Below are 230,686 nucleotides of genomic sequence, written 5' to 3'. Positions count from 1 at the left end.
CGAGGCGCTGAATCCGTTAGTAACTCGTTTGCTGAGTTTTTTCGGCCTGAATGCGCTGATAAATCTCTTCGCGGTGCACTGAGACCTCTTTCGGCGCGTTCACACCGATACGAACCTGGTTACCTTTCACTCCCAGCACCGTTACAGTCACCTCATCGCCAATCATGAGGGTTTCACCAACTCGACGAGTTAGAATAAGCATTCTTTGCTCCTTGAAAGATTAAAAGAGTCGGGCCTGTTCGGGCTCCCGGCATTATCCATCATTTAACGCTGAACATTGACTATGACAAATACACCAATGTACGTCGCTACGCCAATACATTCTGCTGATAGTTAGTTTAGCCGAAATACACTACGTCGACCTGACTTTGTCATGACTTGATGCACATCGTATTAAAAAGCGCCGGAACCTTAGTCCCTGGCGCTTTTCACGATGCATTGTTCTATTTCATTACAGGCGGCTGGTGACCCAGCTTTCGACGCCCGCCAGCGCGCCTTTCAGCGCCTGTGCATCGGTGCCGCCTGCCTGCGCCATATCGGGACGCCCGCCGCCTTTGCCGCCAACCTGCTGCGCCAGCTCGCCCACTAACTCGCCCGCTTTGACGCGGTCAGTCAGATCTTTGGTTACGCCAGCAATCAGCGACACTTTTCCTTCCGCCACGGTCGCCAGCACAATCACCGCCGACCCCAGCTGATTTTTCAGATCGTCAACCATGGTGCGCAACATTTTCGGCTCTACGTTGCTCAGTTCGCTGACCAGCAGCTTCGCGCCGTTGATGTCGATCGCGCTGCTGCTCAGTGAAGCGCTCTCCTGCGCGGCCTGCTGATCGCGCAGCTGCTGCAGCTCTTTCTCCAGCGCACGAACGTGATCGACCAGTCCGCGTACTTTGTCATTGAGGTTGCTACTGTTGGCTTTCACCAGCTGCGCAATATCCTGCAGCTGGCTGCTCTGCGCATAAACCTGCGCCAGCGCGCCCTCGCCGGTGACGGCTTCGATGCGACGCACGCCTGCGGCCGTTCCTGATTCAGAGAGAATGCGGAACAGGCCGATATCGCCGGTACGCGCGGCGTGCGTGCCGCCGCACAGCTCAATGGAGAAGTCGCCCATGGTCAGCACGCGCACACGCTGATCGTATTTCTCGCCGAACAGCGCCATTGCGCCCTTGCCTTTGGCCGCGTCGATGTCCATGACGTCGGTCTCAACCGGCAGGTTGCGGCGGATCTGCGCGTTGACGATCTCTTCGACCTGATGCAGCTCCTGCGGCGTCATCGCCTCGAAGTGCGAGAAGTCGAAACGCAGATATTTGTCGTTAACCAGCGAGCCTTTCTGCGCGACATGCTCGCCGAGCACCTGGCGCAGCGCCGCATGCAGCAGATGCGTTGCCGAGTGGTTCAGACGAATGCGCGCGCGGCGCGCTTCATCAACCCGTGCCTCGACGCGATCGCCGATACGCAGATGACCCGCCGTCAGCTTACCGATATGGCCGATGGCCTGACCATATTTTTGTGTGTCCTGTACGTTAAATTCAGCATTCTTCCCTGTCAGCAGGCCCGTATCGCCGACCTGGCCGCCAGATTCACCGTAGAACGGCGTTTCGTCCAGCACCACGACCGCTTCCTGACCCGCGGCTGCTTCTTCTACCGCCGCGCCGTCGACGTAGATCGCCTTAACGCTGGCCGCCAGATCGAGCTGGTCATAGCCCTTGAAGGAGGACGCCGCGTCGATGCTGATAACGTTGCTGTAGTCGGCGCCGAAACCGCTCGCTTCGCGCGCGCGCTGACGCTGCTGCTCCATCGCTTTTTCAAAGCCAGCTTCGTCAATTTTCAGGTTGCGCTCGCGGCAGACGTCGGCCGTCAGGTCGACCGGGAAGCCAAAAGTGTCGTAGAGACGGAAGACGGTTTCGCCGTCCAGCGTATCGCCCTGCAGCTTCGCCAGCTCGTCGTCCAGCAGCGCCAGACCGCGCTCCAGGGTTTTCGCGAACTGCTCTTCTTCCGTCTTGAGGACCGTTTCCACCTGGCTCTGCTGACGCTTCAGATCGTCGCCCGCGGCACCCATCACCTCAACCAGCGGGGCGACCAGCTTAAAGAAGAACGCCTCTTTCGCGCCCAGCATATTGCCGTGACGCACCGCGCGACGAATGATACGACGCAGCACGTAGCCGCGGTTTTCATTCGACGGGATTACGCCGTCGGCAATCAGGAAGGCGCAGGAGCGAATATGGTCGGCGATAACGCGCAGCGATTTATTGCTGAGATCGGTCGCGCCGGTTACCTCGGCGACCGCTTTAATTAGCTTGTCGAACAGGTCGATTTCATAGTTGGAGTTGACGTGCTGCAGCACGGCGGAGATACGCTCCAGCCCCATGCCGGTGTCCACTGACGGCTTCGGCAGCGGCAGCATGGTGCCGTCCGGCTGACGGTTGAACTGCATAAAGACGATATTCCAGATCTCGATATAGCGATCGCCGTCTTCTTCCGCGCTGCCCGGCGGTCCACCCCAGATATGATCGCCATGATCGTAGAAAATTTCGCTGCAGGGGCCGCAAGGACCGGTATCGCCCATCTGCCAGAAGTTGTCAGAGGCGTAAGCGCTGCCTTTGTTGTCGCCGATACGAATAATACGTTCGCGCGGTACGCCGATATCGTTGGCCCAGATGTCGTAGGCTTCGTCATCGGTCTCATAGACGGTCACCCACAGGCGCTCTTTCGGCAGCGCGAACCAGGTTTCTCCCGTCAGCAGTTCCCAGGCATAAGCAATCGCCTCTTTCTTGAAGTAGTCGCCGAAGCTGAAGTTGCCCAGCATTTCAAAGAAAGTGTGGTGACGCGCGGTATAGCCGACGTTTTCCAGATCGTTGTGCTTACCGCCGGCGCGCACGCAGCGCTGCGACGTGGTCGCACGCGAATAGTCGCGCTTGTCCTGGCCGAGGAAGACATCCTTGAACTGGACCATGCCGGCGTTGGTGAACAGCAGCGTCGGGTCGTTATTCGGTACGAGGGAGCTGCTGGCTACAACCTGGTGTCCCTTGCTATGGAAAAAGTCGAGAAACGCTTGACGGATCTCAGCAGTGCTCTTGCTCATATATATCCTGGAATCACGCTAACGAAAGTTCCGTCCTGTCAGACAAGCCGCATCCGCGCAGCTTTCTGTTCAGTGGAACAAAAAAGTGGGAATAAGATAAATTTTCTTCACTGGGAAGTAAAACCCCGCGCGGCTTTCAGTCGTCAAAATTTCTGAAAACGGCCTGAATATCCTCCATGAAAAAGCCTTTTGCCTGCAAATAACGCTGAACTTTCGCTTTCGCCTTCCACTCGGTCGGCAGCGGCAGGCCAAATTTGCGCTCCGCCAGCTGGGCGGCGCAGGCGCTCCAGTCGATCTCACAGGCTTCCATCGCGATGTCGATATCGGGACGCGCGATGCCTTTCTGCCCCAGCTCCAGCCGAATACGCTGCGGGCCATATCCTTTACGGCTGCGACTCTGAATAAAACGCTCGGTAAAGCGGGCGTCATTGAGCCAGCCGTTCTCATGGCACCAGCCGACGACTTTATCTAGTTGCGCTTCGGTAATGATTTCCGGCTCGCTCTGCTGGATAAAGGCTGTGCGCTGCACCGATTGCTGTAGCTTTCTGCGCAGCTCCGCTTCGCTGTGATCGCGCTGCGTCAAAATCCGCATGGCGCGGTCGAGCAGGCGCGGAAAGGCGATTTCCTTGGGTTGAGGTTGTTCAGACATAGGCCTTACCTTGTTCAGACAGAAGGGAATTATGGCGGCAGAACGGAGAGGAGGAAAGAAAGGGGAAATTAAAACGAAAAACGGGAGTGGTTGCCCACTCCCGTCAGAAGATTAGAAATCTTCGTTGCTTTCGCTGGCTGCATTTTCCAGCGCGCCGGCTGGCGCTTCCGCGGCGCCCGCTTCAGCGTTGGCGCTGTTCAGCAGCATGTCACGCAGCTTCACGTCCAGTTCGTTGGCGATCGCCGGGTTTTCCTTCAGGAAATTGGTGGCGTTCGCTTTACCCTGACCGATCTTATCGCCGTTGTAGCTGTACCAGGCGCCCGCTTTTTCCACCAGCTTGTACTTCACGCCCAGGTCGACCAGTTCGCCAAAGGTGTTGATGCCTTCGCCGTACATGATCTGGAACTCCGCCTGCTTAAACGGCGCAGCGATTTTGTTTTTCACCACTTTTACGCGGGTCTCGCTGCCGACGACTTCGTCGCCCTCTTTGATTGCGCCGATACGACGAATATCAAGACGGACAGAGGCATAGAACTTCAGCGCGTTACCACCGGTGGTGGTTTCCGGGTTACCGAACATCACGCCGATTTTCATACGGATCTGGTTGATAAAGATCAGCAGCGTGTTGGACTGCTTCAGGTTACCTGCCAGCTTACGCATCGCCTGGCTCATCATACGCGCCGCGAGGCCCATGTGAGAGTCACCGATTTCGCCTTCGATTTCTGCTTTCGGCGTCAGCGCCGCGACGGAGTCGACGATAATAACGTCCACTGCGCCTGAACGCGCCAGCGCGTCACAGATTTCCAGTGCCTGCTCACCGGTGTCCGGCTGCGAACAAAGCAGATTGTCGATGTCGACGCCAAGCTTTTTGGCGTAAACCGGATCCAGCGCGTGTTCAGCATCGATAAAGGCGCAGGTTTTGCCTTTGCGCTGCGCCGCAGCGATAACCTGCAGCGTCAGCGTGGTTTTACCGGATGATTCCGGACCATAAATTTCGACGATACGGCCCATCGGCAAACCGCCGGCGCCCAGTGCGATATCCAGTGAAAGCGAACCGGTAGAAATGGTTTCCACGTCCATTGAGCGGTCTTCACCCAGACGCATGATGGAGCCTTTACCGAATTGCTTTTCAATCTGGCCCAGCGCAGCAGCTAAAGCCTTCTGTTTGTTCTCGTCAATTGCCATTTCTACTCCTGACTCATACGGGGGTAAGCACGCTACAAATGCCTGCTCGCTTTCTGTTGCTGCTAATTATACTGTATAGTCATACAGTATCAAGCTTAATTTGCCAAAAAATCGCGCTGTAACGTCTGCAGTGCGAAGGCCACGGACTGGCGGCGAACCGCTTCGCGATCCCCTTGAAATTGCTGGCGTTTCGCAACGACCACGCCCTCTGGCGCCGCGAAGCCAAACCACACGGTGCCGACTGGTTTTTCCGCGCTGCCGCCGTCCGGTCCGGCGATGCCGCTGACCGACACCGCATAGTCCGCCTGAGCGGCCTGCTGAGCGCCCTGCGCCATCTCACGCACTACAGCCTCGCTCACCGCGCCATACTGCGCAAGCGAAGCCGCTGAGACCCCCACCAGCTCCTGCTTGGCGCTATTGCTGTAGGTCACAAAGCCGCGCTCAAACCAGGCGGAGCTGCCGCTAATATCGGTAAATACCTTGGCGATCCAGCCGCCCGTACAGGATTCGGCACAGCTCACCGTGGCACCTTGCTCCTTCAGACGTTCGCCGATGGCCGCGCTTAAACGCTGTAGTTCCTGATCGTTCATGGCATCATTTCCTTTCTGCTCAGAGATAAGAACATGGTGCAGAGACGAGACATTTTCAACCCACTCTCTGTATTGTCTGCCCGCTTTGCGTCGCCTCTCGAATAATGCTCAGCGCTTTTTCACTGCCACGATAAAAAGACGCGGGAACGCCAGCAAAACGCGACCGTCGGCGCGCAGCGGATAGGCCTGCTGCAGCGCCTGATGATATTGCTCCAGAAAGCGCGGCTGCTCGTCGGGCTCCAGCGCGTTGAGAAACGGCCGCAGCCCGGTCGCTTTTAGCCAGTCGACAATCGCCTGCGCGTCGGCCATAACGTGATAATAGGTGGTGCGCCAGATATCTACCTCGCAGCCCGCCTGCGACAGCAGGTCGTAATAGTGCTCGCCGCTCAGCAGGTTTTTACGCTCGACGTCACCAGTGCGCTGCCGCCAGGGATCGCACGCCGCAATGTCGCGCATCAGGCGATGCGAAGGCTCCTGCAGGTTGTCCGGCATCTGTATCGCCAGCGCGCCGCCGCTGTCGAGCTGGCTCGCCAGATACGGCAACAAAGTGTCGTGCCGATCCAGCCACTGCAGCGAAGCGTTGGCGTAAATCACCTGCTGCGGCTCGGTGGCGCGCCAGCGGCGAATATCTTCGTGAAGGAAAGCGCAGCGCGGCAGCCGTTCCCGCGCCTGCGCCAGCATCGCCTCAGAGCTGTCCAGCCCGACGATGTGCGCGGCGGGCCAGGCGTGCGCCAGCAGTTCAGTGCTGTTGCCGGGACCGCAGCCGAGATCCGTGGCGAAACGCACGTCTGTAACGGGTATGCGCGTCAGCAGCTCGTACGCGGGCCGGGTTCTTTCCGCTTCAAACTGCCGATAGAGCTGGGGATTCCAGTCCTGCATCGTTAACCTCTCGCGTAAGTCAGAAAGCCTGCCTGGAAGGGAAAAATGCGATGCGCTGCTCAATTCCGCACGCTGTAGTGGCATGCGGTCGCGCTGCGCATTAGGTTAAAACGGTGTTTCATTTTCCAGGTTCAGGAGCGTTTATGATTTCGCAACCCGCATTTTCCGGCGTGTGGTGCCCGTCCGTTACGCCTTTTACGCAACAAGGGCAGCCAGACATCGAGGCGCTGGGTCGCCACTTCGCCCGATTAAACGCTTCAGGCATTGATACCTTACTGCTGATGGGCAGCATTGGCGAATTTGCCTCGCTGACGCAGCAGGAGCGACTGCTGCTTATTCGCGAGTCGCGCCAGCTTTCGCCGCTGAGTATGGTCGCCAATATATCCAGCACCTGCGTGCCGGACATGCTGGCGCTGGCCGAGGCAGCCTGGCACAGCGGCTTTGACGCGGTGATGGTGCTGCCACCCTATTACTACGGCCAGACGCCGCGCCAGCTGCTCAGCTACTTTCGCGAGCTGGATAAGCAGATCGGTGGCAAGTGGTTCGCCTACAACTTTCCGGCGCGCACCGGCTGCGATTTAACCCCAGCGCTGGTCAGCGAGCTGGCGGCCGAACTCCCTGGTTTTATCGGCATTAAAGATACGGTGGATTGTTTGTCGCACAACCGCGCGCTGATCGAAGAGACCAAAAAGGTACGCGATGATTTTGCCGTGCTTTCCGGCTATGACGAATATCTGGTGCCAAACCTGCTGGCGGGCGGCGCGGGCGTGATTTCAGGGCTGAACAATATTGTACCAGAGCTGTTCGCGGCGGCGATGCAGGCGTGGCGCGAGCAGGATCTGGCGGCGCTGGCGCGCATTCAGCAGCGCATCGGCAGGATGATGGCGATTTACGCCATCGGTGAGGATTTCGTCACCACCATTAAAACCGCGGTGTCGCGTCGTTTCGACTCGATGAGCAGCCGGTCGCGTAACGTTGGCGGCGCGCTCAATGCTGAGCAGTGCCAGGCGCTTGACCAGCTGTTTGAGTAGCCAGCCGCCTGCGGGTTATCCGCGCTTAACGAACTCCGACTTCAGCTTCATTGGGCCGAAGCCATCAATTTTGCAGTCGATATTGTGATCCCCTTCCACCAGGCGGATCCCTTTCACGCGCGTGCCGATCTTAAGGGAGGAGGAACTGCCCTTCACCTTGAGATCCTTAATCACGGTCACCGTATCGCCATCTTCCAGCAGATTGCCGTTGGCGTCGCGCACCACCAGCCGATCCGGTGCGTTTTCGCTCTCGCTCAGCGACCAGATATGACCGCAGGCGGGACAGTTAAGATTGTCGCCATCCTGCCAGCTGTAATCAGCCTGACAAAGGGGACATGCGGGAAGTGATTGCATAACAGCTCCTGAAACAACAGATATGATGACGCCAGAGGGGCGCCATCATATACCCGCACTATTGATAAGGGCAACCGTCAGAACATCGCGCCGCTGCGCGCCTTGCTCACCGCCTCGCCCAGCTGCCACACCGCCATCGCATAGTGCGTGCTGTGGTTGTAGCGGGTGATGACGTAGAAGTTAGGCAGCCCGTACCAGTATTGATAGCTGGTGCCCATATCCAGACGCAGCAGGCTGACCTGATTATTGCCGTCCAGCGAGCCCTGCGGCGAGAGGCCGGAGGCGGCCAGCATCTGCGGCGTATAGCTGGTTTTGAAACCGTTTTCCAGCAGCGGCGCCTGGCCGCTGGCGGGCACGGCGACGCCCTCTCCACTACGCCAGCCGTGCTCTTTGAAGTAGTGCGCAACGCTGCCGATGGCGTCCACCGGATCCCACAGATTGACATGGCCGTCGCCGTTGAAATCGACCGCATACTGCTGATAAGAGGAAGGCATAAACTGGCCGTAGCCCATCGCACCGGCGAACGATCCCTTCAGATCCAGCGGATCGTCCTGTTCATTGCGTGCCATCAGCAGGAAGGTTTCCAGCTCGCTGCTGAAGTAGCTGGCGCGACGCGGATAGTTAAACGACAGCGTGGCAAGCGCATCAAGGATGCGCGTTTTCCCCATGACGCGGCCCCAGCGCGTCTCTACGCCGATAATGCCGACGATAATTTCCGGCGGCACGCCGTAGACCTGCTGCGCGCGCGCTAACGCATCCTGATACTGGTTCCAGAAGGCGACGCCGTTTTGCACGTTGTCCGGCGTAATGAACTGCTTGCGATAGCGCAGCCAGGCGCCGTTAGGCCCGGCAGGCGGCGTGTAGGCGGGCGCCTGACGATCCATCAGGCGCAGCACGTAGTCCAGCCGTTTCGCCTGGCCGATAACGGCATGCAGCTGCTGGCGGTCGAAGCCGTGCTTCTCCACCATCTGATCGATAAACTGCTCGGCGGCCGGGTTACCGGCAAAATCACCGAGCACCGGCTGCACGGCGTGGGACTGTTCAAGCAGAAAGCCCCCTTTCGGCGCGGCCAGGGTAGCGGCCTGCGGCGCGGATTCAGGTTTACTGCTGCAGGCGGCAAGTAGGGCGATAAGCGGAAGTAAGGTGATCTTAAAACGCATTTGATATCCATAAGCATGCAGTGAAGGTAACGATTTATGGTAAACACTCACTCCCGGAATGGACAGGGCGAAACGCAAAAATAGCGCCGCAAAATAGCTGAGAGGCTGTCCGGTAAATGTTTGTAAAAAGCCGTGCGTTTTAACAGGTAAGCTGCGGCGCATGACGCAATCTCGCACGAAAGCAGAAAGTGCATCTGGATAACAGCAACAGCAGCGATAAAGTCTCTTCAGACCGTGGCGTTTGCGCAGGCCGCTCAGGCCCGGCACAGGATAAGAGGAGGCGAACCGATACGCGATGATCTGCTTTGCTGGCTGCTGCTGAGCGTGCTGGCGCTCTGCGTCGGCAGCTTTATCAGTGTCGTTGTCTACCGCCTGCCGCGCATGCTGCTGCGGCCGCAGCCGGGTTTCTCGCTGCTGCAGCCTCGCTCCCATTGCCCGCGCTGTAAAACGCCCGTGCGCGCCGCCGACCTTATTCCCCTGCTTGGCTGGCTGAGGCTGCGTGGCCGCTGCCGCAACTGCCGTCGGCCCGTTTCATGGCATTATCCCGCCACCGAACTGGCCGCTCTATTGATAAGCCTGCTGCTTGCCCTTTGGCTGCCGTGGCGCGCGCTGCCGGCGGCGCTGATGATGAGCGGTTTTCTGCTGGCGCTGTCACTGATCGATCTGCGTAGTCAGCTGCTGCCCGATGCGCTTACCCTGCCGCTGCTCTGGCTTGGCCTGCTGTTTCAGGCGCTGGATCTTCTGCCGCAGAGCCGCCCGGCAGAGGCGATTCTCGGCGCGGCCAGCGGTTATCTGCTGTTCCGTCTGCTGGCCTGGACCTGGCGTTGCTGTCGCCATCGCAACGGGCTGGGCGGCGGCGACGCCAAACTGCTGGCGGCGCTCGGCGGCTGGCTGGGCTGGCAGCGGCTCCCGCTGCTGCTGCTGATCGCCGCCAGCGCCGGTTTGCTCGCCGCGCTGCTGGCGCGCCTGTTATACAAGCGCGTGCTGCATCTGCCCTTGCCTTTCGGACCCTGCCTCGCGCTGGCGGGCGAAGCGCTGCTGCTCTGCGACCTGAAGTAACGCCCCGACCAGCCGCGTTTTGCGTTGCGCCTCGCACTGCCTGGCGTTCAGACCGGATTCCGTTAGGCTTTTATGCCGTGGCCTGCTAACGTCACGCCCGATATCACACGTTTTCGCCCGTCGCCGATGGCGGACGAGATCGGATTCGGACGGCTCAGCCAGGCGGCAGCCTTGATGTTCAGGAGGCAACTTTTCATAATGGCCGCCAGACGCTGTTTATCTCACAGCCTGAGCCGCCTTATCCCAGGCATGCTCGCTTTCAGCATGAGTTTGCCTGTTTTAAACCGCCAGAACGCGCAGTCCGATGCAAGGCTTGCCCCATAACCGAATGATTTAAGAGCTAACTATTTATGAACAAATCAGTCGATAAGGACATCACCGCTCATACGCCCATGATGCAGCAATATCTGCGCCTGAAGGCGGAACACCCTGACATCCTGCTGTTTTACCGCATGGGCGATTTTTACGAGCTGTTCTATGACGACGCGAAACGCGCCTCGCAGCTGCTGGAAATCTCGCTCACCAAACGCGGCGCGTCGGCGGGAGAACCGATTCCGATGGCGGGCGTTCCCTATCATGCGGTTGAGAGCTATCTGGCGAAACTGGTGCAGCTGGGCGAGTCGGTGGCGATCTGCGAACAGATCGGCGATCCGGCGCTGAGCAAAGGGCCGGTGGAGCGCAAAGTGGTGCGCATCGTCACGCCGGGCACCATCAGCGACGAAGCGCTGCTGCAGGAGCGTCACGATAACCTGCTGGCCGCTATCGTGCAGAGCCCGCAGGGGTTCGGCTACGCCACGCTCGATATCAGCTCCGGCCGTTTTCGCCTGAGCGAGCCGGCGGACGCCGAAACCATGGCCGCCGAACTGCAGCGCACTAACCCGGCTGAACTACTCTATCCGGAAGATTTGCAGGCGATGTCGCTGATTGAACAGCGTCGCGGCCTGCGCCGTCGTCCGCTGTGGGAGTTTGAGATCGAAACCGCGCGCCAGCAGCTGAACCTGCAGTTCGGCACGCGCGATCTCAACGGATTCGGCGTTGAGCAGGCGCATCAGGCGCTGCGCGCTGCGGGCTGTCTGCTGCAGTATGTCAAAGATACCCAGCGCACCAGCCTGCCGCATATCCGCTCGCTCAGCATGGATCGTCAGCAGGACAGCATCATTATGGATGCCGCCACCCGTCGTAATCTGGAGATCACCCAGAACCTCGCCGGCGGCACGGAGAACACGCTGGCGGCGGTGCTGGATCGCACCGTGACGCCGATGGGCAGCCGCATGCTGAAGCGCTGGCTGCATATGCCGCTGCGCGACGCGCAGGTGATTAATCAGCGGCAGGACGCCATCGCCGAACTTCAGCCACTCAGCGATACGCTGCAGCCGGTGCTGCGTCAGGTGGGCGATCTGGAGCGTATTCTGGCGCGTCTGGCGCTGCGCACGGCACGTCCGCGCGATTTGGCTCGCATGCGCCACGCTTTTCAGCAGCTGCCGGAGCTGAACGCCTTGCTGGCCGACGTCAGGTCCACGGCACTGATCGCGCTGCGTGAGCGCATGGGCGAGTTCACCGAACTGCGCGAACTGCTCGAGGCGGCGATTATTGAGACGCCGCCGGTGCTGATCCGTGACGGCGGCGTTATCGCGCCGGGCTTTAACGCGGAGCTTGACGAGTGGCGCGCGCTGGCGGACGGCGCCAGCGACTATCTCGACCGGCTGGAGATCCGCGAACGCGAAAAGCTCGGCCTTGATACGCTCCGGGTTGGCTTTAACGCCGTGCACGGTTACTACATTCAGGTCAGCCGCGGTCAGAGCGACCATGTGCCGATTCACTACGTGCGCCGCCAGACGCTGAAAAACGCCGAGCGCTACATTATTCCCGAACTCAAAGAGTACGAGGATAAGGTGCTGACCTCGAAAGGCAAGGCGCTGGCGCTGGAGAAAGGGCTTTATGAGGCGCTGTTCGATCAGCTGCTGCCACACCTGGAGGCGCTGCAGCTTAGCGCCGCCGCGCTCGCCGAGCTGGACGTGCTGAGCAACCTGGCGGAACGCGCCTGGACGCTGAACTATTGCCGCCCGACGTTGCAGGAGAAACCCGGCATCAAAATCACCGGCGGCCGTCACCCAGTGGTGGAGCAGGTGCTGAAAGAGCCGTTTATCGCCAACCCGCTGTCGCTGGCGCCACAGCGCCGCATGTTGATCATCACCGGTCCCAATATGGGCGGTAAGAGCACCTATATGCGTCAGGCGGCGCTGATTGCGCTGATGACCTGGATCGGCAGCTTTGTGCCGGCGGAAGAGGCGATAACCGGCCCGCTGGATCGCATTTTTACCCGTATCGGCGCGGCGGACGATCTGGCGTCGGGCCGCTCGACCTTTATGGTAGAGATGACGGAAACCGCCAATATCCTGCACAACGCCACCGAGCACAGCCTGGTGCTGATGGATGAGATTGGACGCGGCACCTCAACCTATGACGGCCTGTCGCTGGCGTGGGCCTGCGCAGAGAGCCTGGCCAACCGCATCAAGGCGATGACGCTGTTTGCCACCCACTACTTTGAGCTGACGACGCTGCCGGAAAAAATGGAAGGCGTCTTTAACGTCCATCTCGACGCCGTAGAGCATGGCGACACCATCGCCTTTATGCACAGCGTGCAGGAAGGCGCCGCCAGCAAAAGCTATGGCCTGGCGGTCGCGGCGCTGGCGGGCGTGCCGAAAGAGGTGATCAAGCGCGCGCGCAACAAGCTTAAAGAGCTGGAGACGCTGTCGAATAGCTCCGCCACCTCGACCATTGACGGCTCGCAGCTGCCGCTGCTGGTGGAGGAAACCTCGCCAGCCGTGGAGGCGCTTGAAGCGCTGGATCCCGACACCCTGACGCCGCGTCAGGCGCTGGAGTGGATCTACCGGCTTAAGTCGCTGGTGTAATGCAGGCGCAGGCAGGCAATCTCTCTCCCCTGCCTGCGCAGCGCACAAAAAAAAAGCGGTGGCATCAGCCACCGCTTTTTCGTACTTACAACCTTGTTAATTACTCACGAAACAGTGCTTCAATGTTGAGACCCTGCGCCTGCAGAATTTCGCGCAGACGACGCAGGCCTTCAACCTGAATCTGACGTACACGCTCGCGGGTCAGACCGATTTCGCGGCCCACATCCTCAAGCGTTGCCGCTTCATAGCCTAACAGGCCGAAACGACGCGCCAGCACTTCGCGCTGCTTGGCGTTCAGTTCGAACAGCCACTTAACGATACTCTGCTTCATATCGTCATCCTGCGTGGTATCTTCCGGACCGTTGTCTTTCTCGTCGGCCAGAATATCCAGCAGCGCTTTTTCGGAATCACCGCCCAGCGGCGTATCAACCGAGGTGATGCGCTCGTTGAGACGCAGCATACGGCTGACATCGTCAACGGGTTTATCCAGCTGCTCCGCAATCTCTTCCGCACTTGGCTCATGATCGAGCTTGTGGGAAAGTTCACGCGCGGTGCGCAGATAAACGTTCAGCTCTTTAACAATGTGAATCGGCAGGCGGATGGTACGGGTTTGATTCATGATCGCCCGTTCAATCGTCTGACGAATCCACCAGGTGGCGTACGTTGAGAAACGGAACCCACGTTCTGGGTCAAATTTCTCCACGGCGCGGATCAAGCCGAGATTACCCTCTTCAATCAGGTCAAGCAGTGCAAGACCACGATTGCTGTAGCGGCGGGCAATCTTCACCACCAGTCGTAAGTTACTTTCAATCATGCGGCGACGAGAAGGGATATCGCCTCGTAATGCACGGCGAGCGAAGAACACTTCTTCCTCTGCCGTTAACAGCGGGGAATAGCCAATCTCCCCGAGATAGAGCTGCGTCGCATCCAAAACGCGCTGCGTCGCACCCTGTGACAACAACTCTTCTTCCGCTACGTCGTTATCACTGGGTTCGTTTTCAACAAGAGCCTTCTCATCAAAAACCTCAGCTCCGTTCTCCTCGAATTCCGCATCTTCATGTAACTCGTTTACTTTCAGCGTATTCTGGCTCATAAGCGGCTCCTACCCGTGATCCCAGGGCAGAACAGCAGGGTTCTGCCGGTTTATCGCTGCGGCAAATAACGCAACGGGTTTACGGATTTCCCCTTGTAACGAATTTCAAAATGTAATCTAACTGAACTGGTTCCGGTGCTACCCATGGTAGCGATCTTTTGCCCCGCCTTAACTTCCTGTTGTTCCCGGACCAGCATTGTATCGTTGTGGGCGTAGGCACTCAGATAATCATCATTGTGCTTAATGATGATCAGGTTGCCGTAACCCCGGAGCGCGTTACCTGCATACACTACCCTTCCTGATGCGGTAGCGACGACAGGTTGTCCACGCGAACCAGCGATATCGATTCCTTTGTTCCCCCCTTCAGAGGCGGAGAAGTTATCGATAATCTTCCCATCGGTCGGCCAACGCCAGCTTCCAACCGGCGTCGAACTGTTCGTTGTACTGCTAACCGTAGGCGGTGCGGCAACCACGGGGGGCGCTGTTGTCGTTGCAACATTTGTCCCTCTCGACGGCAACATTTTGCTACCAGACGAGTTACCCGAATCATCAGAATACGTAATAACTGGTTGCTGTGCAACAGGCGCTGGTTTAATTTGCGGCGCGGTCGGGACGCCGCCCTGCGTTGCGTCCGCTGCGGTGATGGCATTGCCGCCGGTAATCGGCTGGCCTGAGCCGTTGCCAACCTGCAGCGTCTGGCCGACATTCAGGCCGTACGGGGCCGGGACGTTGTTGCGCTGAGCCAGATCGCGGAAATCGTTGCCGGTAATCCAGGCGATGTAGAACAGGGTGTCGCCGCGTTTTACGGTATAAGTCTCGCCGGCGTAGCTACCTTTCGGAATATTCTGATAACTGCGATTGTACACAATACGCCCGTTTTGCGTCTGCACATTATCATTGCCGCTTACCATTGCGCCGCCGCTCGGCGCCGAAGGTACAGTGTTGTTAACCATTCCGTTTTGACGTGGTGTAGAAGGAACGCCGCCAGATGCGCTTAGCATGCCGCCGCTGCCGCCGTTATCTCCAACCTGGCTAATGGGTGCTTGTGTGTTGTCGCCTGAACTACAGCCTGCCAGCCAAAATCCAACCAGAGAAAGCGCCGCCAGGCGGCGTAACTGAAATATTGGGCTTCCCGTGCTCATTGTTCCCCCGTGATGGCAAACCTGAATAATGCTGTTTTGCTTACACACCAGCACAACGCTCTGTGAGGCGTAATAAAACCTGCGTAAGACGCATGAAAATGGATAGTAACAAGATCAAAAGGATGGTGCTATGAAACAGTTGTGAAGAAATACGTAGGGTAAATCTCAGGCCAGGTCGCCCTGAACCAGCGGCACAAAGCGCACCGGCTCAATAGTTTCTTCCACAATGTCGCCACCCTGACGGCGCAGGCGCTTCAGCACCTGCTGATCCTCTCCCACCGGCAGCACCATAATGCCGCCTTCATCGAGCTGCGCAATCAGCGCAGTCGGAATTTCCGGCGGGGCGGCGGTGACAATGATAGCGTCGAAGGGGCCGCGCGCGGGCCAGCCCTGCCAGCCGTCGCCGTGGCGCGTCGACACATTATGCAGATCGAGCTGTTTAAGGCGGCGTTTCGCCTGCCACTGCAGACCCTTGATGCGTTCGACCGAGTAAACGTGGTCCACCAGGTGCGCCAGAATAGCGGTCTGATAGCCGGAACCGGTGCCAATCTCCAGCACGCGCGAATGGGGTTGCAGCGCCAGCAGCGCGGTCATGCGCGCCACCATATAGGGCTGGGAAATGGTCTGGCCGGAACCGATAGGCAGCGCCACGTTGTCCCAGGCTTTATGCTCGAAGGCTTCATCGATAAAACGCTCGCGCGGCACCTCCGCAATGGCCTTTAACAGGATCTCATCGTGGATGCCCTGCTGGCGCAGCTGCTCCAGCAGCGCTTCGATACGCCGGTTCACCATACGAGATCGACCTCCGATTTCGCCAGCCAGTCAATCAGCACCTCCTGCGCGCCGTGGGCGGTCAGGTCGACGTGCAAAGCGGTCACGGAGACGTAGCCCTGATCCACAGCGGCGAAGTCGGTATCGGGACCGGCGTCGAATTTTTCGCCTGGCGGACCAATCCAGTAAAGGGTATTGCCGCGCGGATCCTGCTGGGCGATCACCTGATCGGCGGGATGACGGCTGCCGCAGCGCGTCACGCGGATGCCTTTGATCTCCTCCAGCGGCAGATCCGGCACGTTGATATTGAGAATGCGTCCGGTGCGCAGCGGCTCGCGCGTCAGTGCCTGTAGCAGCGCGCAGGTAACCGCCGCCGCCGTTTCGTAGTGCTGCTGGCCGTTGAGCGACACCGCCAGCGCGGGCAGGCCGAGGTGACGCCCTTCCATCGCTGCGGCCACCGTGCCGGAGTAGATCACGTCGTCCCCCAGATTGGGGCCGGCGTTAATGCCGGAGACCACAATGTCGGGGCGCGGCTGCATCAGCGCGTTAACGCCGAGGTAGACGCAGTCGGTCGGCGTGCCCATCTGCACCGCAATATCGCCATTTTCATGAGTAAAGGTGCGAAGCGGCGTCTCCAGCGTCAGCGAGTTAGAGGCGCCGCTGCGATTGCGATCGGGCGCGACCACCTGCACCTCAGCGATACGACGCAGCGCTTTCGCCAGCGTCTGAATGCCCGGCGCATGGATCCCGTCATCATTACTCAGCAATATCCGCATCGTCACCTTCCTGTTGCAGAAGTTCCCGAATCACGCTGGTGGCGAAGCTACCTGCCGGTAACCAGAACTGCATCTCCAGCGTGACGTCGTCCCACCAGCTCCAGCGCAGATCGCGCGGCACCACCAGCATGGCGCGCCGCGCCGCATCCACACGCTCTCGCTCAAGCAGTGTAACCAATTCTGCTGCGCCCGCCAGAGATTGCTGCTCAAAGGCGAGCGCCTCCGCCTGCGGGCCGGGTTCGCCGCGTCCGGGCAGCGGCGCGGTAATGCGCAGCTCATGACCGTCGACGCGCGCCTGTAGCGCCTCAAGCTCATCCGCCTGAGCAACAAACCAGCTGCCGCGACCGGCTAGCTGCAGCGCGTCGCCCGCCATCACCTGCGTCAGCGAGCCCTGCTGCTGCAGGCGCGCACTGGTAACCTGGTTGAACAGCGCGCTGCGCGCCGCCGAGAGGATCAGGCTGCGCTTGTTGCGATCGCGCAGGCTGATTTCGCCGCGTGCCCATTGCTGCGCCATGGTCAGGTTATTGCCGCCGCGCCCGAAGCGCTGCGTGCCGAAATAGTTGGGCGCGCCGGCGTCGCGGATTAACGCCAGGCGCGACTCCACCGCCTCGCGATCGCTGATATGACGCACCACGAGGCGAAAGGCGTTGCCCGCCAGCGCGCCGATGCGTAGCTTGCGCTTATGCCGCACCGCTTCAAGGATCTCGACTCCTTCCAGCGCAAAAGCGCTCAGGTCGGGCATCGCGTTACCCGGCATACGGAAGCAGAGCGTCTGCTCGGTCACCGCATGACGGTCTTTCATGCCGGCGTAGCTCATATCGCGCTGATGCACGCCGAGGAATTTCGCCAGCGCCTCTGCTACGAAGCGAGTATTGGCGCCGGTTTTACGGATGCGCACCAGCAGATGCTCGCCCTCGCCGTCGGCGCCGTAACCGAGATCTTCCACCACCACGAAATCTTCCGGGTTGGCTTTGATGGCGCCGCGCGCGGTCGGTTTGCCGTGCAGAAAAGCCTGGTTCTCCAGCATCATGCCGCGTCCGCCTTCAGCAGCAGCGCCACCGCTTCGCAGGCGATGCCTTCGCCGCGTCCGGTAAAGCCCAGCTTCTCGGTGGTGGTCGCTTTCACGTTGACCTGATCCATATGGCAGCCGAGATCTTCGGCGATATTGACGCGCATCTGCGGCACGTGCGGCAGCATCTTCGGCGCCTGGGCGATGATCGTGACGTCGACGTTGCCGATGCGGTAGCCCTTCGCCGTGATGCGCCGCCAGGCTTCGCGCAGCAGGCCGCGGCTGTCGGCGCCTTTGAAGGCGGGATCGGTATCGGGGAACAGCTTGCCGATATCGCCCATCGCCACCGCGCCCAGCAGCGCGTCGGTCAGCGCATGCAGCGCCACGTCGCCGTCGGAATGGGCGATAAACCCGTGCTCAAACGGGATCCGCACGCCGCCAATCACCAGCGGACCTTCGCCGCCAAAAGCGTGAACGTCAAAACCGTGACCGATACGCATCATGCGCTCTCCTTTAACTGAATCTGGGTTAAATAAAATGCCGCCAGCGCCAGATCTTCCGGCCGGGTGACTTTAATGTTATCGCTGCGCCCGCTGACCAGCAGCGGATGATAGCCGCAGTATTCCAGCGCAGAGGCTTCGTCGGTAATGGTCGCCCCTTCCGCCAGCGCGCGCGTCAGGCAGGCGGTCAGCAGCTGATGGGGGAAAAACTGCGGCGTCAGCGCGTGCCAGAGATCGTCGCGCTCGACGGTATGGGCAACGGCGGCGACGCCCGGCTCGCCGCGCTTCATGGTGTCGCGCACCGGCGCCGCCAGAATCGCGCCGACATGGCTGGTTTCCCGCACCTGCAGCAGGCGCGCAAGGTCGTCGGCGTGCAGGCAGGGACGCGCGGCGTCATGCACCAGCACCCAGCTCGCGCCCTGCGCGGCGCGTAGTCCCGCCAGCACCGACTCCGCGCGCGTCTCGCCGCCGGTCACGCTGATGACGCGCGGATCGCGCGCCAGCGGCAGCGACGCGAACTGCGTGTCGTCCGGGCTAAGGGCGACGATGACCTGTTTAATCGCGGGATGGGAAAACAGACGTGCAATGCTGTGTTCCAGAAGCGTCTGCTGACCGATGGTCAGATACTGCTTAGGACAGGTCGCCTGCATGCGGCTGCCGATACCGGCAGCCGGCACAACGGCGATCACCTCCGCAGGGAGAGTGTGCATGTTCATGAGTTATCGTTGTTGGTTTTGCGCAGCCTGCGCGTTGCGTTTGTTCTGATCCGGCACCAGACGATAGAAGGTTTCACCGGGCTTGATCATACCCAGTTCATTGCGCGCGCGTTCTTCGATCGCTTCCGAGCCGCCATTGAGATCGTCAATTTCGGCAAACAGCTGATCGTTACGCGCTTTAAGTTTGGCGTTATTCGCCTGTTGCACCGCGACGTCTTCATTGACGCGCGTATAGTCGTGAATACCGTTTTTGCCCAGCCATAGCGAATATTGCAGCCAGCCAAGCAGCACCAGTAGCAGTAACGTCAGTTTTCCCATCCCCGCCCCCTGAAAAACGGCTCAATCATCCCATAACTTTATGCAGGACTCCACTCCAGCGGAGAAAATGGCGCGCTTTCGCGGCCGTCTGCGCAAATTCTGATTAGGATGGCGACAAGGCGGACAGGAAAATTTTTGTAACCTGCCGACGCGTTTGCACATCCGGGCGCGTCACCAGCCGGATAGAAACGAGAAGAGCAGCCAGAAAAGCGAGATGACGACAAGGGCGGTGGCGGGCGTGGTCCAGAGCAGATTGCCGCGCAGCGCCATGCTGAGCATGATGCCGATCAGCACCGACACCGGCAGCAGCGCCAGGAAAAAGGGCCAGGTATAGAGGAAGAAGAAAAGCGTGTTGGAGCCGTACAACAGGAAGGGGATCGCCAGCGCGCACCAGTAAGAGAGAAAGCCGACGATGCCGCCCGGCAGCGACGAGCGCGGCTCGTCCGGGGTGGTGTCATCTTTGCGGGCCAGCATAGGGGTAACGTTCTGCATAGAGATCCTGTTGACGCTGAGGCGGCAAACCAACCTCGATTTGCCGCTTGTCTGTTCAGGATCCGATGATATCGCGGCGGCGCAGCAGGTCTAACAATTGGCCGGTCAGTTTTGTAACCAATTGTTCGCCCGCTAAGCGTATTTCCGGCTGCTCCGGCGCCTCGTAGACGCTGTCGATGCCGGTAAAGTTGCGCAGCTCGCCCGCGCGCGCCTTTTTATACAGGCCTTTGGGATCGCGCGCTTCGCACACCGCCAGCGGCGTGTCGACAAACACCTCGATAAAGCGCGCCTCCGGCAGCATATCGCGCACCATCTGACGTTCGGCGCGGTGCGGCGAGATAAAGGCGGTGAGCACCACCAGCCCCGCATCCACCATCAGCTTCGCCACTTCGCCGACGCGGCGGATATTCTCTTTTCTGTCCGCGTCGCTAAAGCCCAGGTCGCGGCAGAGGCCGTGCCGCACGTTGTCGCCGTCGAGCAGATAGGTGCTGACGCCAAGCTGGTGCAGCGCCTGCTCCAGCGCGCCGGCGACCGTGGATTTGCCGGAGCCCGATAACCCGGTGAACCACAGCACCGCGCCCTGATGGCCGTGCTGCTGTTCACGCGCGTCGCGCGTCACCGGATGGTCGTGCCACACCACATTGTCATCGTGCTGCGCCATTACTCACCGCCCAGCAGATCGCGCGCGTTCCAGTGCGGGAAGTGACGGCGGATCAGCGCGTTCAGCTCCAGTTCGAACTCGCTGAACTGGCCCGTCTGCTGCGCCGCGCCGCTCAGCGGCTGATGGATCATGCCGGCGCCGACGGTGACGTTGCTCAGGCGATCGATAAAGATCATCCCGCCGGTCACCGGGTTCTGCTGATAGGGATCCAGCACCATGGGCTCGTCGAAGGTCACCTCCACCAGCCCGATACCGTTGAGCGGCAGCGTTTCGGCGGCGCGCTTCTCCAGCGTGTTGATCTCAACCTGGTGGATCACCTTCGCCACGCGGCCGCGCGCCTTCTTGCCGGCGATTTTAATGTCGTAGCTCTGGCCCGGCTGCAGCGGCTGCTCCGCCATCCACACCACGTCAACGGTAGCGGCCTGCACCGCGTCCAGCTCGGCAGCGCTGTCGACCAGCAGATCGCCGCGGCTGATGTCAATCTCGTCGTTCAGCACCAGGGTAATGGCTTCGCCCGCGCCCGCTTCCTGCAGGTCGCCGTCAAAGGTGACAATGCGCGCGACGCTGGACTCGACGCCTGATGGCAGCACCTTCACGCGCTGTCCCACTTTCACCACGCCAGAGGCGAGCGTGCCCGCATAGCCGCGGAAGTCCAGGTTGGGACGGTTAACATACTGCACCGGGAAGCGCATCGGCTGTGCGTCCACCACGCGCTTCAGCTCGACGGTTTCCAGCACGTCGAGCAGCGTCGGGCCGCTGTACCACGGCATGGTCTGGCTCGGCGTCGCGACGTTGTCGCCTTCCAGCGCTGACATCGGCACAAAGCGAATATCCAGGTCTTCCGGCAGCTGCGCCGCGAAGTCGAGGTAATCCTGTTTGATCTGTTCAAAGGTCTCCTGGCGGTACTCCACCAGGTCCATTTTGTTGATCGCCACCACCAGATGCTTAATGCCCAGCAGCGTCGAGATAAAGCTGTGGCGACGGGTCTGATCCAGCACCCCTTTGCGCGCGTCGATCAGCAGGATCGCCAGATCGCAGGTCGAGGCGCCGGTCGCCATATTGCGGGTGTACTGCTCGTGTCCCGGCGTGTCGGCGATAATAAATTTACGCTTCTCGGTAGAAAAGTAGCGATAGGCCACGTCGATGGTGATGCCCTGCTCGCGCTCCGCCTGCAGGCCGTCCACCAGCAGCGCCAGGTCGAGCTTCTCGCCCTGAGTACCGTGACGCTTGCTGTCGTTGTGCAGCGATGAGAGCTGATCTTCATAAATCTGACGGGTGTCGTGCAGCAGGCGGCCAATCAGCGTGCTTTTGCCGTCGTCGACGCTGCCGCAGGTGAGAAAACGCAGCAGACTTTTATGCTGTTGCGCGGTCAGCCAGGCTTCCACGCCGCCCTGATCGGCAATCTGTTGTGCAATAACGGTATTCATCTGCGTCTCCTTAGAAATAACCCTGACGTTTTTTCAGTTCCATCGAACCGGACTGATCGCGGTCAATCACGCGGCCCTGGCGTTCGCTGGTGGTAGAGACCAGCATCTCTTCGATAATTTCCGGCAGCGTCTGCGCTTCAGACTCCACCGCGCCGGTGAGCGGCCAGCAGCCCAGGGTGCGGAAACGCACCATACGCTGCTTGATCACTTCGCCAGGCTGCAGATCGATACGATCGTCATCCACCATCATCAGCATGCCGTCACGCTCCAGCACCGGACGCGGCGCGGCGAGGTAGAGCGGCACGATGTCGATATTTTCCAGGAAGATGTACTGCCAGATATCGAGTTCGGTCCAGTTCGACAGCGGGAAGACGCGGATGCTTTCGCCCTTGTTGATCTGGCCGTTGTAGTTGTGCCACAGCTCAGGACGCTGGTTTTTCGGATCCCAGCGATGGAAACGGTCACGGAAGGAGTAGATGCGCTCTTTGGCGCGCGACTTCTCTTCGTCGCGGCGCGCGCCGCCGAACGCGGCGTCAAAGCCATATTTGTTCAGCGCCTGCTTCAGCCCTTCGGTTTTCATGATATCGGTGTGCTTGGCGCTGCCGTGCACAAACGGGTTGATGCCCATCGCCACGCCTTCTGGATTGCGATGAACCAGCAGCTCGGCGCCCATCTCTTTCACGGTGCGATCGCGGAACGCGTACATCTCGCGGAACTTCCAGCCGGTGTCGACGTGCAGCAGCGGAAACGGCAGCGTGCCGGGGTAGAAGGCTTTACGCGCCAGATGCAGCATCACCGACGAATCTTTGCCGATGGAGTACATCATTACCGGATTGCTGAACTCCGCCGCGACTTCGCGGATGATATGAATGCTTTCCGCCTCTAACTGACGCAGATGGGTGAGTCTTTTTTGGTCCATGATTTTTCCTCAAGCCAGAGTGACAACGGCGGACTCGCGGGTCGCCTGCTGTGCAGAATGTTGAAACCACGCCAGTTGCTCATGCAACTTCACCACTTCCCCGATCACCAGCAGCGCGGGTGTCGGCGCGGCGGCAGCCAGCGTCTCAAGGTGTTCCAGCGTGCCGGTCAGCACCTGCTGATCCTGGCGCGTGCCGCGGCCAATCACCGCCACCGGCGTGTTGGCGGCGCGGCCGTGGCGAATCAAGCCTTCGCTGATTTCCGCCGCTTTTACCGTGCCCATATAGATCGCCAGCGTCTGACGCGCGCGCGCCAGCGACGGCCAGTCGATAGCATCGCCGTCGGCGCGGCAGTGGCCGGTAATAAACAGCACGCTCTGCGCGTGATCGCGGTGGGTCAGCGGGATACCGGCATAGGCGGTGGCGCCTGCCGCCGCCGTGACGCCGGGCACCACCTGAAACGGAATGCCCGCCTCCTGCGCCGCCTGCAGCTCTTCGCCGCCGCGGCCGAAGATAAAGGGATCGCCCCCTTTGAGACGCACCACGCGCTTGCCCTTGCGCGCCAGCTCTACCAGCAGGCGATTGGTCTCTTCCTGCGGCACCGAGTGCGCGCCGGCGCGTTTGCCCACGCAGATGCGGTCGGCGTCGCGGCGCACCAGATCCAGCACCTCGTCGCTGACCAGATGGTCATAGAGCACCACGTCGGCCAGCTGCATCACCTGCAGGCCGCGCAGCGTCAGCAGACCGCTGTCGCCGGGTCCGGCACCCACCAGAATAATTTCGCCTTCTCGGTTCGGCTCCTCCTGCAGCTCGCGCTGCAGAGTACGCGTCGCCTCGTCCACGTTGCCCGCCGACATCTGGCTGGCGAACAGGCCGTTAAAGGCGCGCTCCCAGAAGCGGCGGCGGTCAGACATGCGGCTGAAGCGCTGCTTCACGCTGTCGCGAAACGAACCCGCTACCTCCGCCATCTGTCCCAGGCTGGCGGGCAGCAGCGCCTCCAGCTTTTCGCGCAGCATACGCGCCAGCACCGGCGCGGTGCCGCTGGAGGAGATAGCGACCACCAGCGGAGAGCGATCGACAATTGACGGAAAGATAAAGCTGCACTTCGGCTGGTCATCCACCACGTTGACCAGCCGGTGACGGGCGTTGGCCTCGTCGTAAACCTGACGGTTAAGCTGGTTGTCGTCGGTGGCGGCAATCGCCAGGAAAACCGTGTCGAGCTGCGCCGCGTCGAACGCTGTCGCCAGCCACTCAATCTGCTGTTCCTGATGCAGCGCCTGCAGCTCCGGGCAGAGATCGCGCGACACCACCCGCACCTGGGCGGAAGCGCGACGCAGTAGCTCGATTTTGCGCGCGGCAACGTCGCCGCCGCCTACGACCAGTACCGGACGACCTTTCAGATCGGCGAAAAGAGGCAAGTAATCCACGATAATCCTGGCGTTGTAACCGTAATTTAACGCGACTATACGTTGCGCCCTTCTGGCAGATGAAATTACGAATTGGAATGAGTAGTTACCGAATGGAATAACGCACCAGGTAAGGTCATAACAAAATGTGCTTAACGAATGATCTGGCAAGGCTTTCAGAGCGATTCAAATTGTTTAATGGCGATCACAGTTTCATACTGAGAGGCGAAAAAATTTTGGCTTCTCGTCACAGGATGACCCACAAGGATCACAGCATGTTTGCCTTTCTCCGCCTGACCGCGCTGGCTGCGCTGTTAAATTGCGGTTTCGCTCTGCACGCCCAGGCCGCCAGCGCCGCGCCGGGAGAATTTGCCGAGCAGCAGCTTCGCCACATCGCCACTTACTTCCCTGGCCGCATGAGCGGCAGCCCGGCCGAAATGATGGCCGCCGACTACCTTCAGCAGCAGTTCGCCGCCCTCGGTTTTAAGAGTAATACCCGCCAGTTCAATACCGGCTATCGCCTGCATGAAGCCAGCGGCGAGCTGCGCTGGCATAAGGTGACGGCAACCTCGGTGATTGCCGCGCGCGCCGGCAGCGCGCCGCAGGAGATCCTGATCGTGGCGCATCTCGATACCTGGACGCCGCTCAGCAGCAGCGATGCAGAACATAACCTCGGCGGCCTGCGCCTGCAGGGCGTCGACGACAACGCCTCGGGGCTGGGGGTAATGCTGGAGCTGGCGCAGCAGCTGAGCCTGCGGCCGCTGCACTACGGTGTGCGCTTCGTGGCGCTGAGCGCAGGCGAAACTGCGCTCGGCGGCATGCAGGATTATGTGGCGCGCATGAGCGCGAAAGAGAAAAAGAACACGCTGCTGGTGGTGGATCTCAATAGCCTGATCACCGGCGATCACCTCTATTTCAACAGCGGCGGCAATACGCCGCGCGCGGTGCGCAAGCAGACCAGCGAACGCGCACTGCGTCTGGCGCAGCAGCTCGGCATCTCCGCCGCCAGTCATCAGATGAGCGCGCACGACTATAACGGCGCCAGCGCCTTCGATAAGGCGGGCTTTCCGCTGCTGGACGTGACCGCAAGCAACTGGGCGCTGGGCGGGCGGGACGGCGCGCAGCAGCGCAGCCGATCGACCCATTTCCCGGACGGCACCACGCGCCATCAGACCGATCGCGACAATCTGACTTACCTGGATCGCTGGCTGCCGGGCCGCATCTCGCTGCGCACGCGCGACAGCGTCAGGGTGCTGTTGCCGCTGCTGGGCGAGCTGACCAACCCGAAAGTATAAAGGTGTGAAACGCGGGGACGCGCTGGCCAGAGTCGGCCAGCGCGGTAACACTCAGCCTTCGTGCAGGCCGCACTCGCGCTTCAGGCCAAAAAAGCGCGTCTCCTCTTCCGCCATGCCGGGCTCCCATTTGCGCGTGGTGTGGGTGTCGCCCACCGACAAATAGCCCTCATCCCACAGCGGATGATATTTGAGGTTGTGCTGCTGCAGATACTGGTGAATCTGGCGATTGTCCCAGTCGATAATCGGCAGCACTTTGAACACGCCGCGCTGCACGCCGAGCACTGACAGGCCGGCGCGGCTGCTGGACTGATCGCGGCGCAGCCCGGCGAACCAGGTCTGCGCGCCCAGCGTCTGCAGCGCGCGGTTCATCGGTTCAACCTTGTTGATCTGGTTATACTGCTCGATGCCCTCAACGCCCTGCTCCCACAGCTTGCCGTAGCGCGCCTCCTGCCAGGCTGGCGAGGTCTCGGCGCGAAACACCTGCAGGTTGAGACCGAGCTGTTCCGTCAGCTGGTCGATAAAGCGGTAGGTTTCCGGGAACAGATAGCCGGTATCGGTCAGGATCACCGGAATATCGGGCTGCTGACGCGTCACCAGATGCAGCGACACCGCCGCCTGAATGCCGAAACTCGATGAGAGCACAAAGGCGCCCGGCAGGTTCTCCAGCGTCCAGCTGACGCGCTCCTCCGCCGACTGTTTCTCCAGCTGCGCATTGGTGGCCGCTAACGCCAGCGTGCGCTCGACTTTGTTCATGTCACTCAGTGCTGCGAGGTCGAACTGACTCATACTGCCTCCGAATCCCAGAAGTCACGTGCCGGATCGATCACCGGCTTGACGATGCCCGCGCGGATCGCGAAGTCGCCGAAGCCTTCCGCGCCGTGACGCTCCTGCGCCCAGCGGCCTACCAGCTCGTCGATGCTGGCGAGGATCTCGCTTTCGGTGATGTTCTCGCGGTACATGCGCGGAATGCGCGTGCCGATACGGTTGCCGCCGATATGCAGGTTGTAACGACCCGGCGCTTTGCCCACCAGCCCAATTTCCGCCAGCATGGCACGGCCGCAGCCGTTCGGACAACCGGTAACGCGTAGCACGATGTGCTCTTCGCCCACGCCGTGACGATGCATGATCTCTTCGACTCGGGTGACGAATGCGGGCAGAAAACGCTCTGCTTCCGCCATCGCCAGCGGACAGGTCGGGAACGCCACGCAGGCCATCGAGTTCTCGCGCTGGGCGGTGACACTCTCCATCAGGCCGTGTTCGCGCGCAATCGCCTCAATCTTCGCCTTTTCGCTCTCCGGCACGCCGGCGACAATCAGGTTCTGGTTAGCGGTCAGGCGGAAGTCGCCCTGATGCACGCGCGCGATCGCCGCGATGCCGCTTTTCAGCGGACGATCCGGGTAGTCGAGCAGGCGGCCATTTTCGATAAACAGCGTCAGGTGCCACTTTTTGTCGATGCCTTTGATCCAGCCGATACGGTCGCCGCGCGTGGTAAATTCATACGGGCGAATCGGTTCGAAGGTCAGGCCGGCGCGCTTCTCCACTTCCGCCTTGAAGGTTTCGACGCCGACGCGCTCCAGCGTGTATTTAGTCTTGGCGTTTTTACGATCGGTGCGGTTGCCCCAGTCACGCTGGGTGGTCACCACCGCCGCCGCCACCTCCAGCGTCTTATGCAGCGGCAGATAGCCGAATTCGCTGGCGGTGCGCGCATAGGTCGCTTTATTGCCGTGTTCGATAGACAAACCGCCGCCGACCAGCAGGTTAAAGCCGATCAGCTTGCCCTTCTCCGCCACGGCGATGAAGTTAAGATCGTTGGCGTGCAGATCCACGTCGTTGTGCGGCGGGATCACCACGGTGGTTTTAAACTTGCGCGGCAGGTAGGTCTCGCCGAGGATCGGCTCCTCATCCGTGGTCGCTACCTTCTCTTTATCCCACCAGATTTCGGCGTAGGCGCGGGTGCGCGGCAGCAGATGCTCGGAGATCTTCTTCGCCCACTCGTAGGCTTCCTGATGCAGCTCCGACTCAACCGGGTTAGAGGTGCAGAGCACGTTGCGGTTGACATCATTGGCGGTCGCCAGCGCGTCGAGGCCCACCTCATGCAGCATCTGGTGCGTCGGCTTAACGTTCTTTTTCAGAATGCCGTGAAACTGGAAGGTCTGACGGTTGGTCAGACGAATGCTGCCGTACAGGGTTTTCTCGCTGGCGAACTTGTCAATCGCCAGCCACTGCGTCGGCGTAATGATGCCGCCTGGCAGACGGCAGCGCAGCATCATGGCGTGACGCGGCTCCAGCTTCTGCTCGGCGCGCTCGGCACGAATATCGCGGTCATCCTGCTGGTACATACCGTGGAAACGGATCAGCAGGAAGTTATCGCCGCTAAAGCCGCCGGTTAGCCCCTCGTCGAGGTCTTCCAGAATGGTGCCGCGTAAATAGTTGCTCTCTTTTTTAAGACGCTCGGCGTCAGCCAGCTTGCCTTCAACGACCAGCGGTCCAGGGTGTTTTTCGCTCATCAGTAAACGTCTCGTTGATAACGGCGCTCAATGCGCAGCTCACTTAAAAATTCGTCGGCCGTTTCACGATCCATTGCGCCGTGTTCGACCACCACATCCAGCAGCGCCTGCTCGACATCTTTCGCCATACGGTTGGCGTCGCCGCAGACATAAATATGCGCGCCCTCTTCGATCCAGCGCCACACTTCCGCCCCTTTGGCGCGGATTTTGTCCTGTACGTACACCTTCTGCTCCTGGTCGCGCGACCAGGCGAGATCGATATGGGTCAGCAGGCCATCCTTCACATACTGCTGCCATTCCACCTGATAGAGAAAATCCTCGGTAAAGTGCGGATTGCCGAAGAAGAGCCAGTTTTTGCCGCCGGCGCCGTCGTTGTCGCGCTGCTGCATAAAGGCGCGGAACGGCGCGATGCCGGTGCCCGGCCCAATCATAATCACCGGCGCGTCGGGGTTGGCAGGCAGGCGGAAGTTATCGTTATGCTCGATAAAGACGCGGATCGGCGCATCCTCTTCCAGACGATCGGCGAGATAGCTGGAGGCGCCGCCCGCGCGGGCACGGCCGTCGATGTCGAAACGCACCGCGCCGACGGTGATATGCACTTCGGTTTCGTTCTCCGCCTGCGACGAGGCGATAGAGTAGAGGCGCGGCGTCAGCGGACGCAGCAGCGCGGTCAGCTGCTCGGCGTTGAGTTCAGTCGGCGCGTTACGCACCATATCGACGATGGGAAAGGTCTGCGCGTAGTGCTGCAGCTTCGCCTTGTCGCCCGCCAGCGCCAGCAGCGTCTCATTGCGCGACAGCGCGGCGTACTGCTCGACGATCTGCGCGGTGTTGACCGTCAGCTCGAAGTGCTTTTGCAGCGCCTCGCTCAGTTGCAGGGTTTCGTTGTTGATCTGCACCGGCTCGTCGCCTTTCAGCCACAGCAGGCCCAGCAGCTCGGCCACCAGATCCGGGTCGTTTTCATACCAGACCCCCAGCGCGTCGCCCGGCTGGTAGCGCAGGCCGGAGTCGCCCAGATCGATTTCGATATGGCGCACATCCTTATCGGAGTCGCGTCCGGTAATTTTCTGGTTCAGCGCAAAGCTGGCAGAGAGCGGCGCCTCTTTGCTGTAGGGGCTGCTGTGCACTTCATTGACGCTGCCCGCGGCGGTGGCGATCGCCTGCGCCGGGGTTTCGCTCGGCACGCGCTGCTTCAGCACCTCAACCAGCGCGCGGCGCCAGCTGGCTGCCGCCTCGGCGAAATCGACGTCGGCGTCGACGCGATCCAGCAGGCGCTCTGCGCCCAGTTCCGCCAGGCGACCGTCAAAGTCTTTACCCGCTTTGCTGAAGAATTCGTAGGAGGTGTCGCCCAGGCCGAGCACCGCAAAGGCGGCGCCATCCAGCTTCGGCGCTTTTTTCGACATCAGGAATTTATGCAGCGCCACCGCCTCTTCCGGCGGATCGCCTTCACCCTGCGTCGAGGTGACAATCACCAGCAGTTTTTCCTGCGCAATCTGCTTGAACTTGTAGTCGCCGGCGTTCACCAGCTTCACGTTCAGCTTTGCCGCCTGCAGGTCGTCGCGCAGCTGTTCCGCCACGCGGCGCGCGTTACCGGTTTGCGACGCCGAGATCAGCGTAATCGCCGGGATCTCCGCCGCCGCGGGCGCGCTGGCCGCGACGCTGCCTGGCGTCTGATTGATCATTCCCCAGAAGTAGCCAGAGAGCCACGCCAGCTGGGTGGGCGAAAAATCAGTGGTTGCCGCCTGTAAGCGCGCAAGCTGCTCCGGGTTAAGCGGAAGCAGAGAACCTGGGGGTGCCTGAGTCGTCATCGCGTTAAAAATTCCAGTATCTAAAGTCCGGACGGTAAAGTAGCAGGAAGAGTTGTAGGTTACCGGCCCGTATATTAACGATTAAATACGCCTTCGACATAATTAATAACCAAAATGACTAAGTGGTTTTTTGGGTAGACCTAATCGCTAAAACTGGTATAGAAAAGGCTTATCCCTCAGCGGGTTAAAACAGGCTACGCACTGCCAGGCAGGGAAAATGATCCTTTCTGGCGTGGCGGGTGCGAAAATTCCGCATTTCAGGTAGAATTCCCCGGTTTTTAAGCCTGAGAGCCATTATGTCTACCACACTGTTTAAAGAGTTCCAGTTCGAAGCCGCGCACCACTTGCCTAACGTCCCGGCAGGGCACAAATGCGGTCGCCTGCATGGTCATTCGTTTCTGGTGCGACTGGAAATTACCGGCGAAGTGGACGCGCATACCGGCTGGGTGATGGATTTCGCCGAACTGAAAGCGGCGTTCAGCCCGCTTTATGACCGCCTCGATCACCACTATCTCAATGAGATCCCGGGTCTGGAGAATCCCACCAGCGAAGTGCTGGCGAAATGGATTTGGGATGAGATGAAGCCGCTGCTGCCGGAGCTAAGCGCGGTGATGATCAAAGAAACCTGCACCGCAGGCTGCGTTTATAAAGGCTAACGCCCGTCTGGGCTGCGGTTGACGCAGCCCGCTCTACGCTTCTTTACGCTCGCGTCATCTCTCTGTCATCTGCCGCCTCTAGGTTGTTCTCTCCTCTATTAAAGATCAAGAGAATCAACGATGAACCTGAAGCACCTTGCTGCCTTCGCGCTGCTTTTCACCGCCTCTGCCGCCGTTCAGGCACAAAACGTACTCGACTTTCCCCAGCCGGAAAACGTGCCGGATGAGTTTTACGCCGTCACCGAAATCCCGGCGGGCGGCATCATTAAATATGAGACCGACGCCAAAACCGGCTTTATCGTGGCGGATCGCTTTCAGTCGATGCCGGTGGCCTATCCGGCCAACTACGGCTCTCTGACGCAGTCGCTGGGCGGCGATAACGATCCGCTCGACGTTATCTTCTATACCCGCGCACCGCTGCAGCCCGGCACGCTGATCAAACTGCGCGCCATCGGCGTGCTGAAGATGATCGACGGCGGCGAAGTGGACGATAAGATCGTCGCGGTGCCAACCAGCAAAATCGATCCCACTTATGACGATATCAAGAGCCTGAGCGATCTGCCGAAGATCGAGCAGGAGCGTCTGCAGGCGTTTTTCCGTGTCTATAAACAACTGCCGGACGGCCGCAAAAAGGTCGAGCTGAAGGGATTTGAAGGCGCCGACGTGGCGAAAGACGAGATCAAGAAGGCGTTTGACGCTTATAAGGCGAAGCAGTAATACGGGCGGGCGGCGCGCTTCGCCGCCCTGCTCGCTGTGGTCAGGCGATATTAAGGTACTTGTGCGTCTGCATCGACAGGCGCCAGTTGCGCGCGATGCAGGTATCGATGCAGAGTTTGGTCGCCGCGTCTTTGCGGCTGATGGGCTGCAGCGCAATAATGCGCGCTTTGCTGTCGCTCAGCGTCGCCAGCAGTTCGTCCAGCGCCTCGACGTCACGCTCGCGCGCCACCGGATGCTTGATCTCGTCCGCACGCTGCAGCGCCTGCGCCAGCACATCATAGCCGCCGCGCATATTGACCTTCGGCGACACCGTCACCCAGGTGCGATCCGAGCAGTGCACTTCATGAGTGCCGCTGGTTTCAATCTGGCACTGAAAGCCGTGCGCTTCTAATGCAGTGGTGAGCGGGCGAAGATCGTAAATCGCCGGCTCGCCGCCGGTGATCACCACGTGACGCGCCGTCCAGCCCTGACGCTGGATGGTCTCAATCAGCAGCGCCGCATCGGCGTTGCCCCAGGCTTCGCTCTCCACCGTTTTGATCAGAATATCGCCCAGCGCCGTTTCCCGATCGGCTCGTTTTTCCCAGGTATGTTTGGTATCGCACCAGCTACAACCTACCGGACATCCCTGTAAGCGGATAAAGATGGCCGGGACGCCGGTGTAAAATCCTTCACCCTGCAGCGTCTGGAACATTTCGTTAATCGGGTATTGCATTACGGACTCGCTAGAAAAAAACAGGGCGCTGATTATGGCAGATTTGCCGCGCAGCTCAACCACGCGATGTGCCTTTTCTCCGGGCCACAAAAAGCAAAAGCCCCGCCAGGGCGGGGCTTTCTCTCAGGCAATGCCGTCGGCTGACGGCATCAGCAGGCGATTACGCCTGGCCTTTCACTTCTTTCAGACCGTTGAACGGCGCTTTAGAACCCAGCGCTTCTTCAATACGGATCAGCTGGTTGTACTTGGCAACGCGGTCAGAGCGGCTCATAGAACCGGTTTTGATCTGGCCTGCTGCGGTACCGACCGCCAGGTCAGCGATGGTGGCGTCTTCGGTTTCACCTGAACGGTGTGAAATCACCGCGGTGTAGCCTGCATCTTTAGCCATCTTGATCGCCGCCAGGGTTTCGGTCAGAGAACCGATCTGGTTGAATTTGATCAGGATAGAGTTAGCGATGCCTTTCTCGATGCCTTCTTTCAGGATTTTGGTGTTGGTCACGAACAGGTCGTCGCCCACCAGCTGGATTTTGTCGCCCAGCACTTTGGTCTGGTAGGCGAAGCCGTTCCAGTCTGACTCGTCCAGGCCATCTTCGATAGAGACGATCGGGTACTGTTTGGTCAGATCTTCCAGGAAGTGGGTGAACTCTTCAGAGGTAAAGGCTTTGTTGCCTTCGCCAGCCAGCACGTATTTGCCGTCTTTGTAGAATTCAGACGCCGCGCAGTCCATCGCCAGGGTGATGTCTTTGCCCAGCTCGTAGCCTGCTGCTTTTACCGCTTCCGCGATAACGGCCAGCGCTTCAGCGTTGGAGCCCAGGTTCGGCGCGTAGCCGCCTTCGTCGCCCACAGCGGTGTTCAGGCCTTTTGACTTCAGCACTTTCGCCAGGTGATGGAAAACTTCAGAACCCATGCGGATCGCTTCTTTCACAGTGGAAGCGCCAACCGGCTGGATCATGAACTCCTGAATGTCGACGTTGTTGTCGGCGTGCTCACCGCCGTTGATGATGTTCATCATTGGCAGCGGCATAGAAAATTTGCCCGGGGTGCCGTTCAGCTCAGCGATATGCTCATACAGCGGCTGACCTTTAGAGGCCGCAGCCGCTTTCGCCGCCGCCAGAGAAACCGCCAGAATGGCGTTTGCGCCGAAGTTGGATTTGTTTTCAGTACCGTCCAGGTCGATCATGATCTTGTCGATGTTCGCCTGATCTTTCGCGTCTTTGCCTTTTACCGCATCCGCAATCGGACCGTTAACCGCAGCAACGGCTTTAGTCACGCCTTTGCCCAGGAAACGAGATTTGTCGCCGTCGCGCAGCTCCAGTGCTTCGCGAGAACCGGTAGAAGCGCCTGACGGTGCCGCTGCCAGACCGACAAAACCACCTTCCAGATGTACTTCCGCTTCTACAGTCGGGTTGCCGCGGGAGTCGATGATTTCGCGACCGATGACTTTAACGATTTTGGCCATTACGATTTTCCTCAGTACAAGTTAGTCAATCCTAAGACAAACAACGCGCGAAAAGTTCGCGCGCTGCTCGTGAAACTTACTTCGCTAAACGCTTCTGGTGATCCTGCGCGGCCTTAACAAAGCCGGCGAACAGCGGATGACCGTCGCGCGGTGTTGACGTGAACTCCGGGTGGAACTGGCAAGCCACAAACCAGGGGTGGTTCGGGATCTCGATGATCTCGACCAGCTGGTCGTCGCCAGAACGTCCGGCAATGCGCAGCCCTGCGGCTTCAATCGGCTTCAGCAGCAGATTGTTGACTTCGTAGCGGTGGCGATGGCGCTCGACGATGGTGTCGGAGCCGTAGAGCTGACGGACTTTGCTGTCCGGCGTCAGCTGGCACTGTTGGCTGCCGAGGCGCATGGTGCCGCCCAGGTCGCTGGTTTCCGTGCGCTGTTCCACGTTGCCGTTTTCATCACGCCATTCGGTGATTAACGCCACCACCGGGTATTTACAGTCTGGCACAAATTCCGTGGAGTTGGCGCCTTCCATCCCGGCGACGTTGCGCGCGAACTCCATCAGCGCAACCTGCATGCCGAGACAGATGCCCAGATAGGGCACGTTGTTTTCGCGCGCATACTGCGCGGTCATCAGCTTGCCTTCCACGCCGCGGTAGCCGAAGCCGCCGGGGATCAGGATTGCGTCGAGATCCTTCAGGATTTCAACGCCGCGCGTCTCGACATCCTGCGAGTCGATCAGCTTGATATTGACCGTGACGCGGTTTTTCAGGCCGCCGTGCTTCAGCGCTTCGATCACCGATTTGTAGGCGTCCGGCAGTTCGACATATTTGCCGACCATGCCGATGGTCACTTCGCCGCCCGGGTTGGCTTCTTCGTAGATCACCTGCTCCCATTCGGACAGGTTGGCTTCCGGCGCATTGAGGTTGAAGCGCTTGCAGATATAGTCATCCAGACCCTGCGACTTCAGCAGGCCCGGGATTTTGTAGATGGAATCGACATCTTTCAGCGAGATAACCGCTTTTTCCGGCACGTTACAGAACAGCGCGATCTTGGCGCGCTCGTTCGCCGGCACGGCGCGGTCAGAACGGCAGATCAGCACGTCCGGCTGGATGCCGATAGAGAGCAGCTCTTTAACCGAGTGCTGGGTCGGCTTGGTTTTCACCTCGCCCGCCGCCGCCATATAGGGCACCAGCGTCAGGTGCATATACATGGTGTGCTCGCGGCCAACGTCAACCGCCATCTGGCGGATCGCCTCCAGGAACGGCAGCGACTCGATGTCACCCACGGTGCCGCCGATCTCCACCAGAACGACGTCGTGACCTTCGCCACCGGCGATGATGCGCTCCTTAATAGCGTTGGTGATGTGCGGAATAACCTGAATGGTCGCGCCGAGATAGTCGCCGCGACGCTCTTTGCGCAGCACTTCGGAGTAGATACGACCCGTGGTGAAGTTGTTGCGGCGCGTCATTTTAGTGCGAATGAAGCGCTCATAGTGACCCAAATCCAAATCGGTTTCGGCCCCGTCGTCGGTGACGAACACTTCACCGTGCTGAGTAGGGCTCATGGTGCCCGGATCGACGTTGATGTAGGGATCCAGCTTCATGATGGTCACGTTCAGACCACGTGCTTCGAGAATGGCTGCGAGGGAGGCTGCGGCAATGCCTTTACCCAGAGAGGAAACGACCCCGCCGGTCACAAAAATATAATTCGTTGTCATGCTGAACCTGAGAGTTTAGGTTTAAAGACGGTGGAATAACCAGGACGGGAAAACAGTATACCGGAAACCCCTGCTAGCCACAATTGATGAATCACCGCCATCCTCCAACGCATTGCTGCGGGTAACATAGCGGATAGCGGCGCAACAAATGTTGATGCAGGTCACAACTTTTTTCTTGCGCTGAATCGAGTAAGCGTGACCGGCTATATTCTGCGCAGCGCTGGAATAATCAGCGTTTTTCGCTCGCCTTCACCTGCTGCCAGGCGGCCTCCATCTGCTCCAGCGTCGCCTCAGGCATGGCAAGTCCCTGCGCGGCGATAAGGGTTTCTACCGCGCGGAAGCGGCGCTCGAACTTATCGTTCGCCTTCTGCAGCGCGGTTTCCGCTTTACTGCCGAGATGGCGCGACAGGTTGACGGTGGCGAACAGCAGATCGCCAATCTCCTCTTCCAGCTTGTGCGGATCCACCGTTGCCTGCTGCGCCTCGTGCATCACCTCGTCAATCTCCTCGTGCACTTTATCCAGCACCGGGCCAATTGAGGTCCAGTCAAAGCCAACGTTGTGGCAGCGCTTCTGGATCTTATGGGCGCGCATCAGCGCCGGCAGCGCTTTGGGAATGTCGTCGAGCGCCGAATGCTGCGCCTTTTCCGCTCGCTCCGCGCCTTTAATCGCCTCCCAGTTTTTCAGCACCTCGGCGCTGTTTTCAACGCTGGCGTCGCCGAAAATATGCGGATGGCGCCGCTCCAGCTTGTCGCTGATGGCGTCGCAGATATCGCTGAAGTCAAAACGCCCCTGCTCGCTGGCCATCTGCGCGTAAAACACCACCTGAAACAGCAGGTCGCCCAGCTCGCCGCGCAGGTCGTCGAAGTCCTCGCGCTGGATAGCGTCCAGCACTTCATAGGTCTCTTCCAGCGTATAGGGGGCGATAGAGGCGAAGGTTTGCTCGCGATCCCACGGGCAGCCGCGTTGCGGATCGCGCAGGGTTTGCATAATGCCCAGCAGGCGATCGAGTGCGCTCATAGTCAGTCCTTGTTCAATCGGGGAGAAGAAAGCGGGGATGAGCGCGCGCCCATCCCGCAAAATCAGTGAAGACGTCGGGCGTCGATGATATCAGGCACCTGATTGAGCCGCGACAGCACGCGGCCCAGCACCTGCTGGTTGTAGATTTCAATATCCATATCGATGGTGGCCAGCTGCTTGCGGGTGTCGCTGCGGCTGGAGACGCCCAGCACGTTGACCTTCTCGTTGGCGAGAATGGTGGTGATATCGCGCAGCAGGCCGCTGCGATCGTTGGCGGTGACGCGCACCACCAGCGAGTAGCCGCTGGAGTAGCTTTCGCCCCATACCGCGTCGACGATGCGCTCCGGCGCGTGGGAGATCAGCTCCGCCAGCTGGTCGCAGTCGGCGCGGTGAATCGAGATGCCGCGTCCCTGAGTGATAAAGCCGACGATATCGTCGCCCGGAATCGGCTGGCAGCAGCGCGCGATATGGTGCATCAGGTTACCGACCCCTTCCACCACCACGCGGCCGCTCTCTTTGCGCGACGGCGGCGAGTAGCTTTTCTGCGTCAGCTGACGCAGCGCCTCGCGATCTTCCTCTTCCGCGCTCGGCTTGTTGAGCTTCGCCTGCAGGAAGTTCACCATCTGATTGAGGCGAATGTCGCCGCCGCCGATCGCCGCCAGCAGCTCGTCCAGCGAGGTGACGTTATAGCGCGGCAGCAGCAGCTTCTCCGCTTCGCGCAGGCTGATATCGAGCTGATTCAGCTCGCTGTCGAGGATCTGGCGGCCCGCGGCGATATTTTTGTCGCGATCCTGCTTGCGGAACCAGTTGTGAATTTTGGCGCGCCCGCGGCTGGTGGTGATATAGCCGAGGTTCGGGTTCAGCCAGTCGCGGCTCGGGTTCGGCTGTTTCTGGGTGATCACCTCGACCTGATCGCCCATCTGCAGCTGATAGGTAAAGGGCACGATGCGGCCGCCGATCTTGGCGCCGATGCAGCGGTGGCCGATATCGCTGTGAATATGGTAGGCGAAGTCGAGCGGCGTCGAGCCGGCGGGCAGATCCACCACGTCCCCTTTTGGGGTAAAGACGTAGACGCGATCGTCGAACACCTGACTGCGCACCTCTTCCAGCATCTCGCCGGAGTCGGCCATCTCTTCCTGCCAGGCGATCAGCCTGCGCAGCCAGGCGATGCGCTCTTCGTGGCCGGAGGCGCCGCGCGCGCTGCCGGTGCTCGGCCCCTCTTTATATTTCCAGTGCGCGGCGACACCCAGCTCGGCGTCTTCATGCATCTGCCGGGTGCGGATCTGGATCTCGACGGTTTTGCCTTTTGGCCCGAGCACCACGGTGTGAATCGACTGGTAGCCGTTCGGCTTAGGGTTGGCGACATAGTCGTCAAATTCCGCCGGCAGGTGGCGATAGAGGGTATGCACGATGCCAAGCGCGCCGTAGCAATCCTGCAGGCGCTCGGCGACGATGCGCACCGCGCGCACGTCGAACAGCTCGTCGAACGCCAGCGACTTCTTCTGCATTTTGCGCCAGATGCTGTAGATATGTTTGGGCCGGCCATAGACCTCGGCGCGCACGCCCTCTTTCACCATCTCTTTGCGCAGCGAATCAACGAAGTTCTCGATGTACTGCTCGCGGTCGATGCGGCGCTCATGCAGCAGGTTGGCGATGCGTTTGTATTCATCAGGATGCAGATAGCGGAAGCAGTAGTCCTCCAGCTCCCATTTCAGCTGACCGATGCCGAGACGGTTGGCGAGCGGCGCGTAGATGTTGGTGCTCTCTTTGGCCGCCAGCACGCGCTCATCTTCCGGCGCGTCTTTCATCTCGCGCAGGTTCATGATGCGCTCCGCCAGCTTGATCACCACGCAGCGGAAATCTTCTACCATCGCCAGCAGCATGCGGCGCACGTTGTCCACCTGCTCGGAGGCCATCGAGTCGTTGTGGATCGCTTTCAGCTGGCGAATGGCGTCCATATCGCGCACGCCGTGCACCAGCGTGACGATGCCGTTGCCGAAGGTTTCGCTCAGCTCCTCTTCGCTTACCACTTCCGCATTCGCCAGCGGGAAAATCAGCGCGGCGCAGGAGCTTTCGATATCCATGCTGAGCATCGAGAGGATCTCCACCATCTCAATGCCGCGCCACAGCAGCAGCGACTGCTCGGGATGATCCTGCGTCTGGGCTTCGCAGTAGCGCCAGGTCTCAGCGATGCGTTCACATGATTGCGGGTTGGCAATGCCAAGACTGGCGATCCACTGATCGAGAGCGAACTCCCCTGCCGTATTTAAATGCGCACTTCTGACCGCAACCATATCCTCTCCTGCCACAGCAGCATTAATTGCCGCTTATGTTTTGCTGAACAGCACCATGGATTCGAGATGACGGGTATGAGGGAACATATCCAGCATCGCGACCCTTTCCAGATGGTAGCCCGCCGACAGCAATGTCTGGCTGTCGCGAGCAAGCGTTGTGGGATTACACGAAACATAGACCACGCGCGTCGGCGCAAGTTTAACCACATGCGCCATCACGCCCGCCGCCCCGGCGCGCGCCGGATCGAGCAATACCTTGTTAAATCCCTGCGCCGCCCACGGCTGACGCGTAACGTCTTCCTCCAGGTTGTGCTGGAAGAAGCGGACATTTTTAAGATTATTCAGCTGCGCATTATACGCTGCCTGCCGCACTAATGCTGCAACACCCTCCACACCCACTGCATTTTGTACGAATTTTCCTACAGGGATCGTAAAGTTTCCCATGCCGCAAAAGAGATCGAGCACGCGATCGTCCGGCTGCAGATCGAGCCACGCCATCGCCTGCGCCACCATCTGCTGATTGACCGCGTCGTTGACCTGAATAAAGTCCTGCGGGCTAAAGGTCAGCCGCACCTCGCCCGAATGGTAAAACGGCTCGCTGCCGCGCACCTTTTCCAGCGCCTCGCCGCCGTCGAGAAACAGCATCAGGCTCCTCTCATGCGAAAAGCGTTCCAGTTTTTCACGATCCTCGGCGTGCAGCGTGTCGAGATGACGCAGCACCATCAGCGGGCCGTTATCCGCCAGCACCAGCTCGACGTGCCCGAGCCGGCTGGCGCCCTTCAGCGCGCTGAGGCAGTCGCGCAGCGGCGGCAGCAACGCCTCAAGTTCGGGCGCCAGAATGGGGCATTCGCGGATTGCCACCAGATCGTTGCTCGCCTCCTGACGAAATCCCATCTGCAGCTCGCGCGTTTTCGGCTGCCACTGCAGGCCGAGCCGCGCGCGGCGGCGGTAGCCCCACGTCGGTCCGGCGATAATCTCGTCCACCGCCACGGTGCGCTGCGCCGTCTGGCTCAGCATGCGCGACAGCGCCGCCGCCTTGCTGCGCTGCTGCAGCGGCTCGGCGGCGTGCTGCTGCTGACAGCCGCCGCAGCGGGTAAAGTGCGGGCAGCGCGGCGTGACGCGCTCCGGGCTGGTGCTGAGCAGCCGCGTCGCCTTGCCGCGCGCGTAGTGGCGCTTCTCCTCCACCAGCGTGACCTCCGCCCGTTCGCCGGGCAGCGCGCCGCTGATAAACAGGGCTTTGCCCTGATGCCGAGCCACGCCCTGGCCAAAGGGATCGAGTTCATCGACGGTAACGGTGATGCGTTGCTTAGTCGTCACGCGCTGTTTTGCGGAGTAAAATTGCGCCATAGTGTTCACTGTTCTCAAAAAATTCAGCGTGTACGCGCCAGAGCGCGTCACAGGGATAACGGGCTTGCAAAAGCCGGCGACTATTATGACGAAATACAGCCTGCGGGCGCGAATGATGATTTTAATTCTGGCGCCGACACTGATGATCGGCCTGCTGCTCAGCTCATTTTTCGTGGTGCACCGCTACAACGAACTCCAGCGCCAGGTGATTGACGCGGGCGCCAGCATTATCGAGCCGCTGGCGGTCTCCAGCGAATACAGTATGACCTGGCACGACCGCGACGCCATCCGCGCGCTGGTCAGCCTGCTGCACCGTCGCCACTCCGATATTGTCCGCGCCATCTCAATATTCGACAACAATAACCATCTTTACGTCACCTCGAATAACAACCAGAACCTGAGCCTGCTGCAGCAGGAGGATATTCGCGCGCTGCCGGATGAGGTTTCAATGGAGCGCCACGGCACGCTGCTGATCCTGCGCACGCCGATCACCTCGGAGCGCTACGCCATAGACGAACTGCCCAGCGTCGACACCAAACCGGCGGGCAATCCGCTCGGCTACGTGGCGATTGAGCTGGATCTGCAGTCGGTGCGCCTGCAGCAGTATAAAGAGGTGTTTGTCGCCACCCTGATGCTGCTGTTTTGTCTCTGTATCGCCATGCTGTTCGCCTATCGCCTGATGCGCGACGTTACCGGTCCGATCCGCAATATGGTCACCACCGTCGACCGCATCCGCCGCGGCCAGCTCGACAGCCGCGTCGAGGGCTACATGCTGGGCGAGCTGAGCATTCTGAAAAACGGCATCAACGCCATGGCAATGTCGCTGACCGCCTACCATGAAGAGATGCAGCACCATATCGATCAGGCGACCTGGGATCTGCGGGAAACCCTGGAGCAGCTGGAGATCCAGAACGTCGAGCTGGACCTGGCGAAAAAGCGCGCGCAGGAAGCGGCGCGCATTAAGTCGGAGTTTCTCGCCAATATGTCCCATGAGCTGCGCACCCCGCTCAACGGCGTGATCGGCTTTACCCGCCAGATGCTAAAAACCTCGCTGGGCACCACGCAGCGCGACTATATGCACACCATCGAGCGCTCGGCTAATAACTTACTCAGCATTATCAATGACGTGCTCGACTTCTCTAAGCTGGAGGCGGGCAAGCTGGTGCTGGAGTCAATCCCCTTCCCGCTGCGCGCCACGCTGGACGAAACCATTGTGCTGCTGGCGCCGTCGGCCCATGACAAAGGGCTGGAGCTGACGGTGCTGTGCGACTGCAGCGTGCCGGATAACGTTATCGGCGATCCGCTGCGCCTGCAGCAGATCCTGATCAACCTGCTGGGCAACGCCATCAAGTTTACCGAGCGCGGCACCATCGATCTGCGCGTCGAGCAGCGCGCCGTCAGCGCCACGCGCGTCGAGCTGGAGATTCAGGTGCACGACTCCGGCATCGGCATTTCCGAGCAGCAGCAGACGCAGCTGTTTCAGGCCTTTCGCCAGGCGGACGCCAGCATCTCCCGCCGCCACGGCGGCACCGGGCTGGGGCTGGTGATCACCCAGAAGCTGGTCAGCGAAATGGGCGGCGAAATAACCTTCCACAGCCGGGTTAACGAAGGATCGACCTTCTGGGTGCGGATACAGCTCGATCTCAATCCCAACGCGCCGACGCTGCCGCGCGCCCTCGACGCGCTGTCGCGTTCGCGCATGGCCTATGTAGAGGCGCACGCTGCCTCTGCCGATGCGGCGCTGAAGATGCTGCGCGTCACGCCGCTGCAGGTAGAGTACAGCGAAACCCTCTCCGGGCTGCGCGAGCCGCACTATCCGCTGCTGCTGGTGGGGCTGCCGATTGATATCACCCAGCACGAACTGCTGGACGACGCCTTTATCGACGCCCTGCTGAACCGCGCCGACTGCGTGCTGCTGGCGCTGCCGAGCGCCATGATGCTGCTGGCGGATCGGCTCAAGGTGCGCGGCATCCACGGCTGCCTCACCAAACCGGTCTCCACCACACGTCTGCTGCCGCTGCTGGCGGATCTGCACACCCGCCAGCGCAACGAGCTGCCCAACGGCGCGCGCCTGCCGCTGCGGGTGATGGCGGTGGATGACAACCCCGCCAACCTTAAGCTGATCGGCGCGCTGCTGGAGGAGCAGGTGCAGCATATCCTGCTGTGCAACAACGCCGAGCAGGCGATCGCCGCCGCGCGCGTCCAGCCGCTGGATATCATTCTGATGGATATTCAGATGCCGGAGATCGACGGCATCCGCGCCAGCGAAATCATTCGCGGCCTGCCGCTGCACGCCAACACGCCGATTGTGGCGGTGACGGCGCACGCCATCGACGGCGAACGCGAACACCTGATCAAAGCGGGGATGAACGACTATCTGGCGAAGCCGATCGACGAAAGCCGGCTCAGCCAGCTGCTGGCGCGCTACAGCCCGACGCTGCCGGCGATCGCCACGCCGGTGCCTGCGGTGTCGCCGTCGCTCGACTGGGAGCTGGCGCTGCGTCAGGCGGCGAATAAACCCGATCTGGCGCGCGACATGCTGAAGATGCTGCTCGACTTTCTGCCGGAGGTGCATGAGAAGCTCGACGCCTTTATCGCGGCAAAAGAGGTGCAGGGGCTGCGCGAGATCATCCACAAGCTGCACGGCAGCGCCAGCTACAGCGGCGTGCCGCGCATGAAGCAGCTCTGCCGTCAGCTGGAGAAGAACCTGCGGCAGAGCAGCGATATCGACGATCTGGAGCCGGAACTGCTGGAGCTGCAGGACGAAATGGAGAACGTGGCGCGCGAGGCGCGGCGGTTACTGGGTGAAAGCTAAAGAGAAGAAAAAAGCGAGCGGCGACAGGCCACACAAAGAGCGTGCCGCCGCCGCATCGCAGCAGCAGTGGCGGCAGGCTAACGCCGCGGCGCTGGCCGAACTCAACCGCATCACGGAGGCGCACGGTTTACTCTCGGACCAGCACCGCCTGTTTTAACGCGCGGCGGCTTTCGGCCGCCACACCCACAGCGCCGCAATCGCCAGCGCAAACAGCGCGCCGAAGCCGACGCCGGTCGCCACCGCGGGCGCGCCCGCCTTCACCGCCAGCGTGTAGAGCCCCAGCATCGTCAGCATGGCGATATTCTCGCCAAAGTTCTGCACCGCAATCGCATTGCCCGCGCCGACGCTGGCTTTGCCGCGCGCCTGCAGCACGGCGTTAAGCGGCACCACGAAAAAGCCGCCCAGCGCGCCCGTGACGATCAGCAGCAGATACGCGCTGGTCAGAGAATGCTGCATCGAGAAGATCACCACCATTACGCCAATCAGCACGCCCGCAGGCATACAGCGCCGCACCGTCTCCAGCGTCACCAGCTTCGCCGCTGCGCCCGCGCCGAACACGATACCGATCGCCACCATGGCGTTGAGCGTGGTCGGCGTGGCGTTGTCGCTGATGCCAAGCGCCACCGGCACCCAGAGCACCAGCAGGAAGCGCAGCGTCACGCCCGCGCCCCAGAACAGGCTGGTGCCGAGAATAGAAAAGCGCGTCTCGGCGTTATGCCACAGCGCGGCGCAGGCGCGGTAAAAACTGCGCAGCATCGCGCCGGGATTCCAGCTCTGACCGGGACGCGCCGCCACTAGCGCCGGAATAAAGAGGTTCGCCACCACCGCCACCGCGTAGGTCAGCGCGCAGATCGCCAGCGCCGCCATCAGGCTCCAGTCGGCGAGCACGCCGCCCGACACCGAGCCGAGCAGAATAGCGGCGATAGTAGAACTCTCCATCATGCCGTTGGCTTTCACCAGCTTCTCGCCGGAGGTCAGCTCGGTCAGGATGCCGTACTTGGCGGGCGAGTAGGCCGCCGCGCCGACGCCCACCAGCGTATAGCCGACGAAAGGATCGAAGCCGAAGCAGATCAGCAGCGCGCCCAGCAGCTTCAGGCTGTTGGCGAACATCATCACCCGCCCCTTGGCGAAGCTGTCCGCCAGCTGGCCGACAAAAGGCGCCAGCAGAATATAGGCGGCGACGAACAGCATCTGCATCACCGGCTGGCTCCAGTCGGGATAGCGTTCGCTTTTCAGCAGCGCCAGGGTGGCGAACAGCAGCGCGTTGTCGCCGAAGGCGGAGAAAAACTGCGCGCCCATTACCGCCAGCATGCCGCGCGAACGCAGAGACGTCTCCTGCTGCGTATTGATGCCGTTCATGCCTGCTCCTCTTCCGCCATTTTTTTCAGGCTGACGTAGTCCGGTTTGCCGCTGCCCAGCATCGGCAGCGGTTTCATGACGCGAATGTCGCGCGGCACCGCCATCTCCGGCGCGCCCAGCTCGCGCGCCGCCTTCTGCAGCGCGTCGCGCTTCAGCTCACCGTCGGTGGTGAACAGCACCAGCGCCTCGCCGCGGCTGCCGTCGGCGCGCAGCGACGCCGCGTGCTGGCTCTCCGGCGAGGCCTTCAGGGCGATCTGCTCGACGCTCTCCAGCGACACCATCTCGCCGGCGATCTTGGCGAAACGTTTGGCGCGCCCCTGAATCTGACAGAAGCCGCCTTCGTCAAAGGAGACGATATCGCCGGTGTCATACCAGCCCGCCTCAAGCTGCCCTTCGCCATTGTCGGCGGCGGGCGCTTCCAGCACGCCGGGCTTTTCGACGCGCAGATAGCCGTTCATGATGTTCGGCCCGCGCAGCTGCAGGCGTCCGCCCTGCTCGATGCCTTCGACCGACATCAGACGCGAATCCATACCCGGCAGAATGCGGCCGACAGTGTGCGCCTTCGCCGCCATCGGCACGTTGATCGCCACCACCGGCGCGCATTCGGTCACGCCGTAGCCTTCAAGGATGCGTATGCCATATTTCTCCATGTAGATCTGGCGCGTCGCCTCCTGCAGCTTCTCCGCGCCCGCCACCACGTAGCGCAGGCGGGCAAAGTCATAAGGCGCGGCAAAGCGCGCGTAGTTGCCGAGAAAGGTCGAGGTGCCGAACAGCACGGTGCAGTTGCGGTCGTAGACCAGCTCCGGCACGATGCGATAGTGCAGCGGGCTGGGATAGAGAAACACCTGCGCGCCGGTCATCAGCGGCGTGAACAAACCGACCGTCAGGCCAAAGGCGTGGAACAGCGGCAGCGCCGACATAAATTTGTCGCGCGGGGTAAAATCCGCCACGGTGCGGATCTGCTCGACGTTCGCCAGCAGGCTCTTATGCGAATGCACCACCCCTTTGGGATGGCCTTCCGAGCCGGAGGTAAACAGCACCATTGCCGCCTCTTCCGGCTGGCGCGCCAGCTGCGCGCGACGCGGCAGCAGCAGATGCGCGAGGATCCAGAGCTTGTCCTGCGTCGTCACGCTGTCGCGCAGATCCTCCAGATAGATCCACTCCACCTCGCTCAGCCCCTGCGGCAGATGCCAGAGGTTGCCCTTCTCGATAAACTGGCGCGAGGTGAAAACGGTTTTCACCTGCGACGCGGTCAGCGCCGCGCGCATGCCATTGACGCCGGCGGTGTAGTTAAGCATCGCCGGGACGCGGCCGCGCAGCGAGGCGCCGAGGATCGCCGCCGCGGTCACCGTGGCGTTGGGCAGCAGCAGGCCGACGATCTCCCCCGGCTGGCTGTAGCGTTCGAGGATGCGCCCGACGCCGAGCGCCTTTTTCAGCAGCCCGGTGTAGCTGTCGGGCTGCATATTGACGTCTTCGATGCAGGGCTTGAACGCGCCGTAGCGGGCGCGGGCGTTGAGGAAGGCCTCATAGAGGGTTTCGCGCGGGCGCACCGCCATACGCGCCTCCATCATCACGTGGTGCAGGTGCTCGCCCGCCAGCTGGCGGCGGTCGCGCGCGCGTTTCGCCTCCGGCATCGGAATGCGCGTCGCGGGCAGGATGGTCAGGGTGATGCGGGGAAACAGACGGCGCTTAAAGACACCGCCCAGCCGGCCAAACGGGGTATATTCCGCGCCTTCGATGCGCATCGGCACCACGCTCGCCTGGGATTTGGCGGCGACGAACCCGGCGCCGCTGTAGATCTTCATCAGCGATCCGGTGACGGTAATGCGCCCTTCCGGGAAGATCACCACCGGACGGCCGCTGTCGATCAGCCGCACCAGCTGTTTGATCGCCATTGGCCGCGTGGGATCGAGCGGCACGAAGTCGATCAGCGGCTTCACCAGCCGCATATACCACTGCTCGCTAACAGAGGAGTAGACCGCGAAAACCGGCCTGATCGGCAGGAACAGCGCCAGCAGCGCGCCGTCGAGAAAGGACATATGATTGGGCGCGATCAGCACTTTGTCCTGATGCAGCGCGGCGGCGTCGCCGCGCAGCTCTACCCGCCACAGCAGGCGGCAGACCAGACGTAAAAATGTAAACAACATGCCAGCTCCATAGCATCGCTAAAAGGTTCCTAACGATGCAGGATCTGGCGTCGTTCGACAAGCGCCAGCGCGAGAATTAGGGCGTCATTTGCCAGCCGCCGCCGAGCGCGGCGATCAGCGCCACGCTGGTGACCCACTGCGTGCTCTGCAGGCTCAGCAGGCTCTGCTGGGCGCTCAGGCTGCTGGCCTCGGTGGTGGCGACGTCAAGGTAGTCGATCATCCCCGCCTCATACTGGTTGCGCGTGACGCGCGCCGATTCGCGTGCGGCATCGGTGGCGCGCTGCTGCGCATCCATCTCGCTGGTGAGGGTGTTCAGCTCCACCAGATCGTCCTCGACTTCCTGCATCGCCGTCAGCACCGCCAGGCGATAGCTGGCGACGCTGGCGTCATACGCGGCGCGCGCCTGATCCACCTTCGCCGAGGTGGCGCCGAAGTCGAGCAGCGTGCCGCTCAGATCGGGGCCGAGCGACCAGACGCGATAGGGCAGCGAGAAGAGATTGTGCAGCGCCGAGGCGCTGGTGCCGCCGCTGGCGCTCAGCGTCAGGTCAGGATAGTAGCCGGCGATGGCCACGCCGACCGCGGCATTGGCGGCGGCGACGTTGCGCTCGGCGTAGGCGATATCGGGCCGGCGCTGCAGCAGCTGCGACGGCAGCGCCTGCGGCACCTGCGGCAGCGACGCCGTCAGCGGCGCCGCCGGCAGGCTGAATTCAGCCGGGGTTTTGCCCAGCAGCAGCGCAATGGCGTGCTCAAGCTGGGCGCGCTGCCACTGTTCGTCAAGCGCCGAGGCGCGAGCGCTCTCCAGCTGCATCTGCGCCTGCGCCAGGGTGGCGCGCGACTCGCTGCCGGCCTGATATTTGTTTTCGATCACCTTCAGATAGCGATCGTAGGCCGCCACGGCCTGCTGATAGCGCGCGATCTTCTCATCCATAATGCGCAGCTGAAAATAGTCCTGCGCCAGCTCCGACTGGGCGCTGAGCGTCACGTTCGCCAGTTCGGCGGCGCTCGCCTGGGCGCTGGCGGCGTTCTCCTCGCGGGTGCGGCGCAGTTTGCCCCACAGATCCAGCTCCCAGCTGGCGCTCAGCTGCGCCGAGTTGCTGTTGGTGGTGCTGCGCGCGCCGCTGGTGGTGGAGCGGGTGCCGCTGCGCGTGCCGCTGACGTCGTAGCCGAGCGTCGGGAAGAGCGCGGCGCGCGACTGCGCCGCCAGCGCCTGGGCTTCGCGGTACTGCGCGGCGTAGCTGGCGACGTTCTGGTTAGAGATGCTGACCTGGCGCAGCAGGCTGCTCAGGATGGGATCATGATAAACCGCCCACCACTCGCCCTTGTTCTGGTCATCCTGCGGCGTGGCACGCTGCCAGCCTTTGGCCTCTTTATAGTGCAGCGGCACGCTGGCCGAGGGACGCTGATAGTCGGGGCCGACGGCGCAGCCGTTAAGCAGCAGCAGTAAAGCGAGAGAGATTTTTTTCATCGATCAAGATTCCGCATGGCGCAAACGGCGCCACTGACGTTGGGTGGCGCGACTCAGACGGTCGAACCAGAGATAGACCACCGGCGTGGTAAACAGGGTCAGCAGCTGGCTCAGCGCCAGGCCGCCGGCAATGGCGATGCCGAGCGGGCTGCGCAAATCGGCGTCGCCGCCGCTGCCGAGCGCCAGCGGCAGCGCGCCGAAGAAGGCGGCCAGCGTGGTCATCATAATGGGACGAAAACGCATCAGGCAGGCCTGGGTGATCGCCTGCTGCGGTGAGAGCCCAAGCCGGCGTTCGGCGTCGAGCGCAAAGTCGATCATCATAATGGCGTTCTTTTTCACGATGCCGATCAGCAGGATGATGCCGATCAGGGCGATCACCGTCAGCTGGGTGTTGGTGAGCAGCAGCAGCAGCAGCGCGCCGACGCCCGCCGACGGCAGCGTGGAGAGAATGGTCAGCGGATGCACATAGCTCTCATAGAGCACGCCCAGCACGATATAGACCGCCGCCAGCGCCGCGACGATCAGCCAGGGCATGGTCGCGGTCAGCTGCGCAAAGGCGGCGGCGGTGCCGGCGAAACCGGCCTGGATGCTGGAGGGCAAGCCGAGCTTCGCCATCGCCTGCTTGATCAGCGCCTGCGCCTGTTCCAGCGAGACGCCGTCGTTGAGGTTAAAGGCGACGGTGCTGGTGGCGGACTGGCCCTGATGCGCCACCGACAGCGGCGCGTTGCCGGTGGTCAGGGTGGCGAAGGCAGAGAGCGGCACCCGATCGCCGCTGTCGTTGATGACGTAGAGCTGCTGCAGGATCGCCGGGTCGCGCGTGTAGCTGCTGTTGAGCGACATCACGACGTGATACTGATTCAGCGTGTGGTAGAGCGTCGCCACCTGGCGCTGGCTGAAGGCGTTGTTGAGCATGGTGTCGAGCATCTGCACATTGACGCCGAGGCGCGTGGCGCGATCGCGATCGATATTAATCACCACCTCCTGGCCGCCGGTTTGCGAGTCGGAATCGACGCTGTTGAGCTGCGGGATCGCCGCCAGCGCCGCCTGCACCTTCGGCGTCCAGGTGCGCAGCAGATCGAGATCGTCCGCCTGCAGGCTGTACTGGTAGCTGGCGTTGGCGCTGCGCCCGCCGATATGCAGATCCTGCGCCGCCATCAGAAACATCTGCGCGCCAGCGATATGGCTGGTCTTCATGCTCAGCCGGTTAGCCACCTCGGTGGCGGTGGCGTCACGCTGGTCGAGATCCTTTAGCCGCACAAAGAAGTTGGCGCTGTTGCGCGAGCCGAACATGCCGCTGCCCATCGAGGACATCACGCTGTCAACCGCTGGATCGGCTTGAATGATTTTGGTGAACATCAGCATTTTCGGCTTCATCGCCTGGAACGAGATGTTCTGATCGGCGCGCAGCGCGCCCATCAGCAGGCCGGTATCCTGATTCGGGAAAAAGCCCTTCTGCACCACGGTATAGAGAAACAGATTAAGCAGTACGGTGAGCAGCAGGCTGACTATCGTCAGCTTCTGGTGGCGCATCACCCAGTCGAGCCCGCGCGCGTAGGCGGCCAGCAGCGCGTTGAGCTGGTTCTCGATAAACTGATAGAGCGGATGCGGCCGTTGGCTGACGCGCGGTTTGCGCTTCAGCAGCCGCGAGCAGAGCATCGGCGTCAGGCTAAGCGAAACGAACATCGAGATCAGCAGCGACACGGTGAGCGTAATGGCGAACTCGCGGAACAGGCGGCCAACGATGCTGCCCATCAGCAGAATGGGAATAAATACCGCTATCAGCGACACCGTCATCGACAGCACGGTAAAGCTCACCTCGCGCGCGCCGCGCACCGCCGCGCGCACCGGCCCTAAGCCCTCTTCGATATGGCGCGTAATATTCTCCAGCACCACGATAGCGTCATCCACCACGAAGCCGGTGGAGATGATCAGCGCCATCAGCGACAGGTTATCGAGGCTGTAGCCAAGCAGATACATCACCGCGCAGGTGCCGATCAGCGACACCGGCAGCGCCAGCGCCGGGATCACCACCGCCTGCAGGTTGCGCAGAAAGATAAACACCACGGCGATCACCAGCAGCACGGCGATCAGCAGCGTCTCTTCGGTGTCGTAGAGCGAGGCGCGCACCCCAGGGGAACGGTCGATCACCACTTTGAGCTGCGTATCGGCGGGCAGATCTTTCTCCAGCGCCGGCAGCTGCGCCTTAATGGCGTCGATGGTGTCGAGCATATTGGCGCCCGCCTGGCGCTTGATGCCGATCATCACCGACGGCGCGGCGTTAAGGAAACCGGCCTGATACTGATCCTCCACCGAGTCGTAGACGGTGGCGACGTCATGCAGCCGCACCGCCTTGCCATCCTGATAGGTCACGATCAGATCGCGATACTGCGCCGCCTTGTCGAGCTGGCCGTTGCTGTCCACCACCCAAGACTGGCTGCTGCCCTGCAGCATCCCCTTCGGCAGGTTGGTGGTGCTGTTGGCGATGGCGCTGCGCACGGTATCCAGCGAAATGCCGTAGTGCGTCAGCTTCTGCGGCTGCAGGTCGATACGCACCGCCGGCAGCGCGCTGCCCATCAGCGAGACTTCACCCACGCCTTTGACCTGCCCCATCGCCTGCTCAATCTTGCTCTCGGCCAGATCGTAGAGTTCGCCGGGCGTGCGCGTCTCCGAGGTGAGCGCCAGCATCACGATCGGCGCGTCAGAGGGGTTGGCTTTGCGGTAGGTCGGCAGCGACTCCATGCTGCTCGGCAGCAGGCTGCGCGAGGCGTTGATCGCCGCCTGCACGTCGCGCGCCGCGCCGTTGATGTCGCGGTCCAGCTCAAACTGCAAAATAATGCTGGAGGATCCCTGCGAACTGCTGGAGGTCATTTCGGTAATGCCGGCGATCTGCCCCAGCGCGCGCTCCAGCGGCGTCGCCACCGTCGCCGCCATGGTTTCCGGGCTGGCGCCGGCAAGGCTGGCGCTGACCATAATGGTGGGGAAATCGACCTGCGGCAGCGGCGCCACCGGCAGCAGCCGGTAGCCGAGCGCGCCGAGCAGCAGGATCGCCAGCGTCAGCAGCAGCGTGGCGACCGGGCGGAAAATAAACAGCCGCGTCAGGTTCATGATTCGCCCCGCGACCGCTGCTGACGACGTTTCACCCAGGCGTTGCCGCGCTGCGCGATGGCGTCAAACCAGAGATAGATCACCGGCGTGGAGAAGAGCGTCAGCACCTGGCTGACGATCAGCCCGCCGACGATCACCAGCCCCAGCGGCTGACGCAGCTCTGCGCCCGAGCCCGACGCCAGCATCAGCGGCAGCGCGCCGAGCAGCGCTGCCATGGTGGTCATCAGAATCGGCCGGAAGCGCAGCAGGCAGGCCTGATGGATCGCCTCGCGCGGACTGAGATGCTGCTTGTTCTCCGCCTCCAGCGCAAAGTCGATCATCATAATGGCGTTCTTTTTCACGATGCCGATCAGCAGGATCACGCCGATCAGCGCAATCAGGCTAAATTCGCTGCCCGCCAGCAGCAGCGTCAGCAGCGCGCCGACCGCCGCCGACGGCAGGGTCGAGAGGATGGTTACCGGATGGATAAAGCTCTCGTAGAGAATGCCCAGCACCACGTACATGGTGAGCAGCGCGGCGAGGATCAGCCACAGCGTATTGCCGGTGGCGCTCTGGAAGGCGGAGGTTTCGCCCTGGTAGCGCAGCGTGATGCTCGACGGCATCTGCAGCTGCTGCTGCACCTCGGCAATCGCCTTCTGCCCATCCTCCAGCGAGTAGCCGCTGTTGAGGTTAAAGGAGATCATCACCGCCGGGAACTGATTGAGCCGCATATGCATCAGCGACCCGGCGCGCTGGTGAATGGTGGCGACCGAGGTCAGCTTCACCATGCCGCTGCTGGTGCTGTCGCTGGCGGAGGTTGACGTTGAGGACGACGTTGAGGTCGAGGTCGAGGTCGAATCGGAGGTTGAGGACGAACTCGACGACGTGCTGTCGCTGGTGGCGGGCTGCAGATAGACATCCTCAAAGGAGGCGGGCGACTGCTGATAAGCGGGCGCCACCTCCAGCACCACGCGATACTGGTTCGACTGGGTGAAGATGGTCGACACCAGACGCTGGCCAAAGGCGTTGTAGAGCGCGGTATCCACGTCCGAGGCGGTAATGCCGTAGCGCGCCGCTTTATCGCGGTTCAGCTCGACCCAGGCAACGCGCCCCTGATCCTGCAGGTTACTCACCACGCCGTTGAATTCCGGCCGCTTTTGCAGCGCCGCCACCAGCTGCGGCGACCAGGTCACCAGGTTTTCGCTGTCGGGGTCGTCGAGGGTGAACTGATACTGGCTCGGCGTCACCTGATCGTTAACCGTCAGATCCTGCGCCGGCTGCATATAGAGCTGAATGCCCGCCACCTGGGTCGCCGCCTGCTGCAGCTGTTTGATCACCACGTCGGCCTTGTCGTCGCGCTGCTCAAACGACTTCAGATTGATTTGCAGCCGTCCGCTGTTGAGGCTGGTGTTGTTGCCGTCGATGCCGATGGTAGAGGAGACGCTCTCCACCGCCGGGTTCGCCAGCACCACCTTCGCCAGCGCCTGCTGACGCTTCGCCATTTCGCTAAAGGAGACATCCTGCGACGCCAGCGTAATGCCCTGGATCAGCCCGGTGTCCTGGGTCGGGAAGAAGCCTTTCGGCACCACCATATAGAGCAGCGCGGTCAGCGCAAAGGTGGCCAGCGCCACCAGCAGCGTCAGCTTCTGGTGGTTGAGCACCACCGTCAGCAGCCGATCGTAGCCGCGGATCAGCCGGTCGAACAGCTCACCGCCCTTGCGCGCAAAGCGCGACTGCTTCTCCGGCGGAATATGGCGCAGCAGGTAGGCGCACAGCATCGGCGTCAGGGTCAGCGACACCAGCATCGACACCAGAATCGACACCGCCAGGGTAATGGCGAACTCGCGGAACAGCCGTCCCACCACGTCACCCATAAACAGCAGCGGGATCAGCACCGCAATCAGCGAGAAGGTCAGCGAGATAATGGTGAAGCCGATCTGCTGCGACCCTTTCAGCGCCGCCTCCATCGGGGTTTCGCCCTCCTCCAGCCGCCGCGAAATGTTTTCAACCACCACGATGGCGTCGTCGATGACGAAGCCGGTGGCGATGGTCAGCGCCATCAGCGACAGGTTGTTCAGGCTAAAGCCCGCCAGATACATCACGCCGAAGGTGCCGACCAGCGACAGCGGCACCGCCACGCTGGGGATCAGCGTCGCCGCCACGTTGCGCAGGAACAGGAAGGTCACCATCACCACCAGCGCGATCGACAGCATCAGCTCGAACTGCACGTCGCTGATCGAGGCGCGAATGGTCTGGGTGCGGTCGGAGAGAATGGTCATCTTCACGCCGTCCGGCAGCGCGGCCTGCAGGGTCGGCAGCGCCGCCTTGATGTTGTCCACCACCTGAATCACGTTGGCGCCCGGCTGGCGCTGCACGCTGATAACAATCGCCGGACTGCTGTTGGCCCAGGCGGACTGGAAGCTGTTCTCCGGCCCCTGTTCGATATGGGCGATATCCTTCAGGCGCAGCGCCGCGCCGTTCTGGTAGGTGAGGATCAGGTTGCCGTACTCGTCGGCGGTGCGCAGCTGATCGTTGGCGTCGATGGTGACCGAGTGATATTTGCCGTCGAAGCCGCCCTTCGAGCCGTTGACGTTGCTGTTGCTAATCAGCGTATTAACGTCTTCCAGCGTCAGATGATGGGCGGCGAGCGCCGTCGGGTTCATCTGCACGCGGATCGCCGGCTGATGGCCGCCCGCCAGCGTCACCATGCCGACGCCGGAGATCTGCGACAGCTTCAGCGCCACGCGGGTATTGACCAGATCCTGCACCTGAGTCAGCGGCAGGTTATCTGAACTGGCCGCCAGGGTGATCACCGCGCTGTCCGCCGGGTTGACCTTTTTATAGGTCGGCGGATTGGGCAGATCGCTCGGCAGCAGATTATTAGCCGCGTTGATCGCCGCCTGCACTTCCTGCTCCGCCACGTCGAGCGAGAGATCGAGGCCGAACTTCAGGGTAATAATGGAGGAGCCGCTGGAGCTGGTCGAGGTCATCTGGCTCAGCCCCGCCATCTGCCCCAGCTGGCGCTCCAGCGGCGAGGTGACTGACGATGCCATCACGTCGGGGCTGGCGCCGGGATAGAGCGTGGTGACCTGAATCGTCGGATAGTCCACCTGCGGCAGCGCCGAGGTAGAGAGAAATTTATAGGCGAAAATACCGGCGACCAGCACGCCGACCATCAGCAGGATGGTGGCGACCGGGCGCAGGATAAACAGGCGTGACGGATTCATTTTGCCTCGGCGGTTGCGGTCGGTTGCGTCTCATCCGCCAGCGCGACTTTGCTGCCGTTGGTCAGGCGATCGATGCCTTCGGTCACCAGGCGGTCGCCAGGCTCGACGCCCTTCAGGATCGCCTGCTTGTCGTCGCCGAACGCCGGGCCGGCGGAGACCGCTTTGCGCGTCACGGTGTTGTCTTTGTTGATGACAAAGACAAAGCTGCCGTCGCTGCTCAGCTGCAGCGCCTGCGACGGGATCACCGTCGCCCCTTTCAGGGTGGTGGTCTGCAAGCGCAGATTGACGAACTGGTTGGCGTAGAGCGACTCATCCTCGTTGGCAAAGGTCGCCTTCAGCGCCACGGTGCCGGTGCTGGTGTCGATCTGGTTGCTGATGAACCGTACCTCGCCCTGCGCCAGCGCGCGGCTGTTGTCCTGGTCGAACGCGGTGACCGGCAGCGCCTGGCCGTTGTGCAGCGCCTTGATCAGCTCGGGAATATTGCTCTGCGGCACGCTAAAGGTCGCGGCGGCGGGCTGCATCTGGGTGATGGTCACCAGGCCGGTGGTGCTGGAACTTTGCACCATATTGCCCGGATCCACCAGCCGCAGCCCGACGCGGCCGCTGACCGGCGCGGTGATGCGCGCATACTCGATGCTCAGCTTCGCGCTGGCGATCTGCGCCTGATCGGCGGCCACCGCGCCGCGATACTGGCCGACGGTGGCAGTCTGGGTGTCGAGATCCTGACGCGCCAGCGAGTCCTGCGCGTAGAGTTTGCGGTAGCGCGCCAGCGTCAGCTCGGCGCTTTTCAGCAGCGCCTGGTTTTCGCTCAGCTCCGCCTGATACTGATTCAGCGTCGCCTGGAAGCTGCGCGGATCGATCTGCGCCAGCAGCTGGCCCGCCTCGACCTTCTGCCCTTCGGTGAAGTAGACCTTCTCCAGCTGGCCGTCGACGCGGCTGGTGACGGTGACGCTGGCGTTGGGGATCACCGTGCCGAGCGCGTTGAGATAGACCGGCACGTCGGCGGTGGTCGCCACGCCGCTGTGCACCAGGGTGGCGCCGCCGCCCATCATCGCCATGCCCGGCGGTCCGCCGCGTCCGCCGTGACGGCCGCCGGGCGGCATGGCGCCCTGCCCTTTGCCGAACGGCAGCACGCGCCAGACGACGCCAGCAATAATCACAATCAGGATTAACAACAGCAGCCATTTAAGCCAGCGGGAACGGGAAGAGCGGGACGCATTAGTCATGATTAACATCTTGCCAGGAGTAAAAAGGAAAAAAATCCTCTTTTTTTCAGGGGATTATTGAGTCTCTGAATTATCACGTCGCGTATTATCCGCGAAAGCGCGGCTATTTTTCCATCGGCAAACCGTAAGGGTTTCGTTAAGAAAAATCAGGCTTTCCAGCCGCCGCCCAGCGCTTCATACAGCGTGATTTTCTGGTTTAGCTGGCCCAGACGCGCGGCGATCCACGCCTGCCGCGCGCTGTAGAGCGAACGCTGTGCCACTAACACATTCAGATAGTTGTCAACGCCTTGCTTGTAGCGCAATTCAGAATAGTCGTAATCGCGCTGGTTCGCCGCCACCTCTTTTTGCAGGGCCGCCAGCTGATCCTGCCAGGTGTCCTGTCCGGCCAGCGCGTCGTTCACCTCTTTAAACGCGGTCTGGATCGCCTTCTCATAGTTAGCAATCTCGATGCGCTTCTCGATATGGGCGATATCCAGGTTGGTCTGATTCACGCCGCCGTCGAAGATCGGCAGGTTGATAGAGGGCACAAAAGACCAGGAGGCAGTGCCGCCCTCCAGCAGATGCCCCAGCGAACTGCTGGTCGAGCCGCCCGACGTCGTCAGCGAGATGCTGGGGAAAAAGGCGGCACGCGCCGCGCCGATATTGGCGTTGGCCGCCTTCAGCGTATGCTCGGCGGCGATAATATCCGGGCGGCGCGTCAGCAGATCGGACGGCAGGCCCGCCGGCGTCGCCGGGAAGTCCCAGCGGCTGTTCAGCGTGGCGTTTTTCAGCAGGTCGACCGGCAGATCGGCGCCCGCCAGCAGGCGCAGCGCGTCGACATCCTGGCGCACCTGGCGCGTGTAGCTCGCCACATCCGCCTCGGCGCTGCGCACCGTGCTCTCCGCCTGCGCCACGTCGAGATCGCTGCTGACTCCGCCGCGATAGCTGAGCTGCGTCAGCTGGTACGATTTCTGCTGGCTCTGCGCGGTCTGCTGCGCCAGGTGCAGCAGATCGTTATCGGAACAGAGCGTCAGCCAGGCCGACGCCACCTGGGCGATCAGCGAGATACGCGTGGCGCGCTCGGTCGCCTCGGTGGAGAGATACTGCTCCTGCGCCTCGTTGCTCAGGCTGCGCAGACGGCCGAAGAAGTCGAGCTCCCACGAGGTGACGCCCAGCCCGGCGTTCAGCTCGTGATAGGTCACCGCGCCGGTGGTTTTGGTGTTGTAGAGATTGGCCGGCTCGTGCGCCGAGGTCTGGCTGGCGGTGGCGCTGATCGACGGCAGCAGCGCGGCGCGGTTGACCTGCACCGTGGCGCGCGCCTGCTCGACGTTGAGCGCCGCGACGCGCAGGTCGCGGTTGTTTTGCAGCGACAGCGCGATCAGCTGGCGCATGCCGGCGTCGGTAAAGAAGCGCTGCCACGGCAGATCCGCCACGTTGCCGACCGGCGTCGGCTGGTCGTAGCGCGTCTCTACCGGCATCGCCGGACGATGGTATTCAGGCTGTAAACTACAGCCCGCCAGCGCGGCGACCAGCGGCAGCAGCGTCCAGCGAACATTAACGATCATGATTGACTTCCTCAGCGGCCGCGCCTCTCTTCTTACGCGAGAAGAGCTGCGCCACCACCACATAGAACATGGGAACAAAAAAGATGGCGAGGAAGGTGGCGGTAATCATGCCGCCCGCCACCGCCGTGCCGATAGAGTGCTGACTGCCCGCGCCCGCGCCGTTGGATATCGTCAGCGGCAGCACGCCGAGAATAAAGGCCATCGAGGTCATGATGATGGGACGGATACGCAGCCGCGCCGCCTCGACCGCCGCCTCCACCAGGGTTCGGCCTTCGCGCTCGTGCAGCTCTTTGGCGAACTCGACAATCAGGATGGCGTTTTTCGCCGCCAGCCCGACGGTGGTCAGCAGCCCGACCTGGAAGAAGACGTCGTTCTGCAGGCCGCGCAGCAGCACCGCGCTGATGGTGCCGAGAATGCCGAGCGGCACCACGAGGATCACCGACAGCGGGATCGACCAGCTCTCATAGAGCGCCGCCAGGCAGAGGAATACCACGAGGATCGAGATGGCGTAGAGCTGCGTGGTCTGCGAGCCGGACGCCTGCTCCTCATAGGAGATGCCGTACCACTGCACGCGGAAGCCTTGCGGCAGCTTCGCCGCGATCGCCTCGACCGCCTTCATCGCCTCGCCGCTGCTGTAGCCCGCCGCCGGCGAGCCCTGGATCTCCTCTGCGGTCATGCCGTTGAAGCGCTCAAAGTGCGGCGAGCCGCTGACCCATTTGCCGCTGGCGAAGGCGGAGAACGGCACCATGGTTCCGCTGCTGTTACGGAAGTACCACTTGTTGAGATCCTCCGGCGTGACGCGCGACGCCGCCTTGCCCATCAGATAGACCTGCTTGACGCGGCCGTTGTACATAAACTGGTCGATATAGCTGGAGCCCCAGGCCACCGACAGCGTGTTGTTGATGTCAGTCATGCTGAGGCCAAGCGCGCTGGCGCGTTCGTCGTTGATCTCCAGCTGGAACATCGGCTCATCTTCCATACCGTTCATGCGCACCTGCGCCAGACGCGGATCCTGGTTCGCCAGCTGCACGAACTGATGGGTCGCGTCCATCATCTGCTGATGGCTGTGGCCGGCGGTATCCTGCAGATAGAAGTCGAAGCCGGTGGCGTTGCCCAGTTCCATCACCGCAGGCGGCACCATGGCGAAGATCTTCGCGTTCGGGTAGCTGGCGAAGTGGGCGCTGATGCGCGCCGCCAGCGCCTTGACGCTCTGACTGCTCTGCGTCCGCTCGCTCCAGTCTTTGGTGCGCACAAAGGCCATGCCGCTGTTCTGCCCGCGCCCGGCGAAGTTAAAGCCGTTGACGCCGAACATGGTGGTCACCACCGAGGCTTCGTTCTTTTGCAGATAGTCGTTGAGGTCGTTCAGCACCTGCTGGGTGCGCTGTGACGAGGCGTTCACCGGCAGCGTCACCTGCACCATCATCAGCCCCTGATCTTCATCGGGCAGAAAGGTGGTCGGCACGCGGGTGAAAAGGAAGCCGGTGACGCCGACGATCGCCAGATAAACCAGGATAAACAGGCCGCGCCGCGAGATCACCTTGCTGACGCCGCGCTGGTAGTGCAGCGTGCCGCGGTCGAAGTAGCGGTTGAACCAGCCCGCGAGGCCGGTGGTTTTATGCTCCGCCGAAGCGCGCTTCAGCAGCGTGGCGCAGAGCGCCGGGGTGAAGATCAGCGCCATCAGCACCGAGAGCGCCATCGCCGACACGATGGTGATTGAGAACTGGCGATAGATCACACCGGTCGAGCCGGAGAAAAAGGCCATCGGCAGCAGCACCGCCGAGAGCACCAGCGCAATGCCGAACAGCGCGCCCTGGATCTGCTGCATCGACTTAATGGTAGCGGCCTCGGGATCGAGCTGCTCTTCGTGCATCACGCGTTCGACGTTCTCCACCACCACGATGGCATCATCCACCAGCAGCCCTATCGCCAGCACCATGCCGAACATCGTCAGGGTGTTTACGCTGTAGCCGAAGGCGGCGAGAATGCCGAAGGTGCCGAGCAGCACCACCGGCACCACCATGGTGGTGATCAGCGTGGCGCGCAGGTTCTGCAGGAAGATCAGCATCACGAAGAAGACCAGCACAATCGCTTCGATCAGGGTTTTCACCACCTCTTCGATCGAGGCGCTCACCACCGGCGAGGTGTCGTAGGGATAAGTGACCTCGACGTTGTCCGGCAGCGCATCCTTCAGCGAGGCGATGGTGGCGCGCACCGCGTTGGCGGTGTCCAGCTCGTTGGCGCCGGTGGCCAGCCGCAGCGCGATGCCGGCGGAGGGTTTGCCGTTCATAATCGAGTCGATGGTGTAGCTCTGCGGCCCCAGCGCCACGCTGGCGACATCCTTCAGGCGGATCTGCGCGCCGTCGCTGTTGACCTTGAGCAGCACGTTTTCAAACTGCTTCACCGTGGTGAAGCGCGACTTGCCCAGAATGGTGGCGCTGGTTTTGGCGTCGGGAATGGTCGGCAGGCCGCCGAGCGAGCCGGACGACACCTGCACGTTCTGGTTGCTGATGGCGGTGCTGACGTCGCTCGGCATCAGGTTATATTTGTAGAGCTTCGCCGGATCGAGCCAGATGCGCATCGCATACTCCGAGCCCAGCACCATAAAGTCGCCGACGCCTTTGGTGCGCGAGATGGGATCCTCCAGCTTCGACACCAGCATATCCGCCAGATCGCTGTTGCTCAGCTTGCCGTCTTTCGAGATCAGGCCGATTACCATCATGAAGTTTTTCTGGGATTTGCGGATGCGGATGCCCTACTGGGTGACGTCGGAGGGAAGCTGCGACTCGGCCAGCGAGACGCGGTCCTGCACCTGTACCTGCGCGATATCGGGGTTGATGCCCTGATTAAAGGTGGCGATGATCTGCGCGCTGCCGTCGCTGGCGCTGCTCGACTCGAGATAGCGCAGGCCGTCCAGCCCGTTAAGCTGCTGCTCGATCACCTGCACCACGGTGTTTTGCGTGGTTTCCGCGCTGGCGCCGGGATAGGTTACCGAGATCGACACCGCCGGCGGCGAAATATCGGGATACTGATTCACCGGCAGGTTCAGCGCGGCGATGGCGCCGACCAGCATCACGATGATCGCCACAACCCAGGCGAAAATCGGACGCTTGATAAAGAATGTAGACATGACCTCTCCTTACTGGGCCGACGGATCGGTCATCGACAGGCTGACGCTGCCTGCGTCAGGCGTATCCTGGGTGGTGGCAGCCACGGCCTTGACCTTGCTGCCGCTGCGCACGCTTTGCAGACCATTCACGATCACCTGCTCGCCGCTCTTCAGGCCGCTGTTCACCAGCCAGTCCCCTTTCACCATCTCGCCGGTGGTGATGCTGCGCTGTTCGACGCTGCTGTCCCCTTTGACGACGTAAACATAGGGCTGCCCTTTGGTGTCATGCATGATCGCCTCCTGCGGCAGCAGAATGCCCTGCTGCTGCACCCCCTGCGGCAGAATGGCGTGCACGTACATGCCGGGCAGCAGCTCGTTATGCGGATTGGGGAAAACGGCGCGCAGCACCACGGTGCCGGTGGTTTCGCTGACGTTCACCTCAGAGAAGGCGAGCTTGCCCTCCAGCGGATAGGCGCTGCCATCTTCCAGCTGCAGCTTCACGGCGGCGGTGTTGTCGTCTACCTTTGCCAGCTTGCCCTGCGCCATGGCGCGACGCAGGCGCAGCAGATCCGCCACCGATTCGCTGACGTCGACGTAGATCGGATCGAGCTGCTGAATAGTGGCGAGGTAGTCGCTCTGGCCGTTGGTCACCAGCGCGCCGGCGGTCACCAGCGAACGGCTGATATGCCCGGCGATCGGCGCTTTCACCAGCGTATAGTCGAGATTGACTTTGGCGGTCTCGACGTCGGCTTTGGCGGAGCGCTCGGCGGCGACGGCGTCGTCATAGGTTTGCTGGCTGATGGCGTGCGCCGCCGCCAGCGGCTGATAGCGCTTCACCACCATGGCGTCGTTCTGCCAGCTGGCCAGCGCTTTGTCATAGGCCGCTTTATAGGTGGCCGGATCGATCTGGTAGAGCGGCTGCCCCGCCTTCACTTCGCCGCCTTCGGTAAACAGCAGCTTCTGCACCACGCCGCTGACCTGCGGGCGCACCTCCGCCGTTTTCACCGCGTTAGTGCGGCCGGGGAGCTGCGTCAGCAGGGTCACGGGCTGGCTGTTTACCGTGGTGACGCCCACTTGCGGCACGCTGGAGGCCGCAGGCTGGCCGCCTCCCTGATCGCAGGCCGCCAGTAAAAACACCACGCTGGCAGAAAGGAGTTTCAGGCGCATAGTTCTTCTCACCATAAGCAGGTGAAAGTAATGAGAGTGATTACTCTCAGAAGGAGAACTATTGTAGGGAGAGGTGGATCAGGAAGCTGTTAAGGTTGCGTAAAATATATTTTCCAAACGATAACCCTAAACCTTTCGTGCGGCGATCCCGCACGTTTCGTTCAGGATCGGGCCAGCTTATCCCTGAGGGATGATGCCGCGACGACGCAGCTCGCGCCGCGCCAGCTCTTTCAGCCAGCAGCCGAGCGTGACGTTTTCCGCCTCGGTGAGCTCGCGCAGCTGCTGGTGCAGCTGTGGCGGAATGCGCAGTTGAAACGCAGCGGATTTCCCCTCGCCGCGCGGCGTTCGATCTTTGGTTTTCGGCATAGGTTCTTCCATCAGCGATAAAACGCCTTTTGCGACGCTACCCACGCCGCAAAAGGCTGGCGATCCGTTATGGAATGCGGCACAACGTTTCGTTGCAGGTAGCCTGCCACAGCGGCGATTTTTTTATACACGGCAAAGCGTTAAGAGCGGGTTAAGAGATGTGAGCAGGTGGCAAACCGGTAACAGCAGGCAAAAAAAACCCACGCATCCGCGTGGGTTGGTGCAATAAACAGGGTGGATTATCCTTGCGGATATCGCTGCCTGGAGCAGCGCGTTTTCGCACCTATCAATACCTCTGGGAGCGCTATACTCGCATGCGGCGTCAGGACAAAACAGCGCGAAAACGCAACGGAATTCGGGGAAATGAAACCAGGTATGAATAAGTTCCATACCCGGTTACACATTGATTTTATTAAGATTTATCCGAAGGGGTGCTGTAGATGGCGTCCGGCGCGATATTCATATGCTTCAGCACCGGCCCCATGATATTGCCGAAGATGGGCGCGGCCACCGAGCCGCCGAAGTGATCCCCGGCGGTGGGATGGTTAATCATCACCACCAGCGCCACTTCCGGGTGGCTGGCGGGCGCGATGCCAGCGGTGTAGTTGATATAGCCGCCGTCATACTTGCCGCTGTCGCCCATCTTCTCCGCGGTACCGGTTTTGGTCGCCAGACGGTAGCCCGGCACCGCCGCTTTAATCCCGGTGCCGCCCGGCAGCACGTCGCTCTCCAGCATATGCACCACCTCTTTCACCGTTTCCGGGTTCGCCACCTGCCTGCCGAGCACCGGCGGCGTGACGCGGGTGATGGACAGCGGACGGTAGACGCCGAACGAGCCCAGGGTGGCGTATTCGCGCGCGATCTGCAGCGGCGTCACGCGTAAACCGTAGCCGAAGGAGAAAGTGGCGCGTTCGATATCCGCCCAGCGCTGTCGGTGCGCCGGGAAGTAGCCGACGCTCTCGCCGGTCAGCCCCAGCCCGGTGGGTTTGCCCAGGCCGAACGCCTGATAGGTATTAACCAGCGCCTCGGCGGGCATCGCCAGCGCGATATGGGAGACGCCGATGTCGCTCGACTTCTGCAGAATGCCGGTCATGGTGAGGCGCGGCCAGTGGCCGACGTCGCGGATCAGGTGGCCGTTAACGCGATAGGGCGTGGTGTCGATCACCGAATCGGGGCGCACCAGATGGCGCTCCAGCCCTTCCATCACCACCAGCGGCTTCACGGTCGAGCCCGGCTCGTAGCTGTCGTTGATCGCCGCGTTGCGCATCTGCGCCGGGGTCGCGCCGTCGTAGTTGTTGGGGTTGAACGACGGATAAGAGGCCATGCCAAGGATTTCGCCGGTGTCGATCTTCACCAGCACCGCCGCGCCGGAGTCCGCCTTGTTGAGCAGCACGCCGTCGCGCAGCTTGCTGTAAAGCGTGTACTGATCGAACTTGTCGATGCTCAGCTGCACCGTCGGCGGCTGCGTCGGCGGCGTATAGCTCAGCATGGAAATAATATGGCCCGCCGCATCCTGGCGGTAAACCTCTTTGCCCGGCACGCCCTGCAGCAGCTTGTCATAGCCCTTCTCCAGCCCGTTCAGGCCAACATTGTCGGCGCCGACGATGCCGATCAGCGGCGCCGCCGCCTCGCTCATCGGGTAGAAGCGGCTGTCGTCATAGACTTCGCTGATGCCCTTCAGATGCAGCTCGGCGATATCTTTGGCGATGCCCAGCTCGATTTTCCGCCCCAGATAGAGAAAGCGGCGTTTGGGGTTGGCGGTGATCTGCGCGGCGATCTGCTCCGGTCGCATACTGAGCGCCGAGGCCAGATAGGCCCACTTGGCGCTGAGGAAATCGGGATTCGCCTCCAGCACGCGCATCGGGTCGGCGATCACGTCGCGCGACGGCACCGAAAGCGCCAGCGCTTCGCCGTTGCGGTCCAGCAGCGTGCCGCGGTTGGTCGGCAGCGTCACGGTGCGCAGCGAGCGCTGGTCCGCCTCATGCTCCAGCATCGGCTGATTAAGGAACTGCAGATCGGCGATGCGCGCCAGCAGCAGCACCATACAGCTCAGCACGCCAAGGCAGATCAGGCGGAAACGAAACGGGTTGAACGGGGCTTTGATCTGGTCTTTTCCCAGTAGTTTTTTTATCCGGGGCATAGCAATCCGCTGCAAAGAAAATGAAAAGAGACATCCACGCGAGCAGTTATAAAGAAAGCGTTACGCCGTTAACAGGAAAACTGTGTATCAGTTCGTAATTGGCGCGGCGGGCGAAAAAAAAACCTGCGCATCTGCGCAGGTCGGTGTAATCAAGAAAAACTGTTGATGTTCACCCATCAATACCTCTGGGACCCTGACTGTAGCAAGGCCGCGAGACGGGCTGCCATCACTGAAACGCAACAGTGTCCGGCAAAATGTAACCAGCCATGAGTTTATTAAGCGATTTTGCAAACCGCATGTTTTTTAATGTCCACCAGACAGCTCATGGCGTTCGGCCCCTGCGTCAGCGACGAGGTGCCGATATCGAGCGTCAGCACGTTGGGGTTGCCCGCGCGGTCAAACGGCTGCCACTCCGCGCCGAAGCCGGGATCGAACCAGGCGCCGGTGGCGACGATCACCACCCCTGGCGTCAGTCCGTCGGTCAGGCGCACGCCCGCCAGCATTGCGCCGCGCGCGTTATGCACCTCAACCACCTCGCCGTCGCCGATGTCGCGCGCCGCCGCGTCCTGCGGATGCAGATAGAGGGTTTCATGCCCGGCGGTTTTGTTGCCCTGCACCGTTGGCGTGGCGTCAAGCTGGCTGTGCAACCGATCCGACGGCTGGATAGAGATCATATGCAGCGGGAACCGCTCGCTCAGCGCCGCGCCTAGCCACTCCTGCGGCTCGCGCCATTCGGGATGGCCGGCGAAATCGGCCAGGCCATAATCGGCGATAGTCTGGCTGAACAGCTCGATCTTGCCGCTGGCGGTCTGAATCGGATGGCTGAGCGGATCGGCGCGGAAATCGTCCATAAAGACGTAGGGCTTGCCCCCTTCCGGGATCTCAACAAAGCCGCGCGACCAGAACTCCGCGAACTCCGGGAAGTCGATGCCTTTGCGCGCGTGCGCCACCGCGCACTGCTGGTAGAGGTGCTCGATCCACTGACGCTCGTTGCGCCCTTCGGTGAACTGCTCGCGATAGCCGAGGCGTTCCGCCAGGTCGGCGAAAATATCGAAGTCGTTGCGCGCCTGGTGCTGCGGCTTCACCGCCTGATGCATCGCCAGCACAAAACGGTCGCGCGACGATCCGCCAATATCGTTGCGCTCCAGCGTGGTGGTGGCGGGCAGCACGATATCCGCCATCTGCGCTGCCGGCGTCCAGACGATATCCTGCACTACCACGGTGTCGGGCTTCTGCCAGCCTTCGACCAGGCGGTTAAGCTGCTGATGGTGATGGAAGGGATTGCCGCCCGCCCAGTGCACCATGTGGATATCGGGATAGGTCAGCGTCTCGCCCTGGAAGCTGTAGGGCTGGCCGGGATTGAGCAGCATATCGCTGATGCGCGCCACCGGAATCGACAGGCCGGATGGATTGGGGCCGGTGGCCATCAGCGGCGCAGGGCCATCCTGACGCGGGTTGCCGACGCTGTTCATTGAGCCGTGGCCGAACGAGAAGCCGGCGCCCGGCAGCCCCGGCTGGCCGAGCATCGACGAGAGCGCGATCATCATCCAGTAGGGCTGCTCGCCGCGATGGGCGCGCTGCACAGAGTAAGAACAGGTAATAAAGCTGCGCTTGCCGATCAGCTGCTCCGCCAGCTGGACGATACGTTCCGGCGGGATGCCGGTAATGCGGCTCGCCCAGCCGGCGCTTTTGGCGACGCCGTCACTTTCACCCAGCAGGTAGGCACGCAGCTGCGGCCAGCCGGTGCAGTGGCTGGCGAGGAACGCCTCGTCCACCGCGTGGCGCTGGGTGATTTCGTAGCCGAGCGCCAGCATCAGCGCCACGTCGGTGTTAGGGCGAATCGGGATCCAGTCGGCGTTGACGAACGCCGGGCAGTCGTCGCGCATCGGGCTGATATTGATAATCGGCGTGCCTTTGGCCGTCAGCTGCTCCAGCGCCGGCTTCAGGCTGTGCTGACCCGCGCCGCCCGAGGCGACCTGGGCGTTTTTCAGCGCCAGACCGCCGAAGGCGACGAAAATCTCCGCGTGCTCGACTACCTGCGGCCAGTCGGTGACGCGTCCGGTCAGCGGCATATAGGTGCCGATCACATAGGGCAGAAAGAACTGCGCCGCACCCCAGCTGTAGTTGCCCTGCTGATCGACGCCGCCGCCGCCCTGAAAATAGAAGCGTCGCACCAGGGTGCGCGCATGGTTGACGCGGCCCGCCGACGACCAGCCGTAAGAGCCATTAAAAATGCCTGACGCGCCGTAGCGCTCGCGAACGCGGCGATTTTCCTCCGCCACCAGGTCCAGCGCCGTCTCCCAGTCGACGGCGACGAAATCTTCTCGTCCGCGCAGCGTGCGATCGCTGTTCTCGCGCGATTTCAGCCAGGAGCGGCGCACCATCGGCTGGCGGATACGCCTGTCGGAGTAGACCAGTTCAGGAATAGTATTCAGCATCGGCGACGGGTCGGCGTCGGCGAAGAACGGCTCGCAGCCGATCAGGCGATCGTTTTCCGTCACGGCGGTGAAGGCGCCCCAGTGCGCCAGATGTGGCACTCGCTTTTTCATGGTTTCTTTTACGGCAGGTAAGGGAAAAAAGCAGGATACCACGTGAGACGGCGCCGGGTTAAGCCTGGAGTTTTGCCCCTTTTTGCGACGGCGCAGACATTCTGCTGGCTTGATACAGGGCAGCTTTTCCGTAACACTGCTGCCATGTGTAAACGTTTTCCCTAAAGCAGGTCGAGGCATGGCTACGATTAAGGATGTTGCCAGACTGGCGGGTGTCTCCGTCGCGACGGTTTCCCGTGTGATTAACAATTCGCCAAAAGCCAGCGAGAGCTCGCGCCAGGCCGTCAGCCAGGCGATGGAGGAGTTGCAGTACCATCCCAACGCCAACGCGCGCGCCCTGGCGCAGCAGTCGACAGAAACCTTAGGCCTGGTGGTTGGCGACGTTTCCGACCCGTTTTTCGGCGCCATGGTCAAGGCGGTAGACGAGGTGGCGGGCGAGACCGGCAACTTTTTGCTGATTGGTAACGGTTACCACAATGAGCAAAAAGAGCGTCAGGCGATAGAGCAGCTGATGCGTCATCGCTGCGCCGCGCTGGTGGTGCACGCCAAGAAAATTCCCGACGCCGAACTGGAAATTTTAATGAAGCAGGTGCCGGGCATGGTGCTGCTGAACCGGCTGCTGAAGGGGTTCGAGCAGCGCTGCATCGCGCTTGACGACCGCTACGGCGCCTGGCTGGCGACGCGTCATCTGATCCAGCAGGGGCACCAGAACATCGCCTTTATCTGCTCGACCCATCCTATTTCCGACTCCGAAGATCGCCTGCAGGGCTACTACGACGCCCTGAGAGAGCACGGCCTGCCCTGCAACGATCGGCTGGTGACCCTCGGCGAACCGGATGAAGTGGGCGGCGAACAGGCGATGACCGAGCTGCTGGGACGCGGCCGCCACTTTAGCGCCGTCGCCTGCTACAACGATTCGATGGCCGCTGGCGCGCTGGCGGTGCTGAGCGACAACGGCGTGCGCGTGCCGGAAGAGATGTCGCTGATCGGCTTCGATGACGTGCTGGTGTCGCGCTACGTGCGCCCGCGTCTGACCACGGTGCGCTACCCGATCGTCACCATGGCGCAGCAGGCGGCGCAGCTGGCGTTAGCCCTGGCCCATGCGCAGCCGCTGCCGGAAGTGACCCATATGTTCAGCCCGACGCTGGTGCGGCGCCATTCGGTGAGCGGGCCGGGTTAAATCTCGCGTCGGTAGAGCCTGACGGGCTTATCGGGATAGTCCAGCGCCTCGCCCGCCGGCGTCCAGCCGCAGCGTTCGTAGTAGCCGCCGAAGGTTGACCAGAGCCACAGGCGGTCGTAGCCGCGCTGCCGCGCATAGTCGATCACATGCTGCTGCAGCGCCATGCTCAGGCCGCTGCCGCGCGCGGCGTCATCGACATAGAGCGCGGCGAGCCAGGGAAAGAGATCCTGGCGGCTGATCAGATCGCAGCGCCAGAAGCCCACCGTGCCCAGCGCCCTGCCCGCGTCGTCGACGGCGACAAAGGTGACGGGAAATGCAGCCCCGCTTAGCGAACTCGCCACCACGCTGGCCATAAAGTCGCGGCTGTTGTCGGCGTCGAAGGCGCGCCACAGCCAGTCGGTGACCTGATCGGCGTACTGCGGCGCGTCGCGCAAAGAGAGGATGTTCACTCGCGCCCCTTAGCCCAGCTCCAGCGCCAGCAGTTCCTGAATGGTCTGCGCGCGGCGGATTTCACGCGGCTGGCCCTGTTCGAACAGCACTTCCGGGATCAGCGGACGGCTGTTGTAGTTAGAGGACATCGACGCGCCATAGGCGCCGGTGTCGTGAAACACCAGATAGTCGCCCACCTGCGCCGCAGGCAGCGCGCGCGTCTCGACCTTGCCGCCTTCCAGCTGGGTAAAAACGTCGCCCGATTCGCACAGCGGCCCGGCCACCACGCTGTCAATCGTGTTCTGTGGGTCAATGGCGCGGCCGTCGCCCGCCAGCAGCGAAATATGGTGATAGCTGCCGTACATCGACGGACGCATCAAATCGCTGAAGCCGGCGTCTACCAGCACAAAGTGGCGGCTGCCCATGTTTTTCACCGCGCGCACCTGCGACACCAGCACGCCGGACTCGGCGACAAGGAAGCGGCCCGGCTCAATCTCCAGCTTAACCGGATGGCCGAGATGGGCGGCGATGCGCTGGCGCGCCGCGTCCCACAGGCCGAAATAGTGCGCGGTGTCGATCGCCTCTTCGCCGAAGCGGTAAGGAATCGAGAGGCCGCCGCCCGCAGAAATTGCCTCCAGGTCATGGCCGAGCGCGATCACCTGATCCACCATCGCGTCGCACACCTGCTGCAGATGGGCGTAATCGACGCCGGAGCCGATATGCATATGCAGCCCGACCAGGCGCAGGCCGTGCTGCTCAATCGCCGCCAGCGCCTGCGGCAGTTCGCTGTGCCAGATGCCGTGCTTGCTGTTTTCGCCGCCGGTGTTAGTTTTCTGGCTGTGGCCGTGGCCGAAACCGGGGTTGATGCGCAGCCATACCGCGTGGCCCGGCGAGACGGCGCCCAGCTGATGCAGCATATCCACCGAGCCGGCATTGACCGGCACCTTGAGTTCGGCAATGCGCGCCAGCGTCGGCTGGTCGAACAGGTCGGCGGTAAAGACGATATCCTCGCCGCCCGGCTGAAAGCCCGCCGCCAGCGCGCGCTCGATCTCGCCGAGCGACACCGAGTCGACTTTGACGCCCGCCGCGCGCATCAGCCGCAGAATATGAATATTGGAGCACGCTTTTTGCGCGAAGCGCACCACGTCGAAAGCGTGCAGCTGCGCAATGCGCTGCTGAATAATCTGGGCGTCATAGGCCCAGAACGGGCCGGGATAGTGCTGCGCCAGCGGCAGCAGCTGCGCGGCGTTGAGCGCGGTGGTCTGGTCGGTTAAAGCGCGTGGCATAAAAATTCTCCTGTGGTTACGCCTATTAGGCCAGAAGCATGCCATGCTGAAAAATATCTGTTTTAATAGCTGCTATGCAAAATGGATATGGCTTGTTATGGCGAAAATTAACTGGCGACACATCGAAATTTTCCACGCGGTGATGACCAGCGGCAATCTGACCCAGGCCGCCACGCTGCTCAATACCTCGCAGCCCACCGTCAGCCGCGAGCTGGCGCGGCTGGAAAAGCAGCTGGGGCTGCGGCTCTTTTCCCGGGTGCGCGGTCGGCTGCAGCCCACGGTGCAGGGGCTGCGCCTGTTCGAAGAGGTGCAGCGCTCGTGGTACGGGCTGGATCGCATTATGGAGGCGGCCGACGGGCTGCGGCAGTTTCGCCAGGGTGAACTCTCCATCGCCTGCCTGCCGGTTTTTTCCCAGTCGCTGCTGCCGCCGCTGGTGCAGCCTTTTATGCAGCGCTATCCCGATGTCAGTTTAAATATCATTCCGCAGGAGTCGCCGCTGCTGGAGGAGTGGCTGTCGGCGCAGCGCTACGATCTCGGCCTGACCGAAACCCAGCATGCGCCCGCCGGCACCGAACGGCTGGCGCTGCTGACCTGCGACGAGGTGTGCGTGCTGCCGCAGGATCATCCGCTCTGCGCGCGCGCGGTGCTGACGCCGCAGGATTTCGCCGGGGAAAACTACGTCAGCCTGTCGCGCGCCGACAGCTATCGTCAGCTGCTGGATACGCTGTTTCATGAGCAGGGGGTGGAGCGCAGGCTGGCGCTGGAGACGCACAGCGCGGCGTCGGTGTGCGCCATGGTGCGCGCGGGCGTGGGCATTTCGGTGGTGAATCCGCTGACGGCGCTCGATTATGCCGACAGCGGCGTGGTGATGCGGCGCTTCAGCGTCGCGGTGCCCTTTACCGTGAGTCTGGTGCGGCCGCTGCATCGTCCCGCCTCGGCGCTGGTGGCGGCGTTCGTCGACCACCTGAGAAACCAGGTGGCCGACTTTCCGCAGCGTATCGCCGAGCGGCTGGCTTAGGCGCGCACCGCGGCGGCGTTGCCGCCCGATTTACGGAAGGTGATCAGGCAGACAATCAGGCCGATGGCGGCCAGCGCGGCGGCGGCGACCGGCACGGCGGTCAGGCCGTAGCCTTGGCCGATGACCGCGCCGCCGACCCATGCGCCCAGCGCGTTGCCGACGTTGAAGGCGGAGATATTCAGCGTCGAGACCAGGTTCGGCGCCTCTTTGCCGTGGCGCACCACGTTGATCTGCAGACCCGGCACGGTGGCGAAGGTCGCCATCGCCCACAGGAACAGCGTCACTTCCGCCAGCCACAGCGCATGGCTGGTCCAGCTAAACAGCAGCGAGAAGATGGCGATCAGCGAGAAGCTGAGGATCAGGCTGAAGGAGACTTTCCAGTCCGCCAGCTTGCCGCCGAGGATGTTGCCGACGGTCAGGCCCGCGCCGATCAGGAACAGCGTCCAGCTGACGCCGCGCGCGCTAATGCCGGTAACCTGCAGCAGCAGCGGCGCGATATAGCTGAACAGCGCGAACATCGCCGCGGCGAAGAACACCGTCATCAGCAGCGAGAGCCACAGCTTGCCGTTCGCCAGCGCGCTGATTTCGCTCGCCAGATGCACCGGCTTCTCTTCTTTATTGGTCGGCAGGCTGACGATCAGCGCGATAAAGGCGAGCACGCCGATGATGGCGACGCCCCAGAAAGTGGCGCGCCAGCCGAACAGCTGACCGAACCAGGTGCCGAGCGGCACGCCGAGCACGTTCGCCAGCGTCAGGCCGGTGAACATCAGCGCTACCGCCGACGCCTGGCGAGCAGGCGCAACCAGGCTCGCCGCCACCACCGCGCCGATGCCGAAGAAGGCGCCATGACAGAGCGCGGTGATCACCCGTGCCATCATCAGCAGGTTGTAGGTGTAGGCCAGCGCGCAGAGCACGTTGCCGATAATAAAGATGATCATCAGCAGGATAAGCGTTTTCTTGCGCGGCAGTCTGGCGGTCAGCAGCGCCATAATCGGCGCGCCGATGGCGACGCCCAGCGCATAGCCGCTGATCAGCCAGCCGGCAGACGGGATTGAGACCCGCAGATCGCCTGCCACCTCGGGCAGCAGGCCCATGATGACGAACTCGGTGGTTCCAATCGCAAACGCACTCAGCGCCAGCGCCAGTAAAGCAACAGGCATAACACACTCTCCCAATCGATAAGCAGGTGAACGCCGCAGCGGTCGCCGGGCGTGGACGGTTATAAATATTTGAACTTCGTCACGGTGAGTATTAAATCATAGCCGTCTGTTTGCATACACCCTGCGTGCGGCAAGGCTCTTTTGTCGCAGGCGCAACAATAGCGCGCCTGACGCTTGATAAAATCTTAACAATATCCCGCCGGGTTACGCGCTACGCTTGATAGCAAGGCGCTGTGTTTGTTGATTTAATGGCGTAAAGGAATGTTGAGCCGTGCCGATACCCCAGAGGCCTTGTCTGATAATGTGAAGCTATTCTTAAGCGGAGGGGAACATGCAACGGCTAATCGCCCTGATGGCGCTCGGTCTCAGCGGCTGCTCCGTCGGCCACTATGAGTACAGCAGCGAAGCGCAAAAGCGCGTCGATATGACCTATACCGGTATTCCGACCGCGCTGGGTCTGGGCACGCTGGGCACCACCATTCCGCTTACCGCGGAGTACAGTCTGACCGCCGCCCACGTCGCCAAATTTTCGCTTTACCGCGTGAAGGCGTGGCACCCTGAGTGCGATCTCGCCGTGGTTTACCACAAAAACGCCGAGGCGAATCTGCCGCCGCGCTTTCGCAATAGCCGCATTGGCGACAAGGTGAATCTTTACGGCTACAGCTTTATTAGCGCGATGCCGGTCAGCTCCAGCGGTGAGAACCTGATTAATACCTCGCTGGCGAACAGCTGGAACAAGGCGGCGTGCGTGGTGGTGGCGGCCAATGCGGGCGTGGTGAAAGGTATGTCGGGCGGCGCGGTTTATAACGCCTCGGACGATACCCTGGCGGGGGTGATTGTCGGCTACAGCAGCCGCATCGATGATAACCGGAGTGGGAAGACGCTCTATCGCGATGTGGCGCTCTATGTGCCCTATGCGCGCTTCGAGGCGTGGCTGAATGGCGTGGTGAAGTCCTGACCGCCTGCTCAGAAGCCTGGGCACGGTGAGTAGCGCAAAGCCCAAAGAAAAAGGCCGGAATATCCGGCCTTAGTGGCTGTGAGCCTGGTGCTCACGCGGCTGGCAGGGCCAGATCGCAAAGTCGCTCAAGGCATCCCTGCGCGCTCGGCCCGCGTAATTACGCACCTCATCCTTGAGGTGCGCCCGTAAACGGGCCAACGCGTCGCGTTGTTCAAAAACGCTCCCGGCGTTTTTGTCCATGGTGCGGGACGCTTTGCTCTTCTGGCCCTGCCAGCCGCGTTTCAGGCTTAGGCGTTGCTGAAAAACCAGCTAGCGTTAGCCGTTAGCCGTTAGCCGTTAGCCGTTAGCCGTTAGCCGTTAGCGTTATTTTGCGGTTGGGCGCAGCGCCGGGAACAGGATCACATCGCGAATGGTATGGCTGTTGGTGAACAGCATTACCATACGGTCGATGCCGATGCCCAGACCCGCCGTCGGCGGCAAGCCGTGCTCCAGCGCCGTGACGTAGTCTTCGTCGTAGAACATCGCTTCGTCGTCGCCTGCATCTTTGGCGTTCACCTGCTGCTGGAAACGCTCGGCCTGATCTTCCGCGTCGTTCAGCTCGGAGAAGCCATTGCCGATTTCGCGGCCGCCGATAAAGAATTCAAAGCGATCGGTGATCTCCGGGTTCTCGTCGTTACGGCGCGCCAGCGGCGACACCTCCGCCGGGTATTCGGTGATAAAGGTCGGCTGGATCAGATGCGCTTCCGCCGTCTCTTCGAAAATCTCCGTTACCACGCGGCCCAGACCCCAGCTCTTCTCGACCTTGATGCCGATCGACTGCGCAATCGCCACCGCCTTGCTGAAATCATCCAGATCCGCCAGATCGGTTTCCGGGCGGTACTTTTTGATCGCTTCGCGCATGGTCAGCTTCTCAAACGGCTTGCCGAAATCGAACTCCTGGTCGCCGTAAGGCACTTTGGTGGTGCCGAGCACATCCTGCGCCAGGGTGCGGAACAGGCTTTCGGTCAGCTCGATCAGATCCCGGTAGTCCGCATAGGCCATATAGAGTTCCATCATGGTGAACTCAGGGTTATGGCGCGGTGAGATGCCTTCGTTGCGGAAGTTACGGTTGATTTCAAACACGCGATCGAAACCGCCGACCACCAGACGCTTCAGGTAAAGCTCCGGCGCGATACGCAGGTACATATCGATATCGAGGGCGTTGTGATGGGTGATAAAGGGACGCGCGGAGGCGCCGCCTGGGATCACCTGCATCATCGGGGTTTCCACTTCCATAAAGTCGCGGCCGACCATGAACTGGCGGATGCCGGCCATGATTTTCGAGCGGACTTTAAAGGTGTGGCGCGACTCGTCGTTGGCGATCAGATCGAGATAGCGCTGGCGATAGCGGGTCTCCTGATCGGCCAGGCCGTGGAATTTGTCCGGCAGCGGACGCAGCGCTTTGGTCAGCAGACGCAGCTCGTGGCAGTGAATCGACAGCTCGCCGGTTTTGGTCTTGAACAGTTTGCCGCGCGCGCCGAGGATATCGCCCAGATCCCACTTCTTGAACTGCTCGTTGTAGATGCCTTCCGCCAGATCGTCGCGCGCCACGTAGAGCTGAATGCGGCCGCCCACGTCCTGCAGCGTGACGAACGAGGCTTTGCCCATAATGCGGCGGGTCATCATACGTCCGGCGACGCTGACCTCAACGCCCAGATCTTCCAGCTCTTCGTTGCTCTTCTCGTCATACTGCGCGTGCAGCGCGTCCGAGGTGGTGTCGCGGCGGAAATCGTTAGGAAACGCCACGCCGTGTTCACGCAGCGCGCTGAGTTTTTCGCGACGCGTTTTTAATTCGTTGTTTAACTCAAGGGCGGCATCAGCGCTCTGCGGTTGTTGTTCAGACATGTCGGTTCCTTATAGCCCTGCTTTTAAGCTTGCTTCAATAAAACGATCCAGATCGCCATCCAGCACCGCCTGGGTATTGCGGGTTTCGACGCCGGTGCGCAGATCTTTGATGCGCGAGTCGTCCAGCACGTAGGAGCGGATCTGGCTGCCCCAGCCGATGTCGGACTTGTTGTCCTCCAGCGCCTGCTTCTCGGCATTTTTCTTTTGCATCTCAAGCTCGTACAGCTTCGCCTTCATCTGCTTCATTGCCTGATCTTTGTTCTTATGCTGAGAACGGTCATTCTGACACTGGGTCACGGTGCCGGTGGGAATATGGGTGATACGCACCGCCGATTCGGTCCGGTTAACGTGCTGACCGCCCGCGCCCGACGCGCGGTAGACGTCGATGCGCAGATCCGCCGGGTTGATGTCGATATCGATATCGTCATCCACTTCCGGATAGATAAACGCAGAGCTGAATGAGGTGTGACGACGGCCGCCGGAGTCAAACGGACTCTTACGCACCAGGCGATGCACGCCGGTTTCGGTACGCAGCCAGCCAAAGGCGTAGTCGCCGGAGACGCGAATGGTGACGGACTTGATGCCCGCCACTTCGCCTTCTGACTCTTCAATGATTTCGGTTTTAAAGCCTTTGGATTCGGCCCAGCGTAGATACATACGCATCAGCATACTGGCCCAGTCCTGCGCTTCGGTGCCGCCAGAACCCGCCTGCAGATCGATATAGCAGTCGGCGCTGTCATATTCGCCAGAAAACATACGGCGGAATTCCAGCTCGCCCAGCTTGCTTTCCAGCGTGTCGAGTTCAGCAACGGCTTCGTCGAATGTCTCTTCGTCTTCTGCTTCTACGGCCAGCTCAAGCAGACCCTGCACATCTTCCAGGCCCTGCGACATCTGATCCAGCGTTTGCACGATCGCTTCCAGCGAGGAGCGCTCTTTGCCCAGCGCCTGCGCGCGTTCAGGCTCGTTCCAGACGTCTGGCTGCTCCAGCTCGGCGTTTACTTCTTCGAGGCGTTCTTTCTTAGCATCGTAGTCAAAGATACCCCCTAAGAACGTCGCTGCGCTCGGTGAGGTCCTGGATGCGGTTTTTAACCGGATTAATTTCAAACATGGCTTCGGGTCTTTTCGCTGAATGTCGGGATGGAAACCCCGCAGTCTAACTGAAATAGCGGTGAGATTGTAGGGTTTCAGTCGCGCGCCGACCGGGCGGTCAGCGGCGGATCGGCAGCCGATCCGCCATTAAAACGCGATCAGTTCAGCGGCCAGAGGTGATCGATAATCAGCTGCACCGAGCGGTTGCCGCGATACTCGTTGATATCGAGCTTAAAGGCGAGTTCGACCTGACGCACGCTGCTGTCGGGCCACAGGGTGGTGTCGATATTAAACGCGATGCCATCGAGCAGCGGCCCGCCGCCGAGTGGCTCCAGCATCACTTTCAGATGGCGTTCGCCCACCAGGCGCTGCTGCAGCAGTTTGAACTTGCCGTCAAAGGCGGGCTCAGGGAACGCCTGTCCCCAGGGACCCGCTTCGCGCAGCATTTCAGCCGTCTGCAAGCTGAATTCCCCTGGCTGCAGCGCGCCGTCCGACCAGATCACGCTTTGCAGCGTCTCTTCGCTCAGCCACTCGCCCAGCAGCGCGGCGAAGCGCTGGCGAAACGCGTCGAAGTGCGTCTCTTCCAGCGACAGCCCCGCCGCCATGGCATGGCCGCCGAACTTCAGCATCATGCCGGGGTAGAGCGTATCGAGCCGCTCCAGCGCGTCGCGCAGGTGCAGACCAGGAATCGAGCGTCCGGAGCCTTTTAGCGTGCCGTCGCCCGCCGGCGCGAAGGCGATAACCGGCCGGTAGAAACGCTCTTTTAGCCGCGAGGCCAGGATGCCGACCACGCCCTGATGCCATTCAGGATGGTAGAACGCCAGCCCCAGCGGCAGATCGGTCTGCTTACGCTCCAGCTCCATGCAAAGCGCCAGCGCCTCGCTCTGCATGCCCTGCTCGATCTCTTTACGCGTCTGGTTCAGCGCATCCAGCTCGCTGGCCAGCATACGCGCCTCGCTGATATCGTCAGTCAGCAGCAGCGCCACGCCGACCGACATATCGTCGAGCCGTCCCGCCGCATTAAGACGCGGGCCGAGGGCGAAGCCGAGGTCGCTCGCCACCAGCTGGCGCGCGTCGCGGTTGGCGATCTCCAGCAGCGCGCGAATGCCCGGACGGCATTTGCCGGCGCGGATGCGGCTCAGCCCCTGCCACACCAGAATGCGGTTATTGACGTCGAGCGGCACCACGTCGGCGACGGTGCCGAGCGCCACCAGATCCAGCAGCTCCGCCAGATTCGGCTCCGCGCGCGTGGCGCCGAACCAGCCAACCTTACGCAGGTGGGCGCGCAGCGCCATCATCAGATAGAAGGCGACGCCGACGCCCGCCAGCGCGCGCGACGGAAAGTCGCAGTCGCGCAGGTTAGGGTTCACGATCGCCTCCGCCTCCGGCAGGGTTTCGCCCGGCAGATGGTGATCGGTGACCAGCACCGGAATATTGTGCTGATGGGCGCAGGCGACGCCGCTGTGGGACGAGATGCCGTTATCCACCGTCAGGATCAGCTGGGCACCGCGCGCGCGCGCCTGCTCTACCACTTCCGGGCTCAGGCCGTAGCCGTCGTCAAAGCGGTTAGGCACCAGATACTGCACGTTATGGCCGCCCATGCTGCGCAGCGCCAGCACCGTCAGCGCGGTGCTGGTGGCGCCGTCGGCGTCAAAATCGCCCACCACCATAATGCGGCGTCCGTCGAGCAGCGCCTGATGCAGCAGCTCGACCGCTTCGTCCAGCCCGTTCAGCGTCGAGAAAGGCAGCAGATGCTTCGCGCCCCGTTCCAGCTCCGCCGCGCTGCGCACGCCGCGCTGCAGATAGAGACGCTTCAGCAGCGGCGGAAGCGCCGCCGGAAGCTGGTCCTCGACGCCGATCTCGCGCCGCCGTAGTTCAACTGTTTTTATCACTGCCAATTAGCCACCGCGCTTCTGCTGATCCAGCACCTGTTTCAGCTCCTGCGGCCCCTGATAACCCGGGATCATCATGCCGGAGTCGGTCAGGATCGCCGGGGTGCCCTGAATGCCGTAGAGAATGCCCAGCTTGTAGTGCTGGTCGAGATCGATTTTGCAGCTGTCCGGCGCGCTCATCTGCGGCGCGTTGCCCTTCATCGCGTCGTCAAACGCTTTGTTGCGATCGGCGGCGCACCAGATCGCCTTCATGGCGGTTTCCACCTGGCCGTGCAGCCCTTCGCGCGGGAAGGCGAGATAGCGCACCGTGATGCCCAGCGCGTTGTAGTCGGCCATCTGCTCATGCAGCTTGCGGCAGTAGCCGCAGGTGATATCGGTGAAAACGGTGATCACGTGCTGCTCTTTTGCCGCTTTGTAGACGATCATCTGTGGCGCCAGCGCCTCGACCTTTTTGTCGAGCAGCTGATTGGTGACGTTGACCGGCTGCGCGCCGCTGACGTCATAGAGCGGGCCCTGGATCATATGCTTGCCGTCTTCGGTGACGTAAATCACCCCGCTCTCCGTCAGCACGGTTTTAAAGCCCGGCAGCGGCGATGCGGTGATTTCGGTCTGCTTCAGCCCCAGCTTTTTCAGAGACTGCAGGATGGCGCCGTCATCGGCCTGAGCTGCGCTGCTAAAGGCGCCAGCCAACAGGGCCAGCAGGAGAAATTTCTTCATCTTCTTTCCTTAATGTCCGCGTCAGGCGCGCGGATGATGCTGTTGATGCAACTGACGCAGCCGCTCGGTGGCGACGTGCGTATAAATTTGCGTGGTCGAGAGGTCGCTGTGTCCCAGCAACATCTGTACGACACGCAGGTCGGCGCCGTGGTTCAACAAATGGGTGGCGAAGGCGTGCCGCAGCACGTGCGGCGACAGTTTTTCGCTGTCGATGCCCGCCAGCACGGCGTAGTGCTTGATGCGGTGCCAGAAGGTCTGGCGCGTCATCTGCTGCGCGCGGCTGCTGGGAAACATCACGTCCAGCGTCTGGCCGTTCAGCAGCCAGGGACGACCATGTTCCAGGTAGTGTTCGAGCCAGTAAACCGCCTCTTCGCCCAGCGGCACCAGACGCTCTTTATTGCCTTTACCGATCACGCGCACCACGCCCTGGCGCAGGCTGATGTCGCTCAGGGTCAGCCCGACCAGTTCAGAGACGCGCAGCCCGGTGGCGTAGAGCAGCTCCAGCATCGCCTTGTCGCGCAGCTCCAGCGGGATATCGGTGCTGGGCGCCTGCAGCAGGCGTTCGACCTGCGCCTCGCTGAGATCCTTCGGCAGCCGCTGCGGCAGTTTCGGCGCGGAGAGCAGCGTGCTGGGATCGTCGCTGCGCAGCTTTTCGCGGTAGAGATACTGAAAGATGCGCCGCATGGCGCTGAGCAGCCGCGCCGAACTGCTGGCTTTATAGCCGCCCTCCAGCCGCTCAGAGAGGAACTGCTGCAGATCCGCCGTCTGCAGCGTCAGCAGCGTCAGGCCGTGATGCTGCAGCCAGTCGGTCAGCGTCTTCAGATCCTGGCGATAGGAGGACAAGGTATTTTGCGCCAGATTGCGTTCAATCCAGAGCGCATCCAGAAACTGTTCTGTCAGGTCGCTGTCTTGCACGGTATCGCCGCCCTTGAGGTGAAATCGTGCTCATTATGCCTGAATCTGCCCTGCTTCTGATACAATTGCGCCAAAGTCAGTCTTACCCAGAGCATTATCTGCATGAAAATTGGTCTTTTTTATGGCTCCAGCACCTGCTACACCGAAATGGCCGCAGAGAAAATCCGCGACTTTATCGGCGCTGAGCTGGTCACGCTGCACAACGTGAAAGATGACGATCCGCTGCTGATGGAGCAGTACGATTTGCTGATTCTGGGCATTCCGACCTGGGATTTCGGCGAGCTGCAGGAGGACTGGGAAGCGATCTGGCCGCAGCTGTCGACCCTCAACCTGCGCGATAAAATCGTCGCGCTCTACGGCATGGGCGATCAGATCGGCTATAGCGAATGGTTTCTCGACGCGCTCGGCATGCTGCATGAGCTGCTGCAGCCGATGGGCGTGACGTTCGTCGGCTACTGGCCGCTCGACGGCTATGAGTTTACCAGCCCGAAGCCGCTTAGCGCCGATGGCACCCGGTTCGTCGGCCTGGCGCTGGACGACGTTAATCAGTTCGACGTCACCGATGAACGCATCGAACAGTGGTGCGAACAGATCCTGACCGAAACCGCCGCGCTGCTGTAGCGCGCCGCTACGGCCTCTCGCGCCACAGCAGGCGGGCGCGAAACTGACGCCATCGGCTGCGCGACATCATATCCTGCAGCAGCCACAGCCGCTGTGTGCGCCCTTTCTCACTGCGCAGCACCAGCAGCGCCGCGCCCGGCAGCCAGCGGATCGGCGCGGCGATGCGCCAGCGCACGCCCTGCCAGCGCCAGCTGTCGTCGCCTTTAATCTGCAACAGGCCTCGACGCTGCGCCAGTCGTCGCTGCTGCTGGCGGCTCTCCCGCATCATCCACAGCATTAGCGGCAGCTTTATCAGCCAGCCAGCGGCGGGCAACGGTGCGCCCGCCACCAGCAGCAGCGCGCCGGCGGCAAACACGCCGTGCAGCAGGCGCGCCTGACGCGACGGGCGCAGCTTACATTGCCACGGGGCCGCGTTCACGGTTGCGCTGCTGGATCAGCCGGATGATGCGCTTCAGCTCGGGATCGGCCGGTTCGCCATGGTCCATCATCCAGTTGAACAGGTCGGGATCGTCGCTCTTGAGCAGCGCCACAAACGCTTTTTTATCGCTATCGCTGAGGGTGTCATACTCATATTTGAAGAAGGGCATGATAGCGACATCCAGCTCCAGCATGCCGCGACGGCACGCCCAGTGAATGCGCGATTTGTCATGAATATCCATATGTGTTGTTCCGCAGTCAGGAAAGTGCGGCTAGTGTAACCTGGTTTGCGGACGCCTGCAGAGGCGCGTGGGCAGGCTGTGCGGCACGCCGCACGCGCCGGGCTGCGGTTGCCGCGCCGGCTCGCGATTTGTGCGCCCGATCCCCTAAACCGGTTGCAAAGCCAGTGCGCTCTTTTAACATTGAGTCAGGATTAACCTTCGTAACCAGGATAGCCAATGCCTATTTTCAGCTTACCGCCGCGCCAGCCCGTGGCCGCCTCTCGCCTGCCGTTAACCCTGATGTCGCTGGACGGCTGGGCGCTGGTGTCGGTGCAGGGTCCCGACAGCACCTCTTATCTGCAGGGTCAGCTTACGCTGGACGTCGCTGCGCTGGCGGCGGATCAGCATCGCCCGGCGGCGCACTGCGACGCCAAAGGCAAAATGTGGAGCAACCTGCGCCTGTTCCATCGCGGCGAAGGCTACGCCTATCTGGTGCGCCGCGAACTGCGCGACACGCAGCTGACCGAACTGAAAAAGTATGCGGTGTTCTCTAAGGTGACGCTGGCACCGGACGACGACGCGGTGCTGCTTGGCGTGGCGGGCTTTCAGGCGCGCGCGGCGCTGACCAGCCTGTTCGACGCCCTGCCGGACAGCGCGCATCCGGTGGTGCAGCAGGCAGAAAGCACCCTGCTGTGGTTCGCCGCGCCCGCAGAGCGCTTCCTGATCGTCACAACGCGCGAGCAGGCGCAGGCGCTGCAGCAGAAGCTGGCCGACGACGCGCAGCTCAACGACAGCATGCAGTGGCTGGCGCTGGATATCGAGGCGGGTATTCCGGTGATCGAGCCGGCGACCGCCGCGCAGCTGATCCCGCAGGCCACCAATTTGCAGGCGCTCGACGCCATCAGCTTTAAAAAAGGCTGCTACACCGGCCAGGAGATGGTGGCGCGCGCGAAATTCCGCGGCGCCAACAAGCGCGCGCTCTACTGGCTGGCGGGCCAGGCGAGCCGGGTGCCCGCCGCGAACGATTCGCTGGAGCTGCAGATGGGTGAGCGCTGGCGTCGCACCGGCACGGTGCTGGCCGCCGTTCAGCTTGACGATGGCGCGGTGTGGGTTCAGGTGGTGATGAACAACGATCTGGCGCCGGAAAGCGTGCTGCGCGTCGAGGGCGACGAAGGCGGCCGTCTGCTGATTCAGCCGCTGCCCTATTCTCTGGAGGAGTGATCCTTCACCGCAACCGGCTGGCCGCCGGTTGCGGTGCGTTACATCACATAGAAGTAGATGGCGCAGAAATGGCAGACGCTGCCGCCCAGCACAAAGCCGTGCCAGATCGCATGGTTGTAGGGTATGCGCCTCGCCACGTAGAAGATAACGCCGAGCGAATAGATGATGCCGCCGGCCGCCAGCAGCCAGACGCCGCCCGCCGAGAGTTTCAGCGCCAGCTGATAGATCACCACCAGCGACAGCCACCCCATACTGAGATAGGTCACCAGCGACAGCGCCTTAAAGCGGTGCGCGATGGTGAGCTTAAAGATAATGCCTGCCAGCGCGAGGCTCCAGATCACCACCATCAGCCCGTGCGCCAGCGGCGATTTCAGGCCCACCAGCAGAAAAGGCGTATAGGTGCCGGCAATCAGCAGATAGATGGCGCAGTGGTCGAGTTTTTTCAGCCAGCGCTTAGCGCGGTGATGGGGAATGGCGTGATACAGGGTCGACGCCAGGAACAGCAGGATCATGCTGCCGCCGTAGAGGCTATAGCTGGTAATGGCGGTGGCGGTGGCATTCATTTCAACCGCCTGCATCAGCAGCAGCACCAGACCGACAATACCGAACAGGCAGCCGAATCCATGACTGATGCTGTTGGCGATCTCTTCAGCGAGCGAATAGCCCTGGAATACTAAACGATTTTTCATAATGGAACGCGTCTGAACCTCGCGGTGAGTGCGGATTTTCTGACCACCAGCATAGCCAGGAATATTTTCAGAGTACACTTGTACGCTAAAATTAAACTGTGAAGGCGTGTTACAGCCTGACGCGCGCGCAAATCTGCTACACTGCTCGGCGATCTTACTCCTATGAGCGCGCCCGCAGATGTTCTCTCATCACGATCTTGCCAGCCTGAACGCGCTGGAAATGCAGGTTTATCACGACATCATTAAACATCCGGAAAGCGTCAGCTATATGACCATCCGCGAGCTGGCAGAACGGGCGGGCGTCTCGACCACCACCGTGCTGCGTTTCTGCCGCAAGATGGGGTGCGACGGCTGGTCCGAATTCCGCATCCGCTTTCGGCTGGCGCAGCAGCAGGCGCAGCCGGTGCAGGCGAACGTCGGCGTCAGCGAAATGCTCAGTTTTTTCAAAAGCATTAATAACGATGAATTTAGCGCGCTGATATCCCGCGCCGCAGAGATGATTAATCGCGCCGAGCAGCTTTTCTTTATTGGCGCCGGTACCTCAGGCAGCCTCGCCAAATATGGCGCGCGCTTTTTCTCTAACGTCGGTAAATTCAGTCACTATATCGACGATCCCTATTATCCGGTGAGCGGCAACGTGGATGACAATACGCTGGCGATATTGCTCTCTGTTTCTGGCGAGACGCCGGAAATATTGCGCCTTGCCAGCCAGTTTAGCCTGCGCCGCTGTCAGACGCTGGCGATCACCCACTCCGAGAGCAGCTCGCTGGCGAAAATGAGCGACTTTACCCTCGCCTACCACGTTCCGGTGATCCGCCTGAGCGACAATTACGATATCACCACCCAGGTGCCGGTGATGTATATTCTCGAAGCTGTCGGCCGACTGCTGATTAAATAAAACAGCCTGTTTTCGCCGCGTGACATATTACGCCGGCGCGCCGGTGTTATATCGTGACTTCGTTTTTTGCTTTGCTACACTCGCGGCCATATCTATTTGGCTGAGAGGGACATATGCAGAACGAATCAGGCTTTCCGCAACACTTTTTATGGGGCGGCGCAGTGGCGGCGCATCAGGTTGAAGGCGGCTGGGATCAAGGCGGCAAAGGGGTCAGCATCGCCGACGTGCTGACCGGCGGCGCGCACGGCGTCAGCCGCGTCATCACCGACGGCGTGCAGCCCGGCAACGACTACCCCAACCATCAGGCGGTGGAGTTCTACTCGCGCTACAAAGAGGATATCGCGCTGTTCGCCGAGATGGGCTTTAAGTGTTTTCGCACCTCTATCGCCTGGACGCGCATCTTCCCCAACGGCGACGAACAGGAGCCAAACGAGGCGGGCCTGCAGTTTTACGATGACCTGTTCGACGAGCTGCTGAAATATGGCATCGAGCCGGTGATCACCCTCTCCCACTTTGAGATGCCCTATCACCTGGTGAAAGCGTATGGCGGCTGGCACAGTCGCAACGTGGTCGATTTCTTTGTGCGCTTTAGCGAAGTGGTGATGCGTCGCTATCAGCACAAGGTGAAATACTGGATGACCTTTAACGAGATCAACAACCAGCGCAACTGGCAGTATCCGCTGTTTGGCTACTGCTGCTCCGGCGTGATTTTTACCGAGCACGACAAGCCGGAAGAGGTGATGTATCAGGTTATGCACCACCAGTTCGTCGCCAGCGCGAAGGTGGTTAGCCTCGGCCACGCCATCAATCCCGATTTTCAGATCGGCTGTATGATCGCCATGGTGCCGATTTATCCCTACTCCTGCCATCCTGACGACGTGATGCTGGCGCAGGAGGCGATGCATCAGCGCTATGTCTTTAGCGACGTGCAGATGCGCGGCGCCTGGCCAGCCTACACCCTGAAAGAGTGGGCGCGCAAAGGCTACCAGATCCAGATGGACGCGGACGACGCCGAGACGCTGCGCAACGGCTGCGCCGACTATGTCGGTTTCAGCTACTACATGAGCAACGCGGTAAAACATGACGCCAGCGGCGTCGACGATCCCATTACCGGTTTCGACGGCGTGGTGAAAAACCCGCACGTCAGCGCATCTGACTGGGGCTGGCAGATCGATCCGGTCGGGCTGCGCTATACGCTCAACGCGCTCTATGAGCGCTACCAGAAACCGCTGTTTATCGTCGAAAACGGCTTCGGCGCCATCGACAAACCGAATGAGAACGGCGTGATTGAGGATGATTACCGCATCGACTACCTGCGCGCACATATCGCCGAGATGAAAAAGGCGGTGGCGCATGACGGCGTTGAACTGATGGGCTATACGCCGTGGGGCTGCATCGACTGCGTTTCGTTCACCACCGGCCAGTACGACAAGCGCTACGGCTTTATTCACGTCAATAAAAACGACGACGGCAGCGGTGACTTCGCCCGCTCGCGCAAGAAAAGCTTCGGCTGGTATCAGCAGGTGATCGCCAGCAACGGCGAAACCATTTAAGGCTCCTGGGCCGCGCCGTCACGGGCGCGGCCATGTCGCTAGCGGCCGCCGGCGGCGTCAATAAAGGTGCCGGTCACGTAGGAGGCCGCCTCGCTCGCCAGCCAGACGATCGCTTCGGCGATCTCCTCCGCTTCGCCGCCGCGTCCCATCGGGATGGCACCCGCCATCGCCGCCACGCGATCGACCCGTCCCGGCTCGCCGCCGTCCGCATGCATCTCGGTATAGATAAAGCCCGGCCTGACGCTGTTGACGCGAATGCCCTGCGCCGCCACCTCCAGCGACAGCCCCTTCGTCAGCGCATCCATCGCTCCTTTTGACGCCGCATAATCGACATACTCTCCCGGTGCGCCAAGGCGCGACGCGGCAGAGGAGACGTTGATAATCGATCCGCCCAGCCCGCCGTGCTGCGTGGCCATGCGTTTTATCGCTTCGCGGCAGCAGAGAAAGGCGCCGGTGACGTTGGTGGCGAAAACGCGCTGCAGGCGTTCCGCGCTGAGATCTTCCACCCGACACTGGGTAAACAGGATGCCGGCGTTGTTGACCAGCACGCCGAGCGGCATCGCCTCCTCGTCCAGCCGCTGAAACAGCGCCATTACCTGCGCCTCGTCGGCGATATCCGCCTGCACGGCAAAGGCGTCGCCGCCCTGCTCGCGGATCGCTTCAACCACCTGCTGCGCCTCTTCCGCGCGCTTCCGATAGTTGACCGCCACGCGATAGCCCTGCTGCGCCAGCCTCAGCGCCGTTGCGCGGCCAATTCCCCGGCTTGCGCCGGTTACCAGAGCCAGTCTCATATTTTCTCCAAAAAAAAGGGCCGGATAAGCGGCCCTTGTGGTCTGTGTGACGCGGCGTTTACTGATAGTCGCTCATCGGCACGCAGGAACAGAACAGGTTGCGATCGCCGAACACGTCGTCGAGGCGCTTCACCGTCGGCCAGTATTTGTTGTCGCTGCCCGCCGGGAACACCGCCAGCTCGCGGCTGTAGGGGTGGCGCCATTCGCCAACGATTTCAACCTGGGTGTGCGGCGCGTTAACCAGCGGGTTGTCCTCTGCCGGCCATTCGCCGTCTGCCACGCGGTCGATCTCCATGCGGATAGCGAGCATCGCGTCGATAAAGCGATCCAGCTCGATTTTGCTCTCGGACTCGGTCGGCTCCACCATCAGGGTACCGGCGACCGGGAACGACATGGTCGGCGCATGGAAGCCATAATCGATCAAACGCTTGGCGATATCCAGCTCGCTGATGCCGGTCTGCTCCTTCAGCGGACGAATGTCGAGAATACACTCGTGCGCCACGCGGCCGTCGCGGCCGGCATAGAGGATCGGATAGGCCGACTGCAGGCGGCTGGCGATGTAGTTGGCGTTGAGAATGGCGACCTGGCTGGCGCGCTTCAGCCCCTCTGCGCCCATCATGCGGATATACATCCAGCTGATCGGCAGAATAGAGGCGCTGCCGAACGGCGCTGCGGAGACCGCGCCCTGCTGCGTCAGCACGCCGTCGATCTGCACCACGCTGTGACCCGGCACAAAGGGCGCCAGGTGCGCTTTCACGCCGATCGGCCCCATGCCTGGGCCGCCGCCGCCGTGCGGGATACAGAAGGTTTTATGCAGGTTCAGGTGCGACACGTCCGCGCCGATGTAGCCCGGCGTGGTAATGCCGACCTGTGCGTTCATGTTAGCGCCGTCGAGATAGACCTGGCCGCCGTGCTGATGCACGATCTGGCACACCTCGCGAATGGTCTCTTCATACACGCCGTGCGTCGACGGATAGGTCACCATAATGCAGGAGAGATGCTCGCCCGCCTGCGCCGCTTTCTCGCGCAGGTCGCCAAGATCGATATTGCCCTGCTTGTCGCAGGCCACTACCACCACCTCCATGCCCGCCATCTGCGCCGACGCGGGGTTAGTGCCGTGCGCGGAACTCGGGATCAAACAGAGATTGCGCGCGCCCTCGTTACGGCTTTCGTGATAGCGGCGGATCGCCAGCAGCCCGGCGTATTCGCCCTGCGCGCCCGAGTTGGGCTGCATGCAGAGCGCATCGTAGCCGGTGAGCTGCACCAGCCACTGCGACAGCTGGCCAATCATCTGCAGGTAGCCGGCGGCCTGCTCTGCCGGGCAGAAAGGATGCAGTTCGGCGAACTCCGGCCAGGTGATGGGGATCATTTCGGCGGCGGCGTTCAGCTTCATGGTGCAGGAGCCGAGCGGGATCATCGCCTGGTTCAGCGCCAGATCTTTTTTCTCCAGGCTGTGCATATAGCGCATCATCTCGGTTTCGCTGTGATGACGGTTAAACACCGGGTGCAGCAGGATCGCGCTCTGGCGCTGCTGCGCGGCAGGGATCGCCTGGCTGTCGGCCGCCACGGCGGCGTCGAGCTTGTCGATATCCTGGCCGTGGTCATCGCCGAGCAGAATGGCGAACAGCGCCTGCACATCTTCACGACGCGTGGTTTCGTCCAGCGTGATGCCGACGGCGTGATGAATATCGCTGCGCAGGTTGACGCCAAAGCTCAGCGCGCGGTTCAGCACCGCGCCTTTGTCCGCCACCTCAACCGTCAGGGTATCGAACCAGCTGTTGTGGCGCAGCTTCAGCCCGCCATTTTGCAGGCCGGCCGCAAGGATCGTCGTCAGACGATGAATGCGCGACGCGATGCGCTTCAGCCCTTTCGGGCCGTGATAGACCGCGTACAGCCCGGCGATATTAGCGAGCAGCACCTGCGAGGTGCAGATATTGGAGTTCGCTTTTTCGCGGCGGATATGCTGTTCGCGCGTCTGCATCGCCATGCGCAGCGCGGTGTTGCCTGCGGCGTCGCGCGAGACGCCGATAATGCGTCCCGGCATTGAGCGTTTGTGCTCGTCGCGGCTGGCGAAGAAGGCGGCGTGCGGGCCGCCGTAGCCCATCGGCACGCCGAAACGCTGCGCCGATCCAAAGACGATATCCGCGCCCTGCTTGCCGGGCGCTTCCAGCAGCACCAGCGCCATAAAGTCGGCCGCGACGCTGACCACGACTTTGCGGCTTTTCAGCTCGGCGATCAGCGCGCTGTAGTCGTGCGCCTCGCCGGTGGTGCCGACCTGCTGCAGCAGCACGCCGAACACGTCATCATGCTCCAGCGCTTTGTCGGCGCGATCGATAATCAGCTCGAAGCCGAAGGTTTCCGCGCGGGTGCGCACCACGTCCAGCGTCTGCGGATGGATATCTTCCGCGATAAAGAATCTAGCGGCGTTTTTCAGCTTGCTGACGCGCTTCGCCATCGCCATCGCTTCCGCCGCCGCCGTCGCTTCATCCAGCAGCGAAGCAGAGGCGATGTCTAAACCGGTGAGATCGAGCGTCAGCTGCTGGAAGTTAAGCAGCGCCTCGAGGCGCCCCTGCGACACTTCCGGCTGATAGGGGGTGTAGGCGGTGTACCAGCCTGGGTTTTCCAGCATATTGCGCAGGATCACCGGCGGCGTCACCACCGCGCTGTAGCCCATGCCGATCCAGGATTTGTAGCGCTGGTTCTGACTCGCGATCGCCTTCAGCTCGGCCAGCGCCTGCTGCTCGGTCGCGGCGTCGCCGACGGCGGGCGGGCCCGGCAGCTGAATGTCGGCCGGCACGATGGCGCCGATCAGCGCATCCAGCGAGCTGGCGCCAATCGCCTCCAGCATCAACGCCTGTTGTTCCGACGAGGGACCGATATGGCGTTCAATAAAGGCGCCGTTATGTTCGAGCTGGCTTAAAGTCTGGGTCATGAGCAGTCAATCCTGAATCGGGCTGAAGTACAAAGAAGGCGAATCATTGAAACGCGGCCAGCGTCGCCTGGCCGCCCTGTGGCTTATTCGTCGATAGAGGCTTTATAGGCGTCTGCGTCCAGCAGCGAATCGAGTTCAGATTCGTCGCTGGGCTTGATTCTGAACAGCCAGCCGGTGGCGTAAGGTTCGCTGTTGACCAGCTCCGGCGCGTCGCCCAGCTCTTCGTTCACGGCGACGATTTCGCCGCTGAGCGGCGCATAGATATCGGACGCGGCTTTGACCGACTCCGCCACGGCGCACTCGTCGCCTGCGGCGTAGGTGTTGCCGACGTCGGGCAGGTCGACGAACACCATATCGCCCAGCAGCTCCTGAGCATGTTCGGTAATGCCGACGGTAAAGGTGCCGTCCGCTTCCTTACGCACCCACTCATGACTGTCACGGTACTTCAATTCGTTTGGCACATTGCTCATCGCCATTTCTCCTGAAAATAGATTACTGAACCGGCTTGCCGCCGCGTACGAAAACAGGTTTGGTCACTTTTACCGGCATTTCACGCTGGCGGATCTCGACGATGGCGCTCTCGCCAATGCCTGCCGGCACGCGCGCCAGCGCAATGCTGCAGCCGAGCGTCGGCGAGAAGGAGCCGCTGGTGATAATTCCCTGCTGCGACTGCCCCTGCGCGTCGGTGAAGCGCACCGGCTGACCGTTACGCAGCACCCCTTTCTCCGTCATGATCAGGCCCACCAGCTTGTCGGTGCCCCTTTCGCGCTGCAGCTCCAGCGCCTCGCGCCCGATAAAGTCGCGATCGGCGGGTTCCCAGCACACCGTCCAGCCCATATTGGCCGCCAGCGGCGAGACCCCTTCGTCCATCTCCTGGCCATAGAGGTTCATGCCTGCTTCCAGCCGCAGCGTGTCGCGCGCGCCCAGCCCAGCGGGCTTGACGCCCGCCGCCAGCAGACGCTGCCAGAAGTCGGCCGCCGCCGTGGCGGGCAGCGCGATCTCATAGCCCGTTTCGCCGGTGTAGCCGGTGGTGGCGATAAACAGGTCGCCGGACTGCACGCCGAAAAAGGGCTTCATGCCGGCCACCGCGTCGCGCTGCTCGTCGCTGAACAGCGTCTGCGCTTTCTGCTGCACCTGCGGCCCCTGAACGGCGATAAGCGCCAGGTCGTCGCGCTCCGTCAGGGCCACGCCCCAGGCCTGCGCGTGCTCGCCGATCCACGCCAGATCTTTCTCGCGCGTCGCCGAGTTGACCACCAGCCGGAAAAAGTCGTCGGTCATAAAGTAAACAATCAAATCGTCAATGACGCCACCGGAGGCGTTAAGCATGCCGGTGTAGAGCGCTTTGCCGGGCTGCGTCAGCCTGGCGACGTCGTTTGCCAGCAGATGGCGCAAAAAGTCGCGCGTCTGCGCGCCGTGCAGATCGACAATGGTCATATGGGAGACGTCGAACATCCCGGCGTCCTGACGCACGGCATGATGCTCGTCCATTTGCGAGCCGTAGTGCAGCGGCATCATCCAGCCGTGGAAGTCCACCATGCGGGCGCCGCAGGCCTGATGCTGTTCAAACAACGGGGTTTGCTGAGTCATAACCATCCTGTCGCGAAGCGGGTAAGTTTTGGGCGGCCAGCGCCGTGGCGGCAGCCCGCGCAAACGTTCTCTTTTCCCTGACGTTATCATTGAAAAGGCGATTTAACCATAAGCTGTACAGGGCCGAATTGAAGCATGCCCGTTGCGGTGCACGCAAAGCACTCAGCATAATAAACTGTGATTTTGTGATTTACCGCGCAGGAAATCGGACGCTGCGGCTTTAACGCAGCAAGATAATCAGGAATAGCGCGCAGATTGTTAATAACCTCATCGGCGCAGGGATTCCTGTTATAAATAAAAGTAATGCGAACGCTGCAGTTAAATTAGAATAAATCAAACGAGGCGCGCTCATTGTGCAGCGCTGCTCTTTTTTGGTGCAGGCGTAAAAAAGCCAGCGCAAGGCTGGCTCAAAGAGGAAACGAGAGGCTTAACGCAGCCAGTCAGGCAGGTCGTGCAGCCCCATCGCCTGACGCAGCATCGCCGGTTTCACGCCTGGCAGGGTATCCGCCAGCTTTAATCCCAGATCGCGCAGCAGCTTCTTCGCCGGGTGGACGCCAGCGAAAAGCTCGCGGAAGCCCTGCATCCCGGCGAGCATCATCGCCGCGCTCCTTTTACGGCTGCGCTCGTAGCGGCGCAGGTAGAGGTGCTGGCCGATATCTTTGCCCTGCTGATGCAGGCGGCGGATCTCGCCAATCAACTCCGCCGCGTCCATAAAGCCGAGATTCACGCCCTGCCCTGCCAGCGGATGAATGGTGTGCGCGGCGTCGCCCACCAGCGCCAGACGGTGCGCGGCGAACTGGCGCGCGTAGCGCGCCGTCAGCGGAAAGGTTTTGCGCTCGCTCTCCAGATGGCAGAGTCCGAGCCGCATATCGAACGCCACCGCCAGCTGCTGATTGAACAGCGTCTGCGGCATGCTGGCCAGGCGGCTCGCCTCCTGCGGCGACAGCGACCAGACGATTGAGCTGAGGTGCGGATCCTGCATCGGCAGGAACGCCAGAATGCCGTCGCCGTGAAACACCTGGCGCGCCACCGCGTCATGCGGCAGATCGGTGCGGATATTCGCCACCAGCGCGTGGTGTTCGTAATCCCAGAAGGTTAAGGGAATGTCAGCCTGGTTGCGCAGCCAGGAGTTGGCGCCGTCTGCGGCGATCAGCAGACGCGCCGTCAGCATGGTGTTGTCCTGCAGGGTAATAAAGGCTTCATTTTCGCCGAACGCCACCTGCTGCAACTGCGAAGGCGCCATCAGCGTCACGTCGCTGCAGCGGCTGGCGCGCTGCCAGAGCGCGCTGTGGATTGCCGGGTTTTCAATAATGTGCCCGAGATGGGTCAGCCCCTGCTGCTCGTCATCAAAGCTAATGGCGCCGAAGCTGTCGCGATCCCACACTTCCATGCCGTGATAGGCGCTGGCGCGTCGCGCCAGAATATCGGACCAGACATCGAGCTTCTGCAGCAGCCGCTCGCTGGCGGCGTTGATCGCCGACACGCGCACCGACGGCGCGCCGCTGGCATCGAACTGCGGCTCCGCCGACTTTTCCAGCACGGCGACGCGCAGCCCGCTGCCCTGTAATCCACAGGCGACCGCCAGTCCTACCATGCCGCCGCCGGCGATGACCACATCAAAACTTTGCATCGGTGCCCCTTAGTTAACGCTTAACCCAGCCAAGCGTGCGCTCAGCCAGTTGATTACGCAGCCACGGCAGATGATCCATTGCCAACAGCCCCAGATTTCGTCCCGCCACCAGCGGCGCGTAGCGGTTGGCGAACAGCCGCACCAGCCCGTCGGTGAGGGTAATAGTCGCGTCACGATCGGGCTGGCGGCGCTGCTGATAGTGATGCAGCACGCCATAGCTGCCGATATCCTGCTGCTGACGATGCGCCGCTGCCAGCGTTTCCGCCAGCGACATCACGTCGCGCAGTCCCAGGTTGAACCCCTGACCGGCGATAGGATGCAGCGTCTGCGCCGCGTTGCCCACCAGCGCGAGGCGGTGCGACACCTGCTGCGTGGCGCTCTGCAGCGCCAGCGGATAGCTCTCGCGCTGACCGGTATGGGTAAAACGCCCCAGCCGCCAGCCGAACGCGCGCTGCAGCTGCGTCAGAAATTCCTCGTCGCTCCAGGCGGCCACCTTTTCGCGCGCCGACAGCGGATGAGCCCACACCAGCGACAGACGATTGTCCGACATCGGCAGCAGCGCCAGCGGGCCGTACTCGGTAAAGCGCTCGAAGGCGCGTCCCTGATGCGGCAGCTCGGTCGAGACGTTGGCGATCACCGCCAGCTGTTGATAATCCTCGCGCTGCCACTGGATGCCGAGCGAGGCGGCGAGCGGCGAGCGGGAGCCATCTGCGGCCACCAGCAGCGCCCCTTCCAGCTGCTCGCCACCCTCCAGCGTCACCTGCACGCTATCCTGCCGCCGCTGCGCGTCGGTCACCCGCGCCGGACAGCGCAGGGTGACGCCTGGCGCGCTTTGCAGCCTGTTGAACAGCCGCTGGCCCACCTCGAACAGCTCCACCACATAGCCGAGCGCGGGGATCTGATGCGCCTCCGCGTGCAGGGTAACGAAGCCGGCGTGCCCGCGATCGGAGACGTGGATCGTGGTAATGGGCGTGGCGCACGCGTCGATGCTGCGCCAGAGATCGATATCCGCCAGCTGCTGCCGCGTGCCGGCCGCCAGCGCAATAGCGCGGCTGTCGTAGCCTGGATGCGCGCGGCTGCTGGGCGCGCTGTTCTCGATCAGCGTTACCGGCAGCTGACCCTGCGTCAGATGGGAGATGGCCAGCGCCAGCGTCGCACCGGTCATGCCGCCGCCGACAATGATAATGTTCATGCCGGACGCGCCGCTGCCATCAGCGCCTCAATCGCATCTGCGTCTTTAACGACGCTGTCGGTGAGATTTTCGTTGCCGGTTTCGGTGATCAGGATGTCATCTTCGATACGAATGCCGATGCCGCGATACTCTGCCGGCACATCGGCATCCGGCGCGATGTAAAGCCCTGGCTCCACGGTCAGCACCATGCCGGGCTCAAGGATACGGTCGCGCGAGGCGGTGCCGTAATGGCCGACGTCGTGCACGTCCAGCCCCAGCCAGTGGCTCAGTCCGTGCATAAAGAATGGACGGTGCGCCTCTTCGGCCAACAGCGTCTCTACCTCGCCCTGCAGAATGCCCAGCTCCACCAGCCCGGCAATCATAATGCGCACCACCTCTTCGTTGACCTCGCGGATGCTGACGCCAGGGCGGAACAGCGCCAGCGCCTTGTAGAGCGAGGCCAGTACGATGTCGTAGATCGCGCGCTGCGGCGCGGTGAAGCGGCCGTTTATCGGGAAGGTACGGGTGATGTCGCCAGCGTAGCCGTGCAGCTCGCAGCCGGCGTCAATCAGCACCAGGTCGCCGTCGCGCAGTTCGCTCTCATTTTCGGTGTAGTGCAGAATGCAGCCGTTTTCGCCCGAGCCGACGATGGTGTTATAGGAGGGAAAACGCGCGCCGTGCTGGTTGAAAACGTAGTGGATCTCCCCTTCCAGCTGATATTCGAACAGGCCGGGACGGCAGGCCTGCATTGCGCGGGTGTGCGCCAGCGCGCTGATTTTTCCGGCGCGGCGCAGAATATTTATCTCCTCTGGCCCCTTAAACAGGCGCATTTCATGCACCCAGGGACGCCAGTCGGTGAGCGTCGCCGGCGCGCTGAGGTTCTGGCGAAAACCGCGGCGCAGTTTACCGAGCGCGGCGAAGACCAGCGCATCCGCCGCGGCGTATTCGCCCTGCGCGTGATAGACCACATCAAGCCCGTTCAGCAGCAGATGCAGCTGCTGGTCGATATCATCCCAGGGCAGCGCGCGATCGACGCCGAGCTTTTCAGGCGCGGCGTCCTGCCCCAGCCGACGGCCAAACCAGATTTCCGCCGTGAGATCCCGTACGCGATTGAAAAGCACGCTGTGGTTGTGCGTCTCGTCGCTTTTAATCAGCACCAGCAGCGCCTGCGGCTCGTTGAAGCCGGTGAAGTACAGGAAGTCGCTGTTCTGACGGAACGGATATTCGCTGTCGTTGCTGCGGGTCACTTCCGGCGCGGCAAAGATCAAGGCGGCGCTGCCCGGAGCCATTTTCGCCAGCAGCGCCTGACGACGCTGCTGGAAAGTATCCAGAGAAATCATGTTTGCACTCCCTGTAGAAACGGGCACGTTCGCGCCCTGAGATATCTGGCTTAGTGTAGCGTCGGTTTTTTCACTTCGGGGGCGGTCGGCTGAGGATGATTGAAGGTGTCGTGGCAGAGCAGTGCCGCCACGCGCACATATTCAATCACCTCTTCCAGCGACTGTTCCAGCTCTTCCTGGTCTTCGTCTTCATCGTAGCCAAGCTGTGCGATGGTGCGCAGATCGTCAATCGCTTCGCCGGTTTCGCCGGTGACTTTTTCCAGCTTCGGCTGGGTAACGCCCAGCCCCAGCAGGAAGTGGTTCACCCAGCCCGCCAGCGCGTCGGCGCGGTCGAAGACGCTGATATCCTCTTCGTCTGGCAGCATCAGCTGAAATAAAAAGCCTTCATCTTCCAGCGTGCTGGCGGTGCTTTCATGCAGCGCCTGCAGCGGCAGCGCGAGGCCCTGTGAAAACGCCATCCCTTCGTTGGTGAGATCGTGCACCAGCGTTTTCCAGCTGTTGTCCTGATTGCCGCCGCACAGAATTCCGCTGATCAGGCCATGCATTTCCGCTGGCGTCATCCCCACGCCTTGCTGAGAGAGCGCCGAAGCCAGCGCGTTGTAATCGGGGGTTGCGTTCTGTAAAGACATAAGGATTCGTCGTCGTTGGCAGAATAAGTTCGTGTTATGCTACCACTAGCTGCCTCAAGGTTTCCAGAAAAGGGGTTGTAAGTTATTTCGCGGGTCTATATAGTTGCCCGCCTCCCAACGCATTGAGCATAAAGGGAGCTGCGGGCGAAGTAATCAGTCAGGAAGGTGGCATGTCTGCACAACCAGTAGATATACAAATTTTTGGTCGTTCATTGAGAGTGAATTGTCCGCCTGAACAGCAAGATGCGCTGAATGCGGCTGCCGATGATCTCAATCAACGGTTGCAAGATTTAAAAGTTCGCACTAGAGTCACAAATACCGAGCAACTGGTGTTCATCGCCGCGTTAAACATCTGCCATGAACTGGCGCAAGAGAAAGTGAAAACGCGCGATTATGCTGCTAATATGGAACAACGTATCCGTATGCTGCAGCAGACCATTGAACAGGCTCTTGTTGAGCAAGGTCGCATAACCGACCGCCAGGGTGCGAAGTTCGAATAATACTTTATGGTTGCTGTGCTACAGTAACGGTGAAGTCCATTTTCTCTGAGATGTTTGCAAGCGGGCCAGTCCCCTGAGCCGATATTTCATACCAACAGAGTGTGGCGCTCTGTAACCTGTGAGCATGCTCGGTCCGTCCGAGAAGCCTGATGGTTGCGACGGCACATTCACCTTGAACCAAGGGTTCAAGGGTTACAGCCTGCGGCGGCATCTCGGAGATCTCTCTACCTTCTGCATCTGTTTTTCCCCGTTGTGAATGATATAGTTGCTCAATCAGCGACTTATCAACGGGGTTCCCATGTCACAGCCCTCACTGCTCGATCGACACGCTCTGCGTCAGCACGTGCGCCATCTGCGCCGCGCCCTGACGGAAGAACAGCAGGTCCAGGCCGCCGCGCTGCTGGCGGAACACGCGGTTAACTTCGCTCCTCTTGCTAACGCCCGCCATATCGCCCTGTTTCTGTCGGTTGACGGCGAAATCAACACCCGTCCGCTTATCGCTAAACTCTGGCAGCAGAAAAAACAGATCTATCTGCCGGTGCTGCACCCTTTCGCCGCTGGCCATCTGCTGTTTCTGCGCTATACGCCGGAAACGGTGCTGACGCCGAATAAACTGCGTATTCCCGAACCGCCGCTCGATATTCGTTCGTTGATTACGCTGGACCAGCTGGATGTGATGATGGTGCCGCTGGTGGCCTTTGACAGCAGCGGGCAGCGCCTCGGCATGGGCGGCGGCTTCTACGATCGCACCCTGCAGAACTGGCGGCAGCATCGGTTCTTACCCGTTGGGGTGGCGCACGATTGTCAGCAGGTGGAGCAGTTGCCAACGGCGGAGTGGGATGTGCCTTTGCCCGCGGTGCTGACGCCGTCGCGGCTGTGGCAGTGGGAATAAGCGGGATTTGCATCAAAGGGCCGTTGCCGGCCCTTTTTGCATAGTGCGCGATCAGTAAAGCAGACGGGCACGGATGGTGCCTGGAATCGCCTTCATCAGCTGCAGCGCTTTGTCCGCCCGATCCTGCGGCGCGTCGATATCAATCACCACATACCCCATCAGCGGCGAGGTTTGCAGGAACTGCGCGGCGATGTTGATGCCCTGCTCGGCAAAGATCTGGTTGATCGCCGTCAGCACGCCCGGACGGTTCTCGTGAATGTGCAGCAGACGGCTGGCGCTGGCGCCGTGCATCGGCAGCGACACTTCCGGGAAGTTGACCGCAGAGAGCGTAGAGCCGTTATCGGAATATTTAGCCAGCTTGCCCGCGACTTCAATCCCGATATTCTCCTGCGCTTCCTGGGTCGAGCCGCCGATGTGCGGCGTCAGGATCACGTTGTCGAATTCACACAGCGGCGAAGTGAACGGATCGCTGTTAGTGGCGGGCTCAACCGGGAAGACGTCGATAGCGGCGCCAGAAAGATGCTTGCTCGACAGCGCGTCACACAGCGCCGGAATATCCACCACGGTGCCGCGCGAGGCGTTGATCAGCAGCGCGCCCTTCTTCATCTGCGCCAGCTCCTGCGCGCCGATCATATCCTGGGTAGAAGGCGTTTCCGGCACGTGCAGGCTGACCACGTCGCTCATATTGAGCAGGTCGGCCAGATGACGCACCTGGGTGGCGTTGCCGAGCGGCAGTTTGTTTTCGATGTCGTAGAAGTAAACGTGCATCCCCAGGCTTTCCGCCAGCACGCCGAGCTGCATGCCGATATGGCCATAGCCGATGATGCCCAGCTTTTTGCCGCGCGCTTCAAACGAGCCGAGGGCGTTTTTATTCCAGATGCCGCGATGCGCTTTGGCGTTGGCTTCGGGAATGCCGCGCAGCATCAGCAGCATCTCGCCGATCACCAGCTCGGCGACCGAACGGGTGTTGGAGAATGGCGCGTTAAACACCGGAATGCCGCGCGTCGCCGCCGCGTTAAGGTCGACCTGGTTGGTGCCGATGCAGAAGCAGCCCACGGCGACCAGTTTTTCCGCCGCGGCGAAGATCTCTTCGGTGAGTTGGGTGCGGGAGCGAATACCGATAAAGTGCGCATCGCGAATGGCGGATTTCAGCGCATCGGCATCCAGCGCGCCTTTATGGAATTCGATGTTGGTATAACCTGCCGCCTGCAGGTTCTCCAGCGCGCTCTGATGCACGCCTTCCACCAGCAGGAATTTAATCTTGTCTTTTTCCAGTGATACCTTTGCCATTTCCCCGACCCTATTGTGATTTCAACAATGGCCGCCATAAGCGCGCCTTCTGTCAAAATATCAAAATTTACGCCTGCGGCAAGACAACCGTTTGCCTTGCCGCCAGCACGGGGAGGCCTGCGCCCAGCACATTGCCACAGAAAATCGGGAGCTGAACCGGGAACAAAGAACGAACCTGCTGTCGATGACGGTTATGTGACATAAGTCACCGAATTTAGGCGATGTAAGAAAAGATATTTTGCGCGTGCAAATAACCGGCGCGCTGAGCGCGCCGGACAGATCATTTTTCGATGGTTTTCACGCCGTCTGGCGTGCCGATCAGGGCAATATCGGCACCGCGTGTGGCAAACAGCCCGACGGTGACCACGCCCGGCAGCGCATTGATGGTTTTTTCCAGCGCACTCGGATCGAGAATGCGCAGATTGTGCACGTCGAGAATAATGTTGCCGTTGTCGGTGACGACATGCTGGCGATACTCCGGCAGGCCGCCGAGCTTAACCAGTTCGCGGGCGACATAGGCGCGCGCCATCGGGATCACCTCGACCGGCAGCGGAAAACGCCCCAGCACGTCCACCTCTTTCGAGGCGTCGGCGATGCAGATGAACTTATCCGCCACCGCCGCCACGATTTTCTCGCGCGTCAGCGCCGCGCCGCCGCCTTTGATCATCTGCATCTGCGGATTGATCTCATCCGCGCCGTCGACGTAGATGGCCAGATCGTCAATCTCGTTGAGATCGAACACCGGAATGCCGAGCGCTTTCAGCTTCAGCGTAGAGGCTTCCGAACTGGAGACCGCCCCCTCAATCTGATGTTTCACGGTGGCGAGCGCATCGATAAAGTGCGCGGCGGTAGAGCCGGTGCCGACGCCGACGACGGTGCCCGGCTGCACATATTTCAGCGCGGCCCAGCCTACGGCTTTTTTCAGTTCATCCTGGGTCATGGTATGTTTATAACCTGTGCGACAACGAAGTGCGCGTAGTATAAAGCAACGCTTGCCGAATGTGCGCGGCTGTTTAGGCTGACGTGATCGCTTTGCAAGCCGGCCCGCAAAAATGGCGCTGGCGGCCCCTTTTCTGCGGTGCGGCGCGCGTAAAGATCCGGCGCACAGCGCGTCAGATGAATTTTTTATGGCATAGTATCGTCCATCCTGAACGAGAGAGAACAATAATGAAACGCCCCGATTATCGAACGCTTCAGGCGCTGGATGCGGTGATTCGCGAACGCGGCTTTGAGCGCGCCGCACAAAAATTATGCATTACGCAGTCGGCCGTCTCCCAGCGCATCAAGCAGCTGGAAAACCTGTTTGGTCAGCCGCTGCTGGTGCGCACCGTGCCGCCGCGCCCCACCGAGCAGGGCCAGAAGCTGCTGGCGCTGCTGCATCAGGTAGAGCTGCTGGAAGAGGAGTGGCTGAGCGACGAAAACGGCGGCACGACGCCGCTGCTGCTGTCGCTGGCGGTCAACGCCGACAGTCTGGCGACCTGGCTGCTGCCGGCGTTAAAAGAGGTGCTGGCGGACTCGCCGGTGCGCCTCAATCTGCAGGTTGAAGATGAAACCCGCACCCAGGAGCGGCTGCGCCGTGGCGAAGTGGTTGGCGCGGTAAGTATTCAGCCGCAGCCGCTGCCGAGCTGCCTGGTCGATCAGCTTGGCGCGCTCGACTACCTGTTTGTCGCCTCGCCCGAGTTTGCCGCGCGCTACTTCCCCAACGGCGTGACGCGCTCGGCGCTGCTGAAAGCCCCGGCGGTCGCTTTCGACCATCTCGACGACATGCACCAGGCCTTTCTGCAGCAGAATTTCGATCTCTCGCCCGGCAGCGTGCCCTGCCATATTGTTAACTCGTCGGAAGCCTTCGTGCAGCTGGCGCGCCAGGGTTCGACCTGCTGTATGATCCCGCATCTGCAGATCGAGCGCGAACTGGCGAGCGGCGAGCTGCTGGATCTGACGCCCGGCCTGTGCCAGCGCCGCATGCTTTACTGGCACCGCTTTGCGCCGGAGAGCCGCCTGATGCGCCGCGTTACCGACGCGCTGATTTCACACGGCCATCGCGTACTGCGTCAGGATAATCTGGCCGCCTGAGTAGGTGTGCACGCGGGTAGCGTTTTAACTGGTTTGTTATCTGACAAACGGCGAAAAAAGGGGCGCTGAGCGCCCCTTTCCCTTACTGCTGCGTAGCGGCCGTGTTCGGCTTGATGTCAAACACCACATCCACCTGATCGTCAAAGTGAATGCTCTGCTGCTCGTAGGTCTGCTGCGCAGAGGTATCCGCTGCCGGCGCGGCTGCTTTATACATGCGCGCCATCGGCATCGGCTGGTAGTTGGCGACGTGATAGCGAATGCTGTAAACCGGGCCGAGCTTCGCGTTGAAGCCCTCCGCCAGCGCCGCCGCCTGCTGCGTGGCGTTATCGATCGCCGCCTTGCGCGCCTGCGCCTTGTAGCTGTCTGGGTTGGTGACGCCCAGTTCGACCGAGCGGATTTCGTTCAGGCCACTTTTCAGCGCGCCGTCCAGCAGCTCGTTCAGCTTATCCAGCTGACGCAGCGTAACCTGCACCTGGCGCACCGCGCGGTAGCCTTTCAGCACCGACTTGCCCTCTTTGGTGTAGTCATATTCCGGCTGGGTGCTGAGGTTGGCGGCATCGATATCTTTCTTCTCAATGCCGTTTTTCTGCAGAAAATCGAAATACTGCGCAACGCGGTCGTCCGCCTGCTTTTTGGCGTCCGCCGCGTCCTTAGAAGAGACGTTAACCACAATCGACAGCGTGGCGATATCCGGGCGCGCATCCACGGTTGCCTGACCAGAGGTCACTACGTGCGGGCCGTTCGGCAGTTCGTCGGCCAGGGCGCTTAACGGCAGCGCTAACGCGCCTGTCATGGCGACCAGCGCCAGTGCTTTCAGTTTCACGAAAGTCCTCCTTGAAATCTCTGTTTTGCCGCGGCATCAAAGGCTCGAGCCTGAGCGGGATAGTAGGCACTGCTAAGAACGTGTTATACCGCAAAAGTTCGCGTTTTGCTTATCCTGTTCTGCCGCTTTCAGACTATTCGAATCAGAAATTCGCTACGCCCTGCAGCGCCAGCTGGCTGGCGATAACCCACATCACCGCACCCACCAGCAGGTTGATTACGCGCTGCGCGCCGGCGGTACGCAAGCGCGGCGAGAGCCAGGCCGCCATCAGCGCCAGGCCGAAAAACCAGATCACCGAGGCGCTGATGGTGCCGAGCGCGTACCAGTGCCGCGCCGCCTGCGTCGGCAGCTGGCTGCCCAGGCTGCCCAGCACCACGAAGGTGTCGAGATAGACGTGCGGATTAAGCCAGGTGACCGCCAGCATAGTGGCGACGATACGCCAGCGACTCTGTGTCAGCTCACCGCTGCTGGCCAGATCGACATGGCCGCTAAACGCGGCGCGCAGTGCATTCCAGCCGTACCAGAGTAAAAAAGCCACGCCAGCCCACGTGATCAGCATCAACAGCAGCGGCGACTGATGCAGCAAAGCGCTGCCGCCAAAGATGCCGCCGCAGATCAGTGCAATGTCGCTCAGGGTGCAGAGCGAGGCGGTCATCAGATGATACTGGCGCTTCACGCCCTGATTCATCACGAAAGCGTTTTGCGGCCCCAGCGGCAGAATAAGCGAGGCGCCAAGGGCAAGCCCTTGTAAATAGAGAGATAACACAGCATTTTCCTTACATCGGCGAGATGCAGGAGAGTATAGAGAGGCGGTATTATTAGCGGAAATGGAAAAAATTAATCAGGCATTAGACAGGTTAATAGGGGCGACGCTGTCGCCGCCCCGGTTTCATTACGGCGCTTTGGTTTCCGCTTCCGGCTGGCTGGCCTGATGCAGATGCACATCCATTTGCGGGTAAGGAATGCCGATGCCTTTCGCATCGAGCGCGCGCTTAAAGTTCTTCAGCAGATCCCAGTAAACGTTCTGCAGATCGCCGCTGTTGCTCCAGCAGCGCACCACAAAGTTAAGCGACGAGGCGGCCAGCTCGTTGAGGCCGATCTGCACGCCCATATCCTGCAGCACGCGCGGATCGCTCTTCACCACCTCTTCCAGCAGCGCAATCACTTCATCCACGTCCGCGTCATAGGCGACGCCGATAATAAACTCGTTGCGGCGCACCGGCTCGCGCGAGAAGTTAACGATGTTGCCGGCGATGATTTTGCCGTTCGGCACCACGACGATTTTGCCGTCGGCGCTCTTCAGGGTGGTAGAGAAGATCTGCACGTTAAGCACCGTGCCCATCACGCCGCCCAGATCGACGAACTCGCCCGCGCGGAAAGGACGGAAGGTTACCAGCAGCACGCCCGCCGCGAGGTTAGAGAGCGACCCCTGCAGCGCCAGACCGACCGCCAGACCAGCGGCGCCGAGCACGGCGATGACCGACGCGGTCTGCACGCCGACGCGTCCCAGCGCGGCGATCAGCGTAAAGGCGATAATGCCGTAGCGCACCAGCGCCGAGAGGAAGTCCGCCACCGTTTTATCAATGTGACGCGCCACCAGCACGCGATTGATGCCGCGTGAAATGATGCGCGCCACAATCATCCCCAGTATCAGGATAACGATAGCCGCGACGATATTGACCGCATAGCTGAGGATCAGCGCCTGATTGCGCACCAGCCAGCCGCCGGCGTTATGTATGCCGTCTACGACATTTAAGTCTTCCATATGAGAGCCCTGTTGTTGAATTCCCTGCCGGGAAGGTCAAATCACAGCCAGAAAGTTCCGGCAAACCAGCTATCAAGGGTAATCAAGAATCGGGGGATATGCCAAATCTGCGTTGAATTTGCTGTGAATTTGAGCGGAATAGCGCAATAGCAGGATAAAAAAAGGCCAGATCCGAAGATCTGGCCTGTGCAGTTAACCCGCGTGGCGGATTACAGACGATCGATGGCGTTCAGCTCTTTGAAAGCCTGCTCGAGGCGCACGACCATGGAGGCCTGCGCTGAACGCAGCCAGACGCGCGGATCGTAGTATTTCTTGTTCGGGCTGTCCGGGCCCTGCGGGTTGCCGAGCTGCGCCTGCAGATACGCTTCGTTCTTTTTGTAGTACTGCAGGATACCGTCCCAGGTGGCCCACTGGGTGTCGGTATCGATGTTCATTTTGATCACGCCGTAGCTGATCGACTCTTCGATTTCCGCTGCGGAAGAACCGGAACCGCCGTGGAAAACGAAGTCCAGCGCGTTGTGCGGCAGGCCATGTTTTTCACACACGTATTTCTGCGAGTCGCGCAGAATGGTCGGGGTCAGCTTGACGTTGCCTGGCTTGTAGACGCCGTGCACGTTGCCGAAAGAGGCAGCGATAGTGAAACGCTTGCTGATTTTGCTCAGTTCGGTGTAGGCGTAATCAACATCTTCCGGCTGGCTGTAGAGTGCGGAAGCGTCAACGTGGCTGTTGTCCACGCCATCTTCTTCGCCGCCGGTCACGCCCAGCTCGATCTCCAGCGTCATGCCCAGCTTGTCCATACGCGCCAGGTATTTGCTGCAAATCTCGATGTTCTCTTCCAGCGACTCTTCAGAGAGGTCGATCATGTGAGAAGAGAACAGCGGTTTGCCGGTTTTCTCGAAGTGCGCTTCGCCTGCGTCCAGCAGACCGTCGATCCACGGCAACAGTTTCTTCGCGCAGTGGTCGGTGTGCAGGATAACCGGCACGCCATACTGTTCAGCCATCAGGTGAACGTGATGCGCGCCTGAGATAGCGCCGAAAATGGCTGCGCCCTGCGGCTTGTCGGTTTTGAAACCTTTGCCGGCGATAAACGCGGCGCCGCCGTTAGAGAACTGGACGATAACCGGCGCTTTCACTTTCGCGGCGGCTTCCAGCACGGCGTTGATGGAGTCGGTGCCGACGCAGTTTACCGCTGGCAGCGCGAATTTGTTCTCTTTCGCGACCTGGAAGATCTTCTGAACGTCGTCGCCAGTGACAACGCCGGGTTTAACGAAATCAAAAATTTTAGACATGATTGTGTCCTGTTTCGTGACCGACTATCCCCTGAGGGACAGCGCTTTAAACGCCCTACGGGCAAGACTTCAGGCGACGCGGCAGCGCGTCGCCCCCAAAGGATTACTGCTTAGCACGCTCTTCCAGCATGGCGACCGCAGGCAGTTTCTTGCCTTCGACGAACTCAAGGAACGCGCCGCCGCCGGTAGAGATGTAAGAGATTTTGTCTTCGATGCCGAACAGGTCGATAGCCGCCAGGGTATCGCCGCCGCCCGCAACAGAGAAGGCGTCGCTGTCAGCGATGGCATTGGCGACGATCTCGGTGCCCTTACGGAAGTTCGGGAACTCGAACACGCCGACCGGGCCGTTCCACAGAATGGTTTTCGCCTCTTTCAGCACTTTCGCCATCGCCTGCGCGGTTTCGTCGCCGAAGTCCATAATCTCTTCGTTATCCGCCACTTCGGAAACCTTTTTCACCGTTGCCGGCGCAGTTTCAGAGAATTCCGTGCCAACGCGTGAGTCGGTCGGCACCGGAATGCCGTACTGATCGCGCAGGCCTTTCGCCGCTTCAACGAAGTCCGGCTCGTAAAGTGATTTGCCGACGTTGTTGTCGATAGCCACAAAGGTGTTGGCGATGCCGCCGCCGACGATCACGGTGTCAGCGATTTTCACCAGCGACTGCAGCACGTCGAATTTGGTCGAAACTTTAGAGCCGCCGACCACTGCGACCAGCGGACGCTCCGGGTTGCTCATCACTTTGCCCAGCGCTTCCAGCTCGGCCGACAGCAGCGGACCGGCGCAGGCGATTGGCGCGAACTTGCCGACGCCGTGCGTTGACGCCTGGGCGCGGTGTGCGGTGCCAAACGCGTCCATCACAAACACGTCGCACAGCGCGGCGTATTTTTTCGACAGCGTTTCGTCGTCTTTCTTCTCGCCTTTGTTAAAGCGCACGTTTTCCAGCACCACCAGCTCGCCCGCGCCGACTTCAACGCCGTCGAGGTACTCTTTTGCCAGGGTGACTTTGGTGCCGTTCAGTTTATCTTTCAGATAGTTAACAACAGGCAGCAGGGAGAATTCTTCGTTGTATTCACCTTCGGTCGGGCGACCCAGGTGAGAGGTGACCATCACTTTTGCGCCCTGTTTCAACGCCGATTCGATGGTAGGCAGAGAAGCACGGATACGTGCGTCTGACGTCACTTTCCCTTCTTTTACTGGTACGTTGAGATCGGCGCGGATCAGAACGCGCTTACCAGCCAGATCCAAATCGGACATCTTAATTACAGACATGGTGAACCCTCTCGTTGATTCTCGTAAGTTTTGTCAGGCGCAAACCGCGCCTTACCTGAAACCGCTTGCGGCCATCGCTAACGTCGTGTCGAGCATTCGGTTAGCAAAGCCCCATTCGTTGTCGCACCAGACCAGGGTCTTGATCAGGCGCTGACCGCTGACCCGCGTTTGCGTGCCGTCCACAATGGCACTGTGCGGATCGTGGTTAAAATCTACTGAGACTAACGGTAATTCCGTATAGTCAACTATACCACGAAATGCCCCCTCTGACGCGTTTTGCAGCAGCGCGTTGACCTCGCTGGCCCTGACCGACTGGCGTACGGAAACGCTGAGATCGATGGCCGTAACGTTGATGGTAGGCACGCGTACCGCGATCGCTTCAAAGCGGTCATTAAATTTCGGAAAAATACGGGTGATGCCGGCGGCCAGTTTGGTGTCGACCGGAATGATCGACTGACTGGCGGCGCGCGTACGGCGCAGATCGCTGTGGTAGGCGTCAATCACCTGCTGATCGTGCATCGCCGAGTGAATGGTGGTGACGGTGCCCGACTCGATGCCGAAGGCGTCGTCCAGCAGTTTGATCACCGGAATAATGCAGTTGGTGGTGCAGGAGGCGTTAGAGACGATGCGGTCTTCCTGCTTCAGCGCCTTTTCGTTCACGCCGAACACCACGGTGGCGTCGAGATCGTTGCCGCCTGGATGGGAGAACAGCACCTTCTTCGCGCCCGCCTGCAGATGCGCCTCGCCGTCTGCCCGGCTGCCGTAAACGCCGGTGCACTCCAGCACGATGTCGACGTTAAGCTCGCGCCACGGCAGCGCGTCGATATCGGCATGATGCAGGATGCGGATGGTATCGTCGCCGACCCACAGCAGGTCGCGCTCCTGACGCACGTCAAAAGCGAAACGCCCGTGGCTGGTGTCATATTTCAGCAGGTGCGCCATACCGGCCGCTTCCGCCAGTTCGTTGATCGCCACCACCGTGATTTCTGCTCGCCGCCCGGTTTCATAGAGCGCGCGCAGCACGTTGCGTCCAATGCGACCAAATCCATTAATGGCAATGCGAACCGTCATATCACCCCAGCAGTTAAATTCAGTGCAAAATCGGAACGATAGCCTGAGCCAGACATTCACGTTTGTACAGGAAATTCTTGCGCTTTTGCCACGGCATACCGCCGGAAAAAACGCCGTCGCAGCGCGGACTGAAACGGTTCAGCTACAATAAAGAGAAGCAGTAATAATTGGAATGCGTCAGATCAAATCAGAATTTAAAAATCTGACCAGGATCACACTTGAATCGTTGCGATGGATATAAAACGACCGCCAGACGCGCCCCGCTTTAGTAAAGTAACCCTGCATAGCGCCTGGCAACCGGCGCGTTCTGATGGCAGACAAGTGATGAACTACAACCTGCTTTGGTATCTCTGGTTTCTCTGGGCCTGCGCGCTGGGCGCCTGGCTGTTTGGCTGGCGTATAACGCTGCTGCTGGCTGTCATGATGACGCCGATTGCCCATGCCGCGTTCAGAGGATCAAAATTGAATAAGGGAATAATCATGTTTAAACGCAAAGCGCCGCCGGCCAGCGACGGCGATGTCGCCATGCCCGACATGGCGGCGACCTCAGAGGAACAGGATCAGGCGGCGCGCCTTTTCGGCGGCACTATGATTAAAGCCGCGCCCGCCGCTATCACCACCATTCAGGAGAGCTGCACCATCGTCGGCGAGATCACCGCCGAGGGCGACGTGCACATCAATGGCAGCGTGACCGGCAAAATCATGGCGCAAAAAACCGTGGTGCTGCAAAAACAGGGATGCGTCGACGGCGAGATCTATGCGCAGCGCACCGAGATCGGCGGCAGGCTAAAGGGGTTATGTCGCAGTCGCGAAGTGGCGGTTAACGCCGAGGGCGTTATGGAGGGCACCATTGAGTGCGAATCGCTGGCGGTGCATCCAGAGGGACGCTTTTATGGCTCTTCGCTTCCCTGGGAACAGGAGAAGAGAGAGAACGGCCTGACCGACGCGCCTGCGCCCGACGGTCAGACCTTTCAGCTGCACAAGGCGACGCTATTGCAGCCGTAGCCCTGTTGGATTCGCCCGCCTGCGCGGGCTTTACAGCACCGCTTTCGCCTGCGCCACGACGTTGTCGACGGTAAAGCCGAACAGCTCGAACAGCTGCTCAGCCGGGGCGGATTCGCCGAAGGTGGTCATGCCTACTACCGCGCCGTGCAGGCCGGTATATTTCTGCCAATAGTCGGCGATGCCCGCTTCAATCGCGACGCGCGCGCCGATCGCTTTCGGCAGCACCGCTTCGCGGTAGGCGGCATCCTGCTTGTCGAACGCGTCGGTAGACGGCATAGAGACCACGCGCGCCTTGATGCCTTCGCTGCTCAGCCTGTCGTATGCCGCGACCGCCAGTTCGACTTCGGAACCGGTGGCGATCAGGATCACCTCTGGCTGGCCGTCGCACCCTTTCAGGATGTAGCCGCCGCGTGCGATGTTCGCCAGCTGCTCAGGGGTGCGATCCTGCTGCGCCAGGTTCTGGCGAGAGAAGATCAGCGCGCTCGGGCCATCTTTGCGCTCAATAGCGTATTTCCACGCCACGGCGGATTCAACCTGATCGCACGGGCGCCAGGTGCTCATGTTCGGCGTGGTGCGCAGGCTGGCAAGCTGCTCGACCGGCTGGTGCGTCGGGCCATCTTCGCCCAGACCGATAGAGTCGTGGGTGTAGACCATGATCTGACGGATCTTCATCAGCGCCGCCATACGCGCCGCGTTGCGCGCATATTCCACGAACATCAGGAAGGTGGCGGTGTACGGCAGGAAGCCGCCGTGCAGCGCGATACCGTTGGCGATGGCGGTCATACCGAACTCGCGCACGCCGTAGTGGATATAGTTGCCCGCTGCGTCGACGTTGATCGGCTTAGAGCCGGACCACATGGTCAGGTTGCTCGGCGCCAGGTCAGCGGAGCCGCCCAGGTATTCCGGCAGCAGCTTGCCGAACGCTTCAATGGCGTTCTGGGATGCTTTACGGCTGGCGATTTTCGCCGGGTTCGCCTGCAGCTGTTCAATAAATTTCTGCGACGCTTCCTGCCAGTCAGCCGGCAGCTCGTTGCTGACGCGACGTTTGAATTCGGCAGCCAGCTCCGGGAACGCCTGCGCGTAGGCGGCGAATTTCTCGTCCCACTTCGCCTCTTTCGCCTGGCCCGCTTCTTTCGCGTCCCACTCGGCGTAGATCTCTGACGGGATCACGAACGGCGCGTGCGCCCAGCCCAGCTGTTTACGGGTCAGCGCCACTTCGTCTTCGCCCAGCGGCGCGCCGTGCGAGTCGTGGGTGCCGGCCTTGTTCGGCGAACCGAAGCCGATAACGGTTTTGCACATCAGCAGCGAAGGCTTATCGCTCACCGCTTTGGCTTCGTCGATCGCTTTGGCGATGGCGTCTGCGTCGTGGCCGTCTACGCCGCGCACCACGTGCCAGCCGTAGGCTTCAAAGCGTTTGGCGGTGTCGTCGGTAAACCAGCCGTCGATGTGGCCGTCGATAGAGATGCCGTTGTCGTCATAGAACGCCACCAGCTTGCCCAGCTTCAGGGTGCCGGCCAGCGAGCAGACTTCATGCGAAATGCCTTCCATCATGCAGCCGTCGCCCATAAACACCCAGGTGTTGTGATCGACGATATCGTGACCCGGACGGTTGAACTGCGCCGCCAGCGTGCGCTCGGCGATGGCGAAGCCGACCGCGTTGGCGATGCCCTGGCCCAGCGGGCCGGTGGTGGTTTCCACGCCTGGGGTGTAGCCATATTCCGGGTGACCTGGAGTTTTAGAGTGCAGCTGGCGGAAGTTCTGCAGCTCGCTCAGCGGCAGATCGTAGCCGGTGAGGTGCAGCAGGCTGTAAATCAGCATGGAGCCGTGGCCGTTCGACAGCACGAAGCGGTCGCGATCGGCCCACTGCGGGTTGGTCGGGTTATGGTTCAGGTAGCCGCGCCACAGCACCTCGGCAATATCGGCCATACCCATCGGGGCCCCCGGATGTCCCGATTTGGCTTTCTGTACTGCGTCCATACTTAACGCGCGAATGGCGTTGGCAAGCTCTTTACGAGAGGGCATGTTCTACTCCAGGTCGGATGAATGATTCGCCTGTTTAAAGCATTGTTATTAATGGTTTATTAGGCAAAACAAGGAAAAAGTCGCTCATCAATGTACATGAAAATCGGGGCAAAAGTACATGCCGCGCCGTGCTAAATGTCACCGCTTCGTCTGGCATTTACGGCAATGTCTGCTAGCGCAGTCGCCAGCCACAGGCTATAACCCACTCGTTACCGTATCTGACCCTTTTTCAGATACGGGCTTTTCTCTCCTTGTTACTCACAGGATGTACGCATGAAAATCAAGACAGGTATTACGGCGATCGGCCTCGCGGCGCTGCTCAGCGGCTGCCAGGGCATGGACAACAACGCGCTGCTGCAGTCGGGCGCGCAGGCCTTCCAGGCCTATACCCTCAACGACGCACAGGTCAAACAGCTCAGCGATCAATCCTGCGCGCAGATGGATAAAGAGAATCAGCTGGCGCCCGCCGACAGCACCTACCAGCAGCGTCTTAACAAGATCGCCGCCGCGCTGGGGGACAATATCAACGGCACGCCGGCCAACTACCGCGTTTACCTCACCAAAGACGTCAACGCCTGGGCGATGGCGAACGGCTGCATCCGCGTCTACAGCGGGCTGATGGATATGATGGACGACAACGAAGTCGAAGGGGTGCTGGGGCATGAGATGGGCCACGTGGCGCTCGGCCATACGCGCAAGGCGATGCAGGTCGCCTTCGGCACCACGGCGGCGCGCACCGCGGCGGCGTCTGTCGGCGGCGTGATCGGCTCGCTGTCGCAGTCGCAGCTCGGCGATCTGGGCGAACAGCTGGTCAACGCGCAGTTCTCGCAGACCCAGGAGTCGCAGGCGGATGACTACTCCTACGATTTACTGAAGAAACGCGGCATCGATCCGCTGGGGCTGGCGACCAGCTTTGAGAAGCTGGCGAAAATGCAGCAGGGCCAGCAGAGCAGCCTGTTTGATTCGCATCCCGACTCCGCGGCGCGCGCGCAGCATATTCGCGAGCGCATCGCGGCGGACGGCGGAAAATAAGCGGATGTGCGCCGCCAGACGGCGGCGCACAACACTAGCGCTTAAACAGCCGATCGACCATCGATCCCAAATCGAGCTGCTTGTCGTGCAGGGATTGATCGTCCATCTGACCCTGCGGCGACATGCGGTCGACCAGGTGCGGCAGCAGCTCCGCCAGCTTGCCTGAGGCGCCGTCGACGTCGGTGCCGAGCTTCTGCGCCAGCGACTGCAGCGACGCCTCGCCGAACGCCGACTTCAGTTCGCCGCCGCTTACCGCCTGATTGCTGCCGGTGCCGATCCAGGAGCTGAGGATCTCCCCTAGCCCGCCCTGCTGAAACTTATGCAGCAGCACTTCGACGCCGCCCTGCTCCTGCACCCAGCTCCAGACCGCTTCCAGTTCGCCCAGGGTGTTGCGCCCGTTGCCGTGGCCCAGCGCGCCAACTAATTCATCCAGTAAGCCCATGATCGCCTCCCGTTTAGGTTAATCACCAGGCGTCAGCGCGCCCGGTGCGACTCGGTTACTTGCCTTTGTTAACAGCCTGAACGTGCAGCATATCCAGCGCCAGCGTCGCGGCGGCCAGCGAGGTCAGGTCGGCGTGATCGTAGCCCGGCGCCACTTCCACCAAATCCATGCCGACGATGTTCAGCCCCTGCAGGCCGCGCACCAGCTTGGTCGCTTTGTCGGTGGTCAGCCCGCCAATCACCGGCGTGCCGGTGCCGGGCGCGTGCGCCGGATCCAGGCAGTCGATATCGAACGTCAGGTAGACTGGCATATCGCCGACGGTGCGCTTCACCTCCGCCAGAATGTCATCCACGCTGCGATCGTTGACCTGCGCCGCATCCAGCACGTTAAAGCCGAGGCTTTTGTCGAACTCGGTGCGAATGCCGATCTGCACCGAGTGCTGCGGATCGATCAGCCCCTCTTGCGGCGCGGTAAAGAACATGGTGCCGTGGTCGAAGGTCGGGCCGTTGGAGTAAGTATCGGTATGGGCGTCAAAATGCACCAGCGCCAGTTTGCCGAAGTGCTTCGCGTGGGCGCGCAGCAGCGGCAGCGTCACGTAGTGGTCGCCGCCGAAGGTCAGCATGCGCTTGCCGTTCGCCAGCAGTTTTTCCGCGTGCGCCTGCAGCTTGTCGGAGAGATCCTGCGAGTCGCCGAAGGCGTAGACCAGATCGCCGCAGTCAACGACGTTCAGGCGCTGGCGCAGGTCGAAATCCCACGGCCAGCGGCAGCCTTCCCAGGCGAGGTTGGTGGAGATCTGGCGGATTGCGCCCGGCCCCAGACGGCTGCCCGGACGGCCAGAGGTGGCGGCGTCGAACGGCACGCCGGTGATCACCCACTCGGCGTCGCTGTCGTAAGGCTGGAAGTTCACCGGAAAACGCATGAAACCGAAGGCGTTTGAAACCAGCGAGTTGTCGTACTGATTGCCCAGGGTGTTATACATAAATCATCCTCACTGCCGCATGGCGTTAAGTTACTGGTGATAAAAGGGTAGATAAAAAAAATCCCCTCCGCGTCGTTAAACCCGACGAGGAAGGGATTTCAGCGTTGCCGCATGTCAGGCGATTATCGCGGAGTTCGGCGCGCGCTGCAATGCGCGGCGCGCCTGAACAGCCGTTGTTGAGACGCGATTAACGTTCTCGCAGCGCCTCTTTGGCGCGGTTGAACGGTTTGATCAGGTAATCCATCACCGTTTTCTCCCCGGTTTTGATATCCACGGTAGAGACCATGCCGGGGCTGATAGAGAAGCGGCGGCCCGCTTTGTTCTGCACGTAGTCGGTGTCGGTGCGAATAAAGACGCGGTAGTAGTAAATCTCCGGCTTCACCTCATCCTGAATGGTGTCGGGCGAGATGCTCTCTACCACGCCCTGCAGTCCGCCGTAGATGGCGTAGTCATAGGCGGAGATCTTCACCATCGCCTTCTGCCCCGGATGGATAAAGGCGATGTCGCGCGGCGAGAGGCGCGCCTCGATCAGCAGGCGGTCGTCCATCGGCACGATATTCATCAGTTCGCCGTTGGGCGGGATCACCCCGCCGACGGTGGTGACCTTGATGTTTTTCACGATGCCGCGCATCGGCGAGCGCAGCGTCAGACGACTGACGGTATCTTCGCGTCCCTTCACCGTTTGCGCCAGGCTGTCCGCTTCCGCTGACGCCTTCGCCAGATCCTCGCGCGCCTGCACGTAGTATTGCGAGCGCATATCGGTCAGCTTCAGCTCCAGATCGGACTTGTCGCGCTGCAGGCGCAGCACTTCGACGCTGCTGGCCGCGCCGCTTTTCGCCAGCCGCTGGGTGATCGCCAGCTCGCGGTTAGCCAGCCCGAGCGACTCCTGAATCTGCGCCGTGGCGTCCTTGAGCTGCGCGCGTCGCGTGGTATAGAGCCGGGTTTCCGAGGCGATCAGCTCGGGAAAGGCTTTGAGCTCCTCGGGAAAGCGCAAAGGCTGATCGTTGACCTCGGCATAGAGCCGCGCGCTGGCCGCCAGCGCGGCCCGGTAGCGCGCCGCGCTCTCGCCGACGCTGGAGACGGATCGCGTGGGATCGAGCTTCGCCACGATCTGCCCCGCCTGCACCCGATCCCCTTCATGCACGTTCAGCTCGGCGAGAATGCCGCCCTCCAGCGAACTCAGCACCTGATCGCGCGAGCTGGGGATCACCTTGCCGGTGCCGGTCGATACCTCGTCGAGCACGCCGAACCAGGCCCAGATCAGCCCCGCCAGCAGCAAAAAGAAGCTGATGACGATCAGGCGCACCGCGCCGCTGTAGTAGGTTTCCGAGCGCAGATCGCCGTTGAGATCGTCAGAGGTCTGCGCCTCGGGCGACACCAGCCGCAGTTTTGTCGATAGCTCGCTCATGCGTTATCCTCCGGGCGATTCAGCGCCGGCCGCGCAGGCGGCAGCGCGCTCTCTTTCGGGCTGTCCATCACCAGCTGCCCCTCTTTCAGCACCAGCACGCGATCTACCAGCGCGAGGATAGCGGCGCGGTGCGTCGCCACCACCAGCGTGCGGCCGTTGAGCCACTGGCCAAGCCGTTCGATAAACTCTTTTTCGGTGTGATCGTCCAGCGAGGCGGTCGGCTCATCCAGCAGCACGATATTGGGATCGCGCAGCAGCATGCGCGCCAGCAGCACCGACTGCCGCTGCCCGCCGGACAGCCCGACGCCGCCCTCCATCACCGGATGATCGAGTCCGAGCGGCAGACGACGAATAAAGTCGGCGCCGCCGCTTACCGTCAGCGCGGCGAAGATCGCCTCGTCGCTGGCGTGCGCCGCGCCCATCGTCAGGTTTTCGCGCAGCGTGCCGTGGAACAGCCGCGCATTCTGCGTCATCAGGCCGACGTTGCGCCGCACGTCAGCCAGATCGATATGCGGCAGGCTGAGGTTGTCGAGCCGCAGCTCGCCGCCCACCAGATCCATGCCGCCGATCATCGCCTGCAGCAGCGTCGATTTGCCCGATCCGTTGCGACCCAGCACCGCGACGCGCTCGCCCGGCCTGATGGTCAGGCTTTTAATGCGCAGCGCCACGGTGGCGGAGTCGCTGTAGTAGCGAAACATCGCCTCGCTGAACTGGTAGTGGCCAAACAGCACCGGGCAGTGGATGCGGGTTTCGTCTTTGCTGTTCTCCACCGGCAGCGCCATCAGCGCATCCAGGCTGGTTTTCGCCGCCTTCACCTGCTGCCAGCGCGCCAGCACGCCGCACAGGGTGCCCATCGGGGCGATCATACGCGACGAGAGCAGCGACGCCGCCACGATGGCGCCGGTGGTGATATCGCCGTTGATCACCATCGGCGCGCCAACCACGATTACGCTGGCGTAGACCAGCCCCTGTACCGTGACGCCCCAGCTGATCAGCGAGTGCATTACTTTGCGCATCTCCACGCCGGACTGCGCGGTGATGCGAATATAGCTGTTCCACTGCTGCAGAAAACGATCCTCCGCCTGCATCAGCTTGATATCCTCCAGCCCCTGCACGCTCTCCACCAGCACCGCGTTGCGCAGCGTCGACTCTTTCAGCGCCTGATGCGCCAGCCGCGCCAGGGTTTTCTGCTTCAGGATGCCGGGCAGGATCATCAGGATCACCGCCACCGGCGCGATCCACGCCAGCTGCGGCGCGATAATCGCCATCACCAGCATAAACAGCAGGAAGAACGGCATATCGACGATCGAGGAGACAGTGGTCGAGGTCACCATTTCGCGGATCGCCTCCAGCTCGCGCAGCTGCGAGATAAAGGTGCCGGTGGATCGGGGAATCGCGCTGTTGCGCAGGCGCAGCGCGTGGCCGAATACCCGATCGGAGACGCGCATATCCGCCCGCTTGCCGAGCAGATCGGTGACGTGATCGCGCCCGACGCGCAGAATATAGGTAAAGATCACCGAGATGATCACCCCGCCGTAGAGCACGTAGAGCGTGGGATAGGACTGCGCCGGGATCACCCGGTCGTAGACCTGCATCGAGAAGATGATCCCCACCAGCGCCAGCAGGTTGATCAGGAAGGATCCCAGCATCACGTAGCCGTAGGGCCGCAGATCGCGCAGCACCAGGCGGCGCAGCCAGTCCGGCTTGATGGTCTCCATAAAGCGATCGACGCGGCTGTCTTTGGCGGCGGTCAGCGGGCGAAAGGCGGCGGCGAAGCGAATATCGGGCAGCAGCGCGCCCAGCGCCAGCGGCGTCGGCTGCTCGTCGCCGCTGAAGTGCACGCGCACCTCGTCTTCACCGTCGAAGCTGACGATCACGCCGACCTGACCATCCGTCAGCTCGACCGCCAGCGGCAGCCGCCAGTGGTTAATCTCCCATTTCTTATCCTGATAGAGCTGCAGCGACATCCCGGCCTGACGCGCCAGATGGCGCAGCGCTTTGTCGCGCGTCTGCTTGCCCTGCCACTCGCTGGCGGCGAGGATCATGCCCGGCGAACAGGGCAGCCGATAGTGGCCGGCAATAAGAATAATGGCTGTCGCCCAGCCCGGTAGCGGCACCCCGCTTTCGTCCCCATCGGGCTTACCTGCGGGGGAATCTGGAAGCTGCATTTGCGTCATGGCTGGATCTCCACGGACTGGATCCGCTGATTATTCAGGGCGAACGCCGACCGCATATGGCCGGTGCTGTAAAGGCAGTCGAGCTGCAGCGAGCGGAGCTGGCTGATGGTTTGCTGCAGCGTGAAGCGGGTCTGGAACACCTCCTGTTCGGCGTTGAGCACGTCGAGCAGCGGCCGGGTGCCAAGCTGCAGATATTGATCCTGATAGAGTTCCTGGGTTTTCTCCCCCAGCCGCTGCTGCCGCGCCTGGATCGCCAGGCTGAGCGCCAGGCTCTGCGACTGACTCTGCGACTCGCTCAGCTGCTGGCGCGCTTTCAGCCGCGCCGAGTTGACCGCGGCGTTGGCGGCGGTCAGCGCGTTGGCGGCGGCGTTTCGGCTGGCGGTCATGCCGCCGCCCTGATAGAGCGGCATCTCCACTTTAACGAAGGCGGAATACTGCGTGCGGTCCAGCGTTTCGCTGTTGGCGTAGTGGTTGTTGAGATAGTGCGTCACCTGCGGCTCCAGCGAAATGGTGGGCAGCATTTGCGCGTTGGCGTTGTCGAGCTTCGCCTGCGCCTCGTTGGCCTGCGCCCAGGCGGCGAGCACCGCCGGGATCAGGCGGTCGTCCGCCTTCGCGGCGTCGCAGGAGCGCGTTAAGTTGTCGGGGAAAGCGTCGCTGACTTTTTTCACCAGCGGCCAGCCCAGATAAGTCGCCAGCGTGGCGCGCCAGCGGTCGAGGTTGGCCTGATACTGCGTCAGCACGGTGCGCGCCCCTTCGATGCGGGCGTCGGTTTGCGTTGCGTCGGAGAGCGAGGCGGCCCCTTCATCGTTGCGTCGACGCGCCAGATCGCCGATTTTCATCAGCGCGGTCAGCTGCTCCTGCGCGATCTTCACCAGCTGCTGATAGCCCTGCACCTGGATCAGCGCCGCCGCGGTGTCGTGCGCCACGGTGTCGATGCTCACCAGCACGTTTGCCTGCTGCTGCGCCACGCCCGCTTCGGCGGAGCGCACCGAGCTGCTGACCTTGCCGAAGTCGTAGAGCATCTGGGAGACCGACAGCACCACCGACGGGCTAAACCCCTTCTCGCTGTAGCTGTTGCTGTAGCCGTTGTTCAGGCCGCCGCTGACCTGCGGATAATATTTGGCTTTCGCCACATCTACCTGGTCGGCCTGCTCCATCAGCTTACCCACCGCCTCGGCGATATCGGGATGCCACTGGATCGCCCGCTGCACCGCCTGATTGAGAGTCAGGGTGTCAGGCACGCGCGCCAGCGCGGGTTCGGCGCTTTCGCCGGTCAGTGAGGGAAGGTCCTGCTGTGACGCCAGACCGGTTGCGGTGATCTGGCTGGCCGTTTGCATCATGTCGCTGCGGGCCGCCAGAGAGGAAGTTGTAAACAAAGCGATGCCAGCACAGAGAACGCTGAGCGTAAAAGAACGGCGATATATTGCGCTTGATTGCATCCGATCCATCGTTTTCCACTCGTCAGTTAAGGAAAGGGGCGCATCCCTGCGCCCGATAATGCTTCCCTGCCAGACATAACGGCGGTTAAGCCGTGTGATTCTGGTGCGGTTGTTGCAGTAGCTCCTCCAGTGAAACGTTGACGCCCTCCAGCGTGACCAGCTGCGTGCTGCTGTAGGCGGTACCGGTGCCGTCGCGGTCAATCGACAGCACGGTATTGCCATCCGCAGTGTGGTCCACCTTCACGAAGTCATTAACGTTGCTGGTGGTGTCGTTCCAGCCGACCAGCAGACTGCTGACGTCAATCTTGTCGCCGTCGGCGACAGAGAAATCGGTCCAGGTGTCGTGGCCGTTGCCGCCGACGGCATCCGCGCTGCTCAGCAGGTGATACACCAGGGTATCGGCGCCTGCGCCAGCGGTGATGGTGTCGTCATAGGCGCTGCTGGTGAGCGCATCCGCACTGGCGGTGCCCGTGATGGTCGGATGCAGCTCGATGGTAAAGCTGTTGGTGGTGATGGTGCCGTCGGCCGCCGCCAGGCTGTAGCTGAACACCTCTTTATGCGCAATCTCCTGCACGTTAACGGCGCTGTTAAGCGCGTAGGTGTAGTGACCGTCGGCGGTGATGGTCAGGGTACCGTAATCGCCCGCTACCAGCGTGCTGCCGCTGCTGCTGACGGCGGTGGTCTGACCCGCCTCGTTGGTGATGCTCAGCGTGCCGGTATGGGTTGCCGTGCTGTCACCGTAGATGCTGCCGCTCGCCGTGGTGCCGTCATCGACGCTGGCTTCCGCAAACAGGCTGTTGACCGAGAAGAGCGTGGTCGCCGGCCCGTTATGCAGATCGACGGTCAGGGTGGCCGAGGTCACCGTGCCGCTGGCGTCGCGCACCGAGTAGCTGAAGACGTCGGTGGCGGGCACCGTGTCGGCGTCCAGACCCGCTTTCAGCGCATAGGTGTAGTTACCTTTGGCGTCGACGGTCAGGGTGCCATAGGTGGTGTTGATCACCGTGTTACCGGTCGCCGCGATGGCGCCGCCCGATACCGTGGTCACCAGCGTACCTGTCGGCACCGTACCAGCCACCGAACTGGTGTCGTTCGCCAGCAGGTTGCCCGTCACGGTGGCCGCTATCGTCACCGCCGTATAGGTGATATCCGACGTGGTGGTGACGGTGGTTGACGGCAGAACGCCAACGCCGTTGCTGGTGCCCAGCAGCACGGCGTAGTTGCCGGTGCCGAGATTGCTGTAGGTCACGTTCGCGCCAGTCTGCGTACCGATGGTCAGCAGCGTGGAGATGTAGTTGGCCGAACTGGACTTCAGCGTCCAGGTGCCGTTCGCCTGCTGCTGATAGAGGTAGAGCGTGTAGTTGGCGGTCAGTGCAGCCAGGCTGGTCGCCGAGGCGTGCAGCGTGACTGAACGCGTATCGCCCGTTCCCACGCTAAAGGTATAGGCGTTGGTGCTGTTCAGCACGCTGGCGCTCAGTACCGTACCCAGGTTGACGCTCAGCAGCGCCGCGCTGGTAAAGCTGGTATTGGCGTTGGTGATGCTGCCAGCCTGCGTGGAGTAGTCCACCTCGGTCACATCGTTGGCCGCCACCACGCGGATAGCGCCCAGCACTGACGCGGCAGGCGAGACGTTGCCTGCGCTGTCGACCTGGGTGACCGACAGCGTCGCGCCGGTGGTCTGCGCCGTGGTCAACGACACCGAGAAGCTACCGTTGGCCGCCACGGTAGAGCTGCCGATGGCATTGCCGCCCGCGTCGCGCACCGTCACCGTCGCGCCCGCTTCACCGCTACCGGTCAGCGTGGTGCCTGCCGTGTTAACCGCCAGCGCGGTTACCGCCGTCGGCGCCACGCTGTCGATGGTCACGCTGGCCGACGTCGTGGTGCTGACGTTGCCCGCCGTGTCGGTCACCGTGACGTTCAGCGCATGCGCGCCCTGCGTCAGCGTAGCGGTGGTGAAGCTCCAGGCGCCGCCGGTGCTGGCGGTAACGCTGCCCAGCAGCGTTGCGCCGTCATAGATCCTGACCAGCGCGCCCGCTTCCGCCGTGCCGCTCAGCACCGGCGTGGTATCGCGCGTCGCCCCGCCGCTCGGCACGGTAACGGTCGGCGTCACCGAGTCGTTGGTGATCACCAGCGTGCTGGCCGCTGGCGCCGTGGTGTCGATGGTCAGAGAGGCGTTGACGCCTGGACTGACGTTGCCTGCCGCATCGGTCGCGGTGACGGTCAGGGTGTGCGCGCCGCTCGCCAGCGTCGGGCTAATCAGGCTCCACTGTCCGTTGCTGCCCACGGTGGTGGTGCCCAACAGGGTGGCGCCTTCATAGACGCTGATCCGCGCGCCGACCTCGCCGCTGCCGCTCAACAGCGGCGTGGTGTCGTTGGTGACGCCGCCGTTAGGGATGGTCACCGGCGTGCTGCCGTTGTTGTTGCTGACCGTCAGCGCCGTTACCGCCGCCGGCGCCGTGGTGTCGACAATGACCGTGGCCGCCGTCGAACCGCTGACGTTGCCCGCCGCATCGGTCACCGTGACGCTGAGCGCATGCGTGCCCGCCAGCAGCGTCGGAGAGGTGAAGCTCCACGCCCCGCCGGTGCCTGCCGTCGCCGTGCCCAGCACGGTGGTGCCGTCATAGATGGTGACGCGACTGCCCGCCTCCGCCGTGCCGCTCAGGGTTGGCGTGCTGTCGTTGGTCGCACCGCCGTTCGCCACTACCGTGCCGGTAACGTCGTTGACGATCTGCAGCGTTGATGCCGTCGGTGCAACCGTATCCACCGTAATGGAAACCGTTGCCGACGCCGCGCTGGTGTTGCCCAGCGCGTCGCGCACCGTCACGCTCAGCGGATGCACGCCGTTGCTCAGCGCAGCGGTGGTGAAGCTCCATGCGCCGTCGGCGCCCGCCGTTACCGAGCCGAGCGCCGTGGTGCCGTCATAAACGATCACCGTCGCGCCCGCTTCCGCCGTGCCGCGCAGCGTTGGCGTGTTGTCATCGGTTACCGCACCGTTCGCCAGGTCGCCCTGAATAGTGCCGACGTTGTCGTTGATCGCCAAATTGGTGACCGCTGCCGGTGCCGTGGTGTCGACAGTCAGCGTCACCGTGGTCGGTGCGCTGGTGTTGCCTACTGCGTCGGTGGCGGTCACGCTCAGGGTATGCGCGCCGTCCGCCAGCGTCGGCGTGACAAAGCTCCACTGCCCGTTGCTGCCCGCCGTCACGCTGCCCAGCACCGTGGTGCCGTCAGTGATGGTGACGCGGCTGCCCGCCTCAGCGGTGCCGGTCAACGCTGGCGTGTTGTCGTTGGTGCTGCCGTTGTTGGCAATCGGTACCGGCGTGGTGCCGTTGTTGTTGCTCGCCGTCAGGGTCACAGCCGCAGGCGGCGTGGTGTCCACCACGATGCTGGCCGTGGTGGAGCCGCTGACGTTGCCCGCCGGATCCGTGACCGTGACGCGCAGCGCATGGATGCCTTCCGCAAGGGTGGTCGCGGTAAAGCTCCAGGCGCCGCCGGTGCCGACGGTGACGGTGCCCAGCGTGGTGGTGCCGTCATAAACGGTCACCACGCTGTTGGCTTCCGCCGTGCCGCTCAGCACTGGCGTATTGTCGCTGGTAGTGCTGCCATTCGGCACCGTCACGTTGGCGGCGTCGTTGGTGACCACCAGCGTTGACGCCGCTGGCGCGACGGTATCCACCGTCAGGTTGAACGGCGTGGCCGCGCTGGTGTTGCCCGCCGCGTTAGTCACGGTGACGTTGAGCGTGTGCTCGCCGTTGCTCAGCACGCCGGTGGTGAAGGTCCAGGCGCCGCCTGTACCTGCCGTCACCGTGCCAAGCAGCGTGGTACCGTCATAGACGCTGACGATATTGCCTGCGGTGGTGGTGCCGCTCAGGGTTGGCGTGGCGTCATCAGTAAAGGCGCCGTTCGTCAGGTTGCCCTGGATCCCGCCTGCGTTATCGTTAACCGTCAGGTCAGCGACCGGCGCTGGCGCAGTGGTCGCCACCGTCAGCGTCAGCAATGCGGCCTCGCCGGTGTTACCTGCGGCATCGGTTGCGGTCACGCGCAGGGTGTGCGCGCCGTCGGCCAGCGTCGGCGTGGTAAAGCTCCACTGGCCGTTGCTGCCCGCCGTCACGCTGCCCAGCACCGTGGTGCCGTCGGAGATCACCACGCGGCTGCCCGCCTCCGCCGTACCGGTCAGCAGTGGCGTGCTGTCGTTGGTGGTACCGTTGCTGGCGATTGGCGTCGCCGTCGTGCCGTTGTTGTTGCTGGCATTCAGCGTGACGGCAGCAGGCGCGACGGTGTCGATGACGACCGTGGCGCTGCCGGACGGCACGCTGACGTTGCCCGCCGCATCCGTTACGCGGGCGTTCAGGCTATGTATGCCCTGAGAGAGCGTGCCGGTGGTGAAGCTCCATGTGCCGTCGCCGCCAACCGTAACCGAACCCAGCGCCGTGGTACCGTCATAAACGGTGACCACGCCGCCCGCTTCGGCGGTGCCGCGCACCACCGGCGTCGCGTCATTGGTGGATCCGCCGTTCGGCACCGTGACGTTGGTGATGTCGTTGGTGACGGTCAGCGTCGCCGGCGCCGCTGGGGCGATGGTGTCGACGGTAAAGGCGATCGCTTCCGAGCGCGGACTAATGTTGCCCGCCGCATCGGTAACCGTGACGCTCAGCGCGTGCGGCCCGTTGATCAGCAGCGGGGAAACAAAACTCCACGCGCCGCCGGTGCCCACCGTGGTGGAACCGATCACCGTATCGCCGTCATAGACGGTGACCAGCGCACCCGCCTCCGCCGTGCCGCTCAGCTGTGGCGTGTTGTCGTTGGTGGCGCCGTTATTGGCAATCTCCACCGGCGTGGTGCCGTTGTTGTTATTCAGCAGCAGCGCGGTGGCCGCAACTGGCGGCGTGATATCGACGGTGAAATTGATGGGGCCAGCCGGTTCGCCAGGCTCGTTATTGATATCGACGGTCGTGATAGAGATCGCATGCGCGCCCTCCGTCAGCGGCGTCGCTGGCGTAAAGCTCCAGATGCCGTCCGCGCCCACGGTCACGCTGCCCAGTGTGGTCGTGCCGTCCAGAATGGTAACCACGTCGCCTGCTGTGGCCAGGCCGCTGATCACCGGTGTGGTGTCATCGGTAAACGCCCCGTTCTGCAGGTTAACCAGCGTGCTGCCAGCATCGTCGGTGATCTGCAGCGTGCTGGTGGTCGGCGGCAGGCCATTTTCGATAGTGATGCCGACAGCCGTGGTCGCCGCGCCGACGTTGCCCGCCGCATCGGTCTGCGTCACGGTAAAGCTGTGCGCGCCGTTGCTGAGCGCCGCTGGCGTAAAGCTCCATGCGCCGCCTGCGCCCGCCGTCACCGTGCCGAGCAAGATATCGCCGTCATAGACGGAAACGGTGCTGCCCAGCTCCGCCGTGCCGCTCAGGATTGGCGTGTTGTCGTCGGTAAAGGCGCCATCAATCAGCGGGCCGGTGGTGACGCCCGCATCGTCGGTGATCACCAGATCGGCGATGGCCGCCGGCGGAGTGAGATCGACGTTAATGGTGTAAGGCTCGGCCTCGGCGCTGGTGTTACCCGCCGCGTCGGTAACCGACACGGTGTAGGTGTACTGCCCGTCGACCAGCGTGCCGGTCTCGAAGCGCCAGACGCCGCTCTCATTCACCGTAACGGTGCCGAGCAGCTCCTCACCCTGATAGATATTCACCGTCGCGCCCGCCTCGGCGGTGCCGCGCAGCACCGGCGTTTCGTCGTTGGTGTTGCCGTCATTGCCGATAACAATCGGCGTCGCGCCGTTGGTGTCGTAGATATTAAAGGTCGCGACCGGCTGCGGCGCGATAGTGTCTACCGTCAACGTGATAGATGAGGTGGCGCTGACGTTGCCCGCCGCATCAGTAACCGTGACGTTCAGCGTATGCAGGGCGTCAGAAAGCGCAGGCGCTGGCGTAATACTCCAGGCGCCATTGCCGTCCGCCAGCACCGATCCCACCGCCGTGGTGCCGTCATAGACGGTAACCAGCGCACCCGCCTCCGCCGTGCCGCTGACCGCTGGCGTGCTGTCGTTGGTCACGCCACCGTCGGCGATAGCGACGCCGCCATCGTTACGCAGCGTCAGTGCGGTCGCCGGTTCCGGCGGCGTCACGTCGACGCTAAAGGTAAAGGCCTCAGACCGTGCGCTGACGTTGCCGATCTCATCGGTGACCGTGGCGCTCAGCACATGGGTGCCGTCCGCCAGCGTCGGCGTGTTAAAGGTCCACGCGCCCTCGCCGTCTGCCGTCACCGAGCCAATCGCCACCTCGCCGTCATAGAAGGTGACGAGGCTGTTGGGTTCTGCCGTTCCCGTCAGCAGCGGCGTATTGTCGCTGGTGGCGGCGTTCGCCGTCAGTACCACCGGTTCCGGGCCGTTGTCGCTGCTCACCGTCAGCGCGGTCGCCACTGGCGCCACGGTATCGACGGTAAAGGCGATCGGCGTAGACGGCGCGCTGACGTTGCCGGCCGCATCGGTGAGGGTCACCGTCAGGCTATGCAGGGCGTCGCTCAGCGTCGGCACCGAGAAGCTCCACAGGCCATTAGCGCCAACCGTGGTGGTGCCGAGCGCGGTGGTGCCGTCATAGACGGTCACGATAGTGCCCGCTTCGCCGCTGCCGCTCAGCAGCGGCGTGCTGTCGCTGGTGGTGTCGCCGTTGGCAATCGCCACAGCCGTCGCGCTGTTGTCGCTGTTAAGGGCGATATCCAGCGCCGTCTCTGGCGCGGTCGCGTCAATCACCACGCTGATGGTAGCGGAGGCGCCAACGTTGCCCGCCGCATCGGTCGGCGTGACGGTAAAAGTATGGGTGCCGTCGCCCAGCGCAGACGGGGTATAGCTCCAGCTGCCGTCGTCGTTGACCGGGACGCTGCCCAGCAGCGTTGCGCCGTCATAAACGGTGACGGTGCCGCCCGCTTCCGCCAGGCCGCTCAGTACCGGCGTGCTGTCGTCGGTCAGGCCGCCGTCCGGGATGGCAACCCCCTCGGTGCCGCTGTCGTTGGTCAGCGCGAGGCTGGTGACCGCTGCTGGCGGCTGGGTATCGACATTCAGCGTAATGGCGTCGGTGGCCGCGCTGGCGTTGCCTGCCGCGTCGGTGACGATGGCGCTCAGGCCGTGCACGCCGTCGTTAAGCGTCGGCGAGGTAAAGCTCCAGCTGCCGTCGTCCGCCACGGTGGCGCTGCCGAGCACCGCCGTGCCGTCCAGCACGGTGACAATGCTGCCCGCTGGCGCGGTGCCGCTCAGCACCGGCGTGTTGTCGTTGGTCAGGCCGCCCGGCTGGATGGCCGCGCCGGTAACGTCGTTGGTCAGCGCCAAATCGGTCGCCGCCTCTGGCGCGGCGGTGTCGACGGTAAAGCTGGCAGCAGGGGTATTGCCGCTGCTGTTGCCCGCCGCGTCGGTGACGCTAACGCTCAGGCTGTGCGGTCCATCGGCCAGCTCTGGCGTGATAAAGATCCAGCTGCCGTCCGATCCGGCGGTAACGGATCCAATCGCCGCATCGTTGTCAAACACGGTGACGAGGCTGCCCGCTTCGGCCGTGCCGGTCAGCTCCGGCGTGGCGTCGTTAACGGTGCTGCCTTCTGCAATCGGCGTCAGCGTCTGACCGGCGTTGTTATTGACCACCACATCGATCGGCAGCGTCGGCGCGGTGGTATCCACGCTGAAGTTAAAGGCGTCAGAGGTCGGGCCGACGTTGCCTGCCGCATCGGTTACGACGGTGGTGAGGCTGTAGTTGCCCTCGGCCAGCGTCGGCAGCGTATAGCTCCAGCTGCCATCAGCGGCCACCGGCACCGTCGCCAGCAGCGTCGCGCCGTTCGAGATGCTGATCGAACTGCCTGGCTCTGCGGTGCCGCTCAGCACCGGCGTGGTGTCGTTGGTGGTGCCGCCCGCCGCGATAACCGCGTCGCTGGCATCGTTGGTGAGTAGCAGATCGGCTGCCGCCGCAGGCGCGCCGGTGTCGATGCTGAAGCCGATCGACTCGGATGGTGCGCTGCTGTTGCCGGTGGCGTTGGTGACCACGGCGCTCAGGCTGTGTGCGCCTTCGCTAAGCGTGGGTGAGGTAAAGCTCCAGCTGCCGTCGCCGTTCACCGTGGCGCTGCCCAGCACCGTGGTGCCGTCGAGCACGGTCACCGTGCCGCCCGCCGCCGCAGTGCCGCTCAGCACCGGCGTAGTGTCGTTGGTCTGGCCGCCCGCGGTAATGGCCGTGTTGCTGCCGTCGTTGGTCAGCGTCAGATCCGCTGGTGCCGCTGGCGGCGTCAGGTCGATGCTAAAGACGTAGGCTGCCGACGCCGTGCCGGTGTTGCCGGCGGCATCGGTTACGGTGGCGGTCAGGCTGTGATCGCCCGCCGCCAGTTCTGGTGTGGTAAAGCTCCAGTTGCCGTCCGCATCCACCGCTACGGAACCCAGTTCGGTCGCGCCGTCAGAGATAGTGACCACTCCGCCAGGCTCCGCCGTGCCGCTCAGCACCGGCGTCGTGTCGTTGGTTGCGCCGTCAGCCGGGATCGCCGTGCCGCTCTGATCGTTAACCAGCGTCAGGCCCAGCGCCGCCTCCGGCGCCACCGTATCCACCGTAAAGCTCAGCGCCTCGGTCGGCGCGCTGACGTTACCCACCGCATCGGTCACGGTGGCGCTCAGGCTGTGCGCGCCCTCGGCCAGCGTCGGCGTGGTGTAGCTCCAGCTGCCGTCGTTGCCCACCGTGACGCTGCCCAGCGGGGTATCGCCGTCAGAAACCGTCACGATGCTGCCCGCCTCGGCGGTGCCGCTCAGCACCGGCGTGGCGCTGTTGGTCAGGCCGCCCGCAGTAATCGCCGTGCCGCCTTCAGTGCTGCTGAGCAGCAGATCGGCTGCCACCACCGGCGGCGTGGTATCCACGGTAAAGGCCACCGCATCTGAAGCCGGACCGGCGTTGCCCGCTGCATCGGTGACCACGGCCGTCAGGCTGTGGTCGCCTTCGCTCAGCGCCGGCGTGGTGAAGCTCCAGCTGCCGTCAGTGCCTACCGCTGCCGAGCCGAGCGCCGTATCGCCGTCATAAACGGTGACAAAGCCGCCCGCCTCGCCGGTGCCGCTCAGCACCGGCGTCGGATCGTTGGTCACGGTGCCGTCAATCGCTACCGGCGTGCCGCTCTGATCGTTGCTGAGCAGCAGGTCGCCCGCCGCAGCCGGCGCCACCGTATCGACGGTCACCAGCACGGGCGTCGAGGCGCTACTGCTGTTGCCTGCCGCATCGGTGACCACCGCACTCAGGCTGTGGTCGCCCTCAGCCAGCGTTGGCGTGGTGTAGCTCCAGTTGCCGTCGTTGCCTACCGTGACGCTGCCCAGCGGGGTATCGCCGTCAGAAACGGTCACGATGCTGCCCGGCTCGGCGCTGCCGCTCAACACCGGCGTGGCGTTGTTGGTCAGGCCGCCTGAGACGATCGGCGCGCCGTCACTGCTCAACACCACATCCGCCGGCAAGGCTGGCGGCAGGGTGTCGACGGTGATGGCGACAGGCTCGGAGGCAGGACCCGCGTTGCCCGCTGCATCCGTCACAGTGGTCGTCAGGCTGTGATCGCCGTCAGAGAGCGCTGGAGTAGTAAAGCTCCAGCTGCCGTCGGTACCCACCGTTGCCGTACCCAGCACGGTGTCACCGTCGGAGATGGTGACGGTGCTGCCCGGCTCGGCGCTGCCGCTCAGCGTCGGCGTATTATTGTTGGTCGGCGCATCGGTGCCGACCGGATCGCCATTGGCGTCGGTCAGCGCGATGTCCGCTGCTGCTGCCGGCGCGACCGTGTCGACGGTCAGCGTCAGCGGCGTGGACGCGACCAGATTGCCGGTGGCGTCGGTATAGCTGGCGAGGAAGGTGTAGGTGCCATCCGCCAGCGTGGCGGGCGTAAAGCTCCACTGTCCGCTGCCGTCAGCGGTAACGCTGCCCAGCGCAACATCGTTGCTGAAGATCGTCACCAGCACGCCCGCCGTCGCCAGACCGCTAAGTACCGGCGTCGCATCGCCGGTGCTCACGCCGTCGGCCAGCGCCACCAGCTGGCTGCCGCTGTCGTCGGTCGCCTGCAGCGAGAGGGTCGCTGGCGGCAGATCTGCCTGAACATTCAGGTTAAAGGCTGGCGTCGCCAGGCTAACGTTGCCCGCCGCGTCGGTCACGGTCACGGTCATGCTATGAATGCCGTTGCTCAGCGCAGCCGTCGTCAGGCTCCAGCTGCCCGCACCGTCCGCCGTGACGGTGCCGATCAGCACGTCGCCGTCATAGAGGCTGACAAGCGCGCCCGCTTCCGCCTGGCCGCTCAGCGTTGGCGTGTTGTCGTCGGTGGTGTCGCCAGAGACCAGTGGCCTCTGACTGTCGCCGACGTCATCGGTGACCACCACGCCGCTCGCTGCGGCTGGTGGCGTAGTATCGACGGTAAAGGTCAGCGGGGTGGACGCCGGGCTGACATTACCCGCGACGTCGGTCACGGTGGTGGTCAGGCTGTGCGTCCCTTCCGCCAGCACTGGCGACGAGAAGCGCCAGTTGCCGTTGGCGTCTACCGTCGCGGTGCCCAGCAGGTTGCCGTTGTCGGCTACCGTAACGGTGTTGCCCGGCTCTGCCGTGCCGCTCAGAATCGGCGACACGTCGTTAGTGACGCCGCCTTCGCCGATCGGCGCGCTGGTACTGCCCGCATCATCGGTAAGCTGCACATTGCCTGCCGCCTCCGGTGCAACCGTGTCGATAGTGAGGGTCAGCGGTCCGGCGCTGGTGGTCGTGCCGTCAGGGTTGACGACGGTGGCGGTAAAAGTATGCGGGCCGTTCGCCAGTGAGAAGAGGCGGAAGAACCACTGGCCGTTGCCGTCTGCCGTGGCGCTGCCCAGCTCAGTCTGGCCGTCAAACAGCGTGACCACGCTGCCTGCGGCGGCAAGACCGTTTAGCACCGGGCTGTCGTCATTGGTTACCGCGCCGTCGGTCAGCGGCGTGGTGGTTGTGCCTTCGTCATTCACCGCCTCGAGGGTGGTGGTGGCAGGCGGCAGACCGCCGTCGATGGTCAGGGTAAAGGCGTCGGAGGCCGGGCTAACGTTGCCTGCCGCGTCGGTGACGGTGGTGGTCAGGCTATGCAGGCCGCTGCTGAGCGTCGGCGTGGTGAAGCTCCAGCTGCCGTCGGTGTCAACGGTGGTGTATCCCAGAACCACCTCGCCATCATAGATCGTCACCAGCGCGTTGGCTTCGCCCTGACCGCTGAGGGTCGGCGTGCGGTCGTCGGTGGTGTCGCCAGAGCCAATCTGCCCCTGGGCGACGCCGTAGTCATCGGTCACGATAAGGCCGCTAACAGCTGCCGGTGGCGTGACGTCGACGTTAAAGGCCAGCGGCGCGGAGGCCGGGCCGCTGTTGCCTGCCGCATCGGTTACCGTGGTGGTCAGACTGTGCGCACCCTCGCCCAGCGCTGGCGTGATAAAGCTCCAGCTGCCGTCGGCGTTGACCGTGGCGCTGCCAAGCACGGTGCCGCTGTCGGAAACGGTGACAGTGCTACCCGGCTCGGCGCTGCCGCTCAGGGTTGGCGTGGTGCTGCTGGTGGAACCGCCTGCGCCCACCGGCTGCAGGATGCCGCCGCGACTGTCGCTCAGCACCAGATCGCCCGCAACCGCAGGCAGCGTGTTGTCGACGCTAAAGGTAACCGGCGCCGAGGCGTTGCTGACGTTGCCCGCCGCGTCGGTCACGGTGGCGGTCAGGCTGTGGTCGCCTTCAGCCAGCGCTGGCGTGGTGAAGCTCCAGCTGCCGTCCTGGCCGACGGTGACGCTGCCCAGCACGTTGCTGCCGTCAGACACGGTGACGATGCTGCCGGCTTCAGCCGTGCCGCTCAGTACCGGCGTGGTATCGCTGGTGGCACCGGTGATGACCGGAACCAGCGCGCCGCTGGCGTCGCTGCTCAGCTGCAGGCCGCTCACCGGTTCCGGCGCAATGCTGTCAATGGTAATAGTCAGCACCGGCGACGGCGTGACTGTGCCGTCTGCGTTGCTGGTGTCGGCGCGGAAGGCGTAGCTGCCATCCTCAAGCGCCGCTGGGGTAAAGCTCCACTGCCCGCTGGCATCAGCGGTGACGCTGCCGATGACCGTGTCGCCGTTATAGAGCGTCACCAGTGCGTTGGCGGTGGTCAGACCGCTGAGAACCGGCGTCGCGTCGCGGGTGCTGGCGCCGTCGGCTAACAGGACAAGGGTGGTTCCGCTGTCGTCGGTCACCTCCAGCGAGGCGGTGGCTGGCGGCAAGGCTGCGTCGATGGTCAGATCGAACGCGGCAGTCGGCGCGCTGACGTTGCCCACCGCGTCGGTCACGGTGACGGTAAAGCTGTGCAGGCCGTTGCTCAGCGCGTCGGTGGTAAAGCTCCAGTTGCCCTCGCCGTCCGCCGTGGTGGTGCCCAGCAGCGTGTCGCCGTCGTAGACGCTAATCAGGCCGTTGGCCTCCGCCGTGCCGCTCAGGGTCGGCGTGCTGTCGTCGGTGGTGTCGCCGGAGGCGAGCGCGCCCTGGTCGACGCCCACGTCGTCGCTCACCGTCAGATCGACGATGGCGTCAGGCGCGGTGGTGTCGACCGTGAAATCGAGCGCCGGAGAGGCCGGTCCTGTGTTGCCCGCCGCATCGGTCACGGTGGTGGTCAGGCTGTGGCCGCCGTCGGCCAGATCGGTCGCGGTAAAGCTCCAGCGACCATCCTGACCGACCGTCGCGGTGCCCAGTACCGCGTCGCCGTCAGAGATGGTCACGGTGCTGTCCGGCTCGGCGCTGCCGCTCAGCACCGGCGAAGCGTCGCCCGTGGTGGCGCCTGCGGTCACTGGCACGGAGACGCCGTTACTGTCGCTGTTCAGCGTCAGATCGGCCGCAGCGGCCGGTGCCTGGGTGTCGAGGGTAAAGGTCACCGGCGTGGTCGCCGCGCTGGCGTTGCCCGCCGCATCGGTGACTACCGCCGTCAGACTATGGCTGCCGTCGGCCAGAACTGGCGAGGTAAAGCTCCAGCTGCCGTCTTCGCCAACCGTGGCGGTGCCCAGCACGGCGTCGCCGTCAGAGACGGTGACGGTGCTGCCCGGCTCGGCGCTGCCGCTCAAGACCGGCGCGTTGTTGTTGGTCAGGCCGCCGCTGACGATGGGATCGCCGTTAGCGTCAACCAGCGTAACGTCCGCAGCGGTTTGCGGCGCGACGGTATCAACAGTAATCGCCAGCGTGGCGGAGTCGGCGGTGTTGCCTGCGGCGTCGGTGACGCTGGCGCGGAAGTCATAGCTGCCGTCCGTCAGCGCCTGCGGCGTAAAGCTCCACTGGCCGCTGGCGTCGGCGGTGACGCTGCCGATGGCGGTATCACCGTTATAAAGCGTGACCAGCAGCCCGGCCGTGGTGACGCCACTCAGCACCGGCGTCGTATCGCGCGTGCTGGCGCCGTCGGTTAAATCCACCGGCGCGCTGCCGCTGTCGTCCGAGACCGTCAGCGTGACGGTGGCCGGCGGCTGCGTGGCGGCGACGGTGAGGTCGAACGGCGTCGTCGCCGCGCTGACGTTGCCTGCCGCGTCGGTCACGGTCAGGGTCAGGCTGTGCGGGCCATCGGCCAGAGCCGGCGGGGTGAAGCTCCAGCTGCCGTCGGTGCCAACACTGGCCGTGCCGAGCAGCGTGTCGCCATCGTAGACGCTGACCACGCTGTTGGCTTCCGCCGTGCCGCTCAGGGTCGGCGTGTTATCGTCGGTGGTTGCGCCAGAGGCGAGTTCGCCCTGCAGATCGCCGACATCATCAGTGACCGTTACGCCCGCGGCCGTTTGCGGCGCAGTGGTATCCAGCGTGAAGGTGACTGGCGCAGAAGGCGCGCTGACGTTGCCCGCCGCGTCGGTGACGGTGGCGGTGAGGCTGTGGTCGCCTTCGGCAAGGGCTGGCGAGGTGAAGCTCCAGCTGCCGTCCTGGCCAACCGTGGCGCTGCCCAGCACGTTGGTGCCGTCAGACACGGTAACGATGCTGCCCGGCTCCGCCGTGCCGCTCAGCACTGGCGCGGTGCTGTTGGTGGCGCCGTCGTTGACGATTGGATCGCCGTTGGCATCGGTCAACGCGACATCCGCCGCGACCGCCGGCGCCACGGTGTCAACGGTAATGGTGAGCACTGGCGACGGCGTGACTGTGCCGTCTGCGTTGGTGGTGTCAGCGCGGAAGGCGTAGCTGCCATCCTCCAGCGCTGCGGGCGTAAAGCTCCACTGACCGCTGGCATCGGCGGTGACGCTGCCGATGACCGTATCGCCATTGTAGAGGGTCACCAGCGCGTTAGCGGTGGTCAAACCGCTCAGCACCGGCGTGGTGTCGCGGGTGCTGGCGCCATCGGCCAGATCGACAAGGAAGCTGCCGCTGTCGTCGGTCACCTCCAGCGAGGCGGTGGCAGGCGGCAAGGCTGCGTCGACGGTCAGGTCGAACGCAGCAGTCGGCGCGCTGACGTTGCCTGCCGCGTCGGTGACGGTGACGGTAAAGCTGTGCAGGCCGTTGCTCAGCGCGTCGGGGGTAAAGCTCCAGCCGCCGCTGGCGTCCGCCGTCGCGGTGCCGAGCAGCGTGTCGCCGTCATAAACGCTGACGATGCTGTTGGCTTCCGCCGTGCCGCTCAGGGTTGGCGTGCTGTCGTCGGTGGTGTCGCCCGAGGCGAGTGCCCCCTAGTCAACGCCCACGTCGTCACTCACCACCAGATCGGCAATCGCACCCGGCGCAACCGTATCCACAGTAAAGAGCAGCGCTTCAGAGGCCGGTCCGGTGTTGCCCGCCGCATCGGTCACGGTGGTGGTCAGGCTGTGGCTGCCGTCAGCCAGATCGGTCGCGGTAAAGCTCCAGCGACCGTCGCCGCCGACCGTCGCCGTGCCGAGCACGGTGTCGCCGTCAGAGATGGTCACGGTGCTGCCCGGCTCGGCGCTGCCGCTCAGCACCGGCGAAGCGTCGCCCGTGGTGGCGCCTGCGGTCACCGGCACGGAGACGCCGTTACTGTCGCTGTTCAGCGTCAGATCGGCCGCAGCGGCCGGTGCCTGCGTGTCGAGGGTAAAGGTCACCGGCGTGGTCGCCGCGCTGGCGTTGCCCGCCGCATCGGTGACCACCGCCGTCAGGCTGTGGCTGCCATCGGCCAGAGCCGGCGAGGTAAAGCTCCAGCTGCCGTCTGCGCCAACCGTAGCGGTGCCCAGCACGGTGTCGCCGTCAGAGACGGTGACGGTGCTGCCCGGCTCGGCGCTGCCGCTCAGCACCGGCGCGTTGTTGTTGGTCAGACCGCCGCTGACAATCGGATCGCCGTTAGCGTCAACCAGCGCAACGTCCGCAGCGGTGGCGGGCGGCACGGTGTCGATGGTGATAGCCAGCGTGGCGGAATCAACCACGTTGCCTGAAGCATCGGTGACGCTGGCGCGGAAGTCATAGCTGCCATCGCCCAGCGGCGCTGGCGTAAAGCTCCACTGCCCGTTGATGTCGGCGGTGACGCTGCCGATCACGGTATCGCCATTGTAGAGGGTCACCAGCGCATTAGCGGTAGTCTGTCCGCTCAGGGTCGGCGTGGTGTCGCGCGTACTGGCGCCATCAGCCAGTTCCACCGGCGCCGCACCGCTGTCGTCGGTGATTACCAGCGTGCTGGCTGCGGGCGGTTCGCCTGCGGCGACCGTCAGGTCAAACGGCGCTGTCGGCGCGCTGACGTTGCCCGCCGCATCGGTTACGGTCAGGGTCAGACTGTGCACGCCATTGCTCAGCGCCGGCGGTGTGAAGGTCCAGTTGCCGTCGGGGCCGACGGTCAGGCTGCCGATAGCGACGCCGTTATCGTAAATTGTCAGCAGCGAAGCTGGCTCGGCCTGGCCGCTGAGGATCGGGGTGGCGTCATCGGTGGTGGCGCCAGAAGTCAGCGGACCGGTGCTGTCACCCACATCATCGGTGACCACCAGGCCGCTTGCCGCTTGCGGCGCCTGCGTATCGACCGTAAAAGCAATCGGCGCGGAAGCCGCGCTGACGTTGCCCGCCGCATCCGTTACCGTCGCCGTCAGGCTATGGCTGCCGTCGGTCAGAACAGGCGTGGTGAGGCTCCAGCTGCCGTCTGCGTTGACGGTGGCCGTGCCCAGCAGCGTGTCGCCGTCGCGTACGGTGACGGTGCTGCCCGGCTCTGCGCTGCCGCTCAGCGTCAGGGTATTATCGTTGGTCGCCCCGCCCGCAGTAACCGCCGCGCCGTCGTCGTTGACCAGCTGCAGATCGGCCGGCGTCGTCGGCACGGCAGTGTCAATAGTGATGGTCAGCACCGCCGATGGGGTGATACTGCCGTCCGCGTTAGTGGTGTCGGCGCGGAAGGCGTAGCTGCCGTCTCCAAGCGCAGCCGGCGTAAAGTTCCACTGGCCGCTGGCGTCGGCGATGACGCTGCCCAGCACCTGATCGCCGTTATACAGCGTGACCAGCGCGCCAGCAGTCGTCAGGCCGCTCAGGGTTGGGGTGTTATCGGCGGTTGATGCGCCGTCAGAGAGCTGCACCAGGGTGCTGCCGCTGTCATCGGTAATCTCCAGCGAGCTGGTGGCTGGCGGCACGTCCGCCGCGACGTTAACCACGATGGCTGCGGTTGATCCGCTGACGTTGCCCGCCGCGTCGGTGACGGTCGCTGTCAGGCTGTGGCTGCCGTTGCTCAGAGCAGGCGTCGTAAAGCTCCAGCTGCCGTCGGCGCCGACTGTAACCGTGCCGAGTAAGGTGTCGCCGTCATAGACGCTGACGATGGTGCCCGCTTCGGCCTGCCCGCTCAGCGCAGGCGTATTGTCGTCGGTGGAGCTGCCGGAGGCGAGCGGCCCCTGGCTGTCGCCGACGTTATCCGTCAACTGCAAATTAGTGGCTGCGTCCGGCGCGACGGTGTCAACAGTGAAGGTGAGCGTGGTCGCCGGGCTGACGTTGCCAGCCGCATCGGTCGCGGTGATGCTCAGCGTATAGCTGCCTTCGCTGAGGGTGGCGGCGGTAAAGGACCAGCGTCCGTCGCTGCCTGCGATGACCGTGCCCAGCACGGTGCCGTTATCGGAAATGGTAACCGTACTGCCCGCTTCAGTGGTGCCCTGCAGCGTTGGCGTGGCGTCATTTGTCGCGCCGTTTGCGGCGATGGGCGTCACAATCGCGCCCGTGTCGCTGGTTGCGCTGAAGTCAGTGATTGCGGGTGCGACAGTGTCAACGGTAAAAGAGAGAGGATCGCTGGCGCTGCTGGTATTGCCCGCCGCATCGGTGACCGTTACCGTCAGGCTGTGCTGGCCGTCCGCCAGCGTCGGAGAAGTGAAGCTCCAGCTGCCGTCGGCGTTGACGGTGGCCGTGCCTAACAGCGTGCCGTTATCGTAAACGCTGATGGTAGCGCCCGCTTCTGCGGTGCCGCTTAAGACGGGTGTATTGTCATCGGTAGTGGCGCCTGCGGTAATTGCGCCCTGAATGCTGCCGACGTTATCGCTCACCACCAGATTAGTGACCGCGCCAGGGGCGGTGGTATCGCCGCCGCCTGTGCCGCCGCCATTATCGCCACCGCCCGTGCCACCGCCGGTATCGCCGCCGCCCGTGCCACCACCGGTATCGCCACCGCCCGTGCCACCACCGGTATCGCCACCGCCCGTGCCACCACCGGTATCGCCGCCGCCCGTGCCGCCGTCGCCCGGCGTTTGCCCGGTTTCAGAGGAGTTACCGCCGCCGCCGCCAGAACCGGCGAACATCGCTGCGATGCCCGCCAGCGCCGCGCCGCCGATACCAAAGGCGGCAATGGTATTGTCACTGGTCAGGTTATCCGCCAGCAGCCCTTCAGTGCTGTCGATAGAGACAAACTGGAAGCCCTGCTGGCCGGGATCTTCGACCCACCACAGCGCGCCCTGGTCATCCTGCAGTACCAGATCGCTGTCGCCTGTCGGGCTATAAAAATTATGAATAACAACGGTTTCGCCGGAATGCGTTGTGACAACGAGGTCATTGCCGTTGCGCGCGAAGGATTTGATGTCAGATCGATTGAGGTTGAGCTTAACCAGACTCGGAGTGGTCAAATTAACGTCGCTGCCACTCAGCTGCGAGGCGATCGTGCCGCCTTTAGGCGTTACCGAGATATTATTCATGTTATGTATATCCCACTGAGGTTATTAATATTCATAAAAATGCCCGGCACCTTGTGATACCGGGTATATCCGTGAATAACGCTGTGTGCTATTCACTCCCCTCCTGGTCGATCCCATCCTGTTTGACGAAATCGCACTGAGCCGTATAAATCCTTATCCTGGTGAGGGAATCACTTTTATTTTTTCTAATAACCACAATGGGTAAGCCTGCTCCGCTAGCGCGGAGTCAGGCGAAATATCATAAAAAATTTCTGTAATTGATTGCTGTTGCAGGTACTGTTTTTAGCGTCTTCAGACGCGACGAACTTGTTGTTTTTCCTGTTAATTCATTGAAGGACAGACTCTTCCACTGACCGCCCTGTAAACCCACGACCGGTTTATGCGCCAGCATATCCAGATGCTGGGGCGTATTGACACCCTGGACGATGACGCCACGGCATAAATCGTTGACGTGATTGAGCAGCGAATCAAACGCAAAACCTTCGCCATATTTCCAGAAGAAGTTCTTGTCTGTTTTGACGTATTCAAATATGCCGCTGCTCAGCATCGATAAGGTCGAACTGCCTGCGCCAAAGTCATCAAGCCATAATAACGCCGGGGTAATACCCACTAGTTTTTGCAGCAGCAGCCGGTCGCGCGCCTGATAGCGTGTGGTGAAAAAAGTGGAGACTTCAAGGCGTAACAAGGGCAGGCGATCGAGCTTTTGCTGTACCGCATCGCTGGCCAGAATATGACTAATGATCTCGCCGTCGACGTTCAGGCTGACAATGTGCGCAAAGCCGCTTTGATAGAGCGCGCTAATCTTCTCAAGCTGTAGCTGAAACAACTGCCATTTTTCGGGCCCCAGCAAATTTTCGAACAGCTGATGCCCGCTCTCGACGCTTCCCTTCTCCTGCGCGGCACGCGTTAACAACTCCCACGCCATCGCGTCCCCTGAGGGCGAATGAATCGGCTCGAGCAGAAATTCATAATGCTGATGTAGATGTAACTGGCGACCCATTCTGCTGCTACCCGATCAACCCGATAAGTCTGCCACTCAGAAATCAGCAACGGAAATGTCAGGAAAACTCATATGAACGTTAAGAAAACCCAGAAGAATCTTAACACCTTAACCTGATGCTAACGTACAACTTACACTTTGAAAAATAGATTTAAGCCAAACCCGAGAAAATTTTCAATAGCCAAAACCAATCAATAAAGTTTTTTAATGCAAGATTTGAGACAAAAAAATTCATAAAACATGCTGTAAATTAATTGCATAACCGATCTTGACGAATTGGTAAAAATATACTCTTCTGTTTTTTAAGGGGAAAATATATATTAACAAAGCATAAACATCACAATTCTTGATGATTTTTACTGGAAACCTGTCGAGACGTGAGAGCCATAAAGCGTCAAAAAAATTCAGGCCATGCTAATTCAGCTTTAGCTATAATGTTTAACTTTTATAATATATAAGCGCAAAATGCAGGGCAGCCAGTCGACATAAATTTAACAATCGAGGCGGTTCTAAAAAGCATGGCGTGTTAACGCCGCGTTTTATTTGAAAAATTCAGCAGGGGTAAAAGAAGCAGCGAGCGAGGAGAATTTTCAATTTCTTAACAGTTATGCAAAGGGTGATATTGATCACAAAACCAGCAAAAAGTGGGGCGCAGGGCTAAAGTAGAGCAGCCAGGCCTCAGACGAGACCCGGCCGTGACGATTACTTACTCATCTTCAAGATAGGTGTAGCCATACAGGCCGCTTTCAAACTCTTCCAGGAACTGCGCGCGCAGCTCGTCGTCGATATCGGTCTCTTTCACCTGATTACGGAACAGCGTCATCAGCTCGTCCGGGTTAAGCTGCACATACTCCAGCATATCTGCGACGGTATCGCCCTCATCTGACAGCTCCACCTCAATTTCGCCGCCGGCGCGCGCATAGACGTTGACCGCCTCGGTGTCGCCGAACAGATTGTGCATATTGCCGAGGATCTCCTGATAGGCACCGACCATGAAAAAGCCGAGCATCGGCGGATTCTCAGGATCGTACTCCGGCATCGGCATGGTGGTGGCGATGCCGTCACCGTCGACGTAGTGATCGATGGTGCCGTCGGAGTCACAGGTGATATCCAGCAGCACCGCGCGACGCTCCGGCTTTTTATGCAGCCCTTCCAGCGGCAGCACCGGGAACAGCTGATCGATGCCCCAGGCATCCGGCATCGACTGGAACAGCGAGAAGTTGACGTACATCTTGTCCGCCATGCGCTCCTGCAGCTCGTCGATAATCGGACGGTGCGCGCGGTTGCTCGGATCGAGATGCTGCTGAATATAGTGGCAGATGCTCAGGTAGAGCTGCTCGGCCCAGGCGCGCTGCGTCAGATCGTAGGTGCCGGCGGCGTAGCCGGTGTGGATATCATGCAGATCCATCTGGCTATCGTGCAGCCACTCGCGCAGCGAACGACGCACGTCAGGCTCGTGCATCTCCTGCCAGGTTTCCCACATGCTGAGGATCGGGCGCGGCGCATCTTCCTGCGGCGCCTGCGGCGTGATGAATTCGTTACGCTCGACGCCGATAATGTTGGATACCAGCACGGTATGGTGCGCGGTGACGGCGCGGCCCGATTCGGTGATTACCGTCGGGTGCTCCAGACCATGCTCTTCACAGGCGTCGCCAATCGCCCAGATGACGTTGTTGGCGTATTCGTTCAGGCCGTAGTTCACCGAGCAGTCAGACTGCGAGCGGGTGCCTTCATAATCAACGCCCAGACCGCCGCCGACGTCGAAACATTTAATGTTGACGCCCAGCTTCGCCAGCTCGACGTAGAAACGCGCCGACTCGCGCACGCCAGTGGCGATGTCGCGAATGTTGGCCATCTGCGAGCCCAGGTGGAAATGCAGCAGCTGCAGGCTGTCGAGACGGCCCGCGTCGCGCATAATCTCCACCAGCTTCAGCACCTGCGACGCCGCCAGGCCGAACTTGGACTTCTCGCCGCCGCTCGACTGCCATTTGCCAGAGCCCTGCGACGCCAGACGCGCGCGAATGCCGAGGCGCGGCACCACGTTCAGACGCTCAGCCTCTTCCAGCACCAGGCGCACTTCAGTCATCTTCTCGATCACCAGATAGACTTTGTGGCCCAGCTTTTCGCCAATCAGCGCCAGACGGATATATTCGCGATCTTTGTAGCCGTTACAGACGATCACCGTGCGGGTTTTGCCGGCGTGCGCCAGCACCGCCATCAGCTCCGCTTTGGAGCCCGCTTCGAGGCCCAGCGGTTCGCCGGAGTTAACCAGCGATTCGATGACGCGCTTATGCTGGTTGACCTTAATCGGATAGACCAGGAAGTAGTCGCCGCGGTAGCCGTAGGATTCACGCGCGCGCTTGAACGCCGCATTGATAGAGCGCAAACGGTGCTGCAGGATCTGCGGAAAACAGAACAGCGCGGGCAGACGCTGGCCCTGCGCCTCGCGCTCTTTCACCAGATTGGCCAGATCGACGCGCAGCGTCGGTTCATCGGGATTAGGGCAAACGCTGACGTGTCCGAGTTCGTTGACGTCATAGTAGTTATTGCCCCACCAGGCAACGTTATAGGTACGCAGCATTTTGCTGGCATCCTGGTCGTTCATCGCAACCTCCTGCATTGAGCGGAGCCCACCCTGTTCGCCAGCTGACGAACCCTTAATAGTCTTCATGTCGTCAGACATCACGAACCTCGAATTTCTGTTGGACGGTGAAAAAAGATAAAAACTAAGTGTAAAACACCCTGGGCGGTTACGTGTAAATGGACCCCGAATGCACCACGACGTTCACTGACGCGCCAGCGTCAGCAGCAGGTCAGAAAGGACAGATTAACCGGCGCGCGTGTCGGGCGAATGACCGCAACACGCCAGGCGTCGGTATAAAAGAGAGTAAGCAGGAAAGGATAACGCCAGCGCGCCGGCAGAGCGCAGAGAACCGCAAGAGAGGAAAGCGTGGTTCATTACTTCTGTCACCTCCACACATGTTTTCGCATGTGGAAACAAACTGGGCGAACGTCAGAGAGCGGCTCTGACAGTGGCTACGCACGGCGGCGTCATCCTGTTGGCTGCGCCAGGCAGCAGCGGCGTTTTATACCGCCTGACGGGCAAAAATGCAAAACGTTTCGCTGGCTTGCCGCCTTCTGGCGTCACGATTTTTTGCCAGCCGCGGCCTTTTCGAAAAATGCGGAAACAGAAAAAGGGCTGGCATTTCGTTTACCCCTTAACCTAAAATAGCCGTCCAGATGGTTTTCCATCTAAACTGGTTAACATCCAGGCGGTTGACGCCTGACGCAATGACACTTCTTAACTGCTCGCGGCTTTGCCTGAAGGGGCGTCAAGTTGGTTCATCTCGCTTACGCTATGCAGTCGAATTCAAACCATTTGTAAGGTAAAGAACAGAATGGCTAAACACCTTTTTACGTCCGAGTCCGTATCAGAAGGACATCCTGATAAAATCGCCGACCAGATCTCCGACGCCGTACTGGACGCCATCCTGGAACAGGATCCCAAAGCGCGCGTGGCCTGCGAAACCTACGTAAAAACCGGTATGGTGCTGGTTGGCGGTGAAATCACCACCAGCGCATGGGTTGATATCGAAGAGATCACCCGCAATACCGTACGTGAAATCGGTTATGTTCATTCCGATATGGGCTTTGACGCCAACTCCTGCGCCGTTCTGAGCGCTATCGGCAAGCAGTCCCCTGACATTAATCAGGGCGTTGACCGCACCGATCCGCTGGAGCAAGGCGCGGGTGACCAGGGGCTGATGTTCGGCTACGCCACCAACGAAACCGACGTGCTGATGCCGGCGCCGGTGACCTATGCGCACCGTCTGGTGCAGCGTCAGTCTGAAGTGCGTAAAAACGGCGCGCTGCCGTGGCTGCGTCCGGACGCGAAAAGCCAGATCACCTTCCAGTATGACGGCGGCAAAATCGTCGGCATCGATGCGGTGGTGCTCTCTACCCAGCATGCGGAAGATATCGACCAGGCCACCCTGCGCGAAGCGGTGATGGAAGAGATCATCAAGCCGGTGCTGCCGAGCGAGTGGATCAACGCCAGCACCAAATACCACATCAACCCGACCGGACGCTTCGTTATCGGCGGCCCGATGGGCGACTGCGGTCTGACCGGCCGTAAAATCATCGTCGACACCTACGGCGGCATGGCGCGTCACGGCGGCGGCGCTTTCTCCGGCAAGGATCCATCGAAGGTTGACCGTTCCGCTGCCTACGCGGCGCGCTATGTGGCGAAAAACATCGTTGCCGCCGGCCTGGCCGACCGCTGCGAGATTCAGGTCTCCTACGCCATTGGCGTGGCAGAGCCGACCTCTATCATGGTGGAAACCTTCGGCACCGAGAAGATCTCGACCGAGCAGCTGACCCTGCTGGTGCGCGAATTCTTCGACCTGCGTCCTTACGGCCTGATCCAGATGCTGGATCTGCTGCAGCCGATCTATAAAGAGACCGCCGCTTACGGTCACTTTGGCCGCGAGCATTTCCCGTGGGAAAAAACCGACAAGGCTGCGCAGCTGCGCGAAGCCGCCGGCCTGTAAGCTGACAAGTCTGGGCTCTCCCTTATCGGGGAGAGCCTTTTTTTTCGCCTTTATCCCCTACTCTCCTGCTTTGCCACGCTTTTTCTTTTCTCAACTACACTTCTCACACTCGTCAAGCCTGAGCGTGTTACCGATTACAAATTGAAACGCTTTATTTATCGGCTATTTAGGATTTAACCTGCGTGGTCATTCTGCTGAAAATGCGTTATTTTCAGCGTCCTCTGATAGCCGCTAATTGACGCCATGTCAGAAACTTAACAGGTGCTATACCTTACTGGTTAGTTAATCTTTTCGGGCTGAATATGCTGAATTTCAGGGTTTCGGCGTGTGTAAGCGATTACATTAGCGTGATCGCCCTCACTTTTTCCCCGTGAAAGGTTTTTTAACATTAGATAACAACAATGATGGATAAACTCGGAGGCAAAATGCCTGGCAACACTCACAAAAGCAGAACCTCAAACAAGGCGATGACCTTGTTTGTCTGCTTTCTTGCGGCTCTCGCAGGGCTGTTATTTGGACTGGATATCGGCGTTATCGCGGGCGCGCTGCCGTTTATCGCCAAAGATTTTAACGTTACCGCACACCAGCAGGAGTGGATCGTCAGCTCCATGATGTTTGGCGCGGCCGTCGGCGCTGTCGGCTCCGGCTGGATGTCGTCGCGTCTTGGCCGTAAAAAGAGCCTGATGGCGGGCGCTATTCTGTTCGTCATCGGTTCGCTCTGGTCCGCCATGGCGCCGAACCCGGAGATGCTGATCGTCGCACGCGTGGTGCTGGGTCTGGCCGTTGGCGTCGCCTCTTACACCGCTCCGCTCTACCTTTCTGAAATCGCGCCGGAAAAAATTCGCGGCAGTATGATTTCGCTTTATCAGCTGATGATTACCATCGGTATTCTCGGCGCCTACCTCTCCGACACCGCCTTCAGCGCCTCTGGCGACTGGCGCTGGATGCTCGGCATCATCACCATTCCGGCGGTGCTGCTGCTGGTTGGGGTCTTCTTCCTGCCCAACAGCCCGCGCTGGCTGGCGGCCAGAGGCGACTTCCGCGACGCCCAGCGCGTGCTGGATCGTCTGCGCGACACCAGCGAGCAGGCGAAACGCGAGCTGGAAGAGATCCGCGAGAGCCTGAAGATCAAGCAGTCCGGCTGGCAGCTGTTCCAGAGCAACAGCAACTTCCGCCGCGCGGTGTTCCTCGGCGTGCTGCTGCAGGTGATGCAGCAGTTCACCGGCATGAACGTCATCATGTACTACGCGCCGAAAATCTTTGAGATCGCCGGCTTCACCAATACCACCGAGCAGATGTGGGGCACCGTGATCGTTGGTCTTATCAACGTGCTGGCGACCTTTATTGCCATTGGTCTGGTGGATCGCTGGGGCCGTAAGCCGACGCTGATCCTTGGCTTCCTGGTGATGGCGGCCGGTATGGGCATCCTGGGCACCATGCTGCATATGGGCATCCACTCGCAGGGCGCGCAGTATTTCGCCGTTGCCATGCTGCTGATGTTTATCGTCGGCTTCGCCATGAGCGCCGGTCCGCTGATTTGGGTGCTGTGCTCGGAAATCCAGCCGCTGAAAGGTCGCGACTTCGGGATTACCGTCTCTACCGCCACCAACTGGATCGCCAACATGATTGTCGGCGCCACCTTCCTCACCATGCTGAATACGCTGGGCAACGCGCCGACCTTCTGGGTCTATGGCTTGCTGAACGTCTTCTTTATCGTGCTGACGGTGATGCTGATCCCAGAGACCAAAAACGTCTCGCTGGAGCATATCGAGCGCAACCTGATGTCGGGCAAGAAACTGCGCGATATCGGTTCAAATAACTAAGTTAGTCAGGCGGGTAACCGTCTTTCCCAACAGCGCGCAACCATGCTCGCAAGCGGGTGAGATGGGCCGAAGAGCAAAGCGTCCCGCGACAGGGATGTCGCGGGCCGAGCTGGCAAGGATGCCGCTTTTTGCGTCTTTGCGATCGGACTATCTCACCCGCGCTGCACAAAAGGCAGGCCTTTAAAGCCCGCCTTTTTTATTTCATTGAGTTCCCTCGCTGCGCCGCTTATCCTTGCCGACATGAAAACCCCTCGCCTCCCCATCGCTCTGCAGCAGGCCATGATGCGCTCGCTGCGCCATTTTCTACAGCTTGCCAGCGAGAAGCTGGAGCGCCATTTTGCCGAACCGACGCTGGTCTATCAGCAGCGCGGCACGGCAGCGGGCACCGCCTGGCTGGAGAAGTGGGAGATCCGCCTTAACCCGGTGCTGCTGATGGAAAACCAGCAGGCGTTTGTCGACGAAGTGGTGCCGCACGAGCTGGCGCATCTGCTGGTGTGGAAGGTTTTTGGCCGCGTGCCGCCGCACGGCAAAGAGTGGAAGTGGATGATGCAGGAGGTGCTGGGCGTGCCCGCGCGCCGCACCCATCAGTTTGAGATCGCCTCGGTGCGCGCCCAAACCTATCCCTACCGCTGTGGATGCCAGCAGCATCACCTCACCGTCAGACGCCATAATCGCGTGCTGCGCGGCGAAAGCGAGTACCGCTGCGTGCGCTGCAAAAGCCTGCTCACGCCAGGGGACTATTCGCCCGCCTGAGCGCAATTCTCATTCCGCTCGCCGCCTCATTCTGCTACCCTGCCGCCCTTTTTTAGCGACTGAGTAGAATTAGACATGTCTCGCAACTTTATCGCCGCCGTCGCGCTGCTGCTCTCCCCTTTTGCCACCCAGGCGATCTCGCTGGATAACTACCATCAGAATAACTTTCAGCAGGCGAAAACCTTTGCCGCAGCGATTAACGCTGATGCGCCCGGCTCGTTTTACTGCGGCTGCAAAATCAACTGGCAGGGCAAAAAAGGCGTGCCCGATCTCAACAGCTGCGGCTATCAGGTGCGTAAAAACGCCAACCGCGCAGAACGCATCGAGTGGGAGCATGTGATGCCCGCCTGGGAGTTCGGTCACCAGCGTCAGTGCTGGCAGAACGGCGGCCGCAAAAATTGCAGCAAGGACGCCGACTATCGCCGCATCGAAAGCGACCTGCACAACCTGCAGCCCGCCATCGGCGAGGTGAACGGCGATCGCGGCAACTTCGCCTACAGCCAGTGGAACGGCAGCGAGCGGCAGTATGGCCAGTGCGAAATGAAAATCGACTTTAAAAACAAACAGGCGGAGCCACCGGCCCGCGCGCGCGGCATTATCGCGCGCACCTACTTCTATATGCGCGACCAGTATCATCTGCGCCTGTCGCGCCAGCAGACGCAGCTTTTTACCGTCTGGGACAAGCAGTATCCGGTCTCCCGCTGGGAGTGCGAACGCGACCAGCGCATCGCTCGCGTGCAGGGCAATCACAATCCTTATGTGCAGCAGGCTTGCCAGCGTTAAAATCACTGCCCTACACTAACCTCTTCTCGATTCCGCCGCGCCGCGAGCGCGGCGCTCAGCTTTCAGGGCCCGTATGCGCATACCTCGCATTTTTCATTCCGAACCGTTAGCCAGCAACAGTGAAATCACGCTGGATGAAGACGCCTCAAATCATGTTGGTCGCGTGCTGCGCATGACCAGCGGCCAGCGTCTGGAACTCTTTGATGGCACTAATCTGACTTTTGCGGCGGAGATCACTCTTGTCGATAAAAAGCGTGTAAAAGTAAGAGTCCTTGAAGGCCAGCCGGACGATCGCGAATCTCCCCTGTTTTTGCATCTCGGCCAGGTGATGTCGCGCGGCGAGAAGATGGAGTTCACCATCCAGAAGTCGATTGAACTGGGCGTGAGCGTGATTACGCCTCTCTTTTCCGAACGCTGCGGCGTTAAGCTGGATGCCGAACGGCTGGCAAAAAAACGCCAGCAGTGGCAAAAAATTGCCATTGCCGCCTGCGAACAGTGCGGCCGCAATCGCGTGCCGGAAATCCGCCCGGCGATGACGCTGGAGGCCTGGTGCGCCGAGGCGGACGAAGGGCTGAAGCTGAATCTGCATCCGCGCGCGCAGCAGAGCATCAACACGCTGCCGCAGCCGGTCGAGCGGGTTCGCCTGCTGATCGGCCCGGAAGGCGGACTGAGCGCCGACGAGATCGCCATGACCGGCGAGCAGGGTTTTACCGACATTTTGCTCGGACCGCGCGTATTACGCACGGAAACCACCGCGCTGACCGCCATTACGGCACTCCAGGTGAGGTTTGGCGACCTCGGCTAGGGAATAATCAGGGTTTATATTAGACGCACGCAGCACTTACTGGCGTCCTGACTGGTCAGCCTGCGCTGACCGCACAGAACGGGGCGGAAAAGACCGCCTCTCTGAGGAGAGAATAATGATTAAGCTTGGCATCGTGATGGACCCGATTTCGTCCATTAACATTAAAAAAGACACCAGCTTCGCCATGTTGCTGGAAGCACAGCGCCGCGGTTATGAAATTCACTATATGGAGATGGCCGATCTCTCGCTGCGCGGCGGCGTCTCTTACGCCCGTACTCGCCTGCTGAACGTCGAACAGAACTACGATCAATGGTATACCTTCGGCAGCGAGCAGGAGATCAAACTGGCCGATCTCAACGTGGTCCTGATGCGTAAGGATCCGCCGTTCGACACCGAGTTTATCTACGCCACCTATATTCTGGAGCGCGCCGAAGAGCAAGGCACGCTGATCGTTAACAAGCCGCAGAGCCTGCGCGACTGTAACGAGAAGCTCTACACCGCCTGGTTCTCGGAGTTCACGCCCGACACGCTGGTGACGCGCAGCAAAGAGAAACTGCGCGCCTTCTGGCAGGAGCATGGCGACATTATTATGAAGCCGCTGGACGGCATGGGCGGCGCGTCGATTTTCCGCGTCAAGCAGGATGACCCGAACTTCGGCGTGATCACCGAGACGCTGACCAACCACGGCCAGTTCTTCTGCATGGCGCAGAACTACCTGCCCGCCATCAAAGAAGGCGACAAGCGCGTGCTGGTGGTGGACGGCGAGCCGGTGCCTTACTGCCTGGCGCGTATCCCGCAGGGCGGCGAAACGCGCGGCAATCTGGCGGCAGGCGGCCGCGGTGAAGCGCGCCCGCTGAGCGAAAGCGACTGGGAAATCGCCCGTCGCGTCGGACCGACGCTGAAAGCAAAAGGACTGATTTTTGTCGGCCTGGATATCATTGGTGATAAACTCACTGAAGTGAACGTCACCAGCCCGACCTGCGTGCGTGAAATCGAAGCCGCATTCCCGATCTCCATCACCGGTATGCTGATGGACGCAATCGAGAAGCGTCTGGGCTGAGCATGACCCTGGAGCCAGGCTCCGTGATCAACCCAAACCGGCGCAGACCCGCGCCGGCTATTTTTGGTACATCGAGTGAGAATGAATTTACAGCATCATTTTTTGATTGCCATGCCTTCCCTACAGGACCCCTTTTTCAAACGCTCTGTGGTTTATATCTGCGAGCACAACGAAGAGGGCGCAATGGGTTTGATTATTAACAAGCCGATGGAAAACCTGACGGTCGAAGGCATTTTAAAGAAGCTGAAAATTACCACCGGCGAGCGCGATCCCGCGATCCGTCTCGACAAACCGGTATTCAGCGGCGGCCCGCTGGCTGAGGATCGCGGTTTTATCCTTCACTCCGCGCAGCGCACCTTCTCTTCCAGCATCCGCATCTCCGACACCACGGTGATCACCACCTCACGCGACGTGCTGGAGTCGCTCGGCACCGCTTCGCAGCCGGAGCATGTGCTGGTGGCGCTGGGCTACTGCGCCTGGGAGAAGGATCAGCTGGAGAACGAACTGCTGGAGAACGCCTGGCTCACCACGCCAGCCAACAGCAATATTCTGTTCCAGACGCCGATCGCCGACCGCTGGCGCGAAGCGGCGCGCAGCATCGGCATCGATATCCACAGCATCGCCAGCGATGCGGGACACGCCTGATGACGACGCAAACCCTGCTGGGCTTCGACTTCGGCACCAAAAGCATCGGCGTGGCGGTCGGCCAACAGCTCACCGGCAGCGCCCGCCCGCTCGCGGCGCTGAAAGCGCAGGACGGCACGCCGGACTGGCTGCAGATCGAGCGCCTGCTAAAAGAGTGGCAGCCTGACTTCGTGGTGGTTGGCCTGCCGCTGAATATGGACGGCACCGAGCAGCCGCTTACCGCGCGCGCGCGTAAGTTCGCCAGCCGCCTGCACGGCCGCTTTGGCGTTCGCGTCGAGCTGCAGGATGAACGCCTCAGCACCGTCGAAGCGCGCGCTGGCCTGTTCGAGCGCGGCGGCTATCGCGCGCTGAATAAAGGCTCGGTGGATTCGCAGTCCGCCGCCATCATTCTGCAGGACTGGTTCGAAACGCACTGACCCATCGATTCTGCTTCGTGCGCAATCAGCCCTTCCCGCTGCCGCGCCAGCAGGCTCTGCTCAAAGGTCTGCATCCCGGCCTGCGCGCCGGTTTGCAGCAGCCCGCCGATCTGATGCATCTTGCCGTCGCGGATCAGGCTGGCGATAGCGGGCGTGGCGATCAGCACCTCAAACAGTCCGATGCGGCCGCCGTCGCGCGCTGGCACCAGCTTCTGCGCCATCACCGCTTTCAGACTGCCCGCCAGCTGAGCGCGCACCAGATTTTTCTCCTCTGCCGGAAAAACATCCACCAGACGATCTATCGCCTGCGGCGCGCCGCGCGTGTGCAGCGTGGCCAGCACCAGATGGCCGGTTTCCGCAGCGGTCAGCGCCTGACGGATGGTGTCGCTGTCGCGCAGCTCGCCCAGCAGGATCACGTCGGGATCTTCCCGCAGCGCGGCGCGCAGCCCGAGACTGAACGAGGCGCAGTGCGCGCCTATTTCGCGCTGCTGGATCAGCGACTGTTTGCTCTGATGCACGCATTCGATGGGATCCTCCAGCGTGATAATGTGTTTTGACTGCTGGCGGTTGATGGTGTCGACCATCGCCGCCAGCGTGGTCGATTTGCCGCTGCCGGTGGCGCCGACGATTAAAATCAGCCCATCTTCCCATTCCAGCCAGCGCGGCACCGCTGGCGGCAGACGCAGGCTCTCCAGCGTCGGGCAGCGGCTCGGCAGCGTGCGCAGCGCCAGCGAGAGCCCCTGCCGCTGGGCGAACAGGTTGGCGCGCAGCCGCTGGCCGTCGCCCAGGGCGAGCGCGAAGTCGGTTTGTCCCTGCGCCGCCAGCTCGTCGCGCTGCCGCGCGTCGAGATAGCGCCCGGCGAAGCGCGTCAGCCACTCCGCCGTCAGCGGCGCGAGATCGGGGATGCGTTCCAGCCTGCCGTGGCGCCGCCAGCATGGCGAATGTCCGCTGCACAGATGCAGATCGGCGGCATTATGCTTTACACTAAGCGCCACGATTTCTTCCAACTCCATAGACAGCCTCCTGACGATGACCTCAATCCAGCACAACCTACAGCAACTGCGTCAGCGGATCCGCGCTGCCGCAACGCAATGCGGGCGCGATCCAGAAGAAGTTACGCTGCTTGCCGTGAGCAAAACCAAACCTGCGAGCGCGGTCGAAGAAGCAATCGCCGCCGGACAGCTCGCCTTTGGCGAAAATTACGTGCAGGAGGGGGTTGAAAAGATTGCGGCGCTGGCCGCACATCAGGAGGTGCAGTGGCACTTCATCGGGCCGCTGCAGTCCAATAAAAGCCGGCTGGTGGCGGAGCATTTCGCCTGGTGCCATACGGTGGATCGCCTGAAGATCGCCCAGCGTCTGAGCGACCAGCGCCCGGCTGCGCTGCCGCCGCTGAATGTATTGATTCAGGTAAATATCAGTGACGAAAACAGCAAATCTGGCATCATGCTGGAGGCTTTGCCCGAACTGGCGCAGCAGGTCGCCGCGCTGCCGCGGCTGCGCCTGCGCGGCCTGATGGCGATCCCGGCGCCGGAAAGCGACTACGCGCGGCAGCTGGCGGTGTGTCAGCAGATGGCCGACGCCTTCCGCCAGCTGCAGCAGCACTATCCTGACGTCGATACGCTTTCTCTGGGAATGAGCGACGACATGGACGCGGCCATTGCCGCAGGCAGCACCATGGTGCGTATCGGCACCGCGATTTTCGGCGCGCGGGACTATGCGCGCAACCCACAACAATAATTGAGGAACCTCATGTTAACACTGACGTTTTTAGTCAAAACGCTGATCGACCTGTACGTGATGGTGCTGCTGCTGCGCATCTGGATGCAGTGGTCGCGTTGTGATTTTTATAATCCGCTGTCGCAGTTCGTGGTCAAGATCACCCAGCCGATTATCAAGCCGCTGCGCCGCATTATTCCCGCTATCGGCCCGATCGACACCGCCTCGCTGCTGCTGGCATTCGTGCTGACGACGCTGAAATACCCGATTTTGCTGCTGATCCAGGTGGGCGCCTTCTCGGTCGATCCGGCCAACCTGCTGGTCGGCCTGCTCTCGCTGTTGAAGTCCGCCGGTTATCTGGTGTTCTGGGTCATTATTATTCGCTCGCTGATGAGCTGGATCAGCCAGGGTCGCGGCCCGCTGGACTATGTGCTGGTGCAGCTGACTGAACCGCTGATGGCGCCGATCCGCCGCATTCTGCCTGCGATGGGCGGCATCGACTTCTCGGCGATGATCGTGATTCTGGTGCTCTATGCCCTGAACTTCCTCGGCATGGACCTGTTTCCCGGCCTCTGGTTTCTGCTGTAAATATGACTGGAACTGCTATGCAAAAAGTTGTGCTCGCCACCGGCAATCCCGGCAAGGTACGTGAACTGGCGGATCTGCTCGCCGCCTTTGGCCTGGATATCGTGGCGCAAACCGATCTGGGCGTTGAGTCGGCGGAAGAGACCGGCCTGACCTTTATCGAAAACGCCCTTCTCAAAGCGCGTCACGCCGCGCAGATCACCGGCCTACCCGCCATCGCCGACGACTCCGGTCTGGCGGTCGACGCGCTGGGCGGCGCGCCTGGCATCTATTCGGCGCGCTACGCGGGCGAAGCGGCCAGCGACCAGCAGAACCTCGAGAAGCTGCTGCAGGCGCTGGAACAGGTGCCGGACGGCCAGCGTCAGGCGCAGTTTCACTGCGTGCTGGTCTATCTGCGCCATGCGGAAGACCCGACGCCGCTGGTGTTCCACGGCAGCTGGGCGGGCGAGATTACCCGCGCCGCCGCTGGCGCAGGCGGCTTCGGCTACGATCCGATTTTCTACGTGCCTGAACTGGGCAAAACCGCCGCCGAGCTAAGCAAAACGGAAAAAGGCGCGGTTTCTCATCGGGGTAAAGCATTGACGCTGCTGCTGGAAGCGATGCGCAATGCCTGATTTACCGCCGTTAAGCCTCTATATTCACATTCCGTGGTGCGTGCAGAAGTGCCCCTACTGCGACTTTAATTCCCATGCGTTAAAGGGCGAGGTGCCGCACGTCGAGTATGTGCAGCACCTGCTGCGCGATCTGGAAAACGACCTGCCGCTGACGCACGGGCGCGAGGTGCGCACGATCTTTATCGGCGGCGGCACGCCCAGCCTGCTCAGCAGCGAGGCGATGCAGATGCTGATGGACGGCGTGCGTTCGCGTCTGCCGCTGGCGGCGGATGCGGAGATCACCATGGAGGCCAATCCCGGCACGGTAGAAGCGGACCGCTTTAGCGCCTACCAGCGCGCCGGGATTAACCGTATCTCTATCGGCGTGCAGAGCTTTAGCCCGCAGAAGCTGGAGCGTCTGGGACGCATCCACGGCCCGGAAGAGGCGAAGCGTGCCGCGCAGCTGGCTGAGGGGCTGCATCTGCGCAGTTTCAACCTCGACCTGATGCACGGCCTGCCCGATCAGTCGCTTGAGGAAGCCTTGAGCGACCTGAAGCAGGCGATCGCGCTTAATCCGCCGCATCTCTCCTGGTATCAGCTGACCATCGAGCCGAACACGCTGTTTGGCTCGCGCCCGCCGGTGCTGCCGGACGACGACGCGCTGTGGGATATCTTCGAGCAAGGGGATCGCCTGCTGACCGCCGCTGGCTATCAGCAGTATGAAACCTCGGCCTACGCCAAACCGGGCTACCGCTGCGAGCACAATCTCAACTACTGGCGCTTTGGCGACTACCTCGGCATCGGCTGCGGCGCGCACGGTAAGCTAACCCAGCCGGACGGGCGCATCGTGCGCACCGTGAAAACGCGTCATCCGCGCGGCTTTATGCAGGGCCGCTATCAGGAGAAGCAGTATGAGGTTGACGACGCGGAGAAGCCGTTCGAATACTTTATGAACCGCTTTCGCCTGCTGGAAGCCGCGCCGCGCGAGGAGTTTAGCCGCTACACCGGTCTGGATGAGCAGCTGATTCGGCCGCAGATGGATGCGGCGATCGCCGCCGGCTACGTGGCGGAAAGCGCCACGCACTGGCAGATTACCGATAAGGGCAAGCTGTTTTTGAACTCGCTGCTGGAGCTGTTTTTGGCAGAGGAGTGAGAGAGGATAGCGTGAAAAAAAGCCGACGGAGACGTCGGCTTTTTTTTGGCAGGGATGCAGGTAGTTCAGGGAGCTTGTTTTCAGAATGTCTGCTTTGTGCCAGAAGCGAACGTTAAGCTCAGGAGAGCAAATAAGTTAGCGGGAGCTGAATATAAGTATTGGTCAGCCGGAATTTTTTCTATTTTTATAAATATCAGGCCGGGTAATGGTCCATGCATAGTTTTCCTGATTTACAGGGTTATAACCAAACTTTTCATAAAGCCAGGGCGCCGTTGTTGTGAATAACATGATCTTGCGAAGCTGCTCGAAAATAGGGTGATTATGTATGCATTCTATAAGCCATTTTCCGAGCCCTTCTCCCTGATATTCTTCAAGAATATAAACATCGCAAAGGTAAGCGAATGTAGCATAATCAGTTATCAGACGAGCGAAACCTATCTGGATTTCATTATGATAAACGCCAAAGTTAAGGCTATTTTCTATTGATGTGGTGACAATATCCAGATGAATACCTTCAGCCCAGGTGGACCTCGTCAGATACCGATGGATAGCCTGTACATCCAGTTTTTCTCTGTCCGTACTTACCAGGTAGCCATTCTTATGCCATTCATATTTCTTTGAAATGCTCACTTTCGTTCCTGCCTGAGAAATTTTGAGAAATCTGACCTTATCATTCGATGGAACAATTGTATTGTATGAACGGCTCTGGGTTATCTGGAATTTATGCTGTTATCCAGATGCCATAATGTCCGCTTCTCGCTTATAGCAGACATTGGCCAGCACACATCTCAGCGCCATGCCCAAAACCCCAAAAAAAATAATGACATCTCCATGCTGTTTTACGGCGCCGTTGTAAAAAAGCGCCTGCTCAAGCGAAGAGAGGCGCCATACCTTTCACTAGATAACCCACCTCTTAAACAACTCAGGGCGTCTGAATCTGCACAATTTCGCCCCGCTGGCTGCCATCTCCTTTAGTAATGACAAGATAGCGCCGTTCATCCGCATGACGCGCATCTACAATCTGTCGAATGGGGCCGACGGCGTTAACAATAGCGGCACCCGCGGGATTGGTCATAAAAGGCGTAAGCGGCTCCAGCTCTCCACTACCATCAGCTTTTGATGACAGCGCCAGCAAATAAGGCTGCTTTGGTTCGAGGCCAGTGGCAGATGCCTGCAGAACCTGAGTGATCCCCTGTTCAAACAGAGAAATCGTTGTCGCTGGCCGCGCATTATCAGCCGCTCCCGCTGATTTCAGCTGAAGGTGCACAGCCTGACCAGCAATCCCCAGCGGCTGAAGGCCCTGTATTGCATCGCCTTGCGCGACGGCGCCTGGCACATAGGCCACGGCCTGCGGCGCCTGCCCTGTTGGGATGGTGGCCACGACGTTGTAGGTTGAGGTATCAATTGCTGCAAGCCCATCAGCATTTTCCAGACCGACATACACACGCTTGCCGTCACCGGAAGGCCAGAGACCGTGCGGCAGGTTTCCAACCGGAATAGAGGCCACCTGCGAGAAATTATCGGTACGGTAAACGTTTACTTTATTGAGCCCACCAACGGTGACCCAGGCGAAACTGCCGCTGGCATTTTGCACTATATTGACGTGATTGGTGATGGGGCCGGTGTTCAGAATTTTGATCACGTTAAAAGGCGGCTTAGCGTTAAAGACCTCTACTTTTCCCGTATCCTTGAGCGTAAACCACACCTGTTTTCCATCCGGCGACGCCGCAATATTCGGGCAGAACGGACTGGCCTGTTTAACGGTGCCAACAATTTTATGCGTCCTGACGTCAATTACCACCGTCTCTGGATTGAATGAGGAACAGACATAGCCGTACTTACCGTCAGGCGAGAATATTTGCATGCCGGGTCCGCCTGGCACTTTAATGCGCGTCTTTTCTTCGCCACTGCTGGCATCCAGCACCGAGACGTAATCCTCGCCACGCACCGTTACCCATACCTCTTTTCCATCTGGCGTGAAAAACGCTTCATGCGGCGAGCGTCCCACGTAGGTGATATGTCTGACGGCGTTGGTTGCGGTATCAATAAAGCTCACCGAGTTTGAGCCAACGGAAACAACCACCAGGGTTTTACGATCGGGTGAAAAGCCCATGCCATGTACCAGCACCTGCCCTTTATACAGCGGGCTTAAGTTTGCCGGCTGGGGGTCGCCTAGCCGGATGACGCCGAGCAATTTATTACTGGCCGGATCGGTAACGGAGACCGTATTAGAAAACTGCTCAGCCGCATAGACGCGGTCGGCGTGACTGACGGGAATATCTGCTGCTGAAGCGCCGAACGGGGACTGCCCCGCTAACGCGGGCCAGGCAGAGAGCGCAACAGCGGCAACCAACCCTGCCTGTAATAACGTTTTCATAGAAGTATCCTGTTCAAGGGGATCAACAAAAAGGCCAATCTGCTGGCGGTCTAAATGCGATGTCAGGGCGTCGCGCCCTGCACAGGCGTAATCTGATCGGGCGCCGCCTGTGCGGGAGGCAGCGGTTTATTCAGCGCCTGATACATGGCGGTGATCTCCTGCTGCTGGGTGACAATGATCTCCTGCGCGATGCGTCTGAGCTGCGGATTTGTGCCGTACCTCAGCTCGGCGATGGCCATATCAATTGCGCCCTGATGATGCGGCGTCATCATCGCCACAAAATCTTCATCAATATTGCCGGAAGGGTTAAGCTCCATATCGGACATCATGCGATCCATGGCCGCCTGGTTGTCCCGTGTGAATGCGGTTTCGGGCGAGTCTGATTGAGCAGAAAGACGAGCGCCATCGTGCGCGTTAACCGGCGTAATATATAACAGTAACAGCGCGCTAAAAAAGAACGGATACCGTTTCATACGCTTGCCTTTATTCAGAATAAGAATGAAAGGGAAAATCAGCCTTGAGTTTCTAATAGCCATAAATAATATTCCCACCCCATATGTGACGCATAACATTTCACGACTTAATAAAATGCAGAAAATTGTTATTAAGCTGATTTTGCTGCGTCAGCATCTATTAAGGCAGTCATTGATTATGACGTTCCGGGTGTGTAATTAACGGTGAATATTGCCTGACAGGCAGCGAATTAAATCTGTGCTAATCCACCGTCAACATATATTTCTGCTCCGTTAATAAAGCTCGCATCGTCAGACGCCAGAAACGCGACGGTTTTCCCGATCTCGTCTGGTTCACCCAGTCGTCCCAGCGGCACGCCCGCTGCCAGCATATCAAACAGCCCCTGACGCTGTTCCTCCGGGACGATCCCTCCCAGACCAGGCGTACGCACCGGACCGGGGCTTACCACATTTACCCGAATACCACGCTCCTTAAGATCAAGCGCCCAGGAACGCGCCAGATTGCGTACAGCCGCTTTACTGGCGCTGTAAACGCTAAAGCTGGCGGTGCCTTTTACCGCAGCCGTTGAGCCGGTCAGAATGACAGAGGCGCCGTCAGTCAGCAGCGGCAGCGCTTTCTGAACGGTAAACAGCACGCCGCGCACGTTGGTGCCGAAAATACGATCAAAGTGCTCTTCGGTAATGGCGCCCAGTGGCAACATATCGCCGCCGCCCGCATTGGCAAAAAGTATATCCAGCCGGCCCGATTCGTCGGCAATAGTCGAAAATACGCTATCAAGGTCACTTAACACTGAGGCATCGGCCCGAATGCCTCTGGCTGTCGGCCCAATCAGGGCTATCGCGGCATCAAGTTCTTCCTGACGGCGGCCGGTGATATAAACCTTTGCGCCACGCTGTGTCAGTTCCTGTGCAGATGCCAGACCAATGCCAGAGCTACCGCCAGTCACCAATGCGATTTTGCCCGAAAGTTGAGTATTCATCGTAAATTCCTTAGTTGAAGGTTGAACAGCCGTTTAAGTCATTAACTTACATTCAGATTTTCAGGTGCAACGTTCTCAGGCACTCTATCGCTAATATTCAGTGCGGAAAAACGCATAAATATTTAAAACACTTTCCACAGCCATGAATAATCGCATTCACTAAACAAGCCAGAGGCTGCTTTTATCTCGTCTGCGCGTAGCACCGGCTCGCTTTATCAGCCGGCGTTCTCTATTTGCTGAGAAAAACCCGCGCGCTTGCCAGCTTGCCGTCGCGCAGAGTAAACACATCTTCGCCACGCACCAGATAAGGATTATCTTTCGGGCCATAGCCCCAGGTGACGCGGGCAACGCCGTGATTCCACTCAACCGGTGCTGGCGTGAAGATAAAGCCAGGGTGCTGTGACTGCACCTTGCCGATGGCCGCATTGACAGGTTCTGCGCCTTGATTCAAACCGTCGTAGTCCGCCACAAAAAAGTCTGATGTATAAACCGTGGCAAACGCTTTCTCCCGCTCAGCGGCATCGCCGCTGTTCCAGATGGCAAAGTGGCGATCGATAAGCAGCTGTAGATTTGAAGGTGCCGCCTGAGTGGTGGTGAGGTTCATCGCTCTGTTCTCCGCAAATACGTGGTTGGTGCCTGACAACAGCGCTGCCAGCAGTAAGGTTCTGGTGAATGCCTTTTTCATCTCTCTGCCCTGTCAGTTTGCTTTGTTCACTTTGCCGACCAGTTCAATCTGCGAGCCCCACGGCGTCAGGAAGTAAAACCACTGCGTGCCGTCGGCGTTAGTCACCGGCTCATTCAATGTTTTCAGCCCCGCTTTTTGAATCGCCTTGAAGCTGGAGAGAACGTCAGTGGTTTTCAGCGCAATATGCGTCGCCGCGTCATCATCCTGATGCGGCCGCTCATGGCCAATTTGCTCACCGCTGTAGTGGAAAAGCTCAACACCGGTTCCGTCTGGCAGACGCATCATGACAAAACGTTTTAGCTCGCTGGATTGATGCCAGTTGAAAGCCGCCTTCCATGCATCCGGTATCGCTCCTGGCGTGATATCGGATTCAAGCGTTGCACCGAACGTTGTCTGGAAAAACGCGATGGCTTTAGCCAGATCCGGTACGTTGATGCCGGCATGATCGACTCCTGAAATCGTCACCAGCGGCGTCTGGTCTGCGCTAAAGGCGGAAGCAGAGAGGCCTGCCGCGCCCAGCAACAATGAGGTGGCGAAAAGTGATGAAGCGATGCGCTGAGTTTTCATTTTTGTCTTCCCGTAATGCGTTAATGACCCGAAGCTGAGTCGCTGGCGACAGCCGTTGTTGTCGCGATGGAAGAAGCATATCGACGAAAACGAACATTCAAAATAGAATGATTAGAAACTCATCATTGCAGATTTGAAATGAACAGGTTCCCCGATTTCGAAGGACTCGCGATGTTTGCGAAAGTGGCAGAGGAAGGCTCGTTTGCGGCAGCGGCCAGAGTAATGGGCATCTCCGTTCCCACCGTGTCACGTGCGGTAGCACGACTAGAGGAGCGATTGGGCGGTCGTCTGTTTAACCGGACGTCGCGCCAGCTGGCCTTAACGGAGTTTGGCCAAAGCATGGCCGCTAAGGCGTCAGAGATGTATCGCCAGGCTGAAGAGATAGAAAGCGAAGCCCACGAACTCTCAGTACAGCCTCGTGGGCAGGTGCGATTAGCGGTGCCCATGTCTTTTGGCCTGCGCTGGGTCGCACCTCTGATGCCAGAACTTATTCGTCAGTTTCCGGAACTGAGTGTGGATCTGCATCTGTCAGATGAGTCCGTTGATTTGATCGCAGAAGGTTTTGACGCCGCGTTGCGTATTGCAGCCCTGCCGGACTCTTCCCTGGTCGCGCGCAAGTTATGTGCGGTAACGCAATTTCTGGTCGCCTCACCAACCTATCTTGCTGAACAGGGCGTGCCGCAGCATCCTCGCGAACTTTCTGGCCGTAAATGCTTCAGCTATGCCTATCGCGCGCGTAGTCAGGTATGGCGGTTTACTCATGCGTCTGGGGCGCAGGAGGATATTGTGCCAGGCGGGCCGCTGCGCGTAACCAACTCTGATGCCTTGCTGCCTTCCCTGCTGGCAGGCCTGGGGATTGCCGAGCTGCCGGAGTTTATCGCCGCAGAATATCTGAGAGACGGGCGGCTGGTGCATCTGCTTGATGAGTGGTCAATGACACAGGGCGGCCTCTATTTTGTGACGCCCACCTCTCGCAGTCGCCCGCTGAAAGTTAAGGTACTGTCAGATTTCTTTGCTCAGCATCTGGGTGAGCCGGAATGGCGCTGGCCAGACAGAGCTTAGCGACTCGTCCGTTAGCCTTACATTTATGAAAGGATGAATTTCATCCTTTACTGTTTTGTGTGCCTCTGAGTTTCTTTATTCTGGTCTTACGCCGCCGACCGCTGGCTGGCACCGACCACAGGAGCACTCTGATCATGAAAACCGCCGTGCAGTTACTGCAGAACTATCTCGACAACATTCAGGATCCTAAAACCGCCGCTTCCTTTTTTGCCGCTGATGGCGTGCTGGAATTACCCTATTTGCAAACGCTGGGCTTGCCGCATCGCGTGCAGGGTCCCGCTGAAATCGAAAAATTTATCGCCGGATTGCTGGTTAAGGTACCGGATTTCCGCTTCCGCAATATTCAGTTCTTTATTGATACCCCAACACAGGCATTTGGCGAATACAGCGTAGAGGCGGGCCTGGCTGGAACCGCGCGGATTTATAAACAAACCTATGCAGGACGACTGGTGGCGGAAGAGGGAAAAATCAAACTGCTGCGCGAATCGCTGGATACGCTCGCCGCCTGGCTCGCTTTTAATGGCGAACCCTCTGCCTGACTCTGTGGCAATTAAGAGAGCTGTAGGCGGCGGGAAGGGATCCGTTATGATGTGGCGAAACAGCACATTGACGATCCTCGCGAGAAAGTCTCATCCTGATGTGGCGGATCAGGCTATAGCTCAACAAAAACACGCCTGCGGCGCGCCCCTCGCATCCGCCAACTTTATCATCCACACTTACCCCAAAGCCGTAGTCTGCACAGCCATTGTGCATTACACTGCGCGCTGTAAAAACTGAGTAGATTAACGATTAAACAGGCGGTAATGGCGATGAACGGAACGATCACAACCTGGTTTCAGGACAAGGGCTTTGGATTTATCAAAGATGAGAACGGCGACAACCGCTACTTTCATGTGATTAAGGTCGCCAACCCTGAGCTGATCAAGAAAAATGCGGCGGTGACCTTTGAGCCCACCACCAACAGCAAAGGGCTGTCGGCCTATGCGGTGAAGGTGGTGCCGGAGAGTAAGTACATCTTTATTGCTGGCGAACGCATCAAGCTCACCGCGATCAAATCTTTCGTGGTGTTCAGCGAAGAGGTGCCGGCCGATACGCGCATCGATAAAGAGAACACCGTGCTCTCTGTCGGCTCGCTGCTGAACAACATCCGGCCAAAAACCGACGTGAAGCCCGGCGAAATGCGCTCGGTGAAAAAGCTGGCGATTACCACCTTCCAGGGAACGACGCTGATCTTCTCGGAAGATGAGATCGACGTCGACGCCACGGCAAAAATGCTCAAGGTGTGAGATCCCGCAGACAGCCCCCATTAGTAGACAGGCGTTACCCTGGAGACCTTTTATGAACGATGACATTCCAATCAGATTCTATGACGTTGCCGATGAGTATGCGACGGAAGCCGCAAAGCCGGTGGGCGAGTCGGAGCGCGACGCGCTGGCGCGCTATTTTCAGCTGCTGATTACGCGCCTGATGAACAACGAAGAGATCAGCGAAGAGGCGCAGCAGGAGATGGCTGACGAAGCGGGTATCGACGCGCAGCGCATCGATGAGATCGCGGAGTTTTTGAATCAGTGGGGCAATGAGTAGCGCCTGATGTAACGGCGCGCTGAAACGCTGTCGGGGCGATAACGTTATGCCCCGACAGCACGGCTTACGACTTCACGCTGCCCATCAGCTTTTTGCGCTGGTCTTCCAGGCTAATCACGCGATTGCACACTTCCTGGCCGAAGTTTTTGAAATCCTGCTCCTGATTGCTCCACTCCGCCTGAATCGACTGCTGCAAACCGCCCAGATTGCCCATAATCGCCTGCAGCGGATTGCTGCCGCTCGCCTGCTTTGTGCCCATCTCGTTCAGGCTGTCCTGCAGCACGCCGCCCATGGTGCTCTGCACCAGACGTTCACCGTCGGCGCGCACCTGATCGATCGCCTGATGATGGAAGGTCAGACCGTCGTCGCGATGCTCGATAATGCGGTTCATCTGCTGCTTCAGCTGGCCGTTAAGCGTGGTCAGACGGTTGCGCACGTTGCTGTCGGCACCAAGCTTCTCGACTATCACTTTATCCAGCGCCACGCGGCCCTTCTCCAGACGCGACGAGGCGCCGTTGTCGATCCACGGCAGATCGCGACGCAGCGCGTTCTGGTAGTCGATCGCCTGCTGGCGCTGCGCGTTGTTCACCGCCACTTTCTTGCCGTTGAGCTGCACATCGCCCTGCGGGGAGATCTCCAGGTTGCCGTTGGCGCCGACCACCTGCACGCTCTGCGGCTTGAGCACCACGTCATCCTGCGGTTTTACGCTGCACTCCCAGGCAGCCTGCGCCTGGGTCGCTGCCAGCAGCAGCGCGGCGATAAGCGTTTTACGAACCATAATCTCTCCCTACTATGTGAACCAGGCGCGGTAATGACAGGTCGCTGTCGGTAGCGCAAGTAAGCCAGCCTGAAGCGGACTCAACGCCGGATAAAAATATTAGTCCCACCAGACGTCGAAAAGTTCGGTCACCTGCACATCATTCAGCTGACGCGCTTCCAGCCATTTACGCACCAGCTCGCGATGCTCGTCGGTGCATTTGCCGGTCTTCTGCAGGCAGATCAGACCTTCCCACACCAGATAGCCGCTGCCGTCATAGGCGAGGCCGTTAGGCGCGATGACTTCGTTGATAAAGTCGTCGACGGTTTTATCAATCTGCTGTTCAGAGGTGCCCTCGGCGAAGCGCCAGGCGACTGAAAAGCCCAGCTCCTGAAACTCGTCGATATGCAGTTTTTTACGTAAACGGCGGCTGCGTTGTGTGGCCATTATTTAATCCTCTCAAACATTAAGTCCCAAACGCCGTGGCCCAGACGCTGCCCGCGCTGCTCAAACTTGGTCAGTGGACGCGTCTCGGGACGCGGCACGTAATTCTGTGTCTCAGACTGGTTTTGATAGCCATCAATGCTGCTCATCACTTCCAGCATATGTTCGGCGTAGGCTTCCCAGTCGGTCGCCATATGGAAGACGCCGCCCAGCTTCAGCTTGCGCATCACCAGCTCGGCGAACGGCACCTGCACGATGCGGCGCTTGTTGTGGCGCGCTTTATGCCAGGGATCGGGGAAGAAAAGCTGCACCATGCGCAGCGAGTTGTCCGGGATCATCTTCTCCAGCACTTCCACCGCGTCGTGGCACATCACGCGCAGGTTCTCGACCTCCGCCTCTTTCGCGGAGGCGAGGCAGGCGCCGACGCCCGGCGCGTGCACTTCAATGCCGAGGAAGTTCTGCTGCGGATTATTCTGCGCCATGGTCACCAGCGAGGCGCCCATGCCAAAGCCGATCTCCAGCACCACCGGCGCCTCGCGGCCAAACAGGCGCGTCAGATCCAGCGGCTCGGGTTGAAACTCTACGCCCATCTCCGGCCAGTATTGGTCGAGCGCCAGCTGCTGTCCTTTGGTCAGACGCCCCTGGCGGCGCACAAAACTGCGAATACGGCGCAATGGCCGCCCGTTCTCATCAAATTCCGGAGTGATGACGTCATTAATCATGTTGTAGCCTGCTGAGTAGCCTGTTTGGGGAAAGGCGCATTATGCAAAGTTAATTAGCAGAAGCAAGCCCTTGCAATCTTCAGGTTTACACCGGGGCTGCGCCTGTGCTGGAATGCCTGCCTGAGTGTAGAGTAATCACGGAAAATTTCCTTCTTATGATGCAAGCGCCGCAGTTCGCGCAACAGGTGCTGGAGTGGTATCAGCGCTTTGGCCGCAAGACCCTGCCGTGGCAGCAGGAGAAAACGCCTTATAAGGTGTGGCTCTCTGAAGTCATGCTGCAGCAGACCCAGGTCGCCACCGTTATTCCCTATTTCGAACGCTTTATGGCGCGCTTCCCCACCGTCGCCGATCTGGCCGCCGCGCCGCTCGACGAGGTGCTGCATCTGTGGACCGGGCTGGGCTACTACGCCCGCGCGCGCAATCTGCATAAGGCGGCGAAGCAGGTCGTCGACCAACATAAGGGCGAGTTCCCGCGCAATTTCGACGACGTCGCGGCGCTGCCCGGTGTCGGACGTTCCACCGCGGGCGCGGTGCTGTCGCTGTCGCTCGGTCAGCATTTCCCCATCCTCGACGGCAACGTGAAGCGCGTGCTGGCGCGCTGCTACGCCGTCGGCGGCTGGCCGGGTAAAAAGGATGTCGAGAAGCGGCTGTGGGAGATTAGCGAGACGGTGACGCCGGCGCAAGGGGTCAGCCAGTTTAATCAGGCGATGATGGATCTCGGTGCGCTGGTCTGCACTCGTTCAAAGCCCAAATGCGACATCTGCCCGCTGAATAGCGGCTGCATCGCCTACGCCAACAGCAGCCAGGCGAGCTATCCCGGCAAAAAGCCAAAGCAGATACTGCCGGAGCGCAGCGGCTGGTTCCTGCTGCTGCAGGATGGCGACGACGTCTGGCTGGAGCAGCGTCCGCCGGTGGGATTGTGGGGCGGTTTGTACTGCTTCCCGCAGTTCACCAGCGAGGAGGCGCTGCACGACTGGCTGCAGGCGCGCGGCATCCATACGAAGCCGCAGCAGCTGACCGCATTTCGTCACACCTTCAGCCATTTTCATCTGGATATCGTGCCAATGTGGCTATCATGGTCATCTGTCGGGGCGGCGATGGATGAACCCGGCGGTCTCTGGTATAACTTAGCCCAGCCGCCGTCAGTGGGGCTGGCGGCGCCGGTTGAGCGGCTTTTGCACGAGCTGCGTCATCCGCAACAGCTGGCCCTGTCCCGGCATGAGATTAGAGAGGAAAAGTAATGAGCCGCACGATTTTTTGTACGTTTTTACAGCGCGACGCTGAAGGTCAGGATTTTCAGCTCTACCCGGGCGAAATCGGTAAGCGCATCTACAATGAAATCTCAAAAGAAGCCTGGCAGAAGTGGATGGCCAAACAGACCATGTTGATCAACGAGAAGAAGCTCAACATGATGAATCCGGAAGACCGCAAGGTGCTGGAGAAGGAGATGGTGAATTTCCTGTTTGAAGGCAAAGAGGTCCACATCGAAGGCTATACGCCGCCAGAAGCATAATTTTTAGGGCCTCAGCGTTGAGGCCCCTCTCTTTTCCGGGTCAGGCACGTATTTACAATGAATAAGAAATTATTAGCCCTGCTGGTGATCGCTCCGCTGTTGGTCTCCTGCTCAGGAAAGAAGTCTTCGCAGTATCACGAAGAGTGGGTAAAGGACACCAACGGCTTCGACATTTTAATGGGCCAGTTTGCGCATAACATTGAGAATATTTGGGGTATCAATGAGGTTCTGATCGCCGGACCGAAAGATTACGTCAAATACAGCGACAACTATTACACCCGCAGCCATATCAACTTCGAAAGCGGCAACATCACTATCGAAACCATTTCCGGTACCGATCCGATGGCCAGCCTGCGCCAGGCGATCGTTACCACGCTGCTGATCGGCGACGATCCGGGCAATGTCGACCTCTACTCCGACGCCAACGACATCGTGATCAGCAAAGAGCCGCTGCTCTATGGTCAGGTGCTGGATAACACCGGACAGCCGATTCGCTGGCAGGGCCGCGCGGGCACCTTCGCCGATTACCTGCTGCAAAATAAACTGCAGCGCCGCGTCTCTGGCCTGCATGTCATCTACTCCGTGACCATTCCGATGGTGCCTAACCATCTCGACAAGCGTGCGCACAAATATCTGCCGATGGTGCGTAAAGCCGCCGAGCAGTACGGCGTCGACGCGTCGCTGATCCTGGCGATTATGCAGACCGAGTCGAGCTTCAACCCCTATGCGGTGAGCCATTCCGACGCGCTGGGTCTGATGCAGGTAGTGCAGCACACCGCGGGCGTCGACGTGTTCCGCATGAAGGGCAAATGGGGCAAGCCGAGCCGCAGCTATCTGCTCGATCCTGAGAACAATATCGACGCGGGCACCGCCTACCTTTCGCTGCTGCAAAACAGCTATCTGGGCGGCATTCAGGATCCGCTGTCGCGTCGCTATGCGGTGATCACCGCCTATAACGGCGGCGCGGGCAGCGTGCTGCGCGTGTTCTCCAGCGATAAGGATCGCGCCTTTAACGCCATTAATAATATGTCGCCAGGGCAGGTTTATAACACGCTGACGACGCAGCATCCGTCGGCGGAGTCGCGGCGCTATCTGTATAAGGTGAGTACGGCGCAGCGCAGCTATCGGCGTTATTGATGGATTGCCTGCTGCGCAGGCGGCTATGAGCGGGTTCCGCCCGCCAGACGGCAGGGAGTTTCAGCCGCGCCGCTGCTGGCGTGCGTGTTAAGGGGCTCGCCAGCCCCTTAACAATCCCGGCTTCCGGCAGCCTCCACGCCGCGCTCCGCGCGGTCCCTTCGTTGCTTACGTCGGCCGCACGGACCGCGCGGATTCGACATCCTGTCTCATGCCGCGCTCTCGCCGACGTCCTGTCGGCTCGTCCTGGCCGCCGTGCGCGCCTCAGCGTGTCAGATGCCTCGACCACACCCCCGCCTGCAATTCCTCAGTTTTTCTATTAACGGCCGCGCTGGCTGAACGAATGATTTACGCTTTCAGCAATGATGGTCATCATGAAACAGAAGAGACCTGCAGCGGGGGTGGTGGGGGCCATCGCAGCCGCTGAGCGGAGGAAGGATTTCAGGACGAGCGGCAGGGATGGGGCGAATAAGGCGAATCCAGCCGGTCCGTCGAAATCCTGAGGGAGCGAAGGGACCCGCGCAGCGGGCGGGTGAGCTGGCCCGGGGCGCGGGTGCAGGGCCGGCGCCTACCGGCCCTGCTCGGTCGCCCGCAGCGGGCGAAATGAAACTGCCCGGCTGTCGGGCGAACGAAACCTGCACCAAGGCCCGTCTGCGCAGCAGACAAACCCGTCTGTCGGGCGGAACCGGCTCATAGCCGCCTGCGCAGCAGGCAACCCCGTCAGGCGGGACGGAACCCGCCGCCGCTACCGCCCGGCCTGGCGCCCCTCCACCATCATGTTTGCCACCAGCTGTTTGCGCCCCTGGCCATCCTCCTCGGTATACACCCCCTGCAGCTCCGGCGAGAAGCCCGGCAGCTGATTGACACCCTCTTCCAGCGCCAGGAAATAGCGCTGCACCGCGCCGCCCCACACTTCCCCCGGCACCACGCAGAGCACGCCTGGCGGATAAGGCAGCGCCCCTTCGGCGGCGATGCGCCCTTCGGCCTCGGCGATCGGCACCAGCTCGACGTCGCCGCGAATATAGGCCTGATGCGCATCCTGCGGGTTCACCTCTACCGCCGGGAAACTCTGCTGGCGGAACATCGCCTTCTGTAGATCCTTGACGTCGAAGCTGACGTATAGATCGTGCATCTCCTGACAGAGCTGGCGCAGGGTATAGCCCTTATAGCGCGCCTGGTTCTTGCGATAAATCGTCGGCAACACCTCCGCCAGCGGCGCATCCTCTCGTACGTGCTGCTCGAACTGTGCCAGCATCGCCACCAGATGCGCCATCTTCTCCGGGCTTTCCGCTGGCGTCAGCAGAAACAGAATCGAGTTGAGATCGCACTTCTCTGGCACGATGCCGTTTTCGCGCAGATAGTTCGCCAGAATGGTGGCAGGAATGCCGAAGCTGGCGTATTCGCCGCTCGCCGCATCGATGCCTGGCGTGGTCAGCAGCAGCTTGCAGGGATCAACCAGATACTGATCCTGCGCATAACCGGCAAAGCCGTGCCATTTCGCCTCTGGCTCAAAGCTAAAGTAGCGGCTGTCGCGGGCGATCGCCTCGGTCGGCGCATCCTGCCAGCGTCTGCCGTCTACCTGCTCTGGCACAAACGGCAGGATCATCTCGCAGCGTTCGAGGATCGCCTTGCGCGCCTCAATGCCGAGCGTCACGCACGACTGCCACATCTGGCGGCCCGCTTCGCCCTGATGCATTTTGGCGTTCACGTCCAGCGCGGCGAACAGCGGGTAGAACGGGCTGGTGGAGGCGTGCAGCATAAAGGCATTATTCAGCCGCTTGTGCGGGCAAAAACGCCGCTGGCCGCGAATATGGTTATCTTTTTTATGGATCTGCGAAGTCTGCGAAAAGCCCGCCAGCTGCTTGTGCACCGACTGGGTGACGAAAATGCCAGGATCGTTCTCGTTAAGCTCCAGCGTCAGCGGCGAGGTGCCCGCCATCACCGGGATAAACTGCTCATAGCCGAGCCACGCGGAGTCGAACAGAATGTAGTCGCACAGATGGCCGATGCGGTCCACCACCTGACGCGCGTTATAGACCGTGCCGTCATAGGTGCCGAGCTGAATAATCGCCAGCCGGAACGGGCGCGCGTCACCGGCGCGCTGCGGTGCCACTGCTTTAATGTGCTCGCGCAGCCAGCCCTCGTCGAAGCAGTGCGCGTCGATGCCGCCGATAAAGCCGAACGGATTTCGCGCCGCCTCCAGATAGACCGGCGTGGCGCCCGCCTGAATCAGCGCACCGTGATGGTTCGATTTATGGTTATTGCGGTCGAACAGCACCAGATCGCCGCGCGTCAGCAGCGCGTTGGTCACCACTTTGTTGGCGCTGGAGGTGCCGTTCAGCACGAAGTAGGTTTTATCGGCGTTAAATACCTTTGCCGCGAACTTCTGCGCGTCTTTCGCCGAGCCTTCGTGGATCAGCAGATCCCCGAGCTTAACGTCGGCGTTGCACATATCGGAGCGAAAAACGTTTTCGCCGTAGAAATCGAAGAACTGCCGCCCCGCCGGATGTTTGCGGAAAAATGCGCCGCCCTGATGCCCCGGACAGGCGAAGGTGCTGTTCTGCATATCGACATAGCGCGTTAACGTGTCGAAAAACGGCGGCAGCAGGTTCGCCTCATATTCTGCCGCGGCCGCTTCCAGCGCCGCCCACTCTTCTGCCGAGCCGTTCAGCTCGCCGGTCACGCCCGGCAGATGCAGCACATCCTCTTCCCAGGCGTTGGCAACAAACACCGGCAGGTTAAAGCCGGTATGGCGCAGCAGCGCCAGCACGCCGCTGCGCGTGTCGGCCAGCGAAACGACCACCGCCGCCACGTCGGTAAAGTCGGTGTTGTCCAGCGTCACTACGTCACGCGCGGTATTCAGGGTAAGGCCCGGCGCGACGGCGGCGCTGGCGGCAATTTTCAGTGGTGTCATAACACAAATCCCCAACGGTGAAGGATGAGTGAGTGCCAGAGGCACGGCAATGGGGAAGATTCCCCGGCGAATAACGTCAGGCGGAAACGGAAAAAGGGGAAAAGCCGCCCCCGATAGACATCAGTAAAGCCAGATCGCGTCTGTCTTTACGCATGCCCAACAGTGAACGTTTAGCTGGCCTCACCGCATGGTGAGCGGGAAGCGCGTCGATAGAGAGATCGCAGGTGCTGGATAGTGCGCGCGTAAACAGGCGCGGTGGCGCAGGGTTCTGGTCACAGGCGGCATCCTCAGCAGGTAAGCGAAAAAGAGGCGCAATAATGTCATTTTTTTTGCGCGCGAACAACCGAGAAAAGTAAATAACCTTGCAGACCACAAAGTAGCAACCCAATGAAAAATAATGAATTTAAATAAAAGGCATTTACATAAATGCTTAATTATCTTTGCGTTATGAAAGGTTATGCATCCTGCCTTCGCTACCCCTTCCCGCCGTGGAAGAGTAGACTGAGCCGCACATTTCCTGCTTGCCGGAGGCTGCATGTTTACCGCATTAGTCATTGAAAATGATGAGCAAGGCTATCGCACCAACCTGAAACAGCTTAACGAATCCCAGCTGCCCGACCATGACGTTACCCTCGATGTCGCTTACTCCACGCTGAACTACAAAGACGCGCTCGCCATCTGCAATAAAGGGCCAATCGTGCGTCAGTTCCCGATGGTGCCGGGCATCGATTTTGTCGGCCGCGTCACCGCCAGCCGCCATCCTGAATGGCAGCTGGACGACGTCGCGCTGCTGACCGGCTGGGGCGTTGGCGAAAAACAGTGGGGCGGCCTGGCGCAGAAGGCGAGCGTCTCTGGCGACTGGCTGGTGGAGGTGCCCGCTTCGCTCAGCCCGCTGCAAACTATGGCGATCGGCACGGCAGGCTTTACCGCGATGCTGTGCGTGATGGCGCTGGAAAAACAGGGCGTCACGCCGGATCGCGGCCCGGTGCTGGTGACCGGCGCCAGCGGCGGCGTCGGCAGCTTTAGCGTCAGCCTGCTGTCGCGTCTCGGCTTTGAGGTGGTTGCCGCCAGCGGACGCGCCAGCGACGAAGCCTACCTGATCGACACGCTCGGCGCACGTTCGGTTATCGACCGCAGCGAGCTGTCGCAGCCCGGCAAGCCGCTGGCGAAAGAGCGCTGGGCGGCGGCAATCGACAGCGTCGGCAGCCATACGCTGAGCAACGTGCTGGCCGCAACGCAGCGCGACGGCGTGGTGGCCGCCTGCGGCATGGCGCAGGGGCTGGATCTGCCCGCCAGCGTCGCGCCCTTTATTCTGCGCGGCGTGACGCTGACCGGCGTCGACAGCGTGATGTGTCCGAAACCGCTGCGCCAGCAGGCGTGGCAGCGCCTCGGCGAACTGCTGAACGGCGACACCCTGACGCAGCTCGCCACCCTGATCCCGCTCAGCGAGGCGAAACAGGGCGCGCAGGACCTGCTGGACGGCAAGGTGCGTGGCCGCCTGATTGTCGACTGTCGTTAAGCCTTCTGATGCAGGGCGACGTCGCGCAGCAGCACGTCAAGACGCGCCAGCGCGAACTGCGCGCCCTGCTCCATTACTGATTTCGGCTCGCCCGCAAAGCGCCGCATCTCCGCCACGACGCTGCCGTCCGGCAGCGCCCAGCCAAACCAGATAGTGCCCGCCGGCGTGCCGTCTTCGCCACCGTCCGGCCCGGCATAGCCGGTGATCGCCAGGCTGACCGGCTCGCCGGAACGCGCGCGCGCGCCTGTCGCCATCTCGCGCGCGGTCTGCTCGCTAACGGCGGTGTGCGCCTCAAGAGTTTCCGGCCGGACGCCCAGCAGCTGGCTTTTCGCATTGTCGCTGTAGGTGACGAAGCCGCTGGTGTAGAAGTTGCCGCTGTTTTCTACCTTCGCCAGCGTCATGCTGATCAGGCCGGCGGTGCAGGATTCGGCGGTCGCTAACCGCCACTCAGAGGAAAGAAGCCGCTCGCCAAGCTGTTCGGCGGCCTGATCTAATGCATCGGTCATACTTTGCTTCCCTGTTTATGGTTTCAGTCTACAAAGTATGGTTGAAAATCGGCGCGCCGCTAAGGGCTAACGCCATGAATAGTAAGCCAAACGGCGTCAGGCGCGCAGCTGGATCACCGGCCTGCCACTCTCGTGATGCGCGGTGACGCGCAGCTCCGCCTGATACCAGCGCGTCAGCGTCGCTTCGGTCATCACCGCCTGCGGCGAGCCCTGCGCCACCATCCTGCCCTGATGCAGCAGCAGGATGCGATCCGCCCAGAGCGCGGCGAGGTTGAGATCGTGCAGCACGGCGCAGACGCCTAAATCGCCCTGGCGTGATAAACGATGCAGCAGGCGCAGCGTGCTCTGCTGCCAGAAGAGATCGAGCGCCGAGGTCGGCTCATCGAGAAACAGCCAGCCGCGCGGCGCGCCGTCGCGCCACAGCTGCGCCAGCACGCGCGCCAGCTGCACGCGCTGCTGCTCGCCGCCGGAGAGCAGCCGATAGTCGCGTCCGGCCAGCTCGCTGCAGCCGGTCAGCGCCATCACCTCGTCGACAATCGCCTCTGCGCCCGCGCTGGGCCAGGGCGCGCGACCCATCGCCACCACGGCGGCGGCGGGCAGCGAGAAGGTGACCAGATTTTGCTGGCGCATCACCGCACGCCGCTGCGCCAGCTGCTGACGCGGCCACGCGGCAAGCGGGCGATCCCCCAGTCGGCACTCGCCGCTGTCCGGCGTGACAAAGCCGGTCAGCATGCGCAGCAGCGTCGACTTGCCCGCGCCGTTGGGGCCGATCAGCGCCACCATTTCGCCGGGCTTAAGCGCCAGATCCAGCGTGTCGATCAGCTGCCGTCCGCCCTGTGCGTAGCACAGGCTGCGCGCTTCTAGCTGTTCCATCACTCACCTCCTCGCTGCTGACGCAGGATCAGCCAGAGAAACCAGGGGCCGCCCAGCAGGCTGGTCAGCAGCCCTACCGGCATTTCGGCCGGCACCACCACCGTGCGCGCCAGCGTATCCGCCAGCAGCAGCAGCAGCGCGCCCGCCAGCGCCGATCCAGGCAGCATCCAGCGGTGATCGCTGCCGAGACAGAAGCGCATCACGTGCGGCACCACCAGCCCGACAAAGCCGATAATGCCGCTTACCGACACCGCCGCGCCCACCAGCAGCGCGCTCAGCACCAGCAGCTGCCGCTGGGTGCGGCGCACGTCGATGCCCATATAGTGCGCGTCCTCTTCCCCCAGCTGCAGCAGATTAAGATGACGCGCACGCAGCTGCGTCAGCAGCAGCGACGGCAGAATAAAGGCGGCGCACACCGCCAGCATCGGCCACTGCGCCTGGCTCAGGCTGCCCATGCCCCACAGCGAGAGCTGGCGCAGCTGCTGATCGTTGCTCAGCCAGGCGAGCACGCCCACCGCCGCGCCGCACAGCGCGTTGATGGCGATACCCACCAGCAGCAGACGCGCCAGACTGCCCTGCGCCAGCTGGCTGAAGCTGAAAATCAACGCCATCACCGCCAGGCTGCCGAGAAAGGCCGCCACGCTCGGCAGCCAGAGCGCCAGCAGCGGCGGCAGCGCCAGCGGCAACACAATGGCGATCGCCACCGCCAGCCCCGCGCCGCTGCTGATGCCGAGCAGGCCGGGATCGGCGAGCGGGTTGCGAAACAGCCCCTGCATCACCGCGCCGGACACCGCCAGCGCCATGCCGATGACCACCGCCAGCAGCACGCGCGGCAAACGGATGTTAAGCCAGATCTGCCAGAGCGTGTCGCTGAGCGGCGCCAGCCACAGGGCGCGCGGCGACAGCGTCATCGCGCCGAGATTCGCCGCCAGCGCCACCGCCGCCAGCATGGCGATCAGCATCAGCGCCAGCCAGCGCAGCGCGCGCGGATTACTCATGCCGCGCCGCTTCCGCCGCTTTGCGCAGCTTCACGAGGGCGCCAGGGGTGTCGAGACCGAAGCCGAGCAGCGCCATCTCGTCGATTACCAGCAGGTTCTTCTGCTGGCCCGCCGGGGTCAGCGCCAGGCCAGGCAGCTGCCACACCTTCTCTTCATCGCCCAGGGTTTTCAGCCCGTCATCGCCGATCACCACCAGATCCGGCGCGGCGGCGATAACGCCCTCCTGCGACAGCGGCTGATAGTGCGGCACCGCGCCCATCGCGTTGACCAGCCCGGCGCTGCGGATGGCGCCGTCGGCGGCGGTGTCGCTGCCCGCCGCCAGCGACTTCATGCCGCTGTGGGTCATAATAAACAGCACTTTTACCGGCAGCGGCCGCGTCGGCAGCACCGCCAGCGTGCGGCTCACCTGCTGCGCCAGCGTCTGCGCCTCTTCCTCGCGCTGCAGCGCCTTGCCGATGGTCAGGATCTTTTTCGGGATAGCATCAAGGCTGTTCTCGCCGGTAACTTCCACCACCTTTACGCCCGCCTGGGCGATCTGCTGCAGCGCCAGCGAGGGTTTCGCCTGCTCGCTGCTCAGCACCAGCGTCGGCTTCAGCGCCAGAATGCCCTCGGCGTTAAGCTGACGCATATAGCCGATATCCGGCAGCTTTTTCGCCAGCGCCGGATGCTGGCTGGTGCTGTCGCGCGCCACCAGCGCCTGCTGGCCGCCCAGCGCATAGACAATCTGCGTGACGTCGCCGCCGATTGAGATAACGCGCTCCGCCGCCAGCGACTGCAGCGCCAGCAGCAGCAGCCAGGGGATCAGGCGTTTCATGCCACTTCTCCCGCCGCGCTCAGCGAGGTCACCTGCTCGCGCCAGCGCGCCTGCTCCGGCGTGCCTTCGCTGCGCTGGCCGTAGAGCTGCGCGATCTGCGTGCCGTCGGCGGCGAACAGCTCCAGGCTGGTGACGAAGCCGTCGCTGCCGGGTTTGCGCGTCACCCAGCTCTCGTGGATCTGGTCCGCCATCAGGTGCAGCGTAAAGCGCGGGTTGAAAATATTGAGCCAGTTCTCCATCGGCACCACTTTTTCCACCGCGCCGGTAAAGATCTGGGTGCAGCCGCGATTGCCGACGAAGATCATGATTTCATTGCCTTCCTGCTGCGCCAGCGTTAGCAGCCGCGCCAGCGCGTCGTTCTCCACGCGCCACGCCAGATCGCTGCCCGCCGCGCGGAACGCCTGCGGGCGCGAGACGTTATGGCGCTTCAGCAGGCCAAAGAACTGATGCACGTCGGTCATGGCGCGCCACTCGCTGTCGATAGCGGCGGCGTCGATCTCTTCGGCGAAGCTGGCCGGTTCTGGCGCGTCGACGTGCAGCGCGGCGGGCGCCTCGTCAGCGAAGCGCGCGATCAGCGCCTGCCAGGCCGGCATGTCAGTATGGTCAGTGGCGTAAATTTTCAGCACCGCGTCGCCGTGACGATCGAAAATCTGAATGCTCTGCCGCTCGCCGTGCGCGCTCTGCTCGCGCAGGAAAAACGCGCTGCGCCACTGGCCGGGAAACAGACGCAGATCGAGCGCGCGCGGGTTTAGCACCAGCCCGGCGTGATCGCCCATTTTAAGGTTCTGATAGCTGCCAAGATGCTCATGCACCGCATAGTCGTTGCGGGTGATATTTTTGGTTTCGCCGACCGCTTCTAGCGCCTGCAGCAGCTCGCGGAACTGCGGCTGTAGCCGCTGCGCGTCCTGACCGACGCGGGCGTCGCACAGCGCCGCTTCGCTGATGCCCATCAGCGCGGCCAGATCGCGGGCGTATTTTTTCGGGTGGCTGCTTTTCAGCGTTTGATAATGTTGAAACAGTGGATTCATTGCGCGTTGCTCCCGTAGCAAAAACGCCCTGCCTCAGCGCAGGGCGGACGAGTGATTAGAAATCGACGTTGACGCCCAGCTGGTACGTGCGGCCCGGCATCACCGCCAGCGCCACATCGTTGCGATCCTGCGCCGTCTCGCTGGTCAGCTCGCGGCTGCTGGTGTAGTCCCAGTATTTGCGGTCGGTCAGGTTATAGATGCCGCCGCTCAGCCTGACGTTCTTCGCCACCTGCCAGTAGGCCGTTGCATCTACCATGCCATAACCCGGCACGCGCATATACTCGCTGGTGGCGTCGGTGAGCGCCGCGCCGCTGTTGGTATAGCTTTCGCGGTTGGTTTCCGTGGCGCGTTTGCCTTTGACGAAGGTTGCGGTGACCGCCGCGCCGTAGCCGCGCTGCACGTCATCCCACGCCAGCCCGACGATCGCCTTCAGCGGCGCGACGCTGTCGAGATCGACATACTTGTCGCCTGAATAGCTCGACTTCGACTTCCCTTCGTTATAGCCCAGCGCAAAGGTGGCGCTCAGCCCGTCGACCTGCTGGAACCAGGTGCCGAAGTTGAGTTTAGTCGCCAGCTCCGCGCCGTAGATATAGGCCTTGTCGCGGTTCTCCGCCTGGTAGGTGGTGTAAATATTGCCCGGCACGTTAACGAACTTGTCAGGGTTGCCGGCGCGGGTATAGCGCGTGTAGGCGATAAAGTTTTTGTACTGGTTGTAGAACAGCGAGGCGTTCACCGTCACGCCTTCCACCGCCTGGCCTTTCACTCCCCACTCGAAGTTGTTGCTGGTTTCGGTGTCGAGATCGGCGTTGCCGACCAGCGCATACTGCGCGCGGCCCGCATAGCTGGAGCCGAGGTTCCAGGAGCCGTAGAGCTGGCTGGCGGTCGGGAACTCGACGCCGCGCTTGTACTGCAAATAGGTGATGAGCGCTGGCGTCAGATCGTACTGCAGGGTAAGCGACGGCAGCACTTCGGTGTCGCTGTTGCCGGAGCCGTAGAGCGTTTCCAGCTGCTCTTCGGTCAGCACGCTGCTGCCAGCGGTGAGGTCGGAGAGGTTGCGCGGTTTGGTGTTCTGATACATCACGCGCACGCCGGGGATCACTGCGAAGCCGTGGCTGTCGAGGTCGAAGTTGATCTTATCCTGCAGGTAGCCGGCGACGGTGTAGCTGCGGCTGTCGGCCTGCGGCTGCATGATCACGCTGTACTGGCTCGGCGTGGGCGACTGACGGAACGGGCGCTCGGTGCTCTCGATGCTGGCGTTAACGCCGGCGCTCAGCTCGTGGCGGCCGACGATTTTCGTGGCGCGCGTGTCGAAGCCGAGGCTGCGGGTGTTGTAATCGGAATAGACCCTTTCCCAGGCGCTGGCGCTGCTCGGCATCCAGGTATTGTCGTGCGACTCGGTTTTCTGCCAGTAGAGGCGCGTGGTCAGAGTGTCGAGCAGATCGCTGTAGGGCGTCCACTCATCCGCCAGGCTGACGCCGAAGCGGCGCGTGTCGCTCTGCTGCTGCGAGGTGCCCCAGACGGTATTGCCGGAGGTATCCCAGCCGTCGTAGTGGGTGTGGTTAGTTTTGTGGTAGTAGTCGAAAGTGGCGCTCAGCTTATGCTGGTCGTTGGGCTGCCAGATGCCGGAGGTCATAAAGGCGTCGGAGTGCCAGTTAGCCGGATAGGCCTGCTTCACGCCGCTGTTGTTTTGCGTCTCCTGACCGTCGCGGCGGCTGTAGACAAACAGGCCGCGCAGTTCATCGTCGCCCGCTGCCGCCGTGATGCCGTTGTGCCAGCTGCGGTCGGCGGAGTTGTAGTTACTCTGATAGCCGAAGTAACTGTTTTTGCTGCCGCTCAGGTAGTCGTCGGCGCTTTTGTTGTGAAACGAGACGTTGCCGCCAATCGAGGCGTTGGGCTGATCGACCGCGGTCGCGCCCTTTTCAATCTCGACGCTGCCGAACATATAGGGATCGATATAGTCGCCGCGCCCGATGCCGAAGGTGTTGTTGCCGACGCGGCTAACGTAGGGACGGCCGGTGGCGTCCGGCAGGGGAATGCCGTCAACGTCGAGCCCGACGCGGTTGCTCTCCAGGCCGCGAATGTTGTAGCCGCTGTAGCCGGCGCGGTCGAAGCCGCTTTTGCCTGAGGAGGAGCCGCCCGCCGATCCGGTGGCGCTGATCAGCGGCTCATAGCACATAATGGAGCCGAAGTCGTTGGCCCCACGTTTTTGCAGGTCGGCGGCGGATAATGTGGTTTTATTGCCCGCCTTTGGCTTCGGCGCGGTAACGGTCATGACCGGGTCGGCGCTGCTTTTTTCGCTGGCAGGCGTTTCGCTGGCGGCATAGCCGCAGGCGGCGTGAACCGAGGCAGCCAGCAGCGCGATTTTACAGAGTCGCGGCTGGGTGAATCCCTGAAACATTGAAGACATAAGCGCAAATACCTTATTGATTGTTAGTATTTGCTCACTTACTTGCTGTCAGTAGACAAAGCACGGTTTTGCACATCAAACCGTAAACAGAACGTCTTTTTTATTATGAATAATTTCGCCAGAAATGTAATGTAAGTGGTAATCATTATCAACTGGCTTTAGAGTAAGATGTATCTTACACCGCACGATTTGCTAATCTGCGTGCAGAGCGAAACTAACGTCGACAGGGAAACCGCTATGACCGAGAAACCCTCCATTATCATCCACTACTGCACCCAGTGTAACTGGCTGCTGCGTTCCGCCTGGATGGCGCAGGAGCTGCTGCACACCTTCGCCGACGACCTGGCGGCAGTCACGCTGAAGCCGGGCACCGGCGGGGTATTTGAGATTGTCATTAATGACGATATGCTGTGGGAGCGTAAACGCGACGGCGGCTTTCCTGACGCGGCGGCGCTGAAGCAGCGCGTGCGCGACGTCTGCTTCCCGGATCGGCCGTTAGGTCATGTGGATAAGAAAAAAAGCTGAGGCTTAGCTGGCAGCGATTTTATCCGCCGCCGCGTTTAGCGCCTCGACCACCTTTGCCAGGGTTTCCGGCGATATGTCTTGCTGGGCGAGGCGGCTATTGAGCGTGGTACGCATACGGTGGATCGCCTGATCGACGTCGGGAATGCTGCGGTTATTGACCAGCACCGCCAGCGACGACAGGCGCTCAATCAGCTGCTCGACCTGCGGCTGCTGCTCCGCCAGCTGCGCGCGTCCCGCCGCATTCAGCGTATAGGCTTTGCGCGACGCCTGCGCGTCCACCACGCTGATGGCGTCCAGCTCTTCCAGCAGCGTCAGATTGGGATAGATAATGCCGGGACTTGGAGAGTATTCGCCTTTAGACAGCTCTTCGATCGACTTGATCAGCTCGTAGCCGTGTGCGTCGTTTTGCGCCAGAAAATGCAGCATTAACAGGCGGATATCGCTGGCGTCCAGCATCTTTTCACGTCGCTTACGGCGACCGCCGCATCCGCCGCGCGGAGCGGAATCCTGGTGACACGAGAAAGCCGGATCCTGTTTCATTGCCTGCCTGAAGGGAGTCTTTACGGGAGGATGATAGTAGTCCGCCGCCTGGCAAAATTCAACACGGGCGGCGGTATCGGCCTATTTGGCGTGCCAGTAAGCGACGGCGCGCACAAAGGCGGGATCGAGGCCGCGACGCGTGACAAAGTAGTCGCCGAGCGCCTTGGCGAAGTCGCCCTCGCCGGTCAGCCAGATAAAGTAATCCTCCTGCGGCACGGCGATGTTATCCAGCGCGGCGATCAGCTTATCCGCCTGCGCCGCGCCGCTGCCGAGCCAGTGGGCGTTGACGCCAGCCAGATCTGGCAGGTAGTCGCGCCCGGTCGCTTCATCCACGCAGGCGAACAGATGCAGCGCCTGCGCCCTGGCGTCGGCCTGACGGCGTTTGAACGCCGGCAGCCCGGTTTCATCGCAGACGTAGAGCTGAAACGCGTAGTCGGTCGGCACCACCAGCGAGCCGCGCGGGCCGCCCATAATCAGGCGATCGCCCTCTTTCGCCTGCTGCGCCCAGCCGCTGGCGACGCCACCGTCGTGGATATAGAAGTCGAGCGTCAGCGACGATTCGCCGTCAAAGGCAAGCGGCGTATAGTCGCGCGCCGGCGGACGCGCGCCGCCTGGCCAGACGATGCCGTCGTCGGTCATCTGCGGCAGCTGCAGTTCCGCGCCGCTCTCCTGCGGGAAAAAAACTTTGATATGGTCGTCAAAGCCCGGCGAGTGGAAGCCCGCCAGATCGCTGCCGTGAAAGGTGATGCGCCAGAATTCGCTGGCGACCAGCGTTTTGCTGGCGACGGTGATGTGGCGAAAGCGCAGTTCGTTGCGCACGCGCTGCGGCGCGCGGCTGCGGGACGCCTGGTTGTCGGAATGCATAAATCCTCCTTTTACGCCGCCGGCTGCGGCCGTGAATGCGTGAGAAAACAGAAGAATGATTCTCATTTGAGGCGCCCAGATTACTCATGATATATCTTACACGCAAGGATCGATTGTGCTATTTCCGCGCAGCCGAAAAGGTGCGCAGGCGAATGCCTGCGCACAGAAGAGCATGCGAATCAGAGAAGCGCGCGGAGGTCGCGCGCGGCGATCAGAGGTTGTCGTTTAAGGCGTCGGCGCCGAAGTGCTTCGGCGACTGCTGCGGCAGCGCGTTGTCGCCGAGGATTTCATGCTGGGTCGGCTGGGCATGCGGATGCAGGCCAGCAGGCGGCGTAAAGGGTTCAGCCATCTGGGCGCCGGCAAAGAGCGGCAAAGCAGAAAGCGCCGTAACAAGGAACAGCGAAGTCAGTTTCATGGTTGTCGTCGTGTTATATGTCTGGTTCGAAAAGAACCTGAAAGGCAGATGAATATCCAGTCCGGCAGGCCTTATGCACGATATCCGCACGGCTTCCGGGTTAAGGCAGGAATTTTACGCCAGAAAACGCATCTATTTTATAAAATCGTGCGGTTTATCACAGTTCACCGCACGAAAAGCCGCTGCTAGCTCAGCGTGACAGGAATGGAGAAGAGGCCGACCAGCGCGTCCGGCGTCGAGGCTTTCATATCGAGACGCAGCAGATCTTTTCCCTGACGGCGCGCGACGCCCAGCGCGGGCAGATGCACGTAGTAGAGATCGGCGATAAAGCGCGTCAGCTGTTCCGGCGCGCCCTGCCAGGGAATAGTGGCGTAAAGCCCGCGCGCCGAGGTCCAGTTGACGATATGCGACCCCATGATATCGGCGTGCTGGCTCTCCAGCGCCTGAAACAGGCTAATGTGCTGCTGCTCCGCCGCCGAGCTGCCGGGGCCGTACTGGAAGCCGAGCCAGCCGCGCTCGACGTGCTGACCGGCGAAGCGCACAAAGCTGCGCGCCTGCTGCGCCACGGTGTGCGCGTGATCGCGCACGTAGTCGCCGAATTTACACTCCCACTCCACCACTTCCCCGCGCAGCTGCAGCTCATCGCGCTCCACCAGCTGCGCCTGCAGCATTTCGCCATGCACCGAGATCGGGCCGTGAAAGCTTTGCAGCTGCAAATCGGGCACGCGACGGAAGGCGCCCGGCGTCAGCGAGAAGTGGTTTTTGAAGACGCGGGTGAAGTTCTGCTGGTTGTCGAAACCAAAGCGCACCGCGATGTCGATCAGCGGCATGCGCGTCAGGCGCAGCGCCATGGCGGACATGGTGAGGCGGCGTTTGCGCGTATAGGCCGCCAGCGTCTGGCCGGTCATCTCTTTGAACATGCGCTGCATATGCCATTTGGAGTAACCAGATTTCAGGGTGATCAGATCGATATTAAGGTCGTCGGTCAGATTCGCTTCAATCCACTCCACCAGATCGCTGATGTACTGTTTTTTTACGTTCAGGCTGAGCATTTGTGTGGGGATCGTAGAAAAGTATTGCGGGATTAGTCACATAATCATAACAAAAATGTCTTACGCATGTAAGGAAGGGTAAAGAAAGCGTAAGCCCAACGCGGGCAAAAGGCATTTAATGCTTAGTCTGCGAAAAGGATAACAAAACGTGTTGTCTGTGGATGAAGATGCACACGCGGATAGCATGGACCGATCGCAAAGGCGCTTTACGCATCCCTGCTCGCTCGGTCCGCGCAGTTACGCACCTCATCCCTGAGGTGCGCCCGTAAACGGGCCAACGTTGCTCGTTGTTCAAAAACGCTCCCGGCGTTTTTGTCCTTGTCGCGGGACGTTTTGCTCTTCGGTCCATGCCAGCCGCTCAGTAAGCACTTTGCGGCCTTTGACAGGAACGAAAAGATTAGTGGCTGCGCATACCCGCCGCAGTCATCATCATACGGAACAGCATTGCCACCACACCGAGCGCCAGCACGCTTGCTCCATAGATCACCACCAGCCACAGAATGCGTTTCCACAACGGCGCTTTGGGTTCATTGTGGTGTTTCACGTTGCCGACCTCAGTTTGCATATCAATGGTATCCTTCGTCTGCTTTGATTTTCCCGCGGAACACGTAGTAGCTCCAGAAGGTGTAGCCGAGGATCATCGGAATAATTAACAGGCTGCCCACCAGCATAAAGGCCTGGCTAATCGCCGGCGACGCGGCCTGCCAGATGGTAACGGAAGGCGGAATAATATTCGGCCATACGCTGATGCCCAGGCCGGAAAAGCCGAGGAAAATCAGCGCCAGCGTCAGCAGAAACGGCGAGTAGTGCGCCTCACGCTTGATGGCGCGAATAATGCCCCACGAGCAGAGCAGCACCAGCGCCGGAACCGGCAGGAACCAGTACAGGTTCGGACGGGTGAACCAGCGCTGCGCGATGGCGTCATGGCTGAACGGCGTCCACAGGCTGATAATGCCCACCACCACCAGCAGCGCGATCACCAGCGGCGTCGCCAGCGCCGACATCTTGCGATGCAGCTCATGCTCGGTTTTCATAATCAGCCAGGTGCAGCCCAGCAGCGCATAGGCGATCACCAGACCCACGCCGCAGAACAGCGGGAACGGCGCCAGCCAGTCCATTGCAGAACCGCTGAAGTGACGGCCCGTCACCTTAATGCCGTCGAGCATCGCGCCGACCGCAACGCCCTGGCTAAAGGTCGCCAGAATCGAACCCGCGACGAAAGATTTGTCCCAGAACGCGCGGTGCGTTTCGGTCGCCTTAAAGCGGAACTCGAAGGCGACGCCGCGGAAAATCAGGCCGATCAGCATCGCCGTCAGCGGAATCGAGAGCGCATCGGCGATCACCGAATAGGCCAGCGGGAAGGCGCCATACAGGCCCGCGCCGCCCAGCACCAGCCAGGTCTCGTTGCCGTCCCAGACCGGCGCGACGGTGTTCACCATCATGTCGCGCTCGACCGCATCCTTATTAAAGGGGAACAGCAGCCCGATACCGAGATCGAAGCCGTCCATCACGATGTACATCAGCGTCGCGAAAACGATAATCGCGAACCAGATAATGGAAAAATCGATCATCTTATTTTCCCTCCTGCGGATCGTTCAGACTTTCATGCGCCGCAGAGAGCGGACGAGCCGGCGTTTTGCCATGGCCTGGACCGCCGTGACGAACATCTTTGCCTTCGCCGGTGAGCGGGCCTTTCTTAATCAGGCGGATCATATAGACATAGCCGACGCCGAACACCGCAGAGTAGACCACGATAAAGGCGAGCAGGCTGATGCTCATATGCAGATCGCCATGACCGGAGACCGCGTCGATGGTGCGCTGCACGCCGTAGACCACCCACGGCTGACGACCGATCTCGGTGGTGAACCAGCCCGCCAGCAGCGCAATCAGGCCGGACGGCCCCATCAGCAGGGCGAACCACAGGAACGGACGCGACTGATAAAGGCGGCCTTTATAACGCAGCCACAGGCTGACCACGCCGAGGGTGATCATCAGCAGCCCCATCGCCACCATCACGCGGAACGACCAGAAGATAACCAGCGAGTTAGGACGATCCTCTTTCGGGAAGGTCTTCAGCGCCGGCACCTGCTTATCCAGGCTGTGCGTCAGGATCAAACTGCCGAGATAGGGAATTTCCACCGCGTATTTGGTGCGCTCTTCATCCATATCCGGGATGCCGAACAGGATCAGCGGCGTCGCTTCGCCCGGCGGGTTCTCCCAGTGGCCTTCAATCGCGGCGATTTTCGCCGGCTGATGCTCCAGGGTGTTCAGCCCGTGCGCATCGCCGATCATCGCCTGAATCGGTGCGACGATCAGCGCCATCCACAGCGCCATGGAGAACATCTTGCGAATAGCCGGGTTATCGTTGCCGCGCAGCAGATGCCATGCACCGGACGCGCCGACAAAGAAGGCGCTGGCGAGGAACGCCGCCACCGACATATGGAACAGGCGATAAGGGAACGAGGGGTTGAAAATGATTTTCAGCCAGTCTTCCGGCACCACAATTCCGTTCTGGATCAGGTAGCCCTGCGGCGTATGCATCCAGCTGTTGGAGGCGAGGATCCAGAAAGTGGAGATCAGAGTGCCGAGCGCCACCATGCAGGTGGCGAAGAAGTGCAGGCCAGGACCGACGCGGTTCCAGCCGAACAGCATCACGCCGAGGAAGCCCGCTTCGAGGAAGAAGGCGGTCAGCACTTCATAGGTGAGCAACGGACCGGTAATGCTGCCCGCAAACTGCGAGAAGCCGCTCCAGTTGGTGCCGAACTGATAGGCCATCACCAGACCCGATACCACGCCCATACCAAAGTTAACGGCAAAAACTTTGGACCAGAAGTGATAGAGATCGCGGTAGGTCTCATTACGGCTTTTCAGCCACATCCCTTCGAGCACGGCCAGAAAACTGGCGAGACCGATGGTGATGGCGGGAAAAAGAATGTGAAAGGAGACAGTAAACGCGAACTGTATCCTGGCCAGATGAAAGGCGTCTAATCCGAACATTGCTTACCTCGTTGCCACATATAACACCATATATTTACTTATAATTAACAACTAAAGCACAGCGTTAATATTTACGCTGCGCTTAAACCTATTGCTGGCGCGAATTTATAAGAACTCGCGCCTGACAAACAGAAACAGTCTGGGATGCAAAAACTATAACAGTGTTTTTTGATTTTGGTCATTGTTTTTGTCCGCAATTATCTAATTTAACGCCAGACTTTAGGTTAATTCACAGGCTTTAATGTGACATCTTTGTTATTTGTTGTTGCACGATTATTGAGGCATAAGGCGCTGACGGCACAGCGCTTTTTTACCACTGCAACGCCCTGTTTTGGCGTGTTATTTTCTCTATACCCACAGGTGAAAAGCGGTCAATCTTGTAGATTAGTACAGGCCATATCTAATGCAAATTAAGCATTTAGCCCGTCTGGAATTCTTTTTAAGCCGTTTTGTTTAAAAATCCCCTTTTATGGCAGATGGGCATTATTAATAATTGCGCCGCGCTTAATTGCGCCGCGCAGAAGAGATGAAATAAAGTTGTTAATAAGCGCCGACGGTTGCGCTGCGGTAATAAAAGCAGCCGGCTCTTTACTGACGCAGCGGCAAGGCGCGTGCGCCATTGCGCTTTCCAGCGCCCGCTGGATCGGTACCATCGGGCGTTGTTAACAGAATGCGTCGTCCGATTTGCCAGCCGTCGCAGGCTGTGCTCTGTTAGTGGCTCTGGTTAATCTGCGTTAAGGAGTCCCGATGGCACGTCTGACGGCACAAGATTTTCCCCAGGAACTGCTCGAGCTTTACGACTATTACGCCCACGGCAGGATCAGTAAGCGCGAGTTCATCGCCATGGCCGGCAAGCTGGCGATCGGCGGCATGACCGGCGCGACGCTGCTCAGCCTGATGAGCCCCAACTACGCGCTGGCGCAGCAGGTGGAATTTACCGACCCCGCCATTAAGGCCGACTATATCCACTACCCTTCCCCACAGGGCCACGGCGAGGTGCGCGGCTATCTGGTGCGCCCGACGCAGACCAGGGGCAAAACCGCCACCGTGGTGGTGGTGCATGAGAACCGCGGGCTGAATCCCTATATTGAAGATGTGGCGCGCCGCGTGGCAAAAGCGGGCTACATCGCGCTGGCGCCGGACGGCCTCAGCTCGCTGGGCGGCTATCCCGGCAACGACGACGAAGGCCGCGCTATGCAGGCGAAGGTCGATCCCGTTAAGCTGATGAACGACTTTTTCGCGGCGGTCGATTTCCTGAAGCAGCACGCGGAAAGCAGCGGCAAGGTGGGCATCACCGGCTTCTGCTACGGCGGCGGCGTGGCAAACGCGGCGGCGGTGGCGTTTCCCGATCTCGCCTGCGCCGTGCCCTTCTATGGCCGTCAGCCGAAAGCGGAGGATGTGGCGCGCATCAAGGCGCCGCTGCTACTGCACTATGCCGAACTGGACAGCAATATCAACGCAGGCTGGCCTGCCTTTGAGGCGGCGCTGAAAGAGAACCACAACGTGTATGAGGCGTGGATCTACCCTGGCGTCAACCACGGCTTTCACAACGACTCAACGCCGCGCTACGACCGTGCAGCGGCTGAACTCGCCTGGAGCCGGACGCTGGCGTGGTTTCAGCGCTATCTGACGTAGCGCGCGCCGTCAGGCTTGCTTACGCTGTGCCAGAATACGGTTCACATTCAGCTCCAGCCAGTCCGCAAGGCCGACCACCTGCCCTTCCAGCTCGCGGCCGAGCGGCGTCAGCGCGTACTCGACGTGCGGCGGCACCACGTTATAGGCGATGCGTTCGACGAAGCCGTCTTCTTCCATATGGCGCAGCGTCTGCGCCAGCATGCGCTCGCTAACGCCGCCGACGGCGCGACGCAGCTCGCTGAAGCGCAGTTTGTCGTGACGCAGTGCCAGAAAGATCAGCACGCTCCAGCGGCTGGTGACGCGCCTGAGCACCTCGCGCGACGGACAGTCAACGTTCAGCAGTTCGCCGCGGCTAAATTTTTCACTTATCTTTTCAGACATTTACCGGCAATTCTCCAAACTAACAAATCTGTAAGTACTTACTAAAAGTTAGCTTATCCCCTAACCTTGTTTGTAACAACAGCCCATGCAGAAAGGAGAGAACATGATTGCAATAACAGGTGCAACCGGCCAGCTAGGCCGTCTGGTCATTGACGCCCTGCTGAAAAGCGTGCCAGCGGAGCAAATCGTTGCCGCCGTGCGATCGCCGGAAAAAGCCGCAGACCTGGCGGCAAAAGGCGTAACCGTGCGCAAAGCAGACTACAGCCAGCCGGACACGCTGATGTCCGCCTTCTCCGGCGTGGAGAAGCTGCTGCTGATCTCCGGCAGCGAGGTCGGCCAGCGCGAAGCGCAGCATCGGGCGGTGATTAACGCGGCCAACTCCGCCAGCGTGAAATTTATCGCCTACACCAGCCTGCTGCACGCCGACAGCTCGCCGCTCGGTCTCGGCGTCGAACACCGCGCCACCGAGGCGCTGCTGCAGGCCTCCGGTATCCCCTTCGCCCTGCTGCGCAACGGCTGGTACACCGAAAACTACGCTGCCAGCATCGCGCCAGCCCTGACGCATCACGCCTTTATCGGTTCGGCTGGCGAAGGGCGTATCGCGTCGGCGGCGCGCCGTGACTACGCCGAGGCGGCGGCGGCGGTGATCGCTCGCGACGATCAGGCGGGCAAAATCTACGAGCTGGCGGGCGACGACAGCTATACGCTGGCGGAATTCGCCGCTGAGATTGCGCGTCAGTCCGGCGAACAGGTGGAGTACGTTAATCTGTCGCCCGCCGAATTCGCCAGCGCGCTGAAGGGCGCTGGCCTGCCGGAGGGTCTGGCGGAGATGCTGGCGGATTCCGACAAGGGCGCGTCGCAGGGCGGGCTGTTTGACGACTCACGCAGCCTGAGCCAGCTAATTGGCCGCGCCACCACGCCTTATCAGGAAGTGATCAAGGCGACGCTGGCGAAATAAGCCGCAGGCGGGAGCGCGCTACCCTAGCCTCTCCTGCAGCCAGGCGAGCGCCAGCTTCGCGCGCGACGAGAGCGGCCATTCGGCGCGGTGGATCAGCCAGATGGTATCCACCAGCCCGATCTCGCTTTCGATGACCTGTATCGTCTCGGGTCGGGCGAACGCCAGTCGCGCATAGCGCGGGATAACGGTAAAACCCAGCCCGCGCGCCACCGGTTCGAGGATCAAGCTGATCTGATTACTGAAGCCGCGCAGCGGCAGATTGCGCACGCCGGGATTGCCGGGAAAGCGCCGGCTTAGCAGCCGCGTCGCCATCGCCTGACCGTCAGGATGATCGATATAGCCCAGCGCCTCCAGATCCTGCCAGCTCGCCGCCTGCACGCCAGCGGGCGCGACCAGCTCCAGCGGCTCTTCGGCGAAGCGTGTCGCGCTGAGTCGACGATCGTCCGGCTTCTGCGTCACCAGTCCCATTTCAAAACGGTTGTGCAGCACCGCGTCCATCACTTCGCTGTCCGGCGCGAACCGATGGCGCATCACCAGATCGGGATGCTGCTGCTGCAGCGCCAGCAGCAGCGGATAGATCTGCAGCCCGATGCTGCCGGGCGTGATAACGCTGATTTCGCCGCAGGTGACCTCCGCTTCGCTGAGGCGCAGCGTCAGGCGCTGATCGGCGCGATCGATCTCCTGGCAGTAAATCAGCAGCGCCTGCCCCGCAGGCGTCAGCTCCAGCGGCCGCTTGCTGCGCAGCATCAGCGGCCCGAGCGTCTGCTCCAGATGACGGATATGCTGGCTGACCGCCGCCTGGGTGATCCCCAGACGATCGGCGGTTTCGGTAAAGCTGCCCACGTCGGCCAGCGTCGCAAACGATCGAAGCCACTGCGGCGGGTACATAATGATTTTTTATCATCCTTATAACTGAATCACTGTTTTCATTATACCTGCGCATCGCTAGCCTGTTTATCTTTTCCACAACCGGAGATGAAACATGGCAACGACCTATCCACGCGCCTTTTCCCATATCGGCCTGTCGGTCACCGATCTGGATGCGGCGGTAAAATTTTATACCGAGGTGATGGGCTGGTACCTGATTATGCCGCCCACCGCCATCCAGGAAGATGACTCCGCCATCGGCGTGATGTGCAGCGACGTGTTCGGCCAGGGCTGGGGCGCGCTGCGCATCGCGCATCTCTCGACCGGCGATCGGGTCGGCGTGGAGATTTTCGAGTTTCGCGACGCCGAGAAGCGGGAAAACAATTTTGAATACTGGAAAAGCGGCGTGTTTCACTTCTGCGTGCAGGATCCCGACGTCGAGGGTCTGGCGGCAAAAATCGTCGCCGCGGGCGGGAAACAGCGCATGCCGGTGCGCGAATACTATCCCGGCGAAAAGCCCTATCGCATGGTTTACATGGAAGATCCCTTCGGCAATATCATCGAGATCTACAGCCACAGCTACGAGCTGACCTACTCGGCAGGCGCCTATGTCTGACGCGCTGGTTCGGATGGCGCTGACGGTTCGGTCGGCCACCATCTGACGCAGCACAGGGAGCGTATGCTGCAGGCGATATCTCAGGGTACATTGCTGAGCGAATCGATCCTGAGCTTCCCGTTTACGGCGCTACCGCAGCAGCTGCTGGCGCTGCAGCACCGTAATTTTACGGGGAAACAAGTGATTGAAATTAAACATGATTAAAGGGGTGTTATGTCTCTGTTTTCTGAATTCCGTTTAAAAGACGTGACGCTGCGTAACCGCATCGCCGTGCCGCCAATGTGTCAATACAGCGCCGAAAATGGCTTTATCAATGACTGGCACCGCGTGCACTACGCGGCGCTGGCGCGCGGCGGCGCGAGCCTGGTGATCGTCGAAGCGACCGCCGTGTCGCCGGAAGGCCGCATCACTCCAGGCTGTCTGGGCTTATGGGATGACGCGCAGGCCGAAGGTCTGGCGCAGGTCGCGCAGGCGATCAAAGCGGCGGGCGCCGTGCCGGGCATTCAGATCGGCCACGCCGGTCGTAAAGCCAGCGCCAACAAACCCTGGGAAGGCGATGACCATATCGCGGCTGGCGACGCACGCGGCTGGGAGACTATTTCGCCTTCTGCCGTCGCCTTCGGCAACAACCTGCCGCAGGTGCCGCGCGCCATGACGCTGGACGATATCGCGCGCGTGCGCAACGACTTCGTGCAGGCGGCCATCCGCGCGCGCGATGCAGGCTATCAGTGGCTGGAACTGCACTTCGCGCACGGCTATCTGGCGCAGAGCTTTTTCTCCGTGCACGCCAACCAGCGCACCGATGAGTATGGCGGCGATGCCGCGGGCCGCAGCCGCTTCCTGCGTGAAACGTTCGACGCCGTGCGCGAAGTCTGGCCGGAAAACCTGCCGCTCACCGCGCGTTTCGGCGTGCTGGAGTATGACGGCCGCGACGAAGAGACGCTGGCGGAGGCGATCGACCTGACGCGCTACTGGCGCGCTAACGGTCTCGATCTGCTGAGCGTCAGCGTGGGCTTCTCTACGCCGGACACCAACATTCCCTGGGGCACGCCCGCCTTCCTGGCGCCGATTGCCGAGCGCGTGCGTCGCGAAGCTGACATCGCCGTCGCCTCTGCGTGGGGCATCGATGCGCCGCACATCGCCAACGACACCGTTGAAAAAGAGCAGCTCGACCTGGTGATGGTCGGCCGCGCGCACCTGAAAAACCCGCACTGGCCTTACCATGCGGCGCTGGCGCTCGATAAGCCGCAGCCGTCCTGGGTGCTGCCTGCGCCGTACGCGCACTGGCTGGAGCGCTATCGCGTCAGCGAGTAACCCGCCCCTGAACAAACGCCCTCTTTTTGAGGGCGTTTGCTTTTCACGCTGCAAAAATGCCACAAATAGCTCATGCCACAGCGCAGCGGCAAACCGGTTTTTTGTCAGTTTTTGCCGCTTTTTTTCAGCCTTTCGCTATTTATTTCTGTTCTTCAAAGATTACTCCTAAATAAATGTTTTAAGCGCAGCGCGTTATTTGCTTGATAAGCAGAGCAATTCCGCTAAATAGCCTATTGATAGACAATTTTTATTACGTTCATAGATATTCTGCATTGTTGTCCGCCCCCGCGATAAGTCTATAATTTTTCTTTTATGAACCCTCAGACTCCAGGAGGCCGCTATTAATACTTATCGCCAGCAACTCAACGCATTCGATGAGGTTCGCAAAGGGGCGGAAGTTGAGTATCAATACGATCCCCACGAGCTTAAGCTTGACCGTATGCAGGATTCCGAACCGGAACCGGAGCTGATTGAAGGCTTGCCGGCGCCGGACGCGTTGACGCCTGCCGATCGCTACATGGAGCTGTTCGAGCATGTGCAGATGTCGCGCATCTTTGAAGACAGCAAAACCTTTCCGGACTGCTCACCAAAATACGATCCGCTGGACGTATTAATGCGTTATCGTCGCCAGAAGCGCAGCCGCGATTTCGATTTGGCGCGCTTTGTGGCTGACCATTTTTATTTACCGGCGATAAACGAAAGTTTTTATGTATCGAATCCGGACAAAACCCTGAACGAGCATATCGACGCGCTGTGGCCGGTATTAACCAAGATGCCGCAGCAGCATCTGCCGCACTCGTCGCTGCTGCCGTTGCCTAAGCCCTACGTGGTGCCCGGCGGCCGCTTCGGCGAGACCTATTACTGGGACTCCTATTTCACCATGCTTGGCCTGGCGGAGAGCGGACGCGACGACCTGCTGCGCCATATGGCGGACAACTTCGCCTGGCTGATCGACAACTACGGCCATATCCCCAACGGCAACCGCACCTACTATCTGAGCCGTTCGCAGCCACCGGTGTTCGCGCTGATGGTGGAACTGTTTGAAGAGGATGGCGTGCGCGGCGCGAAACGCTATCTCGATCAGCTGATGAAAGAGTATCAGTTCTGGATGGACGGCGCCGGCTCACTGATGCCGCGTCAGGCGTATCGTCACGTGGTGCGCATGGCCGATGGCTCACTGCTTAACCGCTACTGGGACGACCGCGACACGCCGCGCGACGAATCCTGGATTGAGGATGTCAAAACGGCGCGCCACTCCAGCCGTCCGGCGAGCGAGGTCTATCGCGATCTGCGCGCGGGCGCTGCGTCGGGGTGGGACTACTCCTCTCGCTGGCTGCGCGATCCCAAACGTCTGGCGAGCATTCGCACCACGCAGTTCATCCCTATCGATCTGAACGCGTTTCTCTACAAGCTGGAGCTGATGATCGCCACGCTCTCCCACGCTAAAGGGGAAGAGCTGACCGCGCTGGCATGGCAGAAAAAAGCCGAAGCGCGTAAGCGCGCCATTAATCGCTACCTGTGGGACAGCACCGCAGGCGTCTATCGCGACTACGACTGGCGTCGCGAACGCTTCGGCGCCTTTACCGCCGCCGCCGTAGTGCCGCTGTTCGTCGGCCTGGCGACGCCAAAACAGGCGCACCTGCAGGCGATTGCGCTGCGCCAGCTGCTGCTCACCAATGGCGGGCTGGTGGCGTCGATGGTGGAGAGCGGCGAGCAGTGGGACAAGCCTAACGGCTGGGCGCCGCTGCAGTGGATGGCGATTATCGGCCTGAATCAGTATGGCGAAGAGACGCTGGCGACGGAAATCGCGGTGAACTGGCTGAACACGGTGAACAACTTCTATCAGCTGCACCACAAGCTGGTGGAAAAATATGACATCAGCGGCGAGCGCGCGCGCCCCGGCGGCGGCGGCGAATACCCGCTGCAGGACGGCTTCGGCTGGACCAACGGTGTGACGCGCCGTCTGATGGCGATGTATGGCCACCTGATGGCTGACTGACCCTTTCCCGCCCCGCCGCAAAGCTTATGCAAAAAAGGCGTTTAGCGCGTCCCTGACGCGCTTTTATCATCAACCTGATGATAACCCTTCACCAGGAACGCCCATGAACAACCCTTTTCGTCCCCGACTGCGCGGTGCGCTATTGCTCACCGCGCTTTTTGCGTTCGCTTCTCATGCAGAAGAGACCCTGCGCATCGGCTACCAGAAATCCTCTACGCTGCTGATGCTGATCAAGCAGCGCGGCGACCTTGATAAAGCGCTGGCGGCGCAGGGCGTCAACGTCAGCTGGCATGAGTTCTCCAGCGGACTGCCGCTGCTGGAGGCGCTTAACCTCAATAATGTCGATCTCTCCGCCGACGTCGCGGACACCGTGCCGCTGTTTGCGCAGGCGGCCGGCGCCAGCCTGACCTACTACGCGCGTGAAACCCCGTCGCCACAGGCGCAGGCGATTCTGGTGCCCGCCGACTCGTCAATCAAAACGCTGCAGGATCTCAAAGGCAAGAAAATCGCCGTCACCAAAGCGGCGGGCAGCCACTACCTGCTGATCGCCGCGCTCAATAGAGCCGGGCTGCGGTTTAGCGATATTTCGCCGGCGTGGCTGACGCCCGCTGACGGACGTGCGGCGCTGGAGAACGGCAGCGTGGCGGCCTGGGTAACCTGGGAACCCTATGTCACCAGCGCGCAGGTAGAGCAGCACGCGCGCGTGCTGACCAGCGGCAAAGGGCTGGCGAACTACCAGCGCTACTATCTGGCTTCCACGCCCTACGCCAGCGCGCATCCGCAGGTGCTGAACAGCGTCTATCAGGCGCTGAAGCAGGAAGCGGCCTGGCTGAAAGCGCATCCGGCCGACGCGGCGGCGCTGCTGTCGCCGCTGTGGGGCAAGCTGCCGGTGGCCACCATTGAAAAAGCCAACGCGCAGCGCAGCTATCAGGTCGAGCCGGTGAAAAAAAGTGACCTGGCGGAGCAGCAGACCATCGCAGACGCCTTCTACGACGCGAAACTGCTGCCGAGGCGCATCGATGCGCAGGCACCAGCCACCTGGCAGCCCACCTCGCCGTAATTCTGCCGCCGGGCCAGCCAGCTTTTCCTCCTTCATCCAGGCAGCGAGTAAGCGCATACTTTCACGCTGTCTGTTGTGCCATCAGGTTTTAGGAAAAAAGCTAATTAAGCAGCAGGCCATTTCTTTATTCAGCCTGCCGCCTTAACGGCCACATTATTTATTCAGGCTCTCAGCAGAAACCGCGTGGGGATTAGGTTGTGCTGCTGCCAGCGCGCGCCACGCCTCTATCCTCTCTGTCTCAACGCCAGCGCGATTGTCACGCTGCAAAATATTTTCTCTGCGTCGACATGGCAGGACTGGTCTCCACCTTTTTCATGCGCCCTTTTTGAGACCAGATAAACCGCTGTGTTTTTTGTAGCGCAATATTTAAAAAAATTTGTCGCCTGTTGCGCAAAAGTGGCATGTAAAATGCATTTTTCCATTTACACCAATGAGTTACCGTATTTTATTTTTATCCTGCTGAGTGAAATTAAATGGCGGCGGGCTGATTATAATTGTACAAACTTACTATGGCTTGTATAAATTTATACTGATTTTTAAACGGCGCTGTCGGCTGCGAGTTAACGACTTAATCTGAAAGTAAATGCAGCAAAGCCTTCTCGGGTCAAAAAGAATTAAAAAAACCGGACGGGTAAAAAACCTGTCCGGTTTAATTAAGGCGATACCCATGCGCAATGCACGTCAGCACCGGGTTTCGGTCAAAGGTGTTTCGCAAGGAGAACTAAAAGAGAAAAAAGATGACTCGCTCGCGGTCAGATGTTGACTGTTGCTCCATCTAACTTCCTGATATTTCAGCTACGGCGGCTGATCTTCCCTCCCTTGCGGCCAGCTTCGATAGCGCGTTCAGGGTTGTTTTTGAAATTGCCGCCGCTCTTCTGGCCGCCTTTTCTTCCCGCTTCCGCTGCGCGCTCACGATCAACCGCAAAGTTTCCAGCTCCACCACGATATTGAGACATACTGTGTTCCTCTTAAGGATTAATAATAAAAATATCACAGCCTACGCTTCATCAGCGTTGATGGCGCAGGGTTAAATGTAGCTTTTAAAATTAATGGATCAAGTTTTGCTTGCCTGGCCGTTTCAAAAAGTTATGCTTGATAACAAACAAATCATCCAGCCAACTATTTCCTCGCTAAATCATGTTTAGCAGTGATTAACATGTCTAAAACGGCGCTCACTTGTTGCGGTTTGTGGTTATAAGCCATCAAAACATGGCTATTTAACCTTTATTCTGGATGAATGGGATCTTTTAAGCGAAGCGTAAGGAGAAGGCGTGTCAGTGGTTATAAGCGAAGCTGTTGATCACAAAACGATCGTTTTGGCGATAAAATTAAGAAAATTCTACAAAAGGAGCGCAAGTCGAGCGCGTTAATAAAGCGAAGCGGCAAAAAGGATTATTTTGACTGCTAAGTCATTAAAAATGATCGATAAATGATCAACTTAGCCAGCATTAGCGGCAGTGAACCTGCGGCGACCGCTATTTATAGCGCCAGCTTGAGGCGCAGCAGGAATAAGAAAACGCCCATCAGGGCGTTTTCACAGATTTTCTTTAATGCTGCTGTAAAAAGGCCAGCAGGTCCTGATTAAGCTGATCCTGATGCGTTACGGCAAAACCGTGCGGGGCGTTGTCGTAAACCTTAAGCTCGGAACCGGCGATCAGCGCGTGCGCCAGTTTGCCCGTGGCTTCGAAAGGCACCACCTGATCATTGCTGCCGTGAATGATCAGGGTCGGCACGTCGACTTTCGCCAGATCGCCACGGAAATCGGTTTCGGCAAAGGCGGTGACGCAGTCGATGGTGCCTTTCAGCGAGGCGAGCAGCGCAATATTCAGCGTCTGGGTCAGCACGCCATCCGAAACGGTTTGTCCGGCATTGGTGCCGTAGAACGGTGTGGCGAACTCTTTAATAAACTGGGCGCGATCGCTGCGCAGCCCGGCGATAATGTTGTCGAACACCGCTTTTTCCGGCCCTTCCGGGTGATCGGCGGTTTTGCCGAAAATCGGCGTCACCGCGCCCAGCAGCACCAGGCTTTTCACCTTAGCCGTGCCGTAGCGGCCGATGTAGCGCGACACGTCGCCGCCGCCCATTGAGAAGCCCACCAGGGTAATGTCGTTCAGGCCCAGATGCTCAATCAGCCCGTGAATGTCGTCGGCGAAGGTATCGTAGTCGTAGCCCTCCCACGGCTGGTCAGAGCGGCCAAAACCCCGGCGGTCGAAGGCGATAGCGCGGTAGCCGTTTTCCGCCAGGTGAACCAGCTGGCTTTCCCACATATCGGCGTCCAGCGGCCAGCCGTGGCTGAACAGCACCGGCTGACCTTTGCCGTAGTCTTTAAAGTAAATGCGTACGCCATCTTTCGTCGTGAAGGTGCTCATATCCGTTCTCCGTTATCAGTGATGATGTCTGTTGCTAATCAACCTAACCTGGCGGGTGGGGAAAACCTAAAGCAGAAATTTTAATAAGATGTTCAAGGATTTTTGCGCCCTGAACTTGTGAAAAAATCCTGGTCAAGTTGCCGCAGATATTCCGCTATCAAGCCTGGCAGCGTGCTCGTAATGTTCAAGCTATCACCACTTAATAACGCTGCGCTCACCGGCGCGGCAGGAGAAAGAAGATGAGCCAGAGCATGACCCCCTCGCCTGCGGGCGGCGCCTTTTCCCCCTTTCGCTATGCGATGTTCGCCCTGATATGGAGCGCGTCGGTGCTGGGCAATACCGGCAGCTTTATCCGCGATGTCGCCAGCTCCTGGCTGATCACCGGCCTCTCTGACAACCCTGCCGCGGTCGCGCTGATGCAGACCGCCGCCACGCTGCCGGTGTTTTTGCTGGCGCTGCCGGCGGGCGTGCTGTCCGATATTTTCGACCGTCGCCGCCTGCTGATCGCCATTCAGATCCTGATGGCCAGCGTCAGCGGCACGCTGCTGATCCTCTCTCATAATAACTGGCTCACCGCCGAGTGGCTGATTGGGCTGACCTTCGTCGGCGGCATCGGCGCGGCGCTGTTTGGCCCGGCCTGGCAGGCGATTGTGCCGGAGCTGGTGCCGCGTCAGGAGATGAAAAACGCCGTCGCGCTCAATTCGCTCGGCATTAATATCGCGCGCGCTATCGGCCCGGCCACCGGCGGCCTGCTGCTGGCGAGCCTCGGCGCGATGGCCGCCTACGGCGCGGATGTCGCCAGCTACTTTATCGTTATCGCCGCGCTGCTCTGCTGGAAGCGGCCCGCCAAAGCGCAGGATGCGCTCAACGAGCACTTCTTCGGCGCGTTTCGCGCCGGGCTGCGCTATGTCAAAGCGAGCCGCGAACTGCATCGCGTGCTGTTTCGCGCTGCGATGTTCTTTCTCTTCGCCAGCGCGCTCTGGGCGCTGCTGCCGCTGGTGGCGCGCCAGCTGCTGCAGGGCACGGCGGGCTTCTACGGGCTGATGCTTGGCGCCGTCGGCCTCGGCGCCATCGGCGGCGCGCTGCTGTTGCCGCGTCTGCGCGTCAGAATGAACGCCGACGCGCTGCTGCTGCTCGCTGCGGCCATTAATGGCCTGGTGATGCTCGGCCTGGCGCTGACGCCGCCGCAGTGGCTGGCGCTGGCGCTGATGCTGGTGCTGGGCAGCGGCTGGATCGTCGCCCTGACCACGCTGAACGGCGTCGCTCAGGCGGTCTTGCCGGACTGGGTGCGCGGACGCGGGCTGGCGGTCTATCTGATGGTGTTCAACGGCGCGCTGGCGGGCGGCAGCCTGCTGTGGGGTCTGGTGGCGCAACTGGCGGGCGTGGTCGTCACCCTGACCATCGCCGCCGTCGCGCTGATGCTGAGCGCGCTGCTGCTGCGCCGCAAAGCGCTGCCGGAGGGCGAGGCGGATCTGCAGCCGGCGCTGCACTGGCAGGAACCGGCGGTGGCGCAGAGCATCGACGCGCGTCGCGGCCCGGTGATGGTGCAGATCCACTATCGCGTGGCGGAGGCGGATCGCCCCGCTTTTCTGCAAGCTATTCATCAGCTGGCGCTGGCGCGCCGTCGCGATGGCGCCTACGCCTGGGGCGTGATGACGCACACCGAGGATGCGGCGTTGATTCAGGAGTGGTTTTTAGTGGAGTCGTGGCAGGAGCATCTGCGTCAGCATCAGCGCGTGTCAAAAGCGGACGCGGCGCTGCAGGCGGCGGTGCTGGCATTCCATCAGGGCGAAGGCCCGCCGAAAGCGCACCACTTTATCTCGCTGTAAACGCAGGCGCGCGGTGCACAAACCGCGCGCCTGCCGCTTAGGGCGCGGCGTAAATGTCGCCCAGCCCCGGCAGCGTTTGCAGCCGGTCGCGCCACCAGCGCGCCGCATTGCCGCTGGCGCCTTCATTCCACGCCAGCCTGGCCATATCGCGCCGCGTTTCGCTGTCGAGCTGGCGCGCCACCAGCGTGCCGTCGGCCAGATGCGGCGCGGCGAGATAGCGCGGCAGATAGCCGCAGCCCAGCCCGGCCAGCTGCGCCTGCAGCTTGGCGTGAAAATCGTGCACGCTTAGCGTCTTCTGCTCATCCAGCACGCGCAAATCCACGCCGGCGCCGTGGCGCGACGAGTCGTGCACCGTGACCGCGCGATACTGACGGATCTGCTCACGCAGCAGCGGCTCCGGCATCTGCGCCAGCGGATGACCCGGCGCCACGGCAAACACATAGTCAAGCCAGCCCAGCGCCACGCAGCCGATATCTTTCCGTGTCGCCGGCTCCTGCACCGCGCCGAACACCAGATCCGCCTCACCGTAGCTCAGCGCCTCCCAGCAGCCCGCCAGCACATCCTGACGAAACTGCAGCTGGGTATGGGGATGCTGCTGATAAAATTCGTCAATCAGCGGTGACAGCAGCGAGAACGGCACCGAGGCGTCGACACTGATAGTCAGGTTGCTCTCCCAGCCGCTCTCGACGTAGCGCGCCTGCTGCTCCAGCTCGTTGACGGCGCGCAGCAGCGCGCGGCCTTTTTCCAGCATCAGCCGTCCGGTTGGGGTGAACGTGGCGCGATGGCCGGAGCGATCGAGCAGCGTGATCTTCATGTCGCCTTCCATCTTCTGCACCGTATAGCTTAACGCCGACGCGGTTTTAAACAGCCGCGCCGCCGCGGCCGCAAAGGTGCCGTGACGGTCAAGCGCATCCAGGATCAGCAGCGCCTCGAGGTTTAATCGCATTCCTTATTTCTCCCCAAAAATTGTTGAACAACAACCCAAAATCATTCCGCTAACAATAAGGATTCTCATCTCGTATTTTTGTATCCAACAGCGCAACCGCTGTAAATCACTTTTAGCGCGCCGGGAGGCGATATGAACAATCCGCATCAGGCCAGTCACGTCACGCTGGTGATCACCCACAGCGTACAGGCGGAGAAACAGCAGGCGTATGAGCAGTGGCTGGAGCAAATTATGCCGCAGGCGGCGCAGTTTCCCGGTCATCTTGGGGTAAACGTGCTGCGCCCGGTACACGGCGAAAGCGTCTACACCGTGCTGATCCGCTTCGACAGCCTCGACAATCTGTTCAACTGGACGCAGTCCGACGCGCGCAAGAGGCTGATTAGCGAGCTGCCGCAGCTGCTTTCCGGCCCGGAGCATATCGACGTGCGCCCCGGCGCGGCGTTCTGGTTTACTCCCACCAGCAAGGCGGCGCCGCGTCCGGCGAAGTGGAAACAGTATCTGCTGACGCTGGGGGTGATTTTTCCCTCGACCCTGATCGTTCCGCCGCTCTGGGGCGCGCTGCTGCCCGCCAGCCGCGGCACGCTGTGGGGACATTTTCTAGGGGATGCAACCGTGGTCGCGCTGGTGGTCTGGCTGTGGATGCCGCTGCTGACGCGCTGGCTGAAAAACTGGCTGATTCCGCGCGCATAGCCCGGCGGCAGAAAGGCCTGGTCGCCTATCCCAGCCCGACGCCGTTTTTTCCGTTGCGCTTAATGCGGTACATCGCCTCGTCGGCGCGGCTCAGCACCGCGCTAAAGCCCTCCTGCGGCCGCGCCTGCACAATGCCGATTGAAGCGCCGATAGTGGCGGTGCCGTTTTCCAGTTCGAAAGGGGCGATCGCCGCCTCGAGGCAGGCGTAGCTGACCTCAGCCACCTGCGGATCGTCCTGCCCGAACGGCATCAGCAGCACAAATTCGTCGCCGCCGAGGCGGCCAGCCACCACCGACTCGGGGCAGGCTTTGCTCAGCCGCTGGCTAAGCTGGATCAGCAGCCGGTCGCCGCTGCGATGGCCGAAGGTGTCGTTGACATGCTTGAAGTCGTCGAGATCGATAAAGGCGACGCAGAGCGCCTCTTGCTGGCGCATCTGGCTAAAAGCGTTGCGCAGAGCGTGACGGTTGGCGAGCTGCGTCAGGGGATCGTGATTCGCCAGCATTGCCAGCTGCGCTTCGTACTGTTTCTCTTTGGTCATGTCGATATGGGTACCGGTGACCTTGAGCGGCCTGCCCTGCTCGTCCCATTCGCTGATGCGACCGCGATCCAGCACCCAGGTGATGCTGCCGTTTTTGGCGATCATGCGGTGCAGCGCCTCATAGTAAGGCGCTTTGCCGTCGATATGGTCGTAGAACGCCTTCAGCACCTCGGCGGCATCGTCAGGATGCAGGCTCTCTTTCCACTCAGAGAAAAGCGCCCGACTCTCTTTCGGCTGATAGCCGAGCATCGCGCCCCAGCGCCGGTTAAAAATCACCAGCTTGCCGGTAGGAATATCGAGCTGCCACAGGCAGAGCCCGGTGCCGTCCAGCGCCGCGTCGAGCTTGCTGCGGGCGTCATGCGCTATACGCTTGAGTCGCGCATTATGCTTTTTCAAAATCTGTATCTGCTGGCGCAGCGCTTCTTCAGACATGGCACGCGGACGTTGAGAAATAAGATGTATTTTGCCTGTGCGGATATTTCTGTAAAGAGAGGCGCTGGAAACGTGATGAGCGGCGATTTATCCGCTTAATAACGGGATTTTATCTGGTTTAAAGCGTGCTTTCCGCCACACTCAGCGGCAGCGCGTCATATTTAGCCGCTATACCGGCCGGGGCGTCGCCACCCGCTATAGTCAGAATACCTTTCCTGGATAAGGCGATAAAAAATGAAACTTTGCGTCACCTGCGGCACCGCTTACGAGGCGGCTTCGCCGCAACGCTGCCTAATCTGCGAGGACGAACGGCAGTGGGTGCCCGCCACCGGCCAGCAGTGGATCGATTTTGCCGCGCTGACGCGCAGCCATCAGAATAAGTGGCAGCAGCTCGAAGCGGGCCTGCTGAGCATAAAAACCGTGCCGGCTTTCGCCATCGGCCAGCGCGCCCTTTTACTGCGCAGCGGCGGCGGCAATATTCTGTGGGACTGCATCGCCAACCTCGATCCCGCCACCGCGGCACTGATCCACGGGATCGGCGGCCTCTCCGCAATCGCCATTTCTCATCCGCACTACTACACCACCATGCAGGCGTGGGCGGCGGAGTTCAATGCGCCGATCTACCTGCACGCCGACGATCGCCAGTGGGTAATGCGCGACACTCCTGCCATTCAGTTCTGGCAGGGCGACGTGCTGCCGCTCAACCGCGAGGTGGATATTGTGCGGCTCGGCGGCCATTTCGCCGGCGGCTGCGTGCTGCACTGGAAAGCCAACGGCGGCGTGGTGCTGGCGGGCGATATTATTCAGGTGGCGCCGGGCAAAGATGCGGTCTCTTTTATGTGGAGCTATCCCAATATGCTGCCGCTCTCTGCTGCGGCGGTGAGCGACATTCTGCGCCGCTGCGACGCGCTGGATTTTTCCCGGCTCTATGGCGCGTTCGAAGGTCAGGATGTGACGCAAGAGGCGAAGCAGGTGGTAAGGCGCTCGGGCGAGCGTTATTTGCGCTGCCTGGAGTAATTTTCACATCGTCAGAAAAAAATCGCCTCGCTACTACGCAAAAGTAAAACGATCGGTTTACTTTTAACAGATGAACAAACGCGATGATATTTTGCAGGCGGCTGAGAGGCTGTTCTACAACAACGGTTTTCACGCCACCAGCACCGACCAGCTTTGCCGGGAAGCGGGCGTCTCGACGCGCACGCTCTACCATCATTTTGCCTCGCGCGAGGCGCTGACCCTCAGCGTGATGGCGGCGCGGCGCGCGCGATTTTTCGGCGACCTGCTGCCTGCGCAGCATCCGCAGGCGCTACAGCGGCTGTTCGAGACGCTGGGCGCATGGACAGAGCAGTATGGCGCGCAGGGCTGCTTTTTTATTAAGGCCTGGGGCGAATATGCGGAGAAAGACGCGATGCTGGCGGCGCATGCGCTCGACTATCGCTACGCGCTGCGCCGCTATATCGGCGACTGCGTGGCGGATGAGGGGCTGGCGAATGCGGTCTGGATGCTGTTTGAAGGCGCGGTGATTTCGGCGCTGATGCTCGGTCCGGACGCGGCGAAGCACGCGGGCGAAGCCGCCGCGCAGCTGCTGTCGTGGGAGAGGCCGCGATGAGATCTTCCCTGGCGCTGGGCGTTACCGGCTTTTCCCTGATTGCCGTCACCTACGGGCTGGCGCGCTTTTCCTGGGGCCTGATGATGCCTGCGGTGAGCGAGGAGATCCCGTTTAGCGTGCATCTTGCCGGGATCCTGACCGCCTGCAGCTATCTCTCCTACTGTGTGTCCACCGCCGCCGCGCCTGGGCTGGTGGCGCGCTTTGGCGCCAGCGCCTCGGCTTGCCTTGCCGCGCTCTGCGCCGCGGGCGGGCTGCTGCTGCTCGCCTGCGCCGTTTCCCCGCTGATGCTTGCCGCCGGGCTGTTTATCGCCGGGCTGAGCGCGGGCGTCGCCTCGCCTGCCGTCGCCAGCGCGGTCGGCGACACGCTGCCGCCTGCGCAGCAGGATCCCGCCAATACCGCGATCAATGCCGGCACCAGCGCGGGCATTATGCTCTCCGTGCCGGTGCTGCTGCTGCTGCCAGGCGGCTGGCGCGTGGCCTGCGTGCTCTTTGCGCTGCTGGCGTTGATCTGCCTGCTGCCGGCGCGGCGCTATCTGCCAAAGGATCGGCGCGTGACAGAAAAAGATCGGCTTAGCTGGCGCGATCTGGTACGGCAACGATCCCTGCTGCGACTGGGGATCGTGGCGTTTATCAGCGGATCCGCCAGCGCGGCCTGGTGGAGCTTCGGCCCGGAGATTTTGCGTAACTATCTTCATCTGGATGGACGCGACAGCAGCCTGCTGTGGCTGATCAGCGGCGGCGCGGGCATTGCCGGCGCGCTGACCGGCCTGGCGCGGCGCTGGCTCAGCATGGCGCAGATTTATCGGCTGTCGCAGGTCGCGATGGCGCTGCCGCTGCTGCTACTGGCGAGCCTGAACGGTTTTTCATGGTGGCTGTTTCCCGCCGTGGCGCTGGGCGGCGCGGGCTACGTTACGCTCTCCGGCGTGCTGCTGGTCTACGGCGCAGCCGCGACTCCTGCTTCAGCCGCCTCGGGCGTTGGCGTGGCGTTTTTTATGCTGGCGGCTGGTCAGGTGGCAGGATCGGCGCTGTTCGGCGCGTTTTATGCAGGGTTTGGCGCGGGTGCGACGTTGCTGGGCTTTGCCGCGCTGGCGCTGGCGATGGCGGCGGTGCTGCCGGGTGCGCATGAGGCTTGATCTGTTTGATATGAGGGAGTGAGGCTGACACTTTTTTGGAATGGCGTTTGCGTCTTTGATTATTTTGCTTGCGCACAAAAGCAAAAACCCAGCCATAAGGCTGGGTTCTTTAATTCGTGGTGCCCGAACCCGGACAAAAATGCCGGGAGCATTTTTGCTTTGCCGCGCCTGCGCGGCAAACCCGCAGGGCGAGCCGCAGGGAAGCGGCGAGGTTATCGAACCGGTTCGATGACGGGTTCCGCACCAAAGCAAAAACCCAGCCATAGGCTGGGTTCTTTAATTCGTGGTGCCCGAACCCGGACAAAAATGCCGGGAGCATTTTTGCTTTGTCGCGCCTGCGCGGCAAACCCGCAGGGCGAGCCGCAGGACGCGGCGAGGTTATCGAACCGGTTCGATGACGGGTTCCGCACAAAAGCAAAAACCCAGCCATAAGGCTGGGTTCTTTAATTCATGGTGCCCGAACCCGGAATCGAACCAGGGACACGGGGATTTTCAATCCCCTGCTCTACCGACTGAGCTATTCGGGCAACGGGGCGCATTAAACCTTAATGCCCTCACAGCGTCAAACGCTTTTCATCAAATTGTCACTGACTGCTGCGTTTTATAGCAACCCGCAGACCAACTGGTAAAAAAACCCGCATTCGCCGCCCGCCGCGCTGGCTTTTTCACCAGCCGTGCCGATAACGATCGTGACACTTCATACCCATAATAAGGTGCACCATGTTTTCTACTATTTCATCAGGTCTTCTGTCACGCCTTGCGTGGCAAAATAAAACCCACTCCTCGGCCACCCTTAGCTCGCTAAACGACGCTATCGCCATGATCGAGTTCACGCCGGAAGGGATTATCCTGGGCGCTAACCCGTTGTTTCTCGACCGCATGGGCTACGCGCTCAGCGAGGTCGTCGGCCAGCATCACAGCCTGTTTTGCACCGCCGATTTCGTGCAGTCGTCGCACTACCGCGACTTCTGGTTGCGCCTGAAGCGCGGCGAAAGCTTCAGCGACAAGTTCCTGCGGCTGGCGAAACACAGCCGTCCGGTCTGGCTGGAGGCAAACTACGTGCCGGTGCAGGATCGCAGCGGCCGCGTGGTGAAAATCGTCAAGCTGGCCACCGATATTACCGCGCGCATCGTCGACGCCCAGGAGCAGCGCGCCATGACCACCGCCATTGAGCGATCGATGGCGGTCATCGCCTTTAACCTCAAAGGCGAAGTGCTGAAGGCGAATGCCAACTTCCTCAAAACCATGGGCTATCGCGCCGACGAGGTCATCGGCCTGCCGCACAGCCGTTTCTGTTCCGAACAGCTGCGCCAGAGCGCCGAATACAAAGCGTTCTGGGAAAAGCTCAACCGCGGCGAATTTATCTCCGGCCAGTTCCAGCGGGTGAATAAACAGGGCCGCACCATCTGGCTGCGCGCCACCTACAACCCGGTTTTTGATGAGGAGGGCATTCTGTATAAGGTGGTGAAATTCGCCACTGACGTCACGGCGCAGGTCGAGAAGAACCAGCTGGAGCGCGACGCCGCGCAGCAGGCCTACCAGACCGCGTTGCAGACTCGGGAAAGCACCCGCCACGGCGCCAGCGTGATCGAAAACAGCGTAGAGACCATCAATGCGCTGGCGGGCGAGCTACACGGCATCTCCGACGATATCTCCGACCTCAGCGACTCCTCTGACCGCATCGGCGCGATTGTCGCCAGCATTCGCCGCATCGCCGATCAGACCAACCTGATTGCGCTTAACGCGGCGGTGGAGGCGGCGCGCGCGGGCGCCCACGGCCGCAGCTTCGCGGTGGTAGCAAATGAGGTGCGCACGCTGGCGGCCAATATCAACCAGGCCACCACCGAGATCGAAAGCCGGGTGCAGCAGAACCATCTGCTGGCGTCGAAGGCGCTGAAAAGCATCGAATCCAATATGAAACGCGCCGATCACGGCGTGGTACTGGCCCAGCAGGCGGGCGGCGTTATCAGCGAGCTGCGCGACAGCTCGTCGGAAGTGGTGCGCGCTATCAGCCACGTCACCGAAGCCCTGAGTCAGGAGTAGCCAGAAAAGCCGGCATTGTGCCTAATGCTTGTCAGTTAAGCTCATGTTCATGTAAGGCCGCTATGTTCTCTAAATGGCGGCCTTTTTATTTACGCGTGTGGGCATGCTGGTGCGGGCCACTGCACCTCCTCCTCTGCCGGGCCGTCCTCGCGCCGCTGCGCGGTGCCCTTTGCCGTCCTTTTCCAGCAGCGCCCACGGAAGCTGGCCAGCAGGCTGGAGCCGCTCAGGGGCGGGCAATTCGCAGCGCTGAACAGAGTGAGTCTGCCAGGAGAGCCCGCAGGGAAGCGGGCGAAAGGTGGGGCTGGAACAGGGATGTTCCATCCCCACCGGTCCGTCAGGCAGAAGAATGACGTGAAGGGACCGCGTAAGCGGCGCGAGGACCCCCCGCCCCTGAGCGGCACCAGACTGCGTTATCACCAGTCGATGCCGCCAGTAAAATGGTGTGCATTTATTTTAACCGCCACAGCGATGCAATTAACCGGCAATGAACAAACATTCGCCTTAAACATAAATAATGCTCAACTGGATTATCAGGAAATTTGCCTTAAATAATATGATTTCGGAACTCGATAGCGCGAGATTTTAAGACCTCTGACACAACACCATGATTAAAGACAATTTTATCCGCTTTCTGAATTGCGTTTAGCGCTGGCTATTTTCCTGCCTTAAGACAAATTTCGCCGATCACATCAGTTATTTTTCTAATTCTGGTAGCACCTACTTTTCATCTCAGCATGACGTGCTATTAATTCGGACTTTTCTTAAAAGGAGTTTTCGAGATGACGCTGACCAAACCATTATTACTGTTAAGTATTCTTTCCCCTCTGGTCCTGACGGGCTGTCAGAGCAACGCCGACAGCTATGCGGCAAACGTCTACGACACCACGCAGCTCAACAACAAACAAGAAACCAAGACCGTTAATATCATCTCTATCCTGCCTGCCAAAGTGGCGGTGGATAACACCCGCAATAAGCAAGCGGCGCAGACCTTCGGCGCCATCCTCGGCGCGGTGGCGGGCGGCGTCGCCGGCCATAACGTCGGCACCGGTTCTGGCCTCGGCACGACCGCAGGCGCGGTGGGCGGCGGCGCGGTCGGCGCGGCGGCAGGTTCGCTGGTCAGCGATAAAACCCTGGTGGACGGCGTGTCGCTGACCTACAAAGAGGGCACCAAAGTCTTTACCTCGACCCAGGTTGGGCGCACCTGCGACTTTACCTCGGGTCTGGCCGTGGTGATCTCGACCAAAAATAACGAAACGCGCATCCAGCCGAACACGGCCTGTCCGAAGAAAGCCTGAGGAGGATAGGTGAAATCTGTTATCACTTTCCTCTCGCTGGTGACCTTTAGCCTGACGGCGACGCTCAGCGCCGAAGCCGCGTCGTTGCAGGATCAGCTTGCCGCCGTGGCGGCGGCCGAGAACGCCGGCAAAGCGCAGGAGCAATCGCAGGAGGATGCGCGTCAGGCGAGGTTCGACCGCGAGGCGCGTGAAGAGCACGCGCGCCGCGCCAGAATCGCCGCCGCCAGCGCGGAACGTCAGCGTCAGCGCGACGCCGCCGCCTCGGCGGAAAAATCGCGCGTGCTGGCAGAGCATCAGGCCGACAAGAAGCGCGATCAAAGCTATGAGGATGAGCTGCGCCAGCTGGAGCTGGAGCAGCGCAAGCTGGCGCTGAAGCGCGAAGCAGCACGGGTGGCGCGCGAAGATGAGTATATCGATCAGGATCTGAAATCGCGCGCCGCGCGCACCGACGTGGTCCAGTCGGAAGCGGATGCGACGCGCAACCTGTCGCAGGGCGGACGCGATTTGCTGCAGAGCGAAGGCAAAGCGCGGGAGAAAAAGGCCGGCAGCTGGTTTAACTGAGGCCTTGTTCTGCCCGTCGGTTAAGGCTGATGCGCCGTCTCGACCGGCGCATCGCTCGGCGGCGGCAGGAAGATATGATCGAGGATCTCGCGCATCACCGGCGCGGCGGTTACCCCTTCGTTGCCGCCGTTCTCCAGAATCAGCGCCACCGCCACCTTCGGATCGTTAAAGGGCGCAAACGCGGTATAGAAGATATGGTCGCGCAGGCGCACCGGGATCATCTTCGCGTTGTAGGTCTGGTTCTGCTTGAGGCTGAACACCTGCGAGGTGCCGCTCTTGGCCGCAATGCCATAGGGTGCGGTATGGAAATATTTATAGCCGGTGCCGTTCGGCGCATTCGCCATGCCGAACATCGCCCGGCGCACCAGCGCCCAGTAAGGCGAACGCGCGTCGCCAATCTGCGGCTGAGGCAGCGACGGCTGATACATCTCCACCGATTTGCCGCGTTCGGCTTTCGCCAGCAGATGCGGCGCGATCACCTTGCCGTTGTTGATCAGCGCCACCATCGCCTTCACCATCTGAATCGGCGTGGCGATCCAGTAGCCCTGGCCGATGCCTACCGACACCGTGTCGCCCTGATACCACCCCTTCTTATGCACTTTCAGCTTCCAGTCGCGGCTCGGCAGCAGACCGTTGTACTCCTCGTTAAGATCGATGCCGGTCGATTTGCCGTAGCCGAACTGGCTAAGCATGCTGTGAATACGATCGATGCCCATCATAAAAGCTACCTGATAAAAGAAGGTGTCGGCCGACTCTTCAATCGCTTTGGTGACGTCGAGCATGCCGTGGCCGCTTTTTTTCCAGTCGCGGTAGCGGCGATCGGTGCCCGGCAGCGTCCAGGTGGGCGCACCGAAGAAGCTGGTCTGCGGCGTAATAACGCCGGTCAGCAGCGCCGACATCGCCATATAGGGTTTTACCGTCGACGCGGGCGGATAGAGTCCCTGGGTGACGCGGTTGATCAGCGGCAGGTTCTTGTCCTGCAGCAGCGTTTTGTAGGCCTGGTAGCTGATGCCCTTCACGAAGGGATTGGGATCGTAGCTGGGGCTGGAGACCATCGCCAGCACCGAGCCGTCGTGCGGATCCTCCACCAGCACCGCGGCGCGCTGCCCGGCCAGCAGGCTTTCAACGTACTGCTGTAAATGAAGATCGATGGTCAGGGTAATGTTTTTACCCGCCACCGGCGGCACCTCTTTCAGCACGCGCACGATGCGGCCGTGGTTGTCTACTTCCACTTCCTGATAGCCCGGCTTGCCGTGCAGCAGCGACTCGTAATACCCCTCAATGCCCTGCTTGCCGATGTTGTGATCGGCGGCGTAGTTCTCGGCGATGCCGGCGGCGTTGAGGCGCTTATAGTCGTTATCGTTGATTTTAGAGACGTAGCCGACCACGTGCGCCAGATCCGCGCCGTAGGGGTATTCGCGATCCTGATAGGTGTCGATGCTGACGCCGGTAAAGCGGTACTGGTTGACCGAGAAGCGCGCCACCTGCTCGTCGGTCAGCTCCTCTTTCAGCACCACCGGCTTGTAGCGGCTGTTCTGCTTCAGGGTGCGGGTAAAGGTGTCGATCTCCTCCGGCGTCAGATCGACAATCGGCGTCAGCGCCTTCAGCGTCGCCTGCATATCGTCGATTTTATACGGCGTGAGCATAATGTCGTACCAGGTGACGTTATGCACCAGCGGAATGCCGTTGCGATCGTAGATCAGCCCGCGCGTCGGCGCGATGGGGATCATTTTGATGTCGTTCTGGTTAGATCGCGTCTGGTAGTAGCCGTGATCGCGCACCTGCAGACGATAGAGATTGACGCCGAGGATAATGAAACAGGTCACGACCAGCGCGAAGGCGACCAGCGCACGGCGCGCGAAGAGCTTTTCTTCAGCTTCGAAATTGCGGAAATTCATTAGGCGGCATTGGCAGATGAGTTATTTTTTGTAGTCGCGCTAATGATAGGCAGCTAAAAGAGCAGCACCAGCGGGAAGATGCACAGGAGTCGAGAAAAGTGTGTCATTTGGTGAGAATGTTACGAACGTAACGGGATGTTCCCCGCGCCGACCGGCACGGGGAACAGGCAGTCGCAGGCTTAGTCGCCCAGCAGCACCGACTCCAGCGCGATCTTAATCATATCGTTGAAGGTGGTCTGACGCTCGGCAGAGGTGGTCTGCTCATGGGTGCGGATATGGTCCGACACGGTGCAGATGGTCAGCGCCTTCGCGCCGAACTCCGCCGCCACGCCGTAGATGCCCGCCGCTTCCATCTCCACGCCGAGGATGCCGTACTTCTCCATCACGTCGAACATCTGCGGATCCGGGGTATAGAACAGATCGGCAGAGAAGATGTTGCCGACGCGCGCGTCTACGCCCAGCGCTTTGGCCGCGTCAACCGCGTTGCGCACCATATCGAAGTCGGCGATCGCCGCGAAGTCGTGATCTTTAAAGCGCATGCGGTTGACTTTAGAGTCGGTGCAGGCGCCCATGCCGATCACGATGTCACGCAGCTTCACGTCCGGGCGCACCGCGCCGCAGGAGCCGACGCGGATGATTTTCTTCACGCCGAAGTCGGTGATCAGCTCTTTGGTGTAGATCGAGCAGGACGGGATGCCCATGCCGTGACCCATCACGGAGATTTTGCGGCCTTTATAGGTGCCGGTGTAGCCCAGCATGCCGCGCACGTTGTTCACTTCAACCGGGTTTTCCAGAAAGGTTTCCGCGATGTGCTTTGCGCGCAGCGGGTCGCCCGGCATCAGTACCACGTCGGCGAAGTCGCCCATTTCTGCATTAATGTGAGGAGTTGCCATGATGATTTGTCCTTTTTAAATTCAGCGGCTCTGTTTACAGCATGCTCTTGCCGTAGTCCATATCGGACAGGCCAAAATAGTGCGCGATCGTCTGCCCGATGTCCGCGAAGGTCTCGCGGTAGCCCAGCGAGCCGGGTTTCACTTTCGGGCCGTAGATCAGAATCGGAATATGCTCGCGCGTGTGCTCGGTGCCCTGCCAGGTCGGGTCGCAGCCGTGGTCGGCGGTGAGGATCAGAATGTCATCCTCTTTCACCAGCGCCATCAGCTCTGGCAGACGGCGGTCGAACAGCTCCAGCCCGCCCGCATAGCCGGCGACGTCGCGACGGTGACCCCAGGTGGAGTCGAAATCGACGAAGTTGGTAAAGACGATCGACTGGTCGGGCGCCTGTTTCATCTGCTCGATGGTGGCGTCGAACAGCGCGTCCAGGCCGGTGGCTTTCACCTTCTGCGTGATGCCCTGCTGAGCGTAGATGTCAGCGATTTTACCCACTGAAATCACTTCGCCGCCCTTTTCGTCCACCAGCTTTTTCAGCATGGTCGGCGAAGGCGGTTCCACCGCCAGGTCGTGACGGTTGCCGGTGCGCTCGAAGTGGCCCGCTTTGTCGCCGACAAACGGGCGCGCGATAACGCGGCCGATATTGTAGCCGCCTTCGGTCAGCTCTTCACGGGCGATTTCACACAGTTCATAGAGGCGCTCAAGGCCGAAAGTCTCTTCGTGACAGGCAATCTGGAACACCGAGTCCGCCGAGGTGTAGAAAATCGGCTTGCCGGTTTTCATATGCTCTTCGCCCAGCTGGTCGAGGATCACCGTGCCGGAAGAGTGGCAGTTGCCGAGATAGCCCGGCAGATCGGCGCGTTCCACCAGCTTGTCGAGCAGTTCCTGCGGAAAGCTGTTCTCTTTGTCGCTGAAGTAGCCCCAGTCGAACAGCACCGGCACGCCGGCGATTTCCCAGTGGCCGGACGGGGTGTCTTTGCCGGAGGAGATTTCGCTGGCGTAGGCGTAGGCGCCGGTGATCTCTGCATTGGGATCGAGGCCCAGCGGAAAGCGGCCGGTGGAAAGCTCGGCGGCTTTGCCGAGGCCGAGCGCGGTGAGGTTCGGCAGATGCAGCGGGCCTTTACGGCCTTTGTCCGCTTCGCCGTTAAAGCACGCTTCGGCGATGTGGCCCAGCGTGTCCGATCCTGCGTCGCCGAATTTTTCGGCGTCTTTGCTTGAGCCGATCCCAAAGGAATCGAGCACCATAATAAAAGCACGTTTCATGCAAGTCTCCTGCGCCTGCGCGCGTGACAAGTCAAAAAAAAGCGATCAGATCAGTATACCCGAATGGCTGCCTGACGGCAGCATAAAGCCGCAGATTTGCGGCTTCGTCACGTCAGATATGGCCGCGGATAACAGGGCCCGATCGCCGGGACGCATCCCTGCCCGCTCGGCCCGTGCCATATTATCCGCTGTTCAGGCTTAGCCGTCGCTGGCGGTGACCCGGCGATAAACCACTGGCGTCGTCTCTGGCGCGCTGTCGCTCAGCGTCACCGCCGCTTTCACCGCTGCGGCCGCCTGCTGCCAGCTCGCCTCGCTGCTGGCGTGCACCATCGCCAGCGGGCGCTGCGCGTCGGCGCGTTCCCCCAGGGTGATCATATCGCTCATGCCCACGCTGTAGTCGATGCTGTCGCTGGCGCGCTGACGCCCGCCGCCCATCGCCACCACCGCCATCCCTAGCGCGCGTGTGTCCATGCTGCTGACGATGCCGGGACGATCGGCGTAGACCGCTTTGCTGAGCATCGGCTGGGGCAGATAAGCGTCGTGGCGCTCGACAAAATCGACCGGGCCGCCCTGCGCGGCGACCATGCGCGCGAACACCTCCGCCGCCTGGCCGCTGTCCAGCACCTGCAGCAGCTTGCCGCGCGCCTCTTCTTCGCTGGCCGCCAGTTTGCCGGAGATCAGCATCTCGCTGCACAGCGCCAGGGTCACCTCCAGCAGGCGCGGGTTGCGCTCTGCGCCGGTGAGAAAGCGCACCGCTTCGCGCACTTCCAGCGCGTTGCCCGCGCTGGAGGCGAGCACCTGATTCATATCGGTGAGCAGCGCGGTGGTGGTGCAGCCCGCGCCGTTCGCCACGCCGACAATCGCCTGCGCCAGATCGTGCGACGCCTCGAAGGTGGGCATAAAGGCGCCGGAGCCGACCTTGACGTCCATCACCAGCGCGTCCAGCCCTTCCGCCAGCTTTTTCGCCAGAATCGAGGCGGTGATCAGCGGGATAGAGTCCACGGTGGCGGTGATATCGCGCGTGGCGTAGAAGCGCTTGTCCGCCGGCGCCAGCGAGCTGGTCTGGCCGATGATCGCCACGCCGACCTGTTTGATGATCTGACGAAAACGATCGTCGTCCGGGAAGATGTCGAAGCCGGGGATCGCCTCTAGCTTGTCCAGCGTGCCGCCGGTATGGCCGAGGCCGCGCCCCGAGATCATCGGCACATAGCCGCCGCAGGCGGCCACCATCGGACCCAGCATCAGCGAGGTCACGTCCCCGACGCCGCCCGTCGAATGTTTATCGACCACCGGCCCGTTGAGGTTGAGCGACCGCCAGTTGAGCACGGTGCCGGAGTCGCGCATCGCCATGGTCAGCGCCACGCGCTCCGGCAGCGACATATCGTGAAAAAAGATGGTCATCGCCAGCGCGGCAATCTGGCCTTCCGACACGCTGTTGTCGCGCACGCCGTTGATAAAGAAGCGGATTTCCTCTTCACTCAGCGCCTGGCCGTCACGTTTTTTACGGATAATTTCTTGCGGCAGAAACACAATCGCCCCCATGATCAGGGTTGAGATGAGAATGGCGGCCAGCGGCCGCCGTCACGCAATCAGTAGCCGGCTTTGCTGCTGGCGGTCTGATGACCCAGCGCGTTCAGCAGGCTGGCTAACAGGCTGGAGGCGCCAAAGCGGAAGTGGCGCGCGTCGGCCCAGCCTTCGCCGAGGATGTCGTCCGCCAGCTTGAGGTAGAGCGCCGCGTCTTCCGCGCTGCGCACGCCGCCGGCCGGTTTAAAGCCGACCTGCTCTTTCACGCCTTTATCGCGGATCACGCTCATCATGATCTGCGCCACTTCCGGCGTGGCGTTGACCGGCACCTTGCCGGTGGAGGTTTTGATAAAGTCCGCGCCTGCGTCGATGGCGATCTCAGAGGCCTGGCGGATCAGCGCTTCCTCTTTCAGCTCGCCGCTTTCGATAATCACCTTCAGCAGCACGTCAGCCTGAGCGCACGCCTCTTTACAGGCTTTCACCAGATCGAAGCCGATCTGGGCGTTGCCGGCGATCAGCGCGCGATAGGGAAACACCACGTCGACTTCATCCGCGCCGTAGGCGATGGCCGCGCGGGTTTCCGCCAGCGCGATGTCGATGTCGTCGTTGCCGTGCGGGAAGTTGGTCACGGTAGCGATACGGATCTCAGGCGTGCCCTGCTCCCGCAGCGCTTTGCGCGCCACCGGAATAAAGCGCGGATAGATGCAGATGGCGGCGGTGTTGCCCGCAGGCGATTTCGCCTGGCGGCAGAGGGCGATCACTTTTTCATCGGTGTCGTCTTCGTTCAGGGTGGTCAGATCCATCAGGTGCAGCGCGCGCTGCGCCGCAGCGGTAATGTCAGTCATAGTGTTCTCCAGATAACAAACAGGCGCGAAAGCGCCGGCTGAATGTGATAATTCTAACAATTCAAGCGGCTGGCGAATGTGTTATCCGTCACACCGCTATCAGCAACAGAAAGCGATGGCGTTATTATAACGCAGAGAGGCGCAATGTTACTATTATCACATTGAGAGAAGATTACGCAGGCAGGTTGAACAGCGCGCACGTGTTGCGCCACAGCGCCTCGGCGATCGCCTGCGGCGACTCCGGGCGCAGCTCGCACAAGGTTTGCCACACCAGACACGCCCGCTCCGGCCGGTTCGGCTCGCCCTGGAAGCCGTGCAGCGGCATATCAGGCGCGTCGGTTTCAAGCAGCAGCGCCTCCAGCGGCAGCTGCGCCAGGGTGTTGCGGGTTTTGCTGGCGCGCGCGTAGGTGATGGTGCCGCCGACGCCGATGGCGTAGCCGAGTTTGATAAAGGCCTGCGCCTGCTGCAGGCTGCCGGCGAAGCCGTGCACTACGCCGCGGCGCGGCAGGTCGTGACGGCGCAGATGCAGCGCCAGCTTATCGTGGGTGCGGCGCGAATGGAGGATCACCGGCAGGTCGTACTGCTTCGCCAGCCGCAGCTGCGCGTCGAACAAAAATTCCTGACGCGCAAACTGCGGGTTCTCCATATAGAGGTCGAGGCCGATCTCGCCTATCGCCGCAAGCTTTGCTGGCTGCCTCTGCAGCCAGCTCTCCAGCTGATCGAGATGCGCGTCCTCGTGTTGATCGATAGCGATGGGATGCAGGCCGAGCGCCGCGTAAAGTGCGGGATGCTGCGCCGCCAGCGCCACAATGCGCGCAAAGCGGCTGGCGTCCACCGCCGGTACGATAATGCGCTCGACGCCCGCCTCGGCGGCGCGCGCGATGCTCTTTTCCTCATCGCCGGCAAAAGGCGGGAAATCGAAATGGCAGTGGGTGTCAGTAAATCTCATGCCAGCGACCCTTCATCATAGTCTGCGTCGTTGCCTGCGACCGGCGGCGTCATGATCGGCCGGTTGTCGGGCGCGTTGGCGACCGGCGCCGGCGGCGTGACGGTGGTATAGCGCACGAACGGCTCGGCGTCGCTGAGCCACTGTCCCAGCGTCGCCAGGAAGTAGCGGCCGCAGCGCCGCCCCAGATGGTAGTCCTGATTCAGCGACGCGACGCGGCTGCCGAGCGCCATGCTCGCCAGCACGTGCGGCGGATAGATTTCAATGATACGCAGGTCGTCTGGCGGCTGCTCGATAAACTGCTGGATCTCGCGGTAGCTCGCTTCGTGATGATGCAGGATGTTGATCATCGGCTGCAGCGCGCTGGCGCTCAGCCAGCGCTCCATGCGCTTCATCCATTTTGGCGTATAAAACATCTGCGACGGCACGGTGCGGATCACCACGATGGTATCGGCGCCGCGCCGCGCCGCCTCGCGCACCGGGATGGCGTCGCTGATGCCGCCGTCAAGATAGCTAATGCCCTCCAGGTCGACCCCGAGCCGGTAAAAGCCGGGAATGGCGCTGGAGGCTTTGATGAGATCGTGCCAGTTGGCGCTGGTCGGCGCAAAATAGCCGGGCGTGTAGTCGTCGCTGCGGCAGGCGCACATATAGAACTCGCGGCCGCTGTCGAACAGCAGCTTGCCGCTCTCCAGCGACAGCGGCAGTTCGCGCCGCGTCACGTCGATAAGCCAGTCGAGATCGATCAGGTTGCCGCCGCGCACGAAGCGCAGCGGATCGAAAAAGAGTTTGCTGGTGGTGTAGCGCGTGATAACGCGACGCGCGTAGCCCTGCTGGCCGCAGACAAAGGCAGAGAGATTTTGCGCCCCGGCCGAGGTGCCGATAAAGAGATCGAAGGGATTGAATTTCGCCCGCTGGAACTCGTCCAGCACGCCTGCGGTAAAGATGCCGCGCTGTCCGCCGCCTTCGCAGACCAGAGCGATTTTACGCGCTTTAAAAGGGGAAAGGGCTAAGGGCTCAATCGCGCCCAGCGTAACGGGGATCCGAATACCCACTTCTGTTCCTCAGAAAGGGTTCAGAGGTCTGCTGTTGCGTTTATCCGTTTGAATTCAGCAGCATCCCGGAGAACCAGCCATGTTGTCTCCTGACCCGCCGCCAGACTAGCTGGCGGCTGCCGCCGCGCGTGATGCGTTTTCCTTTACGCTGCGCGGCGGCTGGCTGGTCTCCGCTTTATGCATGCTCGTTGCAAAAATCAGAATGACTCAACCGGTCAGGGTCGTTTGCGGCCGGTAAACAGGCTCACGAGGAACAGAATAATACCAACAACGAAGACAACTTTAGCCGCCCATGCTGCCGTACCGGCGAGGCCGCCAAATCCTAACGCCGCCGCGATCAGTGCAATTACCAGAAAAATAATACCCCAACGAAACATAAGCCTCTCCTTACCTTAGTGAAATCGAACTGCTCGTTTCTTTCCCATTTTGGGTTTTGTTTTGTCAGTACGGCGTCACGCGGACGCCGCGCTCACGACGTTAAGACTTCACGGTCAGGTCATTCTTAACGCTTTTAACGCCTTCAATGGCTTTCGCGATGCTTTCAGCGCGATCCGACTGCGCTTTAGTCGCGACGGTTCCTGAGAGCTGAACAACGCCGTCGGTGGTTTCTACCTTGACGTTACGCGACGGGACGATGTCATCGGCTAACAGTTTAGCTTTAATTTCGCTCGTCGTTGCCGCATCTCCGGCATATCCTTTCAAACTTTGTGATTTGCTGTCTTTAACGTGCAGTTTGTCGCTGACGGATTTCACACCTTCCACGTTTTTCACCACGGCGACGGCTTTTTCAGCCTGATCCTGCGAGGCGACAAAACCGCTCAGAGTCACTACGCCATCGTGCGTTTTCACGGAGATATCCGTACTTTTTATCGCTTCGTCATCCACCAGAGCCGCTTTGGCTTTTGCGGTGACGGCGCTGTCATCCATAAATCCATCGACTTTTTTCATAGAACTATTGATTTTCGCACCGGCGTTGTCCGCACTCTGCTGCGCTTTCTGCGTCATTGAGTCGTCAGCCAGGGCGCTGCCGCTTAACAGGGCGGAACCAACCATTACCGCCATCAGCGTTTGGGCAATCTTAGTCTTATTCATCGATATCTTCCTTCTGTCAGTGAGCTCACCCACAACCGTGGGCGCAACAGCAGCAAACGGCGCTGCTGCATCGTTGGACGTAAGGGAGAAGCAACTTCTCTTTTGCCGTCCGACAGAATAATCATAGCTGGTGTTTGGCGTTTTGCCTGAATAACTGGTTGATCGCACGCCAGTTAAAAGAAAAAGCAGAGTTTTTAGGAAGAGTCTGGAGGGGAGGAACAGGGCCAGCCAAAGCTGGGCGGCCCTGTTGCAGTGCAGATTAATGCTCGCGGGTTTTACGGAAGATCACGTCAGGATAGCGCTCCTGGGTGATATTCAGGTTAACCATGGTCGGTGCGATGTAGGTCAGGTTATCGCCGCCGTCGAGCGCGAGGTTGATCTCGTTTTTACGCTGGAACTCGTCGAATTTCTTCGCATCGCTGCATTCGACCCAGCGCGCCGTCGAAACGTTGATCGCTTCGTAGATCGCCTCGACGTTATATTCGCTCTTAAGACGCGCCACCACCACGTCGAACTGCAGCACGCCGACCGCGCCGACAATCAGATCGTTGTTGTGCACCGGACGGAACACCTGCACGGCGCCCTCTTCCGACAGCTGCACCAGCCCTTTCAGCAGCTGCTTCTGCTTGAGCGGATCGCGCAGGCGAATGCGGCGGAACAGCTCAGGGGCGAAGTTCGGAATGCCGGTGAACTTCATGTTCTCGCCCTGGGTGAAGGTGTCGCCGATCTGGATGGTGCCGTGGTTGTGCAGGCCGATGATGTCGCCAGGCCAGGCCTCTTCCACGTGCGAGCGGTCGCCCGCCATAAAGGTCAGCGCGTCGGAGATCACCACATCTTTGCCGGTGCGCACCTGACGCAGCTTCATGCCCTTTTCATATTTACCGGAGACGACGCGCATAAAGGCGACGCGGTCGCGGTGTTTCGGGTCCATGTTGGCCTGAATCTTAAACACGAAGCCGGTGAACTTCTCTTCCTCTGCGGTGACGACACGCGCGTCAGTTGCGCGCGGCATCGGCGCGGGCGCCCAGGAGACCAGGCCGTCGAGCATATGGTCGACGCCGAAGTTGCCCAGCGCGGTGCCAAAGAAGACCGGCGTGATCTCGCCGCTCAGGAACAGCTCCTGATCGAATTCGTGCGACGCGCCTTTTACCAGTTCCAGCTCTTCGCGCAGCTGCGCCGCCAGCTCTTCGCCGACCGCGCTGTCCAGCTCCGGATTATCCAGCCCTTTGACGATGCGCACTTCCTGAATGGTGTGGCCCTTGCCAGTCTGGTAGAGATAGGTTTCATCGTTGTAGAGGTGGTAAACCCCTTTGAACAGCTTGCCGCAGCCGATAGGCCAGGTGATGGGCGCGCAGGCGATTTTCAGCTCGCTTTCCACCTCATCCAGCAGCTCCATCGGATCGCGGATGTCGCGGTCGAGCTTGTTCATAAAGGTCAGGATCGGCGTGTCGCGCAGACGGGTGACTTCCATCAGCTTGCGGGTACGATCCTCGACGCCTTTCGCCGCGTCGATCACCATCAGGCAGCAGTCCACCGCCGTCAGGGTGCGGTAGGTATCTTCCGAGAAGTCTTCGTGTCCCGGCGTGTCGAGCAGGTTGACCAGGCTCTCGCGATAGGGGAACTGCATCACGGAGGTGGTAATAGAGATGCCGCGCTGCTTCTCCATCTCCATCCAGTCCGATTTAGCGTGCTGGCTCGAGCCGCGGCCTTTTACCGTACCGGCGGTCTGGATAGCCTGTCCGAACAGCAGTACTTTTTCAGTGATGGTGGTTTTACCAGCATCGGGGTGCGAAATAATGGCAAAGGTGCGGCGGCGCGCCACCTCTTGCATGAAATTAGACATGAGTGAGTTCTTCTCATCGAGGCAACGTCGCGTAAGGGGACGCTGCAGAGTAATCATGATGGCCGGAAATCCGGCAGGTAAACGGAGCCAGGGTGACGCAACGGCGTCAGAAGGCGGTGGTCGAGGCGCGTTCTACATTGGCGGCGATTCCGGTTACCTGGTCTTCGTTAAGGCGGCATAGCATACAATATTTTGCGCGCGGCGGCGAACAGGGGCAGGGAAAATTGTTGGCGCTGCCCGCCAGATGACGGGCAGCGTGCGGGATTTATCCCAGCACCTGTTTCACGCAGAATTGAAGATCTTCACGCCGATGGCCAGCGCGCTGAGATCGAAGTGCATATCGGGATGATGCAGTCCCGGCACCAGGTTGGTGCCCAGCCCCCAGAACCCCGCCTTCACGTTCGGGCGTTTTACTGGATAGTAGAAGAAGTCTTCGCTGCCGGGCGTGGTTTTCGCCTCCAGCAGCCCGTTGCCACCCAGCACCTCGGTAATGGCCGCGCGGATCACCGCCGTGGCCTCATCATGGATCTCCGCCGCCGGCATCTCTTTCAACACCACGACCTCGGCGCTGGCGCCCAGCGCCGCGACGCTGTGCTGGATCGCCTGGGTGACCTTCTCTTTCAGCGCCTCCATCGGCGCGTTCTCCTGCGAACGCAAATCCCACACCACGCGCGCCTGGTCAGGCACCGAGTTGGTGACGCCGGCGTCGCAGAGAAAACGCGTCGCCTTCACGCTCCAGTTCAGCCCCGGCGAAAGGTGGATCGCGTTAACGGCATTAACCGCCTGCACCGCCGCGTCCAGCGCGTTAACGCCGAGATGCGGTCGCGCGGCGTGCGCGGGTACGCCTTTAATGGTGGCTTCCAGCGTCGAGCAGGCGGAGTAGAGCACCGCAGGCGTCGCCTCGCCGACCACGCACTCTTTCAGCGGACGCAGATGGAAGCCGAGTATCATCTCCACGTCGTCCAGCGCACCGCCTTCCACCATCGCCAGCGCGCCGGCGCCCAGCTCTTCCGCCGGCTGAAACAGAATCTTCAGGCGGCCCTTTTTCACCGCACCTTCCGCCAGCAGCTCCTGCGCGGCGGTCAGCACCACGGAAGAGTGGCCGTCATGACCGCAGGTATGGCGCGCGCAGGCGACGCCGTCGATGATATGGCCGAGCGCGTCCATGTCGGCGCGCAGCGCCAGCACCGGGCCCGGCACGCCGCTGTCGATCTCCGCGACGATACCGGTGGTCTGGTTGACGCCGCGCGTTACCTTCAGCCCCGCTTTCTCCAGCTGATCGGCGATATAGGCGGAGGTTTTAAACTCTTCAAACCCCAGTTCAGGAATTTCATGCAGGTAGTGGTAATGCTCTAACACCTTTGACACCGCTTCTCTCCTAAATAAAAAGACGCATAACGCACATCGCGATCGCCGCGTTGATGACGCTCACCAGCATCAGCAGCGGCCAGTATTTTTTCGGCACGTCGGCCACGCCCAGCAGGCGCCCCATGTATTGCAGCTGCGATCCCATCAGGAAAATCGCGGGCGCGAGAATGGTTACGTCCGCGCCGGTCAGCACCCCTTTGGTCAGCAGGCTTACCGCGACACCGGTGCCGGCAGAGGAGGAGAGCCAGGCGGTGAGCAGCTAATGGCTTCGCCCGGCAGGCCAAACAGCCCCATTACCGGCGCGAAAACCTGCCCCAGAAACGGCATAATGCCGAGCAGATTGAGCACTTCCGCCAGCACACAGGCCATCACCACGTTGGGCATCAGGTTATGAATAGCGATATGAAAACCTTTGCGCGCGCCGGTGACGAAAATATCAAAAGGATTTTGGCTGCTTTTTACCGTGCCGTTATTTTCCATGGGGGAAATCCTTCTTATAAACACTGTTTAACACACAACGCGTCAACGCCGCACCGACAAATGCGATGAAACTACGCAACGGGGAAACAAGAGGATCGCCACGCCGCAGGACAATAAGAAAATATGCGCCGCGCGCTGCGCTGGTGCGATGCCGAATCGCTCCAGGAATGATAATCGCTCGCATTCAATTAGCTAAATAATTCTATTTAAATCAACCAGATAAAACGTGTTTTTTCCGCAAAATGCTATCTTTCGCGCGGCGTTATGGTGCATAATTCACCACTTCTCACCTGTTTAATTATTCTCTCTTTTATAAAGGAATCGCCCATGCTTACTGCTGAGATGACCGCGCGTCTGAACGATCAACTTAACCTCGAATTTTTCTCCGCCAACCTCTATTTGCAGATGAGCGCATGGTGTAGCGATAAAGGTCTGGAAGGCGCAGCGGCGTTTCTGAAAGAGCACTCTCGCGAAGAGATGGAGCATATGCAGCGTCTGTTTGACTACCTGAGCGATACCGGCGCGATGCCGGTGCTGGGCACCATCGCCGCGCCGCCGGTCGCCTATAACTCGCTGCCCGAGCTGCTGGAGCAGGCGCTGGATCATGAGAAGCTGATCACGCGTAAAATCAACGAGCTGGCGCATGCAGCGATTACCTCGCTCGACTACTCCACCTTTAATTTCCTGCAGTGGTATGTGGCGGAGCAGCATGAAGAAGAGAAGCTGTTCAAAACCGTGCTGGATAAGCTGGCGCTGGTCGGCAATAAAGGCGAAGGCCTGTTCCTGATCGATAAAGATCTGGCGCGGATGAATGCGGAAAGCCACGGCGCTAATTAGTACCTCTGTTGCTGCCTTCAAAGACGTACAGACAGCTTAAAAAGTCAATAAGCGGGTGAGATGGCCCGAAGAGCAAAGCGTCCCGCGACAAGGATAAAAACGCCGGGAGCGTTTTTGAACAACGCAACGCGTTGGCCCGGTAACGGGCGCACCTCAAGGATGAGGTGCGTAATCGCGCGGGCCGAGCGAGCAAGGATGCGTAAAGCGTCTTTGCGATCGGGCCATCTCACCTGCTTTCGCACCTCGCCCGCAAACGTCTTTTCTTCGTTTTACAAGCTAAACCGCACGCCCTTCTCGCCGTTGATCCACAGCTCGCGCTGCTCGCCCGCAGGCAGCAACACCTCAATCTCACGCCAGGCCGGCTGATAGTCGCCGCGCTTCTCCAGCGTCAGCTCGAGACGATCGCTGCTGCCGATCAGCGTCCAGCGCATCCACAGCGCATTGCCCTGACGCCAGCCGTGACTCTCGCCGTCATCGTCGAAAAACTCGCCCTCGGTGCGCGCCTCGCCCGGCGCGGGCCACAGCTGCAGTTCGCGCACGCTGTCGAGCCGCGCGTCGGTGGTGGTTTCGCAGCGCCCCAGCGGAATGGCGGCGCCGGCGCGCGCCAGCAGCGGCAGCCGATCCAGCGGCGCCTCCAGCGTCACGGTCTGCCCGCCAGCCAGCCACTGGCCGCTGTGCCAGTCATACCAGCCGTGGGCATTGCGCGGCAGATAAACCGCGCGCACGCGGCTGCCCTCTTCCACCACGCTGGCCACCAGCAGATCGCGCCCCAGCAGAAAGTCGTCGCTTTCCCGCCAGGTCTCGCTGTCCTCTTCGTGATCGAGGAAGGTAGGACGCAGCATCGGCTCATCCTGCGCGCTCGCCTGCCACAGCAGCGTATAGAGATAGGGCATCAGACGGTAGCGCAAACGGATCGCCTCGCGGATCAGCGGCGTCACCTCTGGATACATCCAGGGCTCGTTCACGGTGTGATCGTCGTTCCAGGAGTGAATCGTAAAACGCGGATGCATTACGCCGTTCTGCACCCAGCGCACAAACAGCTCGGCGTCCGGCTTGTCGCCCGAAAAGCCGCCGACGTCGTGACCGACGTTAAACAGCCCGGACAGGCTCATGCCCAGCCCCATGCGGATGTTGTAGCGCAGCGTCTGCCAGCTGGTGCGGTTATCGCCACTCCAGGTCTGCACGTAGCGCTGCATCCCGGCGCAGCCGGAACGGGAGATGAGATAGGGCCGTTTTTCCGGCGCGAAACGCTGCTGCGCCTCCAGCGAGGCGCGCATCATCAGCAGCGGCATCACCGGACGGATATGCTTAATCGCAATGCTTTGTCCGAAACCGTGGCAGCGCGCTTCGCCGTCCCAGACCTCATATTCGTTGTTGTCGTTCCAGGTGGCGTCGATGCCCTTCTCCAGCAGCTGGGCGGTGACGTTCTCCTGCCACCAGCGCACCGCCTGCGGATGGGTAAAATCGAGATGCGATCCCTCATCGTCCCAGAACACCGAACGCTCCGGCCGATCCTGCTCTGAGTCGCGAATAAACAGCCCCTGCGCCGCCACTTCCTGATAGCGCGGATGATCCTGCAGCAGGCAGGGCTTGATATTGGCCGCCAGCTTCATGCCCGCCGCGTGGAACGCCTCGCTCATGGCGTTGGGATTCGGCACCTTGTCGTAGTTCCAGTTAAAGACATAGCGCTTGTTGTTGATGGAGGTGTAGCCCGAGGAGAGCTGGAACGAGTCGCAGGGGATCTCATGCTCGCGGCAGAGGCGAATAAAGCCCTGCAGCTGCTGCTGCGCGTCCGGCGCGTCGGTGTAGTGCATGGTTGAGCCGCTGTAGCCCAGGCTCCACTTCGGCTGAAAAATCGTGCGCCCGGTGAGGCGCACGAAAGCCTGGGTGACATCCAGCAGCTTTGGCCCCAGCATCAGGTAGTAGTCGAGATCGCCCGCCTCGGCGCGATAGCGGCGGTATGGCAGATGGTAGTTGTCCAGCTCGTTGCCGAGATCGAGCCAGCTGCTGCTCAGGTTGTCGTAGAACAGGCCGAAGCTGACGCCGTCGCGCTGCGTCAGGGTAAAGGGAATGTGCTTATAGAGCGGATCGGTGCTGGCGGCGTTATAGCCCATCGCGTCGAGGTTGCGCATCTCGAAGCGGCGACCGCTGCGGTTGAGATCGCCGCTCTTCTCGCCGAGACCGTAGACGCGATCCTCTGGCTGGCGGCGCTGATAGTGCTCCACGCCGTCGCCGTGCGCGTTAAGCAGATAGGCGCCGGTGTGGCGATCGGCCGCCAGCGGCCGCCACTCTCCCTGATGAAAATGGTCCCAGCTCAGGCAGAGCGGATGGTGCACCGTCACCCGCAGACGATCTGTGCTGACGCGCAGCTGGCTCGCCTCATGCTCCAGCTGAAACGCCGGCAGCCCAAATCCGTCGAGAGATTCACGATCGCGCCCTTCCCAGGGCACGTCGTCGCCCGGCGCGATGCTCCAGGTGCGGTTCAGCGCCAGCTCGCCGTCGCGCTTCAGCAGCACGCGCATCAGGCCCGACTCCAGCACATACAGGCGCAGCAGATGGCGGTTATCCACCTTCAGCTCGACAAAATGATCGGCGTGCTGACTCAGCGTCCAGTTCTTCAGGGTTTTCATTGCGGTGTCCTTATTGTTCAGCGCTGCGCTGACGACGTTCGGCGATAAACATCACCAGGAAAATCGCGCCCACCAGGTCGAAAAAGCCCATGGCGACGAACAGCGGGTTGAAACCGATGGTGTCGGCGGTGACGCCGATAATCAGGGAGAAGATAAAGCTGGCGATCCAGGCGCAGGAGCCGCGCATGCCGTTTACCGTCGCCATCTGGCGGCGATCGAAGCGCTCCACCACCAGCGCGCTGAGCATGCAGGAGATCACCTGATGGCCGAAGCCGCCGATCGAGATCAGCGCGATCGCCAGATAAGGATCTTTAACCAGGGTCATCAGCGCCAGCGAGATCATCAGCGCCGCGCCGGTGACCGAACTGGCGACGATAGAGTTGACGCGCGTCAGGCCGAACCACTTGACGTAGATTTTGGTGAGATAGCCGCTGGCGACGCTGCCGAGATCGGCGGCGAGAAACGGCAGCCAGGCGAACATCACAATCTGCTTGAGATCCATGCCGCGCTCGTTGGCCAGGTAGAGCGGCACCCAGAAGCTCAGCACCGCCCAGGCGGGCTCAGCGAGAAAGGCCGGAATGGCGATGCCGTAGAACTTTTTCTCTTTGCCGATGGTTTTCAGCGCCTGAAAGAACGGCAGCTTTTCACCCACCGCTTCGTTATCCTGGGTGATCCAGGCACGCTCCTCATCCGACAGGCGCGCATGTTTTTCCGGCGACTGATAGCCCCACCACCAGAGGCCGACCCACAGCAGCCCCAGCCCGCCGGTGAGCAGAAACGCGCCCTGCCAGCCGAACGAGATATGCGCCACGTAGATAATCGGCGGCGCCAGCATTGCGCCGACCGAGAAGCCAACACCCGCCCAGCCTGCGGCGACCGGCCGCTCTTTTTTCGGGAACCAGTCGCCGATCGCTTTGGCGTTGGCGGGCGTCGCCGCCGCTTCCGAAGCGCCCATCACAAAGCGCAGCAGCGCCAGATGCAGCCAGCTACCGGCGCCGGCGTGCAGTAAACAGGTCAGCGACCAGATCAGCGCGCAGATCAGGAAGCCCATCTTCAGGCCGATAACGTCGATCAGCCAGCCGCACAGCGGCTGAAACAGGGTATAGGCGAGCTGAAAGGCCGCCACCACCCAGGAATAATGCTCGGTGCTCATATTCAGGCTGGTTTTCAGCTCCGGCGCCAGAATGCCGAGCGAATTGCGCGTCACATAGTTCACCGTCACGCCCAGCAGAAACAGCCCCAGCATCCACCAGCGCAGATGTTTGATGGTGCGCACGGTGCGCGTGGCGACTGCAGGCCTGGTTGTTGATTCAAGGCTCATTTTTCAGCTCCTGTGCAGGCTTTTAAAGGCCAGGTTAATCCTTCACATCGCCCGTCGGCGTACTCCGTGTCTCTTCTTCGCACCCTAAAAAATCGCGAAACGTCGGTATAGCCACTTTTTTGCAAGTTTTTTCATGGCAAACTTTTCGGCGCGTTTAAAGCGGGTTACTTGCCTTATCTGACGCGATTCAGCATCTGATGAAAATTTTTTCATCAGCAGATTTGAAGGGGATCACAAAATGAAACAAAGGCTGAAAATAGGCGAAATCGCGGCGCTGAGCGGCGTCTCGATCAGCACCGTTTCGCGCGTGCTGGCGGGCAAGGCGAATACCCGCGCCAGCACGCGCGACAAGGTGCTGGCGGTGGCGCAGCAGCAGGGAGTGCTGGATAACCTGCACAGCGGCCGCCTGCTGTTAAATACCCTGATGGTGTTCGCGCCGGCGCGCGCCTTCGACGTACGCAGCGATATCTTTTACTACAAGGTGATTCAGGGCGTCGCGCAGGCGATCGCGCCGCACGAGGTGCGCCTGCGCTACTGCGCGCTGGAGGAGAATGAGAGCGACGCGGCGCTGTTTCTGGAGAAGATGCAGCAGACCGACGCCGCGCTGCTGGTGGGTATCGACGACAGCCATATTCATCAGCTGGCGGCGGAGATGAACAAACCCTGCGTGCTGATCAACGCACTGGATCGCCGCATGCGCCTGCCGTCGGTGTCGCCGCATCATCAGCTGATTGGCGAAAGCGCCGCGCGCTATCTGTTCGAGCAGGGACACCGGCAAATCCTGACGCTGCACTGCCTGCGCCGCTACACCATGGAGCAGCGGCTACAGGGAGTGCGCGACGCCTGGCACGCCATGAACCTGCGCTTCGACAGCCGCCAGCATCTGCTGACCCTCACCAGCTTCAGCCGTCTTGAGGCGGCGGAAAGGCTGAGCGAGTATCTGAAGCACTGCCCGCTTGCGCAGCGGCCGACGGCGATTCTGGCGAGCGGCGACTATATCGCCGCCGGCGCGGTGGAGGCGCTGCAGCGCGCCGGGCTGCGCGTGCCGCAGGATGTATCGGTGATGAGCATGGACGGCTTTAACCTCGCCGCCATCCACGATATTCCGCTGACTTCGGTACAGGTGCCGCGCGACGAGCTGGGCGCAGAGGCGGTGCGCATGGTGCAGAGCATGCGCCTGAATGCGCAGGCGCTGCCCGGCACGCTGCTGCTGCACGGCAAGCTGGTGGTGCGCGAATCGGTGCGGCGTATTCGCGACAACCTCAGCCACGCGCCGGTGCAGCAGCACGGCCTCTACGACTAAGCCGGATTATCCAGCGCCTTCAGGCGCAGCTCCGACGGCTGCGGGCGACCGAAGTAGTAGCCCTGGAACAGCGTACAGCCCTCTTCACGCAGCTTCGCGAACTGTTCACTGCTCTCGACCCCTTCCGCGGTGATCTGGATATCCAGACTGCGGCTCATGCCGGTGATGGCGCGGATGATCGCCAGCGCCTCGCGGCTGTCGCCCATATCGTTGATAAAGGACTTATCGATTTTGATCTTGTCGAACGGGAAGGATCGCAGGTAGCTGAGCGACGAGTAGCCGGTGCCGAAGTCGTCGAGCGCGATCTGCACGCCGAGTTTCTTCAGGCTCTCCAGGGTGCGGATATTGCCGAGGGAGTCGTCGAGCAGCACCGATTCGGTGATCTCCACCTCCAGCCGGCTCGGATCCAGCCCGGAATCGCGCAGCGCCGCCTCCACCACCGACACCAGTGAGCTGTTTTTAAACTGCAGCGGCGACAGGTTGACCGACACCGACTGCTTGCCTTCCCAGGTGGTCGCTTCGCGGCAGGCTTCATAGAGCGCATAGGCGCCGAGCATATGGATCAGCCCGCTCTCTTCCGCAATGGGAATAAAGTCGTTCGGCATAATCAGCCCTTTCACCGGATGGTGCCAGCGCATCAGCGCCTCGTAGCCGATAATCGACTGCACCGCTTCGCCGTCGGTGATTGGCTGATAGTAGAGCCGCAGCTGACGACCGCTTATCGCCTCGCGCAGATCGTTCTCTATTACGCGGCGGCTGCGCGCCACGTCGTCCATCGCCAGCGTGAAGTGCTCGTAGCGGTTGCGGCCGTTGCGTTTGGCCTCATAGAGCGCCATATCGGCGCAGCGCAGCAGCTGCTCCGGGGTATTGGTGATAGTGGCGCTCAGGGCGATGCCGACGCTGAGGCCGACGCTGAGATTGTGCCCTTCGATATTGACCGGCGGACGTATCGCTTCAATCAGCCGCTGGGCGACGATCGCCGCCTCCTCCGCATTGCTGATGGCGGGCAGCACGATAGCGAACTCGTCGCCGCCGATGCGCGCCAGGGTATCGCGATCGCGCAGCGTGCCGCGCAGCCGTTTGGCCACCGCGCGCAGCAGTTCGTCGCCGATCTGATGGCCGAGCGCGTCGTTCACGTTCTTGAAGTTGTCGAGATCGAGGCAGAGCGTGGCGGTCTGCCGGCCGCTCTGGCTGTCGTTGCGCAGCGCCTCGCTCAGCCGCTGGCGGAACAGAATACGGTTCGGCAGGCTGGTGAGGTTGTCGTGATGCGCCATATGGTGAATGCGCGCGTCGGCGGCGCGCTGGTCGGTGACATCCTCGACGATCAGCATAATGTAGTTCTGGCGCGCGTCCTGCCCGGCGATGGTGGTGGCGCGAGTATGCAGGATGCGTTCGCCGCTGGCGGTAAGCAGCAGCTGCTCGCGCTGGTGGATGCCCTCGCTGCGCAGCGCGATATCCGCCAGGCTGTTGAAATAGTCGCTGAGTTCAGCCGACATACACTCGTGCGGCCGCTTGTTGACCAGCAGCGCCTTCGCCACGCCGAACAGCTTCTCTGACCGATCGTTGACCAGCAGGATTTCGCGCGTGATGGCGTCTTCTACCACCACGCAAGAGGGAATATTGGCGATGATGTTGTCGAGAAATTTTGACAGCGCCGACATTTTCGCGCTCTGCGCTTCGGCCAGATCTTTGGCGCGCAGCAGCTTCTGCTCCTGCTCGCGGCGCTCGGTCACGTCGCGGGTGATCTTGGCGAAGCCGATCAGGCGTCCTTCATCATTGTGAATGGCGTCGATCACCACATGTGCCCAGAAGGCGCTGCCGTCTTTACGGTAGCGCCAGCCTTCATCTTCAAAGCGGCCGCTGGCCAGCGCAATCGCCAGGTTAGCGTCCGGGGTGCGCTGTAACCGCTCCTGCGAGCCGTAAAACACCGAGAAGTGCTCGCCGACGATCTCCTCGGCGAGGTAGCCCTTGGCGCGCTGCGCGCCGGCGTTCCAGTTCACCACGCAGCCGTTAATATCCAGCATATAGATAGCGTAATCGGTCACGCCCTCTACCAGCAGGCGGAAGCGCTGCTCGTGCTCGCGCTGCGCGCGCAGCAGCGCCTGCTGCTCGGTGCAGTCGCGGGTGATTTTGGCGTAGCCAATCAGCTTGCCACCGTCGTCGCGGATCGCATCGATGATCACGTGCGCCCAGAAGGCGCTGCCGTCTTTGCGATAGCGCCAGCCCTCATCCTCAAAGCGGCCGGTGCGAAACGCGGTTTGCAGGTTTTTTTCCGGAATATGCGCCTGGCGATCCTGCGCGCTGTAGAAGCGGGAGAAGTGCTGGCCGACAATCTCTTCCGCCACGTAGCCTTTGGCGCGCTGCGCGCCGGCGTTCCAGTTCACCACCAGCCCATCGTGATCCAGCATATAGATGGCGTAGTCGGTGACGCCCTCTACCAGCAGGCGGAAGCGCGCTTCCTGCTCGCGCTCTTTGCGCTGCTGCTCCTGCTGCTCCGTGCAGTCGCGGGTGATCTTGGCAAAGCCGATCAGTTCGCCGCTGTCGCCGCGGATGGCGTCAATTATCACATGCGCCCAGAAGGCGCTGCCGTCTTTGCGGTAGCGCCAGCCTTCGGTTTCAAAGCTGCCGGTGCGCGTGGCGATCTCCAGACCGCGCTGCGGCACGCCGTTCAGCCGATCCTGTTCGCTATAGAACAGCGAGAAATGTTTACCGACGATTTCATCTGGCGTATAGCCTTTTGCCCGCTGCGCCCCGGCGTTCCAGTTAGCGACGGTGCCGTCTGGCTTCAGCATATAGATGGCGTAGTCGATCACGCTCTGTACCAGTAACCGATACATAACATCAGCATTTTTATCCATTTTTATTAGCCTGTTGCTGCGCTGCTTAAAGTGGCCCCAAAAAAATTAAGAAATGTCTTAATACCGCTTCGACTACATCTGAAATGCCCTGTTTTGACAAGCATAAATGCGCTGAAAACGAAAGTTAGTAGGTAGGTTATCGGCAGTGGCGAGAAAATGTTCAGTTGTAAAGGTGACAAATAAAACGCGTTGTTTTAGCAGAGAAATAGTGACAGCCGCCCGCGATTGCGCTTAGCGGGCGGCTGATTTGATTTAAGCAGGGTAGTGATGAGTATCAGGCGCTTATATCAGCCCTTTCTGACGGAAAGTGAGCCGGGTGGCCTCGTTCAGGTCCATCGTTTTAAGCGCCGCAGGAGCAACCCAGGCCGTTTCCTGAAACTCTTCGTTGAACGTGATCGCTCTGTTGGCAGTAACGCAGTCGTATATCAGATAGATCATATAAATTTCTTCTTGTGAGCCATCTGCGTAGGTTTTCTTTCGTCTGTCATCGCGGAATGTCCAGGGTTGAATATGGGCGATCTCAAGGGCGTCGCCTAATTCTTCTCTGATTTCACGCCGCAACGCGTTTTCGATTGTTTCGCCAGGTTCCACACCCCCGCCTGGTAACGCCCATTGCCCCGGAAAAACGCCGCGATCTTTGGCCATTTTGCATAGCAAGTATTCGCCTTCATTTTGTATGACGGGACAAACGATTATTCTCTGACGCATTTTTTTCTCCTTATCATCAAAACTTCCTGGCAAATGTTTTCAAAAAACTCATCGACATCTTCTGGCTGCTGACAAATGAGTACGCGTTGGCGAAGATGCGCAGGAAGCTTATTTACAAAAAACTGATACTCGCTGTGCCATCCCTCTACCCAGCGTTGTTTTAATTCCTCTTTTGGAAATTCCTTCGGTCGCACCCCGCTCCTTTCATCGCTATTAAGATGAGATAAAGATTGCTCTGCAGAGTAATTAAAAAAAGCGATAAGATCAGGTTCCGGAAGATATGCATTAATACTATCCCAGAGTGTCATATAGGCGTAATGTTGTGCCTGGTTGATATGGTTTTCTTTCAACATGAAATTGATAAAAATATAATCCTCCAGGTGTGACCGCTCCATCACCAGATTAAAACCTTTATCAAGCCAGGATTTTATCATTAATGCACGCTGAACCATAAAATTTAGCTGAAGAAGAAATCCATACTTGGCTGTTTCATCGAATAAAAGAGGCAGGAGTGGATGATGGACGCTTTTTTCATCTATTGCGATAGTACAAGAGTCTTTTTCGTACAGGGCACTAGCCAGGCGACGTAAAAACGTGCTCTTTCCAACACCAGAATTACCAGAAAGGCAGATATAGAGGGGACTACGATTCAAATCTCCCTCTTTTTTATCAGCTGACCAGGGGTCCATATAAAGATACTCATATCTCATACTGTAAATTCCCTTTTATTCATCCACAAGCGATTATCTTCGCACTTACGCATAATTTCATCATTGCCACATATGGCGTTAATAATTTTATCTGATGGATCGTTCTGCATATTTCCTAACAGAGAATAATTCTCACCATCAGGAATAACAATATCGAAATTTGGCTCCATAACTACGTTAGCTTTATCTCTTTGTTCAAAAGTGGCCCAACTAATAGGCATACCTGGGTGTTTGCGTTCCAGAGTTGCCATCTTGTTCAAAAATAAATCAGACCTGATTTCTAGCTTCTCTCTTTTTTCTTTACCGACTCCTAATGGGCAAAATTGATAAAACCTCCATGCCTGTATTTTAAAAGGCAGATTTTCCACCCATTGAACAATATCATCCAATTTATTTATATTTGACTGAGAGACAACGGTAGTAAGTTTGATGTTTATTTTATTATTTGTTTCTGGCAGCCAGGTTAATATGTTTTTTACCACCCTATGTTGGTTGCTCATTTTTTCGCTGCGAATAGTGGTATTAACGAAACGATCAATGCCGTCAAGAGGAATCCCAACCCAATCAAGAACCGGATTAAGCCGCTCATGATCTATCATAAAGCGATGACCTACAGTAGACAGGTAAGTCATAAACCCTATCCGTTTTGCAGCTTCGATTAGACAAATATAGTCGGCTCTAGAGGTCGGCTCGCCTCCAGTGAAACCAATACGGCGGAAACCCATCTCATACATATACTGAATAACCTGAAGCATACTTGAGAGTGGTGAATCCTCTATGCCAGGGTTACGAAAACAAAGATCACAACCGAGATTGCAATGTGAGGTTATTCTAAAATCAATAACTAATTGACTGATATCCATAGCGTTCCTTGTCATTATGATTTGAAATAATTAACCATGCAGATAGTGTGGTTATAACAACAAAATACGCCATCAGAAAGCAAAGTCAATTGATTAATAAATGATCTACATTCTCTCTTTTAACGCAATCGTGACCTATTCCGTTGGCAACTGATGCACCGCAATATAGCGCTCATAGCGCGACGGCTTTAGCCGGGTTAAATCCACCAGCACCAGCCCGTCGATGCAGTGATTAAAATCGGGATCGCTGCCGAAATCGATAAACTGCACGCCGCCGGGCGCGCACAGCTCAGAATATTGCTTATAGAGCGTGGGGATGGCGCAGCCGAGATTGCTCAACAGCTGCTTGAGCCTGCGCAAATCTTCCTGATAGTCGTCGCCGCTGAACTGCGCCAGCACCTCCGGCAGCGAGGCGGGATAAGGCCGACGCGACGTCGCCAGCGGCAGTTCGGTGGGGAAATAGAGGCGGTAAAAAGCCACCAGCAGGTCGCGCGCCGCCAGCGGCATGCCGCCGGAGATCGAGACCGGCCCAAACAAGTAGCGCGTCTGCGGATAGCGCGCCAGATAAGCGCCAATGCCGAGCCAGAGATAATCGAGACCGCGCTTGCCCCAGTAGGCAGGCTGAATAAAACTGCGGCCCAGCTCGATGCTCTGCTGCAAAATCGGCATCATCCGCTCGTCGTAGTGGAACAGGCTGTGGCTGTAGAATCCTTCCAGCCCGCGTCGGGCGAGCTGCTCTTCGCCGGGAATAAAGCGGTAGGCGCCGACAATCTCCAGCTGCGCGTCGTCCCACAGGATCAGGTGATAGTAGTCGTCGTCGAAGTTATCCAGATCGCGACGGCGGCCGCTGCCCTCGCCCACGGCGCGAAGGGCGATTTCGCGCAGCCGTCCCAGTTCGCGCAGCAGCGGCACCCAGGTGGCGCCGTTGCGTCGCCACAGGTAGATCTGCTTGCCGTCGCCGGTGGTGCCGAGGTGCTCGCTGTCGCGCAGCGCCCGCTTCAGCTCGGCGCGATCCTCCGCGCGGGCGATCGCTTTCTCCGTCTGGAACAGGCCAGGACGCTGCTGGCCGATGCGATAGAGGTGCTTGCGCAGCCGCTTCGCCAGCGCTTTGCCCGGCGTATGGCCGTCATGCCAGTGCGCAAACGGGATCTGCGCGCCGATATGCAGTTTGATGCACGCGCCGCGCTGGCGGAACATTTCGCGCACCAGCATCAGCAGCGCCAGCGGCTGGGCGATCTTCGCCGCCGCGTAGAACAGCGCGCTGTTGCGGCCGTCGACAAATACCGGCAGCAGCGGCGCGCGGGCGCGCGCCGCCAGGCGCAGAAAGGTGTGATGCCAGCGGCCGTCGCGCACGCCCCGGCTGCCAAGGCGCGACACCTCGCCCGCCGGGAAAATAATCAGCACGCCGTCTCCGGCGAGATGCTGCTGCATACGTTCAAGCTGATGGCGACTGGTGCGGTTGCCCATATTGTCGACCGGCAGCATCAGCGCGTCGAGCGGCTCCAGCATCGTCAGCATGCGGTTGGCGACGATTTTGACATCGCGTCGCACCTGCGCCACCGCCGACAGCAGCGCCAGCCCATCAAGCGCGCCAAGCGGATGGTTGGCGACAATCACCACCGGCCCGCGCGGCGGGATCTGCTCCAGATCGCGCTCGCTCAGCTCGCAGCGCACGTCGAGGTGCTCTAGCATCTGCTCGACCATATCCAGCCCTTTCAGATGCGGATAGCGCGCGGCGAAGCGCTGAAACTCCTCTTCGCGCAGCGCCCAGCGCAGCGCACGACGCTGCCAGCCGGCGGGCTGCGCCTGCGGCCAGAAGCATTCGACAACCTGATCGACAGAAAACATAACGCGCCTTTTTTTCGACGATGATGATGCCAAAAATAAGGCGAGATGTTTTCAGTATGATGACGCAGCGCGGGTCAGAGATGGTCGGCGATCGGCGTCCAGATCTCGGTCAGCGCGCCCGCTTCGCCGGTGAAGGGATCGCGCGTCGGCAGCGGCACCTGCTTCACCTGCTGCTGGGCCGCCTGCAGTTTTGCCGGCTCGTCGCGGTTGGTCTCCGGCGAGAATCCCTCTGGATAGGCGCCGACCACCATAAAGTCCTCGCTGGCGTAGACCTGTTTATGGCCAACGCCCGCCGGGATCAGCACCGCATCGCCGGCGCGCAGCGTCACCATACGGCCGGTATCGCCGCCGAACAGCACCTCTGCCCAGCCCTGCGCCACGCCCAGCAGCTCATGGGTGTTTGGATGGTAATGGGTGTAGGGAAAAATGTCGTAGCGCCAGGCGGGTGGCCAGCCGTGGCGGGCAAAGGTCTGCTCGAACCAGCCGGCGAGATCGGGCTCCTCCTCCTCCGCGTCATCCGGCGCGACGCGCGGCCAGATGATCAGCGGCAGAGGATTATTCGGCACGCCACCCGAAGGGTTGGCGAGCATCAGATGCTGCGGATTATTCGACGATCCGGCAGCGAAAGTGCCTGCCGCGAAGGACATCAGCAACAACAGACTGGAAGAAGAGGCAGTCATACAGGTTCTCCGGTTAGCGTTCAGCTAAGTGTGGCAAAACCCGGCGCTGTTGCAATGTGCGCTGATCAGCAAATTCAACATAAAAGCATGATTTTGCTAACCAAACACAAATAACCTCGCAACAATTCTACGCGTTAACCCGGCGTTGCCTCGCAGATGCTGTGCGGCAGCGCCGCCTGGCGCTGCTCTTCCGCCTCCAGCGCGAAGTTGGGCAGCTCGGCGACCTTTTCCGGCGGCACCGGTTTGCCCAGCAGATAGCCCTGCAGCGTGTTGCAGCCTAAGCCGGTGAGGAAAGCCTGCTGCTCGGCGGTTTCTACCCCTTCCGCCACCACTTTGAGATCCAGCGACTGCGCCAGCGCGACGATAGCCGAGACGATGGTGGCGTCCTCGGTCTGATGCTGTAACTCATTGACGAAGGCACGATCGATTTTCAGTTCGCTGGCCGGCAGGCGCTTGAGATAGAGCAGGCTGGAGTAGCCGGTGCCGAAGTCGTCAATCGAGGCTTTTACCCCCAGCCGCGTCAGCTCGGTCAGGATGCGCACGCTCTCGTCGGGATCGCGCATTGCCGTGGTTTCTGTTACCTCCAGCGTCAGCAGCTCAGGCGGGATGTCGTGGGTCGCCAGCGCCTCAGTCACCGTCTCCACCAGATTGCTCTGTTCAAACTGCAGCGCCGACAGGTTCACCGCCACCGACCAGTTCAGATGCCCCTGCTGACGCCACTGATGCAGCTGGCGACACGCCTCATTAATCACCCAGCCGCCGATAGTGACGATCATGCCGGTCTTCTCCGCCAGCGGCAGAAAAACGTCGGGCGTCAGCAGGCCGCGCGTTGGATGCTGCCAGCGCAGCAGCGCCTCAAAGCCGATGATCGGCCCGCGCGGCGCGCAATATTTCGGCTGATAGAAGAGCCTTAACTCGTTGTTCTCCTGCGCGTGCCAGAGATCGTTGTTGAGCTGCAGCTGGGTCTGCGCCAGCGTATTCATCGACGGCTGGAAGAAGTTGTGCCCGTTGCGGCCGTTGTTTTTGGTGTGGTACATCGCTGCATCGGCGTTGAACATCAGCTCGCGCTCGTCGTTGCCGTCGCCGGGATAGACCGCGATGCCGATGCTCAGCGACACCATCAGCTCGTAGCGCGAGATCTCGAAGGGCCGCTCAATGGCTTTCACCAGCGTATCCGCGACCGTTGCGGCATCGTTGGGATCGTTGATCTCAATCAGCAGCACAAACTCGTCGCCGCCCATGCGCGCCAGCGTGTAGTAGCCCTTCATCTGCTCGCTCATGCGCTCGGTGACCGCGATCAGCAGGTTGTCGCCGACGTGATGGCCGAAGGCGTCGTTGACCGCCTTGAAGCCGTCGAGATCCATAAACATCAGCGCGAACTGGGTGCGCTCGCGGTTGGCCTTGTTGATCGCCTGCTCCAGACGATCCTCCAGCAGAATACGGTTCGGCAGACGCGTCAGGTTGTCGTGCAGCGCCAGCTGCGCCAGTTCGCGGTTCGCCTCCGCCAGCGACCGCGCCAGGATGGCGGTGCGCGCCTGCATGCGCGCGTCCAGCATCGACACCAGCAGCGTAATACCGAGGATCGCCAGCGTCACCACCGTGACCAGGATTGCCAGCCAGTTGCTGTTGACGCCCATCTGCATGGCGTGGCTGTGTGCCGGAAAGCTGGCCGCCGCCATGCCGGTATAGTGCATACCCGCGATGGCGAAGCCCATCACCACCGAGGCGCCGAGGCGCAGGACCGTGGTACGGCCGGTGGTGCCGTCGCGCAGGTTGAACGCCAGCCAGAGCGCCGCGCCCGACGCCACCAGCGCAATCACCACCGACACGGCGATCCAGCCCCAGTTCCAGCTGATGCCGGGCGAGAACATCAGTGCCGCCATGCCGGTGTAGTGCATCGCCGCCACGCCACTGCCCAGCACCAGCGCGCCGCCCAGCAGCTTTTTCAGCGGCAGATCGCCATGGCAGACCAGCCAGAGCGCGAAGATTGAGGCGACAACGGCGATCGCCATCGAGACGCCGGTCAGCGACGCGTCGTAGCTCATCACCATTTCCATAGTCATGGAGAGCATACCGATAAAGTGCATCGCCCAGATGCCAACGCCCATGGCGAAGCCGCCGCCAAACAGCCAGATCAGCGCGACTCTGCCGGTCGAGGTCGCGACGCGGCCCGCCATATCCAGCGCGGTAAAGGAGGCCAGCATTGCGACGAGGATCGACACAATGACGGTAAACGAATCGTAT

The 230,686-nt window shown here is 60.9% G+C and carries 186 protein-coding genes, 1 tRNA gene, 1 other RNA gene and 4 pseudogenes (1 of these 192 running past the window's edge); 59 read left to right on the top strand and 133 right to left on the bottom strand.

What is annotated here, in order from left to right; translation table 11 throughout:
• Nucleotides 1-16: 16 nt before the first annotated feature.
• The 6 genes from csrA to tam form a co-directional block, all read right to left on the bottom strand.
• Nucleotides 17-202: a carbon storage regulator CsrA gene (gene csrA / locus MC269_RS04050; protein ID WP_004155916.1), complete on the bottom strand. Its 186-nt coding sequence runs from the start codon at nucleotides 200-202 to the stop codon at nucleotides 17-19.
• Nucleotides 203-451: 249 nt separating this feature from the next.
• Nucleotides 452-3,079, bottom strand: a complete 2,628-nt coding sequence (alaS, locus tag MC269_RS04045) for an alanine--tRNA ligase (RefSeq protein ID WP_239954105.1) — start codon at nucleotides 3,077-3,079, stop codon at nucleotides 452-454.
• A 136-nt stretch (nucleotides 3,080-3,215) separates the two neighbouring features.
• Entirely contained in the window at nucleotides 3,216-3,728 is a 513-nt protein-coding gene (locus tag MC269_RS04040) for a regulatory protein RecX (protein ID WP_081140967.1), read from the bottom strand.
• Nucleotides 3,729-3,839: 111 nt separating this feature from the next.
• Entirely contained in the window at nucleotides 3,840-4,913 is a 1,074-nt protein-coding gene (gene recA, locus MC269_RS04035) for a recombinase RecA (RefSeq protein WP_081140966.1), read from the bottom strand.
• A 95-nt stretch (nucleotides 4,914-5,008) separates the two neighbouring features.
• A complete protein-coding gene (gene pncC / locus MC269_RS04030) occupies nucleotides 5,009-5,503 on the bottom strand; it encodes a nicotinamide-nucleotide amidase (RefSeq protein ID WP_239954104.1) in 495 nt (164 codons plus the stop codon).
• A gap of 108 nt (nucleotides 5,504-5,611) precedes the next feature.
• Nucleotides 5,612-6,382 carry a trans-aconitate 2-methyltransferase gene (tam, locus tag MC269_RS04025; RefSeq protein ID WP_239954102.1) on the bottom strand — a complete coding sequence of 257 codons (771 nt, stop codon included), beginning with the start codon at nucleotides 6,380-6,382 and terminating at the stop codon, nucleotides 5,612-5,614.
• Nucleotides 6,383-6,525: 143 nt separating this feature from the next.
• Here tam and MC269_RS04020 point away from each other — a divergent pair, with 143 nt between their 5' ends.
• Nucleotides 6,526-7,413, top strand: coding sequence for a dihydrodipicolinate synthase family protein (locus tag MC269_RS04020; protein WP_239954100.1), 888 nt, complete (start codon nucleotides 6,526-6,528; stop codon nucleotides 7,411-7,413).
• Nucleotides 7,414-7,428: 15 nt separating this feature from the next.
• Here the strand turns inward: MC269_RS04020 and MC269_RS04015 are convergent, their stop codons facing one another.
• Together MC269_RS04015 and mltB are read right to left on the bottom strand one after the other, a co-directional pair.
• Nucleotides 7,429-7,767, bottom strand: coding sequence for a zinc ribbon domain-containing protein YjdM (locus tag MC269_RS04015; RefSeq protein ID WP_239954097.1), 339 nt, complete (start codon nucleotides 7,765-7,767; stop codon nucleotides 7,429-7,431).
• 77 nt (nucleotides 7,768-7,844) lie between these two features.
• A complete protein-coding gene (mltB, locus tag MC269_RS04010) occupies nucleotides 7,845-8,927 on the bottom strand; it encodes a lytic murein transglycosylase B (protein WP_081140961.1) in 1,083 nt (360 codons plus the stop codon).
• 288 nt (nucleotides 8,928-9,215) lie between these two features.
• Here mltB and MC269_RS04005 point away from each other — a divergent pair, with 288 nt between their 5' ends.
• Complete coding sequence (locus MC269_RS04005; RefSeq protein WP_371824372.1) at nucleotides 9,216-9,986, top strand: A24 family peptidase; 771 nt, start codon at nucleotides 9,216-9,218, stop codon at nucleotides 9,984-9,986.
• Nucleotides 9,987-10,048: 62 nt separating this feature from the next.
• Here the strand turns inward: MC269_RS04005 and MC269_RS18755 are convergent, their stop codons facing one another.
• Complete coding sequence (locus MC269_RS18755) at nucleotides 10,049-10,183, bottom strand: hypothetical protein (RefSeq protein ID WP_256461755.1); 135 nt, start codon at nucleotides 10,181-10,183, stop codon at nucleotides 10,049-10,051.
• Between the two features lie 153 nt (nucleotides 10,184-10,336).
• On the opposite strand from MC269_RS18755, the gene mutS reads away from it, so the two are divergent.
• Complete coding sequence (gene mutS, locus MC269_RS04000; RefSeq protein WP_239954094.1) at nucleotides 10,337-12,898, top strand: DNA mismatch repair protein MutS; 2,562 nt, start codon at nucleotides 10,337-10,339, stop codon at nucleotides 12,896-12,898.
• 100 nt (nucleotides 12,899-12,998) lie between these two features.
• Here mutS and rpoS read toward each other — a convergent pair whose 3' ends face one another.
• The 13 genes from rpoS to cysG all read right to left on the bottom strand — a co-directional run bounded on the left by rpoS (nucleotide 12,999) and on the right by cysG (nucleotide 24,147).
• Nucleotides 12,999-13,991, bottom strand: a complete 993-nt coding sequence (gene rpoS, locus MC269_RS03995) for an RNA polymerase sigma factor RpoS (RefSeq protein ID WP_048783701.1) — start codon at nucleotides 13,989-13,991, stop codon at nucleotides 12,999-13,001.
• A gap of 50 nt (nucleotides 13,992-14,041) precedes the next feature.
• Nucleotides 14,042-15,133, bottom strand: a complete 1,092-nt coding sequence (nlpD, locus tag MC269_RS03990; protein WP_239954092.1) for a murein hydrolase activator NlpD — start codon at nucleotides 15,131-15,133, stop codon at nucleotides 14,042-14,044.
• 165 nt (nucleotides 15,134-15,298) lie between these two features.
• Entirely contained in the window at nucleotides 15,299-15,925 is a 627-nt protein-coding gene (locus tag MC269_RS03985; protein WP_081140956.1) for a protein-L-isoaspartate(D-aspartate) O-methyltransferase, read from the bottom strand.
• Nucleotides 15,919-16,680: a 5'/3'-nucleotidase SurE gene (gene surE, locus MC269_RS03980; protein ID WP_239954090.1), complete on the bottom strand. Its 762-nt coding sequence runs from the start codon at nucleotides 16,678-16,680 to the stop codon at nucleotides 15,919-15,921. Before surE ends, MC269_RS03985 begins: the two co-directional genes overlap by 7 nt.
• A complete protein-coding gene (gene truD, locus MC269_RS03975) occupies nucleotides 16,661-17,707 on the bottom strand; it encodes a tRNA pseudouridine(13) synthase TruD (protein WP_371824371.1) in 1,047 nt (348 codons plus the stop codon). Before truD ends, surE begins: the two co-directional genes overlap by 20 nt.
• Entirely contained in the window at nucleotides 17,707-18,189 is a 483-nt protein-coding gene (gene ispF / locus MC269_RS03970) for a 2-C-methyl-D-erythritol 2,4-cyclodiphosphate synthase (RefSeq protein ID WP_305802685.1), read from the bottom strand. The genes truD and ispF overlap by 1 nt, the downstream gene beginning before the upstream one ends.
• Nucleotides 18,189-18,905 (bottom strand): 2-C-methyl-D-erythritol 4-phosphate cytidylyltransferase, encoded by a 717-nt coding sequence (gene ispD, locus MC269_RS03965; protein WP_239954084.1) that lies wholly within the window; start codon nucleotides 18,903-18,905, stop codon nucleotides 18,189-18,191. Before ispD ends, ispF begins: the two co-directional genes overlap by 1 nt.
• A gap of 3 nt (nucleotides 18,906-18,908) precedes the next feature.
• Nucleotides 18,909-19,223, bottom strand: coding sequence for a cell division protein FtsB (ftsB, locus tag MC269_RS03960; protein WP_081140952.1), 315 nt, complete (start codon nucleotides 19,221-19,223; stop codon nucleotides 18,909-18,911).
• A 171-nt stretch (nucleotides 19,224-19,394) separates the two neighbouring features.
• Entirely contained in the window at nucleotides 19,395-19,715 is a 321-nt protein-coding gene (locus tag MC269_RS03955) for a DUF3561 family protein (RefSeq protein WP_081140951.1), read from the bottom strand.
• A gap of 55 nt (nucleotides 19,716-19,770) precedes the next feature.
• The gene (cysC, locus tag MC269_RS03950) at nucleotides 19,771-20,376 is read right to left on the bottom strand and encodes an adenylyl-sulfate kinase (protein ID WP_081140950.1); all 606 of its coding nucleotides are present in this window, start codon (nucleotides 20,374-20,376) and stop codon (nucleotides 19,771-19,773) included.
• Nucleotides 20,376-21,803 (bottom strand): sulfate adenylyltransferase subunit CysN, encoded by a 1,428-nt coding sequence (gene cysN / locus MC269_RS03945; RefSeq protein WP_239954083.1) that lies wholly within the window; start codon nucleotides 21,801-21,803, stop codon nucleotides 20,376-20,378. The genes cysC and cysN overlap by 1 nt, the downstream gene beginning before the upstream one ends.
• Nucleotides 21,804-21,813: 10 nt before the next feature.
• Nucleotides 21,814-22,722, bottom strand: a complete 909-nt coding sequence (cysD, locus tag MC269_RS03940; protein ID WP_081140948.1) for a sulfate adenylyltransferase subunit CysD — start codon at nucleotides 22,720-22,722, stop codon at nucleotides 21,814-21,816.
• Between the two features lie 9 nt (nucleotides 22,723-22,731).
• On the bottom strand, nucleotides 22,732-24,147 hold the full coding sequence (gene cysG, locus MC269_RS03935; protein ID WP_239954080.1) for a siroheme synthase CysG: 1,416 nt from the start codon (nucleotides 24,145-24,147) through the stop codon (nucleotides 22,732-22,734).
• 254 nt (nucleotides 24,148-24,401) lie between these two features.
• Here cysG and MC269_RS03930 point away from each other — a divergent pair, with 254 nt between their 5' ends.
• Nucleotides 24,402-25,421, top strand: a complete 1,020-nt coding sequence (locus MC269_RS03930) for an aminopeptidase (RefSeq protein ID WP_081140946.1) — start codon at nucleotides 24,402-24,404, stop codon at nucleotides 25,419-25,421.
• Nucleotides 25,422-25,472: 51 nt separating this feature from the next.
• Here MC269_RS03930 and MC269_RS03925 read toward each other — a convergent pair whose 3' ends face one another.
• Genes MC269_RS03925 through cysJ form a run of 3 tightly spaced genes read right to left on the bottom strand, consistent with a single transcriptional unit; the run spans nucleotide 25,473 to nucleotide 29,733 of the window.
• Nucleotides 25,473-26,207, bottom strand: a complete 735-nt coding sequence (locus MC269_RS03925; protein ID WP_081140945.1) for a phosphoadenylyl-sulfate reductase — start codon at nucleotides 26,205-26,207, stop codon at nucleotides 25,473-25,475.
• A complete protein-coding gene (cysI, locus tag MC269_RS03920) occupies nucleotides 26,204-27,928 on the bottom strand; it encodes an assimilatory sulfite reductase (NADPH) hemoprotein subunit (protein ID WP_081140944.1) in 1,725 nt (574 codons plus the stop codon). The genes MC269_RS03925 and cysI overlap by 4 nt, the downstream gene beginning before the upstream one ends.
• Complete coding sequence (cysJ, locus tag MC269_RS03915) at nucleotides 27,928-29,733, bottom strand: NADPH-dependent assimilatory sulfite reductase flavoprotein subunit (protein ID WP_239954078.1); 1,806 nt, start codon at nucleotides 29,731-29,733, stop codon at nucleotides 27,928-27,930. The genes cysI and cysJ overlap by 1 nt, the downstream gene beginning before the upstream one ends.
• 296 nt (nucleotides 29,734-30,029) lie before the next feature.
• On the opposite strand from cysJ, the gene queD reads away from it, so the two are divergent.
• Together queD and MC269_RS03905 are read left to right on the top strand one after the other, a co-directional pair.
• Entirely contained in the window at nucleotides 30,030-30,389 is a 360-nt protein-coding gene (gene queD, locus MC269_RS03910) for a 6-carboxytetrahydropterin synthase QueD (RefSeq protein WP_081140942.1), read from the top strand.
• Between the two features lie 120 nt (nucleotides 30,390-30,509).
• Nucleotides 30,510-31,106 carry an inorganic diphosphatase gene (locus MC269_RS03905; protein ID WP_239954076.1) on the top strand — a complete coding sequence of 199 codons (597 nt, stop codon included), beginning with the start codon at nucleotides 30,510-30,512 and terminating at the stop codon, nucleotides 31,104-31,106.
• Nucleotides 31,107-31,146: 40 nt separating this feature from the next.
• On the opposite strand, the gene queE is transcribed toward MC269_RS03905, so the two are convergent.
• The 6 genes from queE to rlmD all read right to left on the bottom strand — a co-directional run bounded on the left by queE (nucleotide 31,147) and on the right by rlmD (nucleotide 39,650).
• Nucleotides 31,147-31,818 (bottom strand): 7-carboxy-7-deazaguanine synthase QueE, encoded by a 672-nt coding sequence (gene queE, locus MC269_RS03900; protein ID WP_239954074.1) that lies wholly within the window; start codon nucleotides 31,816-31,818, stop codon nucleotides 31,147-31,149.
• A 160-nt stretch (nucleotides 31,819-31,978) separates the two neighbouring features.
• Nucleotides 31,979-33,277 (bottom strand): phosphopyruvate hydratase, encoded by a 1,299-nt coding sequence (gene eno / locus MC269_RS03895; RefSeq protein ID WP_033752120.1) that lies wholly within the window; start codon nucleotides 33,275-33,277, stop codon nucleotides 31,979-31,981.
• Between the two features lie 76 nt (nucleotides 33,278-33,353).
• Nucleotides 33,354-34,991, bottom strand: a complete 1,638-nt coding sequence (gene pyrG / locus MC269_RS03890; protein WP_033752123.1) for a glutamine hydrolyzing CTP synthase — start codon at nucleotides 34,989-34,991, stop codon at nucleotides 33,354-33,356.
• Between the two features lie 229 nt (nucleotides 34,992-35,220).
• A complete protein-coding gene (gene mazG, locus MC269_RS03885) occupies nucleotides 35,221-36,009 on the bottom strand; it encodes a nucleoside triphosphate pyrophosphohydrolase (RefSeq protein WP_239954073.1) in 789 nt (262 codons plus the stop codon).
• Between the two features lie 62 nt (nucleotides 36,010-36,071).
• Nucleotides 36,072-38,303, bottom strand: a complete 2,232-nt coding sequence (gene relA, locus MC269_RS03880) for a GTP diphosphokinase (protein ID WP_239954071.1) — start codon at nucleotides 38,301-38,303, stop codon at nucleotides 36,072-36,074.
• 33 nt (nucleotides 38,304-38,336) lie between these two features.
• Nucleotides 38,337-39,650: a 23S rRNA (uracil(1939)-C(5))-methyltransferase RlmD gene (gene rlmD / locus MC269_RS03875; RefSeq protein ID WP_239954069.1), complete on the bottom strand. Its 1,314-nt coding sequence runs from the start codon at nucleotides 39,648-39,650 to the stop codon at nucleotides 38,337-38,339.
• 85 nt (nucleotides 39,651-39,735) lie between these two features.
• On the opposite strand from rlmD, the gene barA reads away from it, so the two are divergent.
• Together barA and MC269_RS03865 are read left to right on the top strand one after the other, a co-directional pair.
• Nucleotides 39,736-42,465: a two-component sensor histidine kinase BarA gene (barA, locus tag MC269_RS03870; protein WP_239954066.1), complete on the top strand. Its 2,730-nt coding sequence runs from the start codon at nucleotides 39,736-39,738 to the stop codon at nucleotides 42,463-42,465.
• On the top strand, nucleotides 42,455-42,622 hold the full coding sequence (locus tag MC269_RS03865; protein ID WP_239954065.1) for a type II toxin-antitoxin system CcdA family antitoxin: 168 nt from the start codon (nucleotides 42,455-42,457) through the stop codon (nucleotides 42,620-42,622). The genes barA and MC269_RS03865 overlap by 11 nt, the downstream gene beginning before the upstream one ends.
• On the opposite strand, the gene lplT is transcribed toward MC269_RS03865, so the two are convergent.
• The 12 genes and pseudogenes from lplT to MC269_RS03805 form a co-directional block, all read right to left on the bottom strand.
• Nucleotides 42,619-43,824, bottom strand: a complete 1,206-nt coding sequence (gene lplT, locus MC269_RS03860; RefSeq protein ID WP_239954063.1) for a lysophospholipid transporter LplT — start codon at nucleotides 43,822-43,824, stop codon at nucleotides 42,619-42,621. The two genes, MC269_RS03865 and lplT, sit on opposite strands and share 4 nt — an antisense overlap.
• Nucleotides 43,821-45,971, bottom strand: a complete 2,151-nt coding sequence (gene aas, locus MC269_RS03855; RefSeq protein ID WP_239954061.1) for a bifunctional acyl-ACP--phospholipid O-acyltransferase/long-chain-fatty-acid--ACP ligase — start codon at nucleotides 45,969-45,971, stop codon at nucleotides 43,821-43,823. The genes lplT and aas overlap by 4 nt, the downstream gene beginning before the upstream one ends.
• A gap of 76 nt (nucleotides 45,972-46,047) precedes the next feature.
• Nucleotides 46,048-47,436: an efflux transporter outer membrane subunit gene (locus MC269_RS03850; RefSeq protein WP_239954059.1), complete on the bottom strand. Its 1,389-nt coding sequence runs from the start codon at nucleotides 47,434-47,436 to the stop codon at nucleotides 46,048-46,050.
• 3 nt (nucleotides 47,437-47,439) lie between these two features.
• On the bottom strand, nucleotides 47,440-50,541 hold the full coding sequence (locus tag MC269_RS03845; RefSeq protein WP_239954057.1) for a multidrug efflux RND transporter permease subunit: 3,102 nt from the start codon (nucleotides 50,539-50,541) through the stop codon (nucleotides 47,440-47,442).
• Nucleotides 50,538-53,747, bottom strand: a complete 3,210-nt coding sequence (locus MC269_RS03840) for an efflux RND transporter permease subunit (RefSeq protein ID WP_239954055.1) — start codon at nucleotides 53,745-53,747, stop codon at nucleotides 50,538-50,540. The genes MC269_RS03845 and MC269_RS03840 overlap by 4 nt, the downstream gene beginning before the upstream one ends.
• Nucleotides 53,744-54,973: an MdtA/MuxA family multidrug efflux RND transporter periplasmic adaptor subunit gene (locus MC269_RS03835; RefSeq protein WP_239954054.1), complete on the bottom strand. Its 1,230-nt coding sequence runs from the start codon at nucleotides 54,971-54,973 to the stop codon at nucleotides 53,744-53,746. Before MC269_RS03835 ends, MC269_RS03840 begins: the two co-directional genes overlap by 4 nt.
• 146 nt (nucleotides 54,974-55,119) lie before the next feature.
• Nucleotides 55,120-56,517 (bottom strand): efflux transporter outer membrane subunit, encoded by a 1,398-nt coding sequence (locus MC269_RS03830; RefSeq protein ID WP_239954052.1) that lies wholly within the window; start codon nucleotides 56,515-56,517, stop codon nucleotides 55,120-55,122.
• A pseudogene (locus MC269_RS03825) lies at nucleotides 56,507-59,644 on the bottom strand (efflux RND transporter permease subunit). Before MC269_RS03825 ends, MC269_RS03830 begins: the two are co-directional and overlap by 11 nt.
• A 9-nt stretch (nucleotides 59,645-59,653) precedes the next feature.
• Nucleotides 59,654-60,790, bottom strand: a complete 1,137-nt coding sequence (locus MC269_RS03820) for an efflux RND transporter periplasmic adaptor subunit (RefSeq protein WP_081140925.1) — start codon at nucleotides 60,788-60,790, stop codon at nucleotides 59,654-59,656.
• Nucleotides 60,791-60,967: 177 nt separating this feature from the next.
• Nucleotides 60,968-61,156: a hypothetical protein gene (locus MC269_RS03815; protein ID WP_081140996.1), complete on the bottom strand. Its 189-nt coding sequence runs from the start codon at nucleotides 61,154-61,156 to the stop codon at nucleotides 60,968-60,970.
• 412 nt (nucleotides 61,157-61,568) lie between these two features.
• On the bottom strand, nucleotides 61,569-63,296 hold the full coding sequence (locus MC269_RS03810) for a penicillin-binding transpeptidase domain-containing protein (protein ID WP_239954050.1): 1,728 nt from the start codon (nucleotides 63,294-63,296) through the stop codon (nucleotides 61,569-61,571).
• A 275-nt stretch (nucleotides 63,297-63,571) separates the two neighbouring features.
• The gene (locus tag MC269_RS03805) at nucleotides 63,572-65,845 is read right to left on the bottom strand and encodes a molybdopterin guanine dinucleotide-containing S/N-oxide reductase (protein ID WP_081140923.1); all 2,274 of its coding nucleotides are present in this window, start codon (nucleotides 65,843-65,845) and stop codon (nucleotides 63,572-63,574) included.
• Between the two features lie 178 nt (nucleotides 65,846-66,023).
• Here MC269_RS03805 and galR point away from each other — a divergent pair, with 178 nt between their 5' ends.
• The gene (galR, locus tag MC269_RS03800) at nucleotides 66,024-67,025 is read left to right on the top strand and encodes an HTH-type transcriptional regulator GalR (RefSeq protein WP_081140922.1); all 1,002 of its coding nucleotides are present in this window, start codon (nucleotides 66,024-66,026) and stop codon (nucleotides 67,023-67,025) included.
• Here galR and MC269_RS03795 read toward each other — a convergent pair.
• A complete protein-coding gene (locus MC269_RS03795) occupies nucleotides 67,022-67,474 on the bottom strand; it encodes a GNAT family N-acetyltransferase (protein ID WP_239954048.1) in 453 nt (150 codons plus the stop codon). The two genes, galR and MC269_RS03795, sit on opposite strands and share 4 nt — an antisense overlap.
• Before the next feature lie 9 nt (nucleotides 67,475-67,483).
• Nucleotides 67,484-68,740: a diaminopimelate decarboxylase gene (gene lysA, locus MC269_RS03790; RefSeq protein WP_239954046.1), complete on the bottom strand. Its 1,257-nt coding sequence runs from the start codon at nucleotides 68,738-68,740 to the stop codon at nucleotides 67,484-67,486.
• Nucleotides 68,741-68,837: 97 nt separating this feature from the next.
• Here lysA and MC269_RS03785 point away from each other — a divergent pair, with 97 nt between their 5' ends.
• Nucleotides 68,838-69,758, top strand: a complete 921-nt coding sequence (locus MC269_RS03785) for a LysR family transcriptional regulator (RefSeq protein ID WP_239954044.1) — start codon at nucleotides 68,838-68,840, stop codon at nucleotides 69,756-69,758.
• Here the strand turns inward: MC269_RS03785 and MC269_RS03780 are convergent.
• Nucleotides 69,755-70,918: an MFS transporter gene (locus MC269_RS03780; RefSeq protein WP_081140919.1), complete on the bottom strand. Its 1,164-nt coding sequence runs from the start codon at nucleotides 70,916-70,918 to the stop codon at nucleotides 69,755-69,757. The genes MC269_RS03785 and MC269_RS03780 overlap by 4 nt on opposite strands.
• 331 nt (nucleotides 70,919-71,249) lie before the next feature.
• On the opposite strand from MC269_RS03780, the gene MC269_RS03775 reads away from it, so the two are divergent.
• A complete protein-coding gene (locus tag MC269_RS03775) occupies nucleotides 71,250-71,876 on the top strand; it encodes a hypothetical protein (RefSeq protein WP_081140918.1) in 627 nt (208 codons plus the stop codon).
• A gap of 363 nt (nucleotides 71,877-72,239) precedes the next feature.
• Here MC269_RS03775 and lysS read toward each other — a convergent pair whose 3' ends face one another.
• From lysS to xerD, 5 genes are all read right to left on the bottom strand, one after another.
• Nucleotides 72,240-73,760, bottom strand: a complete 1,521-nt coding sequence (gene lysS / locus MC269_RS03770; RefSeq protein WP_239954042.1) for a lysine--tRNA ligase — start codon at nucleotides 73,758-73,760, stop codon at nucleotides 72,240-72,242.
• A gap of 9 nt (nucleotides 73,761-73,769) precedes the next feature.
• Nucleotides 73,770-74,868 (bottom strand): peptide chain release factor 2 gene (gene prfB, locus MC269_RS03765; protein WP_143806314.1). Its coding sequence is split into 2 segments (ribosomal slippage): nucleotides 73,770-74,792 and nucleotides 74,794-74,868, totalling 1,098 coding nucleotides; the frame shifts between segments, so codons are not numbered across the junction.
• Between the two features lie 139 nt (nucleotides 74,869-75,007).
• On the bottom strand, nucleotides 75,008-76,741 hold the full coding sequence (gene recJ, locus MC269_RS03760) for a single-stranded-DNA-specific exonuclease RecJ (RefSeq protein WP_239954040.1): 1,734 nt from the start codon (nucleotides 76,739-76,741) through the stop codon (nucleotides 75,008-75,010).
• Between the two features lie 6 nt (nucleotides 76,742-76,747).
• A complete protein-coding gene (gene dsbC, locus MC269_RS03755) occupies nucleotides 76,748-77,458 on the bottom strand; it encodes a bifunctional protein-disulfide isomerase/oxidoreductase DsbC (RefSeq protein ID WP_081140916.1) in 711 nt (236 codons plus the stop codon).
• A gap of 21 nt (nucleotides 77,459-77,479) precedes the next feature.
• Nucleotides 77,480-78,373, bottom strand: a complete 894-nt coding sequence (gene xerD / locus MC269_RS03750) for a site-specific tyrosine recombinase XerD (protein ID WP_239954038.1) — start codon at nucleotides 78,371-78,373, stop codon at nucleotides 77,480-77,482.
• Nucleotides 78,374-78,475: 102 nt separating this feature from the next.
• On the opposite strand from xerD, the gene fldB reads away from it, so the two are divergent.
• Nucleotides 78,476-78,994, top strand: coding sequence for a flavodoxin FldB (gene fldB, locus MC269_RS03745; protein ID WP_239954036.1), 519 nt, complete (start codon nucleotides 78,476-78,478; stop codon nucleotides 78,992-78,994).
• A gap of 7 nt (nucleotides 78,995-79,001) precedes the next feature.
• Here the strand turns inward: fldB and MC269_RS03740 are convergent, their stop codons facing one another.
• The gene (locus MC269_RS03740; RefSeq protein ID WP_081140913.1) at nucleotides 79,002-79,412 is read right to left on the bottom strand and encodes a protein YgfX; all 411 of its coding nucleotides are present in this window, start codon (nucleotides 79,410-79,412) and stop codon (nucleotides 79,002-79,004) included.
• Complete coding sequence (sdhE, locus tag MC269_RS03735; protein ID WP_081140912.1) at nucleotides 79,387-79,653, bottom strand: FAD assembly factor SdhE; 267 nt, start codon at nucleotides 79,651-79,653, stop codon at nucleotides 79,387-79,389. The genes MC269_RS03740 and sdhE overlap by 26 nt, the downstream gene beginning before the upstream one ends.
• Nucleotides 79,654-79,869: 216 nt before the next feature.
• Here sdhE and ygfZ point away from each other — a divergent pair, with 216 nt between their 5' ends.
• Nucleotides 79,870-80,853 carry a tRNA-modifying protein YgfZ gene (gene ygfZ, locus MC269_RS03730; RefSeq protein ID WP_239954034.1) on the top strand — a complete coding sequence of 328 codons (984 nt, stop codon included), beginning with the start codon at nucleotides 79,870-79,872 and terminating at the stop codon, nucleotides 80,851-80,853.
• A gap of 38 nt (nucleotides 80,854-80,891) precedes the next feature.
• Here the strand turns inward: ygfZ and MC269_RS03725 are convergent, their stop codons facing one another.
• Nucleotides 80,892-81,542, bottom strand: coding sequence for a hemolysin III family protein (locus MC269_RS03725; protein WP_371824356.1), 651 nt, complete (start codon nucleotides 81,540-81,542; stop codon nucleotides 80,892-80,894).
• Nucleotides 81,543-81,720: 178 nt separating this feature from the next.
• Here MC269_RS03725 and MC269_RS03720 point away from each other — a divergent pair, with 178 nt between their 5' ends.
• Nucleotides 81,721-82,440 carry a MurR/RpiR family transcriptional regulator gene (locus tag MC269_RS03720; protein WP_081140910.1) on the top strand — a complete coding sequence of 240 codons (720 nt, stop codon included), beginning with the start codon at nucleotides 81,721-81,723 and terminating at the stop codon, nucleotides 82,438-82,440.
• A 113-nt stretch (nucleotides 82,441-82,553) separates the two neighbouring features.
• The gene (locus MC269_RS03715) at nucleotides 82,554-83,993 is read left to right on the top strand and encodes a 6-phospho-beta-glucosidase (protein WP_239954032.1); all 1,440 of its coding nucleotides are present in this window, start codon (nucleotides 82,554-82,556) and stop codon (nucleotides 83,991-83,993) included.
• A 38-nt stretch (nucleotides 83,994-84,031) separates the two neighbouring features.
• On the opposite strand, the gene MC269_RS03710 is transcribed toward MC269_RS03715, so the two are convergent.
• The 8 genes from MC269_RS03710 to MC269_RS03675 all read right to left on the bottom strand — a co-directional run bounded on the left by MC269_RS03710 (nucleotide 84,032) and on the right by MC269_RS03675 (nucleotide 94,073).
• Entirely contained in the window at nucleotides 84,032-84,784 is a 753-nt protein-coding gene (locus MC269_RS03710) for an SDR family oxidoreductase (RefSeq protein WP_239954030.1), read from the bottom strand.
• A gap of 58 nt (nucleotides 84,785-84,842) precedes the next feature.
• Nucleotides 84,843-87,716: an aminomethyl-transferring glycine dehydrogenase gene (gene gcvP, locus MC269_RS03705; protein ID WP_239954028.1), complete on the bottom strand. Its 2,874-nt coding sequence runs from the start codon at nucleotides 87,714-87,716 to the stop codon at nucleotides 84,843-84,845.
• An 83-nt stretch (nucleotides 87,717-87,799) separates the two neighbouring features.
• Entirely contained in the window at nucleotides 87,800-88,186 is a 387-nt protein-coding gene (gene gcvH / locus MC269_RS03700; RefSeq protein WP_081140906.1) for a glycine cleavage system protein GcvH, read from the bottom strand.
• A gap of 22 nt (nucleotides 88,187-88,208) precedes the next feature.
• Complete coding sequence (gcvT, locus tag MC269_RS03695; RefSeq protein WP_239954026.1) at nucleotides 88,209-89,303, bottom strand: glycine cleavage system aminomethyltransferase GcvT; 1,095 nt, start codon at nucleotides 89,301-89,303, stop codon at nucleotides 88,209-88,211.
• Nucleotides 89,304-89,730: 427 nt separating this feature from the next.
• On the bottom strand, nucleotides 89,731-90,933 hold the full coding sequence (gene ubiI / locus MC269_RS03690) for an FAD-dependent 2-octaprenylphenol hydroxylase (RefSeq protein WP_239954024.1): 1,203 nt from the start codon (nucleotides 90,931-90,933) through the stop codon (nucleotides 89,731-89,733).
• A 13-nt stretch (nucleotides 90,934-90,946) separates the two neighbouring features.
• Nucleotides 90,947-92,125: a 2-octaprenyl-6-methoxyphenyl hydroxylase gene (gene ubiH, locus MC269_RS03685; RefSeq protein WP_239954022.1), complete on the bottom strand. Its 1,179-nt coding sequence runs from the start codon at nucleotides 92,123-92,125 to the stop codon at nucleotides 90,947-90,949.
• Nucleotides 92,122-93,444, bottom strand: a complete 1,323-nt coding sequence (gene pepP, locus MC269_RS03680; RefSeq protein WP_239954021.1) for a Xaa-Pro aminopeptidase — start codon at nucleotides 93,442-93,444, stop codon at nucleotides 92,122-92,124. Before pepP ends, ubiH begins: the two co-directional genes overlap by 4 nt.
• Before the next feature lie 50 nt (nucleotides 93,445-93,494).
• Nucleotides 93,495-94,073: a YecA family protein gene (locus tag MC269_RS03675; protein ID WP_239954019.1), complete on the bottom strand. Its 579-nt coding sequence runs from the start codon at nucleotides 94,071-94,073 to the stop codon at nucleotides 93,495-93,497.
• Nucleotides 94,074-94,243: 170 nt separating this feature from the next.
• Between MC269_RS03675 and zapA the strand changes: the two genes are divergently transcribed.
• The 3 genes from zapA to MC269_RS03660 all read left to right on the top strand — a co-directional run bounded on the left by zapA (nucleotide 94,244) and on the right by MC269_RS03660 (nucleotide 95,465).
• Complete coding sequence (gene zapA, locus MC269_RS03670; RefSeq protein ID WP_081140900.1) at nucleotides 94,244-94,573, top strand: cell division protein ZapA; 330 nt, start codon at nucleotides 94,244-94,246, stop codon at nucleotides 94,571-94,573.
• A gap of 39 nt (nucleotides 94,574-94,612) precedes the next feature.
• Nucleotides 94,613-94,796: non-coding RNA, 6S RNA (ssrS, locus tag MC269_RS03665), on the top strand.
• 75 nt (nucleotides 94,797-94,871) lie between these two features.
• Nucleotides 94,872-95,465 carry a 5-formyltetrahydrofolate cyclo-ligase gene (locus MC269_RS03660; RefSeq protein ID WP_239954017.1) on the top strand — a complete coding sequence of 198 codons (594 nt, stop codon included), beginning with the start codon at nucleotides 94,872-94,874 and terminating at the stop codon, nucleotides 95,463-95,465.
• 51 nt (nucleotides 95,466-95,516) lie between these two features.
• Here MC269_RS03660 and serA read toward each other — a convergent pair whose 3' ends face one another.
• Nucleotides 95,517-96,755, bottom strand: a complete 1,239-nt coding sequence (gene serA / locus MC269_RS03655) for a phosphoglycerate dehydrogenase (RefSeq protein WP_239954015.1) — start codon at nucleotides 96,753-96,755, stop codon at nucleotides 95,517-95,519.
• 280 nt (nucleotides 96,756-97,035) lie between these two features.
• On the bottom strand, nucleotides 97,036-97,695 hold the full coding sequence (gene rpiA / locus MC269_RS03650) for a ribose-5-phosphate isomerase RpiA (protein ID WP_081140897.1): 660 nt from the start codon (nucleotides 97,693-97,695) through the stop codon (nucleotides 97,036-97,038).
• Nucleotides 97,696-97,922: 227 nt separating this feature from the next.
• Between rpiA and MC269_RS03645 the strand changes: the two genes are divergently transcribed.
• Nucleotides 97,923-98,828 (top strand): LysR family transcriptional regulator ArgP, encoded by a 906-nt coding sequence (locus tag MC269_RS03645; RefSeq protein ID WP_081140896.1) that lies wholly within the window; start codon nucleotides 97,923-97,925, stop codon nucleotides 98,826-98,828.
• Between the two features lie 82 nt (nucleotides 98,829-98,910).
• Here the strand turns inward: MC269_RS03645 and MC269_RS03640 are convergent, their stop codons facing one another.
• The 6 genes from MC269_RS03640 to epd form a co-directional block, all read right to left on the bottom strand.
• Complete coding sequence (locus MC269_RS03640) at nucleotides 98,911-99,651, bottom strand: oxidative stress defense protein (protein ID WP_081140895.1); 741 nt, start codon at nucleotides 99,649-99,651, stop codon at nucleotides 98,911-98,913.
• Between the two features lie 142 nt (nucleotides 99,652-99,793).
• Nucleotides 99,794-100,417: an arginine exporter ArgO gene (argO, locus tag MC269_RS03635; protein ID WP_239954013.1), complete on the bottom strand. Its 624-nt coding sequence runs from the start codon at nucleotides 100,415-100,417 to the stop codon at nucleotides 99,794-99,796.
• Between the two features lie 126 nt (nucleotides 100,418-100,543).
• Complete coding sequence (mscS, locus tag MC269_RS03630; RefSeq protein ID WP_081140893.1) at nucleotides 100,544-101,416, bottom strand: small-conductance mechanosensitive channel MscS; 873 nt, start codon at nucleotides 101,414-101,416, stop codon at nucleotides 100,544-100,546.
• A gap of 209 nt (nucleotides 101,417-101,625) precedes the next feature.
• Nucleotides 101,626-102,705, bottom strand: a complete 1,080-nt coding sequence (gene fbaA, locus MC269_RS03625; RefSeq protein WP_239954011.1) for a class II fructose-bisphosphate aldolase — start codon at nucleotides 102,703-102,705, stop codon at nucleotides 101,626-101,628.
• Nucleotides 102,706-102,808: 103 nt separating this feature from the next.
• The gene (gene pgk / locus MC269_RS03620; RefSeq protein WP_081140891.1) at nucleotides 102,809-103,972 is read right to left on the bottom strand and encodes a phosphoglycerate kinase; all 1,164 of its coding nucleotides are present in this window, start codon (nucleotides 103,970-103,972) and stop codon (nucleotides 102,809-102,811) included.
• Between the two features lie 51 nt (nucleotides 103,973-104,023).
• On the bottom strand, nucleotides 104,024-105,043 hold the full coding sequence (gene epd / locus MC269_RS03615; protein ID WP_239954010.1) for an erythrose-4-phosphate dehydrogenase: 1,020 nt from the start codon (nucleotides 105,041-105,043) through the stop codon (nucleotides 104,024-104,026).
• Between the two features lie 480 nt (nucleotides 105,044-105,523).
• Between epd and MC269_RS03610 the strand changes: the two genes are divergently transcribed.
• The gene (locus tag MC269_RS03610; RefSeq protein WP_239954007.1) at nucleotides 105,524-106,048 is read left to right on the top strand and encodes a polymer-forming cytoskeletal protein; all 525 of its coding nucleotides are present in this window, start codon (nucleotides 105,524-105,526) and stop codon (nucleotides 106,046-106,048) included.
• Nucleotides 106,049-106,078: 30 nt separating this feature from the next.
• Here the strand turns inward: MC269_RS03610 and tkt are convergent, their stop codons facing one another.
• Entirely contained in the window at nucleotides 106,079-108,070 is a 1,992-nt protein-coding gene (tkt, locus tag MC269_RS03605; RefSeq protein ID WP_239954006.1) for a transketolase, read from the bottom strand.
• A 273-nt stretch (nucleotides 108,071-108,343) separates the two neighbouring features.
• Between tkt and MC269_RS03600 the strand changes: the two genes are divergently transcribed.
• A complete protein-coding gene (locus MC269_RS03600; RefSeq protein WP_239954004.1) occupies nucleotides 108,344-109,102 on the top strand; it encodes a M48 family metallopeptidase in 759 nt (252 codons plus the stop codon).
• A gap of 34 nt (nucleotides 109,103-109,136) precedes the next feature.
• Here the strand turns inward: MC269_RS03600 and MC269_RS03595 are convergent, their stop codons facing one another.
• The 10 genes and pseudogenes from MC269_RS03595 to speA form a co-directional block, all read right to left on the bottom strand.
• Complete coding sequence (locus tag MC269_RS03595) at nucleotides 109,137-109,544, bottom strand: YidB family protein (protein ID WP_081140886.1); 408 nt, start codon at nucleotides 109,542-109,544, stop codon at nucleotides 109,137-109,139.
• Between the two features lie 55 nt (nucleotides 109,545-109,599).
• Nucleotides 109,600-110,523 carry an agmatinase gene (speB, locus tag MC269_RS03590; RefSeq protein ID WP_081140885.1) on the bottom strand — a complete coding sequence of 308 codons (924 nt, stop codon included), beginning with the start codon at nucleotides 110,521-110,523 and terminating at the stop codon, nucleotides 109,600-109,602.
• A 187-nt stretch (nucleotides 110,524-110,710) separates the two neighbouring features.
• Nucleotides 110,711-111,931 (bottom strand): HlyD family type I secretion periplasmic adaptor subunit, encoded by a 1,221-nt coding sequence (locus MC269_RS03585; RefSeq protein WP_239954002.1) that lies wholly within the window; start codon nucleotides 111,929-111,931, stop codon nucleotides 110,711-110,713.
• Nucleotides 111,928-114,108 carry a type I secretion system permease/ATPase gene (locus MC269_RS03580; RefSeq protein WP_239954000.1) on the bottom strand — a complete coding sequence of 727 codons (2,181 nt, stop codon included), beginning with the start codon at nucleotides 114,106-114,108 and terminating at the stop codon, nucleotides 111,928-111,930. Before MC269_RS03580 ends, MC269_RS03585 begins: the two co-directional genes overlap by 4 nt.
• Nucleotides 114,105-115,448, bottom strand: a complete 1,344-nt coding sequence (locus MC269_RS03575; protein ID WP_371824355.1) for a TolC family outer membrane protein — start codon at nucleotides 115,446-115,448, stop codon at nucleotides 114,105-114,107. The genes MC269_RS03580 and MC269_RS03575 overlap by 4 nt, the downstream gene beginning before the upstream one ends.
• Nucleotides 115,449-115,632: 184 nt before the next feature.
• Nucleotides 115,633-129,903 (bottom strand): Ig-like domain-containing protein, encoded by a 14,271-nt coding sequence (locus MC269_RS03570; RefSeq protein ID WP_239953996.1) that lies wholly within the window; start codon nucleotides 129,901-129,903, stop codon nucleotides 115,633-115,635.
• A gap of 66 nt (nucleotides 129,904-129,969) precedes the next feature.
• Nucleotides 129,970-130,113 (bottom strand): annotated as a pseudogene (locus tag MC269_RS18805) (Ig-like domain-containing protein); the annotation flags it as partial.
• 45 nt (nucleotides 130,114-130,158) lie between these two features.
• Nucleotides 130,159-133,578 carry an Ig-like domain-containing protein gene (locus MC269_RS03565; protein ID WP_239953994.1) on the bottom strand — a complete coding sequence of 1,140 codons (3,420 nt, stop codon included), beginning with the start codon at nucleotides 133,576-133,578 and terminating at the stop codon, nucleotides 130,159-130,161.
• 238 nt (nucleotides 133,579-133,816) lie between these two features.
• Nucleotides 133,817-134,578: an EAL domain-containing protein gene (locus MC269_RS03560; RefSeq protein ID WP_239953992.1), complete on the bottom strand. Its 762-nt coding sequence runs from the start codon at nucleotides 134,576-134,578 to the stop codon at nucleotides 133,817-133,819.
• Nucleotides 134,579-135,284: 706 nt separating this feature from the next.
• Complete coding sequence (speA, locus tag MC269_RS03555; RefSeq protein WP_081140880.1) at nucleotides 135,285-137,261, bottom strand: biosynthetic arginine decarboxylase; 1,977 nt, start codon at nucleotides 137,259-137,261, stop codon at nucleotides 135,285-135,287.
• Between the two features lie 715 nt (nucleotides 137,262-137,976).
• On the opposite strand from speA, the gene metK reads away from it, so the two are divergent.
• The 8 genes from metK to ruvX all read left to right on the top strand — a co-directional run bounded on the left by metK (nucleotide 137,977) and on the right by ruvX (nucleotide 145,413).
• A complete protein-coding gene (gene metK, locus MC269_RS03550) occupies nucleotides 137,977-139,128 on the top strand; it encodes a methionine adenosyltransferase (protein ID WP_081140879.1) in 1,152 nt (383 codons plus the stop codon).
• Between the two features lie 425 nt (nucleotides 139,129-139,553).
• On the top strand, nucleotides 139,554-140,951 hold the full coding sequence (locus MC269_RS03545) for a sugar porter family MFS transporter (protein ID WP_239953990.1): 1,398 nt from the start codon (nucleotides 139,554-139,556) through the stop codon (nucleotides 140,949-140,951).
• A gap of 240 nt (nucleotides 140,952-141,191) precedes the next feature.
• Nucleotides 141,192-141,704, top strand: coding sequence for a SprT family zinc-dependent metalloprotease (locus tag MC269_RS03540; RefSeq protein WP_094078527.1), 513 nt, complete (start codon nucleotides 141,192-141,194; stop codon nucleotides 141,702-141,704).
• Between the two features lie 75 nt (nucleotides 141,705-141,779).
• Entirely contained in the window at nucleotides 141,780-142,487 is a 708-nt protein-coding gene (gene endA, locus MC269_RS03535) for a deoxyribonuclease I (protein ID WP_081140877.1), read from the top strand.
• A gap of 73 nt (nucleotides 142,488-142,560) precedes the next feature.
• On the top strand, nucleotides 142,561-143,292 hold the full coding sequence (rsmE, locus tag MC269_RS03530) for a 16S rRNA (uracil(1498)-N(3))-methyltransferase (RefSeq protein ID WP_081140876.1): 732 nt from the start codon (nucleotides 142,561-142,563) through the stop codon (nucleotides 143,290-143,292).
• A gap of 115 nt (nucleotides 143,293-143,407) precedes the next feature.
• Nucleotides 143,408-144,352, top strand: coding sequence for a glutathione synthase (gene gshB, locus MC269_RS03525; RefSeq protein ID WP_239953987.1), 945 nt, complete (start codon nucleotides 143,408-143,410; stop codon nucleotides 144,350-144,352).
• A gap of 81 nt (nucleotides 144,353-144,433) precedes the next feature.
• Nucleotides 144,434-144,997: a YqgE/AlgH family protein gene (locus tag MC269_RS03520; protein WP_239953985.1), complete on the top strand. Its 564-nt coding sequence runs from the start codon at nucleotides 144,434-144,436 to the stop codon at nucleotides 144,995-144,997.
• Nucleotides 144,997-145,413 (top strand): Holliday junction resolvase RuvX, encoded by a 417-nt coding sequence (gene ruvX, locus MC269_RS03515; protein ID WP_081140873.1) that lies wholly within the window; start codon nucleotides 144,997-144,999, stop codon nucleotides 145,411-145,413. The genes MC269_RS03520 and ruvX overlap by 1 nt, the downstream gene beginning before the upstream one ends.
• Here the strand turns inward: ruvX and MC269_RS03510 are convergent.
• Nucleotides 145,335-146,426 carry a type IV pilus twitching motility protein PilT gene (locus MC269_RS03510; RefSeq protein WP_239953983.1) on the bottom strand — a complete coding sequence of 364 codons (1,092 nt, stop codon included), beginning with the start codon at nucleotides 146,424-146,426 and terminating at the stop codon, nucleotides 145,335-145,337. The genes ruvX and MC269_RS03510 overlap by 79 nt on opposite strands.
• A gap of 16 nt (nucleotides 146,427-146,442) precedes the next feature.
• On the opposite strand from MC269_RS03510, the gene MC269_RS03505 reads away from it, so the two are divergent.
• The 4 genes from MC269_RS03505 to hemW are packed head-to-tail and all read left to right on the top strand — an operon-like array spanning nucleotide 146,443 to nucleotide 149,460.
• Nucleotides 146,443-147,150: a YggS family pyridoxal phosphate-dependent enzyme gene (locus MC269_RS03505; protein WP_081140871.1), complete on the top strand. Its 708-nt coding sequence runs from the start codon at nucleotides 146,443-146,445 to the stop codon at nucleotides 147,148-147,150.
• 12 nt (nucleotides 147,151-147,162) lie between these two features.
• Nucleotides 147,163-147,717 carry a YggT family protein gene (locus MC269_RS03500; RefSeq protein WP_239953981.1) on the top strand — a complete coding sequence of 185 codons (555 nt, stop codon included), beginning with the start codon at nucleotides 147,163-147,165 and terminating at the stop codon, nucleotides 147,715-147,717.
• Between the two features lie 17 nt (nucleotides 147,718-147,734).
• Nucleotides 147,735-148,328 (top strand): XTP/dITP diphosphatase, encoded by a 594-nt coding sequence (locus MC269_RS03495; RefSeq protein WP_239953979.1) that lies wholly within the window; start codon nucleotides 147,735-147,737, stop codon nucleotides 148,326-148,328.
• On the top strand, nucleotides 148,321-149,460 hold the full coding sequence (gene hemW, locus MC269_RS03490; RefSeq protein ID WP_081140868.1) for a radical SAM family heme chaperone HemW: 1,140 nt from the start codon (nucleotides 148,321-148,323) through the stop codon (nucleotides 149,458-149,460). The genes MC269_RS03495 and hemW overlap by 8 nt, the downstream gene beginning before the upstream one ends.
• Nucleotides 149,461-149,622: 162 nt before the next feature.
• Here the strand turns inward: hemW and MC269_RS03485 are convergent, their stop codons facing one another.
• The 6 genes from MC269_RS03485 to MC269_RS03460 all read right to left on the bottom strand — a co-directional run bounded on the left by MC269_RS03485 (nucleotide 149,623) and on the right by MC269_RS03460 (nucleotide 154,542).
• Complete coding sequence (locus tag MC269_RS03485) at nucleotides 149,623-150,090, bottom strand: GNAT family N-acetyltransferase (protein WP_239953978.1); 468 nt, start codon at nucleotides 150,088-150,090, stop codon at nucleotides 149,623-149,625.
• 292 nt (nucleotides 150,091-150,382) lie between these two features.
• Nucleotides 150,383-151,837, bottom strand: coding sequence for a YncE family protein (locus MC269_RS03480; RefSeq protein WP_239953976.1), 1,455 nt, complete (start codon nucleotides 151,835-151,837; stop codon nucleotides 150,383-150,385).
• Between the two features lie 62 nt (nucleotides 151,838-151,899).
• The gene (locus tag MC269_RS03475; protein ID WP_371824354.1) at nucleotides 151,900-152,175 is read right to left on the bottom strand and encodes a DUF305 domain-containing protein; all 276 of its coding nucleotides are present in this window, start codon (nucleotides 152,173-152,175) and stop codon (nucleotides 151,900-151,902) included.
• Between the two features lie 365 nt (nucleotides 152,176-152,540).
• Nucleotides 152,541-153,290 (bottom strand): SDR family NAD(P)-dependent oxidoreductase, encoded by a 750-nt coding sequence (locus tag MC269_RS03470; protein ID WP_239953975.1) that lies wholly within the window; start codon nucleotides 153,288-153,290, stop codon nucleotides 152,541-152,543.
• Between the two features lie 229 nt (nucleotides 153,291-153,519).
• Complete coding sequence (locus tag MC269_RS03465) at nucleotides 153,520-153,975, bottom strand: nuclear transport factor 2 family protein (RefSeq protein ID WP_239953973.1); 456 nt, start codon at nucleotides 153,973-153,975, stop codon at nucleotides 153,520-153,522.
• A 12-nt stretch (nucleotides 153,976-153,987) separates the two neighbouring features.
• On the bottom strand, nucleotides 153,988-154,542 hold the full coding sequence (locus MC269_RS03460; protein WP_239953971.1) for a VOC family protein: 555 nt from the start codon (nucleotides 154,540-154,542) through the stop codon (nucleotides 153,988-153,990).
• Nucleotides 154,543-154,680: 138 nt separating this feature from the next.
• On the opposite strand from MC269_RS03460, the gene MC269_RS03455 reads away from it, so the two are divergent.
• The 4 genes from MC269_RS03455 (at nucleotide 154,681) to MC269_RS03440 (ending at nucleotide 157,188) form a co-directional block, all read left to right on the top strand.
• Nucleotides 154,681-155,604, top strand: a complete 924-nt coding sequence (locus MC269_RS03455) for a LysR family transcriptional regulator (RefSeq protein ID WP_239953969.1) — start codon at nucleotides 154,681-154,683, stop codon at nucleotides 155,602-155,604.
• Between the two features lie 134 nt (nucleotides 155,605-155,738).
• The gene (locus MC269_RS03450) at nucleotides 155,739-156,143 is read left to right on the top strand and encodes a nuclear transport factor 2 family protein (RefSeq protein WP_239953967.1); all 405 of its coding nucleotides are present in this window, start codon (nucleotides 155,739-155,741) and stop codon (nucleotides 156,141-156,143) included.
• Between the two features lie 264 nt (nucleotides 156,144-156,407).
• Nucleotides 156,408-156,890: a cold-shock protein gene (locus tag MC269_RS03445; RefSeq protein WP_239953965.1), complete on the top strand. Its 483-nt coding sequence runs from the start codon at nucleotides 156,408-156,410 to the stop codon at nucleotides 156,888-156,890.
• Nucleotides 156,891-156,942: 52 nt separating this feature from the next.
• Entirely contained in the window at nucleotides 156,943-157,188 is a 246-nt protein-coding gene (locus MC269_RS03440; protein WP_239953963.1) for a DUF2543 family protein, read from the top strand.
• A gap of 64 nt (nucleotides 157,189-157,252) precedes the next feature.
• Here the strand turns inward: MC269_RS03440 and MC269_RS03435 are convergent, their stop codons facing one another.
• From MC269_RS03435 to trmB, 3 genes are all read right to left on the bottom strand, one after another.
• Nucleotides 157,253-157,966: a DUF2884 domain-containing protein gene (locus MC269_RS03435; RefSeq protein WP_239953961.1), complete on the bottom strand. Its 714-nt coding sequence runs from the start codon at nucleotides 157,964-157,966 to the stop codon at nucleotides 157,253-157,255.
• Nucleotides 157,967-158,065: 99 nt separating this feature from the next.
• Entirely contained in the window at nucleotides 158,066-158,392 is a 327-nt protein-coding gene (locus MC269_RS03430) for a YggL family protein (RefSeq protein ID WP_081140864.1), read from the bottom strand.
• Nucleotides 158,392-159,111 (bottom strand): tRNA (guanosine(46)-N7)-methyltransferase TrmB, encoded by a 720-nt coding sequence (gene trmB / locus MC269_RS03425; protein WP_239953959.1) that lies wholly within the window; start codon nucleotides 159,109-159,111, stop codon nucleotides 158,392-158,394. Before trmB ends, MC269_RS03430 begins: the two co-directional genes overlap by 1 nt.
• 155 nt (nucleotides 159,112-159,266) lie before the next feature.
• Between trmB and mutY the strand changes: the two genes are divergently transcribed.
• From mutY to mltC, 3 genes are read left to right on the top strand one after another with little or no spacing between them, the layout of a single operon-like run.
• Nucleotides 159,267-160,352, top strand: a complete 1,086-nt coding sequence (mutY, locus tag MC269_RS03420; protein ID WP_239953957.1) for an A/G-specific adenine glycosylase — start codon at nucleotides 159,267-159,269, stop codon at nucleotides 160,350-160,352.
• Nucleotides 160,352-160,624, top strand: a complete 273-nt coding sequence (locus MC269_RS03415; protein WP_033752305.1) for an oxidative damage protection protein — start codon at nucleotides 160,352-160,354, stop codon at nucleotides 160,622-160,624. Before mutY ends, MC269_RS03415 begins: the two co-directional genes overlap by 1 nt.
• 57 nt (nucleotides 160,625-160,681) lie before the next feature.
• Nucleotides 160,682-161,761: a membrane-bound lytic murein transglycosylase MltC gene (mltC, locus tag MC269_RS03410; RefSeq protein WP_239953955.1), complete on the top strand. Its 1,080-nt coding sequence runs from the start codon at nucleotides 160,682-160,684 to the stop codon at nucleotides 161,759-161,761.
• A 742-nt stretch (nucleotides 161,762-162,503) separates the two neighbouring features.
• Here mltC and MC269_RS03405 read toward each other — a convergent pair.
• Nucleotides 162,504-164,672 (bottom strand): ornithine decarboxylase, encoded by a 2,169-nt coding sequence (locus MC269_RS03405; RefSeq protein WP_239953953.1) that lies wholly within the window; start codon nucleotides 164,670-164,672, stop codon nucleotides 162,504-162,506.
• Nucleotides 164,673-165,207: 535 nt separating this feature from the next.
• On the opposite strand from MC269_RS03405, the gene MC269_RS03400 reads away from it, so the two are divergent.
• On the top strand, nucleotides 165,208-166,191 hold the full coding sequence (locus MC269_RS03400; RefSeq protein WP_081140859.1) for an MDR family oxidoreductase: 984 nt from the start codon (nucleotides 165,208-165,210) through the stop codon (nucleotides 166,189-166,191).
• Here MC269_RS03400 and MC269_RS03395 read toward each other — a convergent pair.
• From MC269_RS03395 to MC269_RS03370, 6 genes are all read right to left on the bottom strand, one after another.
• Entirely contained in the window at nucleotides 166,188-166,697 is a 510-nt protein-coding gene (locus tag MC269_RS03395) for a CinA family protein (RefSeq protein ID WP_239953951.1), read from the bottom strand. The genes MC269_RS03400 and MC269_RS03395 overlap by 4 nt on opposite strands.
• 96 nt (nucleotides 166,698-166,793) lie before the next feature.
• On the bottom strand, nucleotides 166,794-167,570 hold the full coding sequence (locus MC269_RS03390; RefSeq protein WP_239953949.1) for a heme ABC transporter ATP-binding protein: 777 nt from the start codon (nucleotides 167,568-167,570) through the stop codon (nucleotides 166,794-166,796).
• Nucleotides 167,570-168,568 carry an iron ABC transporter permease gene (locus tag MC269_RS03385; protein ID WP_239953947.1) on the bottom strand — a complete coding sequence of 333 codons (999 nt, stop codon included), beginning with the start codon at nucleotides 168,566-168,568 and terminating at the stop codon, nucleotides 167,570-167,572. Before MC269_RS03385 ends, MC269_RS03390 begins: the two co-directional genes overlap by 1 nt.
• Nucleotides 168,561-169,382, bottom strand: coding sequence for a hemin ABC transporter substrate-binding protein (locus MC269_RS03380; protein ID WP_239953945.1), 822 nt, complete (start codon nucleotides 169,380-169,382; stop codon nucleotides 168,561-168,563). Before MC269_RS03380 ends, MC269_RS03385 begins: the two co-directional genes overlap by 8 nt.
• Complete coding sequence (locus MC269_RS03375) at nucleotides 169,379-170,410, bottom strand: hemin-degrading factor (protein ID WP_239953943.1); 1,032 nt, start codon at nucleotides 170,408-170,410, stop codon at nucleotides 169,379-169,381. Before MC269_RS03375 ends, MC269_RS03380 begins: the two co-directional genes overlap by 4 nt.
• Nucleotides 170,411-170,465: 55 nt before the next feature.
• Nucleotides 170,466-172,817: a TonB-dependent receptor domain-containing protein gene (locus tag MC269_RS03370; protein WP_239953941.1), complete on the bottom strand. Its 2,352-nt coding sequence runs from the start codon at nucleotides 172,815-172,817 to the stop codon at nucleotides 170,466-170,468.
• A gap of 237 nt (nucleotides 172,818-173,054) precedes the next feature.
• Here MC269_RS03370 and MC269_RS03365 point away from each other — a divergent pair, with 237 nt between their 5' ends.
• Nucleotides 173,055-173,342 carry a SelT/SelW/SelH family protein gene (locus tag MC269_RS03365; protein WP_239953939.1) on the top strand — a complete coding sequence of 96 codons (288 nt, stop codon included), beginning with the start codon at nucleotides 173,055-173,057 and terminating at the stop codon, nucleotides 173,340-173,342.
• Nucleotides 173,343-173,345: 3 nt separating this feature from the next.
• Here the strand turns inward: MC269_RS03365 and MC269_RS03360 are convergent, their stop codons facing one another.
• The 7 genes from MC269_RS03360 to MC269_RS03330 all read right to left on the bottom strand — a co-directional run bounded on the left by MC269_RS03360 (nucleotide 173,346) and on the right by MC269_RS03330 (nucleotide 179,210).
• Nucleotides 173,346-173,882 (bottom strand): PadR family transcriptional regulator, encoded by a 537-nt coding sequence (locus MC269_RS03360; RefSeq protein WP_081140851.1) that lies wholly within the window; start codon nucleotides 173,880-173,882, stop codon nucleotides 173,346-173,348.
• A gap of 81 nt (nucleotides 173,883-173,963) precedes the next feature.
• Complete coding sequence (locus tag MC269_RS03355) at nucleotides 173,964-174,746, bottom strand: siderophore-interacting protein (RefSeq protein WP_239953937.1); 783 nt, start codon at nucleotides 174,744-174,746, stop codon at nucleotides 173,964-173,966.
• Between the two features lie 211 nt (nucleotides 174,747-174,957).
• Entirely contained in the window at nucleotides 174,958-175,161 is a 204-nt protein-coding gene (locus tag MC269_RS03350; protein ID WP_239953935.1) for a hypothetical protein, read from the bottom strand.
• A 185-nt stretch (nucleotides 175,162-175,346) separates the two neighbouring features.
• Nucleotides 175,347-176,213 carry a helix-turn-helix domain-containing protein gene (locus MC269_RS03345; protein WP_239953933.1) on the bottom strand — a complete coding sequence of 289 codons (867 nt, stop codon included), beginning with the start codon at nucleotides 176,211-176,213 and terminating at the stop codon, nucleotides 175,347-175,349.
• Nucleotides 176,214-176,610: 397 nt separating this feature from the next.
• Entirely contained in the window at nucleotides 176,611-176,778 is a 168-nt protein-coding gene (locus MC269_RS03340; RefSeq protein ID WP_239953931.1) for a DUF2474 domain-containing protein, read from the bottom strand.
• A gap of 1 nt (nucleotide 176,779) precedes the next feature.
• A complete protein-coding gene (gene cydB / locus MC269_RS03335; RefSeq protein WP_081139695.1) occupies nucleotides 176,780-177,784 on the bottom strand; it encodes a cytochrome d ubiquinol oxidase subunit II in 1,005 nt (334 codons plus the stop codon).
• Between the two features lies 1 nt (nucleotide 177,785).
• Nucleotides 177,786-179,210, bottom strand: coding sequence for a cytochrome ubiquinol oxidase subunit I (locus MC269_RS03330; RefSeq protein WP_081139697.1), 1,425 nt, complete (start codon nucleotides 179,208-179,210; stop codon nucleotides 177,786-177,788).
• A 747-nt stretch (nucleotides 179,211-179,957) separates the two neighbouring features.
• Here MC269_RS03330 and yghX point away from each other — a divergent pair.
• Nucleotides 179,958-180,845, top strand: coding sequence for a YghX family hydrolase (yghX, locus tag MC269_RS03325; protein ID WP_239953930.1), 888 nt, complete (start codon nucleotides 179,958-179,960; stop codon nucleotides 180,843-180,845).
• Between the two features lie 9 nt (nucleotides 180,846-180,854).
• Here the strand turns inward: yghX and MC269_RS03320 are convergent, their stop codons facing one another.
• Nucleotides 180,855-181,226 carry a helix-turn-helix domain-containing protein gene (locus MC269_RS03320; RefSeq protein WP_081139701.1) on the bottom strand — a complete coding sequence of 124 codons (372 nt, stop codon included), beginning with the start codon at nucleotides 181,224-181,226 and terminating at the stop codon, nucleotides 180,855-180,857.
• 103 nt (nucleotides 181,227-181,329) lie between these two features.
• Here MC269_RS03320 and MC269_RS03315 point away from each other — a divergent pair, with 103 nt between their 5' ends.
• On the top strand, nucleotides 181,330-182,184 hold the full coding sequence (locus tag MC269_RS03315; protein ID WP_081139702.1) for an SDR family oxidoreductase: 855 nt from the start codon (nucleotides 181,330-181,332) through the stop codon (nucleotides 182,182-182,184).
• 18 nt (nucleotides 182,185-182,202) lie between these two features.
• On the opposite strand, the gene MC269_RS03310 is transcribed toward MC269_RS03315, so the two are convergent.
• The gene (locus MC269_RS03310; protein WP_239953928.1) at nucleotides 182,203-183,072 is read right to left on the bottom strand and encodes a LysR family transcriptional regulator; all 870 of its coding nucleotides are present in this window, start codon (nucleotides 183,070-183,072) and stop codon (nucleotides 182,203-182,205) included.
• A gap of 94 nt (nucleotides 183,073-183,166) precedes the next feature.
• On the opposite strand from MC269_RS03310, the gene MC269_RS03305 reads away from it, so the two are divergent.
• The 5 genes from MC269_RS03305 to MC269_RS03285 all read left to right on the top strand — a co-directional run bounded on the left by MC269_RS03305 (nucleotide 183,167) and on the right by MC269_RS03285 (nucleotide 188,040).
• The gene (locus tag MC269_RS03305; RefSeq protein WP_081139706.1) at nucleotides 183,167-183,667 is read left to right on the top strand and encodes a lactoylglutathione lyase family protein; all 501 of its coding nucleotides are present in this window, start codon (nucleotides 183,167-183,169) and stop codon (nucleotides 183,665-183,667) included.
• A 63-nt stretch (nucleotides 183,668-183,730) separates the two neighbouring features.
• Complete coding sequence (locus MC269_RS03300) at nucleotides 183,731-183,871, top strand: hypothetical protein (protein WP_239953926.1); 141 nt, start codon at nucleotides 183,731-183,733, stop codon at nucleotides 183,869-183,871.
• A 9-nt stretch (nucleotides 183,872-183,880) separates the two neighbouring features.
• A complete protein-coding gene (locus MC269_RS03295) occupies nucleotides 183,881-184,981 on the top strand; it encodes an NADH:flavin oxidoreductase/NADH oxidase (RefSeq protein WP_081139710.1) in 1,101 nt (366 codons plus the stop codon).
• 340 nt (nucleotides 184,982-185,321) lie between these two features.
• On the top strand, nucleotides 185,322-186,980 hold the full coding sequence (locus MC269_RS03290; RefSeq protein ID WP_239955060.1) for an alpha,alpha-trehalase: 1,659 nt from the start codon (nucleotides 185,322-185,324) through the stop codon (nucleotides 186,978-186,980).
• A gap of 103 nt (nucleotides 186,981-187,083) precedes the next feature.
• Nucleotides 187,084-188,040, top strand: coding sequence for an aliphatic sulfonate ABC transporter substrate-binding protein (locus MC269_RS03285; protein ID WP_239953924.1), 957 nt, complete (start codon nucleotides 187,084-187,086; stop codon nucleotides 188,038-188,040).
• A 791-nt stretch (nucleotides 188,041-188,831) separates the two neighbouring features.
• Here the strand turns inward: MC269_RS03285 and MC269_RS03280 are convergent.
• On the bottom strand, nucleotides 188,832-188,996 hold the full coding sequence (locus tag MC269_RS03280; RefSeq protein ID WP_071997459.1) for a general stress protein: 165 nt from the start codon (nucleotides 188,994-188,996) through the stop codon (nucleotides 188,832-188,834).
• A 591-nt stretch (nucleotides 188,997-189,587) separates the two neighbouring features.
• Complete coding sequence (locus MC269_RS03275; protein ID WP_239953922.1) at nucleotides 189,588-190,409, bottom strand: alpha/beta fold hydrolase; 822 nt, start codon at nucleotides 190,407-190,409, stop codon at nucleotides 189,588-189,590.
• 239 nt (nucleotides 190,410-190,648) lie between these two features.
• Here MC269_RS03275 and MC269_RS03270 point away from each other — a divergent pair, with 239 nt between their 5' ends.
• A complete protein-coding gene (locus MC269_RS03270) occupies nucleotides 190,649-192,238 on the top strand; it encodes an MFS transporter (protein ID WP_081139716.1) in 1,590 nt (529 codons plus the stop codon).
• A gap of 37 nt (nucleotides 192,239-192,275) precedes the next feature.
• On the opposite strand, the gene MC269_RS03265 is transcribed toward MC269_RS03270, so the two are convergent.
• The gene (locus MC269_RS03265) at nucleotides 192,276-193,184 is read right to left on the bottom strand and encodes a LysR substrate-binding domain-containing protein (RefSeq protein ID WP_239953920.1); all 909 of its coding nucleotides are present in this window, start codon (nucleotides 193,182-193,184) and stop codon (nucleotides 192,276-192,278) included.
• Between the two features lie 132 nt (nucleotides 193,185-193,316).
• Here MC269_RS03265 and MC269_RS03260 point away from each other — a divergent pair, with 132 nt between their 5' ends.
• Nucleotides 193,317-193,874: an antibiotic biosynthesis monooxygenase gene (locus tag MC269_RS03260; RefSeq protein ID WP_239953918.1), complete on the top strand. Its 558-nt coding sequence runs from the start codon at nucleotides 193,317-193,319 to the stop codon at nucleotides 193,872-193,874.
• 25 nt (nucleotides 193,875-193,899) lie between these two features.
• Here the strand turns inward: MC269_RS03260 and MC269_RS03255 are convergent, their stop codons facing one another.
• Nucleotides 193,900-194,844: a sensor domain-containing diguanylate cyclase gene (locus MC269_RS03255; protein ID WP_239953916.1), complete on the bottom strand. Its 945-nt coding sequence runs from the start codon at nucleotides 194,842-194,844 to the stop codon at nucleotides 193,900-193,902.
• A 234-nt stretch (nucleotides 194,845-195,078) separates the two neighbouring features.
• Between MC269_RS03255 and MC269_RS03250 the strand changes: the two genes are divergently transcribed.
• The 3 genes from MC269_RS03250 to MC269_RS03240 all read left to right on the top strand — a co-directional run bounded on the left by MC269_RS03250 (nucleotide 195,079) and on the right by MC269_RS03240 (nucleotide 197,586).
• The gene (locus tag MC269_RS03250) at nucleotides 195,079-195,861 is read left to right on the top strand and encodes an MBL fold metallo-hydrolase (RefSeq protein ID WP_239953914.1); all 783 of its coding nucleotides are present in this window, start codon (nucleotides 195,079-195,081) and stop codon (nucleotides 195,859-195,861) included.
• A gap of 70 nt (nucleotides 195,862-195,931) precedes the next feature.
• Complete coding sequence (locus MC269_RS03245) at nucleotides 195,932-196,453, top strand: TetR/AcrR family transcriptional regulator (RefSeq protein ID WP_239953913.1); 522 nt, start codon at nucleotides 195,932-195,934, stop codon at nucleotides 196,451-196,453.
• Nucleotides 196,450-197,586 (top strand): MFS transporter, encoded by a 1,137-nt coding sequence (locus tag MC269_RS03240; RefSeq protein WP_239953911.1) that lies wholly within the window; start codon nucleotides 196,450-196,452, stop codon nucleotides 197,584-197,586. Before MC269_RS03245 ends, MC269_RS03240 begins: the two co-directional genes overlap by 4 nt.
• Before the next feature lie 451 nt (nucleotides 197,587-198,037).
• On the opposite strand, the gene MC269_RS03235 is transcribed toward MC269_RS03240, so the two are convergent.
• Nucleotides 198,038-198,113, bottom strand: a tRNA-Phe gene (locus tag MC269_RS03235).
• Between the two features lie 193 nt (nucleotides 198,114-198,306).
• Between MC269_RS03235 and MC269_RS03230 the strand changes: the two genes are divergently transcribed.
• From MC269_RS03230 to MC269_RS03220, 3 genes are all read left to right on the top strand, one after another.
• Nucleotides 198,307-199,629, top strand: a complete 1,323-nt coding sequence (locus MC269_RS03230) for a PAS domain-containing methyl-accepting chemotaxis protein (protein WP_081139728.1) — start codon at nucleotides 198,307-198,309, stop codon at nucleotides 199,627-199,629.
• Between the two features lie 779 nt (nucleotides 199,630-200,408).
• Entirely contained in the window at nucleotides 200,409-200,924 is a 516-nt protein-coding gene (locus MC269_RS03225) for a hypothetical protein (protein WP_239953909.1), read from the top strand.
• Between the two features lie 9 nt (nucleotides 200,925-200,933).
• Nucleotides 200,934-201,485, top strand: coding sequence for a DUF5384 family protein (locus MC269_RS03220; RefSeq protein ID WP_081139732.1), 552 nt, complete (start codon nucleotides 200,934-200,936; stop codon nucleotides 201,483-201,485).
• 20 nt (nucleotides 201,486-201,505) lie between these two features.
• Here MC269_RS03220 and mrdA read toward each other — a convergent pair whose 3' ends face one another.
• The 12 genes and pseudogenes from mrdA to MC269_RS03160 all read right to left on the bottom strand — a co-directional run bounded on the left by mrdA (nucleotide 201,506) and on the right by MC269_RS03160 (nucleotide 214,684).
• On the bottom strand, nucleotides 201,506-203,383 hold the full coding sequence (gene mrdA, locus MC269_RS03215; RefSeq protein WP_239953907.1) for a penicillin-binding protein 2: 1,878 nt from the start codon (nucleotides 203,381-203,383) through the stop codon (nucleotides 201,506-201,508).
• A gap of 179 nt (nucleotides 203,384-203,562) precedes the next feature.
• Complete coding sequence (gene deoD / locus MC269_RS03210) at nucleotides 203,563-204,276, bottom strand: purine-nucleoside phosphorylase (protein ID WP_081139735.1); 714 nt, start codon at nucleotides 204,274-204,276, stop codon at nucleotides 203,563-203,565.
• A 34-nt stretch (nucleotides 204,277-204,310) separates the two neighbouring features.
• Complete coding sequence (gene deoB, locus MC269_RS03205; RefSeq protein WP_239953905.1) at nucleotides 204,311-205,534, bottom strand: phosphopentomutase; 1,224 nt, start codon at nucleotides 205,532-205,534, stop codon at nucleotides 204,311-204,313.
• A gap of 198 nt (nucleotides 205,535-205,732) precedes the next feature.
• Nucleotides 205,733-207,064 carry a thymidine phosphorylase gene (gene deoA, locus MC269_RS03200; protein ID WP_239953903.1) on the bottom strand — a complete coding sequence of 444 codons (1,332 nt, stop codon included), beginning with the start codon at nucleotides 207,062-207,064 and terminating at the stop codon, nucleotides 205,733-205,735.
• Between the two features lie 59 nt (nucleotides 207,065-207,123).
• A complete protein-coding gene (gene deoC / locus MC269_RS03195; protein ID WP_239953901.1) occupies nucleotides 207,124-207,903 on the bottom strand; it encodes a deoxyribose-phosphate aldolase in 780 nt (259 codons plus the stop codon).
• A 172-nt stretch (nucleotides 207,904-208,075) separates the two neighbouring features.
• Nucleotides 208,076-208,852 (bottom strand): TatD family hydrolase, encoded by a 777-nt coding sequence (locus tag MC269_RS03190; protein ID WP_239953899.1) that lies wholly within the window; start codon nucleotides 208,850-208,852, stop codon nucleotides 208,076-208,078.
• Nucleotides 208,849-209,901 (bottom strand): patatin family protein, encoded by a 1,053-nt coding sequence (locus MC269_RS03185; protein ID WP_239953897.1) that lies wholly within the window; start codon nucleotides 209,899-209,901, stop codon nucleotides 208,849-208,851. The genes MC269_RS03190 and MC269_RS03185 overlap by 4 nt, the downstream gene beginning before the upstream one ends.
• Nucleotides 209,902-210,116: 215 nt before the next feature.
• Complete coding sequence (locus tag MC269_RS03180) at nucleotides 210,117-210,278, bottom strand: DUF1328 domain-containing protein (protein ID WP_065426276.1); 162 nt, start codon at nucleotides 210,276-210,278, stop codon at nucleotides 210,117-210,119.
• Between the two features lie 100 nt (nucleotides 210,279-210,378).
• The gene (gene osmY / locus MC269_RS03175) at nucleotides 210,379-210,993 is read right to left on the bottom strand and encodes a molecular chaperone OsmY (RefSeq protein WP_081139747.1); all 615 of its coding nucleotides are present in this window, start codon (nucleotides 210,991-210,993) and stop codon (nucleotides 210,379-210,381) included.
• A gap of 259 nt (nucleotides 210,994-211,252) precedes the next feature.
• Nucleotides 211,253-212,836, bottom strand: coding sequence for a peptide chain release factor 3 (prfC, locus tag MC269_RS03170; RefSeq protein ID WP_239953895.1), 1,584 nt, complete (start codon nucleotides 212,834-212,836; stop codon nucleotides 211,253-211,255).
• Nucleotides 212,837-213,101: 265 nt separating this feature from the next.
• Nucleotides 213,102-214,204: pseudogene (locus MC269_RS03165) on the bottom strand (M20 peptidase aminoacylase family protein).
• 10 nt (nucleotides 214,205-214,214) lie between these two features.
• Nucleotides 214,215-214,684: pseudogene (locus MC269_RS03160) on the bottom strand (YjiG family protein).
• 327 nt (nucleotides 214,685-215,011) lie between these two features.
• On the opposite strand from MC269_RS03160, the gene ftnA reads away from it, so the two are divergent.
• Nucleotides 215,012-215,521 (top strand): non-heme ferritin, encoded by a 510-nt coding sequence (ftnA, locus tag MC269_RS03155; protein ID WP_239953891.1) that lies wholly within the window; start codon nucleotides 215,012-215,014, stop codon nucleotides 215,519-215,521.
• Between the two features lie 269 nt (nucleotides 215,522-215,790).
• On the opposite strand, the gene MC269_RS03150 is transcribed toward ftnA, so the two are convergent.
• Nucleotides 215,791-218,151 carry a TIM-barrel domain-containing protein gene (locus MC269_RS03150; RefSeq protein ID WP_239953889.1) on the bottom strand — a complete coding sequence of 787 codons (2,361 nt, stop codon included), beginning with the start codon at nucleotides 218,149-218,151 and terminating at the stop codon, nucleotides 215,791-215,793.
• Nucleotides 218,152-218,161: 10 nt separating this feature from the next.
• Nucleotides 218,162-219,472 (bottom strand): MFS transporter, encoded by a 1,311-nt coding sequence (locus tag MC269_RS03145; RefSeq protein ID WP_239953888.1) that lies wholly within the window; start codon nucleotides 219,470-219,472, stop codon nucleotides 218,162-218,164.
• Between the two features lie 238 nt (nucleotides 219,473-219,710).
• On the opposite strand from MC269_RS03145, the gene MC269_RS03140 reads away from it, so the two are divergent.
• On the top strand, nucleotides 219,711-220,775 hold the full coding sequence (locus MC269_RS03140) for a LacI family DNA-binding transcriptional regulator (RefSeq protein WP_239953886.1): 1,065 nt from the start codon (nucleotides 219,711-219,713) through the stop codon (nucleotides 220,773-220,775).
• Here MC269_RS03140 and MC269_RS03135 read toward each other — a convergent pair.
• From MC269_RS03135 to MC269_RS03105, 7 genes are all read right to left on the bottom strand, one after another.
• Complete coding sequence (locus MC269_RS03135; protein ID WP_239953884.1) at nucleotides 220,772-223,633, bottom strand: bifunctional diguanylate cyclase/phosphodiesterase; 2,862 nt, start codon at nucleotides 223,631-223,633, stop codon at nucleotides 220,772-220,774. The two genes, MC269_RS03140 and MC269_RS03135, sit on opposite strands and share 4 nt — an antisense overlap.
• 282 nt (nucleotides 223,634-223,915) lie before the next feature.
• Nucleotides 223,916-224,341 (bottom strand): nucleoside triphosphatase NudI, encoded by a 426-nt coding sequence (nudI, locus tag MC269_RS03130; protein WP_239953881.1) that lies wholly within the window; start codon nucleotides 224,339-224,341, stop codon nucleotides 223,916-223,918.
• Nucleotides 224,326-225,051 carry a deoxynucleoside kinase gene (locus MC269_RS03125; RefSeq protein WP_239953879.1) on the bottom strand — a complete coding sequence of 242 codons (726 nt, stop codon included), beginning with the start codon at nucleotides 225,049-225,051 and terminating at the stop codon, nucleotides 224,326-224,328. Before MC269_RS03125 ends, nudI begins: the two co-directional genes overlap by 16 nt.
• Complete coding sequence (locus MC269_RS03120) at nucleotides 225,048-225,914, bottom strand: radical SAM protein (protein ID WP_239953878.1); 867 nt, start codon at nucleotides 225,912-225,914, stop codon at nucleotides 225,048-225,050. Before MC269_RS03120 ends, MC269_RS03125 begins: the two co-directional genes overlap by 4 nt.
• A gap of 135 nt (nucleotides 225,915-226,049) precedes the next feature.
• Nucleotides 226,050-227,762: a lysophospholipid acyltransferase family protein gene (locus MC269_RS03115; protein ID WP_239953876.1), complete on the bottom strand. Its 1,713-nt coding sequence runs from the start codon at nucleotides 227,760-227,762 to the stop codon at nucleotides 226,050-226,052.
• Nucleotides 227,763-227,836: 74 nt separating this feature from the next.
• The gene (locus MC269_RS03110) at nucleotides 227,837-228,442 is read right to left on the bottom strand and encodes a cupin domain-containing protein (protein WP_239953874.1); all 606 of its coding nucleotides are present in this window, start codon (nucleotides 228,440-228,442) and stop codon (nucleotides 227,837-227,839) included.
• 134 nt (nucleotides 228,443-228,576) lie between these two features.
• Nucleotides 228,577-230,686, bottom strand: the 3' portion of a protein-coding gene (locus tag MC269_RS03105) for a bifunctional diguanylate cyclase/phosphodiesterase (RefSeq protein ID WP_239953872.1). 14 nt of this gene lie beyond the right edge of the window; the window shows 2,110 of its 2,124 coding nt (coding positions 15-2,124); its start codon lies off the right edge, out of view; its stop codon occupies nucleotides 228,577-228,579.

The sequence above is a fragment of the Pantoea sp. Z09 genome (genome assembly GCF_022394795.1).
In the GTDB taxonomy this organism is placed as follows: domain Bacteria; phylum Pseudomonadota; class Gammaproteobacteria; order Enterobacterales; family Enterobacteriaceae; genus Pantoea; species Pantoea latae.
The sequence above is the reverse complement of the archived record's forward strand: the minus strand, read 5'-3'. Positions and strand labels throughout refer to the sequence as shown.

Bases quoted from the DNA above. Each gene is read 5' to 3' on its own strand.
- MC269_RS03545 (WP_239953990.1), top strand. From the start codon at position 139,554: ATGCCTGGCAACACTCACAAAAGCAGAACCTCAAACAAGGCGATGACC.
- MC269_RS03150 (WP_239953889.1), bottom strand. From the start codon at position 218,151: ATGAAAACCCTGAAGAACTGGACGCTGAGTCAGCACGCCGATCATTTT.
- MC269_RS03350 (WP_239953935.1), bottom strand. From the start codon at position 175,161: ATGAAACTGACTTCGCTGTTCCTTGTTACGGCGCTTTCTGCTTTGCCG.
- MC269_RS03710 (WP_239954030.1), bottom strand. From the start codon at position 84,784: ATGAGACTGGCTCTGGTAACCGGCGCAAGCCGGGGAATTGGCCGCGCA.
- lysS (WP_239954042.1), bottom strand. From the start codon at position 73,760: ATGTCTGAACAACAACCGCAGAGCGCTGATGCCGCCCTTGAGTTAAAC.
- MC269_RS03255 (WP_239953916.1), bottom strand. From the start codon at position 194,844: ATGTCTGAAGAAGCGCTGCGCCAGCAGATACAGATTTTGAAAAAGCAT.
- fldB (WP_239954036.1), top strand. From the start codon at position 78,476: ATGAAAATTGGTCTTTTTTATGGCTCCAGCACCTGCTACACCGAAATG.
- truD (WP_371824371.1), bottom strand. From the start codon at position 17,707: ATGCTGGAGAACCAGGCTTTTCTGCACGGCAAACCGACCGCGCGCGGC.
- rlmD (WP_239954069.1), bottom strand. From the start codon at position 39,650: ATGGCGCAATTTTACTCCGCAAAACAGCGCGTGACGACTAAGCAACGC.
- osmY (WP_081139747.1), bottom strand. From the start codon at position 210,993: ATGAATAAGACTAAGATTGCCCAAACGCTGATGGCGGTAATGGTTGGT.
- MC269_RS03835 (WP_239954054.1), bottom strand. From the start codon at position 54,973: ATGACTAATGCGTCCCGCTCTTCCCGTTCCCGCTGGCTTAAATGGCTG.
- MC269_RS03465 (WP_239953973.1), bottom strand. From the start codon at position 153,975: ATGAAAAAGGCATTCACCAGAACCTTACTGCTGGCAGCGCTGTTGTCA.
- MC269_RS03450 (WP_239953967.1), top strand. From the start codon at position 155,739: ATGAAAACCGCCGTGCAGTTACTGCAGAACTATCTCGACAACATTCAG.
- MC269_RS03600 (WP_239954004.1), top strand. From the start codon at position 108,344: ATGAAAATCAAGACAGGTATTACGGCGATCGGCCTCGCGGCGCTGCTC.
- cydB (WP_081139695.1), bottom strand. From the start codon at position 177,784: ATGATCGATTTTTCCATTATCTGGTTCGCGATTATCGTTTTCGCGACG.
- MC269_RS03445 (WP_239953965.1), top strand. From the start codon at position 156,408: ATGGCGATGAACGGAACGATCACAACCTGGTTTCAGGACAAGGGCTTT.
- gcvP (WP_239954028.1), bottom strand. From the start codon at position 87,716: ATGACCCAGACTTTAAGCCAGCTCGAACATAACGGCGCCTTTATTGAA.
- MC269_RS03580 (WP_239954000.1), bottom strand. From the start codon at position 114,108: ATGACGCAAATGCAGCTTCCAGATTCCCCCGCAGGTAAGCCCGATGGG.
- galR (WP_081140922.1), top strand. From the start codon at position 66,024: ATGGCTACGATTAAGGATGTTGCCAGACTGGCGGGTGTCTCCGTCGCG.
- MC269_RS03480 (WP_239953976.1), bottom strand. From the start codon at position 151,837: ATGAAAACGTTATTACAGGCAGGGTTGGTTGCCGCTGTTGCGCTCTCT.
- MC269_RS03390 (WP_239953949.1), bottom strand. From the start codon at position 167,570: ATGGAACAGCTAGAAGCGCGCAGCCTGTGCTACGCACAGGGCGGACGG.
- MC269_RS03780 (WP_081140919.1), bottom strand. From the start codon at position 70,918: ATGCCTGTTGCTTTACTGGCGCTGGCGCTGAGTGCGTTTGCGATTGGA.
- MC269_RS03510 (WP_239953983.1), bottom strand. From the start codon at position 146,426: ATGGAGTTGGAAGAAATCGTGGCGCTTAGTGTAAAGCATAATGCCGCC.
- epd (WP_239954010.1), bottom strand. From the start codon at position 105,043: ATGACGGTTCGCATTGCCATTAATGGATTTGGTCGCATTGGACGCAAC.
- prfC (WP_239953895.1), bottom strand. From the start codon at position 212,836: ATGTCTAATTTCATGCAAGAGGTGGCGCGCCGCCGCACCTTTGCCATT.
- MC269_RS03320 (WP_081139701.1), bottom strand. From the start codon at position 181,226: ATGTCTGAAAAGATAAGTGAAAAATTTAGCCGCGGCGAACTGCTGAAC.
- mltB (WP_081140961.1), bottom strand. From the start codon at position 8,927: ATGCGTTTTAAGATCACCTTACTTCCGCTTATCGCCCTACTTGCCGCC.
- MC269_RS03435 (WP_239953961.1), bottom strand. From the start codon at position 157,966: ATGGTTCGTAAAACGCTTATCGCCGCGCTGCTGCTGGCAGCGACCCAG.
- yghX (WP_239953930.1), top strand. From the start codon at position 179,958: ATGGCACGTCTGACGGCACAAGATTTTCCCCAGGAACTGCTCGAGCTT.
- hemW (WP_081140868.1), top strand. From the start codon at position 148,321: ATGCCTGATTTACCGCCGTTAAGCCTCTATATTCACATTCCGTGGTGC.
- MC269_RS03775 (WP_081140918.1), top strand. From the start codon at position 71,250: ATGCAACGGCTAATCGCCCTGATGGCGCTCGGTCTCAGCGGCTGCTCC.
- cysJ (WP_239954078.1), bottom strand. From the start codon at position 29,733: ATGACGACTCAGGCACCCCCAGGTTCTCTGCTTCCGCTTAACCCGGAG.
- tam (WP_239954102.1), bottom strand. From the start codon at position 6,382: ATGCAGGACTGGAATCCCCAGCTCTATCGGCAGTTTGAAGCGGAAAGA.
- fbaA (WP_239954011.1), bottom strand. From the start codon at position 102,705: ATGTCTAAAATTTTTGATTTCGTTAAACCCGGCGTTGTCACTGGCGAC.
- dsbC (WP_081140916.1), bottom strand. From the start codon at position 77,458: ATGAAGAAATTTCTCCTGCTGGCCCTGTTGGCTGGCGCCTTTAGCAGC.
- MC269_RS03460 (WP_239953971.1), bottom strand. From the start codon at position 154,542: ATGAAAACTCAGCGCATCGCTTCATCACTTTTCGCCACCTCATTGTTG.
- MC269_RS03230 (WP_081139728.1), top strand. From the start codon at position 198,307: ATGTTTTCTACTATTTCATCAGGTCTTCTGTCACGCCTTGCGTGGCAA.
- MC269_RS03345 (WP_239953933.1), bottom strand. From the start codon at position 176,213: ATGCTCAGCCTGAACGTAAAAAAACAGTACATCAGCGATCTGGTGGAG.
- queD (WP_081140942.1), top strand. From the start codon at position 30,030: ATGTCTACCACACTGTTTAAAGAGTTCCAGTTCGAAGCCGCGCACCAC.
- MC269_RS03340 (WP_239953931.1), bottom strand. From the start codon at position 176,778: ATGCAAACTGAGGTCGGCAACGTGAAACACCACAATGAACCCAAAGCG.
- ftnA (WP_239953891.1), top strand. From the start codon at position 215,012: ATGCTTACTGCTGAGATGACCGCGCGTCTGAACGATCAACTTAACCTC.
- mutY (WP_239953957.1), top strand. From the start codon at position 159,267: ATGATGCAAGCGCCGCAGTTCGCGCAACAGGTGCTGGAGTGGTATCAG.
- MC269_RS04040 (WP_081140967.1), bottom strand. From the start codon at position 3,728: ATGTCTGAACAACCTCAACCCAAGGAAATCGCCTTTCCGCGCCTGCTC.
- MC269_RS03985 (WP_081140956.1), bottom strand. From the start codon at position 15,925: ATGGTGAACCGGCGTATCGAAGCGCTGCTGGAGCAGCTGCGCCAGCAG.
- aas (WP_239954061.1), bottom strand. From the start codon at position 45,971: ATGTTGTTTACATTTTTACGTCTGGTCTGCCGCCTGCTGTGGCGGGTA.
- pncC (WP_239954104.1), bottom strand. From the start codon at position 5,503: ATGAACGATCAGGAACTACAGCGTTTAAGCGCGGCCATCGGCGAACGT.
- MC269_RS04015 (WP_239954097.1), bottom strand. From the start codon at position 7,767: ATGCAATCACTTCCCGCATGTCCCCTTTGTCAGGCTGATTACAGCTGG.
- MC269_RS03430 (WP_081140864.1), bottom strand. From the start codon at position 158,392: ATGGCCACACAACGCAGCCGCCGTTTACGTAAAAAACTGCATATCGAC.
- MC269_RS03540 (WP_094078527.1), top strand. From the start codon at position 141,192: ATGAAAACCCCTCGCCTCCCCATCGCTCTGCAGCAGGCCATGATGCGC.
- cysD (WP_081140948.1), bottom strand. From the start codon at position 22,722: ATGGACCAAAAAAGACTCACCCATCTGCGTCAGTTAGAGGCGGAAAGC.
- MC269_RS03190 (WP_239953899.1), bottom strand. From the start codon at position 208,852: ATGAGATTTACTGACACCCACTGCCATTTCGATTTCCCGCCTTTTGCC.
- metK (WP_081140879.1), top strand. From the start codon at position 137,977: ATGGCTAAACACCTTTTTACGTCCGAGTCCGTATCAGAAGGACATCCT.
- ygfZ (WP_239954034.1), top strand. From the start codon at position 79,870: ATGCCTATTTTCAGCTTACCGCCGCGCCAGCCCGTGGCCGCCTCTCGC.
- MC269_RS03415 (WP_033752305.1), top strand. From the start codon at position 160,352: ATGAGCCGCACGATTTTTTGTACGTTTTTACAGCGCGACGCTGAAGGT.
- deoD (WP_081139735.1), bottom strand. From the start codon at position 204,276: ATGGCAACTCCTCACATTAATGCAGAAATGGGCGACTTCGCCGACGTG.
- rsmE (WP_081140876.1), top strand. From the start codon at position 142,561: ATGCGCATACCTCGCATTTTTCATTCCGAACCGTTAGCCAGCAACAGT.
- ubiH (WP_239954022.1), bottom strand. From the start codon at position 92,125: ATGAACATTATCATTGTCGGCGGCGGCATGACCGGTGCGACGCTGGCG.
- pgk (WP_081140891.1), bottom strand. From the start codon at position 103,972: ATGTCTGTAATTAAGATGTCCGATTTGGATCTGGCTGGTAAGCGCGTT.
- relA (WP_239954071.1), bottom strand. From the start codon at position 38,303: ATGGTTGCGGTCAGAAGTGCGCATTTAAATACGGCAGGGGAGTTCGCT.
- speB (WP_081140885.1), bottom strand. From the start codon at position 110,523: ATGTATAACACCCTGGGCAATCAGTACGACAACTCGCTGGTTTCAAAC.
- MC269_RS03805 (WP_081140923.1), bottom strand. From the start codon at position 65,845: ATGAAAAAGCGAGTGCCACATCTGGCGCACTGGGGCGCCTTCACCGCC.
- MC269_RS03565 (WP_239953994.1), bottom strand. From the start codon at position 133,578: ATGAATAATATCTCGGTAACGCCTAAAGGCGGCACGATCGCCTCGCAG.
- MC269_RS03310 (WP_239953928.1), bottom strand. From the start codon at position 183,072: ATGTACCCGCCGCAGTGGCTTCGATCGTTTGCGACGCTGGCCGACGTG.
- mazG (WP_239954073.1), bottom strand. From the start codon at position 36,009: ATGAGCGCACTCGATCGCCTGCTGGGCATTATGCAAACCCTGCGCGAT.
- MC269_RS03380 (WP_239953945.1), bottom strand. From the start codon at position 169,382: ATGAAACGCCTGATCCCCTGGCTGCTGCTGCTGGCGCTGCAGTCGCTG.
- MC269_RS03930 (WP_081140946.1), top strand. From the start codon at position 24,402: ATGTTTGCCTTTCTCCGCCTGACCGCGCTGGCTGCGCTGTTAAATTGC.
- surE (WP_239954090.1), bottom strand. From the start codon at position 16,680: ATGCGGATATTGCTGAGTAATGATGACGGGATCCATGCGCCGGGCATT.
- MC269_RS04020 (WP_239954100.1), top strand. From the start codon at position 6,526: ATGATTTCGCAACCCGCATTTTCCGGCGTGTGGTGCCCGTCCGTTACG.
- barA (WP_239954066.1), top strand. From the start codon at position 39,736: ATGACGAAATACAGCCTGCGGGCGCGAATGATGATTTTAATTCTGGCG.
- MC269_RS03520 (WP_239953985.1), top strand. From the start codon at position 144,434: ATGAATTTACAGCATCATTTTTTGATTGCCATGCCTTCCCTACAGGAC.
- ispF (WP_305802685.1), bottom strand. From the start codon at position 18,189: ATGCGTATCGGTCACGGTTTTGACGTTCACGCTTTTGGCGGCGAAGGT.
- lysA (WP_239954046.1), bottom strand. From the start codon at position 68,740: ATGCCACGCGCTTTAACCGACCAGACCACCGCGCTCAACGCCGCGCAG.
- mscS (WP_081140893.1), bottom strand. From the start codon at position 101,416: ATGGAAGACTTAAATGTCGTAGACGGCATACATAACGCCGGCGGCTGG.
- MC269_RS03575 (WP_371824355.1), bottom strand. From the start codon at position 115,448: ATGATGCAAACGGCCAGCCAGATCACCGCAACCGGTCTGGCGTCACAG.
- MC269_RS03675 (WP_239954019.1), bottom strand. From the start codon at position 94,073: ATGTCTTTACAGAACGCAACCCCCGATTACAACGCGCTGGCTTCGGCG.
- MC269_RS03115 (WP_239953876.1), bottom strand. From the start codon at position 227,762: ATGTTTTCTGTCGATCAGGTTGTCGAATGCTTCTGGCCGCAGGCGCAG.
- MC269_RS03400 (WP_081140859.1), top strand. From the start codon at position 165,208: ATGTTTACCGCATTAGTCATTGAAAATGATGAGCAAGGCTATCGCACC.
- pyrG (WP_033752123.1), bottom strand. From the start codon at position 34,991: ATGACAACGAATTATATTTTTGTGACCGGCGGGGTCGTTTCCTCTCTG.
- ruvX (WP_081140873.1), top strand. From the start codon at position 144,997: ATGACGACGCAAACCCTGCTGGGCTTCGACTTCGGCACCAAAAGCATC.
- tkt (WP_239954006.1), bottom strand. From the start codon at position 108,070: ATGCCCTCTCGTAAAGAGCTTGCCAACGCCATTCGCGCGTTAAGTATG.
- MC269_RS03810 (WP_239954050.1), bottom strand. From the start codon at position 63,296: ATGCCCCGGATAAAAAAACTACTGGGAAAAGACCAGATCAAAGCCCCG.
- recA (WP_081140966.1), bottom strand. From the start codon at position 4,913: ATGGCAATTGACGAGAACAAACAGAAGGCTTTAGCTGCTGCGCTGGGC.
- MC269_RS03405 (WP_239953953.1), bottom strand. From the start codon at position 164,672: ATGACACCACTGAAAATTGCCGCCAGCGCCGCCGTCGCGCCGGGCCTT.
- gcvT (WP_239954026.1), bottom strand. From the start codon at position 89,303: ATGACTCAGCAAACCCCGTTGTTTGAACAGCATCAGGCCTGCGGCGCC.
- MC269_RS03830 (WP_239954052.1), bottom strand. From the start codon at position 56,517: ATGATCGTTAATGTTCGCTGGACGCTGCTGCCGCTGGTCGCCGCGCTG.
- MC269_RS03245 (WP_239953913.1), top strand. From the start codon at position 195,932: ATGAACAAACGCGATGATATTTTGCAGGCGGCTGAGAGGCTGTTCTAC.
- MC269_RS03440 (WP_239953963.1), top strand. From the start codon at position 156,943: ATGAACGATGACATTCCAATCAGATTCTATGACGTTGCCGATGAGTAT.
- MC269_RS03145 (WP_239953888.1), bottom strand. From the start codon at position 219,472: ATGAGCCTTGAATCAACAACCAGGCCTGCAGTCGCCACGCGCACCGTG.
- ubiI (WP_239954024.1), bottom strand. From the start codon at position 90,933: ATGCAAAGTTTTGATGTGGTCATCGCCGGCGGCGGCATGGTAGGACTG.
- MC269_RS03505 (WP_081140871.1), top strand. From the start codon at position 146,443: ATGACCTCAATCCAGCACAACCTACAGCAACTGCGTCAGCGGATCCGC.
- ftsB (WP_081140952.1), bottom strand. From the start codon at position 19,223: ATGGGAAAACTGACGTTACTGCTACTGGTGCTGCTTGGCTGGCTGCAA.
- queE (WP_239954074.1), bottom strand. From the start codon at position 31,818: ATGCAATACCCGATTAACGAAATGTTCCAGACGCTGCAGGGTGAAGGA.
- cysC (WP_081140950.1), bottom strand. From the start codon at position 20,376: ATGGCGCAGCACGATGACAATGTGGTGTGGCACGACCATCCGGTGACG.
- MC269_RS03610 (WP_239954007.1), top strand. From the start codon at position 105,524: ATGTTTAAACGCAAAGCGCCGCCGGCCAGCGACGGCGATGTCGCCATG.
- gshB (WP_239953987.1), top strand. From the start codon at position 143,408: ATGATTAAGCTTGGCATCGTGATGGACCCGATTTCGTCCATTAACATT.
- MC269_RS03125 (WP_239953879.1), bottom strand. From the start codon at position 225,051: ATGAGATATGAGTATCTTTATATGGACCCCTGGTCAGCTGATAAAAAA.
- nudI (WP_239953881.1), bottom strand. From the start codon at position 224,341: ATGCGTCAGAGAATAATCGTTTGTCCCGTCATACAAAATGAAGGCGAA.
- MC269_RS03595 (WP_081140886.1), bottom strand. From the start codon at position 109,544: ATGGGCTTACTGGATGAATTAGTTGGCGCGCTGGGCCACGGCAACGGG.
- MC269_RS03645 (WP_081140896.1), top strand. From the start codon at position 97,923: ATGAAACGCCCCGATTATCGAACGCTTCAGGCGCTGGATGCGGTGATT.
- MC269_RS03110 (WP_239953874.1), bottom strand. From the start codon at position 228,442: ATGACTGCCTCTTCTTCCAGTCTGTTGTTGCTGATGTCCTTCGCGGCA.
- MC269_RS03260 (WP_239953918.1), top strand. From the start codon at position 193,317: ATGAACAATCCGCATCAGGCCAGTCACGTCACGCTGGTGATCACCCAC.
- MC269_RS03785 (WP_239954044.1), top strand. From the start codon at position 68,838: ATGGCGAAAATTAACTGGCGACACATCGAAATTTTCCACGCGGTGATG.
- MC269_RS03720 (WP_081140910.1), top strand. From the start codon at position 81,721: ATGTTCTCTCATCACGATCTTGCCAGCCTGAACGCGCTGGAAATGCAG.
- zapA (WP_081140900.1), top strand. From the start codon at position 94,244: ATGTCTGCACAACCAGTAGATATACAAATTTTTGGTCGTTCATTGAGA.
- sdhE (WP_081140912.1), bottom strand. From the start codon at position 79,653: ATGGATATTCATGACAAATCGCGCATTCACTGGGCGTGCCGTCGCGGC.
- lplT (WP_239954063.1), bottom strand. From the start codon at position 43,824: ATGAACGGCATCAATACGCAGCAGGAGACGTCTCTGCGTTCGCGCGGC.
- ispD (WP_239954084.1), bottom strand. From the start codon at position 18,905: ATGAACATGCACACTCTCCCTGCGGAGGTGATCGCCGTTGTGCCGGCT.
- MC269_RS03315 (WP_081139702.1), top strand. From the start codon at position 181,330: ATGATTGCAATAACAGGTGCAACCGGCCAGCTAGGCCGTCTGGTCATT.
- MC269_RS03560 (WP_239953992.1), bottom strand. From the start codon at position 134,578: ATGGGTCGCCAGTTACATCTACATCAGCATTATGAATTTCTGCTCGAG.
- MC269_RS03300 (WP_239953926.1), top strand. From the start codon at position 183,731: ATGCTGCAGGCGATATCTCAGGGTACATTGCTGAGCGAATCGATCCTG.
- alaS (WP_239954105.1), bottom strand. From the start codon at position 3,079: ATGAGCAAGAGCACTGCTGAGATCCGTCAAGCGTTTCTCGACTTTTTC.
- MC269_RS03275 (WP_239953922.1), bottom strand. From the start codon at position 190,409: ATGAGCACCTTCACGACGAAAGATGGCGTACGCATTTACTTTAAAGAC.
- MC269_RS03120 (WP_239953878.1), bottom strand. From the start codon at position 225,914: ATGGATATCAGTCAATTAGTTATTGATTTTAGAATAACCTCACATTGC.
- MC269_RS03140 (WP_239953886.1), top strand. From the start codon at position 219,711: ATGAAACAAAGGCTGAAAATAGGCGAAATCGCGGCGCTGAGCGGCGTC.
- MC269_RS03295 (WP_081139710.1), top strand. From the start codon at position 183,881: ATGTCTCTGTTTTCTGAATTCCGTTTAAAAGACGTGACGCTGCGTAAC.
- MC269_RS03180 (WP_065426276.1), bottom strand. From the start codon at position 210,278: ATGTTTCGTTGGGGTATTATTTTTCTGGTAATTGCACTGATCGCGGCG.
- MC269_RS03905 (WP_239954076.1), top strand. From the start codon at position 30,510: ATGAACCTGAAGCACCTTGCTGCCTTCGCGCTGCTTTTCACCGCCTCT.
- MC269_RS03815 (WP_081140996.1), bottom strand. From the start codon at position 61,156: ATGCCGAAAACCAAAGATCGAACGCCGCGCGGCGAGGGGAAATCCGCT.
- MC269_RS03355 (WP_239953937.1), bottom strand. From the start codon at position 174,746: ATGCATTCCGACAACCAGGCGTCCCGCAGCCGCGCGCCGCAGCGCGTG.
- MC269_RS03270 (WP_081139716.1), top strand. From the start codon at position 190,649: ATGAGCCAGAGCATGACCCCCTCGCCTGCGGGCGGCGCCTTTTCCCCC.
- MC269_RS03840 (WP_239954055.1), bottom strand. From the start codon at position 53,747: ATGAATCCGTCACGCCTGTTTATCCTGCGCCCGGTCGCCACCATCCTG.
- trmB (WP_239953959.1), bottom strand. From the start codon at position 159,111: ATGATTAATGACGTCATCACTCCGGAATTTGATGAGAACGGGCGGCCA.
- MC269_RS03225 (WP_239953909.1), top strand. From the start codon at position 200,409: ATGACGCTGACCAAACCATTATTACTGTTAAGTATTCTTTCCCCTCTG.
- MC269_RS03955 (WP_081140951.1), bottom strand. From the start codon at position 19,715: ATGCAGAACGTTACCCCTATGCTGGCCCGCAAAGATGACACCACCCCG.
- eno (WP_033752120.1), bottom strand. From the start codon at position 33,277: ATGGCCAAAATCGTTAAAGTCATCGGTCGCGAAATCATCGACTCCCGC.
- MC269_RS03370 (WP_239953941.1), bottom strand. From the start codon at position 172,817: ATGTCTTCAATGTTTCAGGGATTCACCCAGCCGCGACTCTGTAAAATC.
- MC269_RS03725 (WP_371824356.1), bottom strand. From the start codon at position 81,542: ATGAAAAATCGTTTAGTATTCCAGGGCTATTCGCTCGCTGAAGAGATC.
- MC269_RS03585 (WP_239954002.1), bottom strand. From the start codon at position 111,931: ATGAGCGAGCTATCGACAAAACTGCGGCTGGTGTCGCCCGAGGCGCAG.
- csrA (WP_004155916.1), bottom strand. From the start codon at position 202: ATGCTTATTCTAACTCGTCGAGTTGGTGAAACCCTCATGATTGGCGAT.
- gcvH (WP_081140906.1), bottom strand. From the start codon at position 88,186: ATGAGCAATGTGCCAAACGAATTGAAGTACCGTGACAGTCATGAGTGG.
- mrdA (WP_239953907.1), bottom strand. From the start codon at position 203,383: ATGAATTTCCGCAATTTCGAAGCTGAAGAAAAGCTCTTCGCGCGCCGT.
- MC269_RS03305 (WP_081139706.1), top strand. From the start codon at position 183,167: ATGGCAACGACCTATCCACGCGCCTTTTCCCATATCGGCCTGTCGGTC.
- MC269_RS03385 (WP_239953947.1), bottom strand. From the start codon at position 168,568: ATGAGTAATCCGCGCGCGCTGCGCTGGCTGGCGCTGATGCTGATCGCC.
- MC269_RS03475 (WP_371824354.1), bottom strand. From the start codon at position 152,175: ATGGATCGCATGATGTCCGATATGGAGCTTAACCCTTCCGGCAATATT.
- mutS (WP_239954094.1), top strand. From the start codon at position 10,337: ATGAACAAATCAGTCGATAAGGACATCACCGCTCATACGCCCATGATG.
- deoC (WP_239953901.1), bottom strand. From the start codon at position 207,903: ATGACTGACATTACCGCTGCGGCGCAGCGCGCGCTGCACCTGATGGAT.
- MC269_RS03455 (WP_239953969.1), top strand. From the start codon at position 154,681: ATGAACAGGTTCCCCGATTTCGAAGGACTCGCGATGTTTGCGAAAGTG.
- speA (WP_081140880.1), bottom strand. From the start codon at position 137,261: ATGTCTGACGACATGAAGACTATTAAGGGTTCGTCAGCTGGCGAACAG.
- MC269_RS03135 (WP_239953884.1), bottom strand. From the start codon at position 223,633: ATGGATAAAAATGCTGATGTTATGTATCGGTTACTGGTACAGAGCGTG.
- MC269_RS03660 (WP_239954017.1), top strand. From the start codon at position 94,872: ATGTCACAGCCCTCACTGCTCGATCGACACGCTCTGCGTCAGCACGTG.
- endA (WP_081140877.1), top strand. From the start codon at position 141,780: ATGTCTCGCAACTTTATCGCCGCCGTCGCGCTGCTGCTCTCCCCTTTT.
- MC269_RS03365 (WP_239953939.1), top strand. From the start codon at position 173,055: ATGACCGAGAAACCCTCCATTATCATCCACTACTGCACCCAGTGTAAC.
- cysI (WP_081140944.1), bottom strand. From the start codon at position 27,928: ATGAGCGAAAAACACCCTGGACCGCTGGTCGTTGAAGGCAAGCTGGCT.
- rpoS (WP_048783701.1), bottom strand. From the start codon at position 13,991: ATGAGCCAGAATACGCTGAAAGTAAACGAGTTACATGAAGATGCGGAA.
- MC269_RS03330 (WP_081139697.1), bottom strand. From the start codon at position 179,210: ATGTTCGGATTAGACGCCTTTCATCTGGCCAGGATACAGTTCGCGTTT.
- MC269_RS03820 (WP_081140925.1), bottom strand. From the start codon at position 60,790: ATGCGCCTGAAACTCCTTTCTGCCAGCGTGGTGTTTTTACTGGCGGCC.
- MC269_RS03285 (WP_239953924.1), top strand. From the start codon at position 187,084: ATGAACAACCCTTTTCGTCCCCGACTGCGCGGTGCGCTATTGCTCACC.
- MC269_RS03360 (WP_081140851.1), bottom strand. From the start codon at position 173,882: ATGAAACAGGATCCGGCTTTCTCGTGTCACCAGGATTCCGCTCCGCGC.
- pepP (WP_239954021.1), bottom strand. From the start codon at position 93,444: ATGATTTCTCTGGATACTTTCCAGCAGCGTCGTCAGGCGCTGCTGGCG.
- deoB (WP_239953905.1), bottom strand. From the start codon at position 205,534: ATGAAACGTGCTTTTATTATGGTGCTCGATTCCTTTGGGATCGGCTCA.
- MC269_RS03280 (WP_071997459.1), bottom strand. From the start codon at position 188,996: ATGTCTCAATATCGTGGTGGAGCTGGAAACTTTGCGGTTGATCGTGAG.
- MC269_RS03375 (WP_239953943.1), bottom strand. From the start codon at position 170,410: ATGAATCCACTGTTTCAACATTATCAAACGCTGAAAAGCAGCCACCCG.
- MC269_RS18755 (WP_256461755.1), bottom strand. From the start codon at position 10,183: ATGAAAAGTTGCCTCCTGAACATCAAGGCTGCCGCCTGGCTGAGCCGT.
- rpiA (WP_081140897.1), bottom strand. From the start codon at position 97,695: ATGACCCAGGATGAACTGAAAAAAGCCGTAGGCTGGGCCGCGCTGAAA.
- MC269_RS03925 (WP_081140945.1), bottom strand. From the start codon at position 26,207: ATGAGTCAGTTCGACCTCGCAGCACTGAGTGACATGAACAAAGTCGAG.
- serA (WP_239954015.1), bottom strand. From the start codon at position 96,755: ATGGCAAAGGTATCACTGGAAAAAGACAAGATTAAATTCCTGCTGGTG.
- MC269_RS03715 (WP_239954032.1), top strand. From the start codon at position 82,554: ATGCAGAACGAATCAGGCTTTCCGCAACACTTTTTATGGGGCGGCGCA.
- MC269_RS03850 (WP_239954059.1), bottom strand. From the start codon at position 47,436: ATGAAAAAAATCTCTCTCGCTTTACTGCTGCTGCTTAACGGCTGCGCC.
- MC269_RS03470 (WP_239953975.1), bottom strand. From the start codon at position 153,290: ATGAATACTCAACTTTCGGGCAAAATCGCATTGGTGACTGGCGGTAGC.
- cysN (WP_239954083.1), bottom strand. From the start codon at position 21,803: ATGAATACCGTTATTGCACAACAGATTGCCGATCAGGGCGGCGTGGAA.
- MC269_RS03395 (WP_239953951.1), bottom strand. From the start codon at position 166,697: ATGACCGATGCATTAGATCAGGCCGCCGAACAGCTTGGCGAGCGGCTT.
- nlpD (WP_239954092.1), bottom strand. From the start codon at position 15,133: ATGAGCACGGGAAGCCCAATATTTCAGTTACGCCGCCTGGCGGCGCTT.
- MC269_RS03240 (WP_239953911.1), top strand. From the start codon at position 196,450: ATGAGATCTTCCCTGGCGCTGGGCGTTACCGGCTTTTCCCTGATTGCC.
- mltC (WP_239953955.1), top strand. From the start codon at position 160,682: ATGAATAAGAAATTATTAGCCCTGCTGGTGATCGCTCCGCTGTTGGTC.
- MC269_RS03845 (WP_239954057.1), bottom strand. From the start codon at position 50,541: ATGAACCTGACGCGGCTGTTTATTTTCCGCCCGGTCGCCACGCTGCTG.
- MC269_RS03250 (WP_239953914.1), top strand. From the start codon at position 195,079: ATGAAACTTTGCGTCACCTGCGGCACCGCTTACGAGGCGGCTTCGCCG.
- MC269_RS03500 (WP_239953981.1), top strand. From the start codon at position 147,163: ATGTTAACACTGACGTTTTTAGTCAAAACGCTGATCGACCTGTACGTG.
- MC269_RS03265 (WP_239953920.1), bottom strand. From the start codon at position 193,184: ATGCGATTAAACCTCGAGGCGCTGCTGATCCTGGATGCGCTTGACCGT.
- MC269_RS03495 (WP_239953979.1), top strand. From the start codon at position 147,735: ATGCAAAAAGTTGTGCTCGCCACCGGCAATCCCGGCAAGGTACGTGAA.